This is a genomic window from Escherichia sp. MOD1-EC6300, from assembly GCF_002965045.1.
GTDB lineage: Bacteria > Pseudomonadota > Gammaproteobacteria > Enterobacterales > Enterobacteriaceae > Escherichia > Escherichia coli_F.
In genome coordinates, this window is record NZ_PTRH01000001.1 from 57,672 (window position 1) to 288,357 (window position 230,686).

At 50.5% G+C, this 230,686-nt stretch carries 220 protein-coding genes, 2 tRNA genes, 1 other RNA gene and 3 pseudogenes (2 of these 226 only partly in view); 81 read left to right on the plus strand and 145 right to left on the minus strand.

What is annotated here, in order from left to right:
• The 3 genes in view from sctI to BGE37_RS00280 are tightly spaced (at most 19 nt apart) and all read right to left on the minus strand, a layout consistent with a single transcriptional unit that may run on beyond the window.
• Window positions 1-73 carry the 5' portion of a type III secretion system inner rod subunit SctI gene (sctI, locus tag BGE37_RS00270; protein WP_000116717.1) on the minus strand. Its footprint begins 260 nt before the window's first position, so 73 of the gene's 333 nt are visible here — the first part of the coding sequence; its start codon is at window positions 71-73; its stop codon lies off the left edge, out of view.
• 19 nt (window positions 74-92) lie between these two features.
• Window positions 93-332 carry a type III secretion system needle complex protein gene (locus BGE37_RS00275; RefSeq protein WP_000796272.1) on the minus strand — a complete coding sequence of 80 codons (240 nt, stop codon included), beginning with the start codon at window positions 330-332 and terminating at the stop codon, window positions 93-95.
• Between the two features lie 13 nt (window positions 333-345).
• Window positions 346-1,527 carry a PrgH/EprH family type III secretion apparatus protein gene (locus BGE37_RS00280; RefSeq protein ID WP_001354949.1) on the minus strand — a complete coding sequence of 394 codons (1,182 nt, stop codon included), beginning with the start codon at window positions 1,525-1,527 and terminating at the stop codon, window positions 346-348.
• Window positions 1,528-1,785: 258 nt separating this feature from the next.
• Between BGE37_RS00280 and BGE37_RS00285 the strand changes: the two genes are divergently transcribed.
• Both BGE37_RS00285 and BGE37_RS00290 read left to right on the plus strand, forming a co-directional pair.
• Window positions 1,786-2,286 (plus strand): helix-turn-helix transcriptional regulator, encoded by a 501-nt coding sequence (locus BGE37_RS00285; protein ID WP_001195865.1) that lies wholly within the window; start codon window positions 1,786-1,788, stop codon window positions 2,284-2,286.
• A 1-nt stretch (window position 2,287) separates the two neighbouring features.
• On the plus strand, window positions 2,288-2,581 hold the full coding sequence (locus tag BGE37_RS00290; RefSeq protein ID WP_000060687.1) for an invasion protein: 294 nt from the start codon (window positions 2,288-2,290) through the stop codon (window positions 2,579-2,581).
• 69 nt (window positions 2,582-2,650) lie between these two features.
• On the opposite strand, the gene BGE37_RS00295 is transcribed toward BGE37_RS00290, so the two are convergent.
• The 17 genes and pseudogenes from BGE37_RS00295 to actS all read right to left on the minus strand — a co-directional run bounded on the left by BGE37_RS00295 (window position 2,651) and on the right by actS (window position 18,030).
• Complete coding sequence (locus BGE37_RS00295; protein ID WP_105276695.1) at window positions 2,651-3,763, minus strand: EscU/YscU/HrcU family type III secretion system export apparatus switch protein; 1,113 nt, start codon at window positions 3,761-3,763, stop codon at window positions 2,651-2,653.
• An 8-nt stretch (window positions 3,764-3,771) separates the two neighbouring features.
• Window positions 3,772-4,539, minus strand: coding sequence for a type III secretion system export apparatus subunit SctT (sctT, locus tag BGE37_RS00300; RefSeq protein WP_000503296.1), 768 nt, complete (start codon window positions 4,537-4,539; stop codon window positions 3,772-3,774).
• A gap of 1 nt (window position 4,540) precedes the next feature.
• The gene (locus tag BGE37_RS00305) at window positions 4,541-4,801 is read right to left on the minus strand and encodes an EscS/YscS/HrcS family type III secretion system export apparatus protein (protein WP_000341004.1); all 261 of its coding nucleotides are present in this window, start codon (window positions 4,799-4,801) and stop codon (window positions 4,541-4,543) included.
• A gap of 9 nt (window positions 4,802-4,810) precedes the next feature.
• Window positions 4,811-5,476 (minus strand): annotated as a pseudogene (locus BGE37_RS00310) (EscR/YscR/HrcR family type III secretion system export apparatus protein).
• Window positions 5,466-6,453: pseudogene (locus BGE37_RS00315) on the minus strand (YscQ/HrcQ family type III secretion apparatus protein). The pseudogenes BGE37_RS00310 and BGE37_RS00315 overlap by 11 nt, the downstream one beginning before the upstream one ends.
• Window positions 6,413-6,982 (minus strand): SpaN/EivJ family type III secretion system needle length determinant, encoded by a 570-nt coding sequence (locus BGE37_RS25885; protein ID WP_001360946.1) that lies wholly within the window; start codon window positions 6,980-6,982, stop codon window positions 6,413-6,415. The pseudogene BGE37_RS00315 and the gene BGE37_RS25885 overlap by 41 nt, the downstream one beginning before the upstream one ends.
• Before the next feature lie 75 nt (window positions 6,983-7,057).
• Window positions 7,058-7,288 (minus strand): annotated as a pseudogene (locus BGE37_RS25500) (type III secretion system needle length determinant, SpaN/EivJ family); the annotation flags it as partial.
• Window positions 7,266-7,724, minus strand: coding sequence for a type III secretion protein (locus BGE37_RS00325; RefSeq protein ID WP_001354951.1), 459 nt, complete (start codon window positions 7,722-7,724; stop codon window positions 7,266-7,268). The pseudogene BGE37_RS25500 and the gene BGE37_RS00325, both read right to left, overlap by 23 nt.
• Window positions 7,714-9,006, minus strand: coding sequence for a type III secretion system ATPase SctN (gene sctN / locus BGE37_RS00330; RefSeq protein ID WP_000734320.1), 1,293 nt, complete (start codon window positions 9,004-9,006; stop codon window positions 7,714-7,716). The genes BGE37_RS00325 and sctN overlap by 11 nt, the downstream gene beginning before the upstream one ends.
• A gap of 31 nt (window positions 9,007-9,037) precedes the next feature.
• A complete protein-coding gene (locus tag BGE37_RS00335; protein ID WP_000482500.1) occupies window positions 9,038-11,098 on the minus strand; it encodes an EscV/YscV/HrcV family type III secretion system export apparatus protein in 2,061 nt (686 codons plus the stop codon).
• Window positions 11,091-12,236 (minus strand): YopN/LcrE/InvE/MxiC type III secretion system gatekeeper, encoded by a 1,146-nt coding sequence (locus BGE37_RS00340; protein ID WP_023141999.1) that lies wholly within the window; start codon window positions 12,234-12,236, stop codon window positions 11,091-11,093. Before BGE37_RS00340 ends, BGE37_RS00335 begins: the two co-directional genes overlap by 8 nt.
• 4 nt (window positions 12,237-12,240) lie before the next feature.
• Window positions 12,241-13,944, minus strand: a complete 1,704-nt coding sequence (gene sctC / locus BGE37_RS00345; protein WP_000694676.1) for a type III secretion system outer membrane ring subunit SctC — start codon at window positions 13,942-13,944, stop codon at window positions 12,241-12,243.
• Window positions 13,941-14,690 carry a type III secretion system transcriptional regulator EivF gene (gene eivF, locus BGE37_RS00350; protein ID WP_105276697.1) on the minus strand — a complete coding sequence of 250 codons (750 nt, stop codon included), beginning with the start codon at window positions 14,688-14,690 and terminating at the stop codon, window positions 13,941-13,943. Before eivF ends, sctC begins: the two co-directional genes overlap by 4 nt.
• Window positions 14,691-15,035: 345 nt before the next feature.
• Window positions 15,036-15,215, minus strand: a complete 180-nt coding sequence (locus BGE37_RS00355; protein ID WP_001301699.1) for a GhoT/OrtT family toxin — start codon at window positions 15,213-15,215, stop codon at window positions 15,036-15,038.
• Between the two features lie 66 nt (window positions 15,216-15,281).
• Window positions 15,282-16,892 carry a glycoside hydrolase family 15 protein gene (locus BGE37_RS00360; RefSeq protein WP_123057311.1) on the minus strand — a complete coding sequence of 537 codons (1,611 nt, stop codon included), beginning with the start codon at window positions 16,890-16,892 and terminating at the stop codon, window positions 15,282-15,284.
• Window positions 16,893-17,125: 233 nt separating this feature from the next.
• Window positions 17,126-17,199 (minus strand) — tRNA-Gly (locus BGE37_RS00365).
• A 78-nt stretch (window positions 17,200-17,277) separates the two neighbouring features.
• Window positions 17,278-18,030, minus strand: coding sequence for an amidase activator ActS (actS, locus tag BGE37_RS00370; protein ID WP_105276698.1), 753 nt, complete (start codon window positions 18,028-18,030; stop codon window positions 17,278-17,280).
• 415 nt (window positions 18,031-18,445) lie between these two features.
• On the opposite strand from actS, the gene xdhA reads away from it, so the two are divergent.
• Genes xdhA through xdhC form a run of 3 tightly spaced genes read left to right on the plus strand, consistent with a single transcriptional unit; the run spans window position 18,446 to window position 22,108 of the window.
• Window positions 18,446-20,743, plus strand: coding sequence for a xanthine dehydrogenase molybdenum-binding subunit XdhA (xdhA, locus tag BGE37_RS00380; protein ID WP_105287655.1), 2,298 nt, complete (start codon window positions 18,446-18,448; stop codon window positions 20,741-20,743).
• 10 nt (window positions 20,744-20,753) lie between these two features.
• A complete protein-coding gene (xdhB, locus tag BGE37_RS00385; protein ID WP_105276700.1) occupies window positions 20,754-21,632 on the plus strand; it encodes a xanthine dehydrogenase FAD-binding subunit XdhB in 879 nt (292 codons plus the stop codon).
• On the plus strand, window positions 21,629-22,108 hold the full coding sequence (xdhC, locus tag BGE37_RS00390) for a xanthine dehydrogenase iron sulfur-binding subunit XdhC (RefSeq protein ID WP_001016584.1): 480 nt from the start codon (window positions 21,629-21,631) through the stop codon (window positions 22,106-22,108). Before xdhB ends, xdhC begins: the two co-directional genes overlap by 4 nt.
• A gap of 39 nt (window positions 22,109-22,147) precedes the next feature.
• Here xdhC and BGE37_RS00395 read toward each other — a convergent pair whose 3' ends face one another.
• Complete coding sequence (locus BGE37_RS00395; RefSeq protein ID WP_105276701.1) at window positions 22,148-23,926, minus strand: sigma-54 interaction domain-containing protein; 1,779 nt, start codon at window positions 23,924-23,926, stop codon at window positions 22,148-22,150.
• A gap of 478 nt (window positions 23,927-24,404) precedes the next feature.
• On the opposite strand from BGE37_RS00395, the gene ygeW reads away from it, so the two are divergent.
• Genes ygeW through arcC form a run of 5 tightly spaced genes read left to right on the plus strand, consistent with a single transcriptional unit; the run spans window position 24,405 to window position 30,534 of the window.
• On the plus strand, window positions 24,405-25,592 hold the full coding sequence (gene ygeW, locus BGE37_RS00400) for a knotted carbamoyltransferase YgeW (protein ID WP_001360948.1): 1,188 nt from the start codon (window positions 24,405-24,407) through the stop codon (window positions 25,590-25,592).
• A gap of 58 nt (window positions 25,593-25,650) precedes the next feature.
• The gene (dpaL, locus tag BGE37_RS00405; protein ID WP_000110494.1) at window positions 25,651-26,847 is read left to right on the plus strand and encodes a diaminopropionate ammonia-lyase; all 1,197 of its coding nucleotides are present in this window, start codon (window positions 25,651-25,653) and stop codon (window positions 26,845-26,847) included.
• 57 nt (window positions 26,848-26,904) lie between these two features.
• Window positions 26,905-28,116, plus strand: coding sequence for a YgeY family selenium metabolism-linked hydrolase (locus BGE37_RS00410; RefSeq protein WP_001107125.1), 1,212 nt, complete (start codon window positions 26,905-26,907; stop codon window positions 28,114-28,116).
• 52 nt (window positions 28,117-28,168) lie between these two features.
• The gene (gene hyuA / locus BGE37_RS00415; protein ID WP_105276822.1) at window positions 28,169-29,554 is read left to right on the plus strand and encodes a D-phenylhydantoinase; all 1,386 of its coding nucleotides are present in this window, start codon (window positions 28,169-28,171) and stop codon (window positions 29,552-29,554) included.
• A 47-nt stretch (window positions 29,555-29,601) separates the two neighbouring features.
• Window positions 29,602-30,534: a carbamate kinase gene (gene arcC / locus BGE37_RS00420; protein WP_088541703.1), complete on the plus strand. Its 933-nt coding sequence runs from the start codon at window positions 29,602-29,604 to the stop codon at window positions 30,532-30,534.
• Between the two features lie 40 nt (window positions 30,535-30,574).
• Here the strand turns inward: arcC and yqeB are convergent, their stop codons facing one another.
• Window positions 30,575-32,200, minus strand: coding sequence for a selenium-dependent molybdenum cofactor biosynthesis protein YqeB (gene yqeB, locus BGE37_RS00425; RefSeq protein ID WP_001020405.1), 1,626 nt, complete (start codon window positions 32,198-32,200; stop codon window positions 30,575-30,577).
• Between the two features lie 47 nt (window positions 32,201-32,247).
• A complete protein-coding gene (yqeC, locus tag BGE37_RS00430; RefSeq protein WP_105276702.1) occupies window positions 32,248-33,018 on the minus strand; it encodes a selenium cofactor biosynthesis protein YqeC in 771 nt (256 codons plus the stop codon).
• A 102-nt stretch (window positions 33,019-33,120) separates the two neighbouring features.
• Here yqeC and mocA point away from each other — a divergent pair, with 102 nt between their 5' ends.
• From mocA to ghxQ, 8 genes are all read left to right on the plus strand, one after another.
• Window positions 33,121-33,699, plus strand: coding sequence for a molybdenum cofactor cytidylyltransferase (mocA, locus tag BGE37_RS00435; protein WP_032185058.1), 579 nt, complete (start codon window positions 33,121-33,123; stop codon window positions 33,697-33,699).
• A gap of 321 nt (window positions 33,700-34,020) precedes the next feature.
• Entirely contained in the window at window positions 34,021-37,119 is a 3,099-nt protein-coding gene (gene ygfK / locus BGE37_RS00440; RefSeq protein WP_105276703.1) for a putative selenate reductase subunit YgfK, read from the plus strand.
• 2 nt (window positions 37,120-37,121) lie between these two features.
• Window positions 37,122-38,450: a putative aminohydrolase SsnA gene (gene ssnA / locus BGE37_RS00445; protein ID WP_105276704.1), complete on the plus strand. Its 1,329-nt coding sequence runs from the start codon at window positions 37,122-37,124 to the stop codon at window positions 38,448-38,450.
• A gap of 50 nt (window positions 38,451-38,500) precedes the next feature.
• A complete protein-coding gene (gene ygfM / locus BGE37_RS00450; protein WP_105276705.1) occupies window positions 38,501-39,280 on the plus strand; it encodes a molybdopterin-dependent oxidoreductase FAD-binding subunit in 780 nt (259 codons plus the stop codon).
• Entirely contained in the window at window positions 39,277-42,147 is a 2,871-nt protein-coding gene (locus BGE37_RS00455; RefSeq protein ID WP_105276706.1) for a molybdopterin-dependent oxidoreductase Mo/Fe-S-binding subunit, read from the plus strand. The genes ygfM and BGE37_RS00455 overlap by 4 nt, the downstream gene beginning before the upstream one ends.
• A 165-nt stretch (window positions 42,148-42,312) precedes the next feature.
• A complete protein-coding gene (gene xanQ / locus BGE37_RS00460) occupies window positions 42,313-43,713 on the plus strand; it encodes a xanthine/proton symporter XanQ (protein ID WP_001280192.1) in 1,401 nt (466 codons plus the stop codon).
• 17 nt (window positions 43,714-43,730) lie between these two features.
• Window positions 43,731-45,047, plus strand: a complete 1,317-nt coding sequence (guaD, locus tag BGE37_RS00465; protein ID WP_001352959.1) for a guanine deaminase — start codon at window positions 43,731-43,733, stop codon at window positions 45,045-45,047.
• Between the two features lie 35 nt (window positions 45,048-45,082).
• On the plus strand, window positions 45,083-46,450 hold the full coding sequence (gene ghxQ, locus BGE37_RS00470) for a guanine/hypoxanthine transporter GhxQ (protein ID WP_000012163.1): 1,368 nt from the start codon (window positions 45,083-45,085) through the stop codon (window positions 46,448-46,450).
• Between the two features lie 35 nt (window positions 46,451-46,485).
• Here ghxQ and BGE37_RS00475 read toward each other — a convergent pair whose 3' ends face one another.
• Window positions 46,486-46,974, minus strand: coding sequence for a 4Fe-4S dicluster domain-containing protein (locus BGE37_RS00475; protein ID WP_000838417.1), 489 nt, complete (start codon window positions 46,972-46,974; stop codon window positions 46,486-46,488).
• Window positions 46,974-48,893, minus strand: a complete 1,920-nt coding sequence (gene ygfT, locus BGE37_RS00480; RefSeq protein WP_105276707.1) for a formate-dependent uric acid utilization protein YgfT — start codon at window positions 48,891-48,893, stop codon at window positions 46,974-46,976. Before ygfT ends, BGE37_RS00475 begins: the two co-directional genes overlap by 1 nt.
• A 434-nt stretch (window positions 48,894-49,327) precedes the next feature.
• Between ygfT and uacT the strand changes: the two genes are divergently transcribed.
• Entirely contained in the window at window positions 49,328-50,776 is a 1,449-nt protein-coding gene (gene uacT, locus BGE37_RS00490) for a urate/proton symporter UacT (protein ID WP_001354956.1), read from the plus strand.
• Between the two features lies 1 nt (window position 50,777).
• Window positions 50,778-50,903, plus strand: coding sequence for a protein YqfG (gene yqfG, locus BGE37_RS00495; RefSeq protein WP_001050745.1), 126 nt, complete (start codon window positions 50,778-50,780; stop codon window positions 50,901-50,903).
• Here yqfG and BGE37_RS25505 read toward each other — a convergent pair.
• The gene (locus BGE37_RS25505) at window positions 50,878-50,970 is read right to left on the minus strand and encodes a hypothetical protein (protein ID WP_223344823.1); all 93 of its coding nucleotides are present in this window, start codon (window positions 50,968-50,970) and stop codon (window positions 50,878-50,880) included. The two genes, yqfG and BGE37_RS25505, sit on opposite strands and share 26 nt — an antisense overlap.
• A 54-nt stretch (window positions 50,971-51,024) precedes the next feature.
• On the opposite strand from BGE37_RS25505, the gene idi reads away from it, so the two are divergent.
• The gene (gene idi, locus BGE37_RS00500; RefSeq protein ID WP_105276708.1) at window positions 51,025-51,573 is read left to right on the plus strand and encodes an isopentenyl-diphosphate Delta-isomerase; all 549 of its coding nucleotides are present in this window, start codon (window positions 51,025-51,027) and stop codon (window positions 51,571-51,573) included.
• Between the two features lie 42 nt (window positions 51,574-51,615).
• Here idi and lysS read toward each other — a convergent pair whose 3' ends face one another.
• The 5 genes from lysS to xerD form a co-directional block, all read right to left on the minus strand.
• Window positions 51,616-53,133: a lysine--tRNA ligase gene (gene lysS, locus BGE37_RS00505; RefSeq protein WP_000003061.1), complete on the minus strand. Its 1,518-nt coding sequence runs from the start codon at window positions 53,131-53,133 to the stop codon at window positions 51,616-51,618.
• 9 nt (window positions 53,134-53,142) lie between these two features.
• Window positions 53,143-54,241, minus strand: a protein-coding gene (prfB, locus tag BGE37_RS00510) for a peptide chain release factor 2 (protein ID WP_001701073.1) whose coding sequence is annotated in 2 segments (ribosomal slippage) — window positions 53,143-54,165 and window positions 54,167-54,241 — 1,098 coding nt in all. Because the reading frame shifts where the segments join, the coding sequence is not laid out codon by codon here.
• 90 nt (window positions 54,242-54,331) lie between these two features.
• Window positions 54,332-56,065 carry a single-stranded-DNA-specific exonuclease RecJ gene (gene recJ / locus BGE37_RS00515; RefSeq protein ID WP_105276709.1) on the minus strand — a complete coding sequence of 578 codons (1,734 nt, stop codon included), beginning with the start codon at window positions 56,063-56,065 and terminating at the stop codon, window positions 54,332-54,334.
• A 5-nt stretch (window positions 56,066-56,070) separates the two neighbouring features.
• A complete protein-coding gene (gene dsbC, locus BGE37_RS00520) occupies window positions 56,071-56,781 on the minus strand; it encodes a bifunctional protein-disulfide isomerase/oxidoreductase DsbC (protein WP_105276710.1) in 711 nt (236 codons plus the stop codon).
• Between the two features lie 24 nt (window positions 56,782-56,805).
• Window positions 56,806-57,702: a site-specific tyrosine recombinase XerD gene (xerD, locus tag BGE37_RS00525; protein WP_000806638.1), complete on the minus strand. Its 897-nt coding sequence runs from the start codon at window positions 57,700-57,702 to the stop codon at window positions 56,806-56,808.
• A gap of 111 nt (window positions 57,703-57,813) precedes the next feature.
• Here xerD and fldB point away from each other — a divergent pair, with 111 nt between their 5' ends.
• Window positions 57,814-58,335, plus strand: coding sequence for a flavodoxin FldB (gene fldB, locus BGE37_RS00530; protein WP_001055865.1), 522 nt, complete (start codon window positions 57,814-57,816; stop codon window positions 58,333-58,335).
• A gap of 39 nt (window positions 58,336-58,374) precedes the next feature.
• On the opposite strand, the gene BGE37_RS00535 is transcribed toward fldB, so the two are convergent.
• Window positions 58,375-58,782 carry a protein YgfX gene (locus BGE37_RS00535; protein WP_000244774.1) on the minus strand — a complete coding sequence of 136 codons (408 nt, stop codon included), beginning with the start codon at window positions 58,780-58,782 and terminating at the stop codon, window positions 58,375-58,377.
• Window positions 58,763-59,029, minus strand: a complete 267-nt coding sequence (gene sdhE, locus BGE37_RS00540) for an FAD assembly factor SdhE (protein ID WP_000354046.1) — start codon at window positions 59,027-59,029, stop codon at window positions 58,763-58,765. Before sdhE ends, BGE37_RS00535 begins: the two co-directional genes overlap by 20 nt.
• 251 nt (window positions 59,030-59,280) lie before the next feature.
• Between sdhE and ygfZ the strand changes: the two genes are divergently transcribed.
• Window positions 59,281-60,261 (plus strand): tRNA-modifying protein YgfZ, encoded by a 981-nt coding sequence (ygfZ, locus tag BGE37_RS00550; RefSeq protein WP_032171975.1) that lies wholly within the window; start codon window positions 59,281-59,283, stop codon window positions 60,259-60,261.
• 194 nt (window positions 60,262-60,455) lie between these two features.
• Here the strand turns inward: ygfZ and trhA are convergent, their stop codons facing one another.
• Together trhA and yqfB are read right to left on the minus strand one after the other, a co-directional pair.
• The gene (gene trhA / locus BGE37_RS00555) at window positions 60,456-61,115 is read right to left on the minus strand and encodes a PAQR family membrane homeostasis protein TrhA (protein WP_000250274.1); all 660 of its coding nucleotides are present in this window, start codon (window positions 61,113-61,115) and stop codon (window positions 60,456-60,458) included.
• Window positions 61,116-61,278: 163 nt separating this feature from the next.
• Entirely contained in the window at window positions 61,279-61,590 is a 312-nt protein-coding gene (gene yqfB / locus BGE37_RS00560; RefSeq protein ID WP_001182952.1) for a N(4)-acetylcytidine aminohydrolase, read from the minus strand.
• A 44-nt stretch (window positions 61,591-61,634) separates the two neighbouring features.
• Between yqfB and bglA the strand changes: the two genes are divergently transcribed.
• Window positions 61,635-63,068: a 6-phospho-beta-glucosidase BglA gene (bglA, locus tag BGE37_RS00565; protein WP_157944747.1), complete on the plus strand. Its 1,434-nt coding sequence runs from the start codon at window positions 61,635-61,637 to the stop codon at window positions 63,066-63,068.
• A gap of 56 nt (window positions 63,069-63,124) precedes the next feature.
• Here the strand turns inward: bglA and BGE37_RS00570 are convergent, their stop codons facing one another.
• The 4 genes from BGE37_RS00570 to gcvT all read right to left on the minus strand — a co-directional run bounded on the left by BGE37_RS00570 (window position 63,125) and on the right by gcvT (window position 68,599).
• On the minus strand, window positions 63,125-63,868 hold the full coding sequence (locus BGE37_RS00570) for an SDR family oxidoreductase (protein ID WP_000150658.1): 744 nt from the start codon (window positions 63,866-63,868) through the stop codon (window positions 63,125-63,127).
• A gap of 233 nt (window positions 63,869-64,101) precedes the next feature.
• Entirely contained in the window at window positions 64,102-66,975 is a 2,874-nt protein-coding gene (gene gcvP / locus BGE37_RS00575) for an aminomethyl-transferring glycine dehydrogenase (RefSeq protein ID WP_039021535.1), read from the minus strand.
• Window positions 66,976-67,092: 117 nt separating this feature from the next.
• Window positions 67,093-67,482 (minus strand): glycine cleavage system protein GcvH, encoded by a 390-nt coding sequence (gene gcvH, locus BGE37_RS00580; protein ID WP_001295377.1) that lies wholly within the window; start codon window positions 67,480-67,482, stop codon window positions 67,093-67,095.
• A gap of 22 nt (window positions 67,483-67,504) precedes the next feature.
• Window positions 67,505-68,599, minus strand: a complete 1,095-nt coding sequence (gene gcvT, locus BGE37_RS00585) for a glycine cleavage system aminomethyltransferase GcvT (protein WP_044713457.1) — start codon at window positions 68,597-68,599, stop codon at window positions 67,505-67,507.
• Between the two features lie 289 nt (window positions 68,600-68,888).
• Here gcvT and BGE37_RS25035 point away from each other — a divergent pair, with 289 nt between their 5' ends.
• Entirely contained in the window at window positions 68,889-68,972 is an 84-nt protein-coding gene (locus BGE37_RS25035; RefSeq protein WP_122633141.1) for a hypothetical protein, read from the plus strand.
• 73 nt (window positions 68,973-69,045) lie between these two features.
• Here the strand turns inward: BGE37_RS25035 and ubiI are convergent, their stop codons facing one another.
• Genes ubiI through ygfB form a run of 4 tightly spaced genes read right to left on the minus strand, consistent with a single transcriptional unit; the run spans window position 69,046 to window position 73,375 of the window.
• Complete coding sequence (gene ubiI, locus BGE37_RS00590) at window positions 69,046-70,248, minus strand: FAD-dependent 2-octaprenylphenol hydroxylase (RefSeq protein ID WP_105287658.1); 1,203 nt, start codon at window positions 70,246-70,248, stop codon at window positions 69,046-69,048.
• A gap of 22 nt (window positions 70,249-70,270) precedes the next feature.
• A complete protein-coding gene (ubiH, locus tag BGE37_RS00595) occupies window positions 70,271-71,449 on the minus strand; it encodes a 2-octaprenyl-6-methoxyphenyl hydroxylase (protein WP_105276714.1) in 1,179 nt (392 codons plus the stop codon).
• Window positions 71,446-72,771, minus strand: a complete 1,326-nt coding sequence (pepP, locus tag BGE37_RS00600; protein WP_105276715.1) for a Xaa-Pro aminopeptidase — start codon at window positions 72,769-72,771, stop codon at window positions 71,446-71,448. Before pepP ends, ubiH begins: the two co-directional genes overlap by 4 nt.
• Window positions 72,772-72,796: 25 nt before the next feature.
• Window positions 72,797-73,375, minus strand: a complete 579-nt coding sequence (ygfB, locus tag BGE37_RS00605; RefSeq protein WP_001295378.1) for a UPF0149 family protein YgfB — start codon at window positions 73,373-73,375, stop codon at window positions 72,797-72,799.
• A 167-nt stretch (window positions 73,376-73,542) separates the two neighbouring features.
• Here ygfB and zapA point away from each other — a divergent pair, with 167 nt between their 5' ends.
• The 3 genes from zapA to BGE37_RS00625 all read left to right on the plus strand — a co-directional run bounded on the left by zapA (window position 73,543) and on the right by BGE37_RS00625 (window position 74,720).
• Entirely contained in the window at window positions 73,543-73,872 is a 330-nt protein-coding gene (zapA, locus tag BGE37_RS00615) for a cell division protein ZapA (RefSeq protein WP_001276008.1), read from the plus strand.
• 41 nt (window positions 73,873-73,913) lie between these two features.
• Window positions 73,914-74,097, plus strand: a non-coding RNA gene (gene ssrS, locus BGE37_RS00620) — 6S RNA.
• Between the two features lie 20 nt (window positions 74,098-74,117).
• Window positions 74,118-74,720 (plus strand): 5-formyltetrahydrofolate cyclo-ligase, encoded by a 603-nt coding sequence (locus BGE37_RS00625; protein ID WP_001604817.1) that lies wholly within the window; start codon window positions 74,118-74,120, stop codon window positions 74,718-74,720.
• 100 nt (window positions 74,721-74,820) lie between these two features.
• Here the strand turns inward: BGE37_RS00625 and BGE37_RS25040 are convergent, their stop codons facing one another.
• From BGE37_RS25040 to BGE37_RS00640, 4 genes are all read right to left on the minus strand, one after another.
• Window positions 74,821-74,880, minus strand: coding sequence for a type I toxin-antitoxin system Ibs family toxin (locus BGE37_RS25040; protein WP_106883864.1), 60 nt, complete (start codon window positions 74,878-74,880; stop codon window positions 74,821-74,823).
• Between the two features lie 240 nt (window positions 74,881-75,120).
• Window positions 75,121-76,353: a phosphoglycerate dehydrogenase gene (gene serA, locus BGE37_RS00630; RefSeq protein ID WP_001151604.1), complete on the minus strand. Its 1,233-nt coding sequence runs from the start codon at window positions 76,351-76,353 to the stop codon at window positions 75,121-75,123.
• A 255-nt stretch (window positions 76,354-76,608) separates the two neighbouring features.
• Window positions 76,609-77,268, minus strand: a complete 660-nt coding sequence (gene rpiA, locus BGE37_RS00635; RefSeq protein ID WP_000189743.1) for a ribose-5-phosphate isomerase RpiA — start codon at window positions 77,266-77,268, stop codon at window positions 76,609-76,611.
• Between the two features lie 178 nt (window positions 77,269-77,446).
• The gene (locus BGE37_RS00640) at window positions 77,447-77,632 is read right to left on the minus strand and encodes a hypothetical protein (protein ID WP_088541714.1); all 186 of its coding nucleotides are present in this window, start codon (window positions 77,630-77,632) and stop codon (window positions 77,447-77,449) included.
• A gap of 140 nt (window positions 77,633-77,772) precedes the next feature.
• Here BGE37_RS00640 and argP point away from each other — a divergent pair, with 140 nt between their 5' ends.
• The 5 genes from argP (at window position 77,773) to scpC (ending at window position 84,300) form a co-directional block, all read left to right on the plus strand.
• Window positions 77,773-78,666 carry a DNA-binding transcriptional regulator ArgP gene (gene argP / locus BGE37_RS00645; protein ID WP_001360955.1) on the plus strand — a complete coding sequence of 298 codons (894 nt, stop codon included), beginning with the start codon at window positions 77,773-77,775 and terminating at the stop codon, window positions 78,664-78,666.
• Between the two features lie 203 nt (window positions 78,667-78,869).
• On the plus strand, window positions 78,870-81,014 hold the full coding sequence (scpA, locus tag BGE37_RS00650; protein ID WP_105276716.1) for a methylmalonyl-CoA mutase: 2,145 nt from the start codon (window positions 78,870-78,872) through the stop codon (window positions 81,012-81,014).
• Window positions 81,007-82,002 carry a methylmalonyl Co-A mutase-associated GTPase MeaB gene (meaB, locus tag BGE37_RS00655; protein ID WP_039021540.1) on the plus strand — a complete coding sequence of 332 codons (996 nt, stop codon included), beginning with the start codon at window positions 81,007-81,009 and terminating at the stop codon, window positions 82,000-82,002. Before scpA ends, meaB begins: the two co-directional genes overlap by 8 nt.
• 10 nt (window positions 82,003-82,012) lie before the next feature.
• Complete coding sequence (gene scpB / locus BGE37_RS00660) at window positions 82,013-82,798, plus strand: methylmalonyl-CoA decarboxylase (protein WP_000122080.1); 786 nt, start codon at window positions 82,013-82,015, stop codon at window positions 82,796-82,798.
• Window positions 82,799-82,821: 23 nt separating this feature from the next.
• Window positions 82,822-84,300: a propionyl-CoA:succinate CoA transferase gene (gene scpC, locus BGE37_RS00665; protein ID WP_000449950.1), complete on the plus strand. Its 1,479-nt coding sequence runs from the start codon at window positions 82,822-82,824 to the stop codon at window positions 84,298-84,300.
• On the opposite strand, the gene srsR is transcribed toward scpC, so the two are convergent.
• The 7 genes from srsR to epd form a co-directional block, all read right to left on the minus strand.
• Window positions 84,297-85,193, minus strand: a complete 897-nt coding sequence (gene srsR / locus BGE37_RS00670; RefSeq protein ID WP_000350807.1) for a LysR family transcriptional regulator SrsR — start codon at window positions 85,191-85,193, stop codon at window positions 84,297-84,299. The two genes, scpC and srsR, sit on opposite strands and share 4 nt — an antisense overlap.
• A 167-nt stretch (window positions 85,194-85,360) precedes the next feature.
• Complete coding sequence (locus BGE37_RS00675) at window positions 85,361-86,101, minus strand: oxidative stress defense protein (protein ID WP_000669834.1); 741 nt, start codon at window positions 86,099-86,101, stop codon at window positions 85,361-85,363.
• Window positions 86,102-86,193: 92 nt separating this feature from the next.
• Window positions 86,194-86,829: an arginine exporter ArgO gene (gene argO, locus BGE37_RS00680; RefSeq protein WP_000493350.1), complete on the minus strand. Its 636-nt coding sequence runs from the start codon at window positions 86,827-86,829 to the stop codon at window positions 86,194-86,196.
• A gap of 138 nt (window positions 86,830-86,967) precedes the next feature.
• Window positions 86,968-87,828 carry a small-conductance mechanosensitive channel MscS gene (gene mscS, locus BGE37_RS00685; protein ID WP_000389817.1) on the minus strand — a complete coding sequence of 287 codons (861 nt, stop codon included), beginning with the start codon at window positions 87,826-87,828 and terminating at the stop codon, window positions 86,968-86,970.
• Between the two features lie 357 nt (window positions 87,829-88,185).
• Window positions 88,186-89,265, minus strand: a complete 1,080-nt coding sequence (gene fbaA / locus BGE37_RS00690) for a class II fructose-bisphosphate aldolase (RefSeq protein WP_000034372.1) — start codon at window positions 89,263-89,265, stop codon at window positions 88,186-88,188.
• A gap of 214 nt (window positions 89,266-89,479) precedes the next feature.
• On the minus strand, window positions 89,480-90,643 hold the full coding sequence (pgk, locus tag BGE37_RS00695) for a phosphoglycerate kinase (protein ID WP_000111269.1): 1,164 nt from the start codon (window positions 90,641-90,643) through the stop codon (window positions 89,480-89,482).
• A 49-nt stretch (window positions 90,644-90,692) separates the two neighbouring features.
• Window positions 90,693-91,712: an erythrose-4-phosphate dehydrogenase gene (gene epd / locus BGE37_RS00700; RefSeq protein ID WP_000218480.1), complete on the minus strand. Its 1,020-nt coding sequence runs from the start codon at window positions 91,710-91,712 to the stop codon at window positions 90,693-90,695.
• A gap of 371 nt (window positions 91,713-92,083) precedes the next feature.
• On the opposite strand from epd, the gene BGE37_RS00710 reads away from it, so the two are divergent.
• Genes BGE37_RS00710 through BGE37_RS00730 form a run of 5 tightly spaced genes read left to right on the plus strand, consistent with a single transcriptional unit; the run spans window position 92,084 to window position 95,160 of the window.
• A complete protein-coding gene (locus BGE37_RS00710; protein ID WP_001603470.1) occupies window positions 92,084-92,515 on the plus strand; it encodes a PPC domain-containing DNA-binding protein in 432 nt (143 codons plus the stop codon).
• A gap of 22 nt (window positions 92,516-92,537) precedes the next feature.
• Window positions 92,538-93,116, plus strand: coding sequence for an ECF transporter S component (locus BGE37_RS00715; protein WP_000113903.1), 579 nt, complete (start codon window positions 92,538-92,540; stop codon window positions 93,114-93,116).
• Complete coding sequence (locus tag BGE37_RS00720) at window positions 93,117-93,824, plus strand: energy-coupling factor transporter transmembrane component T (RefSeq protein ID WP_032185076.1); 708 nt, start codon at window positions 93,117-93,119, stop codon at window positions 93,822-93,824.
• Entirely contained in the window at window positions 93,812-94,489 is a 678-nt protein-coding gene (locus BGE37_RS00725) for an ABC transporter ATP-binding protein (protein WP_032185119.1), read from the plus strand. Before BGE37_RS00720 ends, BGE37_RS00725 begins: the two co-directional genes overlap by 13 nt.
• On the plus strand, window positions 94,483-95,160 hold the full coding sequence (locus BGE37_RS00730; protein WP_105287659.1) for an ABC transporter ATP-binding protein: 678 nt from the start codon (window positions 94,483-94,485) through the stop codon (window positions 95,158-95,160). The genes BGE37_RS00725 and BGE37_RS00730 overlap by 7 nt, the downstream gene beginning before the upstream one ends.
• Here BGE37_RS00730 and BGE37_RS00735 read toward each other — a convergent pair.
• From BGE37_RS00735 to cmtB, 6 genes are read right to left on the minus strand one after another with little or no spacing between them, the layout of a single operon-like run.
• A complete protein-coding gene (locus BGE37_RS00735) occupies window positions 95,132-95,845 on the minus strand; it encodes a nucleoside/nucleotide kinase family protein (RefSeq protein WP_032185078.1) in 714 nt (237 codons plus the stop codon). The two genes, BGE37_RS00730 and BGE37_RS00735, sit on opposite strands and share 29 nt — an antisense overlap.
• A complete protein-coding gene (gene fumE / locus BGE37_RS00740; protein WP_105287660.1) occupies window positions 95,842-96,351 on the minus strand; it encodes a fumarase E in 510 nt (169 codons plus the stop codon). The genes BGE37_RS00735 and fumE overlap by 4 nt, the downstream gene beginning before the upstream one ends.
• Window positions 96,352-96,372: 21 nt before the next feature.
• On the minus strand, window positions 96,373-97,338 hold the full coding sequence (gene glpX / locus BGE37_RS00745) for a class II fructose-bisphosphatase (RefSeq protein WP_105287661.1): 966 nt from the start codon (window positions 97,336-97,338) through the stop codon (window positions 96,373-96,375).
• The gene (locus tag BGE37_RS00750; protein WP_105287662.1) at window positions 97,335-98,612 is read right to left on the minus strand and encodes a zinc-binding dehydrogenase; all 1,278 of its coding nucleotides are present in this window, start codon (window positions 98,610-98,612) and stop codon (window positions 97,335-97,337) included. Before BGE37_RS00750 ends, glpX begins: the two co-directional genes overlap by 4 nt.
• 14 nt (window positions 98,613-98,626) lie before the next feature.
• Window positions 98,627-100,015 carry a PTS mannitol transporter subunit IICB gene (cmtA, locus tag BGE37_RS00755; RefSeq protein WP_000428833.1) on the minus strand — a complete coding sequence of 463 codons (1,389 nt, stop codon included), beginning with the start codon at window positions 100,013-100,015 and terminating at the stop codon, window positions 98,627-98,629.
• A gap of 27 nt (window positions 100,016-100,042) precedes the next feature.
• Window positions 100,043-100,486, minus strand: a complete 444-nt coding sequence (gene cmtB, locus BGE37_RS00760) for a PTS mannitol transporter subunit IIA (RefSeq protein ID WP_039021546.1) — start codon at window positions 100,484-100,486, stop codon at window positions 100,043-100,045.
• A 375-nt stretch (window positions 100,487-100,861) separates the two neighbouring features.
• On the opposite strand from cmtB, the gene BGE37_RS00765 reads away from it, so the two are divergent.
• The gene (locus tag BGE37_RS00765; protein WP_039021547.1) at window positions 100,862-101,770 is read left to right on the plus strand and encodes a prohibitin family protein; all 909 of its coding nucleotides are present in this window, start codon (window positions 100,862-100,864) and stop codon (window positions 101,768-101,770) included.
• A gap of 218 nt (window positions 101,771-101,988) precedes the next feature.
• Here the strand turns inward: BGE37_RS00765 and tkt are convergent, their stop codons facing one another.
• Complete coding sequence (gene tkt, locus BGE37_RS00770; protein ID WP_000098632.1) at window positions 101,989-103,980, minus strand: transketolase; 1,992 nt, start codon at window positions 103,978-103,980, stop codon at window positions 101,989-101,991.
• Window positions 103,981-104,257: 277 nt separating this feature from the next.
• On the opposite strand from tkt, the gene loiP reads away from it, so the two are divergent.
• Window positions 104,258-105,016: a metalloprotease LoiP gene (gene loiP / locus BGE37_RS00775; RefSeq protein WP_000701841.1), complete on the plus strand. Its 759-nt coding sequence runs from the start codon at window positions 104,258-104,260 to the stop codon at window positions 105,014-105,016.
• 55 nt (window positions 105,017-105,071) lie between these two features.
• Here loiP and dagF read toward each other — a convergent pair whose 3' ends face one another.
• The 13 genes from dagF to yqgD form a co-directional block, all read right to left on the minus strand.
• Entirely contained in the window at window positions 105,072-105,815 is a 744-nt protein-coding gene (dagF, locus tag BGE37_RS00780; protein WP_032185084.1) for a 2-dehydro-3-deoxy-phosphogluconate aldolase, read from the minus strand.
• A complete protein-coding gene (gene dgaE / locus BGE37_RS00785; protein WP_088541723.1) occupies window positions 105,802-106,911 on the minus strand; it encodes a D-glucosaminate-6-phosphate ammonia lyase in 1,110 nt (369 codons plus the stop codon). The genes dagF and dgaE overlap by 14 nt, the downstream gene beginning before the upstream one ends.
• 3 nt (window positions 106,912-106,914) lie before the next feature.
• Window positions 106,915-107,775: a PTS system mannose/fructose/sorbose family transporter subunit IID gene (locus BGE37_RS00790; protein ID WP_161399913.1), complete on the minus strand. Its 861-nt coding sequence runs from the start codon at window positions 107,773-107,775 to the stop codon at window positions 106,915-106,917.
• The gene (locus tag BGE37_RS00795; RefSeq protein WP_000380263.1) at window positions 107,772-108,521 is read right to left on the minus strand and encodes a PTS mannose/fructose/sorbose/N-acetylgalactosamine transporter subunit IIC; all 750 of its coding nucleotides are present in this window, start codon (window positions 108,519-108,521) and stop codon (window positions 107,772-107,774) included. The genes BGE37_RS00790 and BGE37_RS00795 overlap by 4 nt, the downstream gene beginning before the upstream one ends.
• Before the next feature lie 25 nt (window positions 108,522-108,546).
• Complete coding sequence (locus tag BGE37_RS00800; RefSeq protein WP_032185086.1) at window positions 108,547-109,032, minus strand: PTS system mannose/fructose/N-acetylgalactosamine-transporter subunit IIB; 486 nt, start codon at window positions 109,030-109,032, stop codon at window positions 108,547-108,549.
• A 10-nt stretch (window positions 109,033-109,042) separates the two neighbouring features.
• Window positions 109,043-109,471: a PTS sugar transporter subunit IIA gene (locus BGE37_RS00805; protein WP_032185087.1), complete on the minus strand. Its 429-nt coding sequence runs from the start codon at window positions 109,469-109,471 to the stop codon at window positions 109,043-109,045.
• 118 nt (window positions 109,472-109,589) lie between these two features.
• Window positions 109,590-112,388: a transcriptional regulator DagR gene (gene dagR / locus BGE37_RS00810; protein WP_032185088.1), complete on the minus strand. Its 2,799-nt coding sequence runs from the start codon at window positions 112,386-112,388 to the stop codon at window positions 109,590-109,592.
• Between the two features lie 258 nt (window positions 112,389-112,646).
• A complete protein-coding gene (gene speB, locus BGE37_RS00815) occupies window positions 112,647-113,567 on the minus strand; it encodes an agmatinase (RefSeq protein ID WP_000105566.1) in 921 nt (306 codons plus the stop codon).
• Window positions 113,568-113,702: 135 nt separating this feature from the next.
• A complete protein-coding gene (locus tag BGE37_RS00820) occupies window positions 113,703-114,434 on the minus strand; it encodes a hypothetical protein (RefSeq protein ID WP_105287664.1) in 732 nt (243 codons plus the stop codon).
• Window positions 114,435-114,579: 145 nt separating this feature from the next.
• A complete protein-coding gene (speA, locus tag BGE37_RS00825) occupies window positions 114,580-116,556 on the minus strand; it encodes a biosynthetic arginine decarboxylase (RefSeq protein WP_105287665.1) in 1,977 nt (658 codons plus the stop codon).
• Window positions 116,557-116,564: 8 nt separating this feature from the next.
• Complete coding sequence (gene yqgB / locus BGE37_RS00830) at window positions 116,565-116,696, minus strand: acid stress response protein YqgB (RefSeq protein ID WP_001360961.1); 132 nt, start codon at window positions 116,694-116,696, stop codon at window positions 116,565-116,567.
• A gap of 93 nt (window positions 116,697-116,789) precedes the next feature.
• The gene (yqgG, locus tag BGE37_RS25785; RefSeq protein WP_001297404.1) at window positions 116,790-116,933 is read right to left on the minus strand and encodes a protein YqgG; all 144 of its coding nucleotides are present in this window, start codon (window positions 116,931-116,933) and stop codon (window positions 116,790-116,792) included.
• A gap of 110 nt (window positions 116,934-117,043) precedes the next feature.
• On the minus strand, window positions 117,044-117,295 hold the full coding sequence (gene yqgD / locus BGE37_RS25790; RefSeq protein WP_001305310.1) for a protein YqgD: 252 nt from the start codon (window positions 117,293-117,295) through the stop codon (window positions 117,044-117,046).
• Window positions 117,296-117,350: 55 nt separating this feature from the next.
• Between yqgD and metK the strand changes: the two genes are divergently transcribed.
• The 8 genes from metK to ruvX all read left to right on the plus strand — a co-directional run bounded on the left by metK (window position 117,351) and on the right by ruvX (window position 124,618).
• Window positions 117,351-118,505: a methionine adenosyltransferase gene (metK, locus tag BGE37_RS00845; protein ID WP_001062128.1), complete on the plus strand. Its 1,155-nt coding sequence runs from the start codon at window positions 117,351-117,353 to the stop codon at window positions 118,503-118,505.
• 480 nt (window positions 118,506-118,985) lie between these two features.
• Window positions 118,986-120,380 carry a galactose/proton symporter gene (gene galP, locus BGE37_RS00850; RefSeq protein WP_001112301.1) on the plus strand — a complete coding sequence of 465 codons (1,395 nt, stop codon included), beginning with the start codon at window positions 118,986-118,988 and terminating at the stop codon, window positions 120,378-120,380.
• 76 nt (window positions 120,381-120,456) lie between these two features.
• Window positions 120,457-120,954, plus strand: coding sequence for a SprT family zinc-dependent metalloprotease (locus BGE37_RS00855; RefSeq protein WP_001316615.1), 498 nt, complete (start codon window positions 120,457-120,459; stop codon window positions 120,952-120,954).
• Between the two features lie 94 nt (window positions 120,955-121,048).
• Window positions 121,049-121,756: a deoxyribonuclease I gene (endA, locus tag BGE37_RS00860; protein WP_000286513.1), complete on the plus strand. Its 708-nt coding sequence runs from the start codon at window positions 121,049-121,051 to the stop codon at window positions 121,754-121,756.
• A gap of 79 nt (window positions 121,757-121,835) precedes the next feature.
• Window positions 121,836-122,567, plus strand: coding sequence for a 16S rRNA (uracil(1498)-N(3))-methyltransferase (rsmE, locus tag BGE37_RS00865; protein ID WP_001300912.1), 732 nt, complete (start codon window positions 121,836-121,838; stop codon window positions 122,565-122,567).
• A 12-nt stretch (window positions 122,568-122,579) separates the two neighbouring features.
• The gene (gshB, locus tag BGE37_RS00870; protein ID WP_000593273.1) at window positions 122,580-123,530 is read left to right on the plus strand and encodes a glutathione synthase; all 951 of its coding nucleotides are present in this window, start codon (window positions 122,580-122,582) and stop codon (window positions 123,528-123,530) included.
• A gap of 108 nt (window positions 123,531-123,638) precedes the next feature.
• Complete coding sequence (locus tag BGE37_RS00875; RefSeq protein WP_105287666.1) at window positions 123,639-124,202, plus strand: YqgE/AlgH family protein; 564 nt, start codon at window positions 123,639-123,641, stop codon at window positions 124,200-124,202.
• The gene (gene ruvX, locus BGE37_RS00880) at window positions 124,202-124,618 is read left to right on the plus strand and encodes a Holliday junction resolvase RuvX (RefSeq protein WP_000017111.1); all 417 of its coding nucleotides are present in this window, start codon (window positions 124,202-124,204) and stop codon (window positions 124,616-124,618) included. Before BGE37_RS00875 ends, ruvX begins: the two co-directional genes overlap by 1 nt.
• Before the next feature lie 173 nt (window positions 124,619-124,791).
• On the opposite strand, the gene BGE37_RS00885 is transcribed toward ruvX, so the two are convergent.
• Window positions 124,792-125,772: a PilT/PilU family type 4a pilus ATPase gene (locus BGE37_RS00885; RefSeq protein WP_105271642.1), complete on the minus strand. Its 981-nt coding sequence runs from the start codon at window positions 125,770-125,772 to the stop codon at window positions 124,792-124,794.
• Window positions 125,773-125,789: 17 nt separating this feature from the next.
• Here BGE37_RS00885 and yggS point away from each other — a divergent pair, with 17 nt between their 5' ends.
• Genes yggS through hemW form a run of 5 tightly spaced genes read left to right on the plus strand, consistent with a single transcriptional unit; the run spans window position 125,790 to window position 129,095 of the window.
• On the plus strand, window positions 125,790-126,494 hold the full coding sequence (gene yggS / locus BGE37_RS00890; protein WP_000997795.1) for a pyridoxal phosphate homeostasis protein: 705 nt from the start codon (window positions 125,790-125,792) through the stop codon (window positions 126,492-126,494).
• 17 nt (window positions 126,495-126,511) lie between these two features.
• Entirely contained in the window at window positions 126,512-127,078 is a 567-nt protein-coding gene (gene yggT, locus BGE37_RS00895) for an osmotic shock tolerance protein YggT (RefSeq protein WP_105287667.1), read from the plus strand.
• Window positions 127,075-127,365, plus strand: a complete 291-nt coding sequence (gene yggU, locus BGE37_RS00900; protein ID WP_001277222.1) for a DUF167 family protein YggU — start codon at window positions 127,075-127,077, stop codon at window positions 127,363-127,365. Before yggT ends, yggU begins: the two co-directional genes overlap by 4 nt.
• Window positions 127,366-127,372: 7 nt before the next feature.
• A complete protein-coding gene (locus tag BGE37_RS00905; RefSeq protein ID WP_001174749.1) occupies window positions 127,373-127,966 on the plus strand; it encodes an XTP/dITP diphosphatase in 594 nt (197 codons plus the stop codon).
• Window positions 127,959-129,095 (plus strand): radical SAM family heme chaperone HemW, encoded by a 1,137-nt coding sequence (gene hemW / locus BGE37_RS00910; protein ID WP_039021550.1) that lies wholly within the window; start codon window positions 127,959-127,961, stop codon window positions 129,093-129,095. The genes BGE37_RS00905 and hemW overlap by 8 nt, the downstream gene beginning before the upstream one ends.
• A gap of 64 nt (window positions 129,096-129,159) precedes the next feature.
• Here hemW and BGE37_RS00915 read toward each other — a convergent pair whose 3' ends face one another.
• From BGE37_RS00915 to trmB, 6 genes are all read right to left on the minus strand, one after another.
• Window positions 129,160-130,167: a DUF1202 family protein gene (locus BGE37_RS00915; protein WP_000745202.1), complete on the minus strand. Its 1,008-nt coding sequence runs from the start codon at window positions 130,165-130,167 to the stop codon at window positions 129,160-129,162.
• Window positions 130,168-130,282: 115 nt separating this feature from the next.
• Window positions 130,283-131,329: an L-asparaginase 2 gene (gene ansB, locus BGE37_RS00920; RefSeq protein ID WP_000394126.1), complete on the minus strand. Its 1,047-nt coding sequence runs from the start codon at window positions 131,327-131,329 to the stop codon at window positions 130,283-130,285.
• A gap of 175 nt (window positions 131,330-131,504) precedes the next feature.
• Window positions 131,505-132,224: a DUF2884 domain-containing protein gene (locus tag BGE37_RS00925; RefSeq protein WP_000984793.1), complete on the minus strand. Its 720-nt coding sequence runs from the start codon at window positions 132,222-132,224 to the stop codon at window positions 131,505-131,507.
• Between the two features lie 20 nt (window positions 132,225-132,244).
• The gene (locus BGE37_RS25300) at window positions 132,245-132,385 is read right to left on the minus strand and encodes a hypothetical protein (protein WP_157944748.1); all 141 of its coding nucleotides are present in this window, start codon (window positions 132,383-132,385) and stop codon (window positions 132,245-132,247) included.
• Window positions 132,386-132,407: 22 nt separating this feature from the next.
• Complete coding sequence (locus tag BGE37_RS00930; protein ID WP_001107565.1) at window positions 132,408-132,734, minus strand: YggL family protein; 327 nt, start codon at window positions 132,732-132,734, stop codon at window positions 132,408-132,410.
• Window positions 132,734-133,453, minus strand: a complete 720-nt coding sequence (gene trmB / locus BGE37_RS00935) for a tRNA (guanosine(46)-N7)-methyltransferase TrmB (RefSeq protein WP_000786911.1) — start codon at window positions 133,451-133,453, stop codon at window positions 132,734-132,736. The genes BGE37_RS00930 and trmB overlap by 1 nt, the downstream gene beginning before the upstream one ends.
• A 160-nt stretch (window positions 133,454-133,613) precedes the next feature.
• Between trmB and mutY the strand changes: the two genes are divergently transcribed.
• From mutY to nupG, 4 genes are all read left to right on the plus strand, one after another.
• Window positions 133,614-134,666 carry an A/G-specific adenine glycosylase gene (gene mutY / locus BGE37_RS00940; RefSeq protein ID WP_105287668.1) on the plus strand — a complete coding sequence of 351 codons (1,053 nt, stop codon included), beginning with the start codon at window positions 133,614-133,616 and terminating at the stop codon, window positions 134,664-134,666.
• A gap of 27 nt (window positions 134,667-134,693) precedes the next feature.
• Window positions 134,694-134,969, plus strand: coding sequence for an oxidative damage protection protein (locus BGE37_RS00945; protein WP_000091700.1), 276 nt, complete (start codon window positions 134,694-134,696; stop codon window positions 134,967-134,969).
• A 64-nt stretch (window positions 134,970-135,033) separates the two neighbouring features.
• A complete protein-coding gene (gene mltC, locus BGE37_RS00950; RefSeq protein WP_000760323.1) occupies window positions 135,034-136,113 on the plus strand; it encodes a membrane-bound lytic murein transglycosylase MltC in 1,080 nt (359 codons plus the stop codon).
• Between the two features lie 201 nt (window positions 136,114-136,314).
• Window positions 136,315-137,571 (plus strand): nucleoside permease NupG, encoded by a 1,257-nt coding sequence (nupG, locus tag BGE37_RS00955; RefSeq protein ID WP_001360964.1) that lies wholly within the window; start codon window positions 136,315-136,317, stop codon window positions 137,569-137,571.
• 48 nt (window positions 137,572-137,619) lie between these two features.
• Here nupG and speC read toward each other — a convergent pair whose 3' ends face one another.
• Together speC and BGE37_RS25510 are read right to left on the minus strand one after the other, a co-directional pair.
• Window positions 137,620-139,755, minus strand: a complete 2,136-nt coding sequence (gene speC / locus BGE37_RS00960) for an ornithine decarboxylase (RefSeq protein ID WP_105278315.1) — start codon at window positions 139,753-139,755, stop codon at window positions 137,620-137,622.
• Window positions 139,756-139,917: 162 nt separating this feature from the next.
• Entirely contained in the window at window positions 139,918-139,995 is a 78-nt protein-coding gene (locus BGE37_RS25510) for a hypothetical protein (RefSeq protein WP_212734103.1), read from the minus strand.
• A 152-nt stretch (window positions 139,996-140,147) separates the two neighbouring features.
• Here BGE37_RS25510 and BGE37_RS00970 point away from each other — a divergent pair, with 152 nt between their 5' ends.
• Complete coding sequence (locus tag BGE37_RS00970) at window positions 140,148-140,855, plus strand: DUF554 domain-containing protein (protein WP_105276729.1); 708 nt, start codon at window positions 140,148-140,150, stop codon at window positions 140,853-140,855.
• A gap of 105 nt (window positions 140,856-140,960) precedes the next feature.
• Window positions 140,961-141,036, plus strand: a tRNA-Phe gene (locus BGE37_RS00975).
• Window positions 141,037-141,183: 147 nt separating this feature from the next.
• On the opposite strand, the gene yghD is transcribed toward BGE37_RS00975, so the two are convergent.
• The 20 genes from yghD to glcD all read right to left on the minus strand — a co-directional run bounded on the left by yghD (window position 141,184) and on the right by glcD (window position 166,709).
• Window positions 141,184-141,720, minus strand: a complete 537-nt coding sequence (gene yghD / locus BGE37_RS00980; RefSeq protein WP_105287669.1) for a GspM family type II secretion system protein YghD — start codon at window positions 141,718-141,720, stop codon at window positions 141,184-141,186.
• 1 nt (window position 141,721) lies between these two features.
• Window positions 141,722-142,900 (minus strand): type II secretion system protein GspL, encoded by a 1,179-nt coding sequence (gspL, locus tag BGE37_RS00985; RefSeq protein WP_105287670.1) that lies wholly within the window; start codon window positions 142,898-142,900, stop codon window positions 141,722-141,724.
• On the minus strand, window positions 142,897-143,874 hold the full coding sequence (gspK, locus tag BGE37_RS00990; RefSeq protein WP_105287671.1) for a type II secretion system minor pseudopilin GspK: 978 nt from the start codon (window positions 143,872-143,874) through the stop codon (window positions 142,897-142,899). The genes gspL and gspK overlap by 4 nt, the downstream gene beginning before the upstream one ends.
• Window positions 143,871-144,476, minus strand: a complete 606-nt coding sequence (gspJ, locus tag BGE37_RS00995; protein ID WP_105287672.1) for a type II secretion system minor pseudopilin GspJ — start codon at window positions 144,474-144,476, stop codon at window positions 143,871-143,873. Before gspJ ends, gspK begins: the two co-directional genes overlap by 4 nt.
• Window positions 144,473-144,844 carry a type II secretion system minor pseudopilin GspI gene (gspI, locus tag BGE37_RS01000; protein WP_105287673.1) on the minus strand — a complete coding sequence of 124 codons (372 nt, stop codon included), beginning with the start codon at window positions 144,842-144,844 and terminating at the stop codon, window positions 144,473-144,475. The genes gspJ and gspI overlap by 4 nt, the downstream gene beginning before the upstream one ends.
• Window positions 144,841-145,404 carry a type II secretion system minor pseudopilin GspH gene (gspH, locus tag BGE37_RS01005; RefSeq protein WP_105287674.1) on the minus strand — a complete coding sequence of 188 codons (564 nt, stop codon included), beginning with the start codon at window positions 145,402-145,404 and terminating at the stop codon, window positions 144,841-144,843. The genes gspI and gspH overlap by 4 nt, the downstream gene beginning before the upstream one ends.
• A gap of 3 nt (window positions 145,405-145,407) precedes the next feature.
• On the minus strand, window positions 145,408-145,863 hold the full coding sequence (gspG, locus tag BGE37_RS01010; RefSeq protein ID WP_001087303.1) for a type II secretion system major pseudopilin GspG: 456 nt from the start codon (window positions 145,861-145,863) through the stop codon (window positions 145,408-145,410).
• A 16-nt stretch (window positions 145,864-145,879) separates the two neighbouring features.
• Window positions 145,880-147,103: a type II secretion system inner membrane protein GspF gene (gene gspF, locus BGE37_RS01015; RefSeq protein ID WP_105287675.1), complete on the minus strand. Its 1,224-nt coding sequence runs from the start codon at window positions 147,101-147,103 to the stop codon at window positions 145,880-145,882.
• Window positions 147,103-148,596 (minus strand): type II secretion system ATPase GspE, encoded by a 1,494-nt coding sequence (gspE, locus tag BGE37_RS01020; RefSeq protein WP_105287676.1) that lies wholly within the window; start codon window positions 148,594-148,596, stop codon window positions 147,103-147,105. The genes gspF and gspE overlap by 1 nt, the downstream gene beginning before the upstream one ends.
• Window positions 148,596-150,656, minus strand: a complete 2,061-nt coding sequence (gene gspD, locus BGE37_RS01025; protein WP_000498829.1) for a type II secretion system secretin GspD — start codon at window positions 150,654-150,656, stop codon at window positions 148,596-148,598. The genes gspE and gspD overlap by 1 nt, the downstream gene beginning before the upstream one ends.
• 29 nt (window positions 150,657-150,685) lie before the next feature.
• Complete coding sequence (gspC, locus tag BGE37_RS01030) at window positions 150,686-151,639, minus strand: type II secretion system protein GspC (RefSeq protein WP_105287677.1); 954 nt, start codon at window positions 151,637-151,639, stop codon at window positions 150,686-150,688.
• Window positions 151,640-151,654: 15 nt separating this feature from the next.
• The gene (gene gspS2 / locus BGE37_RS01035) at window positions 151,655-152,065 is read right to left on the minus strand and encodes a type II secretion system pilot lipoprotein GspS-beta (protein ID WP_001309757.1); all 411 of its coding nucleotides are present in this window, start codon (window positions 152,063-152,065) and stop codon (window positions 151,655-151,657) included.
• Between the two features lie 65 nt (window positions 152,066-152,130).
• Window positions 152,131-152,940 carry a prepilin peptidase PppA gene (gene pppA / locus BGE37_RS01040; RefSeq protein WP_105287678.1) on the minus strand — a complete coding sequence of 270 codons (810 nt, stop codon included), beginning with the start codon at window positions 152,938-152,940 and terminating at the stop codon, window positions 152,131-152,133.
• 296 nt (window positions 152,941-153,236) lie between these two features.
• Complete coding sequence (gene sslE / locus BGE37_RS01055) at window positions 153,237-157,799, minus strand: lipoprotein metalloprotease SslE (protein WP_105287679.1); 4,563 nt, start codon at window positions 157,797-157,799, stop codon at window positions 153,237-153,239.
• Window positions 157,800-158,283: 484 nt separating this feature from the next.
• The gene (gene glcA / locus BGE37_RS01065; protein WP_000259279.1) at window positions 158,284-159,966 is read right to left on the minus strand and encodes a glycolate permease GlcA; all 1,683 of its coding nucleotides are present in this window, start codon (window positions 159,964-159,966) and stop codon (window positions 158,284-158,286) included.
• A 355-nt stretch (window positions 159,967-160,321) separates the two neighbouring features.
• Window positions 160,322-162,493, minus strand: coding sequence for a malate synthase G (gene glcB / locus BGE37_RS01070; protein ID WP_105287680.1), 2,172 nt, complete (start codon window positions 162,491-162,493; stop codon window positions 160,322-160,324).
• 21 nt (window positions 162,494-162,514) lie between these two features.
• Window positions 162,515-162,919, minus strand: coding sequence for a GlcG family protein (locus BGE37_RS01075; RefSeq protein WP_000853256.1), 405 nt, complete (start codon window positions 162,917-162,919; stop codon window positions 162,515-162,517).
• Between the two features lie 4 nt (window positions 162,920-162,923).
• A complete protein-coding gene (glcF, locus tag BGE37_RS01080; RefSeq protein WP_105287681.1) occupies window positions 162,924-164,147 on the minus strand; it encodes a glycolate oxidase subunit GlcF in 1,224 nt (407 codons plus the stop codon).
• A 10-nt stretch (window positions 164,148-164,157) separates the two neighbouring features.
• The gene (gene glcE / locus BGE37_RS01085) at window positions 164,158-165,210 is read right to left on the minus strand and encodes a glycolate oxidase subunit GlcE (RefSeq protein ID WP_105287682.1); all 1,053 of its coding nucleotides are present in this window, start codon (window positions 165,208-165,210) and stop codon (window positions 164,158-164,160) included.
• A complete protein-coding gene (gene glcD / locus BGE37_RS01090) occupies window positions 165,210-166,709 on the minus strand; it encodes a glycolate oxidase subunit GlcD (RefSeq protein ID WP_000026098.1) in 1,500 nt (499 codons plus the stop codon). Before glcD ends, glcE begins: the two co-directional genes overlap by 1 nt.
• 250 nt (window positions 166,710-166,959) lie before the next feature.
• Between glcD and glcC the strand changes: the two genes are divergently transcribed.
• Entirely contained in the window at window positions 166,960-167,724 is a 765-nt protein-coding gene (glcC, locus tag BGE37_RS01095; RefSeq protein ID WP_001332920.1) for a transcriptional regulator GlcC, read from the plus strand.
• Window positions 167,725-167,730: 6 nt separating this feature from the next.
• Here the strand turns inward: glcC and yghO are convergent, their stop codons facing one another.
• Window positions 167,731-168,873, minus strand: coding sequence for a protein YghO (gene yghO, locus BGE37_RS01100; RefSeq protein ID WP_105287743.1), 1,143 nt, complete (start codon window positions 168,871-168,873; stop codon window positions 167,731-167,733).
• Between the two features lie 371 nt (window positions 168,874-169,244).
• Between yghO and BGE37_RS01105 the strand changes: the two genes are divergently transcribed.
• Genes BGE37_RS01105 through spt form a run of 4 tightly spaced genes read left to right on the plus strand, consistent with a single transcriptional unit; the run spans window position 169,245 to window position 173,317 of the window.
• Complete coding sequence (locus tag BGE37_RS01105) at window positions 169,245-170,954, plus strand: fatty acyl-AMP ligase (RefSeq protein ID WP_105276749.1); 1,710 nt, start codon at window positions 169,245-169,247, stop codon at window positions 170,952-170,954.
• The gene (locus BGE37_RS01110; protein ID WP_105287683.1) at window positions 170,951-171,865 is read left to right on the plus strand and encodes an NAD-dependent epimerase/dehydratase family protein; all 915 of its coding nucleotides are present in this window, start codon (window positions 170,951-170,953) and stop codon (window positions 171,863-171,865) included. Before BGE37_RS01105 ends, BGE37_RS01110 begins: the two co-directional genes overlap by 4 nt.
• Window positions 171,866-171,896: 31 nt before the next feature.
• Window positions 171,897-172,145: an acyl carrier protein gene (locus tag BGE37_RS01115; protein WP_000248097.1), complete on the plus strand. Its 249-nt coding sequence runs from the start codon at window positions 171,897-171,899 to the stop codon at window positions 172,143-172,145.
• Window positions 172,145-173,317, plus strand: coding sequence for a serine palmitoyltransferase (gene spt / locus BGE37_RS01120; RefSeq protein WP_105287684.1), 1,173 nt, complete (start codon window positions 172,145-172,147; stop codon window positions 173,315-173,317). The genes BGE37_RS01115 and spt overlap by 1 nt, the downstream gene beginning before the upstream one ends.
• Before the next feature lie 34 nt (window positions 173,318-173,351).
• Here the strand turns inward: spt and lptG are convergent, their stop codons facing one another.
• Genes lptG through BGE37_RS01155 form a run of 7 tightly spaced genes read right to left on the minus strand, consistent with a single transcriptional unit; the run spans window position 173,352 to window position 179,833 of the window.
• Window positions 173,352-174,431 carry an LPS export ABC transporter permease LptG gene (lptG, locus tag BGE37_RS01125; protein ID WP_039021389.1) on the minus strand — a complete coding sequence of 360 codons (1,080 nt, stop codon included), beginning with the start codon at window positions 174,429-174,431 and terminating at the stop codon, window positions 173,352-173,354.
• Window positions 174,428-175,498, minus strand: a complete 1,071-nt coding sequence (gene lptF, locus BGE37_RS01130; RefSeq protein ID WP_000779656.1) for an LPS export ABC transporter permease LptF — start codon at window positions 175,496-175,498, stop codon at window positions 174,428-174,430. Before lptF ends, lptG begins: the two co-directional genes overlap by 4 nt.
• Window positions 175,499-175,527: 29 nt before the next feature.
• Window positions 175,528-176,088 (minus strand): YtfJ family protein, encoded by a 561-nt coding sequence (locus BGE37_RS01135; protein ID WP_001354968.1) that lies wholly within the window; start codon window positions 176,086-176,088, stop codon window positions 175,528-175,530.
• 11 nt (window positions 176,089-176,099) lie between these two features.
• Window positions 176,100-176,924 (minus strand): hypothetical protein, encoded by an 825-nt coding sequence (locus BGE37_RS01140; protein ID WP_000984956.1) that lies wholly within the window; start codon window positions 176,922-176,924, stop codon window positions 176,100-176,102.
• Window positions 176,924-178,285, minus strand: coding sequence for a lipopolysaccharide biosynthesis protein (locus tag BGE37_RS01145; protein WP_105287685.1), 1,362 nt, complete (start codon window positions 178,283-178,285; stop codon window positions 176,924-176,926). Before BGE37_RS01145 ends, BGE37_RS01140 begins: the two co-directional genes overlap by 1 nt.
• 45 nt (window positions 178,286-178,330) lie before the next feature.
• A complete protein-coding gene (locus BGE37_RS01150) occupies window positions 178,331-179,089 on the minus strand; it encodes a hypothetical protein (RefSeq protein ID WP_000339526.1) in 759 nt (252 codons plus the stop codon).
• A 30-nt stretch (window positions 179,090-179,119) separates the two neighbouring features.
• Window positions 179,120-179,833: a dTMP kinase gene (locus BGE37_RS01155; protein ID WP_001076266.1), complete on the minus strand. Its 714-nt coding sequence runs from the start codon at window positions 179,831-179,833 to the stop codon at window positions 179,120-179,122.
• 173 nt (window positions 179,834-180,006) lie between these two features.
• Between BGE37_RS01155 and BGE37_RS01160 the strand changes: the two genes are divergently transcribed.
• Entirely contained in the window at window positions 180,007-180,699 is a 693-nt protein-coding gene (locus tag BGE37_RS01160) for a dTMP kinase (protein ID WP_001190762.1), read from the plus strand.
• A gap of 48 nt (window positions 180,700-180,747) precedes the next feature.
• Here BGE37_RS01160 and pitB read toward each other — a convergent pair whose 3' ends face one another.
• Window positions 180,748-182,247: an inorganic phosphate transporter PitB gene (pitB, locus tag BGE37_RS01165; protein ID WP_000933296.1), complete on the minus strand. Its 1,500-nt coding sequence runs from the start codon at window positions 182,245-182,247 to the stop codon at window positions 180,748-180,750.
• A 291-nt stretch (window positions 182,248-182,538) separates the two neighbouring features.
• Window positions 182,539-184,398, minus strand: a complete 1,860-nt coding sequence (gene gss / locus BGE37_RS01170) for a bifunctional glutathionylspermidine amidase/synthase (protein WP_105287686.1) — start codon at window positions 184,396-184,398, stop codon at window positions 182,539-182,541.
• 204 nt (window positions 184,399-184,602) lie between these two features.
• Here gss and yghU point away from each other — a divergent pair, with 204 nt between their 5' ends.
• A complete protein-coding gene (gene yghU / locus BGE37_RS01175) occupies window positions 184,603-185,469 on the plus strand; it encodes a glutathione-dependent disulfide-bond oxidoreductase (protein ID WP_001352936.1) in 867 nt (288 codons plus the stop codon).
• 132 nt (window positions 185,470-185,601) lie between these two features.
• Here the strand turns inward: yghU and hybG are convergent, their stop codons facing one another.
• From hybG to yghX, 10 genes are all read right to left on the minus strand, one after another.
• On the minus strand, window positions 185,602-185,850 hold the full coding sequence (gene hybG / locus BGE37_RS01180) for a hydrogenase maturation factor HybG (protein ID WP_000334896.1): 249 nt from the start codon (window positions 185,848-185,850) through the stop codon (window positions 185,602-185,604).
• A gap of 12 nt (window positions 185,851-185,862) precedes the next feature.
• Entirely contained in the window at window positions 185,863-186,204 is a 342-nt protein-coding gene (gene hypA / locus BGE37_RS01185) for a hydrogenase maturation nickel metallochaperone HypA (protein ID WP_000544953.1), read from the minus strand.
• Complete coding sequence (gene hybE, locus BGE37_RS01190; protein ID WP_001001337.1) at window positions 186,197-186,685, minus strand: hydrogenase-2 assembly chaperone; 489 nt, start codon at window positions 186,683-186,685, stop codon at window positions 186,197-186,199. The genes hypA and hybE overlap by 8 nt, the downstream gene beginning before the upstream one ends.
• Window positions 186,678-187,172: a HyaD/HybD family hydrogenase maturation endopeptidase gene (locus BGE37_RS01195; protein WP_001221942.1), complete on the minus strand. Its 495-nt coding sequence runs from the start codon at window positions 187,170-187,172 to the stop codon at window positions 186,678-186,680. The genes hybE and BGE37_RS01195 overlap by 8 nt, the downstream gene beginning before the upstream one ends.
• Window positions 187,172-188,875, minus strand: coding sequence for a hydrogenase 2 large subunit (hybC, locus tag BGE37_RS01200; RefSeq protein WP_105287687.1), 1,704 nt, complete (start codon window positions 188,873-188,875; stop codon window positions 187,172-187,174). The genes BGE37_RS01195 and hybC overlap by 1 nt, the downstream gene beginning before the upstream one ends.
• Window positions 188,872-190,050, minus strand: a complete 1,179-nt coding sequence (hybB, locus tag BGE37_RS01205; RefSeq protein WP_000017703.1) for a Ni/Fe-hydrogenase cytochrome b subunit — start codon at window positions 190,048-190,050, stop codon at window positions 188,872-188,874. The genes hybC and hybB overlap by 4 nt, the downstream gene beginning before the upstream one ends.
• A complete protein-coding gene (gene hybA / locus BGE37_RS01210) occupies window positions 190,040-191,026 on the minus strand; it encodes a hydrogenase 2 operon protein HybA (protein ID WP_001081868.1) in 987 nt (328 codons plus the stop codon). Before hybA ends, hybB begins: the two co-directional genes overlap by 11 nt.
• Before the next feature lie 2 nt (window positions 191,027-191,028).
• Window positions 191,029-192,147 (minus strand): hydrogenase 2 small subunit, encoded by a 1,119-nt coding sequence (hybO, locus tag BGE37_RS01215; protein WP_000145410.1) that lies wholly within the window; start codon window positions 192,145-192,147, stop codon window positions 191,029-191,031.
• Window positions 192,148-192,335: 188 nt separating this feature from the next.
• Complete coding sequence (gene yghW, locus BGE37_RS01225) at window positions 192,336-192,623, minus strand: DUF2623 family protein YghW (protein WP_001059139.1); 288 nt, start codon at window positions 192,621-192,623, stop codon at window positions 192,336-192,338.
• Window positions 192,624-192,741: 118 nt separating this feature from the next.
• Complete coding sequence (yghX, locus tag BGE37_RS01230; RefSeq protein WP_123057312.1) at window positions 192,742-193,629, minus strand: YghX family hydrolase; 888 nt, start codon at window positions 193,627-193,629, stop codon at window positions 192,742-192,744.
• Window positions 193,630-193,785: 156 nt separating this feature from the next.
• Here yghX and gpr point away from each other — a divergent pair, with 156 nt between their 5' ends.
• The gene (gene gpr, locus BGE37_RS01235) at window positions 193,786-194,826 is read left to right on the plus strand and encodes an L-glyceraldehyde 3-phosphate reductase (protein ID WP_000262163.1); all 1,041 of its coding nucleotides are present in this window, start codon (window positions 193,786-193,788) and stop codon (window positions 194,824-194,826) included.
• Window positions 194,827-194,865: 39 nt separating this feature from the next.
• Here gpr and BGE37_RS01240 read toward each other — a convergent pair whose 3' ends face one another.
• A complete protein-coding gene (locus BGE37_RS01240) occupies window positions 194,866-195,360 on the minus strand; it encodes a TIGR00645 family protein (protein ID WP_000439331.1) in 495 nt (164 codons plus the stop codon).
• 190 nt (window positions 195,361-195,550) lie between these two features.
• Between BGE37_RS01240 and yghA the strand changes: the two genes are divergently transcribed.
• Window positions 195,551-196,435: an NADP(+)-dependent aldehyde reductase gene (yghA, locus tag BGE37_RS01245; RefSeq protein WP_000018760.1), complete on the plus strand. Its 885-nt coding sequence runs from the start codon at window positions 195,551-195,553 to the stop codon at window positions 196,433-196,435.
• A 160-nt stretch (window positions 196,436-196,595) separates the two neighbouring features.
• Here yghA and exbD read toward each other — a convergent pair whose 3' ends face one another.
• Complete coding sequence (gene exbD / locus BGE37_RS01250; protein ID WP_001240714.1) at window positions 196,596-197,021, minus strand: TonB system transport protein ExbD; 426 nt, start codon at window positions 197,019-197,021, stop codon at window positions 196,596-196,598.
• Window positions 197,022-197,027: 6 nt separating this feature from the next.
• On the minus strand, window positions 197,028-197,762 hold the full coding sequence (gene exbB, locus BGE37_RS01255; RefSeq protein WP_000527851.1) for a tol-pal system-associated acyl-CoA thioesterase: 735 nt from the start codon (window positions 197,760-197,762) through the stop codon (window positions 197,028-197,030).
• Between the two features lie 251 nt (window positions 197,763-198,013).
• On the opposite strand from exbB, the gene metC reads away from it, so the two are divergent.
• Window positions 198,014-199,201 (plus strand): cystathionine beta-lyase, encoded by a 1,188-nt coding sequence (metC, locus tag BGE37_RS01265; protein WP_046080708.1) that lies wholly within the window; start codon window positions 198,014-198,016, stop codon window positions 199,199-199,201.
• A gap of 138 nt (window positions 199,202-199,339) precedes the next feature.
• A complete protein-coding gene (gene yghB, locus BGE37_RS01270; protein ID WP_000268419.1) occupies window positions 199,340-199,999 on the plus strand; it encodes a DedA family general envelope maintenance protein YghB in 660 nt (219 codons plus the stop codon).
• A gap of 39 nt (window positions 200,000-200,038) precedes the next feature.
• Here the strand turns inward: yghB and yqhC are convergent, their stop codons facing one another.
• Window positions 200,039-200,938 carry a DNA-binding transcriptional regulator YqhC gene (yqhC, locus tag BGE37_RS01275; protein ID WP_001332907.1) on the minus strand — a complete coding sequence of 300 codons (900 nt, stop codon included), beginning with the start codon at window positions 200,936-200,938 and terminating at the stop codon, window positions 200,039-200,041.
• Between the two features lie 193 nt (window positions 200,939-201,131).
• On the opposite strand from yqhC, the gene yqhD reads away from it, so the two are divergent.
• The 5 genes from yqhD (at window position 201,132) to BGE37_RS01300 (ending at window position 204,909) form a co-directional block, all read left to right on the plus strand.
• Window positions 201,132-202,295 (plus strand): alcohol dehydrogenase, encoded by a 1,164-nt coding sequence (yqhD, locus tag BGE37_RS01280; RefSeq protein WP_105287690.1) that lies wholly within the window; start codon window positions 201,132-201,134, stop codon window positions 202,293-202,295.
• 104 nt (window positions 202,296-202,399) lie between these two features.
• Window positions 202,400-203,227 carry a 2,5-didehydrogluconate reductase DkgA gene (dkgA, locus tag BGE37_RS01285; RefSeq protein WP_032185137.1) on the plus strand — a complete coding sequence of 276 codons (828 nt, stop codon included), beginning with the start codon at window positions 202,400-202,402 and terminating at the stop codon, window positions 203,225-203,227.
• Window positions 203,228-203,426: 199 nt separating this feature from the next.
• Window positions 203,427-204,353, plus strand: coding sequence for a YbjP/YqhG family protein (locus BGE37_RS01290; RefSeq protein WP_105287691.1), 927 nt, complete (start codon window positions 203,427-203,429; stop codon window positions 204,351-204,353).
• Window positions 204,354-204,403: 50 nt separating this feature from the next.
• The gene (gene yqhH / locus BGE37_RS01295; protein ID WP_000848523.1) at window positions 204,404-204,661 is read left to right on the plus strand and encodes a lipoprotein YqhH; all 258 of its coding nucleotides are present in this window, start codon (window positions 204,404-204,406) and stop codon (window positions 204,659-204,661) included.
• A 17-nt stretch (window positions 204,662-204,678) separates the two neighbouring features.
• Entirely contained in the window at window positions 204,679-204,909 is a 231-nt protein-coding gene (locus BGE37_RS01300; protein WP_001037461.1) for an LPP leucine zipper domain-containing protein, read from the plus strand.
• Between the two features lie 38 nt (window positions 204,910-204,947).
• Here BGE37_RS01300 and BGE37_RS01305 read toward each other — a convergent pair whose 3' ends face one another.
• The 7 genes from BGE37_RS01305 to ygiW form a co-directional block, all read right to left on the minus strand.
• Window positions 204,948-207,167 (minus strand): YgiQ family radical SAM protein, encoded by a 2,220-nt coding sequence (locus BGE37_RS01305; RefSeq protein WP_000095185.1) that lies wholly within the window; start codon window positions 207,165-207,167, stop codon window positions 204,948-204,950.
• Between the two features lie 109 nt (window positions 207,168-207,276).
• Complete coding sequence (gene ftsP, locus BGE37_RS01310) at window positions 207,277-208,689, minus strand: cell division protein FtsP (RefSeq protein WP_000059405.1); 1,413 nt, start codon at window positions 208,687-208,689, stop codon at window positions 207,277-207,279.
• A gap of 73 nt (window positions 208,690-208,762) precedes the next feature.
• Window positions 208,763-209,500 (minus strand): 1-acylglycerol-3-phosphate O-acyltransferase, encoded by a 738-nt coding sequence (plsC, locus tag BGE37_RS01315; RefSeq protein WP_000965713.1) that lies wholly within the window; start codon window positions 209,498-209,500, stop codon window positions 208,763-208,765.
• 233 nt (window positions 209,501-209,733) lie between these two features.
• Complete coding sequence (gene parC, locus BGE37_RS01320; RefSeq protein ID WP_001281881.1) at window positions 209,734-211,992, minus strand: DNA topoisomerase IV subunit A; 2,259 nt, start codon at window positions 211,990-211,992, stop codon at window positions 209,734-209,736.
• A 137-nt stretch (window positions 211,993-212,129) separates the two neighbouring features.
• Window positions 212,130-213,737 carry an ABC transporter substrate-binding protein gene (locus tag BGE37_RS01325; RefSeq protein ID WP_105287692.1) on the minus strand — a complete coding sequence of 536 codons (1,608 nt, stop codon included), beginning with the start codon at window positions 213,735-213,737 and terminating at the stop codon, window positions 212,130-212,132.
• 108 nt (window positions 213,738-213,845) lie between these two features.
• On the minus strand, window positions 213,846-214,328 hold the full coding sequence (locus tag BGE37_RS01330) for an AraC family transcriptional regulator (RefSeq protein ID WP_000793821.1): 483 nt from the start codon (window positions 214,326-214,328) through the stop codon (window positions 213,846-213,848).
• A 52-nt stretch (window positions 214,329-214,380) separates the two neighbouring features.
• A complete protein-coding gene (gene ygiW / locus BGE37_RS01335) occupies window positions 214,381-214,773 on the minus strand; it encodes an OB fold stress tolerance protein YgiW (protein WP_105276760.1) in 393 nt (130 codons plus the stop codon).
• Between the two features lie 151 nt (window positions 214,774-214,924).
• On the opposite strand from ygiW, the gene qseB reads away from it, so the two are divergent.
• Together qseB and qseC are read left to right on the plus strand one after the other, a co-directional pair.
• Complete coding sequence (qseB, locus tag BGE37_RS01340; protein WP_001221493.1) at window positions 214,925-215,584, plus strand: quorum sensing response regulator transcription factor QseB; 660 nt, start codon at window positions 214,925-214,927, stop codon at window positions 215,582-215,584.
• Window positions 215,581-216,930: a quorum sensing histidine kinase QseC gene (gene qseC, locus BGE37_RS01345; protein ID WP_000673371.1), complete on the plus strand. Its 1,350-nt coding sequence runs from the start codon at window positions 215,581-215,583 to the stop codon at window positions 216,928-216,930. Before qseB ends, qseC begins: the two co-directional genes overlap by 4 nt.
• 45 nt (window positions 216,931-216,975) lie before the next feature.
• Here the strand turns inward: qseC and BGE37_RS01350 are convergent, their stop codons facing one another.
• On the minus strand, window positions 216,976-217,308 hold the full coding sequence (locus tag BGE37_RS01350) for a DUF2645 family protein (protein ID WP_105276763.1): 333 nt from the start codon (window positions 217,306-217,308) through the stop codon (window positions 216,976-216,978).
• A 316-nt stretch (window positions 217,309-217,624) separates the two neighbouring features.
• Here BGE37_RS01350 and mdaB point away from each other — a divergent pair, with 316 nt between their 5' ends.
• Window positions 217,625-218,206, plus strand: a complete 582-nt coding sequence (gene mdaB / locus BGE37_RS01355) for an NADPH:quinone oxidoreductase MdaB (RefSeq protein WP_105276764.1) — start codon at window positions 217,625-217,627, stop codon at window positions 218,204-218,206.
• A gap of 30 nt (window positions 218,207-218,236) precedes the next feature.
• A complete protein-coding gene (locus BGE37_RS01360) occupies window positions 218,237-218,551 on the plus strand; it encodes a putative quinol monooxygenase (protein ID WP_000633737.1) in 315 nt (104 codons plus the stop codon).
• A 44-nt stretch (window positions 218,552-218,595) separates the two neighbouring features.
• On the opposite strand, the gene BGE37_RS01365 is transcribed toward BGE37_RS01360, so the two are convergent.
• Genes BGE37_RS01365 through BGE37_RS01385 form a run of 5 tightly spaced genes read right to left on the minus strand, consistent with a single transcriptional unit; the run spans window position 218,596 to window position 223,273 of the window.
• Window positions 218,596-219,483: a MurR/RpiR family transcriptional regulator gene (locus BGE37_RS01365; RefSeq protein WP_032185141.1), complete on the minus strand. Its 888-nt coding sequence runs from the start codon at window positions 219,481-219,483 to the stop codon at window positions 218,596-218,598.
• The gene (locus BGE37_RS01370; RefSeq protein WP_001298369.1) at window positions 219,480-220,427 is read right to left on the minus strand and encodes an iron-siderophore ABC transporter substrate-binding protein; all 948 of its coding nucleotides are present in this window, start codon (window positions 220,425-220,427) and stop codon (window positions 219,480-219,482) included. Before BGE37_RS01370 ends, BGE37_RS01365 begins: the two co-directional genes overlap by 4 nt.
• A gap of 10 nt (window positions 220,428-220,437) precedes the next feature.
• Entirely contained in the window at window positions 220,438-221,475 is a 1,038-nt protein-coding gene (locus BGE37_RS01375) for a FecCD family ABC transporter permease (protein WP_001298372.1), read from the minus strand.
• Between the two features lie 8 nt (window positions 221,476-221,483).
• Window positions 221,484-222,467 (minus strand): FecCD family ABC transporter permease, encoded by a 984-nt coding sequence (locus BGE37_RS01380; RefSeq protein ID WP_032185142.1) that lies wholly within the window; start codon window positions 222,465-222,467, stop codon window positions 221,484-221,486.
• Complete coding sequence (locus tag BGE37_RS01385) at window positions 222,464-223,273, minus strand: ABC transporter ATP-binding protein (RefSeq protein ID WP_032185143.1); 810 nt, start codon at window positions 223,271-223,273, stop codon at window positions 222,464-222,466. The genes BGE37_RS01380 and BGE37_RS01385 overlap by 4 nt, the downstream gene beginning before the upstream one ends.
• A 373-nt stretch (window positions 223,274-223,646) precedes the next feature.
• Here BGE37_RS01385 and BGE37_RS01390 point away from each other — a divergent pair, with 373 nt between their 5' ends.
• Window positions 223,647-225,788, plus strand: a complete 2,142-nt coding sequence (locus tag BGE37_RS01390; RefSeq protein WP_105287693.1) for a TonB-dependent siderophore receptor — start codon at window positions 223,647-223,649, stop codon at window positions 225,786-225,788.
• 63 nt (window positions 225,789-225,851) lie between these two features.
• Here BGE37_RS01390 and parE read toward each other — a convergent pair whose 3' ends face one another.
• Genes parE through nudF form a run of 5 tightly spaced genes read right to left on the minus strand, consistent with a single transcriptional unit; the run spans window position 225,852 to window position 230,258 of the window.
• Window positions 225,852-227,744, minus strand: a complete 1,893-nt coding sequence (gene parE, locus BGE37_RS01395; RefSeq protein WP_105287694.1) for a DNA topoisomerase IV subunit B — start codon at window positions 227,742-227,744, stop codon at window positions 225,852-225,854.
• A gap of 28 nt (window positions 227,745-227,772) precedes the next feature.
• Entirely contained in the window at window positions 227,773-228,354 is a 582-nt protein-coding gene (gene yqiA / locus BGE37_RS01400) for an esterase YqiA (RefSeq protein ID WP_000105733.1), read from the minus strand.
• Window positions 228,354-229,181, minus strand: a complete 828-nt coding sequence (gene cpdA, locus BGE37_RS01405) for a 3',5'-cyclic-AMP phosphodiesterase (RefSeq protein WP_105276767.1) — start codon at window positions 229,179-229,181, stop codon at window positions 228,354-228,356. The genes yqiA and cpdA overlap by 1 nt, the downstream gene beginning before the upstream one ends.
• 24 nt (window positions 229,182-229,205) lie before the next feature.
• Entirely contained in the window at window positions 229,206-229,628 is a 423-nt protein-coding gene (locus tag BGE37_RS01410; protein ID WP_000833393.1) for a DUF1249 family protein, read from the minus strand.
• Entirely contained in the window at window positions 229,629-230,258 is a 630-nt protein-coding gene (nudF, locus tag BGE37_RS01415; protein ID WP_000917127.1) for an ADP-ribose diphosphatase, read from the minus strand.
• A 204-nt stretch (window positions 230,259-230,462) separates the two neighbouring features.
• Between nudF and tolC the strand changes: the two genes are divergently transcribed.
• Window positions 230,463-230,686, plus strand: partial view of an outer membrane channel protein TolC gene (gene tolC, locus BGE37_RS01420; RefSeq protein ID WP_000735299.1) — the 5' end (the start) only. The gene runs 1,258 nt beyond the window's last position; the window shows 224 of its 1,482 coding nt (coding positions 1-224); the start codon lies at window positions 230,463-230,465; the stop codon falls past the right edge of the window.

A 230,686-nucleotide genomic window follows, 5' to 3' on the forward strand; every position in this document is an offset into this window, starting at 1 on the left:
CTTTCGCTTGCTGTATTTCATGAGCAGTTGATTGCTCAGCTCTATCAATAGGTGGCATATTGCTTACTGACATAATAAAATCCTTATCCAGTTTAGCGGAAGTTTTGTATGATTGCCGAATCAAGATCTTTATACGCTTTTACAACGTTAGATTGCGCATTTCGATATAATGTATACTCAGCTAATGCACTCTGATATTCGGCAAGGAATTTCGGGTCGGAAGGATTGGTTGCTAAATCCTCCAACGCCTTTTCAACTTGTTGGTTAAGATCATCAACGCCCTGATCAAATTGTTTGCTGATATCCATAATATAACCATTCCAATCTGCCATAAGTCCTCCTCAATTATTCCTGAAATGTCCACTTGCTACCTTGAGACTTCTCGAATCGGTTATCTCCGTAGCTAAATGAACTATTATTTGTGTCCTGATTTTTCAAATTCACATTAAATCTTACATATTGTTTACCCCATTGTTTATAATATTCGTCAACATAATTATTAATTTTATTTAATTCACTGTCGCTTAACGTACCAATGATATTGAAATATACATTGTTAGCTGTTTTATATTTTTCATAAGAAAGACCTATTGCCGACAATGTTTCAATTGCCTGACTTTCCAATACATTATCATCTAATACCGCAATACTTATATTGCTGGCATATGGCATAGTTTGCAGTAATCCTTTAATAAGATTATCGATTAGTTGCTGTGTGATAGCATTCCGTTGCTTACTCACTGTCAGTCTTGGATTACTGGCATCTAATAGCTGTAGTTTAAAATATTGTAGATCTGGGAAATTATCAGCAAGCCATGAAAAAATTCGTATCGATTCATCATCAGGATTTATCACCCGTACTGGCTTTCCTGGTTGATTTTTTTCCAGTGCTTGTTTGACCCAGACAGCTTCATCCAAACTATTGGTATTGATATAGATGACATGATCCCTACCATATAAAATTTCATAATTTCTATTTTTGTTTACAAGAATTTTATCGATATGTCTCAGCTGCGGATCATTACTGGCATTAACAATATAAAAAGCTATAAAAATGATAGCAAAAAGAAAAAATAGCGTTACATATTTAAACAGCGTACTACTAAAGAAATGTTGTCTTGTTGAAGTAATGTTATTTTCAACAATACCTGGTATTGAATACTGCCAAACTTCATTTTTTCCTTTTACAGCAAATTTGAGGCCTAAAACTTCTATTTGCTGATTCAATGTTAACGTTCTATCTTCAGGTTCTTGTGCTGTTAATTCTCTGATTGTTACAACCAGATCAGGGTCGGTAGTGATTATTACCTCAAAACTGCCTGTAAGCTCTCCATAAGGAATGACTATCGTATTCTCTGGTAACTCAGAAAAAGAATCACTTCTTCCTAACGAAACATCATTACCAACGATAACGAGTACACGCCCATTAAGTATTTCATACTCGCATCCATTCAATGGTCCGCTCAATAAACGAATGGCATAAGATTCCAATAAGTCTTGTGATAAGAATTTATCATTATTTCCCATGAATACCACCCGCTAATTCCATAAGCTCTAGTTTAGAGTAGTGTAACAAGACGGAAATTTCATGACCAAATTATGATGACACACAATAAAAAGATTATAATTTTCGAGAACCATTTTAAATGCCTACATACCTAACTTTATTTGCAATTTAAGGTATACACCCTATTCCCTCATTGATATGCAAATATAACAATTACCATTATTTTAAATTTTACTTGTAATATTTACCCTAAATGATTTTAGAGTGCAGGTTGGCATATGCAAGTCTTTTCCAGTGATGTCTACTTCACTGTAGGCACTAATGCATTATTAGCATCCCAAAAGGAATATTACAGCGATTTGGTTGCGTTGGTTGATCTTGGACATTCGTTCGTTGTTATTGATGAGCACCAACATCGAAATCTCAAACCAAATACAGAACCTGTAAACACCCTTTTGAGCAACAATTTCATCAGGATCAATAAGAATATTACATTATCTGATTTAACGCATTTCCTGGTTTCGAATCTTCATACACAAAATGTGTATTCCACTCAAGAACCACTTACCCATGATGAGATAGATATCCTGCGGTTATGTGTTTCTTATTCGTTAAAACAAATAGCCATTATCAAGGGAATTGATTATAAAACAGTATCATATCACAAAATAAGAGCCCTAAATAAACTTAACATAAAAGGTACTGTTGAGTTGTTTATAGCACTCTGTGAATGGGATAAACATTATTTTAAACTCCAATCTTGCATAAGAGAAAGTTGATATGTCATTAGTAAGATATAATAGTAAAATCATAATAACTGTCGCGCTGATATCGTTGCTCTCTGCATGCACCAGAGAAAATTCATTAAAGGATACTCAGAATAAAAGAAGTGGCGAATCTCAAGCGATAGTAGATGCAAGACAGTTCTTTAGCGAACACCCGGAATATATATCATCAGCAGAACTAGAGCAGAAACTATATCGCGAATTTGCACAGGTTACGACTGTTCCAGCTTATAAAGAGATGAGTATGTATCAATTGCTTGTCATTTCGCAAGATCGTTTAACACATTAAATAAGAATCTACACGCTTTTTGCGTGTAGATTCTTATAAATTTCCGACTATGATAGATGTTTAATTTTTTTAATTATTGTCTTTATTCTCACTTTTTGTGTCTTCACCTTCTTTGAATTTATCTTCTGAGGGGAGCAGTTCATCTGGAATAGGTTGTCCAGCATTCTCCACATCTTCAAGCCACAGCAGAAGACGCAAGATCTCATCTATATTTTCGAAGCTAACATAATCGTAGCGACGATGGGTAGCATAAATTTTTCGTGCTAATTTTTTATCTGTAATAATTGGTATTCCGATTTCTTTTGCATATTTCCTTACGGCTAATGCGACCTCATTAGTTTCTCTTACAGAAATCAATGGTATAGGTGACAGATGTGGCTTAAAGTATATCCCTATGGCAATGTGCGTAGGGTTGGCAATCATCAGACGGCTATTACTGACATCAGATTTCAATTGCTCTGACAGAATTTCTTGATGGCGTTCTCTGCGTTTAGACTTAATTTCTGGATTTCCTTCTTGTTCCTTGTATTCTCTTTTAACTTCTTGTTTATCCATTTTCATATCTTTCATAAATAAAAAATACTCAGCGATAAAATCAAATATTAGAACAATTATCATACTGCCGAGACAATATAGTATGAGAAGGAATAGCATATCTCCCCAATCTGATAATAAAGATATGATATCTCCATCAAGAGTTTTAAAAAGCAGTGATTTATGGTTACTCCAAAATACTTTGATCGCCAATGCAAAAAAAATAATATAAAGTATTGCTTTGACAAATTCTTTTACGGTTTTTAAGCCAAATATACGTTTTAAGCCATTTACTGGATTTAATGAATCAAACTTAAACTTAATAGCTTCAGTTGCTAATTGCATTTTACTTTGAAACCATGAGACAAGTATTGTTGTAAACATGCAAACCAGCAAAAAAGGAATGATCGTTTTCAACCAACCTATCCCCATAGCTTTAAAATAGTCCCAAATATCCGGTTTAGCGTTATGATCAAGGATGTATTCAAGAATCGACATAATATGATGCACATCAAATACATATCCGAGATATAAAGTGCCCACAAGCATTATTACAGAGACTGTTAAGTCTCTACTTTTTAGAATTTGCCCCTTTTTAGAAGCATCCTGGAGTTTCTTTTGTGTTGGCTTTTCAGTTTTATTTGCCATGAAACACTCTATTTATCAATGTATAATTGCAATTGTTCTGGGAAAAAGGATAACGGCATAACTCGTTCAGCCAGTATTGGGCCAAAATAAATAATTAATATTAAAAATGCCAGCGCACTTTTGACAGTCAGTGAGATGGCAAAAGCATTTAGTTGTGAAGCATAGCGTGCCAGCAATCCCAGGACAGCTTCACCGCCCAGCATAACCGCAATCACGGGGCTTGCGTAAACGATAGTATGAGTCATTATATTATTAATATATGAGAATAAAGGCTCTAATTTAGGAAAATTAAAATTTCCTGAAGGCCATAAGTTATAACTTTGCCATAGAGTCTCCAGAATAAAGTTCAATCCACCGTTAGTAAGATAAACTGCTGCAGAGAAAAGGTTAAATAATCTTGCTAATTCCGATGTATCGACACCTGTAGCCGGATCCAAAGTACTACTTAACGTTGCACCACGTTGGTTATCGATAAAACTGCCTATAGCAAGGAAAATCCAAAATGGGGATGCTAATAGGCAAGCAATAAACAACCCTATGATAATTTCTCTGGCAGCAAACAAAGCGATATCTATTTCATTTAGGGTAGATAATTCATAGTGGTAATGCTGAACTAATGCACATGATACCACTATTATTATTGGATGGCGGACTACTGTTGGTATATTCCCACTGGCGAAAAATGGTAACAAATAGAAAGTTGGTGCCAATCGGCAAAAACCGAGCGCTGTAGCAGCCAGCAGACTATGCAACTGATAGAGTATCGCCTCCCCCATGCTATCCTCTCGCGAATGCTAAATTAAGCATTTCGATACCAAACGAATATAATTTTTCACCATACCATCCGCTCATTAAAAAAAAGCAAATACTTACGCACAATAATTTGACGCCAAATGGCAAAGTCTGTTCTTGCAACTGTGTTACCGTTTGAAAAAGCCCTACCAATAAACCAACAAATGTCGCAACTGCAATAGGTCCTGCAGACATAACTAAAATCAGATACAGCGCCCTATTCCCCGCAAAAACAATGTCGTCCATATTTTTTCCTCAGGGATTAATGGATAGGTCAAAATATTGTAAAATGAGTCCTTTCGATAACATTGTCCAACCGTCCATCGCGACAAACAGAATTAATTTTATCGGTGTAGATATGGTTACCGGACTCATCATCATCATACCTAACGTTAACAGAACGCTGGATATAACCAGATCAACTACAACAAAGGGTAAATAGATATAGAAACCTATAATAAATGCACTTTTTATCTCACTCAACGCATATGCCGGGAGTAACGAGAAAATTGAAATATTCTCATCATCGATTATCTCTTCATTGTCTTCAGAACTATTCACCTTCTAAATCTTTTCAAAAAAGCTAACCAACTCCGGTTCAGAATATTTTATCAAATATGATTTATAACCACTCATGCCTGTCTCAACAAAATTAACAACCGACGCTACATTATTGAATGAAAGATTCTCATTCTGACTGTTATTATATATTTCCTTCCCAACCGGCATCATTACGAACATTGACAATAGCAAAGCTACCCCATTAAGTGTCATATTTGATGGCACTTGCTGAAGTCCCAGTGCGTTTCGGACAATAACAAAAACAATCGAGAATTTAATAAAACATGTCCCGGATGCTATTATAAACGGTAATAGTGTAAATAATGATAATATCGCTATCAGCGAAATACTATTTGACATTATTATTCCCTGATAACCAAGAATGAATTTCTACGCCCAATTTATCATCCACTTCAACAAGTTCGCCATAGCCAGTTAGCGCGCCATTTACACGTATCTCTATATTTTTCTCAGCTTCAGGAAGCAAAGATATAATTCTTTTTGCACAGAGATCGTCTATTTCATATAGATTCATTATTTTCTTTCCAAGAACAAACTCAATTTTTACAGGCAAGTCTTCAAAACTATTAATCTGCTGATGGTCATTTTCATCATTAATCTCGATTTCGCTTTTTTTGATATCAAAGTCATCTGTTTCAAAATCTTCCTCGTACTCAAAATGATCAGCCATTTTTAACTCCTCTGGATAAATCAGATCACAAATCTTTGTATTATAAATAACCGCATAAGCAAAATTATTTGAAATTAATAAAACATCACCAACTTCAATATCAACAATGGTTCTATAACATGTTTTACTAAATCCAATTACAAAATGAATGGGCCAATATAATGTTTTTTTGTCTAGCGTTGGAGCGTTTTCGTATTGGCAGACCGTGACTTTATCTAACCAAACATTTAATTCCCCTGTCCATATTCTTATTAGTGGCTGAGCTGGACTCAATACTCCATCAAATACTTTACCTACACACAAACGATTATATTTTAGTTCAGGATACTTTAGATTTAACGGGGTACTAGATAAACTGAGCCATTCCACTATTAACCTTTCCGTTTCTGGCATAAAAGCCATCCCAGCGAGCTCGGCAGAAATTAAGGGAAATATTTCTCGAAGTAACACCCATCCAGACCAGCTGCCGCTCTCTTCTGCTATCGGTAGCCATTTGGCGCTAAATTCGGGAATTAATAACGCAACATCTTCACCATTTTCTTTCCAGTTTTGAAAAGTGGTTTCAAAGGAATGAGTGTTTCCATTTACTTTTCTCAGACCGAACATTAACTTTCGTCCTTCTGATCGTTTTCGAATTTACCTTCATTTTCTTGCTCATCATGAGGCTGATGTCGTTGCCCTTGTCGTTCATCTTGCTCAGTCAATACCCAACGTTGTGCTGTAACATCATTGTGTTGGGCTTCATGGAGTCTGTCGGAGACAATCGTGTCTGATGGTTTTAGTCGTATCCCTTCACTACTTTCCAGAATCCGAACTGTATGATTCTGTCCCCAACGCTGAAACTGATATGTCAATTCATTTTCGGGTACATTGGCACTATTAACAGAATTATTTATATCATTCTGATTGAGCGTATGAACATTCCTTTGCTTTTCGATATGTTGAGTAAACATGGTTTTGTTATCAGCAAACCTTCTTTCGTTAGTAATATCTAATAAATGGGCCTGCTCTCCATTTTTTTTGTCTCCATCGCGATATTTTTTTTCACGCTCTTTATTATTACTGTGGTTTTGAACCGTGATTTTTTCTGTATGGATACCATTATGGATTCCCCCCTTAAATTGTATCGTTTTATCAGATAGTTCAGAATTAAGACCCTGATCTCGTGAAGTCATATTGAGGACTTTCTTTGTAGAAAGTTGCTCTATTCCATTTGTTTGCAAAGAAAAAGATGAATTCCTGTCAACCTGGAGAGACGATTTGTTATCAATAGACTTCATTTGCCCATTCTTTTTCCCAAACGTAGGGAATTGGCTATCCTGAGCCTGACGTAATAACTGGAGAATGGATCCAGCAACAATCTCACTCATTTCTTTATTTTTTTTGTTTTTCTTTACGAAACTGTCTAAATACGCAGCAGAATTCTCGGATGTGTCTGTGTTTAAATTTTTATAATGTTCAATTTTCTTGACTTCGTCCATTATATTTCTCCTCCTGTTCAAGCTCGTCTTGATAAAGCATCTGATTTAAAAGTTGTTTTTTGATGCGCTTCTTTAGTAGATCGTACTTTTCTCCTTTTAGCCACCAGTGTTTTCTTTGTGCTTGCTGTTGAACTATTTCCTTGTTAAGTATTTTTCGCCGCTCTGCTATTTTTTGCTTTTCAAGATTTATCTCAGCGATCTGCTGCTGAATGACTGCAACTTTACGTAACGAGTAAAATATATCCTGGCGAAATACTACTTCGCCGAGTAACTCCTTCATATCTAACAGTGACTGTAGGTTTTTAAGTTGCATATCATACAGGCGTTCCTTTTCGACTAACTTTTCTTTTTCTGCATTTAACTTTTGTAATGATGCTTCACATGCAGCCAGGCTCTGCGCTGTTCTTCTGATAAGTCGATTAACTTTACTTAACAATTCGTTCAAGCTCTTTTAGCGTTTCACTCATTGGCATTTTTTCATTAACTGACTGTTTTAACCAATTTGTGAGTTTAGGCCGGGCATTCATAGCAAAATCATTTTCAGCATTTTGCCCAGCGCGATATTCCCCTAAATCAATAAACACCTGTAGATCTTCCAAAGTGGTGAGGATCTTCCTTACCCGTGCAGCATTATCTCTGTGTTTTTCATCAGTGACCTGACCAAATACTCGACTCACACTTTTTAGAACATCTATTGCCGGATAATGACCTTGCCCAGCGAGTTTGCGACTTAGATAGATATGGCCATCAAGGATTGAGCGAATTTCATCCCCCAGTGGGTCTGATTCATCCTCCCCCTCCAGTAATACGGTATAAAAGGCAGTAATACTTCCTTTTAGTGTTGGTCCCGGCCTCTCCAGTAAGCGAGGTAAGCTGTCAAAAACAGAAGCAGGATAACCACGTCTGGCAGGTGGTTCACCCGCTGCCAGCTTCATATCGCGTAGTGCTCGTGCATAGCGCGTCATTGAGTCGATAAAAAGTACAACTCTCTTTCCTCGATCTCTAAAATACTCTGCCACGGTTGTCGCCATCAGGGCGGCATTACACCGATCTACTGACGAAAAATCAGAGGTGGCATAAACCAAAACACATTTTGCTGCATTTACTGATTTTTTCAGCGATTCCGCGCATTCCGTAACTTCCCTTCCACGTTCGCCAATCAAGCCAATAACAAACACATCAGCTTCAGTGTTGTTTACAAGCATATGCATTAAAACCGTTTTGCCACAGCCAGCCGATGCGAAAATCCCAACACGTTGACCAATGCCACATGTCAGTACGCCATCAATGACTCTTATCCGTGTCTCTAGTGGTGTATTAATAACTCGACGTTCCTGATACGACGGTGGCAGTTCATCAATCAGGCGTAAATTTCCCCTATCCCCTGGAGTGACCGGGACAAACCTTTCCATAATTTGACCAGAAGCATTCAAAACTGAACCAAGAAAGGCATCACTGATCTGTATGGTTAACTGCTCTCCCGTTGGTTTCAATACTGCAGTACGTGTAAGCCCCACAGAGCTGCCTATAAGGTTTAATAATGTCTTTCCATTGCGAAAGCCAACGACCTGAGCCCTGGCTATACGTTCATTTGCTTGCCAGCTCGCATAAATTTCGCATACTTCGCCCACTGAAACGTCGTCAAGCTCTGCTTCAATCAGCGAGCCGTTTATGCTATGTAAGTAGCTGTATTTATTTAATAGTTTTAATTTTTTCATACCAGCATGCTCCATATCGCAAGACATTATCCTAAATAGTTTTCAGAATATTAACGGGAACATTTTCCGTTAGTTCCCCGTACGAAAGTACTTCGAGGTCTCGATAACTAGATTCAATAAGTTTTTTGATAAAACGACGAATATCCACAGATCCCAGTAAAATAATGTCTTTAATAGGAATATTGATTCCAGAAAGTGCCAGTTTAAAATTATCCAGAATCATCTCAGCTTCGGATGCATCGAGATTAAGAAAAGTACCGCCAGCGGTAGGCCTGACACCATCTCTGATTCTGTCCTCTATTTCAGGCGAAATCACAATTGCTTTAATTTCTCCAGAATATGAAAACTTATGGCAAATGTAGCGACCTAATGCACCTCGTACATGCTCAACGAGTGTAATTATATCTTTCTCTCGTGGGCTCCATAATGCTAAAGCCTCCATAACTAAACGCATATTGCGCACTGAAATTCGCTCCTGGATCAGACGCTGAATTACCTCTGAAATGCGCTGCACGGTTATATATCTTAATATTTCTTTTAATAGATCAGGATACTTCATCTCTAATTGATCAAGAATATATTTGGTTTCTTGTATACCAAAATACTCATTAATATTATGAGCCAGACATACAGATAAATGATTGTACATTTCATCCATGGCCGTGCGTGTATAACAGCCAATTTTTGTTAATTTTTGGGCATCACTTTTTGTAACCCAATAATATTGTTCACCATTACTATTTACGATGACAGGTTTCTTGATCAAAGTCGAAACCACTTCATCTGAATATTCAACCAACAAGACAAGATCATGATAAATTTTAAATTGCGAGGCTCTGACTTCATTTAGCATTAATATGACATCTTCATCATTAAGGCCTTCCCCCTCGCGAATGACAATACCGGGAATACGGATACCATACTCAATAAAAAACTGACTACGAATCCTATCAGCAAGATTGATTTCAGTGTATTTTTTAGCCTGTGCACTATTCATAATCAAAACCAAGGGTACCGTTTCGGTAATAACCTGATCAAGTTTATTAATAATACCTAATGAAATATCATCATCCTGATTATAGGGTTCCAACCCAACGGTGATATCTCCCTCAACAACCGTTTCTTCAACCCCTTTCTTTTTGAATTTAAAGTAAAAATAAATTCCTAAGATTACTGCCAAACATAAAAACACAAGAAGGGGAAAACCTGGAAGCAACCCAATACTTAGCGCGAGGACACATGTCACAATAATGACAAAAGAATTACTTAATAACTGGGACATTATATTTTGCCCCATATTATCACTATCGCCATTCACGCGCGTTACGATAAACCCTGCGCTAATAGCAATTAATAAAGCTGGAATTTGAGAAACAAGACCATCACCGACGGTAAGAATTGTGTAGACGGTCAACGCTGTCGAGAAATCCATTCCATTTTGGCCTACTCCTACTGATAGCCCACCGATAATATTAACAAAGATAATAATGATGTTTGCAATAGCATCACCTTTGATAAATTTCATCGCACCATCAAAGGAACCATACAGCTGACTCTCTCGTTCTAATACGCTACGACGTTCTTTTGCTAAATCTGCATCAATGATCCCGGCGCGTAGATCGGCGTCAATACTCATTTGTTTACCTGGCATACCGTCAAGCGAAAAGCGGGCAGCAACTTCAGCCACACGTTCCGAACCTTTGGTAATCACGATAAACTGAACAATAGTAACAATGGAGAAAATAACAAAACCAACTACCAGGCTATCTCCAATAACGAATTCACCAAAACTCGTTATAATTTCTCCGGCGTCCGCCTCAAGAAGTATAAGTCGACTGGTACTGATCGCCAGCGCCAAACGAAATAACGTTGTGATGAGGAGAATTGATGGGAATGAAGAAAAACTTAAGATCCTATCAACATAGAATGATCCTAAAAACACAAGTATTGCCAATGTTAAGTTCAGCCCAATCAAAAAATCGATTAAGTAAGTGGGCAATGGAATTATGAGCATGGCGATAATCATCACCATTAATCCAAGAATTATTAATTCTGGATGACTCCTTAACCCTATCAAAACTTTGTTAAACATTGAACATTACCTTCTTCCATGGTTTTTTATTTTGTTTTTTATTACTGTTTTGTGTATCAAAGAGCTCTACTGCAAATGTTACTTTTATTGCCTGTTTACAACACTCCCTAATCTCTAATAATTGTTCATTATTAATAAAAAGTGAAAATGGAAGATTTGTACATCCGCTGTAAATCGCCTTCAGGAGTAACGTTTTGTCTTTATAATTAGCATCTGCGGGTAGGGTTACCAGTGCATTTTTCAGGAGTTCCTCTGCAGTCTCAGGAAATTTTATTAACGATATCAGAAAAAATATCCAGTAATCTTCTGCGCTAATAAATTTTTTAATTATTGGGTTATTCATTAAAGTTTTCAGAAATAAAGCCTCTGCCGACTGAAGAGACAATAGTTGTGACAACTTATTGAGAAACATACCAAATTCCAATGATGAACAACTCGCATCAAGTGCATTTATATCTGAGAAAAGCGTCTCTTTGATAAATTTTGTCACCAGCATTCTATTTTGATAGCCATAACTACCAATCCATTCTACATAAGTATCTACAGCATCGTCTTCTGCCATTAAAAATTGTCGATAACTTGCCCTTAGTAATTTTGGATTTAATGACAACGCCTGGCCAAATAACTTTGCTTTTAATGCCGAGTTAATGCCACTATTAATGAATTTTTTAGTAGTCTCTTGATTAACTTTTCTAAGTAATGCTTCAGCGTTTAGCCGCACATTTTCAGATATTTGTTTTTTACGTAAAATTGCACGTAATACAACCACCAGATCGCTTTCATCTGGAAATAATTTTTTAGCAAAGCTATACACTTCATAGTCATGGGTAGTTGCTGCCTTAAGCGCCTCCATGACTTTATCGGTTTTTTCTATTGGCTGATCTTCCAGGACATATTCTTCTCCGTCCAGAAAGTTGGCCAGTTGTTCTTCGTAGATTTTTTTCTTCATAAACTGCGTTAACGCTGCTGACATCTCGTCAGTAGCTTGTAAGAATCGAGCTTCTTTACCGGCGGGATCATCTCCCATTTTAGGCATTTCAGCTTCAATATCTTCATTATCTTCTGTGATAATATCCTCTAAGCGAGAAACTTCTCTGGCTCTTTCTAATACACCGACATGCTCTACATGAATCGCCATTTCACTATCCTCCGACGACTTCACGATTCAGGTAAGTTTTTATCCATTTCTGCAGTAATTCATCGTTGATTTCTTTATTTTTTGCCATTTGCTGTGTTATTGCTCTGGCGTCAACCGCAGCCTCATTCGCATTATTCATCATGCGCTCATCGATCTCTCTTGGCTCAATAAGAAAGACACGAACGATGTTATTCGCATTTGTTCCTTCATATCCAAATAATTTACCAATAAATGGAATACTGCCTAATATTGGGATCTTGCGACTTTCATAGGTATTCGTATCTCGTGTATATCCACCAATCAAAAGACTTTTCCCTTGAGGCACGCGCGCAATAGTACTTATAAGCGTTCTACCAACCTGAGGCAGGTCATCAACATTGGTCTTGTCGGAATTGATTTCATTGCCATCTTCAATATTCAAGAGTAATTCAATTTGATTTCGCGAAGCAAATCGTGGTAGCACGCTAATCATCGTACCATAGGTTACTTCATCCAACTCCGCAGTACGCTCGCCGACTAATTTAGTATAGAAAGTACGGTTATTATCAAATATAGCAGGAATATTCTCCTGTGTTAAAACGACAGGACGAGCAACAACGGCGGCTCTTCTTTTTTGCGCAAGTGCCTGTATTGTTGCAATAAACTGTGTCCCATCCAGGGTACTAATTGAACCTGAATTATTAAATGATGCACTTAGGCTGGATCCAATTTTTATCGTGCCCGACCAGTCAGCTCCTAACTGTTCTAGATCAGTCTTATCAATATCTATTATCCATAAAGATAATTCAATATGTCGCTTTGGAATATCGAGCGTAGCTACTAACTTCTCGATAAAATCAACCTGAGATACTGTTCCTTTAACAAGTAAACTGTTGGTATCTGGATATGCAATAATTTGTATATCGTCAGTCTCTGGCGCTCCAGCTGTCGATATTATTTTCTCTACTTGTAGGTCATCATCTTCTTCAGCACCAGGAAAAGGAGGCATACGTGATACGTTTTTTAGTTGTTGACGACTTGAAATTTCAGAAAGTACGTTAACCCCAGTGCTTTGCTTAATGTTATTATTTAACAACGTCGATAGTACTTTTGCCATGCCAGGAATAACTATCTTTTCGCCACGTAATTCATAAGTCCGGTCATTAACGAATGTGTTGACCAGGTGAATAATCCCTACTTTATTGCGTCCGATCTCAATGCCATCACTGTTTTGCTCCATTAATTTTGCAGCATTAACGACCAGGTCAACATAAACCGGTGGCCCCGATACATAGAAAGTACCATTGCCGCCCCCTTTAATTTCATAACGAGAGTTATACAGACCCGATTTTTTTAAAAAATTATTAAACTCATTCGTCGATACCTTTCTCAGATTAATCAGCGCATTACGCATCTCTGATGAGTCATAGATATAAATAGCTTTGCCATCATCGTACCAAATAAGTCCCATCTGCGCCGACAGGCGTTCAATCAAGGCATAGGGTTCGGTTAAATCAAAATTTCCGCTGATCTGTTTCTTCATGGCAAGCTTACTTACTATTGTAGGCTTACCCGCATATGATGAAACCGTTTCAAAAAAACTACGTAGATTTTCTTTATTTGCTACGTATCCATTCGCTGCTGCGGCATATGCACCAGGAGTCAATAATCCATTAAAAATGCATAAGGCTGAAATTAATATAATAGTAATACGTAATTTTATTTTCATAACTTTTTACATAGTTCTCTCGGTGTTTTTCCTAACCGGCTTTTTACTTCGGCTGAAAAGTGTGATGAGGATGAGTAGCCATATTTATGCGCAATAGTTGTCATATCACTGTTTCCTTCAATGATTTCCAACACGGCTCTGGCAACTCTCCAGCCACATAATTCCGTTTTAACTTTACCACCCAATGCATAACTACATAAACGGCGAAAATGTGAATACGATACGCCGTAAAGCTCACCAAGATCATAGAGTGAAGTCTGTATGAGCGATTGCGATAATAAATAGCGAACCAGTTTATAGCATTCTGTTTTTCTTAGATGCTGAAACAGAATTTCATTAATATTATCGCTGCTCAGATAAGTGGCTAAAAACCAGGCTTCACTTGCAACTTTACTGAATAGCACAACTTCTGATGCAAAGGGCAAGGCATCAGCAAACAAGTCATGGTGTTCCCTTTCCACACTCCCCGTTGATTCATCTATAAAAGCTAATAATTTACTCAGGATATCAATGCGAAGTGGATGATAAATTACTTTCCCTGCAGTTACCTCAATTTGGCTTCGGTCAATGAGCAGTAATATGTCTTCCACTACAATTAATTTTTGATGGTTATTACCAATTGTAATAACAAGGGTTACATCCTTGTTTTCATTTCCCCGTAAGAACCACATTTCAGGGTCCAGTAGGGTTAACTTCTGTCCTTGAAGCAAAACATTCATTGGAAGTAACAGCCCTTCTTCAATCATGTTTCATCTCCTTATTCCATATTCTCATTCTCCATAAACTTGCTATAAAAACATGATTAAAAAGTGATGATTCCTATTTATAAAATAATGATTTTGTTATGAGCGAATAGCTTTCAGTCACTTACACTTGTACGTCATCCTGTCCATATACAGATTTGTAACTGTTGATATGTTTTACTTAAACACACCTCGTATTTCTTATAACACTTGTTTGGTAACTATTTTCAATACAAATCATATTTGTTAGTTCTTCATTAACGCACTGCGAGTGTTTTGTTACTCCCCGCATATATTTTATTCTCCTGTTCGATTCTATTTTTCTTAATCGATCATATAATTTTCTTGTTAGTCGGATTTACGAATCATGAGACTTATAATGGAAGGAATGAGACTAAGCGGCCAGGTTAAACCTGTAATTATTGCAGCAAACAACCGATATGTTACTTTTTCTTCCGAGAAGATAAATATTAAAGTCGATGTCACAACCAGACCTATCAGGTAAGCTAACAGTAATTTATTGATCACTTTTACCTCCCCTTTCGATTTCTCTTTGAGCGGTCCTTTTAATCCAGGACCGCCTCATTATGAAAACTATTTATTTCCCTCATCATTGATAAGGTTGGACATCTCTTTCAACATGAGAGTCATTGAAGCTTTCGACCAATTTAGCGGAATGATAGGGCTTGGCGCTTCATGCAAAGTTCCCGACTTGTGGATATAGTTATAGCTTTCGGGAAGTGCCATTTCAGGTACACTCCTGCCATTTGCACCAATCATATTCTCGCCTGTTATTTGGGCCAATGATCTATTCATAAATTGCACTGAGTCATTCAAATACTCTTCTTTTCTTGATTCTTTATAAACAATTGCTGCTGATTTTGCATACCATGAGTCAAAAAACCATTCTGCTTCTGTTGATGGAATGAAGCTCTTTTCTCTTTTCGCATGTGAATTTTGATCGGTATCGGTTTTAATATCATTGAACCAAAAATTTGCCGACTGATAATTATCCTTCTCGTATCTTTTTATACCATACGGACCTGCTAGTTTTTTAACTATTTTTAGAACTTGCTCTTTTCTTCTGGTATTTATCTTTGAAAGATTTGCAGGATAAATAACATTAAGTAAGGCCGCATCAGCTTCTCTGTAATGTTTATCTTTTTCCAGATAACCTGGGGATTCTCCCCCTAAATCAAGCTGTAACGTTATTCTTTCATAACCTTTATCTATGAGGTGGTTCAACCTCGTTGTTGAAAGAGGTTCATCCAGTTCATTGGCTTTAGCTTCGCGTAGTAAATCAGAGACAAAAACAGAGTCTTTCTTCGAGAGTAAGTTCGACAAACGTTCCAGTCCAGAGGTCACCAGTGCAACGGAAGATGTGTTTAATCTGGCATCTTCTTCCCACGCTCCGGAATCTTCCATAACATAGAAATTGGCTTTATCCAGATAAGCAATCAGCAGCGCAACCGATTTTAATCGGTCACCTTTTTGCCAATCTTCAGCGTTAATAGTACCAGTATTGATTGCTTGTATAAGGAGATCAAGATAAAGACCTAACGCATCATTTTGTTTATGGTTCCACAGCTGCGGCTTGCCTTCTTCCTGCACATCTGCCATCACGGGGGAGTTGCTGTCAAATCGGATATGCACAGCATTCATTTGCCCAGGAATACCATCCAGTCGTTTTGGGTTGCTAATGACGTCCTGCATCCGCTTAATCTGGTCGGGCGTAGACATATAATCCCACAGAGTGAGCAGAACCTTTTTTGCGGCTACACTATTTCCCTGATCTGATACTAATGCCATATAGCCCCATAAACTATCCCTCAGCCAGACAGCATCATAGTGGGTTTCTGCCGCTGTTTTGTCATCTTCGAAAGTAGAAGCAAGAATAAATGTTCCCCAGGGTTTCTCCGTCAACGTTAACTTTCGTGTATTTTCTGTTAATGTTAACAATCCTTGAATTTCGTCTTTGGTATAGTGGCTCTTTATTTCATTTTTTAATTTGGCTGAGTGAATCAGAAGACGATAATTAGGATACTTATCTGGATTTAACGATAAATAACTTTTATCAGTTGCCGCCCCTGTGGAATTAAGAATGTTAAATACAGATTCACTCGTCACTTCTGCCCCTGTCGCCTGGCATGTGCCGCATGAAAATATACCAGCGAGCAGAAGAGTTAATGCAGATTTCCCTTTCATAAAATATTCCATCTATCGTTTGTTAAAAGCGTAGATAACCACTTATTTAACAACTTGAAAATAAGGTATTTTACCTGGGTTGTTACAAAAGGATTGCATTGCGTAAACGCTTTTTATTTACAAAAAAATGGGGAAGTGTTACAGCGATTGTGAAAAGTCTGAAGCAATTGAATTAAGATAATATAGAAAATCAGATACAGCAAAAATGGCAGATTGATGAGGTGAAGATAAATTGGAGCGGGCGAAGGGAATCGAACCCTCGTATAGAGCTTGGGAAGCTCTCGTTCTACCATTGAACTACGCCCGCTTCGAGATGCGTAAGGCATTATAAACCTTACGCTCTCCTTAGCAAGTGCCGCGCTGCTGACTGCTGATTAATTCGCCATCAGCATTTTGGCTTGCTGCCCTGAGGCGGCAAGTAACGTAGCGGATCAATTGCCGTTGCACGGTAACGAATCTGGAAATGCAGGCGAACCGATGCCGCATCAGTGCTCCCCATAGTGGCGATTTTTTGCCCAGCCTTCACGCTTTGCCCATTATTTACCAGCATCGTGTCATTATGGGCGTAAGCCGTAATGTAATCTTCACTGTGTTTAATCATGATGAGATTACCGTAGCCACGCAGCTGGTTGCCCACATACACCACCTTTCCTGCACCCGCGGCGTAAATAGGTGTACCCCGTGGAGCTGAGATATCAATCCCTTTATTGCCGCCATCAGCTGTCGAATACGGCATGATAACTTTCCCTGTCGTTGGCCATAACCAACAACGTTGCCCTACTGGCGGCCAGGAAGATTTTGGTACTGCTGATGACGGTGTAACCGATGCGGTTTTGGTCGTTGATTTGGCGGTTGATTTACGTGTACTGCTACTTTTCGCCCCACCCAGTTTTAGTTTCTGACCAACTTCAATGGTGTAAGGGGGGGAAATGCCGTTCAGCCGCGCCAGCTCTTTTACGCTGGTTCCCGTGGTGCGCGAAATACGATATAGCGTATCCCCCCGTTTCACGGTGTAAACGGAGCCGGAATACGTTCCTGTATCGGATGATTTGCTACCCGAACAGCCCGCCATAAGCAGTCCAACCGATAACAACATCACGATACCCAGAGATTTTTTATTCAGGCGTCCCGCACTCAAAATCTTTCCTCGCTTAAAAAACAAGACGCCATATCATAGCAGCCAGCCTCTGGATACCCAATCTCTCGCTTCTGGAAAAACGAGGTAATTGAGAAAGAGATTAATTTCATTTGGCAAAGGGAAGTATCATAAGCAAAATATTTGCTGTGGTGGTATCGAAGTTCCTGACTCTTTTACCCTATTTCCCATCCTGATGCGTAATAATCCTGATTTATCACATTGATTTTATCGCCACTCATATTGATACGTATCACTGTCCCTATTCAGGGTCCTGTTTCGTATCGTATCTGTATTTTTTTAACGTCATCACACTTCCTTCCTCCCCTAACGTTTATCGTCGTTTCTGGCGTAAATCTTGCCTGCTTAGACTAAATCTTTGCCATAAGAACCAAATGTTCAAATCGAGGGGATTTCTATGGAAGCGCGGGAAGCAACCGCTACGGGTGAATCATGCATGCGCGTCGATGCCATTGCTAAGGTCACTGGGCGGGCACGATATACTGACGATTATGTTATGGCGGGCATGTGTTACGCGAAATATGTACGTAGCCCTATCGCACATGGTTATGCCGTAAGTATTAATGATGAACAAGCCAGAAGTTTACCAGGCGTACTGGCAATTTTTACCTGGGAAGATGTACCTGATATCCCATTCGCTACAGCTGGGCATGCCTGGACACTTGACGAAAACAAGCGCGATACCGCCGATCGCGCACTGCTAACTCGCCATGTTCGTCATCATGGTGACGCCGTTGCCATCGTCGTGGCCCGTGATGAACTCACGGCAGAAAAAGCGGCGCAATTGGTCAGCATTGAGTGGCAAGAATTACCCGTTATCACCACGCCAGAAGCGGCGCTGGCAGATGACGCTGCACCAATCCATAACGGCGGCAATTTACTAAAACAAAGCTCGATGTCGACGGGTAATGTCCAACAAACAATCGATGCCGCCGATTACCAGGTGCAGGGGCACTATCAGACTCCCGTTATTCAACATTGTCATATGGAAAGCGTGACATCGCTGGCATGGATGGAGGATGACTCTCGAATTACCATCGTTTCCAGCACCCAGATCCCGCACATTGTTCGCCGCGTGGTTGGTCAGGCGCTGGGTATTCCCTGGTCATGCGTACGAGTCATCAAACCGTTTGTCGGTGGCGGTTTTGGTAATAAACAGGATGTGCTGGAAGAGCCCATGGCGGCTTTTCTGACCAGCAAGCTCGGCGGCATTCCGGTGAAAGTTTCCCTTAGCCGTGAAGAGTGTTTCCTCGCAACCCGTACCCGCCACGCTTTTACTATTGACGGGCAAATGGGCGTAAACCGAGACGGAACGTTGAAAGGCTATAGTCTGGATGTTCTGTCTAACACAGGCGCTTATGCATCTCACGGGCACTCCATCGCTTCTGCGGGCGGGAATAAAGTCGCTTACCTTTATCCTCGTTGTGCCTACGCTTACAGTTCAAAGACCTTTTATACCAACCTCCCCTCGGCTGGAGCGATGCGCGGTTATGGCGCGCCACAAGTCGTATTTGCCGTTGAGTCAATGCTTGATGACGCCGCGACAGCGTTAAATATTGATCCTATTGAAATTCGTTTACGCAACGCCGCCCGCGAAGGAGATGCTAATCCGCTCACGGGCAAACGTATTTACAGCGCAGGGTTGCCGGAGTGTCTTGAAAAAGGCCGGAAAATCTTTGAATGGGAAAAACGCCGTGCAGAATGCCAGAACCAGCAAGGCAATTTACGCCGCGGCGTTGGCGTCGCCTGTTTTAGCTACACCTCTAACACCTGGCCTGTCGGCGTAGAAATAGCCGGCGCGCGCCTTCTGATGAATCAGGATGGAACCATCAATGTGCAAAGCGGCGCGACGGAAATCGGCCAGGGTGCCGACACCGTGTTCTCGCAAATGGTGGCAGAAACCGTAGGGGTTCCGGTCAGCGACGTTCGCGTTATTTCAACACAAGATACCGACGTTACGCCGTTCGATCCCGGCGCATTTGCCTCACGCCAGAGCTATGTTGCCGCGCCTGCATTGCGCAGTGCGGCACTGTTATTAAAAGAAAAAATCATCGCTCACGCCGCTGTCATGCTACATCAGTCAGCGATGAATCTGACCCTAATAAAAGGCCATATCGTGCTGGTTGAACGACCGGAAGAATCGTTATTGTCGTTAAAAGATTTGGCGATGGACGCTTTCTACCACCCTGAACGCGGCGGGCAGCTCTCTGCCGAAAGCTCCATCAAAACCACCACTAACCCACCAGCATTTGGCTGTACCTTTGTTGATCTGACGGTCGATATTGCGCTGTGCAAAGTCACCATCAACCGCATCCTCAACGTTCATGATTCGGGTCATATTCTTAATCCGTTGCTGGCAGAAGGTCAGGTACACGGCGGAATGGGGATGGGCATTGGCTGGGCGCTATTTGAAGAAATGATCATCGATGCGAAAAGCGGCGTGGTCCGTAACCCCAATCTGCTGGATTACAAAATGCCGACCATGCCAGATCTGCCACAACTGGAAAGCGCGTTCGTCGAAATCAATGAGCCGCAATCCGCATACGGACATAAGTCACTGGGTGAGCCACCAATAATTCCTGTTGCCGCTGCTATTCGTAACGCGGTGAAAATGGCTACCGGTGTTGCAATCAATACACTGCCGCTGACGCCAAAACGGTTATATGAAGAGTTCCATCTGGCAGGATTGATTTGAGGATAACATCATGTTTGATTTTGCTTCTTACCATCGCGCAGCATCCCTTGCCGATGCAATAAACCTGCTGGCTGACAACCCACAGGCCAAACTGCTCGCCGGTGGCACTGACGTACTGATTCAGCTCCACCATCACAATGACCGTTATCGCCATATTGTTGATATCCACAATCTGACGGAGCTTCGTGGAATTACGCTAGCGGAAGATGACTCGCTACGCATCGGCTCAGCAACGACATTTACCCAGCTCATTGAAGATCCTGTAACTCAACGTCATCTCCCGGCGTTATGTGCTGCGGCCTCGTCCATTGCTGGACCGCAGATCCGTAACGTCGCTACCTACGGAGGAAATATTTGCAATGGAGCCACCAGCGCGGATTCTGCCACGCCAACGCTAATTTATGATGCGAAGCTGGAGATCCACTCCCCGCGCGGTGTTCATTTCGTCCCGATTAATGGCTTCCACACCGGACCGGGCAAAGTATCCCTTGAGCATGACGAAATCCTTGTCGCCTTTCATTTTCCGCCCCAGCCGAAAGAACACGCAGGCAGCGCCCATTTTAAATATGCCATGCGCGATGCGATGGATATTTCAACGATTGGCTGTGCCGCACATTGCCGACTGGATAACGGCAATTTCAGCGAATTACGCCTGGCATTTGGCGTTGCCGCGCCAACGCCGATTCGCTGCCAACATGCCGAACAAACTGCACAAAATGCGCCATTAAACCTGCAAACGCTGGAAGCCATCAGCGAATCAGTCCTGCAGGATGTCGCCCCGCGTTCTTCATGGCGGGCCAGCAAAGAGTTTCGTCTGCATCTCATCCAGACGATGACTAAAAAAGTGATTAGCGAAGCCGTCGCCGCGGCGGGGGGAAAATTGCAATGAATCACAGCGAAACAATTACCATCGCATGCACCATTAACGGGATACCTTTTCAGCTTCACGCCGCGCCAGGCACGCCGCTCTCGGAATTACTCCGCGAACAAGGGCTGCTAAGCGTCAAGCAAGGTTGCTGCGTGGGTGAATGTGGTGCCTGTACGGTGCTGGTCGACGGTACTGCGATAGACAGTTGCTTATACCTTGCCGCCTGGGCTGAAGGCAAAGAAATCCGCACGCTGGAAGGTGAAGCGAAAGGCGGAAAACTTTCTCATGTCCAGCAAGCTTATGCGAAATCCGGCGCGGTGCAGTGCGGGTTTTGTACGCCTGGCCTGATTATGGCTACCACGGCAATGCTGGCGAAACCACGCGAGAAGCCATTAACTATTACGGAGATTCGTCGCGGCCTGGCGGGAAATCTTTGTCGCTGCACGGGGTATCAGATGATTGTAAATACAGTTCTGGATTGCGAGAAAACGAAGTAAAAGGATATCCGGCCTGAACTCAGGCCGGATTTACTGAGGTTATGCGTTTAACAACTCATATTTCTTTATCTTGCGATAGAGCGTAGCAATGCCGATACCCAGTTCATCAGCAACTTGCTTCTTGCTGCTATGACGTGAAAGCGCCTCGCGGATCATTTGCTTTTCCATCTCCTCCAGCGCCGTGCCGCCCGCATCATCGAGTGCCAAGTGCGCCTCGCTGACCTCTGTTACATCACTTTGCTCCGTTGTGCCATTATTCAGCAAATTTGGAGGCAATAGCGTGCTGTCGATAACTTCACCTGAAGGAACAACGTTAACCAGATATTCCATTAAATTGCTTAACTCGCGCAGGTTTCCGGGCCAACGATGCTTACGCAATATCTCGACGACATCGGGAGCAATGCCAGGATAAACCGATCCCAGACGACGGGTATGCAGATGTAAAAAGTAATGTACCAGCAGTTCAATATCTTCCTGACGTTCACGCAGCGGTGGAAGAGTGATCGGGATAACATTGAGTCGGTAGAAGAGATCTTCGCGGAATTTACCTTCGGCAATGAACTGGGCCAAATTCTGGTTAGTTGCAGAAATGATTCGGATGTCGACCTGAATTGGGCTACTGGCACCAATCGGCAGTATTTCACGCGCCTCAATAGCGCGCAGTAATTTAGCCTGCAACATTAATGGCATATCACCAATTTCATCGAGAAACAGCGTGCCCGTATTCGCCGCCTGAATCAACCCTGTTTTACCGTTGGCTGAAGCGCCAGTAAATGCGCCTTTAACATAACCGAATAGTTCGCTCTCCAGAAGTTGTTCAGGAATCGCGGCACAGTTGATAGCAATAAAGGGTTTATTTCGTCTTCCACTCAACTTATGGATTGCACGCGCGACGACTTCTTTACCCGTGCCGCTTTCACCAACCACCATAACGCTGGATGGGCTGGGCGCAATACGGCTAATGAGTCGTTTTAATTGCCGCATAACACGGCACTCGCCAACCAATTGTTCAATATGCGGTTCATCAGGTGCATTTGCTACAGAAAAACTGGTATGCGATTGGTGAAACGCCATTAAAAATAATTGTCTGCCCTGAATGTTATGCAATTGGCCAATGATTAATTCACTTTTATCGTCCCACGAAACAATATGTTGCATATGTCCGTGGGTAAAATTACTCTCAAATGTTAATGGTCTGAAACGGATAGGTTTCCCAATAATATTATTTTGCACAACACCGAGTGTTTTTAAGGCCGTCTGATTAACAAACTGAACCCGATTATCGTCATCAACAACTAATACGCCCTGATCCATATTATCGATCATGGTCGCGAATATTTTACTGATGTTATCTCCTGGTCCCTGATCCTCCAGAAGTTTCGAAACAAAAATGGTGGATATATGGCGAACGTAATCAGAAAACTCGCGTAAATTATCACTGATATGTTCTTGTTGCTCGTGGGTAACTGCAATCAAACTTATCACCCCAACACAACGATCCTGTAAAATGACAGGCGTACCCAGAAATGCTTTTTCGCGACAATTATCTTTATTATCGCAACCTTCGCAAAGGGGATCGAAGCGAGACTGTGTCACAACTTTTTCAGTTTTCGTTTCCAGGACGTGGCGGAGCAGGCGTGAGTTGCCGCTCAACTGGCGGCCAAGAAACTTCCCATACGCGCCCGTTCCGGCGACGCGACACAAGTTTTCATCAACGATCTCAACCTCAAGCTGCAAAACGCTGGCAAGCATTCTGGCAAAACGCTGAATTGTCGGTTGAATTTGCATCAATACTGACTGCGTAGTAGCAAGCTCCATAGCTTTACCTTCCAGACTTACTTAAAAGTCGATCATTGAAGACGTTGATGGTTCACAGATCATCATGATATTAACTCAGGCGAAATTGGCTTTGATAAAAACATAAGGTTTTTATCACTTTCTAATGAAATTATGGAAGAGATATCACATTTCTATATCAATATGAGAATTACAGCGGTGAGTTTATCAAACTGACGAGGGATAGCCTGCCCCTTTATCTTATTTCTGATACTTAGCAGCAAATAAACAACGCAATAAAAAAAGCCAAACGTTTTCGTATTTTACACACAACCGGAAGCTGGCATCAATTTGTGATCTACACCACACATTACCCGTCAAATTAGTCTTTTATAGCCGTGTGGATAATTCTGGCACACTTATTGTTAGTCCCTGGTATAGCTGTGAAAACACCAATCACTTTGGCAAGTCACAGTGAAATAAACCACTTTGCCTGTCATTCCACTACCGGGACTTTATGATGAAAACTGTTAATGAGCTGATTAAGGATATCAATTCGCTGACCTCTCACCTTCACGAGAAAGATTTTTTGTTAACGTGGGAACAGACGCCTGATGAACTGAAACAAGTACTGGACGTTGCCGCAGCATTAAAAGCACTGCGTGCTGAAAACATCTCAACCAAAGTCTTTAATAGTGGATTAGGTATTTCCGTATTCCGCGACAACTCCACCCGTACCCGCTTCTCTTATGCTTCCGCGCTTAACCTGCTCGGCCTTGCACAGCAAGATCTCGACGAAGGCAAATCACAAATCGCTCACGGCGAAACCGTACGTGAAACCGCCAATATGATCTCCTTCTGCGCCGACGCTATTGGTATTCGTGACGATATGTATCTGGGCGCAGGTAACGCCTATATGCGTGAAGTTGGCGCTGCGCTTGATGACGGCTACAAGCAGGGCGTGCTTCCACAGCGTCCGGCTTTAGTGAACCTACAATGCGATATCGACCATCCGACTCAGTCAATGGCTGACCTGGCATGGTTGCGTGAACACTTTGGTTCGCTCGAAAACCTGAAAGGTAAAAAAATCGCCATGACTTGGGCATACTCGCCAAGCTACGGCAAACCGCTCTCTGTACCGCAAGGCATTATCGGCCTGATGACCCGCTTCGGTATGGATGTCACCCTGGCCCATCCGGAAGGCTACGATTTGATCCCGGATGTAGTTGAAGTAGCTAAAAATAATGCTAAAGCCTCTGGCGGTAGCTTCCGTCAGGTCACCAGCATGGAAGAAGCCTTCAAAGACGCAGACATCGTTTATCCGAAGTCATGGGCACCTTACAAAGTGATGGAAGAGCGTACTGAACTGCTGCGTGCGAACGATCACGAAGGCTTAAAAGCACTGGAAAAACAGTGTCTGGCACAGAACGCGCAACACAAAGACTGGCATTGCACTGAAGAGATGATGGAACTGACCCGTGATGGCGAAGCCCTGTACATGCACTGCCTGCCAGCAGATATCAGCGGCGTATCCTGCAAAGAAGGTGAAGTCACTGAAGGCGTATTCGAAAAATACCGTATCGCGACCTACAAAGAAGCCAGCTGGAAGCCATACATCATCGCAGCAATGATCCTTTCCCGTAAATATTCCAAACCAGGCGCACTGCTCGAACAACTGCTGAAAGAAGCGCAAGAACGCGTGAAATAACCCCCTCGGGCCGATCGACAGGTCGGCTCTCTATTTCCAGAGGCCAAAAGGATAGGATATGTCCGTTTTCTCATTGAAGATTGATATCGCCGATAACAAATTTTTCAACGGCGAAACATCACCGCTCTTTTCGCAAAGCCAGGCAAAACTGGCGCGCCAGTTCCACCAGAAAATTGCTGGCTATCGCCCAACACCACTTTGCGCGCTGGACGATCTCGCAAACCTTTTTGGGGTGAAAAAAATTCTCGTTAAGGACGAATCAAAACGATTCGGTCTGAACGCATTCAAAATGCTCGGCGGCGCATATGCCATCGCTCAGTTGTTGTGCGAAAAATATCATCTTGATATCGAAACACTGTCATTCGAGCATCTGAAAAATGCCATCGGCGAAAAAATGACATTTGCTACAACGACCGACGGCAACCACGGGCGCGGTGTTGCCTGGGCAGCACAGCAACTCGGTCAGAACGCGGTAATTTACATGCCGAAAGGTTCCGCTCAGGAACGCGTTGACGCCATTCTGAACCTCGGAGCCGAGTGCATCGTCACTGATATGAACTATGACGATACCGTTCGCCTGACCATGCAACACGCGCAGCAACACGGCTGGGAAGTGGTGCAAGATACCGCCTGGGAAGGCTACACCAAAATCCCAACCTGGATCATGCAGGGCTATGCCACTCTGGCAGATGAAGCCGTCGAGCAAATGCGTGAAATGGGCGTAACCCCAACTCACGTTCTGCTGCAAGCCGGTGTCGGCGCGATGGCCGGCGGCGTACTGGGTTATCTGGTCGACGTCTACAGCCCGCAAAACCTGCACAGCATTATTGTTGAACCTGACAAAGCTGACTGTATCTATCGTTCTGGTGTCAAAGGCGACATCGTCAACGTTGGCGGCGATATGGCCACTATCATGGCGGGCCTGGCTTGCGGCGAACCTAACCCACTGGGCTGGGAAATCCTACGTAACTGCGCCACCCAATTCATCTCCTGCCAGGACAGCGTTGCCGCATTAGGTATGCGCGTGCTGGGTAATCCGTACGGCAACGACCCGCGCATCATCTCCGGTGAATCCGGCGCTGTCGGTTTGGGCGTTCTCGCGGCGGTTCATTATCACCCGCAACGTCAAAGCCTGATGGAAAAACTAGCGCTGAACAAAGATGCAGTGGTGCTGGTTATCAGCACTGAAGGCGACACCGACGTGAAGCACTACCGCGAAGTTGTCTGGGAAGGCAAACACTCTGTAGCACCTTAATCACCCTATTGGAACTGCTCCCCGCAAAACGGGGAGTAAAAAATCTGGAGAAAAATAATGGCTAAGAATATTCCATTCAAACTGATTCTTGAAAAAGCAAAAGATTACCAGGCAGACATGACTCGCTTCCTGCGCGACATGGTTGCGATCCCCAGCGAAAGCTGCGACGAAAAACGCGTAGTGCATCGTATTAAAGAAGAGATGGAAAAAGTCGGCTTCGATAAAGTTGAAATCGACCCGATGGGCAACGTTCTCGGTTATATCGGTCACGGCCCGCGTCTGGTGGCAATGGATGCTCATATTGATACCGTCGGCATTGGCAACATCAAAAACTGGGACTTCGATCCGTACGAAGGCATGGAAACTGATGAACTGATCGGTGGTCGCGGTACTTCCGACCAGGAAGGCGGCATGGCCTCTATGGTTTATGCCGGTAAAATCATTAAAGACCTCGGTCTGGAAGATGAATATACCCTGCTGGTTACCGGTACGGTGCAGGAAGAAGACTGCGACGGTCTGTGCTGGCAGTACATTATTGAACAATCCGGCATTCGCCCGGAATTTGTGGTCAGTACTGAACCGACTGATTGCCAGGTATACCGTGGTCAACGCGGTCGTATGGAAATTCGCATTGATGTTCAGGGTGTTAGCTGCCACGGTTCTGCACCAGAACGCGGTGACAACGCCATTTTCAAAATGGGTCCGATTCTTGGCGAATTACAAGAACTCTCCCAGCGCCTGGGCTATGATGAATTCCTCGGCAAAGGCACCCTCACCGTTTCTGAAATTTTCTTCACATCCCCAAGCCGTTGCGCTGTAGCAGATAGCTGCGCAGTTTCAATCGACCGTCGTCTGACCTGGGGCGAAACCTGGGAAGGCGCGCTGGACGAAATCCGCGCCCTGCCTGCGGTACAGAAAGCTAACGCGGTTGTTTCTATGTACAACTACGACCGTCCGTCCTGGACTGGCCTGGTTTACCCAACCGAATGCTACTTCCCGACCTGGAAAGTGGAAGAAGATCACTTCACTGTTAAAGCACTGGTGAATGCCTACGAAGGTCTGTTTGGCAAAGCGCCGGTTGTTGATAAGTGGACCTTCTCAACTAACGGCGTATCTATCATGGGTCGTCACGGCATTCCGGTGATCGGCTTTGGCCCGGGTAAAGAACCTGAAGCGCATGCACCTAACGAAAAAACCTGGAAATCTCACCTGGTGACCTGTGCCGCGATGTACGCTGCAATCCCGTTAAGCTGGCTGGCAACCGAATAATTACTCTTCACTTATTCCCCTCCGGTTCGCCGGAGGGTTTTTGGAGTTTGCTATGCGCGTATTGATCAAAAACGGCACTGTCGTTAACGCAGATGGACAAGCCAAACAAGATTTGCTGATTGAAAGCGGGATTGTTCGCCAGTTGGGCTCCGATATTTCGCCGCAGCTCCCTTATGAAGAAATTGATGCTACTGGCTGTTACGTTTTCCCTGGCGGCGTAGATGTCCATACACACTTCAATATTGATGTCGGCATCGCGCGCAGTTGTGATGATTTTTTTACCGGTACCCGCGCAGCTGCGTGTGGCGGTACAACAACCATTATTGACCATATGGGATTTGGACCAAATGGCTGCCGATTACGCCATCAACTGGAAGTTTATCGTGGTTATGCCGCCCATAAAGCGGTTATTGACTACAGCTTTCACGGTGTTATCCAGCACATTAATCACGCCATCCTCGACGAAATTCCGATGATGGTCGAAGAAGGGCTGAGCAGTTTTAAACTCTATTTAACCTATCAATATAAACTCAACGATGATGAAGTGTTGCAGGCATTACGCCGCTTGCATGAGTCTGGCGCACTGACCACCGTGCACCCGGAAAATGACGCGGCTATCGCCAGCAAGCGGGCGGAGTTTATTGCCGCAGGGTTAACCGCGCCGCGCTATCACGCCTTGAGTCGCCCTCTGGAATGCGAAGCGGAAGCCATCGCCCGCATGATTAACCTGGCACAAATTGCCGGTAACGCCCCGCTCTATATCGTCCACCTCTCTAACGGCTTAGGTCTGGATTATCTGCGTCTTGCCCGCGCGAATCAGCAGCCAGTCTGGGTTGAAACCTGCCCGCAATATCTCCTGCTGGACGAACGCAGTTACGATACAGAAGACGGCATGAAGTTCATTCTTAGCCCACCACTGCGTAACGTACGCGAGCAGGACAAACTGTGGTGTGGCATTAGTGATGGTGCGATTGACGTGGTGGCGACCGATCACTGCACCTTCTCGATGGCTCAACGCCTGCAAATTTCTAAAGGCGATTTCAGTCGCTGCCCAAATGGCTTACCCGGTGTGGAAAACCGCATGCAGTTACTGTTTTCCAGTGGAGTGATGACGGGACGTATAACACCGGAACGTTTTGTTGAACTAACCAGTGCAATGCCCGCCAGGCTGTTTGGCCTGTGGCCGCAAAAAGGGATATTAGCGCCCGGTTCCGATGGTGACGTGGTGATTATCGACCCACGTCAGAGCCAACAAATTCAGCATAGCCATCTCCACGACAACGCCGACTACTCGCCCTGGGAGGGGTTTACCTGTCAGGGCGCGATTGTCAGAACATTATCCCGTGGTGAAACGATTTTCTGTGACGGCACCTTTACAGGTAAAGCCGGGCGAGGTCGTTTCCTGCGACGCAAACCGTTTGTCCCTCCCGTGCTCTAACCACTGCCAGGGATCTATACACAATCAAGAATGATGAGTGAGGAAAAATGAGTAAGAAAATTGTTCTCGCCCTGGGCGGGAATGCGCTGGGCGACGATCTAGCCGGACAAATGAAAGCGGTAAAAATTACGTCTCAGGCAATTGTTGATTTAATTGCCCAGGGACATGAGGTCATCGTCACTCATGGTAACGGGCCGCAGGTAGGCATGATTAACCAGGCCTTTGAAGCCGCCGCAAAAACTGAAGCGCACTCGCCAATGCTGCCGATGTCTGTCTGTGTTGCCTTAAGCCAGGGATATATTGGTTACGATTTGCAAAACGCCTTAAGGGAAGAGTTGCTCTCCCGTGGCATTCATAAACCCGTTGTCACTCTGGTGACCCAGGTCGAAGTCGACGCTAACGATCCGGCATTCCTCAACCCGACCAAACCGATCGGTTCGTTCTTTACCGAGCAGGAAGCTGAACTTCTGACAAAACAGGGCTACACCCTGAAAGAAGATGCTGGTCGCGGCTATCGCCGTGTTGTTGCTTCACCAAAACCGGTTGATATCATTGAAAAAGAGACGGTAAAAGCGCTGGTAGAAGCAGGCCAGGTGGTGATCACCGTTGGCGGTGGTGGCATTCCTGTTATTCGTGAAGGCAACCATCTGCGCGGTGCCAGTGCGGTTATCGATAAAGACTGGGCCAGCGCCCGTTTAGCAGAAATGATTGATGCCGATATGCTGATCATTCTGACTGCGGTAGAAAAAGTGGCCATTAACTTCGGTAAAGAGAACGAACAGTGGCTCGATCGCCTGTCATTAAGTGATGCTGAACGCTTTATCGAAGAAGGTCATTTTGCGAAAGGTTCTATGCTGCCTAAAGTGGAAGCAGCCGCCTCGTTTGCTCGCTCTCGCGCTGGACGCGAAGCACTGATTACCGTATTGAGCAAAGCGAAAGAAGGGATTGAAGGCAAAACCGGAACGGTGATTTGTCAGTAATTTAAAGGCCGGGTGGGTAATACCATCCGGCCATTTTCATTTAAGCCACTTCCAGCACTTCTTTTGTCGCTTTAACGCCCTGATGCATCAACATCATTAACGCCTCAAGTACGCCGCCGCCAATTGCCCGGGCTTTATCAGAAACGCTGGTGAAATCAGCCGTTTCACCACGTGGATCGATATCACCAATTTTAAAACCACCGACCACCGCCAGTCCGTCGTTCAACAAGCCACGCACCATCCCCGTCAATGGTGCTTTAATTTCATGCTCACCAATCCAGGCAATCACATCGCCCTCTTTCACCAGATCGCCTAATTTCACGTTGGATCGCATAATGCCTGCAGCAGGAGCACGGATCACCCGTCGGGTGGTATGCCCCATAATATTGCCGGGAACACCGGTATTCTCCTGCGCACAACCAGAGTAAATCACCTGACCGAGCCAGTGCCCGCGATTTGTTTCAATTACCGCATGGCAATCCTTCCCAGCAGTAAAGCCCGGCCCAAGCGCGATTGTTACTGGTGCCATATCTGCCCGCGTACCCAAATTCTGTTTCGCCAGAATAGCGTCCACCACGCAAAGCGGTTTCAGTTCATCAAGCAATGAACAGGCGGGATCTACCATCACAGGGATGAATCCGCGTTCGGTAAGTTTCATCGCCTCAGCAGAGCTGGTTGCCAGACGGGCAGTAACACCTTCGACCGTCATTTCGCCGTCGAACACAGCCTGGGCAAACGCCACGGTACAACGAATCACCGTCGGCTTTTCCACTTCCAGCATGATCACTTTAAAACCCGCATGATACAGACGTAGCGCCACACCACTGGCGATATCCCCCGCACCGCGAATCACCACCAGCTGGTGTCCGGAAGGATGAGAAGGTTTCATCATCAGCCCACCCGGCGCGTTATTTTTCACCTGTAATATTTCTGCCAGCACGCTGATGGCGATCTCCTGCGGCGTTTCCGCACCTATGTTGTAACCAACGGGCGCATGTAAACGGGCAATATGTTCTTCAGCCACGCCTTTCTCACGCAATTGACGTAGGAAAAGCTGAACCTTGCGGCGACTTGCCAGCAACCCCAGCCATGCAATGGGCTGTTCAATGAGTTTGTCGAGGGCTTCACGATCCTGATTATTCGTGGCAATCAGGACAAAATTATCAGGGCGAATATCCAGTGCTTCCACTGCCGCACCAAACGACTCAGCATGGAGAAGCGTGGTTGATGGTGGGAATAATTCAGGATTAAGGCTTTCGCGATAAATATCGGCAACGGCAATATCAAATCCTAATAGCGCCGCACTCTGGGCTATCGCCCGGTTGACATGCCCCGCGCCAATCAACACCAGACGAGGACGCATACCATGGACGCTGATAAACACGGACATTGCACCTCCACAATCTGACCCGACAGCATCCACACCGTTACGAGCCATACGTCCATGGAATAATCGCGGCTTACGTTCCTGCAATGCCTGAAGCGACTCTTCAATCACCTTCCGCTCAACCATTCCACCACCAATTGTACCGACGATAGAACCATCGGCGCGCACTAACATTTGTGCAGAATGGCGGGGAGTCGAGCCTCGGCTATCAACAATTTGCGCCATCGCAAACGGACAATTTTGCTCTTCAAGTTTTGCAGCCTCTGTGAAAATATTCATACCAACCTCAATGGATATCCTTTCAGTAACCCGGAATACCCGGGCCGCTAATTCACAAATCTGCGCGCGATTGCAGGATGTTCTTGTATATCGCCCAGCCAGATTGCCTCTACGTCGTGTTGTTGCAGCGGTTGAAGGAGCTCGCTTTGCGCAATCGCATTCTCACATTGAGAAAAACGGTTAATGAACCAGACTCGCCGACAACCTTGCGGTACGTTTTTAAATGCGCCCTGAGGGTGGCGAACCAGCGCAACGAGATCGCTCAGTTGCAAGGTTGCATCAGGTGTTAACCCGGTAATATCAGCAAACTGCGACCAGCGATGGACATTTTCTGTGCTCACTTTCGCACCCAAAATATGTCCTCCCATCACAGCAATCACGCAGCAACTGCTTTTGGGTATGCAAGGTTCGTGCTCATCAGGCGCTTTTAACGGCATTCCACGCGAGCCATCTGCCTCAATGAGAATTACGTCACACTCTGGTCGTTGCACCAGTGCATCAATCGCTTCTGGCATAAATCCCTGCACTTTTCCCTGGTTCGCTTTCCAGCTGTGAAAACAAAATGAAATGGGGGATGTAAGAGACGTATGAGGAAGCATGGCGGGATCACGACAGAAAACCACGGGCCAGTGAGACGTTGGCATAAACATATGTGTCGTCGTAGTGATTAACACACGCCTGCCGCTAGCCTGGAGCAGTTCTGCCAGCCAAAAAAGCAAGCTGGTTTTCCCCCCAGCCCCAACAACAGAAATCACAGTGGGGCGTTTCTGCGCGCCTAAATCAATGAATAATGCCGATGGGTCAACTATACTTTTCACGAGTCTTTATGACCTCTCTGGGATAAATTATCCCCAACTTAATCCATCAGGAAGTAACGCAATTAACAGGCGTTATTAGCCCCTATTAATAATGGAACCACTATGTCAGCCATCGACTGTATAATTACCGCTGCCGGATTATCATCAAGAATGGGGCAATGGAAAATGATGTTACCCTGGCAAGAGGGAACAATTCTTGATGCAAGTATCAAAAATGCGTTGCAGTTTTGTAGCCGAATTATTTTAGTCACCGGCTATCGTGGTAATGAACTGCACGAACGTTATGCGAACCAGAGTAATATCACTATTATCCACAACCCAAATTATGCGCAGGGTTTACTGACATCAGTAAAGGCCGCAGTACCCGCGGTGCAAACCGAACATTGTTTTCTCACCCACGGTGACATGCCAACCCTCACCATCGATATTTTTAGAAAAATCTGGTCGTTACGTAATGATGGCGCAATACTGCCACTCCATAAAGGTATCCCCGGCCATCCGATTTTAGTGTCAAAGCCATGCCTGATGCAGGCAACCCAGCGACCCAATGTCACCAATATGCGTCAGGCACTCCTTATGGGAGAACATTATTCCGTCGAAATAGAGAATGCAGAAATAATTTTAGATATTGATACTCCGGACGACTTTATTACAGCGCAAAAAAGGTATACTGAAATTTAGAAAACGTAGTTAAACGTTTGCGTTCAAATATTTAAACCATCCAGCCTGCTTTATCATTATGATAAGGAATCACTGATTTTGAGAAAAGAGAAAAAGTGATAAATGGGCTGGTAATAATAATTCCCAGGAGTGATTTTAATTCTCATTTGGCACCTGTGAGTTCATTCACAAAAAGCCCTTAAGTTTCGAGCCGCCTCACATTTTTTTATATTTCCCGCCAAACCTGGCAAGAGTGGTGCGATTGTTGCTCTATCCCCCTAAACCACCGGATTTCTCAACACCGGTCACTCAATGATATCTGTATAAGCTAAGGAGAGGGTTATGGGGGATATTATGCGTCCCATTCCGTTTGAGGAACTTTTGACGCGCATATTTGATGAATACCAACAACAACGCTCAATCTTTGGTATTCCCGAGCAACAGTTTTACTCACCCGTAAAAGGTAAAACTGTTAGCGTCTTCGGTGAAACCTGTGCCACTCCCGTCGGCCCTGCCGCTGGTCCGCACACGCAGCTCGCGCAAAATATTGTCACATCCTGGCTGACTGGCGGACGCTTCATCGAACTAAAAACCGTCCAAATTCTTGACCGCCTGGAGCTGGAAAAGCCCTGTATTGATGCCGAAGACGAGTGCTTTAACACCGAATGGTCCACCGAATTTACCCTGCTTAAAGCCTGGGATGAATACCTCAAAGCCTGGTTTGCCCTGCACCTTCTCGAAGCGATGTTCCAGCCTTCTGATTCCGGTAAATCGTTCATCTTTAATATGAGCGTCGGTTACAACCTCGAAGGTATTAAGCAACCGCCGATGCAACAGTTCATCGATAATATGATGGACGCATCTGACCATCCGAAATTCGCTCAATATCGCGATACGCTGAATAAATTACTCCAGGATGACGCATTTTTAGCCCGCCACGGCTTACAGGAAAAACGCGAATGCTTGCAGGCCTTACCGGCACGCATCCCCACCAGCATGGTACAAGGCGTTACCCTCTCCACGATGCACGGCTGTCCTCCGCATGAAATCGAAGCCATTTGCCGCTACATGCTGGAAGAAAAAGGGCTCAATACCTTTGTGAAACTCAACCCGACCTTACTGGGGTACGCGCGTGTTCGTGAGATCCTCGATGTCTGCGGTTTCGGTTACATAGGCTTAAAAGAAGAGTCATTTGATCACGACCTCAAGCTGACGCAAGCGCTGGAAATGCTGGAACGCCTGATGGTACTGGCAAAAGAAAAATCACTCGGCTTTGGCGTCAAACTGACCAATACCCTCGGCACCATTAATAACAAAGGTGCACTGCCTGGTGAAGAGATGTATATGTCAGGCCGTGCGCTGTTCCCGCTCTCCATCAATGTTGCAGCAGTTCTCTCTCGCGCCTTTGACGGCAAACTGCCCATTTCTTATTCCGGTGGTGCCAGTCAGCTGACTATCCGCGATATTTTTGATACTGGTATTCGCCCTATTACTATGGCAACCGACCTGCTGAAACCTGGCGGCTATCTGCGCTTAAGTGCCTGCATGCGCGAGCTGGAAGGCTCCGACGCCTGGGGGCTTGACCATGTTGACGTCGAACGACTGAACAAACTGGCAGCAGACGCGTTAACCATGGAATACACGCAGAAACACTGGAAGCCAGAAGAGCGTATTGAAGTGGCAGAAGACCTGCCGCTGACCGACTGCTACGTTGCACCGTGCGTTACTGCTTGCGCCATTAAACAGGATATTCCGGAATACATCCGTCTGCTTGGCGAACACCGCTATGCCGACGCACTGGAACTCATCTACCAACGCAACGCCCTGCCCGCCATTACCGGTCATATTTGCGATCACCAGTGCCAATACAACTGTACCCGCCTGGATTACGACAGTGCGCTGAATATCCGCGAACTGAAAAAAGTCGCGCTGGAAAAAGGTTGGGATGAATATAAGCAACGCTGGCACAAACCAGCCGGTTCTGGTTCACGCCATCCGGTTGCCGTGATTGGTGCAGGTCCGGCGGGTCTGGCAGCAGGTTACTTCCTTGCCAGAGCGGGCCATCCGGTTACGCTGTTTGAACGCGAAGCCAATGCGGGCGGCGTGGTGAAAAATATCATTCCTCAGTTCCGTATTCCTGCAGAGTTAATTCAGCACGATATCGATTTTGTTGCCGCTCACGGCGTGAAATTTGAGTATGGCTGCTCACCCGATCTGACCGTTGAACAGTTAAAAAATCAGGGCTTCCACTATGTTCTGATTGCCACCGGCACTGATAAAAATAGCGGTGTGAAATTGGCGGGCGACAACCAAAATGTGTGGAAATCACTCCCCTTCCTGCGTGAATACAACAAAGGCACTACGCTCAAGCTGGGCAAGCATGTGGTCGTTGTCGGGGCGGGTAACACCGCAATGGACTGCGCTCGTGCGGCGTTACGCGTTCCAGGCGTAGAAAAAGCAACGGTCGTTTATCGTCGTTCACTGCAAGAGATGCCCGCATGGCGCGAAGAGTATGAAGAAGCGTTGCACGACGGCGTGGAGTTCCGTTTCCTGAATAATCCGGAACGTTTCGATGCTGATGGCACCTTAACCTTGCGCGTTATGTCGCTTGGCGAACCTGATGAGAAAGGTCGTCGCCGTCCGGTTGAAACCAACGAAACAGTAACACTGCATGTAGACAGCCTGATCACCGCCATTGGCGAACAGCAGGATACTGAAGCCCTGAATGCGATGGGCGTGCCGCTGGACAAAAATGGCTGGCCAGACGTCGACCATAATGGCGAAACTCGTCTGACTGACGTCTTTATGATCGGCGACGTACAGCGCGGACCATCCTCCATTGTCGCTGCTGTCGGAACTGCGCGTCGGGCTACCGATGCCATCCTTAGTCGGGAAAATATCCGTTCCCACCAGAACGATAAATACTGGAACAACGTCAATCCGGCGGAAATCTATCAACGCAAAGGCGATATCTCTATCACCCTGGTGGATAGCGACGATCGTGACGCGTTTGTCGCCCAGGAAGCCGCTCGCTGCCTTGAATGTAACTACGTTTGCAGCAAGTGTGTGGATGTCTGCCCGAACCGCGCCAACGTATCCATTGCGGTCCCTGGCTTCCAGAACCGTTTCCAGACGCTGCACCTCGACGCTTACTGTAACGAATGCGGCAACTGTGCTCAGTTCTGTCCGTGGAACGGTAAACCGTACAAAGACAAAATCACCGTCTTCAGCCTGTCGCAAGACTTTGATAACAGCAGCAACCCAGGCTTCCTTGTGGAAGATTGCCGGGTACGAGTACGTCTGAATAACCAAAGCTGGGTGTTAAACATCGACAGCGAAGGTCAGTTCAACAACGTACCACCGGAGCTGAACGATATGTGCCGCATCATTAGCCATGTCCACCAGCATCATCATTATCTGCTGGGCCGCGTGGAGGTGTAATCATGTTGATTCTGAAGAATGTCACCGCAGTGCAGTTACACCCGGCGAAAGTGCAGGAAGGCGTTGATATCGCCATCGAAAATGATGTGATTGTCGCTATCGGCGATGCGCTGACGCAACGCTACCCCGATGCCAACTACAAAGAGATGCATGGTCGGATTGTGATGCCGGGAATTGTCTGCTCGCACAACCATTTTTACTCGGGGCTTTCCCGTGGAATTATGGCAAACATCGCCCCCTGCCCGGATTTCATTTCAACGCTGAAAAATCTCTGGTGGCGGCTCGATCGCGCCCTTGATGAAGAGTCGCTCTATTACAGCGGGCTGATTTGTTCACTGGAAGCGATTAAGAGCGGCTGTACATCTGTTATCGATCACCATGCCTCTCCGGCGTATATCAGCGGGTCGCTCTCCACATTGCGCAACGCATTTTTAAAAGTTGGCCTGCGTGCGATGACCTGTTTTGAAACCACTGACCGTAACAACGGCATTAAAGAACTACAGGAAGGAGTAGAGGAAAATATCCGCTTCGCCCGTCAGATTGATGATGCGAAGAAAGCGGCAACTGAACCGTATCTGGTAGAGGCTCATATTGGTGCTCACGCGCCGTTTACTGTGCCGGATGCCGGTCTGGAAATGCTGCGTGAGGCCGTGAAAGCCACAGGCCGTGGTTTACATATTCACGCTGCGGAAGACCTTTACGATGTTTCCCATAGTCATCACTGGTACGGCAAAGATCTGCTGGCACGATTAGCGCAATTCGATCTCATCGACAGCAAAACGCTGGTCGCTCATGGGCTTTATCTGTCTAAAGACGACATCGCGTTGCTCAATCAGCGTGATGCATTCCTGGTGCATAACGCCCGTTCAAACATGAACAACCATGTCGGCTACAACCATCATCTTTGCGACATCCGCAATCTGGCGTTGGGTACGGACGGTATTGGTTCAGATATGTTTGAAGAGATGAAATTTGCCTTCTTTAAACATCGCGATGCGGGTGGTCCGCTGTGGCCTGACAGCTTTGCCAAAGCTCTGGCTAACGGCAACGAACTGATGAGCCGCAACTTTGGCGCGAAATTTGGCCTGCTGGAAACCGGTTATAAAGCCGATTTAACCATTTGCGATTACAACTCGCCGACGCCACTGCTGGCAGACAATATCGCTGGACATATCGCTTTCGGCATGGGTTCAGGCAGCGTCCACAGCGTGATGGTCAACGGCGTTATGGTCTATGAAGACCGTCAGTTTAACTTCGATTGCGATTCCATTTATGCGCAAGCCAGAAAAGCCGCTGCTGCTATGTGGCGTCGGATGGATGCGCTGGCATAAATGACAAATACCCTCTTCCCGCAGGGAAGAGGGTTAAATAAGGAAAGAAGATGATTGAACAATTTTTCAGGCCCGACTCTGTCGAACAGGCGCTGGAACTGAAGCGCCGCTACCAGGATGAAGCCGTCTGGTTCGCCGGAGGCAGTAAACTCAACGCCACACCAACCCGTACCGATAAAAAGATTGCCATATCCTTACAGGATCTGGAACTGGACTGGGTTGACTGGGATAACGGTGCATTGCGGATTGGCGCGATGTCTCGCTTGCAAACACTGCGTGATGCACGGTTTATTCCTGCAGCACTGCGTGAGGCTCTCGGCTTTGTCTATTCTCGCCATATTCGTAATCAGTCGACCATTGGTGGTGAAATCGCCGCCCGGCAGGAAGAGTCGGTGCTGCTTCCCGTCCTGCTGGCACTAGATGCCGAACTGGTTTTTGGCAACGGTGAAACTCTGTCAATTGAGGAGTACCTGGCCTGCCCATGCGATCACCTGCTAACCGAAATCATCATTAAAGATCCGTATCGCACCTGTGCGACTCGCAAAATTAGCCGTTCTCAGGCTGGGTTAACGGTAGTAACGGCAGCCGTTGCGTTTACCGATCACGACGGTATGCGAATTGCGTTGGATGGCGTGGCCAGTAAAGCACTGCGTCTGCACGATGTTGAAAAACAAAACCTGGAAGGCAATGCACTTGAACAGGCTGTCGCCAACGCCATTTTCCCGCAGGAAGATTTGCGGGGCAGCGTGGCCTATAAACGCTATATCACGGGAGTTCTGGTAGCCGACCTTTATGCCGACTGCCAACAGGCTGGGGAGGAAGCCGTATGATCATCCACTTTACTTTAAATGGCGCGCCTCAGGAGCTAACCGTTAATCCAGGCGAAAACGTGCAAAAGCTGTTGTTTAACATGGGAATGCACTCTGTACGCAACAGCGATGATGGATTCGGGTTTGCCGGTTCTGACGCAATTATCTTTAACGGTAATATCGTTAACGCGTCCTTGCTTATCGCCGCACAGTTAGAGAAGGCAGATATTCGTACCGCAGAGTCTCTGGGCAAATGGAACGAGTTAAGTCTGGTTCAACAGGCAATGGTTGATGTTGGCGTGGTGCAGTCTGGTTATAACGATCCAGCTGCGGCTCTGATTATCACTGATCTGCTCGAGCGTATCGCCGCACCGACCCGCGAAGAGATCGACGACGCGCTTTCTGGTTTGTTCAGTCGCGATGCAGGCTGGCAACAATACTATCAGGTCATTGAACTGGCGGTTGCACGTAAAAATAACCCGCAGGCCACCATTGATATCGCTCCGACTTTCCGCGATGACCTTGAAGTCATTGGTAAGCATTATCCTAAAACTGATGCCGCAAAAATGGTGCAGGCGAAACCCTGCTATGTTGAAGACCGCGTAACGGCTGACGCCTGCGTCATTAAAATGTTACGTAGCCCTCACGCTCACGCACTGATTACTCACCTGGATGTCAGCAAAGCTGAAGCCTTACCAGGCGTCGTCCACGTTATTACTCATCTGAATTGCCCGGATATCTACTACACCCCGGGTGGTCAGAGCGCACCGGAACCGTCACCGCTTGACCGCCGTATGTTCGGCAAGAAAATGCGTCACGTCGGCGATCGCGTTGCTGCGGTCGTCGCAGAAAGTGAAGAAATTGCGCTCGAAGCACTGAAGCTCATCGACGTTGAATATGAAGTGCTTAAACCTGTAATGTCGATTGACGAGGCAATGGCGGAAGATGCGCCTGTCGTGCACGATGAACCGGTGGTGTATGTTGCTGGTGCGCCAGATACTCTGGAAGACGATAACAGCCATGCAGCCCAGCGCGGCGAGCATATGATCATCAACTTCCCGATCGGTTCTCGCCCCCGTAAAAATATCGCCGCCAGTATTCATGGTCATATTGGCGATATGGACAAAGGCTTTGCCGATGCCGATGTGATCATTGAGCGAACCTATAACTCAACGCAGGCGCAGCAGTGCCCGACTGAAACTCATATATGCTTTACCCGTATGGACGGCGATCGTCTGGTTATCCACGCCTCCACCCAGGTACCATGGCACTTACGCCGCCAGGTCGCGCGCCTCGTGGGCATGAAACAACATAAAGTTCATGTAATTAAAGAGCGAGTTGGCGGCGGTTTTGGGTCTAAACAGGACATCCTGCTGGAAGAAGTGTGCGCCTGGGCAACCTGCGTGACCGGGCGTCCGGTACTGTTCCGCTACACCCGTGAAGAAGAGTTTATTGCTAACACCTCTCGTCACGTCGCGAAAGTCACCGTCAAACTGGGGGCAAAGAAAGATGGTCGCCTGACGGCCGTGAAGATGGATTTCCGCGCCAACACAGGCCCTTACGGCAATCACTCACTCACCGTACCATGTAACGGACCGGCGCTGTCGCTGCCGTTATATCCGTGCGATAACGTCGATTTCCAGGTCACCACCTACTACAGCAACATTTGTCCAAATGGTGCTTATCAGGGTTATGGTGCACCGAAAGGTAACTTCGCTATCACTATGGCATTAGCGGAACTGGCTGAACAGTTACAGATCGACCAACTGGAAATTATCGAACGTAACCGGGTACACGAAGGGCAAGAGCTGAAAATTCTCGGTGCGATTGGTGAAGGTAAAGCGCCGACCTCCGTTCCTTCCGCCGCCAGCTGCGCGCTGGAAGAGATCCTGCGTCAGGGTCGCGAGATGATCCAATGGTCTTCACCAAAACCGCAAAATGGTGACTGGCACATCGGTCGCGGCGTCGCCATTATCATGCAGAAATCGGGGATCCCGGATATCGATCAGGCTAACTGCATGATTAAACTGGAATCGGACGGTACCTTTATTGTTCATTCTGGCGGTGCGGATATTGGTACTGGTCTGGATACCGTGGTGACGAAACTGGCAGCAGAAGTGCTGCACTGCCCACCGCAGGACGTGCATGTTATCTCCGGTGATACCGATCATGCGTTGTTTGATAAAGGCGCATATGCCTCGTCCGGTACTTGCTTCTCGGGTAACGCGGCGCGTTTGGCAGCGGAAAATCTGCGGGATAAAATTCTGTTCCACGGCGCGCAAATGTTGGGTGAGCCAGTGGCAGATGTTCAACTAGCAACGCCGGGCGTCGTGCGCGGCAAGAAAGGCGAAGTTAGTTTCGGGGATATTGCCCATAAAGGCGAAACCGGCACCGGTTTTGGTTCACTGGTGGGAACTGCCAGTTATATCACGCCTGATTTCGCCTTCCCGTATGGCGCAAACTTTGCTGAAGTTGCCGTCAACACACGTACGGGTGAAATCCGCCTGGATAAATTCTACGCCTTGCTGGACTGTGGTACACCGGTCAATCCAGAGTTAGCGTTGGGACAAATCTACGGAGCCACCCTGCGTGCTATCGGGCACAGTATGAGCGAAGAAATCATTTATGACGCCGAAGGCCACCCGTTAACGCGTGATTTACGCAGTTACGGCGCACCGAAAATTGGTGACATTCCGCGTGATTTCCGCGCTGTGCTGGTGCCGAGCGACGATAAAGTCGGCCCATTCGGGGCGAAATCAATCTCAGAAATCGGTGTAAATGGCGCAGCTCCGGCGATTGCTACCGCAATTCACGATGCCTGCGGCATCTGGTTACGCGAATGGCATTTCACACCGGAGAAAATACTCACCGCGCTGGAAAAAATATAAATAATAAATGGCCGCTTCGGCGGCCTGTTTCTCTGTTTGAACGATGACTAAATAGTTGACTGCGAAAATGAGATAAGCCGTTCTCAAGGCGTCCTGCGCCCCAAATTCGTGGGAATTTATTTTACTGATTCAGATGATCAAATTTACTTTAAAAGGAGTGAAGGGATGTCTGATATAAACCATGCAGGTTCTGACCTTATATTTGAACTGGAGGATCGCCCTCCCTTTCATCAGGCTCTCGTTGGTGCCATTACCCATCTGTTGGCAATTTTCGTTCCGATGGTAACCCCTGCGTTAATCGTGGGTGCGGCCTTACAGCTTTCCGCTGAAACAACCGCCTATCTTGTTTCTATGGCGATGATCGCCTCTGGTATTGGTACCTGGTTACAGGTAAACCGCTATGGCATCGTCGGTTCTGGCCTACTCTCAATTCAGTCAGTCAATTTTTCATTTGTTACAGTCATGATTGCGCTGGGCAGCAGCATGAAAAGCGATGGTTTTCACGAAGAGTTAATCATGTCGTCGCTTCTCGGCGTCTCCTTCGTTGGCGCATTTCTGGTTGTCGGCTCTTCTTTTATCCTGCCCTATTTACGTCGGGTTATTACACCTACCGTTAGCGGCATTGTGGTGCTGATGATCGGCTTAAGCCTGATTAAAGTCGGCATTATCGATTTTGGTGGAGGATTTGCTGCCAAAAGCAGCGGTACGTTCGGCAATTACGAACATCTCGGCGTTGGTTTATTGGTTTTGATTGTGGTGATCGGCTTTAACTGCTGCCGCAGTCCGTTACTACGCATGGGAGGGATTGCCATTGGGCTATGTGTCGGTTATATCGCGTCGTTATGCCTGGGCATGGTGGATTTCAGCAGTATGCGCAATTTGCCGTTAATCACCATCCCGCATCCGTTCAAATACGGGTTTAGTTTCAGCTTCCATCAGTTCCTGGTGGTCGGCACGATTTATTTGCTTAGCGTGCTGGAAGCTGTCGGTGATATCACCGCCACGGCAATGGTTTCCCGCCGCCCCATCCAGGGAGAAGAGTATCAGTCGCGTCTGAAAGGCGGCGTACTGGCAGATGGCCTGGTTTCGGTTATCGCTTCCGCTGTCGGTTCATTACCGTTAACCACGTTTGCGCAAAATAATGGGGTTATTCAGATGACCGGTGTCGCTTCACGTTATGTCGGGCGAACCATCGCGGTCATGTTGGTTATTCTCGGCTTGTTTCCGATGATTGGCGGCTTCTTCACGACCATTCCCTCGGCTGTTCTGGGAGGCGCAATGACGTTGATGTTTTCCATGATTGCCATCGCTGGGATTCGCATCATCATCACCAACGGATTAAAGCGCCGTGAAACACTTATTGTCGCCACTTCTTTAGGTTTAGGGCTTGGCGTCTCCTACGACCCGGAAATTTTTAAAATATTGCCAGCCTCTATTTATGTATTAGTTGAAAACCCTATTTGTGCTGGTGGATTAACTGCGATTTTATTAAATATTATCCTCCCTGGTGGCTACCGACAGGAAAACGTTCTGCCTGGTATTACCTCAGCGGAAGAGATGGATTAACAGTAAAGGAGTCAATGATGTCAGGAGAACACACGTTAAAAGCGGTACGAGGCAGTTTTATTGATGTCACCCGTACGGTCGATAACCCGGAAGAGATTGCCTCTGCGCTGCGGTTTATTGAGGATGGTTTATTACTCATTAAACAGGGAAAAGTGGAATGGTTTGGCGAATGGGAAGACGGAAAGCATCAAATTCCTGACACCATTCGCGTGCGCGACTATCGCGGCAAACTGGTAGTACCGGGCTTTGTCGATACACATATCCATTATCCGCAAAGTGAAATGGTTGGGGCCTATGGTGAACAATTGTTGGAGTGGTTGAATAAACACACCTTCCCTACTGAACGTCGTTATGAGGATTTAGAGTACGCCCGCGAAATGTCGGCGTTCTTCATCAAGCAGCTTTTACGTAACGGAACCACCACAGCGTTGGTGTTTGGTACCGTTCATCCGCAATCCGTTGATGCGCTGTTTGAAGCCGCCAGTCATATCAATATGCGTATGATTGCCGGTAAGGTGATGATGGACCGCAACGCACCGGATTATCTGCTCGACACTGCCGAAAGCAGCTATCACCAAAGCAAAGAACTGATCGAACGCTGGCACAAAAATGGTCGTCTGTTGTATGCGATTACGCCACGCTTCGCCCCAACCTCATCTCCTGAACAGATGGCGATGGCGCAACGCCTGAAAGAAGAGTATCCCGACACATGGGTACATACCCATCTTTGTGAAAATAAAGATGAAATTGCCTGGGTCAAATCGCTTTATCCTGACCATGATGGTTATCTGGATGTTTACCATCAGTACGGTCTGACAGGTAAAAATTGTGTCTTTGCTCACTGCGTCCATCTCGAAGAGAAAGAGTGGGATCGTCTCAGCGAAACCAAATCCAGCATTGCTTTCTGTCCTACCTCCAACCTTTACCTCGGCAGTGGCTTATTCAACTTGAAAAAAGCATGGCAGAAGAAAGTCAAAGTGGGCATGGGGACTGACATTGGCGCAGGAACAACTTTCAACATGCTGCAAACGCTGAACGAAGCCTACAAAGTGTTGCAATTACAAGGCTATCGCCTCTCGGCATATGAAGCGTTTTACCTTGCCACGCTCGGCGGGGCGAAATCTCTGGGCCTTGACGATTTGATTGGCAACTTTTTACCTGGCAAAGAGGCTGATTTCGTGGTGATGGAACCCACCGCCACCCCGCTACAGCAGCTGCGCTATGACAACTCTGTTTCTTTAGTCGACAAATTGTTCGTGATGATGACGTTGGGCGATGACCGTTCGATCTACCGCACCTACGTTGATGGTCGTCTGGTGTACGAACGCAACTAATAATAAAACTTTAACATCCTCGTGAGGACATCATTATGTCTGGAGACATCCTACAAACACCGGACGCACCAAAGCCACAAGGCGCGCTGGATAATTATTTTAAAATTACCGCTCGTGGCAGTACCGTTCGTCAGGAAGTACTGGCTGGCTTAACGACCTTTCTGGCCATGGTTTATTCCGTTATCGTCGTTCCGGGAATGCTGGGCAAAGCAGGTTTTCCTCCCGCAGCTGTGTTTGTTGCCACCTGTCTGGTCGCGGGCTTCGGCTCGTTGCTGATGGGCTTGTGGGCCAACTTGCCAATGGCGATTGGTTGCGCTATTTCCTTAACGGCATTTACCGCATTCAGTCTGGTACTCGGGCAACAAATTAGCGTTCCTGTCGCACTGGGTGCGGTCTTTCTGATGGGCGTCATCTTCACCGCCATTTCTGTAACCGGTGTGCGAACCTGGATATTACGTAATTTACCGATGGGTATCGCTCACGGCACAGGTATCGGTATCGGCCTGTTTCTGCTGCTGATTGCTGCTAACGGTGTGGGAATGGTTATCAAAAACCCGATTGAAGGCTTGCCGGTGGCGCTCGGTGCGTTTACCTCCTTCCCGGTGATGATGAGCTTACTGGGTCTGGCGGTCATCTTCGGTCTGGAAAAGTGCCGCGTACCTGGCGGGATCTTGTTGGTGATTATTGCAATTTCGATCATCGGCTTAATCTTTGATCCAGCGGTGAAGTACCACGGTCTGGTGGCGATGCCCAGTCTGACTGGCGAAGATGGTAAGTCTCTGATTTTCAGCCTCGATATTATGGGGGCACTCCAGCCAACTGTACTTCCGAGTGTACTGGCATTGGTGATGACCGCAGTGTTCGACGCCACCGGTACCATCCGTGCCGTCGCCGGTCAGGCGAATTTGTTAGATAAAGACAACCAGATCATCAACGGCGGTAAAGCCCTGACCAGTGACTCAGTAAGTTCAATATTCTCCGGCCTGGTGGGTGCTGCGCCCGCAGCGGTTTATATCGAATCAGCGGCAGGAACCGCCGCCGGGGGTAAAACAGGGTTGACCGCAACCGTAGTGGGGGCGTTATTCCTGTTGATTCTGTTTTTATCACCACTGTCATTTTTGATCCCTGGTTACGCCACTGCACCCGCTCTGATGTACGTAGGTTTGCTGATGTTAAGTAACGTCTCGAAGCTGGATTTCAACGATTTTATTGACGCAATGGCTGGCCTGGTGTGTGCCGTGTTTATCGTTCTGACTTGTAATATCGTTACCGGTATTATGCTGGGCTTTGTGACACTGGTCGTAGGCCGCGTCTTTGCACGCGAATGGCAAAAGCTGAATATTGGTACGGTAATCATTACTGCCGCACTGGTCGCATTTTACGCGGGTGGATGGGCTATCTAATAGATTCTCCGCGCCTTTCAGCGCGGAGAATTCTTTCAGAGAGGATTCTCACCGCTGGCAACAATACGCTGCTGGCGGACTCGCCTGAGTTCTCTTTCAGTAAGCAACTGCAGCGCCTGTGTCGGGCAAGATTCAACGCAGGCAGGCCCCTCTTCCCGCTGTTCACAGAGATCGCATTTCACAATTTGTTGCCGGGTATCCCCCGGCAACGACTGAATGGTTATCATCCCAAACGGGCACGCACTGACGCAACTCTGACAGCCAATACAACGGGCAGAATTGGCCTGCACCACCTGCTCGCCCATCGTCAGCGCTCCCACGGGGCAAGCGCCAACACAAGGGGCGTTTTCACACTGATGGCACATCACCGGCGCACTGATGCAGTCCAGTCGCTGTACCTTCAGCCGGGGTAAAAAGACATCGGCATTCAACTCCTGTTCTGAAGGGTGAGCGACCACACAGGCCACTTCACAAGTACGGCAGCCAATACAGTCAGCCGGATTAACGATAATTAACGATTTCATCACGATGCCTTCGAATCAAACAGAGTTAACATATCGCGCGCCGCTTGCCTTCCTGCGGCCATTGCAGTGACAACCAGATCCGCGCCATGAACTGCATCCCCACCAGCAAAGACTTTTTTCAGGTGCGTCTGGGTAGGTAAATACCCGACGTCCCCGGTTTGAATCAGGCCCCATTTATCGAGCTTAATTCCGCTGCCTTGCAACCACGGCATGGCATGCGCCTGGAAACCAAAGGCCATAATCAGAACATCGGCAGGCAGCTCAAACTCTGAACCCGCTACCGGACGAGGACGACGGCGTCCATCCGGACCCGGCTCACCCATAGCGGTACGAATAAGGCCCACCGCAGTTAAACGCCCATCTACGTCACAAGCGATATATTGCGGCTGAACATTGAACTGAAACTCGACACCTTCCTCGCGCGCATTGACCACCTCTTTGCGCGAGCCCGGCATACTGACTTCATCACGACGATACGCGCAGGTCACGCTGGCGGCATTGAGGCGGATGGAAGTCCGCAAACAATCCATGGTCGTATCGCCACCGCCCAATACCACGACTCGCTTACCTTCCACATCCGTCAGCGGATACTCTTCAGACTCCGGCAATCCCATCAACTGGCGGGTATGGGCAGTCAGGAACGGTAGAGCCTGAATGACACCGGGCGCATCTTCATGCGGCAGATCTGCTCGCATCATCCCGTAAGTCCCCACGCCGATGAAAACGGCATCATATTCAGAAGTTAAATCGCTAAAGGTAATATCGCGGCCAATTTCACAGTTAAGATGAAAGTCGATTCCCATTGCGGTGAATATCTCTCGCCGCTGGCTTAATACCGTTTTATCGAGTTTGAAAGGAGGTATGCCAAAAGTCAGCATACCGCCAATTTCTGGATGGCGATCAAAGACATCAACCTGAACTCCTGCGCGCGCCAGAATATCAGCACACCCTAACCCTGCAGGCCCTGCGCCAATCACCGCCACTTTTTCGATACGGGGAACAACATGGCTGACATCAGGACGCCAGCCCATCGCCAGCGCGGTATCGGTGATGTAGCGTTCCAGATTACCGATAGAGACTGCGCCAGAGTGATCTTTCAAAGTACATGCGCCTTCACAAAGACGGTCCTGTGGACATACCCTGCCGCAGATTTCTGGTAAGGAACTGGTCTGGTGGCAAAGTTCTGCCGCTTCAATAATCTTTCCTTCCTGCACCAGACGGATGTAATCCGGAATAGCGTTATGCAGCGGGCAATGCCAGTTGCAGTTAGCTTTTTCGGCGCAATAAACACAGCGGTCACTCTCATAAGTCGCTTGTTGTGGATCCAGCCCGCAATAAATTTCGCCAAAGTGGGTTTTCCGTTCACTCGCTGAAATTTTATCTGCGCCTTTACGCGAGTTAACGGGGAGCAACGCTGCACTGCGAGATGGCTGAGCGTCTGATGACGCTTTTCCTGCTGCCGTTTTGCGCTGGCGGGCCACCTTTATCTGCTGCAACCCTTTATCGTCCATCAGCCGTAACGCCTGTGTTGGGCATACGTCAATACAGGCTTGCGTGCCGGAACTGCGCTGGTTACAAAGGTCGCATTTCTGCGCAATCGTATCGACCATCTCAACGACGCCAAAGGGGCAAGCGATTGCGCATCTTTTACAACCAATACATTTTTGCTCGTCCAGTTGTACGCTATCGGGCTGGAAAGTCAGAGCATTAACCGGACAAGCCGTAACGCAAGGAGCATTGTTGCAGTGATGACAGGCCACCGGATTCGCAGCCTGGCCTTTCCCTACAACGTGGATACGCGGTCGAAAGTCACTGTGACTCAGCGGCCAGTTTTCTTGATTGTGTGCCACCGCACAGGCAATTTCACAAGCATGACAGCCTATACATTCCGCAGCTTCAGCAGCGATAAACTTATTCATTTGCATCCCTTTCATTTAATGAGTTATGTCTTCTCAAAGTTCGCGATGCAATAAACGGGCATATATTAGGTAGAATGACTTTTTAATTATAAGTTTGTGACTAAGTTCAAATTATTACCCCTCAATCTGTGCCGCTTTCATTATTTCAACATCAAGGTCCAAAAGAGAGCTATCCAGATAAACTTGATTAAATGCGAGAGAGCTACATGCCAGAATGATTAATAAAATATCAATATGAGAAAATTGCAGATAATTCCACTGTCTGGTTCTCTTCTCATTTTCGTAGTTTAATCACGATTATGTGATTGCCTCCGCAATTCCTGTCTCTAACTCCCCTTCCTTGCAAAAACTGGCACTCCACGAGCATGTGTTTAAACAGTTTCATGAACGTAAACGGTTGCTTTTTACTCTGGCGGGCGAAAGGAGAAACACTGATGAGCGCCATAGATTCCCAACTTCCCTCATCTTCAGGGCAAGACCGCCCAACTGATGAGGTTGACCGCATATTATCACCAGGAAAGCTGATCATACTCGGTCTGCAACACGTCCTTGTAATGTACGCAGGTGCAGTCGCTGTTCCTCTTATGATTGGTGACCGACTGGGCCTCTCAAAAGAAGCTATTGCGATGCTCATTAGCTCGGATCTCTTTTGCTGCGGGATCGTCACATTATTACAATGTATCGGTATCGGCCGCTTTATGGGGATCCGTCTGCCGGTGATTATGTCGGTAACCTTTGCTGCTGTAACACCAATGATAGCCATTGGCATGAACCCGGATATCGGCCTGCTGGGGATATTTGGTGCCACTATCGCCGCGGGATTTATCACCACATTATTAGCACCACTTATCGGTCGCTTAATGCCTTTATTCCCGCCACTGGTTACCGGTGTGGTTATTACTTCTATCGGGCTTAGCATTATTCAGGTCGGTATTGACTGGGCCGCTGGAGGTAAAGGGAATCCGCAATATGGTAATCCCGTTTATTTAGGTATCTCCTTTGCCGTCTTAATTTTTATCTTGCTCATTACTCGCTATGCGAAAGGATTTATGTCCAACGTCGCCGTATTACTGGGGATTGTATTTGGCTTTTTACTTTCGTGGATGATGAATGAAGTCAATTTGTCCGGGCTACATGATGCTTCGTGGTTTGCGATTGTCACCCCAATGTCGTTTGGTATGCCGGTATTTGACCCCGTTTCTATTCTAACCATGACCGCTGTGTTAATCATCGTGTTTATCGAGTCGATGGGGATGTTCCTGGCACTGGGTGAAATAGTCGGTCGTAAACTCTCTTCGCACGATATTATTCGCGGGCTGCGTGTCGATGGTGTAGGGACAATGATAGGCGGAACGTTTAACAGCTTCCCCCACACGTCATTTTCTCAAAACGTTGGCCTGGTTAGCGTGACTCGCGTTCATAGTCGCTGGGTGTGTATTTCTTCGGGGATCATATTAATCATGTTTGGCATGGTGCCCAAAATGGCGGTGCTGGTAGCCTCGATTCCGCAATTTGTGCTTGGCGGCGCAGGGCTGGTGATGTTCGGCATGGTACTGGCGACGGGGATTCGAATTCTGTCGCGCTGTAACTACACCACTAACCGTTACAACCTCTATATTGTGGCGATCAGTCTCGGCGTTGGCATGACTCCGACGCTCTCACACGATTTCTTTTCTAAGTTACCGGCCGTACTGCAACCGTTGCTGCATAGCGGCATTATGCTCGCAACCCTTAGCGCCGTTGTGCTGAACGTCTTCTTTAATGGCTATCAGCATCATGCTGATCTGGTGAAGGAATCCGTCTCTGATAAAGATTTAAAAGTCAGGACAGTACGTATGTGGCTTCTGATGCGCAAGCTGAAGAAAAATGAGCATGGAGAATAATATGAATCTTTTAATGCGCGCTATATTCAGTCTGTTGTTGCTTTTTACTCTCTCTATTCCTGTCATTTCTGACTGTGTTGCAATGGCCATTGAAAGTCGCTTCAAATATATGATGCTGCTTTTTTAAATGGTTTTACCTGTCGACATCCGCTCAAAACGGGCGGTTGTCGATAAACGCTCACTTGGTTAATCATTTCACTCTTCAATTATCTATAATGATGAGTGATTAGAATTACATGTGAGAAATTATGCAAACGGAACACGTCATTTTATTGAATGCACAGGGAGTTCCCACGGGTACGCTGGAAAAGTATGCCGCACACACGGCAGACACTCTCTTACATCTCGCGTTCTCCTGCTGGCTGTTTAATGCCAAAGGGCAATTATTAGTTACCCGCCGCGCCCTTAGCAAAAAAGCATGGCCGGGCGTGTGGACTAACTCGGTTTGTGGGCACCCACAACTGGGCGAAAGCAACGAATACGCGGTGATCCGCCGTTGCCGCTTTGAACTGGGTGTGGAAATAACAGCACCAGAACCGGTCTATCCTGACTTTCGCTACCGCGCCACCGATCCGAATGGCATTGTAGAAAATGAAGTATGTCCGGTATTTGCCGCACGCACGACCAGTGCGTTACAGATCAACGATGATGAAGTGATGGATTATCAATGGTGTGATTTAGCAGCGGTTTTACGCGGTATTGATGCCACGCCGTGGGCGTTCAGTCCGTGGATGGTGATGCAGGCGACAAATCGCGAAGCCAGAAAACGATTATCTGCATTTACCCAGCTTAAATAAAAAACCCCGACATTTGCCGGGGTTGTGAGCATAACGTAATGCTTATTTCACCGGACGCATCGCCGGGAACAGAATAACGTCGCGGATGGTATGGCTGTTGGTGAACAGCATTACCATACGGTCGATACCAATTCCCAGACCTGCTGTCGGCGGTAAGCCGTGTTCCAGTGCGGTGACATAATCTTCGTCGTAGAACATCGCTTCGTCGTCGCCTGCGTCTTTCGCGGCAACCTGATCCAGGAAGCGCTGCGCCTGATCTTCCGCGTCATTCAGCTCGCTAAAACCGTTACCGATTTCACGACCACCAATGAAGAACTCAAAGCGGTCAGTGATTTCCGGGTTAACGTCATTACGACGCGCCAGCGGAGAAACTTCTGCCGGATATTCAGTAATGAAGGTCGGCTGAATCAGATGTGCTTCTGCCACTTCTTCGAAGATCTCGGTAACGATACGGCCCAGACCCCAGCTCTTCTCAACGTGGATGCCGATAGATTCAGCAATCGCTTTCGCAGAGTCGAAGTTGTCCAGATCCGCCATGTCGGTTTCCGGGCGATATTTCTTGATCGCTTCACGCATGGTCAGTTTTTCGAACGGTTTACCGAAGTCCAGCGTCACGTCGCCGTAGGTCACTTCCGTCTTACCGAGAATATCCTGTGCCAGAGTACGGAACAGCGATTCGGTCAGCTCGATCAGATCTTTGTAATCCGCGTAAGCCATATAGAGTTCCATCATGGTGAACTCTGGGTTATGACGTACGGAAATACCTTCGTTACGGAAGTTACGGTTGATTTCGAATACACGCTCGAAGCCACCAACCACCAGACGCTTGAGGTACAGTTCCGGCGCGATACGCAGGTACATGTCGAGATCCAGCGCATTGTGATGGGTGATAAACGGACGCGCCGCCGCGCCGCCTGGGATCACCTGCATCATCGGCGTTTCAACTTCCATAAAGCCACGATTCACCATGAACTGGCGAATGCCAGAGAGGATCTGCGAACGCACTTTAAAGGTGTTGCGGGATTCATCGTTAGAAATGAGATCCAGATAACGCTGACGATAGCGCGCTTCCTGATCCTGCAAACCGTGGAATTTGTCCGGCAGCGGACGCAGTGCTTTGGTCAGCAGACGCAGCTCGGTACAGTGGATAGACAGTTCACCCGTTTTGGTTTTGAACAGTTTACCTTTCGCGCCGAGGATATCGCCGAGATCCCATTTTTTGAATTGATCGTTGTAAACGCCTTCCGGTAAATCGTCACGGGCAACGTACAGCTGAATGCGGCCGCCAACGTCCTGCAGAGTAACGAAGGAGGCTTTACCCATAATACGACGGGTCATCATGCGGCCAGCAACGGCAACTTCGATGTTCAGCGCTTCCAGTTCTTCGTTCTCTTTACCGTCGAATTCTGCGTGCAATTGGTCAGAGGTATGATCGCGACGGAAATCGTTCGGGAAGGCAATCCCCTGCTCGCGCAGGTTCGCCAGCTTCTCACGACGCGTTTTCAGTTCATTGTTAAGATCGACTACCGCGTCAGCGCCCTGTGCGTGTTGTTCAGACATGTTGGTTCCTCATAACCCTGCTTTCAAACTTGCTTCGATAAATTGATCCAGGCTGCCGTCCAGCACGGCCTGCGTGTTGCGGGTTTCTACCCCGGTGCGCAGATCTTTAATGCGGGAGTCATCAAGGACATAAGAACGAATCTGGCTGCCCCAGCCGATGTCGGATTTGTTATCTTCCATCGCCTGTTTCTCGGCATTTTTCTTCTGCATCTCCAGTTCATAAAGCTTCGCTTTCATCTGCTTCATGGCCTGGTCTTTATTCTTGTGCTGGGAACGGTCGTTCTGGCACTGGGTCACGATCCCGGTTGGGATGTGAGTAATACGCACCGCAGATTCGGTACGGTTAACGTGCTGACCACCCGCGCCGGATGCGCGATAAACGTCGATGCGCAGATCCGCCGGATTGATTTCGATATCGATATCATCATCGACTTCCGGGTAAACAAACGCGGAGCTGAACGACGTGTGGCGACGACCGCCGGAGTCAAACGGGCTCTTACGCACCAGGCGGTGAACGCCAGTTTCTGTACGCAGCCAGCCGTAAGCGTAATCGCCGGAGATTTTGATAGTCACGGATTTAATACCCGCCACTTCACCTTCCGACTCTTCGATAATTTCAGTTTTGAAACCACGCGATTCAGCCCAGCGCAGATACATACGCTCAAGCATGCTCGCCCAGTCCTGTGCTTCCGTACCGCCAGAACCTGCCTGAATATCGAGGTAGCAGTCGGCGCTATCATATTCGCCAGAGAACATACGACGGAACTCAAGCTGCGCCAGTTTTTCTTCCAGGGCGTCGAGTTCAGCAACGGCTTCGTTAAAGGTTTCTTCGTCGTCAGCTTCTACAGCCAGCTCCAGCAGACCAGAAACATCTTCCAGCCCCTGTTTCATTTGGTCGAGGGTGTCGACAACGGCTTCGAGGGAGGAACGCTCTTTACCCAGCGCCTGTGCGCGTTCGGGTTCGTTCCAGACATCCGGCTGTTCCAGCTCGGCGTTTACTTCTTCCAGACGCTCTTTCTTGGCGTCATAGTCAAAGATACCCCCTAAGAACGTCGGAGCGTTCCGTGAGGTCCTGAATGCGATTATTTACCGGATTAATTTCAAACATGGTCTGATTTCTTTTATTGAGCTAGTCAAAATGCGGTGATAAGAGCGGGATTGTACCCAATCCACGCTCTTTTTTATAGATAATATGACGCTAAATTGGCCAGATATTGTCGATGATAATTTGCAGGCTGCGGTTGCCGCGAAACTCGTTGATATCCAGCTTGTAAGCCAGTTGCACTTCGCGCACGCCGTTATCCGGCCAGAGGGCGGTATCGACATTAAAAGCAATACCGTCCAGCAGCGGACCGCCGCCGACCGGTTCGACCATGACTTTCAAATGACGCTCGCCCACCAGCCGCTGTTGCAGCAGACGGAAATGACCGTCAAACAGCGGCTCCGGGAACATCTGCCCCCACGGGCCAGCATCGCGCAGCAGCTGCGCCACTTCCATGGTCATTTCGGCTGGGCTTAGCGGACCGTCTGACACCACTTCGCCTTGCAATAGCGAAGGGTCCAGCCACTCAGTAACCAGTTCGCCAAACCGTTGCTGAAAGAGTTCGAATTTATCCTCTTCCAGCGACAGGCCTGCCGCCATCGCATGACCGCCAAACTTCAGCATCATGCCGGGGTAGAGTGTGTCTAGCCGCTCCAGCGCATCACGCATATGCAGCCCCTGAATGGAGCGACCGGAACCTTTCAGCGTACCGTCACCCGCAGGCGCAAAAGCGATAACCGGACGGTGAAAACGCTCTTTAATACGCGAAGCCAGAATACCGACAACGCCCTGATGCCATTCCGGGTGATACATTGCCAGCCCGCCGGGTAGCGTGTCGCGGCTGCGCTCCAGTTTCTCGCACAGGGTCAGGGCTTCAACCTGCATTCCCTGTTCGATCTCTTTTCGCGTCTGGTTTAGCGCATCGAGTTCATTTGCCAGTACTCGCGCTTCGCCGATATTGTCGCACAGCAACAGCGCCACACCAACGGACATATCATCCAGTCTCCCGGCTGCATTGAGACGTGGCCCCAGCGCAAAACCTAAATCGCTGGCGGCGAGTTTTTGCGCATCGCGGTTGGCCACTTCCAGCAACGCTTTAATCCCTGGACGGCACTTTCCGGCACGGATGCGACTCATCCCCTGCCAGGTCAGAATGCGATTATTAGCATCCAGCGGCACGACGTCCGCCACTGTCCCCAACGCGACCAGATCCAGCAGTTCTGCCAGGTTAGGAATTGCGATGCCGCGCTCATCAAACCAGCCCTGATCGCGCAAAAAGGTGCGCAGCGCCAGCATCAGATAAAACGCCACCCCCACGCCTGCCAGTGATTTCGACGGGAAATTGCAGTCGCGCAAGTTAGGGTTAATGATCGCTTTCGCCGCGGGTAATGTTTCGCCCGGCAAATGGTGATCGGTAACAATAACCGGAATGCCCAACGATCGAGCATGTTCAACCCCCGTATGGGAGGAAATGCCGTTATCCACCGTGACAATTAACTGCGCGCCACGGGCATGGGCCTGATCGACCACTTCCGGGCTTAAGCCGTAACCGTCTTCGAAACGGTTTGGTACCAGGTAGTCGATATTGCTGCAACCAAGCGAGCGCATCGCCAGCACGCTTAGAGCCGTGCTGGTGGCACCGTCGGCGTCGAAGTCACCGACCACCATAATCCGCGTTCCTTCGCGAAAAGCGTTGTAAAGGATCTCAACGGCCTTTTCGACGCCGCTCAGTTGCTGCCAGGGCAGCATACCTTTAACACTGCGTTCCAGTTCTTGCGCACTGCGTACTCCCCGGCTGGCATATAAACGGCGCAGCAAGGGAGGCAATTCAGCGGGCAAGTCTGCCGTTTCATCGACTTCACGGCGACGAAGTTGTATCTGTTGTTTCACGCGAATTATTTACCGCTGGTCATTTTTTGGTGTTCGTCGAGGAATTCTTTCATCTCTTTCGGCGGCTGGTAACCCGGAACAAGTGTGCCATTGCTCAGCACAATTGCCGGAGTGCCACTAACGCCAAGCTGGACGCCAAGTGCGTAATGATCGGCAATATCGATATCGCAACTTGCCGGAGTGGCAGCTTTACCCGCCATCACATCATCAAACGCTTTCTTTTTATCTTTCGCACACCAGATGGCTTTCATTTGTTGCTCAGCCTGGCTCTCCAGCCCCTGGCGAGGGAAAGCAAGATAACGCACGGTGATCCCCAGCGCGTTGTAGTCTGCCATTTGCTCATGCAGTTTGTGGCAGTAACCACAGGTAATATCAGTAAACACGGTAATGACGTGTTTTTCCTGCGGCGCTTTATAAACGATCATCTCGTTTTCAAGCGCGTTCAGTTGCTTTAACAGCATCTTATTGGTGACATTGACCGGAGCCGTTCCGCTAACGTCATACATTGGCCCCTGAATGATATGTTTACCGTCATCGGTGATGTACAACACACCGCTGTTAGTCAGAACTGTCTTCATGCCAGCCACGGGTGCAGGCTGAATATCGCTGCTTTTGATGCCCATTTTGGCTAACGTCTGTTGAATTACCGCGTCATCCGCCTGAGCAAAGCCTGAAAACGCCGCCAACAACGTAAATAACATAAAACCTTTCTTCATAAATCTTCCCGTTCTTTTCAGACATCACGCCCGCGGGTGATGCTGTTGATGAAGTTGCCGCAGTCGCTCGGTAGCGACATGCGTATAAATTTGCGTGGTGGAGAGATCGCTGTGGCCCAGTAGCATCTGCACCACGCGTAAATCCGCACCATGATTTAATAAATGAGTGGCAAAAGCGTGACGCAACACATGCGGTGACAGCTTTTCGCTGTCGATACCCGCCAGCACAGCATAATGTTTAATGCGGTGCCAGAAGGTTTGTCTCGTCATCTGCTGCGCGCGCTGACTGGGAAACAACACGTCAATTGACACACCGTTTAGCAACCACGGTCGCCCGTGTTCCAGATAAGTTTCCAGCCAGTAAACCGCCTCTTCACCTAACGGCACAAGGCGTTCTTTGTTGCCTTTACCAATGACCCGCACTACGCCCTGACGCAGGCTGATATCACTCATTGTCAGCCCGACCAGTTCAGAGACTCGCAGCCCGGTAGCATACAACACTTCAAGCATGGCTTTATCGCGCAGCTCCAGTGGCTGATCAATTAATGGTGCCTGTAATAATCGTTCGACCTGCGCTTCGCTTAAATCTTTTGGCAAACGCTGGGGCAATTTCGGCGAAGCGAGATGCGCGCTGGGATCGTCTTCACGAAACTTTTCGCGATAAAGATACTGGAACAATCGGCGCACTGCACTCAGCAAACGCGCTGAGCTGGTGGCTTTATACCCACCCTCCAGCCGTTCTGCCAGTAATGCCTGCAAATCGTCACTTTGCGCCGTCGCCAGCGTCAACCCGCGGTGATGCAACCACTCCACCATCATTGACAGATCGCGACGGTATGCGTTCAACGTATTTTCAGCCAGATTTTTTTCCAGCCACAGAGCATCAAGAAACTGCTCGATGCGTGCCAGATCCTGTTTCACTTGCGCCCCTTATGGTCACTCATTTGATCCATTATGCCTTATTGTGCCGTGACTAAAGCGATTCTGATACACTAGCCGCAAAAGCCACAGCAGAATCGAGAAGCTTACGTTATGAATATGGGTCTTTTTTACGGTTCCAGCACCTGTTACACCGAAATGGCGGCAGAAAAAATCCGCGATATTATCGGCCCAGAACTGGTGACCTTACATAACCTCAAGGACGACTCCCCGAAATTAATGGAGCAGTACGATGTGCTCATTCTGGGTATCCCGACCTGGGATTTTGGCGAAATCCAGGAAGACTGGGAAGCCATCTGGGATCAGCTCGACGACCTGAATCTCGAAGGTAAAATTGTTGCGCTGTATGGGCTTGGCGATCAACTGGGGTACGGCGAGTGGTTCCTCGATGCGCTCGGCATGCTGCATGACAAACTCTCGACCAAAGGCGTGAAGTTCGTCGGCTACTGGCCAACGGAAGGATATGAGTTTACCAGCCCGAAACCGGTGATTGCTGACGGGCAACTGTTCGTGGGTCTGGCACTGGACGAAACTAACCAGTATGACCTTAGCGACGAGCGTATTCAGAGCTGGTGCGAGCAAATCCTCAACGAAATGGCAGAGCATTACGCCTGATGTCACTGACGGCTTAGCACACAGCCTTTGCCGTCATCTTTATCTTTGCGTCTCTTGTTGCAACAAAATCCGCCGTAAATCCCGCCATTCGGCTTCGTCCATGCTGTCGGCTGCCAGCCACAAGTGCTGACGTTTACCGCTATCAGAACGTAAACGCAACATCATGCCGCTTTTAATCATCCACGGCGCTTTGACGATGCACCACTCCTGCCCTTGCCAACGCAAACGCCCGTCCATCAACAGGCGAATTTCCCCCTGGCGGGCATTAATGCGTCGCTGGCTGCGAACGCAATCAAACACCACCAGCGAAAGTAACACCATCCATAACGGGGTGTAACTTAACGGCCAGGGCATGAGTAAAATAACAGCGGCAACCAGCCCATGAATCAGCAAGGAAAGCCACTGCGCGCGCCAGGAGACGCGCAGATCAGATTGCCACAGGACCACGTTCCCGGTTCCGTGTCTGGATGAGTCGGACCATCATTTCCAGTTCTGCATCGGCCGGTTTACCATGATTCATCAGCCAGTTGAACAGATCGGGATCGTCACATTCCAGCAGACGAATAAAGATGCGTTTTTCGTCATCACTTAAGCTGTCGTACTCATGTTCGAAAAACGGCATGATTGAAATATCGAGTTCGCGCATACCACGGCGGCATGCCCAGTGAATGCGGGCTTTGTTATTAATGTCCATCTTCTTCCTGTCTCACGAAAATCCAGTACCAGGCTATTGTAACGTGTTTTTCGACTTCTTTTGCGGGAATATCAGTAAACACAATCGCGATCGCGAAATTAACCCACAATATTTCAAGGGCTTCATTTTTTTGGTAGTCGCCTCGCAAAGCATATCAGAAGGCACAGATCGCGTAGTGAAAGCACTTGCATTGCCTCATAGCTCTTTTACCATTAGTCATAAATACGCCGTTTGTAAAACAGGACTCCATTATGGCTTTTACACCTTTTCCTCCCCGTCAGCCTACGGCTTCTGCCCGTTTACCGCTGACGCTGATGACGCTTGATGACTGGGCGCTTGCCACCATTACTGGCGCGGACAGCGAAAAATATATGCAGGGTCAGGTGACAGCAGATGTCAGCCAGATGACAGAAGATCAGCACCTGCTCGCCGCCCATTGCGACGCCAAAGGCAAAATGTGGAGCAATTTACGTCTGTTCCGCGACGGCGATGGCTTTGCGTGGATTGAACGGCGCAGCGTGCGCGAGTCACAACTGACTGAACTGAAAAAATATGCGGTGTTCTCTAAAGTGACCATCGCGCCAGACGATGAACGTGTGCTGCTTGGTGTTGCCGGTTTTCAGGCACGCGCTGCGCTGGCTAACCTCTTTAGTGAATTACCTTCGAAGGAAAAGCAGGTTATCAGAGAAGGTGCGACTACCCTGCTATGGTTTGAACACCCAGCAGAACGTTTCCTGATCGTAACCGATGAAGCTACCGCCAATACGCTGACCGATAAACTGCGCGGTGAAGCAGAACTGAACAATAGCCAACAGTGGCTGGCATTAAACATTGAAGCGGGTTTTCCGGTGATTGATGCCGCCAACAGCGGGCAGTTTATCCCACAGGCGACCAACCTCCAGGCGCTGGGCGGCATCAGCTTTAAAAAAGGCTGTTATACCGGACAAGAGATGGTGGCACGAGCTAAATTCCGCGGTGCCAACAAACGTGCCCTCTGGCTGCTGGCAGGTAGCGCCAGCCGACTGCCGGAAGCGGGTGAAGATTTAGAGCTGAAAATGGGCGAGAACTGGCGTCGTACCGGTACGGTGCTGGCTGCGGTAAAACTGGAAGATGGTCAGGTCGTGGTACAGGTCGTCATGAATAACGATATGGAACCGGACAGCATCTTCCGCGTACGTGACGATGCGAATACATTGCATATCGAGCCGCTGCCGTATTCGCTCGAAGAGTAAATCTCTGTATCGCTCCGGCGACTATTGCCTGATGCGACGCTGACGCGTCTTATCATGCCTGGGATTTGGTGCCTTTATCACACCAAGGACGCGGCCCGTAGGCCGGATAAGGCGTTCACGCCGCATCCGGCAGTTGCGATCCGATGCCTGATGCGACGCTGACGCGTCTTATCAGGCCTACAAAGGCACACCCATTACGCCTGCCCAATATACAAATAGATCGCCAGAAAGTGGCACACGCTGCCGCCGAGCACAAAGCCGTGCCAGATGGCATGATTGTACGGAATGCGTTTGCAGACATAGAAAATCACCCCGAGCGAATAAACCACTCCGCCTACCGCCAGTAAGGTAACACTGCCCGCCGCGAGCTTAACTGCCATTTCATAAATTACCACCAGCGACAGCCAGCCCATCGCCAGATAGGTCACCAGAGATAAAATTTTGAATCGGTGCGCGATGGTCAGTTTAAACAGAATACCCAGCAATGCCAGGCTCCAGATAACAATCATCAACCCGCGCGCTAACGGAGAATCCAACCCCACCAGCAAAAAAGGCGTATAGGTTCCGGCAATCAACAGATAAATAGCGCAGTGGTCAAATTTCTTCAGCCACATTTTTGCCCGTTGATGAGGAATGGCGTGATACAGCGTCGAAGCGAGGAACAGCAGGATCATACTGCCGCCATAGAGGCTGTAACTGGTTATCGCTGTGGCGCTGGCATTGAGATCCACCGCCTGAACCAGTAGCAACACCAGCCCAACGATACCAAACACCAACCCAATGCCGTGACTGACGCTGTTGGCAATTTCCTCTGCCAGCGAATATCCCTGCTTAATGAGGGGCTTCTGAACCATAACTTACTCCGGAGAAACGTACACGCACATGTATACCTCTCCAGCGTAACTGAGAATAGTTCCAGTGAACACCTGTTAGCTAAAATAAATTCTGATTTGAGACTAATCTCCGAAAAATCATGAAATTAAATGCGAAATTTCAACTAACAGGCGTGAGTTCAATTTAAAGGCATTTAAATTCAATCACATAAAACTGTGTCTGGCCGGGATAGATATCGGCAATGACCTTTTTCAGATCAGTCAGGGTCATATTTTCCTGCTCTGCATGTTTTTCCGTCAGTGTATCCAGCGTTACGGTTGAGGTTGCGGTGACTTCAATCGTGCAAAAATAACCGTCATCTTCAAAACGCCCGACACGAAGCACATCACCCGTTTTGAAGTGCGATTCAGACTCGTCGCGGATGGTGATGGTTTTACGACCAGCCAGAATGTCATCCTGGAAACGTTGAAAAAAAGTGATGTCGTTTGGCTGCATGGTACTATTTCCTGTAAGAATTGACTCATCTGGAGCCTATGATAGTGAAAAAACTCACCTTACCGAAAGATTTCTTATGGGGCGGCGCAGTTGCCGCTCATCAGGTCGAAGGCGGCTGGAACAAAGGCGGCAAAGGGCCGAGCATTTGTGACGTTCTGACCGGTGGCGCACACGGCGTGCCGCGCGAAATCACCAAAGAAGTCTTGCCAGGAAAATACTATCCAAACCATGAAGCCGTTGATTTTTATGGTCACTACAAGGAAGACATCAAGCTATTTGCCGAAATGGGCTTCAAATGTTTTCGCACTTCCATCGCCTGGACGCGCATTTTCCCAAAAGGTGATGAAACTCAGCCAAACGAAGAAGGGCTGAAGTTCTACGATGATATGTTCGATGAACTGCTGAAATACAACATCGAACCGGTGATCACCCTCTCCCACTTTGAAATGCCGCTGCATCTGGTGCAGCAATACGGTAGCTGGACTAACCGTAAAGTGGTTGATTTCTTTGTACGTTTCGCGGAAGTGGTATTTGAACGCTATAAGCATAAAGTCAAATACTGGATGACCTTCAACGAAATTAACAACCAGCGTAACTGGCGTGCACCGCTGTTCGGTTACTGCTGCTCTGGCGTGGTGTATACCGAACATGAAAACCCGGAAGAGACGATGTATCAGGTGCTGCATCACCAGTTTGTCGCCAGCGCCCTGGCAGTGAAAGCCGCGCGTCGCATTAACCCGGAGATGAAAGTCGGCTGTATGCTGGCGATGGTGCCGCTCTATCCTTACTCCTGTAACCCGGACGATGTGATGTTCGCTCAGGAGTCGATGCGCGAACGCTACGTCTTTACCGATGTGCAGCTACGCGGCTATTACCCGTCGTATGTGTTGAACGAGTGGGAGCGTCGCGGATTTAACATCAAAATGGAAGACGGCGATCTCGATGTACTGCGTGAAGGCACGTGCGATTATCTTGGTTTCAGCTATTACATGACCAACGCAGTGAAGGCCGAAGGCGGCACCGGCGATGCGATCTCTGGTTTTGAAGGCAGCGTACCGAACCCATTTGTTAAGGCTTCGGACTGGGGCTGGCAGATTGATCCGGTGGGTCTGCGTTACGCACTTTGCGAACTGTATGAGCGTTACCAGAAGCCGCTGTTTATTGTCGAAAACGGTTTTGGCGCTTACGACAAAGTGGAAGAAGATGGCAGCATCAACGACGACTACCGCATTGATTACCTGCGAGCTCATATTGAAGAGATGAAAAAGGCGGTGACTTACGATGGCGTGGATCTGATGGGCTACACGCCGTGGGGTTGCATCGACTGCGTGTCGTTCACCACCGGGCAGTACAGCAAACGCTACGGCTTTATCTATGTGAATAAACATGACGACGGTACTGGCGATATGTCGCGTTCACGTAAGAAGAGCTTTGACTGGTACAAAGAGGTGATTGCCAGCAACGGCGAGAAGTTTTAAGTCGATGAAGTACCGGATGCAATACTCGTTGCATCCGGTCAGATAACTTTCCTGTTTTATTTTCCACCCGCCAAATCGATAAAACTTCCCGTGACATAAGAGGCTTTATCACTTAACAGCCAGACGATGGCCTGCGCGACCTCTTCCGCCTGTCCGCCACGCTGCATGGGGATGTTCGACTTAACGCGATCAACGCGTCCAGGTTCGCCACCGCTGGCGTGCATTTCGGTATAAATAAACCCTGGCCGCACGCCGTTAACGCGGATCCCCTGCGCGGCGACTTCCAGTGACAGCCCTGTGGTTAACGTATCAATCGCCCCTTTCGATGCCGCATAGTCAACGTATTCTCCCGGCGATCCCAGCCGTGAAGCCACTGACGAGACATTGACGATAGCACCGCCATTACCGCCGTTCTTAAGCGCCATGCGCTTTACCGCCTCGCGGCAGCAGAGAAAATATCCCGTCACATTGGTGGAAAGTACCCGGTTGATTCGCTCTGCGGTAAGGTTTTCTACGGTGCACTGGGTAAACAAGATCCCGGCGTTATTGACCAGCGCGGCTAGCGGTTCATCGTGCTGATCGATTGCTGTAAACATTGCGATGACCTGATTTTCGTCGCTGATATCCGCCTGAAGCACGAATGCCTTGCCACCGGCTTGCGTGATTAACTTCACCACTTCCTGCGCCGCGTGGAGGTTTTGCTGATAATTAACCGCCACCGTATACCCTTCTTGCGCCAACAGTAATGCAGTTGCCCGCCCGATGCCGCGACTGCCACCGGTCACAAGTGCTATAGTCATTTGTTTTCCTAAAAAAATAAAGGCGCCGAAGCGCCTTTCAAATTATTGATGACAAAGTGCTTTTATTATGCCGGATGCGGCGTGAACGCCTTATCCAGCCTACAAGATCGTGCAAATTCAATACATTGCACAGACTATGTAGGCCTGATAAACGAGGTGCATCAGGCAATGTTGAGTTTGACATCAGTGTCAAAGGCGCCGAAGCGCCTTTAGAAGATAGTCGAATCAGTAAATTACTGGTATTCGCTAATCGGTACGCAGGAGCAGAACAGGTTACGGTCCCCGTAAACATCATCCAGACGTTTCACTGTCGGCCAGTATTTATCTGCCACGCCTGCCGGGAATACTGCAACTTCACGGCTGTACGGATGCGCCCACTCGGCGACCAGTTCGCTCTGAATGTGCGGAGCATTCACCAGCGGGTTATCTTCCAGCGGCCAGACACCGGCTTTCACCTGGTCAATTTCTGCGCGGATAGCCAGCATCGCGTCGATAAAGCGATCCAGTTCCACTTTGCTTTCAGATTCAGTCGGTTCTACCATCAGCGTCCCCGCCACCGGGAACGACATGGTCGGCGCGTGGAAACCATAGTCGATCAGACGCTTGGCAATATCCAGCTCGCTGATGCCGGTTTCTTCTTTCAACGGGCGAATATCGAGAATACATTCGTGCGCCACGCGACCATCGCGACCGGTATACAGCACCGGGAAGGCATCCTGCAGGCGGCTGGCAATATAGTTGGCGTTGAGGATTGCCACCTGGCTTGCTTTTTTCAGCCCTTCTGCGCCCATCATGCGGATGTACATCCAGCTAATTGGCAGAATAGAAGCGCTACCGAACGGTGCCGCAGAAACCGCGCCCTGACGGGTTAACATGCCTTCGATTTGCACCACGCTATGACCCGGAACAAACGGTGCCAAATGCGCTTTCACGCCGATCGGTCCCATACCCGGACCACCACCGCCGTGCGGAATGCAGAAAGTTTTATGCAGGTTAAGGTGCGAAACGTCCGCGCCAATAAAGCCCGGCGAAGTGATGCCAACCTGGGCGTTCATGTTCGCGCCATCAAGGTAAACCTGACCGCCGAACTGATGCACGATTTCACACACTTCACGGATCGTTTCTTCGTACACGCCGTGGGTGGAAGGATAGGTCACCATAATGCAGGAGAGATTATCGCCCGCCTGCTCCGCTTTCGCGCGCAGGTCAGTCAGATCGATGTTGCCGTTTTTATCACACGCCACAACCACCACCTGCATTCCTGCCATATGCGCGGAAGCCGGGTTAGTGCCATGCGCAGAAGCCGGGATCAGGCAGATATCGCGATGTCCTTCGTTGCGGCTTTCATGATAATGACGAATCGCCAGCAGCCCCGCGTATTCGCCCTGAGCGCCAGAGTTCGGCTGCATACAGACGGCGTCGTAACCGGTCAGTTTCACCAGCCAGTCAGCCAGTTGCGCGATCATCTGCTGATAACCTTCGGCCTGTTCCGGCGGGCAGAACGGGTGCAGTTCGGCAAATTCCGGCCAGGTGATTGGGATCATCTCGGCGGCGGCGTTCAGTTTCATGGTGCAGGAACCCAGCGGGATCATCGCCTGATTCAGCGCCAGATCTTTACGCTCCAGCGAGTGCATATAGCGCATCATTTCGGTTTCGCTGTGGTAGCGATTAAACACCGGATGGGTGAGCATTTCGTCATCGCGCAGCATTGCAGGCTGAATAGAACGGCTGTCGTGAGCCACGTCTTTGTCCAGCGTGTCGATGTCCAGTCCGTGATTATCGCCCAGCAGTACGCTGAAAAGCTGCATCACGTTTTCGCGCGTGGTGGTTTCATCAAGGGTGATCCCCACCGCATTCAGAATATCGCTACGCAGGTTGATTTCAGCCGCTTCGGCACGCGCCAGCACGCCCGCTTTGTCGGCCACTTCCAAACACAAAGTATCGAAATAGTGCGCATGGCGCAGCTTCTGACCTTTTTGTTGCAGACCTGCAGCCAGGATATCAGTAAGACGGTGGATGCGGTTAGCGATACGTTTCAGGCCAACCGGACCGTGATAAACGGCATACAGGCTGGCGATGTTTGCCAGCAGTACCTGGGAAGTACAAATGTTGGAGTTCGCTTTCTCACGGCGAATATGTTGCTCGCGAGTCTGCATCGCCATGCGCAGCGCGGTATTGCCCGCAGCATCTTTCGATACACCAATAATACGGCCCGGCATTGAGCGTTTGTATTCATCTTTCGCCGCAAAGAATGCCGCGTGCGGGCCACCGTAGCCCATCGGTACGCCAAAGCGTTGCGCCGAACCAAAGACAATATCCGCGCCCTGTTTACCCGGCGCAGTTAACAGCACCAGCGCCATAATATCGGCGGCAACGCTGACCACAATTTTGCGTGATTTCAGTTCGCTGATAAGCGCGGTGTAGTCGTGAATTTCACCGGTAGTGCCGACCTGCTGTAACAGCACGCCGAAGACGTCCTGGTGATCCAGCACTTTTTGCGCGTCATCGACAATCACTTCAAAACCAAAGGTTTCGGCACGAGTACGTACCACATCCAGCGTTTGCGGATGCACGTCAGAAGCAACAAAGAAGCGGTTGGCATTTTTCAGTTTGCTGACGCGTTTCGCCATCGCCATTGCTTCGGCGGCAGCGGTGGCTTCGTCAAGAAGAGAAGCCGAAGCCATATCCAGGCCAGTCAAATCCAGCGTTACCTGCTGGAAGTTGAGCAGTGCTTCAAGGCGGCCCTGGGAGACTTCAGGTTGATACGGAGTATACGCGGTATACCAGCCCGGATTTTCCAGCATGTTACGCAGGATAACCGGCGGTAACTGCACGGCGGTGTAACCCATGCCGATGTAAGACGTGAAGCGTTTATTGCGACTGGCAATAGCCTTGAGTTCCGCCAGCGCGGCGTATTCGGTCGCCGGTGCGCCAACCTGCGGCGGGGTCGCAAGCTGAATATCTTTCGGCACAATCTGGCCGGTCAGCGCGTTTAACGATTGTGCGCCAACGGCATTCAGCATTTCTTGCTGTTGCGCGGCGTCCGGTCCGATATGGCGTTCAATAAAAGCGCCGCTGTTTTCAAGCTGGCTTAACGTCTGTGTCATGAGCGATGGTTCCTGAAACGTGCAGTGAATTGTGAACCTCTCTCCTTGCGAAGAGAGTGAGGGTGAGGCGTAAATATCCTCACCCCGATCCTCTCCCGCAGAAGAGGAATAAAGCCGTTACTCGTCTTCTAACAATGCTTCGTATGCGGTCGCATCCAGCAGTGATTCCAGTTCGCTTTCATCGCTGGCTTTGATTTTAAAGATCCAGCCGCCTGCATACGGTTCGCTGTTCACCAGTTCCGGGGAATCGCTGAGTGCGTCGTTTACCGCCACGATTTCACCGCTTACTGGCGCATAAATGTCTGACGCCGCTTTTACCGATTCGGCAACCGCGCAGTCATCGCCCGCGCTAACTGTTGCGCCCACTTCCGGCAGGTCAACAAACACCATATCGCCTAACAGCTCCTGAGCGTGCTCAGTGATGCCAACAGTGTAAGTGCCGTCGGCTTCTTTACGCAGCCATTCGTGTTCTTTGCTGTATTTCAGTTCTGCTGGTACGTTGCTCATCAATTAATCTCCAAAAAGTAAATCACGCGACGGCTTTGCCGTTACGCACAAAAACAGGTTTCGTCACTTTTACCGGCATTTCACGGTTGCGAATTTGCACAATCGCCGTTTCGCCAATACCTTCCGGCACGCGTGCCAGCGCAATGCTGTAACCCAACGTCGGGGAGAAAGTACCGCTGGTGATAATGCCTTCATGCTGATTGCCCTGCGCATCGGTAAAACGTACCGGCAGTTCATTACGCAGCACGCCTTTTTCGGTCATCACCAGACCAACCAGTTTTTCTGTGCCATGTTCACGCTGCGCTTCCAGAGCTTCACGACCGATAAAGTCACGATCAGTCGGTTCCCAGGCGATGGTCCAGCCCATGTTGGCGGCTAAAGGAGAAATAGTTTCGTCCATCTCCTGGCTATACAGATTCATACCCGCTTCCAGACGCAGTGTGTCACGAGCGCCCAGACCGCAGGGCTTAACGCCCGCTTCCACCAGCGCACGCCAGAAATCCGCCGCTTTTTCATTGGGCAGCGCAATTTCGTAGCCCACTTCACCGGTATAACCGGTGGTGGCAATAAACAGATCGCCCGCCTGCACGCCAAAGAAGGGTTTCATCCCTTCCACCGCCTGACGCTGAGCATCATTAAACAGTGTGGCAGCTTTTGCCTGCGCATTCGGCCCTTGTACGGCAATCATGGAGAGGTCATCACGAACGGTAATTTCGATGCCGAAAGGTTCAGCGTGTTGGGTAATCCAGGAGAGGTCTTTTTCGCGGGTGGCGGAGTTAACAACGAGGCGGAAGAAATCTTCAGTAAAGTAGTAGACGATAAGGTCATCTATCACACCGCCAGAGGCATTCAACATCCCCGAGTAAAGGGCTTTGCCGCTTTTGGTGAGCTTCGCCACATCGTTAGCCAGCAGATAACGCAGAAACTCCCGGGTGCGACTGCCGCGAAGATCGACGATGGTCATATGTGACACATCAAACATTCCGGCATCGGTACGTACCGCATGATGTTCGTCGATTTGCGAACCGTAATGCAGCGGCATCATCCAGCCGTGGAAATCCACCATGCGAGCGCCGCAAAGCGTGTGTTGTTCGTACAAAGGAGTCTGTTGTGCCATCTTGTCCTCATTGAATAAGCGGGGCTGACAACTTTTTCATGGTGAAATTATCACCACGAAACCCAGCATCGGAGCCACTCCCGGTCCCCAACGCAATCGTTCTCTTTTCCCTGAACTTACCACCGAAACAGACTGTTAACCATAAGGTAAAATTAAACATCACATTAGCTTATGGTTAAAAAACGTCAAAATTGCAACAGAATAAAAAACCAAAAAACGACCATTCTCTATACAAAGATAATTAGATGAGAAAGTTAATTTGAATAAGACAACATTAAGAACTGAAAAAATGTCAAAAAACACTAAATCAAAAATTCGTGACATTAGAAAATATAATGCGAAAACGGAGGTGAAATTAGTTTATTTCAAATGAGGAAAATCTCCCGGCGAAAAAACCGGGAGATGAAAGTGTGATGGGTATCAAATAAACAGCAGAAGAGAAATTTTTAGCGCAGCCATTCAGGCAAATCGTTTAATCCCATTGCCTGACGGATAAGTTGTGGTTTAACGCCAGGAAGCGTATCGGCCAGTTTCAGGCCAATATCACGCAGCAGTTTTTTCGCCGGATTAGCCCCGGAAAACAGATCGCGGAATCCCTGCATACCTGCCAGCATCAGCGCCGCACTGTGCTTGCGGCTACGCTCATAGCGACGCAGGTAAATGTACTGCCCGATGTCTTTACCCTGACGATGCAACCGTTTCAGTTCAGCAATCAGCTCTGCAGCATCCATAAAGCCGAGATTCACCCCCTGCCCCGCCAACGGGTGAATGGTATGCGCGGCGTCGCCCACCAGCGCCAGACGGTGCGCGGCAAACTGGCGCGCATAACGCCCAGTCAGCGGGAACACCAGACGTTCACTCTCAACCTTGCATAAGCCCAGGCGATTATCAAAAGCGATATTTAACTCGCGGTTAAATTCGTCTTCGCCTGCCTGATGCATCCGCTGTGCTTCCTCTGGGGACAGTGACCAGACAATTGAGCAAAGATGCGGATCGCTAAGCGGCAAAAAGGCCAGAATGCCTTCGCCATGGAAAACCTGTCGCGCCACCGCATCATGCGGTTCTTCCGTGCGAATGGTCGCCACCAGCGCGTGATGCTGATAATCCCAGAAAGTCAGCGGAATATCGGCTTTGTTGCGCAACCAGGAATTAGCGCCGTCTGCGCCAATTACCAGACGCGCCGTTAACATGCTGCCGTCTTTCAGCGTCAGGAAGGTTTCGTTCTCTCCCCAGGCGACCTGCTGTAATTCTGCAGGGGCTAACAGGCTGATATCTGAGGACTGCTGTGCTTTGTTCCACAGCGCGTAGTGAATGACTGAATTTTCAACGATATGCCCAAGATGGCTATAGCCCATGCTTTGATCGTCAAACGAAATGTGACCAAAACTGTCTTTGTCCCACACATCCATGCCGTGATAGCAACTGGCTCTGCGGGAGAGAATCTCCTGCCAGACGCCAAGACGGGTGAGTAATTTTTCGCTGGCGGCATTGATAGCCGAAACGCGCAGTTGTGGTGGTGCATCCGCCGCCAGGGGTTCCGGTACGCGCTGCTCCAGTACGGCAACGCGTAAGCCGCTCCCCTGTAAGCCGCAGGCAACCGCCAGCCCCACCATGCCGCCGCCAACAATGGCTACATCAACACTTTGCATTGTTTATTCCTTAAAACCGCCTTCAACGCGCCACCCAACCGAGGGTGCGCTGCGCCAGCACATCGCGTGCCGGAGTGAATAATTCCATTGCCATCAGCCCGATGTTGCGCCCGACAACCAGCGGCGTCCAACGGTTGGCAAAAAGATGTACAAGGCTGTCCGTGACGCCGATGGTTGCTTCTCGATCGCTCTGCCGACGCTGCTGATAACGGCACAATACGCCGTAATCACCGATGTCATCTTCACGTGCCTGAGCCTGAGTCAGCGTTTCCGCAAGGCTCATCACATCCCGCATACCGAGGTTGAACCCTTGCCCGGCAATCGGGTGCAGAGTTTGCGCCGCATTGCCCACCAGCACGGTACGATGGGTAATAGGTCTGGCGGCGCGGGTTAACGCCAGCGGGTAAGCACTGCGTTTACCAGCGTGGGTAATTTTCCCAAGTCGCCAACCAAAGGCCGACTGGAGTTCACGGCAAAACGTCTCGTCGCTCCACGACAGCACCTCTTCGCGCCGTTCCAGTGGATGACACCAGACCAGCGAACAGCGTCCGTCAGACATCGGCAACATCGCCAACGGGCCATATTGTGTGAAACGCTCAAACGCCCGGCCTTCGTGCGCAACGGAAGTCGCAACGTTCGCAATCACGGCCAGTTGTTCGTAAGGCTCCTGCTGCCAGTCAACACCGCACGCGGTGGCTAACGCGGAATGGGTGCCATCAGCGGCTACCAGCACGCAGCCCGTCAGCGTCTCGCCACTCTCCAGCGTCACTTCAACGTGACTCTGAGCACGGGCAACGTTAGCCACGCGATCAGGGCAATGCAGCGTTACGCCAGGTGCTTTGCGCAGTAATGCAAACAGCCGTTGCCCGACATTATGCAATTCGACAACCTGCCCCAGCGCCGCCAGTTGGTAATCTTCTGCGGCGAGGGTGACGAATCCGGCATGACCACGATCGCTGACATGCACGCTGGTGATGGCGGTTGCGCAATCAGCCAGAGATTGCCAGACGCCGATGCGCGCCAGTTGCTGACAAGTACCCGCCGCCAGCGCAATAGCTCGTCCATCAAAGCCCGGATGAGCATGTGACTCTGGCGCGGTCGCTTCAATCAAATGTACCGGCAGCGCCCCGTGACTTAACCGGGAAATAGCCAGCGCCAGCGTCGCGCCCGCCATGCCGCCACCGACGATGATTACGCTCATTGCTTTCTCGCAGCTGCCATCAACGCTTCGATTTCTTCCGGCTTTTTCACCACGCTGGCGGTGAGGTTTTCGTTACCGGTTTCGGTAATCACAATGTCGTCTTCAATACGAATGCCGATACCGCGATATTGTTCTGGCACTTCTGCATCCGGCGCAATATACAGCCCCGGCTCTACGGTCAGTACCATGCCCGGTTCCAGAATGCGCGAGCGATCCTGACCATAAATACCAACATCATGGACATCCAGACCTAACCAGTGGCTAAGGCCATGCATAAAGAAAGGACGATGGGCGTTCTGAGCGATCAGTTCATCAACATCACCTTTCAGGATGCCGAGTTTTACCAGGCCGCTAACCATGATGCGCACCACTTCACCAGTGACTTCCTGAATGGAAGTTCCCGGACGATACAGCCGCAGGCTGGTTTCAAGAGACTCCAGCACAATGTCGTAGATTTCACGCTGGGCCTGGGTGAATTTGCCGTTGACCGGGAAGGTGCGGGTAATATCGCCCGCGTAACCTTTGTATTCACAACCCGCGTCAATCAACACCAGGTCACCGTCGCGCAGTTCACTCTCGTTTTCGGTGTAGTGCAGAATGCAGCCGTTTTCACCGCTGCCGACAATGGTGTTATAGGAAGGATAGCGCGCACCGTGGCGGTTAAATTCGTGGTGAATTTCGCCTTCCAGGTGGTACTCGAACATTCCCGGACGGCATTTTTCCATCGCCCGGGTATGCGCCAGGGCGGTGATTTCCCCCGCGCGGCGAAGTACGGCAATCTCTTCTGGTGATTTGAACAGGCGCATTTCATGAACAATGGGACGCCAGTCGATCATCGTTGCCGGGGCGGTGAGATTCTGTCGCGAACCTTTACGCAGTTTTTCAAGCGCGCTGTTCACGATTTCATCAGCATATGCATATTCGCCCTGGGCGTGGTACACCACATCCAGACCATTAAGTAGTTGATAAAGTTGCTGATTGATTTCGCTGAACGCCAGTGCGCGATCAACGCCCAGTTTATCCGGTGCAGCATCCTGACCTAAGCGGCGACCAAACCAGATCTCTGCCGTCAGGTCGCGTACGCGGTTAAACAGAACGCTGTGGTTATGAGTGTCATCACTTTTAATCAGCACCAGCACCGCTTCCGGTTCGTTAAAGCCGGTGAAGTACCAGAAGTCACTGTTCTGACGATAGGGGTATTCGCTGTCGGCGCTACGTGTTACTTCTGGTGCAGCAAAAATCAGCGCGGCGCTGCCGGGTTGCATTTGCTCCACCAGGGCCTGACGGCGACGCTGAAACTCTTGCCGGGATATCTCACTCATAACACTCTCCTTACGTTTTTTGTTTTTAGTGTAGAGTCGGTTTTTGTACTTCTGGCGCGGTCGGTTGCGGATGAGTAAAGGTGTCGTGGCATAACAGCGCGGCAACACGGACGTACTCGATGATCTCTTCAAGCGACATTTCCAGCTCTTCCTGATCTTCGTCTTCGTCGTAGCCCAGCTGCGCGATGTTACGCAGATCGTCGATGGCTTCACCGGTTTCGCCGGTCACTTTGTCCAGCTTCGGTTGCGTAACGCCAAGACCAAGCAGGAAGTGATTAACCCAACCTGCCAGCGCATCAGCCCGATCGAAAACGCTGACATCATCGCCATCAGGCAGATAAAGCTGAAAAAGGAAGCCGTCATCCTGCAGGGCATCGCTGGTAGCAGAGTGCATTTTGCGCAATGCCTGTGCCAGCTCATGACCGAAAGCCATGCCTTCGTTCGTCAGGTCGTGAAGCAGCGGCAGCCATGAGCTGTCATCGTTACCACCACATATCATCCCACTGATTAAACCATGCATCTCAGCAGGGGTCAGACCCGTCCCTTGTTGGTTCAGATACTGGTTCATTTCGTTGTAACCAGGCATTTCGTTCTGTATAGACATAAGCATTCGTCGTCAAAGGGAGGAATATTCATGATATGCTACCACTTTGGGCCCTGGTGGACCAGAAAAGGGCTTGTCTCTTCTCATCAGGGTAGCTATAGTGTCGCCCCTTCGCAGACCATGGGTCTAAAGACGAAGGCAGCGCAGTCAATCAGCAGGAAGGTGGCATGTCTGCACAACCCGTCGATATCCAAATTTTTGGCCGTTCACTGCGTGTGAACTGCCCGCCTGACCAAAGGGATGCGTTGAATCAGGCAGCGGACGATCTGAACCAACGGTTGCAAGATCTGAAAGAACGCACTAGAGTCACAAATACTGAACAGTTGGTCTTCATTGCCGCATTGAATATCAGCTATGAGTTAGCGCAAGAAAAAGCGAAGACTCGTGACTACGCGGCAAGTATGGAACAGCGTATTCGGATGCTGCAGCAGACCATAGAACAAGCGTTACTTGAACAAGGTCGCATCACCGAAAAAACTAACCAAAACTTTGAATGACACTTTTCGGTTTACTGTGGTAGAGTAACCGTGAAGACAAAATTTCTCTGAGATGTTCGCAAGCGGGCCAGTCCCCTGAGCCGATATTTCATACCACAAGAATGTGGCGCTCCGCGGTTGGTGAGCATGCTCGGTCCGTCCGAGAAGCCTTAAAACTGCGACGACACATTCACCTTGAACCAAGGGTTCAAGGGTTACAGCCTGCGGCGGCATCTCGGAGATTCCCTTCTTATCTGGCACCAGCCATGACGCAACTACCAGAACTCCCACTGACATTATCCCGACAAGAAATCCGCAAAATGATTCGGCAACGTCGTCGTGCGTTAACGCCGGAACAACAGCAGGAAATGGGTCAACAAGCCGCTACCCGGATGATGACGTATCCCCCGGTGGTGATGGCACATACGGTCGCTGTATTCCTCTCTTTTGATGGCGAACTCGACACCCAGCCACTCATAGAACAACTCTGGCGCGCCGGTAAGCGCGTATATCTTCCAGTTTTGCATCCCTTTAGTGCCGGTAATTTGCTGTTCCTGAATTACCATCCGCAAAGCGAACTGGTGATGAACAGGTTGAAGATCCATGAGCCAAAACTGGATGTGCGTGACGTGCTACCCCTTTCCCGATTAGACGTGTTGATCACACCGCTGGTCGCCTTTGATGAGTACGGTCAGCGCCTGGGAATGGGCGGTGGTTTTTATGATCGGACCTTACAGAACTGGCAGCGCTATCAAATGCAACCGGTGGGTTATGCGCATGATTGTCAGTTGGTGGAAAAACTCCCCGTTGAAGAGTGGGATATCCCACTTCCTGCGGTGGTTACACCGTCGAAAGTCTGGGAGTGGTAAGGGCGACACACCTGCATCGCCCTGATTGACATCGTTGATTCTTTAACCTAATTTAGTGAGTAAGGGTAAGGGAGGATGACTCCTCCCCTGTGACTGACTGTTAATAAGCTGGCAAACTTATGAGTAACAGTACAATCAGTATGATGGCAAGTCGCATCATAACCCTTCTCCTTCAAGCCCTCGCTTCGGTGAGGGCTTTACCGTTACAGCCCCATGCTGCCCTGCCATCGTAAACTCTCTTTAAATAAGCACAACGCATTGATCTGGCTTTGATTTATTTCTTCGAGCAGACTCGCAAAGGCAATTGCAGCGCACTACAAATGGCAGTGACATGCGCGGGAAAAGGGATAAAAAAACGGGCAAGTCAGTGACCTGCCCGTTAATTTTCAGAGAAGGGGAATTAGTACAGCAGACGGGCGCGAATGGTGCCCGGAATAGCTTTCATTGCCTGCAGCGCTTTTTCGGCAACGTCTTCGTCAGCTTCAATATCAATAACCACATAACCCATCTGCGCTGAGGTTTGCAGATACTGTGCAGCGATGTTAACGCCCTGCTCGGCAAAGATTTTGTTCAGCGCAGTCAGCACGCCCGGACGGTTTTCGTGGATGTGCATCAGACGACGCCCACCATGCAGTGGCAGCGAGACTTCCGGGAAGTTCACTGCAGAGAGCGTTGAGCCATTGTCAGAATACTTGATCAATTTACCCGCAACTTCCAGGCCGATATTCTCCTGCGCTTCCTGAGTCGAACCGCCAATATGTGGCGTCAGAAGGACGTTGTCGAATTCACACAGCGGAGAGGTAAATGGATCGCTGTTGGTCGCCGGTTCCGTCGGGAAGACATCGATTGCCGCACCTGCCAGGTGTTTGCTCGCCAGCGCGTCACACAGCGCCGGAATATCCACCACCGTTCCGCGCGAGGCATTAATCAGCAACGAGCCGGGCTTCATTAGTGAAATCTCTTTCGCGCCCATCATATTTTTGGTAGACGGATTCTCTGGCACATGCAAACTCACCACATCGCTCATATTCAGCAGATCAGAAAGATGCTGTACCTGAGTGGCGTTGCCCAGCGGTAGTTTGTTTTCAATATCATAAAAGTAAACATACATTCCCAGCGATTCAGCCAGAATGCCCAACTGTGTACCAATATGACCATAGCCGATGATACCCAGCTTTTTGCCGCGCGCTTCAAAAGAGCCAGCTGCCAGCTTGTTCCAGACACCACGGTGTGCTTTAGCGTTGGCTTCCGGTACGCCGCGCAATAGCAGGAGAAGTTCGCCAATTACCAACTCCGCAACAGAGCGCGTATTGGAGAACGGTGCGTTAAATACCGGGATCCCGCGTTTTGCAGCTGCATCCAGATCAACCTGGTTTGTTCCGATACAGAAACAGCCAATAGCGACCAGTTTTTCTGCGGCGTTGATCACGTCTTCAGTCAGATGGGTACGGGATCGCAGGCCGATGAAGTGGGCATCGCGGATGGATTCTTTTAATTGTTCATCATCCAGCGCGCCTTTGTGAAATTCGATGTTGGTGTAACCCGCTGCACGAAGGCTTTCAAGCGCCTTTTGGTGCACGCCTTCTACCAGCAGAAACTTAATCTTGTCTTTCTCCAGCGATACCTTTGCCATTTACCCAATCCTGTCTTTTGAAATGTTGTGTGCGGATTTGCATCCGCCTTTCAACATATCAAAAAATAATATTGCGGCAATATGAACGTTTGCGTCGCGATGTTGAGGAAATATCACGCAAAGGTATTTCTTGGATGAATATGCTGGTTCAGAGGATTTATTTAGAGCAATCGACAATAGCCAGGTAAAAACGTGACACATGTCACCAAATTTAATGAAGAGAATTTTTTTAACGGGGGAGGTTCCCCCGTCAGATCATTTCACAATGGTTTTGACACCGTCAGGTGTGCCAATCAGCGCAACGTCCGCGCCACGGTTAGCAAACAGACCAACAGTCACCACGCCTGGAATCGCATTTATGGCGTTTTCCATCGCTATCGGGTCAAGGATTTCCATGCCGTGGACGTCGAGGATCACGTTGCCGTTATCGGTCACCACGCCCTGGCGGTATTCCGGACGACCGCCCAGTTTCACCAGCTGGCGCGCCACTGCACTACGTGCCATCGGGATAACTTCTACTGGCAGCGGGAATTTGCCCAGAATATCAACCTGCTTAGAAGCGTCTGCAATACAGATAAATTTTTCCGCAACCGAAGCAATGATTTTTTCACGGGTCAGCGCCGCGCCGCCGCCTTTGATCATCTGCATGTGGCCGTTGATTTCATCTGCACCGTCGACGTAGATGCCAAGGCTGTCGACTTCGTTGAGATCAAAAACGTGAATGCCCAGGCTTTTCAGTTTTTCTGTGGAAGCATCTGAACTGGAAACAGCCCCTTCAATCTGGCCTTTCATCGTGCCGAGCGCATCAATAAAGTGTGCGGCGGTGGAACCTGTACCTACACCAACAATGGTGCCGGGCTGAACATACTGAAGTGCCGCCCATCCTACTGCTTTTTTCAATTCATCCTGCGTCATGATCGTTTCGCCTGTGGTATGAAATTTCACACGCATTATACTCTAAATAATTCGAGTTGCAGGAAGGCGACAAGAGAGTGAATCCCCAGGAGCTTACAGAAGTAAGTGACTGGGGTGAGCGAACGCAGACGCAGCACATGCAACTTGAAGTATGACGAGTATATACAAAAAAAGCGATTCAGACCCCGTTGGCAAGCCGCGTGGTTAACTCATCCATAAAATATCGCGCAATGGCGGGCATCCCCTTTCGCCCGGCAAATAAAGCATACAACGGTCTGGGTATGCCGCTCCACGGTGCGAACAGAGGCAATAACGCCACGCCATTCAACATAACCAGGGCGCGAACTCGCTGAGCGAAATGCAATAGCGCAAATCCCTGATCTTTTAAGCTGCGTGTTTAACCACTGATACAAATGTACCCGCCGACGGCTTCGGTATATGCAACCTGACGCAAAATTGTGTCATAGTGCAGGAAAAAGCATTTACCAGGAGCAGACAACAGCAATGAAACGCCCGGACTACAGAACATTACAGGCACTGGATGCGGTGATACGTGAACGAGGATTTGAGCGCGCGGCACAAAAGCTGTGCATTACACAATCAGCCGTCTCACAGCGCATTAAGCAACTGGAAAATATGTTCGGGCAGCCGCTGTTGGTGCGTACCGTACCGCCGCGCCCGACGGAACAAGGGCAAAAACTGCTGGCACTGCTACGCCAGGTGGAGTTACTGGAAGAAGAGTGGCTGGGCGATGAACAAACCGGTTCAACTCCGCTGCTGCTTTCACTGGCGGTCAACGCTGACAGTCTGGCGACGTGGTTGCTTCCGGCGCTGGCTCCTGTGTTAGCTGATTCGCCTATCCGCCTCAACTTGCAGGTAGAAGATGAAACCCGCACTCAGGAACGTCTGCGCCGCGGCGAAGTGGTCGGCGCGGTGAGTATTCAACATCAGGCGCTGCCGAGTTGTCTTGTCGATAAGCTCGGTGCGCTTGACTATCTGTTCGTCAGCTCAAAACCGTTTGCCGAAAAATATTTCCCTAACGGCGTAACGCGTTCGGCATTACTGAAAGCGCCAGTGGTCGCGTTTGACCATCTTGATGATATGCACCAGGCCTTTTTGCAGCAAAACTTTGATCTGCCTCCAGGCAGCGTACCCTGCCATATCGTTAATTCTTCAGAAGCGTTCGTGCAACTTGCTCGTCAGGGGACCACCTGCTGTATGATCCCACATCTGCAAATCGAGAAAGAACTGGCCAGCGGCGAACTGATTGACTTAACGCCAGGGCTATTTCAACGCCGGATGCTCTACTGGCACCGCTTTGCTCCTGAAAGCCGCATGATGCGTAAAGTCACTGATGCGTTGCTCGATTATGGTCACAAAGTTCTTCGTCAGGAATAATCCATCAAATAATGCCTGGTAATACATACCAGGCATCACCTCCAGTTCTTTTTGTATTCCTTGAATCACATCACAAAATAGACAAATCTCAGGCGGCAAAAAACGACGTCTGAATGCATTTTTTTTGCTGGCGACAAACCCACGTAAAAAGCTCACCGTAAGCGCAAATACCCTCATTTTGATTGCGTTTTATGGAGCAAATAATGTCTAACGTGCAGGAGTGGCAACAGATTGCCAACAAGGAATTGAGTCGTCGGGAGAAAACTGTCGACTCGCTGGTTCAACAAACCGCAGAAGGGATCGCCATCAAGCCGCTGTATACTGAAGCCGATCTCGATAATCTGGAAGTGACAGGTACCCTTCCTGGTTTGCCGCCCTACGTTCGTGGCCCGCGTGCCACTATGTATACCGCCCAACCGTGGACCATCCGTCAGTATGCTGGATTTTCAACAGCAAAAGAGTCCAACGCTTTTTATCGCCGTAACCTGGCCGCCGGGCAAAAAGGTCTTTCCGTTGCGTTTGACCTTGCCACCCACCGTGGCTACGACTCCGATAACCCGCGCGTGGCGGGCGACGTCGGCAAAGCGGGCGTTGCTATCGACACCGTGGAAGATATGAAAGTCCTGTTCGACCAGATCCCGCTGGATAAAATGTCGGTTTCGATGACCATGAATGGCGCAGTACTACCAGTACTGGCGTTTTATATTGTCGCCGCAGAAGAGCAAGGTGTTACACCCGATAAACTGACCGGCACCATTCAAAACGATATCCTCAAAGAGTATCTTTGCCGCAACACCTATATTTACCCGCCAAAACCGTCAATGCGTATTATCGCAGACATCATCGCCTGGTGTTCCGGCAACATGCCGCGATTTAATACCATCAGTATCAGCGGTTACCATATGGGTGAAGCGGGTGCCAACTGCGTGCAGCAGGTAGCATTTACGCTCGCTGATGGGATTGAGTACATCAAAGCAGCAATCTCCGCTGGGCTGAAAATTGATGACTTCGCTCCTCGCCTGTCGTTTTTCTTCGGCATTGGCATGGATCTGTTTATGAACGTCGCCATGTTGCGTGCGGCACGTTATTTATGGAGCGAAGCGGTCAGTGGATTTGGCGCACAGGATCCGAAATCACTGGCGCTGCGTACCCACTGCCAGACCTCAGGCTGGAGCCTGACTGAACAGGATCCGTATAACAACGTTATCCGCACCACCATTGAAGCACTGGCTGCAACGCTGGGCGGTACTCAGTCACTGCATACCAACGCCTTTGATGAAGCGCTTGGTTTGCCTACCGATTTCTCAGCACGCATTGCCCGCAATACCCAGATCATCATTCAGGAAGAATCAGAACTCTGCCGCACCGTCGATCCACTGGCCGGATCCTATTACGTTGAATCGCTGACCGATCAAATCGTCAAACAAGCCAGAGCCATTATCCAACAGATCGACGAAGCCGGTGGCATGGCGAAAGCGATCGAAGCAGGTCTGCCAAAACGAATGATCGAAGAGGCCTCCGCGCGCGAACAGTCGTTGATCGACCAGGGCAAGCGTGTCATCGTTGGTGTCAACAAGTACAAACTGGATCACGAAGACGAAACCGATGTACTTGAGATCGACAACGTGATGGTGCGTAACGAGCAAATTGCTTCGCTGGAACGCATTCGCGCCACCCGTGATGATGCCGCCGTAACCGCCGCGTTGAACGCCCTGACTCACGCCGCACAGCATAACGAAAACCTGCTGGCTGCCGCTGTTAATGCCGCTCGCGTTCGCGCCACCCTGGGTGAAATTTCCGATGCGCTGGAAGCCGCTTTCGACCGTTATCTGGTGCCAAGCCAGTGTGTTACCGGCGTGATTGCGCAAAGCTATCATCAGTCTGAGAAATCGGCCTCCGAGTTCGATGCTATTGTTGCGCAAACGGAGCAGTTCCTTGCCGACAATGGTCGTCGCCCGCGCATTCTGATCGCCAAAATGGGCCAGGATGGGCACGATCGCGGCGCGAAAGTGATCGCCAGCGCCTATTCCGATCTCGGTTTCGACGTAGATTTAAGCCCGATGTTCTCTACACCTGAAGAGATCGCTCGCCTGGCAGTAGAAAACGACGTTCACGTAGTGGGCGCATCTTCACTGGCTGCCGGTCATAAAACGCTGATCCCGGAACTGGTCGAAGCGCTGAAAAAATGGGGACGCGAAGATATCTGCGTGGTCGCGGGTGGCGTCATTCCGCCGCAGGATTACGCCTTCCTGCAGGAGCGCGGCGTGGCGGCGATTTATGGTCCAGGTACGCCTATGCTCGACAGCGTGCGCGACGTACTGAATCTGATAAGCCAGCATCATGATTAATGAAGCCACGCTGGCAGAAAGTATTCGCCGCTTACGTCAGGGTGAGCGTGCCACGCTCGCCCAGGCCATGACGCTGGTGGAAAGCCGTCACCCGCGTCATCAGGCGCTAAGTACGCAACTACTTGATGCCATTATGCCGTACTGCGGTAACGCCCTGCGACTGGGCGTTACTGGCACACCCGGTGCGGGGAAAAGCACCTTTCTTGAAGCCTTTGGCATGTTGTTGATTCGTGAGGGATTAAAGGTTGCAGTTATTGCGGTCGATCCCAGCAGCCCGGTCACTGGCGGTAGCATTCTCGGAGATAAAACCCGCATGAATGACCTGGCGCGTGCCGAGGCGGCGTTTATTCGCCCGGTACCATCCTCCGGCCATCTGGGCGGTGCCAGTCAGCGAGCGCGGGAATTAATGCTGTTATGCGAAGCGGCGGGTTATGACGTAGTGATTGTCGAAACGGTTGGCGTCGGACAGTCGGAAACGGAAGTCGCCCGCATGGTGGACTGTTTTATCTCGTTGCAAATTGCCGGTGGCGGCGATGATCTGCAGGGGATTAAAAAGGGGCTGATGGAAGTGGCAGATCTGATCGTTATCAACAAAGACGATGGCGATAACCATACCAATGTCGCCATTGCCCGGCATATGTACGAGAGTGCCCTGCATATTCTGCGACGTAAATACGACGAATGGCAGCCACGAGTTCTGACTTGTAGCGCACTGGAAAAACGTGGAATCGATGAGATCTGGCACGCCATCATCGACTTCAAAACCGCGCTAACTGCCAGTGGTCGTTTACAGCAAGTGCGGCAACAACAATCGGTGGAATGGCTGCGTAAACAAACCGAAGAAGAAGTACTGAATCACCTGTTCGCGAATGAAGATTTCGATCGCTATTACCGCCAGACGCTTTTAGCGGTCAAAAACAATACGCTCTCACCGCGCACCGGCCTGCGACAGCTCAGTGAATTTATCCAGACGCAATATTTTGATTAAAGGAATTTTTATGTCTTATCAGTATGTGAACGTTGTCACTATCAACAAAGTGGCGGTCATTGAGTTTAACTATGGCCGAAAACTTAATGCCTTAAGTAAAGTCTTTATTGATGATCTTATGCAGGCATTAAGCGATCTCAACCGGCCGGAAATTCGCTGTATCATTTTGCGCGCGCCGAGTGGATCCAAAGTCTTCTCCGCAGGTCACGATATTCACGAACTGCCGTCTGGCGGTCGCGATCCGCTCTCCTATGATGATCCGTTGCGTCAAATCACCCGCATGATCCAAAAATTCCCGAAACCGATCATTTCGATGGTGGAAGGTAGTGTTTGGGGGGGCGCATTTGAAATGATCATGAGTTCCGATCTGATCATCGCCGCCAGTACCTCAACCTTCTCAATGACGCCTGTAAACCTCGGCGTCCCGTATAACCTGGTCGGCATTCACAACCTGACCCGCGACGCGGGCTTCCACATTGTCAAAGAGCTGATTTTTACCGCTTCGCCAATCACAGCCCAGCGCGCGCTGGCTGTCGGCATCCTCAACCATGTTGTGGAAGTGGAAGAACTGGAAGATTTCACCTTACAAATGGCGCACCACATCTCTGAGAAAGCGCCGTTAGCCATTGCCGTTATCAAAGAAGAACTGCGTGTACTGGGCGAAGCGCACACCATGAACTCCGATGAATTTGAACGTATTCAGGGGATGCGCCGCGCGGTTTATGACAGCGAAGATTACCAGGAAGGGATGAACGCTTTCCTCGAAAAACGTAAACCTAATTTCGTTGGTCATTAATCCCTGCGAACGAAGGAGTAAAAATGGAAACTCAGTGGACAAGGATGACCGCCGATGAAGCGGCAGAAATTATCCAGCATAACGACATGGTGGCATTTAGCGGCTTTACCCCGGCGGGTTCGCCGAAAGCCCTTCCCACCGCCATTGCCCGCAGAGCTAACGAACAGCATGAGGCCAAAAAGCCGTATCAAATCCGCCTACTGACGGGGGCGTCAATCAGCGCCGCCGCTGACGATGTACTTTCTGACGCCGATGCTGTTTCCTGGCGTGCGCCATATCAAACATCGTCCGGTTTACGTAAAAAGATCAATCAGGGCGCGGTGAGTTTCGTTGACCTGCATTTGAGCGAAGTGGCGCAAATGGTCAATTACGGTTTCTTCGGCGAAATTGATGTTGCCGTCATTGAAGCATCGGCACTGGCACCGGATGGTCGAGTCTGGTTAACCAGCGGGATCGGTAATGCGCCGACCTGGCTGCTGCGGGCGAAGAAAGTGATCATTGAACTCAATCACTATCACGATCCGCGCGTTGCAGAACTGGCGGATATTGTGATTCCTGGCGCGCCACCGCGGCGCAATAGCGTGTCGATCTTCCATGCAATGGATCGCGTCGGTACCCGCTATGTGCAAATCGATCCGAAAAAGATTGTCGCCGTCGTGGAAACCAACTTGCCCGACGCCGGTAATATGCTGGATAAGCAAAATCCCATGTGCCAGCAGATTGCCGATAACGTGGTCACGTTCTTGTTGCAGGAAATGGCGCATGGGCGTATTCCGCCGGAATTTCTGCCGCTGCAAAGTGGCGTGGGCAATATCAATAATGCAGTCATGGCGCGACTAGGGGAAAACCCGGAAATTCCTCCGTTCATGATGTATTCGGAAGTGCTACAGGAATCGGTGGTGCATTTACTGGAAACGGGCAAAATCAGCGGGGCCAGCGCCTCCAGCCTGACTATCTCGGCCGATTCCCTGCGCAAGATTTACGACAATATGGATTACTTTGCCAGCCGCATTGTGTTGCGTCCGCAGGAGATTTCCAATAACCCGGAAATCATCCGTCGTCTGGGCGTCATCGCTCTGAACGTCGGCCTGGAGTTTGATATTTACGGGCATGCCAACTCAACGCACGTAGCCGGGGTCGATCTGATGAACGGCATCGGTGGCAGCGGTGATTTTGAACGCAACGCGTATCTGTCGATCTTTATGGCCCCGTCGATTGCTAAAGAAGGCAAGATCTCAACCGTCGTGCCAATGTGCAGCCATGTTGATCACAGCGAACACAGCGTCAAAGTGATCATCACCGAACAAGGGATCGCCGATCTGCGTGGTCTTTCCCCGCTTCAACGCGCCCGCACCATCATTGATAATTGTGCACATCCTATGTATCGGGATTATCTGCATCGCTATCTGGAAAATGCGCCCGGCGGACATATTCACCACGATCTTAGCCACGTCTTCGATTTACACCGTAATTTAATTGCAACCGGCTCGATGCTGGGTTAATGACTCGTCCCGTCACGATCTTCAGCAATATGCTGAAGCATCGTGGCGGTATAACGATGATTTCTGATTGAATAAAGATATTCCTGCATATACATCGGCCTGTGCGGCGCATCAAAATATTTCAGCGTTGCCGGATTCACCAGTCGCCAGGCAAAATGCGGGATCACCGTCAGAAAATGTCCGCGCTCCACGGCGCTGATTTTGGCCATAAAACTGTAAGGTCGATAAATAATGGTGGGATTGATCCCACAAGGACGCATATTCGCATCAATCATTGCTTCGAAGTTGGCCCGGTTCTGAAAGCGCATTTGTAGCCAGGGTAGCTCCTGAAGCAACTCTTGCTCTTGTCGCTCTTCATAACGGCGAGAAACGAGAAAGCCCAATCGCAGCGGTGGTAGTTCACTGATAGTCAGATTTTCCAGTTCCTGAACTCGTGCAGATACATGCTGTGGGGAGATTATAAAATCTAACTGACGGTCAAAAAGATTATCGATAACGCCGTTTTCGCTGAACTCAACTGGCTGGGCGGTCACGCCTTCGTACTTATCTCCGAGACTAATCAACTGATCAAAAATAATGGTCGGATAAGTATTATCTATGCCTATCACAATTTCTCGTGAACGACGTCCTGAGTTATGGATTTCATTATCAATCGCAGAAAGCCGTTGATAAACCGGGAACAGTTTTTGATACAGTTCCTGCCCGGCTTTATTGAGGCTGATATTATTATCTTTGCGGGTAAATAGCGTATAGCCAATTTGTTCTTCCAGCGCGGCAATGCTTTTGCCAAATGGCGAAGCCGTCATATGGATTTTTTCTGCCGCCCGGGCAATATTATTAGTTTGCGCTAATAAAATGAAATTGCGCATCTTTTTCGAAATAAAAATGTCCATCCCAGCTCCCCCGCATCCTTGTCCGCTTAACCGTTTCAGTTAGCCTATCCTTGATGAAACCGCGAGCAAAGATAGGTGATTACGTCATGGTTTTACAGAAAATTACAGAAAAAGGAGGCAATATCGGGTAAAGGCATTAGCCCGACCAATACGTCGGGCTACAAGTATTATTGTGCGGCAGGTGTTTTAGCGGGTTGTTGATCCACAGGTTCTAACTGGAAGACCACATCGACCTGATCATCAAACTGAATAGCAGCCTGCTCGTAAGTTTCCTGGGCTGAGACCGGCGCGGCATCGGCTTTCATCATCCGCACCATTGGGCTGGGCTGATAGTTGGAAACATGGTAGCGCACGCTATATACCGGCCCTAGTTTACGATGAAAGCCGTTCGCCAGTTCCTGCGCCTGATGAATCGCGTTATCAATCGCTGCCTTACGCGCTTTGTCTTTATAGGCATCCGGCTGCGCCACGCCCAGCGATACAGAACGAATTTCGTTAAGACCCGCCTTCAGCGCACCATCCAGCAAGGAATTCAGTTTGTCTAACTGACGGAGCGTGACTTCCACCGTTCTCACAGCACGGTAGCCTTTCAGGATACTTTTACCATCCTGATAATCATAATCTGGCTGGGTGCGTAAGTTCGCTGAGCTGATATCTTTTTTCGCGATCTGATTGAGTTCAAGGAAGGAAATGTATTGTGCGACGCGCTCATCCGCCTGTTTCTTGGCAGTAGCGGCATCCTTCGCGGCCACGTTGACTTCAATCGCAAGAGTGGCAATGTCTGGCACCGCATCCACGCTTGCCGTACCGGAGGTGACAATATGCGGTCCATCCGGCAATTCGTTAGCCTGCGCTGCCATCCCGCTAATACCCATTAATGCCGCCAGGGCGATAACTTTGAACTTCACGTTAGTCTCTCCGTGTTAATTGACTTGCCCAAAATTCAGGACCTCTGGAGGCAAGCTTAGCGCCTCTGTTTTATTTTTCCATCAGATAGCGCCTAACTGAACAAGGCTTGTGCATGCGCAATACCGTCTCTCGCCAGCTGCAAGGCAATAAACCACATAACACATCCCACTACCAGATTGATAATGCGCTGTGATTTTGCCGTGCGCAGGCGCGGTGCCAGCCAGGCTGCGAGAAGAGCCAGACCAAAGAACCACAGGAAAGAGGCGCTAATTGTCCCGAGCGCAAACCAACGTTTTGGTTCGACGTCAAGCTGCCCACCAAGGCTGCCCAGTACAACAAAAGTATCCAGGTAAACATGCGGATTCAGCCAGGTCACTGCCAACATGGTGGCGATAATTTTCCATCTGCCTTGCTTCAGGACTTCGGCACTGGCTAACTCAATATTACTGCTCATTGCTGTTTTAAAAGCGCCAAAACCATACCACAGCAAGAAGGCTACGCCGCCCCAGGTGACCAGCGCAAGCAACCACGGCGACTGCATCAATAACGCACTGCCACCAAAAATCCCGGCGCAAATCAGGACCAAATCGCTGATAGCACAAAGTAAGGCAATCATAATGTGGTACTGACGACGTATGCCCTGATTCATCACAAAAGCATTTTGTGGACCGAGCGGTAGGATCATAGCCGCCCCAAGTGCAAGACCTTGAAAATAATAAGAAAACACGTTGGATATTCCGAATTAAGTATCTGATGCAGAGACTATATCGCGGGATTGTTATTAGCGGAAATTGATAATATTAATTGGCAATCAGAAAAACTAATAAGAGAGAGGCCAGAGAGTATTATCTGGCCTCAGCGTTGATTATGCAGCTTTGTCTTCTTTCACCCGCTTAAAGTTCACATCCATTTGCGGGTACGGGAAGCTGATACCGGCGGCATCAAATTCACGTTTAATACGCTCCAGCACATCCCAGTACACGTTTTGTAGATCGCCGCTTTTGCTCCAGACGCGGACCACGAAATTAATCGACGATGCGCCAAGTTCGTTCAGACGCACAGTCATTTCGCGATCTTTCAAAATGCGGTCTTCAGACTGGATAATATTGGTCAGGATCTGCTTAACCTGATCGATATCGGAATCATACGCCACGCCAATAATAAATTCGTTACGGCGAACTGGCTCGCGGGAGAAGTTAATAATATTCCCAGCAATAATTTTACCGTTCGGAATAACGATAATTTTACCGTCTGCAGTACGCATGGTGGTGGAGAAAATCTGCACGCTCAGCACAGTACCGGCTACGCCGCCGAGGTCAACATATTCTCCGGCACGGAACGGGCGGAACATGACCAGTAACACGCCAGCGGCCAGGTTAGACAGTGACCCCTGCAAAGCCAGACCAACAGCTAAGCCTGCGGCACCGAGTACAGCAATGACTGACGCGGTTTGTACGCCCACGCGCCCCAGTGCAGCGATTAGCGTAAAGGCGATAATTCCGTAACGGACTAATGCAGAAAGAAAATCAGCAACGGTGGCATCGATTTTACGGGAGATCATCAGGCGATTCACCGCGTTGGAAATCATCCGCGCGATAATCAAACCAACGATGATGATCGCGAGTGCCGCCACGATGTTTACTGCATAACTTAGCAGCAGCGCCTGGTTAGCCACCAGCCAGCTCCCCGCGCCGTTTATGCTATCGACAACATTCAAATCTTCCATTCAATATTCCTTTTCAACTGACTCAAAATGGAGAAATACACTCCGCCGCCTTATGACGGGCAGTCTGACAAGGGTAAACAATAAAGCATAATTTTGCCAAATAGATCACAGATTTCTCATCTGCATCACCTTGCTTATGGTGAAAAAAGATCCGCAGAGCGGGGCTCAGACAGATATCAATGTGCACTTTGTCATGCCGGATGCGGCGTGAACGCCTTATCCAGCCTACAAAAGCCTGTAAATTCAGTATATTGCAGGATACATGTAGGCCTGATAAGCGTAGCGCATCAGGCAATTTTGCTTTTGGCGAAAAAAAGACCCGCAGAGCGGGCCTTGAGGTAAGCAGAAAGGAATATCTTACAGAACGTCGATCGCGTTCAGTTCCTGGAATGCTTTTTCCAGACGAGCGATCATCGAAGTCTGACCGGCACGCAGCCATACGCGCGGATCGTAGTATTTCTTGTTCGGCTGATCTTCGCCTTTCGGGTTACCCAGCTGACCCTGCAGATAAGCTTCGTTCGCTTTGTAATAGTTCAGAACACCTTCCCAGGTTGCCCATTGGGTATCGGTATCGATGTTCATTTTCACTACGCCGTAGCTTACGGAGTCTTTGATTTCCTGAGCAGTAGAACCGGAACCGCCGTGGAATACGAAGTTCAGGCTGTTGTGCGGCAGGTTGTGTTTCTTGGAAACATATTCCTGAGAGTCACGCAGGATGGTCGGAGTCAGAACAACGTTACCCGGCTTGTATACGCCGTGTACGTTACCGAAGGACGCTGCGATGGTGAAGCGCGGGCTGATTTTGCTCAGCTCAGTGTATGCGTAATCAACGTCTTCCGGCTGGGTGTACAGTGCAGAAGCGTCCATGTGGCTGTTGTCCACGCCGTCTTCTTCACCACCGGTGCAACCCAGTTCGATTTCCAGAGTCATGCCGATTTTGGACATACGCTCCAGGTATTTAGAGCAGATTTCGATGTTCTCTTGCAGAGATTCTTCAGACAGGTCGATCATGTGAGAAGAGAACAGCGGCTTACCGGTAGCTGCGAAGTGTTTTTCACCCGCGTCCAGCAGACCGTCGATCCACGGCAGCAGTTTTTTCGCGCAGTGGTCGGTGTGCAGGATAACCGGAACACCATAGTGTTCAGCCATCTGGTGAACGTGATGCGCACCAGAGATCGCACCCAGGATAGCAGCACCCTGCGGAACGTCAGATTTCACGCCTTTACCAGCGATAAAGGAAGCACCACCGTTGGAGAACTGAACGATAACCGGCGCTTTAACTTTAGCCGCGGTTTCCAGTACGGCGTTGATGGAGTCAGTACCGACGCAGTTTACTGCTGGCAGTGCGAAGTTGTTTTCTTTTGCTACCTGGAAAACTTTCTGTACGTCATCACCAGTGATTACGCCAGGTTTTACGAAATCAAAAATCTTAGACATGTCTCTTGTCCTGTATCGTCGGGCCTTATACTCGTCATACTTCAAGTTGCATGTGCTGCGTCTGCGTTCGCTCCCCCCAGTCACTTACTTATGTAAGCTCCTGAGGATTCACTCTCTTGTCGCCTTCCTGCAACTCGAATTATTTAGAGTATGAAAAAATGCGTGCTCTAAAAGCGCGCTGCAACAAGGGCAGGTTTCCCTGCCCTGTGATTTTTTACTTCTTAGCGCGCTCTTCGAGCATCGCTACTGCAGGCAGTACTTTACCTTCCACGAATTCGAGGAATGCGCCGCCGCCAGTGGAGATGTAGGAGATTTTGTCAGCAATGCCGAACAGGTCGATTGCTGCCAGAGTGTCACCGCCACCAGCGATGGAGAACGCTTCGCTGTCTGCGATAGCGTTAGCCACGATTTCAGTACCTTTGCGGAAGTTCGGGAATTCGAACACGCCAACCGGGCCGTTCCACAGAATGGTTTTCGCATTCTTCAGGATTTCAGCCAGTTCCTGCGCAGAAGCATCGCCGATATCCAGGATCTGCTCGTCAGCTTTCACATCGTTAACAGATTTCAGGGTAGCCGGTGCAGTTTCAGAGAACTCAGTTGCTACGCGAACGTCAGACGGAACCGGAATGTTGCAGGTGGTCAGCAGACGTTTTGCTTCGTCAACCAGGTCAGCTTCGTACAGGGATTTACCCACATCGTGGCCTTGTGCCGCGATAAAGGTGTTAGCGATACCACCACCCACGATCAGCTGGTCAGCGATTTTGGACAGGGAATCCAGAACGGTCAGTTTGGTAGATACTTTAGAACCACCAACGATAGCCACCATCGGGCGAGCAGGTTCTTTCAGTGCTTTACCCAGCGCGTCCAGTTCAGCTGCCAGCAGCGGGCCTGCGCACGCAACATCAGCGAATTTACCGATACCGTGAGTAGAAGCCTGCGCGCGGTGAGCAGTACCGAATGCGTCCATTACGAACACGTCACACAGTGCAGCATATTTTTTGGACAGAGTTTCGTCGTCTTTCTTCTCGCCTTTGTTGAAGCGAACGTTTTCCAGAACAACCAGTTCACCTTCAGCAACGTCAACGCCGTCGAGGTAATCTTTAACCAGACGAACCGGGTTAGACAGTTTGTCTTTCAGGTAGTTAACAACCGGCAGCAGAGAGAATTCTTCGTTGTACTCGCCTTCGGTAGGACGACCCAGGTGGGAAGTTACCATCACTTTCGCGCCTTGTTTCAGGGCCAGTTCGATGGTCGGCAGAGAAGCACGGATACGCGCGTCGCTGGTTACTTTCCCGTCTTTTACTGGTACGTTCAGATCCGCACGGATAAATACACGTTTCCCAGCAAGATCCAGATCGGTCATCTTAATTACAGACATGGTGAATCCTCTCGTTGATTCTAAAAGTTTTGCAGACGCTGCTTGCGTCTTACCTGAAAGCAACAGTAGCCATAGCTAACGTCGTGTCGAGCATTCGGTTAGCAAAGCCCCATTCGTTATCGCACCAGACCAACGTTTTGATCAGGTGTGCGCCACTGACCCGGGTTTGGGTGCCATCGACAATGGCACTGTGCGGATCGTGGTTAAAATCTACAGAGACCAACGGCAATTCCGTATAGTCAACTATACCATGAAATGCACCTTGTGCTGCTTTTTGCAGCAACAGGTTGACTTCATTGGCTTTTACAGGTTTCTTCACCGTCACGCTTAAATCGATTGCCGTCACATTTATGGTTGGCACACGTACCGCAATCGCTTCAAAGCGATCGTTAAATTGCGGAAAAAATCGTGTGATACCGGCGGCCAGTTTAGTATCGACCGGAATGATCGACTGGCTGGCTGCCCGGGTGCGACGCAGGTCAGGATGGTATGCATCAATAACCTGTTGATCGTGCATGGCGGAGTGAATTGTGGTCACAGTGCCGGACTCAATACCGTACGCATCATCTAACAATTTGATGACGGGAATTATGCAATTCGTGGTACAGGAAGCGTTAGAAACGATGCGGTGTTCCGCACGAAGTTGATCCTGATTGACGCCGTAAACAACGGTCGCATCGAGATCGTTACTGCCAGGATGTGAAAAGAGCACTTTTTTGGCCCCGGCGGCAATATGTGCTTCGCCATGCTCGCGGGAGCCATATACGCCGGTGCAGTCGAGAACCACATCGACGCCCAGTTCACGCCATGGGAGCGATTGCAGTGAACGTTCATGCAATACGCGGATGGCGTCATCACCAACAAAAAGTTGATCGCGTTCCTGTCGTACTTCCCATGCAAAACGGCCATGACTGGTGTCATATTTCAACAAATGCGCCATGCCCGCAGCATCCGCCAGTTCGTTGATTGCCACCACGGTAATTTCCGCCCGGCGTCCGGATTCATACAAAGCACGAACCACATTACGCCCGATGCGACCGAAGCCATTTATCGCTACGCGTACGGTCATAGATCTCCTGCAAGGTTTTCCCTGAGCAAATTTGCCAGACAGAGTAATCCAGCAAATCGTCCGGGGAAACCTTACCTGTCGCAAACTGCGACTGATTGGTTAATTGTCGAACATTTAATCGACTGAAACGCTTCAGCTAGGATAAGCGAAACGTGGAATAAAAGGAATGATTGTCCAGTCAAAGAAGACAATTATCTGACTTACGTCACGTTTTCATCCCCGCCCCTGTGGAATTTATTCCACTTTGCAGAATCACGAATAAGCGTAGCAAAATCTTTTCGTTGTGCCGTCACAAACCCTGACTTATATCAGAATATGACTGATGCAGCGTCGATATTATCCGCAATACGTCCGAGTTTCGGAGTACTCCAATGATGACATTGCCCTACCCATATTCTTCCTCCGCACGCTTTTACGCGCTGCGCCTGCTCCCAGGGCAGGAAGTTCTCTCCCAATTACGCGCCTTCGCGCAGCAACAACAACTCCACGCCGCGTGGATTGCAGGTTGTACCGGCAGTCTGACTGACGTCGCCTTACGCTATGCCGGGCAAGAAAACACGGCCCTACTAAGCGGTAAGTTCGAAGTCATCGCATTGAACGGCACACTGGAACAGAGTGGTGAACATCTTCATCTCTGCGTTTCCGATCCACACGGCACGATGCTTGGCGGTCATATGATGCCCGGCTGTACCGTGCGGACCACGCTTGAACTGGTGATCGGCTGCCTTGAGGAGCTGGCGTTTAGCCGCCAACCTTGCGCGCTTTCTGGTTACGACGAATTGCATATTTCCCCCGTTAAATAACTACTTTCAGAGAGGTTTTCTTATGGCGCGTCGCCACTTTTCCAGTCAAGCACTGGTGTTGATTGTTATCTCTATCGCCATCAATATGATTGGCGGGCAACTGGCCAGCATGGTCAAATTACCTATATTTCTCGACTCCATCGGCACACTTATTAGCGCGGTACTGCTTGGTCCGGTGATCGGGATGCTGACCGGCTTACTGACCAATTTACTCTGGGGATTGCTCACCGACCCGATCGCCGCCGCCTTTGCCCCCGTGGCGATGGTTATTGGCCTGGTCGCCGGTTGGCTGGCGCGAGCGGGTTGGTTTCGCACCCTGCCAAAAGTCGTTGTCAGCGGCGTGATTATTACGCTTGCAGTAACGGTCGTCGCTGTACCGCTGCGTACTGCGCTGTTCGGCGGTGTCACCGGTAGCGGAGCCGATTTGTTCGTTGCCTGGATGCACTCTATGGGGCAAAACCTGGTGGAGTCGGTGGCGATTACGGTGATAGGCGCAAACCTGGTCGATAAAATTCTTACAGCGGTGATTGTCTGGCTTTTACTGCGTCAGCTGCCGATTCGCACCACGCGCCATTTTCCGGCAATGGCTGCCGTGCGCTAAATGCATCCGTTTACATCCCTAACGCTGTGGGCGCTGGCGGCCTGCACCACGCTTATCCTGCCCACACAGACAATACTGCCATTCTATAGCGCGGCGACCTTTTTCTGCCTTATTGCGCTAAAGGCCACGCGGCGGCGGGTAAAATATGTTGTCTGGCTGATGTTCTCGCTGGGGGCTGGACTGTGGCTGGTACACGGTGGCTGGCTGACAGAATGGCTAAGCGGCACGCCACGCTCGCCAGAACGGTGGACGCATGCTATTACGCTCTGGTTGCGGATTCTGGCGATTGTTTCAACCTCGCAGTTGTGGATGCAATTCGTCCCAGTGCAACGTTTTATCCGCGCTTTGTTTGCTTCTCGCCTGCCGCCGGGCGTCGCTTATCTGTTCGCTGGGCCTTTGTTGGTCGTTGAGCAGTTAAAACGGCAATTAGCGATTATTCATGAAGCGCAGCGCGCCCGTGGGGTGCCGCTGGATGAGGGCTGGTATCAGCGTTTACGTGCTATACCCGCGCTAATTATTCCGCTAACACACAATGCGCTAAACGATCTGGCTATCCGTGGTGCGGCGCTGGATATGCGGGCATTTCGGATCCACAACCGGCGCACTACGTTATGGGCACCGCCTGACAGTAACCTGGAAAAAGTGGCACGTTACGCCATGATCTTGCTGATGCTGGCAGAATTCGGAGCGTGGATATGGTTACGTTAGAACAGTTTCGCTATTGCCCGACACACTCAACGCACCCTCCGTTCTGTTATGACTTTCACTATGTCAAACCGGGGATAGTCGCCATCTTTGGTGACAACGGCAGTGGCAAAAGTACGCTGGCGCAACTGATGGCGGGCTGGTATCCGGACTTTCTGCCAGGAGAGATAACCGGCACGGGGACGCTTCTCGGTACGCCCATTGGGTATCTCCCGCTTAATGAACAATCCGCCACCATCCAGCTCGTTCAGCAATCGCCCTATTTGCAGCTCTCCGGCTGTACCTTTAGCGTGGAAGAAGAAGTTGCCTTTGGGCCAGAAAATCTGTGTCTTGCTGAAGAGGAGATTATGGCGCGGATTGATGCTGCCCTGACTCTGACCGAGTGCCAGCCGTTGCGCCATCGTCACCCGGCAACACTCTCCGGTGGAGAGACACAGCGCGTGGTCATCGCCTGCGCCATCGCGATGCAGCCAAAACTATTAATTCTTGATGAAGCCTTTAGTCGCCTGACGCCGCAGGCCAGCGAAATGCTGTTGCAGCGCTTACAACACTGGGCGTTTGAACGTGGTTCGCTGATTATTCTTTTTGAACGTCATCGCACACCTTTCCTGAACTACTGCCAGCAAGCGTGGCAATTGCAAAACGGAGCGCTCCAGCCACTATGTTAACGTTAAATCAGATGTCTTATCGCTGGCCTGGCGCGGCAACGGATTGTCTTTGCGACATTTCTCTGCAACTCAAACAAGGTGAATGGTTGGCGCTGACCGGCGACAATGGCGCGGGAAAATCGACGCTGTTACGAGTAATGGCAGGTCTTCTTACGCCCACAGCCGGTACGGTTATGCTGCAACAACAGGCGATGAAAAACCTGAAAAACCGCCAACGTGCAGCAAAGATTGGCGTACTGTTTCAGGAAGCGGAAAACCAGCTTTTTCACAGCACCGTCGCTGACGAGATCGCATTTGGTTTGAAACTGCAAAAATGCCTGGCGGATGAAATCACTCAACGTACCAATGCTGCCCTGCAATGCTGTCAGTTAGCAGACACTGCCAGCGCGCATCCGTTAGATCTGCATAGTGCGCAGCGACGGATGGTCGCCGTCGCCTGCCTGGAAGCACTCTCTCCGCCGCTATTGCTGCTGGACGAGCCGAGTCGGGATTTTGACGAAAATTGGATGAGCGTGTTTGAAAGCTGGCTGGAAAAGTGCCGCCAGCGAGGCACGAGCGTCGTAGCAATCAGTCATGACGCCGCATTTACCCGGCGTCATTTCTCTCGTGTGGTGCGACTGGAAGATGGTGTAATCAGGAACGTTAATCCACCAGACGATATTCACCCGTAGCGGTCATCATTAAGGTCAAATTTGCAGGCAGACTCTCTTCCAGCACCCGGCGAACATTCGGCCCATCGGTACGGTCATAAAAGGCTTCTGCGTCTGCCAGCGATAACCCTCCCGCCAGCTTGCGCCCCACCAGTCGTTCCCGCAACGCAGTAGCTGGCGCGTTGATAAAGATCGAGAAATCACAAAATTGCGCAAGCTGGCGCCACTTCTCGTCATCCAGCAACAACCAGTTTCCTTCGACGATGACGAGTGGTGCGGTAACGTGCAACGCATCTTCAACAGGATCATGCTTTTGTCGATCGTACTGCGGCCACGTACAATCCCCTTCCATTACCTGGCGCAGATTTTCCGCCAGTTTTGCCACATCGAATGTCTCTGGTGCGCCTTTAAAGGGGCGCAATTGATGCGCATCCAGCCAGCTATTGTAATGGTGAAAACCATCCATCGGCAGCGTCTGAATAGCGGGTAGTTCCGGGTCTTGTTGCGCGAGATATTCCCAGAAAGTGGTTAGGGTAGATTTACCCGTCCCCGGCGGAGCGCAAAGAAAAACCACGGTACGCCGCTGCGGATTTACCGTCTGTAAGGCTGCCAGCATACGCAGCAACGGTTTATGCACATTTTCAATCTCTTCGTTCGGGTACTGCGCCTGTACCTTCAATCCATTCACCGTCAGTTCGATTTTCACGGCGTTAATTCCTTTAAGGTGGTCGTTACTGCCAGCGTCAGCGCCGTTTTGACCATCCCACTAAAACGCACCTCTGACCAGACGGCGAAATCAGCGAACTTCATCGCTTTTAACGCGTCATAGAGCGTCGCATTGCGGGTTATGCTATTGACGTTGCTGATAAAATCCCAGGTAATGTCATCGGCAAATCCGGGCGTTTCATCCTGTTCATTCAGGTAATGCCAGAACTGGGAAAAGTGCGTGATATCGGCATACAGCCATTTGTCCATTTTCCCCAGCGCAAAAATCAAACGTAGCGCAACATCAATATCGTCAAGCGGGCCGCTTTGAGCGAGTAACGGCTTCACTGCATATTCCACGATCTCTTCATCATTATCGACAAACAGCGACGGCAGAAACTGGCGTATCCCCTGGAGCAAAATGACATGTGTAGTTCTCATAAATGACAATAAATTGTCCTGTGCGTCCAGTTGCTCAAGCACATCATCTTCTGTCAGCGTCGCCATTGGTCTTCCGATAGATCACCATCAATGCAGGGAGTCTATTATATTACACGTTTGGTCCGCGCCGCCGATCAGTAATGTCTGCGTCCGCACCCCATTCGCCGTCTGTTGGATACCGTTCACCAACTCACCGCCCGTCACGCCCGTAGCGCTAAAGAGGATATCGTTCCCCCTCACCAGTTCATCGAGCGAGTACACACGGTTAACGTCAACGCCCATTTCCTTGCAACGCTTGCGCTCCTGCTCTGCAATCTGCCGATTTTCCGTGTAATCCCCTTTTGCCTGACAAAAATCAATCAGCTCGGCCTGCATATCCCCACCCAATGCTTTAACAGCACAGGCAGAAATAACACCTTCCGGCGCGCCACCGATGGTGTACATCACGTCGTAAGGATTATCTTGCCAGCAGGTCAGCACGCTGGCGGCGACATCGCCATCCGGCAGGGCAAAAACCTTCACGCCCAGTTGTGTCGCTTCCTCAATTGCGGCTCTCAGGCGCGGTTTATCTAGCGTAACCATACGTAGCTGGTCCAGCGGTTTGCCCAACGCTTTCGCCACGTTGCGCAAGTTGTCCGCCAGAGGCAAAGACAGATCAATCGCGCCCGCCGCCAGCCGATTAACAACCAGTTTTTTCATATACATATCGGGCGCGTGTAACAGGCTATCTCGAGGGGCGAAAGCCATGACCGCCAGCGCATTGCTCTGCCCCATCGCCACCATCCGCGTACCTTCAATGGGATCAACCGCGATATCGACTTCTGGCCCATCGCCTTTGCCCACCTCTTCGCCAATCCACAGCATCGGCGCATGGTCAATTTCTCCCTCGCCGATAACCACTCGCCCACGAAAAGCGACATCGTTTAATGCCTGGCGCATCGCGGTGACCGCCAGGCCATCAATTTTATTTTTGTTGCCACATCCGGTTTGCGGCCAGGCAGCCAACGCTGCCTGCTCCGTAACGCGAAATAATGGCCACGCCAGGGACATCATTGCGCGGCCTCCCCGATATCAACGCCAAATTGTGCCAGCAGATATTTCTCGGCCTGTTCATTCCAGATGCCGTGCGTTTCCTCAACTAACCGCGCCAGCTCTTTAAACAGCGGATCGGTTTTGCCTTTTTCGGCAAAATCGGCAATGGCGGTGAGCGGCATGGTAACGCCGTTGTAAATGAGTTTTTTACCACCGGGGATATCCGGTAAATTGAGAACGGTTTCTGGCACTGCATCCAGGCCACCGATATGCGTCACCATAAACGACGGTTGCAACTGCCCCGTGGCGCTCAGGGCAATCGCCTCTTTCATATCGTCCGTTGAACCACCCGATGTACCGACGACGTGCGTGCTGTTGTAATGGACGTTGTAGAAATTAAACGGCACTTTGAAGTTTTTATCCGTCGGCCCGGCAAAGAAGTTCAGGCAGCCATCTTCCGCCAGTAATTCGTCAGCCATCTCAACGACAGCAGGCACCGCCGCATAAACAAAAATGTCATCGAACCCAGCATCTCCTGTCAGCGCCCGCAGCTTCTGTACCGGATCGGCCATTCCTTTGGTATTCACATATATCAGCTCAATGCCTTTGCTGGCCGCCAGCTCCACCGGCAGCAGCTTCTGCACCTGTGCCAGGCGTTTGTCGTCGATATCGACCACCACTACCCGCGACGGTTGTATGCCGCCGTGAATAGCGTAATCGATAGCGCCTATCCCCATCGGGCCCGCACACGCCAGCAGCGCAATATTGCCGCCAGGTTTGACGCCCATGCGATGCTCATAAACATATTGCGTGGTGTGATAATTGGCATGATAAGCGCCAATAATGCAGCACATCGGCTCTGCCAGCGACGCCGCAGCAAAATAAGATCCGTGATACGGTAATACGCAGCCCAAATTAATGGCTACCTCTGGAATAATCATATAGGTGGCGTTACCGCCAAAATATTCGTAGCTGTATCCCGCAGAATACCCGCTTGGTAGCCCCATCGCCGGTTGCAATACAAAACGTTGGCCTTTTTTATATTTGTCGGTAAGATTTTTCCCCACTTCAACAATAATCCCGGCACATTCATGCCCGGTAATGACCGGATGATTTTCTAAATCGTCGGGCACGCGTTTATGTTCGCTACCGAGTAACGCCGCTTTCCAGGTCGATAAACACACACTGTCAGAAATTACACTCACCAGCAGTTCATTATCGGTAATTTTGGGCAGTTCAAATTCGCGCAGACGGACATCCCGCTTGCCATAAATAGCAACAACTTTGGTTTTCATTTTTACCTCGGCAATCAGTTTTTATGTTCAGCGGTTAATTGATTAAATAAAGTGTCGAGTTTGGGATCGCCAATATAGTTATTAATCAATATCAGCGGTTTATCCGTCACACGTTTCACGCGCCCTTCCAGACTAGCGTGAGTAACGACGATATCCACATCTGCAGGCACGTTTTCTATCGCGTAATGTTTTACTTCTATTGCCAGCCCCGCTTTTTCCAGGCGCTTACGGAAGGTGGTTGCGCCCATCGCGCTAGAGCCCATTCCCGCATCGCAAACAAAGGCGATACGCTTAACCCGGCTTAACGAGAATGTACCTTCTTGTTTCATCGCCTTAACCGCATTGGCGGACTGCACAAACTCATCTTCGCTCTCCGTTTCCACCGTTTTTTCCATCTTCAGTATTACGGAAGTGATAGCAAAGGACACCAGGGTACCTACCGTAACACCGGCAATTGTCGCCAGGAACGAGCCTTTCGGCGTCAGTGCAAGGTAAGCAAAGATAGACCCCGGACTTGGACCAGCCACCAGACCACCGTCCAGTAAGTTAAACATCCAGGTGCCAGACATACCGCCGGCAATCATGGCAATAATGGTCAGCGGCTTCATCAGCACATACGGGAAATACAGTTCGTGGATCCCACCGAGGAAGTGAATAATCATCGCCCCGGGCGCAGAACGTTTACTCATCCCTTTACCAAACAAAGTAAACGCCAGCAGCAGTCCTAAGCCAGGCCCAGGGTTGGACGCCACCATAAAGAAGATGGATTTACCGTTAACTGAAGCCTGTTGCATCCCCAACGGGTAATAGACGCCCTGATCTATCGCGTTATTGAGGAAAAGCACTTTCGCCGGTTCATTGATGACTGACAGCAAAGGCAGATAGCCCGCATGTACCAGCGCCTCAATACACTCTTTGACGAAAGTATTGGCAATTAACACCGCCGGGCCGATAACTTCAAAACCCAGCAGACAAAGGAGCATCCCGGTGATACCTAATGAGAAGTTATTGATAACCATCTCAAAACCAGCAGGTATGCGTTTTTCCAGTGCCTTATCGACATATTTTATGACCAGCCCACCTAACGGTCCCATGATCATTGAACCAAGGAACATCGGGATTTCTGCGCCGACGATTACACCAATTGTCCCTATTCCGCCCATGACTGCGCCGCGTTTACCGCCGACTAAATGGCCACCGGTAGAACCAATCATTACGGGCAATAAATAGGTAATCATCGGGCCGACAATTTTGGCGAAATGTTCGTTAGGCAGCCAACCAGTAGGAATAAATAATGCAGTAATAAAACCCCAGGCAATAAAAGCACCAATATTGGGGATGACCATTGCCGTCAAAAAGCCCCCAAAAGCCTGGACCTTTGCACGAGCAGACTTGTTTTCCATAATATTATCCTGTAGAGGAGAGAGTCATTATTCGCGGCTGATAATGTCCGCTAATTGTTTTTCTGATGTTGCAGTTAAGAGTTGTTCAAGTATTTCTTCTTCGCACAGCAATTCACTTAACGCCTGAATAGCGCCAATGTGCGAATCGGCATCGGCAGCAGAAAGACCGATAAGTAATTTAATCGGTTCGTCATTCCCCGGAAAATAAACGCCTTGTTTAAGTAACGTCAAAGACATCCCGGTTTTAAGCGCCCCACATTCCGGTCGCGCATGAGGCATTGCCACGCCTGGTGCGAGAATATAATAAGGGCCATTGTTAATGGTGGAATCTTTAATAGCCTGAATGTAATTCTCGCTGATATAGTTTTTATCCAGCAATGATGCCATCGAGAAATTGATAGCTTCCTGCCAATCTTTTGCTGAATGTATAACTGAGATTGATGATTCTGGAAAATAATCAATAAGCCGCATAAATTATCCTTATTTTATTTTTAGGGTACCGTCCGGCGGTAAAAATAAAATACTCGTGCGATTTAATGAAAGCAATTGGGCACGCGAGAAGAAAAAAAACATGAACCAAAATAATAAAATGTTAAATAACAACAACATGAAATTTATACTTATAAAGTCAAGTTTGTGTTTGTTATGTTTATCACAAAACCAATGTTTTATCTGCCTATGTATTTGTGATGCATATCTCTATTTATCTATTGAATGTTCGAAAACATACTTTTTTAGCCGATGTTTTTCGCTCTCCCCCTTTATAGATTCTGAATTCTCACCTGTTGGCTGTTTTCTCCTCACCTCATGTGACATATTCCCACACTTTACTCAAGGAAGATTCTCATGAAAGCGCCTGTTTCAATAACCTCATTTCGCCCACAAAAATCTATTGCTATCGCCATTGGCGTGCTTACCGTGGTTGTGCTGCCATTTCTCTCGTATTACACCGTTAATGAAGGTGAACGCGGCATTTTGCTGCGCTACGGAAAAATCGTAAAAGTTGCCGAGCCGGGTCTGGGTTTTAAGATCCCTTTTATGGAAAGCGTAGAGAAAATTTCCACGCGTAATCAGGCTGTGGTTTATCAGGGATTACAGGCCTACAGCCGCGACCAGCAACCGGCACAAATGACCGTGTCGGTTAGTTTTCATATTAAGCCTTCAGAAGCTGGCGCAGTTTATACAACCTACAACACCATTGAATCTTTAAAAGAGCGTCTGATCGTCCGCCAGCTGCCAACCCAACTGGAGAACGTTTTCGGCCAATATACCGCCATCAGCGCGGTACAGGATCGTACAAAACTGGTTCAGGATCTGCAAAATGCAATGCGTAAAGCCGTTGTTGGCCCGGTGGTGATTGATGGTGTCCAGATTGAAAATATTGATTTTTCTGACGCTTATGAAAAATCGATTGAAGATCGAATGAAAGCAGAAGTCGCCATTGCCACACGTAAGCAAAATCTGGAAACAGAGAAAATCCAGGCGCAAATAGCGGTAACTCAGGCCCAGGCAGAAGCAGACAGTAAACTGGCGGCAGCCAAAGCAGAAGCTGAGACTATTCGCGTAAGAGGCGCGGCAGAGGCTGAAACTATTCGTTTAAAAAGTGCGGCTGAAGCAGAAGCGATCCGCCTGCGCGGTGAAGCTCTGCGGGATAATCCCGGACTTGTTGCCCTCACCACTGCTGAGCGTTGGGACGGTAAGCTACCCGATACCATGATCCCCGGCAGTACAGTTCCGTTTATCTCTACTAAGTAAAAAAGGGCCGCTTTCGCGGCCCTTGAGACTGATGGCAAAGGCAAAACTGCCTGATGCGCTACGCTTATCAGGCTTACATACTTCCTGCAATATATTGAATTTGCACGATCTTGTAGGTCGGATAAGGCGTTCACGCCGCATCCGACATGAACAACGCACACTTTGCCAATAATCTGAAGGGCCGCTTTCGCGGCCCTTCTCACAAAGCATCTTACCGATTACAGCAGTTCTTTTGCTTTCGCAACAACATTGTCAACGGTGAAGCCGAACTCTTCAAACAGCAGCTCTGCCGGAGCAGATTCACCGAAGGTGGTCATGCCGACGATAGCACCGTTCAGGCCAACATACTTGTACCAGTAGTCAGCAATGCCAGCTTCCACCGCAACGCGTGCAGTAACCGCTTTCGGCAGTACAGACTCACGGTAAGCCGCATCCTGCTTGTCGAATGCGTCGGTAGACGGCATGGAAACCACGCGCGCTTTCACGCCTTCAGCAGTCAGTTTTTCGTAGGCAGCAACCGCCAGTTCAACTTCAGAACCGGTAGCGATGAAGATCAGTTCCGGCTGACCGGCACAGTCTTTCAGCACATAACCACCGCGCGCGATGTTTGCCAGCTGCTCTTCAGTGCGTTCCTGCTGCGCCAGGTTCTGACGGGAGAGGATAAGCGCAGTCGGGCCGTCCTGACGCTCAACGCCGTATTTCCACGCGACCGCGGATTCAACCTGGTCACACGGACGCCATGTGGACATGTTCGGGGTCACGCGCAGAGAAGCGACCTGCTCTACCGGCTGGTGAGTCGGGCCATCTTCGCCCAGACCGATGGAGTCGTGGGTGTAAACCATCACCTGACGCTGTTTCATCAGCGCAGCCATACGTACGGCGTTACGTGCGTATTCCACGAACATCAGGAAGGTGGAGGTGTACGGCAGGAAGCCACCGTGCAGGGAGATACCGTTAGCAATCGCGGTCATACCGAACTCGCGAACACCATAGTGGATGTAGTTACCCGCAGCATCTTCGTTGATTGCTTTAGAACCAGACCACAGGGTCAGGTTAGACGGTGCCAGGTCAGCAGAGCCGCCGAGGAATTCCGGCAACAGCGGGCCGAACGCTTCAATCGCATTCTGAGACGCTTTACGGCTGGCGATTTTCGCCGGATTAGCCTGCAGTTTAGCGATGAATTCTTTCGCTTTGGCATCGAAGTCAGACGGCATTTCGCCTTTCATACGGCGGGTAAATTCAGCGGCTTCCTGCGGATAAGCTTTGGCGTAAGCAGCGAATTTCTCGTTCCATGCGGATTCTTTCGCCTGGCCTGCTTCTTTCGCATCCCACTGAGCATAGATTTCAGACGGGATTTCGAACGGTGCATATTTCCAGCCCAGCTGTTCGCGGGTCAGGGCAATTTCAGCGTCGCCCAGCGGCGCACCGTGGGAGTCGTGCGTACCGGCTTTGTTCGGTGAACCGAAACCGATGATGGTTTTGCACATCAGCAGGGACGGTTTGTCAGTCACTGCGCGCGCTTCTTCTACTGCGCGTTTGATGGATGCCGCGTCATGACCGTCGATGCCGCGAATAACGTGCCAGCCGTAAGCTTCGAAACGCATTGCGGTGTCGTCGGTGAACCAGCCTTCAACGTGACCATCGATAGAGATACCGTTGTCATCGTAGAACGCAATCAGTTTACCCAGCTTCAGCGTACCCGCCAGAGAGCAAACTTCATGGGAGATGCCTTCCATCATGCAGCCGTCGCCCATGAAGGCGTAGGTGTAGTGGTCGACGATGTCGTGGCCCGGACGGTTAAACTGTGCCGCCAGCGTTTTTTCTGCAATCGCCATACCGACTGCATTGGCAATACCCTGACCCAGCGGACCTGTAGTGGTTTCCACACCAGCGGTGTAACCCACTTCCGGGTGGCCCGGAGTTTTGGAATGCAGTTGACGGAAGTTTTTCAGTTCTTCCATCGGCAGATCGTAACCGGTGAGGTGCAGCAGGCTGTAGATCAGCATGGAGCCGTGGCCGTTGGACAGCACGAAGCGGTCACGGTCAGCCCAGGACGGATTCTGCGGGTTGTGTTTCAGGAAATCACGCCACAGGACTTCGGCAATGTCAGCCATACCCATAGGGGCACCCGGGTGACCGGATTTGGCTTTCTGTACTGCGTCCATGCTCAGCGCACGAATAGCATTGGCAAGCTCTTTACGTGAGGACATTTTGACTCCAGATCGGATGATGAAGGGCACGCCCTTAACGACTTGACGACAGCGCGTTTTGGGCTACGCCGGAAAATTTGCCAACAATTTACCGCAAGCCGCGCGTCATGTACATGGAACATCCTTTTGCCGCTTCAGAAATCTCTGGATCATGCTCGCATGTTGCGCAATCTGCTCGCCCGTCCGCTGCGCTTTTCCTTATACTGAGACTGAGCGTCGATTCACCTGCAAACGGCGCATTTTTAGAATAATCCTGACCTTGTGCGGAAGAGAAAACATGAAAATTCGCGCCTTATTGGTAGCAATGAGCGTGGCAACGGTACTGACCGGTTGCCAGAATATGGACTCCAACGGACTGCTCTCATCAGGAGCGGAAGCTTTTCAGGCTTACAGTTTGAGTGATGCGCAGGTGAAAGCCCTGAGCGATCAGGCATGTCAGGAGATGGACAGCAAGGCGACGATTGCGCCAGCCAATAGCGAATACGCTAAACGTCTGACAACTATTGCCAATGCGCTAGGCAACAATATCAACGGTCAGCCGGTGAATTACAAAGTGTATATGGCGAAGGATGTGAACGCCTTTGCAATGGCTAACGGCTGTATCCGCGTCTATAGCGGGCTAATGGATATGATGACGGATAACGAAGTCGAAGCGGTGATCGGTCACGAAATGGGGCACGTCGCGTTAGGCCATGTGAAGAAAGGGATGCAAGTTGCATTAGGTACCAACGCCGTGAGAGTCGCGGCAGCCTCTGCGGGCGGGATTGTCGGCAGTTTATCGCAATCGCAACTTGGTGATCTGGGCGAGAAATTAGTCAATTCGCAATTCTCCCAGCGCCAGGAAGCAGAAGCCGATGATTATTCTTACGATCTTCTGCGCCAACGCGGCATCAGCCCGGCTGGTCTTGCCACCAGCTTTGAAAAACTGGCGAAACTGGAAGAAGGCCGCCAAAGCTCAATGTTTGACGACCATCCGGCATCCGCCGAACGCGCCCAGCATATTCGCGATCGTATGAGCGCGGATGGGATAAAATAAGTCAGACATACCGATCTACAACATAATTGTAGGTCGGTAACGCCTGAATCCCCGATCAGAGTAGTGATTTCACTTTATTCAGCAAAACGGCTACATCATCCGGTCGGGTATATCCCGTATCAGGGTCTATAATCGAGCTGTAAACATGCGGCATAATGCGCGGCACACCCGCCTCCAGACAAGTTTTTAGAATCACACTGAAGTTATCCAAATCAATCCCGCCGGTTGGCTCAATCAGCGTCATACCATTGCGCGCCGCCGTGGTCGCCAGCGCGTATAGCTCCGGAAGCGACTTCTCGCCGCCCATCGGAAAGAACTTCGCCGCGTGTGCGCCCATATCTAGCATCATTCGCACTGCCGTATCGCAGGATACGCGGGCAGGCGTACCCTGGCTGCTGCTAACGCCAGTGGAAATCAGCACTTCGCCCGGCGTTCCCGTCGGGCTAACCAGCGCGTTGACATGGGTCTGCTCACCGCCCGTCGTCGCAAGCGCGCCTGCCGCGAAACCACAACCGGTAAAGGTCTGGTTAACGTGTGCTGGATGAATCTGCGCCGCAATCATCGCAGCTTTGTAATACTGCGCCGGGTCACCCGCCCCCAGACCTACTGAAATGGACGGTATTTCCGCCATCCAACGTTTAACTTCCTGGATCCCCTCATCCACCGAGGAGAACTGCGCGGAAAGCACGCCAATCACCGCGTGGCCTTCGGCGGCGTCATAGATTTCACGGGCATTGGCGATATCTTTCGCCAGCACATTAATTGCCACACGATTATGATAGAAATTAATCTTTTGCATGATCTGCAATCTCCTTCAGTCGCGCCACGATAAGCGCCATCTCCCCATCCGCCACCGTACGCGGATCAAGGCTAAAAACGCCCTGGTGGAGGTTATACCGCCGTGTATAAATCGCGATATCGCCACCACGCAGTTGCGCTTCGACGACGCGAGCGGCAACTCCAAATTCTTGCGCATTTACCCGAATACGAATACGCCAGATTGCACGCCCGGCTTCATCCTGCTCAATATCAGCCGTTAACCCGTGAATCGCAGAAATCGCTTCAACCACTGGCTGGAGCTGTTCCGCGGTGATGATTGCCTGCCCCTGGTGATAATTCTCCAGCGCGTAAACCAGCCCAACCATGTTCTCCTTGCCGATTTTCATCGCCCTGGCAATGCCGTAATGCTGCGCTTTACAGGCTGCAATCCAGATTTTTTTACCAGTGATAAACCCGGAGGTAGGCGCGTTAAAGGCTTTTGCGCCGCTGTAGACCACCATATCCGCTCCGCTCACCACCCAGGCACGTAAATCCTCTTCGGCGGCGGCATCGACAATCAACGGCAGGTTGTGCATCTGCGCGACTTGGGCGAAGTCCTCGATGTTCAACATCCCCTTCTGCACGCAGTGATGCGACTTCACATACAGCAGCGCGGCGGTCGCGTCGGTAATGGCACTCTCCAGCTGCCAGAGAGCCGCCAGGTTACTTGACCCCACCTCCACCACGCGCCCGCCGCCTAAGCGGATCGCGCTGAGGATCGATGCGCCGTAATCGACGTTATGGCCGCGCAGCATCACCACTTCATTGGCCATGCCGGAGCTATCCGGCATGAGCGCCACCCGGGCCTTGTCGCCGCGGGTAATGGCGGCGGCGATAGCGATGGCGATCCCTGCCGAGGCGCAGGAGGTAACGTAGCTATCCTCCGCCCCGGTAAAGCGAGAGACCAGCTCGCCGGTTTTGTCCACCAGCTGATCAATCTCCACGAAAGAGGATGCCGCACGCGCGGTGGCCTGCATCACCTCCGGCGCGACACTGGAGACGCCGAGAATCGTCATCTTACCGCAAGCGTTAATCACTTGTTTCAGCCCCAGTTGTTGATAGATATTCTGCGTCATGGCTTACAGCACTCCCAGCAGCGAGCAGACCACGCTCAACGCCACAATTGACAGCAAAATCGTGGTGTAACGCGGTCCCTTTTTCACCTGATAGAAGTAGATCGCGAACACTGCCGCCAGCGGCAGTAGGCCGGGCGCGATGGAGTCAAGAATCTGCTGTACCACCACTTCAGAGCCTTTCAGTGCGCTAATTTTTAAAGGTGAGGTTATCTTGACAAAGCTCGCGGATAGCGCACCCATCATGATAAGCCCCAGTACGTTAGCGCCGTAGATAAGCTCCTTGATGCGCCCCCCCTGCAGCAGGCTGATAATCGAATCGCGCCCTAGCGTATAGCCCTTGTGCACCATGCCGTAGCTGATTGCCAGCGTAATCGCCGGGTAGAGAATCAGCGGCAAAATACCGCCCATTGCGCTGCCATTGGCGGCGAACGGGATAAAAATAGCAATCAACAGCGGCATCACGGCCGCCCAGATGATGGAGTCGCCCATTCCGGCCAGCGGCCCCATCAGGCCGGTTTTAATCCCGGTGATAGAGGCATCGTTAATCGCCTCGCCGCGGGTCTTTTGCTCTTCCATGGCGATGGAGATCCCCTGGATCACCGCGCCAAACGTCTGCTCTGAGTTGAAGAAGTTCAGATGGCGTTTTAACGCCTCCACCTGCTCCTCCTTTTGCGGATAGAGCTTTTTAATAATCGGCGTCATCGAGGCGCAGAAAATCAGGCTCTGTAAACGCTCATAGGAGCTGGAAACTTCCGCGCCAAGCCAGTAGATAAACCACGCTTTGGTGATATCCGCTTTGGTCAGCGCCCCGGACTCCCGCGCGCGCTCCACCAGTTCATGCTGCATTACGCCGCCGCTCATTATGCCGCTCCTTCATTTTTCGCCAGGCCTTTAATCAGGAAGGCCACGCAGGTGCCGAAAATCGCCATCGCCATGATGTCCACCTTGAGGTACAGCACCGCGAAGAATCCGCCGATAAACCACGGCAGTAGGCTCTTTTTACCAATCACCATAATGGTGATGGCGAAGCCCAGCGCCGGGAGAATCCCGCCCATGATTTCAAACGAGTGGGTCAGCCAGTGCGGCATCAGCTTGAGGAAACTTTCCACTACGTTCTGGCCGAAGTAGTTGGCGGCGAACACCACTGGGAAACGTAGCACCAGCCCCAGCAGCGCCGGGTAGAGAAAGGCGCAGCGCATAATGGCTGACATATTGGCCGTTTCCGCGTGTTTATCGGCCATATGCACCCAGGCCGCATTTAGCGTGCGACGCAACTGGTCGAGGAATACGCCGATAACGCCAAATGGAATCGCCAGTGCAATCGCCAGGTTCGGGTCCATATTGGCCTTAACGGCGATAGGAATGGCGATACAGGCCGCCAGCGCCGGGTCTGACGGCACATTGCCGCCTGGCGTTGAGGTCACACCCAGATATACCAACTGCATCCCCGCGCCGATAATCATCGCCGCAGGCATGTTGCCGAGCAGCAGGCCGACAAAGACCGCCACCACCACTGGCTGTAACAGCATGGCGGAGAAGGTATAGCCAAGGCGCAACCGGGCAAACCAGTAATACAGCCCCATCAGGCTTGCAAAAAGTAAGGTATCCATAATTTGTTATCCCATGTTCAGAGGGTCAGAATTTTTTCAGGATATCGTCCAGCGACTGCGGCTTATCTTCCGGGATGGTCTGGAAAACAGCCTTAATGCCGCGACTTTTCAAATCGTTAAGAATGCCAACGTCTTTTTCATCCAGAGTTATGTTCTGGAACACCGCTTTACGGTTTGGCCCGCCGCCTAAGCCGCCAACCTGAATATCAGCCACGTCAAAGCCCTGCTGCACCGCTTCCTGAATCGCCGCCAGCGACGGGAACAGCACCAGCACGTTGCCGTCGCCCAGCTGGTTGTCTTTCCACGCGGCCGCGAAGCTCTGGTTGCTGAAGCAGTCCACTTTGATATTCGGCGGCGCGGCCATCAGGTAGATATTTTTCATAAACGGATCGGCATCCAGCTCGTCGCTGACCACCGCAATACGGTTGGCCTGGGATTGCCCCACCCACTTCGTCACCACCTGTCCGTGGATAAGACGGCTGTCAATGCGACATAACACGATGTTTGCCATACGATTTTCCTTACTGTTGTAATTGACGAATATGGGAGACGACGTCCAGGCAACTGTTGCGCCCAGCTTCCACCAGATCGGCCACGCAGGCGGTCAGTGGGCCATGTTCGCGCTTGTCCAGCGCCTCCAGCAGCAGCGAGGCATTAAGCCCGGAGATCACCGCCACCGGATAATCGGCGCTCAGCCGCGCCGCCACGTTAGAGGTGGTGCCGCCGATAAAATCGGTCACGATAAGCGAACCTTCTGGCATGGTTTTCACCACGGCTTCGACGCGCTGGTAAAACTCGCCCAGCGTATCGACAGGCATCAGCGCGATTTCCGTCACGCCTTCGATTTCGCCCATCACCATGCGCAGACTGTTGCAGAGCTGCAGCCCCCAGCCGCCGTGAGTTAGCAGCAAAATTTCAGGTAACGGATGAATAGATACAGTTGTGGTCAAAATAGCCTCCTTTGCTCCAGTGTTTACATTTCGTCAGGAGCAAAGGACGTGCCAGAATTTGTGTCACGCTCAGAGGAAAAGAGATTGGATGAGGCCTTAAGCCCCGTAAATCAGGGGATCAGCTGTAGAGCAGTTCGTAGATATAAAAATATTCTGCGTCCGATAAACGGATAGCGTAAGCCTCTTCAATCGGCAAAAAGGAGGATTTGATGACGCTAAAGGCACGAGCGTCCAGATCAAGCCGGTTTTCCAGCGCCATCTGTAACGGTTTGCGGTTAATCACGATACGCTCGACCATGCAGCAGCAATGGATCAGAAAACGTAGTGTCACCTGGCGGCTCGGTTTCAGGGAGAGCGTGTTGGTTAAGTGGTTCAGAACGTCCTCGATCTCTTTCAGAATTCGCTGCGGGTTGAGCACCGAAATATGGTTGATGATGCTCTCCATGGTCAGCGCGCTGATAAAGCGCATGGCGCTGCGCTCCATCTCCAGTCGGCGCTCGCTGCTTGAGAGATCCGGAGTCAGCAGGCTAAGCACCAGCTCCGGCCCTTGCTCGGAAAACAGTTCCTCCAGCGAGATAAACGGAATATCCGGCAGTCCCGGCTGGAAGGTGCCGACGATCCCTGCCAGCCGTTCACTGGCATTAAGCGCCTGCTGAATACGCTCCAGGCTGCGCACCTCGTTATAGTCGAGAATCACCATACGCGTGTCCTGCGACATCAGCTCGCCAAAGCTCTCCTCCAGCACTTTTTTGATCTTTTCTGCCGTCCCCATTCCGGTTATACATGAGATAACCAGCACTTTGCCACCGCTCTCTTGCTGCGGCGTGCAGAGCCGACAAGGGATATTTTTACTCTGCATAAGCACAGCCAATTGCGATAGATCCCCAGTTTCGTAGCTTAAATCCAGCCCCACCTCCAGCAGGCTGGTCAGAGTGATATTTGGCAACAACAGAACGTCAATCTGGAACAGCTTGCTGATGGTGCTGCCAAAATGAACCAGCGATCCGATATCCACCATCAGTATCAGCCGCTGCCAGCACCGGTCCTGAATCATCCGGGTCAGGGTTTCCAGGGTGTCATGCACCGACTGCTCAAATGGCATATCAATTGCGTAGAACAGATCGCGCTCCAGCACCCGATTCACATATTGCGCCTGGCTCGTTGCGGTGGTCGCACCGTGAGCGATTAGAATCACGCCGCAATCCGGGCTGGTGTCGATGCGCTGGCGGTAGTGGCGACACTCTTTCAGGAACAGGCACAGCCAGACCACCTCCGTCGCCGGGCACTGAATATGCAGCAGCTCATTGATTTTGCGGCACAGAAGCGTGGCATTGTCATACTCATCTTTACAGCGATCCAGAATCAAGCTGGAGGAATAGAGTTGAGGTATAAGCCCTCGCCGCACATAGCCAATCAGCGCAAGAAAGTGTTTACGTAACGGGTTCGCCAGGTTTTCTGGCAACGTAAATCCTAATACCTGCTCCACGTAACCGATCAGCAACGTCACCCGCTCCTCAATTTGATCGCCATAGCGCGGTGGATGCGCCGTACTATGGCGGCTATAGAGACCGTATTCAAAAATCGAACTGAGTTTGTTTTTCAGGATAGCCAGCGTTTCTGCGGGCGGCACGTTACTGTTGCGCAGATTGACATATTCACGAGTCAGGAAACTGTAAAACAGATCGCTCTCTTCTATTTCCGCGCTGGTCGCCAACGAATTTTTTAACGCGGGCAACGTACGCGCATCCACGTTCAAACGATCTTTACCGCCAAACAACGCATCGACCAGCAGGCGCTGCTCCGGCGTGGTATTAAACGGCATCTCCGCCAGTCGTTTATCTAACTCTAGTGTATCATTGCGCTCGGTCATTCCCGACGCCCACGCCTGCGCGCACAAGAACTGAATATCGCTTTTAAGCTGGCCGATATTGCCTTCCAGGGGTTTACTTAACAACCAGTGCAAAAGGGTTTTATCAAGGCTTATGGTACGTTCAATTTTACGACTTTCGCGCTGGAAGAAGCTGACAATCAATTCGAGTTGCTCCTCGACCGAACGCTGGCGAATACCCGGTAAGTCGATATACACCTGGATACGCCGCTGGAAGGTACGCAATAGTGAGGAGTTGACCAACTCTGTGGTGGCGCAAATAAGGCGCACCGAAATTGAATATGTTGGCCCACTTGAACCAAGCGGGCGGTATTCACCTTTATCGAGAATAGAAAAGAGCTTCTCTTGTCCTTCATACGGGAGGCGATGCACTTCATCCAGAAGTAAATAACCTCCGTCAGCTTGCTCCACCAGCCCCGTTTTATTCTCGCTTGCCCCGGTAAATGCCCCCTTATGGTGACCAAACAGATGAGAGGAAAGCAACTCCGGATTATGAGCATATTCGGCACAGTTAAAGTAAACCAACGGAGGTGGCGAACCTATGGTGTGCTTACAAGCGAAGCAATGCATTAACTCAGCAAAGAATGTTTTGCCAACACCAGATGCCCCGGTTAACAGCACATGCAGTCCGTGGGGATAGAGCACCGCTGCGCGGCCTTTTTCTACCGCATCACGGAGACTACGGTCGTATCCGATAAGTCCGGAAAACGGATCATCATCTGTATATTTTTCTTTCTTTGGCAATAAACTAGCCACTGAATGAACTATGCATTCGCAATCATCCAGTTTTCGATTAATGAGCAATTCTAGTGCGTGACGATGTAGAAAAAAAACAGGACGTCCCTGACTTTTTACCACCAGGCCTTCATTCCATAATTGATTAAGATCTTTACTAACCGAGTTACGTGCCAGCCCAAGGTTAAAACCAATCGCCTCAGCAGTAAATGCTTTCTCCTTCGCTAAATCAGACAGTTCCAGCCCATACGTCAGTCGCTCCAGCTCCTTGCAAATAACATCAATCCGTCTCATTTCTTTACCGCTTAAAAAACAATAGTTGTTCAGAACATACACTATTTGTAAACGTAAGAATGAGAACTACCGGGAAGAATTAATATTCCTTGTGACAATCTGGTTTCTGAATATTCGTGTTTTAAATATTACTTATGTTCTGAAACAACCAGGCAGGTGAACAGAGCTAAGAAAAAGTCGCGTAGAAATATAAAAACATATATCGCACTGATGAATGTTTCCCGGCATGACTATGCACACCGGGAAATATTTAGCGAATTACTCGCCCTTTTTCGCCGCCTGAATATACAGCATCTCCAGCGCCAGCGTCGCTGCTGCCAGAGCGGTGATTTCCGACTGATCGTATGCCGGAGCCACTTCCACTACGTCCATCCCAACAATGTTGAGATCTTTCAGGCCACGTACCAGTTTAATGGCGCGATCGGAGGTCAGGCCGCCGATCACCGGCGTACCGGTGCCCGGCGCGAAAGCAGGATCCAGGCAGTCGATATCAAAAGTCAGGTAAACTGGCATATCACCTACAATCTGTTTCACCTGGGCGATAACGTCATCCACGCTGCGATCGTTCACCTGGCAGGCGTCCAGTACGGTAAAGCCGTTGTCTTTATCAAACTCGGTACGAATACCAATCTGTACGGAGTGATTCGGGTCGATCAGACCTTCTTTCGGCGCGGTATAGAACATAGTGCCGTGGTCAAATTCACAACCGTTCGCATAGGTATCGGTGTGGGCGTCAAAGTGTACCAGCGCCATTTTGCCGAAATGCTTCGCATGAGCACGCAGCAGTGGCAGCGTGACAAAGTGGTCACCACCGAAGGAGAGCATACGCTTACCGGCAGCCAGCAGCTTTTCAGCATGCGCCTGCAGCTTCTCGCTCATCTCACGAGCATCGCCGAAGGCATACACCAGATCGCCACAGTCCACCACGTTCAGACGCTCGCGCATGTCGAAATTCCACGGGAAGCGGTTGTGTTCCCAGGCCAGATTCGTCGAAACCTGACGGATCGCCGCTGGACCGTGGCGTCCACCCGCACGACCAGAAGTGGCCATATCGAACGGCACGCCGGTAATTACCCAGTCAGCATCGCTGTCATACGGCTGGAAGTTCATCGGCAGGCGTAAAAAACCAAAGGCGTTGGAAACCAGTGAGTTATCGTATTGATGACCTAAGGTGCTCATGGGTGGACTCCTATTACAAAGTCGATATAAAAAAACCCTTCCGCGTCGTTAGGCCCGACGAGGAAGGGTTGGATTTGCGAAACACAATTTTGTGCTAATTATCGCCTTAAATGGGCGAGGCATCAAGCGAGGTTACTATTTCCGACACGGTGGCGGCGCATAGCCATTGTTATCTGCCGGGAAGGCTTGTCCAGAGCACGGCGGCAGCGTGTTTTGCGCCGGGCCTTGCAATTCGAAAGCTGCAAAGCCAATTACACCGGTATTACGCACATCGCCTTGCGCCGAATTGGCTGCGTAGGAATCCGCAACGTTGGCGAACTGAAAAGCCGCTTCGGTATGTTTATCTTTGCGGAATCCTTTAATCGCCAACGAATCCCCGGCATTCACAATATAGCCGTTGTTATTCAGGGAACCTTGTTTACCATTGAGAACATCCAGGCCATCAACTGTCGCAACGATCTCGTAGTTGGTGTTACGACTGTAATTGCGGACATATAATTGGTAATTCATTCCTACTCTGGCATGGACTATATAGCGTAGTTCTTTACCTGATGAATTATAAACCCGCGTAATAGGTAGAGAATTAAAATTACCATCGCGAATAGCATATTCAAGTTCGTTAATACGAATGCTATAAACGCGGTCGTAGCCGGAAGGAACATTAGTCGAATAACTAATAACGATCATCTCTGCCGGATCGCGCCAGGCTCGTTCAGCAGATACGCCCTGAACCGTTGAGTGCACATCCCCACCCCAGGCGGTGCCGACATTGCCCGATGCACTGCTATTATACTGCGCATTACTGGAACAACCGGCCAACAGCACGACTAATGCCACCAACGCGCTACGTACTTTCCATTTTTTCATAACCGTTCCCTCTGCATTTAATTAATGCAGCGATTGTAGGGAGATTATTCAATAAGGAAAGCAGCTAAATTATTTTTAAGAATATATAAAAAGAAAGCGGGCCGATTTACGTAAATAAATCGACCCGATAGCGGAATAATCTTAATTATTCATCTTCAAGATAGGTATAACCGTACAAACCTGCCTCGAACTCTTCCAGGAACTGTTGTTGCAGTTCAGCATCAAGATCGGTTTTCTTCACTTGATCACGGAACTGGGTTAACAGCGTTTTCGGATCGAGCTGTACATATTGCAGCATGTCCGCCACGGTATCGCCTTCGTCAGACAGTTCCACTTCTACGCTACCATCAGGGAAGACGAACACATCAACCGCTTCGGTATCACCAAACAGGTTGTGCATGTTGCCGAGGATCTCCTGATATGCGCCGACCATAAAGAAACCGAGCATCGGCGGATTCTCTGGATCGTACTCCGGCATAGGCATTGTCGTGGCAATACCATCACCATCGATATAGTGGTCGATGGCACCGTCAGAGTCACAGGTAATATCCAGCAGCACGGCGCGCCGCTCCGGAACTTGATTCAGCCCTGCCAGCGGCAGAACCGGGAACAACTGGTCGATCCCCCATGCGTCCGGCATCGACTGGAACAGCGAGAAGTTGACGTACATTTTGTCCGCCATACGTTCCTGCAATTCGTCGATAATCGGGCGATGTGCGCGGTTTTGCGGATCCAGCTGCTTTTGCACTTCATGACACATGCTCAGATAAAGCTGCTCAGCCCACGCGCGTTCTTGCAGGTTGTAGGTGCCCGAAGAATAGCCGATATGAATATCGTGCAAGTCCATCTGGCTGTCATGTAACCACTCACGCAGAGAACGGCGAGTTCCCGGTTCGTGCATCTCCTGCCAGGTTTCCCACATGCTTTGCAGCGCGCGCGGTGCGTCTTCTGCTGGCGCGGTCGGCACCGTGTATTCGTTACGTTCCACGCCGATGATATTCGACACCAGCACGGTGTGATGCGCAGTCACCGCACGACCTGATTCGGTGATTACTGTCGGATGCGGCAGACCATTTTCTTCACACGCATCGCCAATCGCCCAAATGATGTTGTTGGCGTATTCATTGAGGCCGTAATTCACTGAACAGTCGGACTGCGAACGAGTACCTTCATAGTCCACACCCAGACCGCCGCCGACATCAAAGCACTGAATATTGACGCCCAGCTTGTGCAGTTCCACATAGAAACGCGCGGATTCACGAACGCCCGTGGCGATATCGCGAATATTCGCCATCTGCGAACCGAGGTGGAAGTGCAGCAGTTGCAGGCTGTCGAGACGTCCGGCTTCACGCAGGGTTTCAACCAGTTGCAGTACCTGAGTCGCCGCCAGGCCGAACTTCGATTTTTCCCCGCCAGAAGACTGCCATTTGCCAGAACCTTGAGACGCCAGACGCGCGCGCACGCCCAGACGAGGAACGACATTCAGACGTTCTGCTTCATCCAGCACAATGGCGATTTCTGACATCTTCTCAATGACCAGATAGACCTTATGGCCCATCTTCTCGCCAATTAATGCCAGGCGGATATATTCGCGGTCTTTATAACCATTGCACACGATGACGCTACGGGTCATGCCAGCATGCGCCAGTACCGCCATCAACTCAGCTTTGGAACCGGCTTCCAGGCCCAGCGGTTCGCCCGAATGAATCAGGGATTCAATCACGCGGCGGTGCTGGTTAACTTTGATCGGATAAACGAGGAAGTAATCGCCGTTATAGCCGTAGGATTCCCGCGCACGTTTGAACGCGGCGTTAATGGAACGCAAACGGTGCTGCAGGATCTGTGGGAAACAGAACAGTGCAGGCAGACGCTGACCCTGTGCTTCACGAGTTTTCACTAACTGCGCGAGATCGACGCGAGCTTCCGGGACGTCCGGGTCCGGGCACACGCTAATGTGGCCCAGCTCGTTAACGTCATAATAGTTATTGCCCCACCAGGCAATATTGTAAGTACGCAGCATCTTGCTGGCTTCCTGGGAGCTCATTGCAACCTCCTGCATGGAGCGTAGTACACCGTGTTCGCCCGCTGACGAAGGCAAACTCATAGACATGTCGTCAGACATAGCGAACCTCAAATTATTTTATTAAGTGTAAAACAGTTAACGACTATCGCAGCCTGGGACTGCGATAACAACCCATAAGCACACGGATTTTCCAGCAAAGTATGCTGACGCTCCGACTGCGCAACCGGTTTCTTTTTCATAACATTATTAAACACATAACCGAACGTAAGTGTGACAGTTCGGCGAAACCACGAGAAAACTCTTGTTTTTACAAGAGCGCCCTTGTTCAGTCCTCAGTAACTGTAACCAGCTCTTGAATCCTGAGAAGCGCCGAGATGGGTATAACATCGGCAGGTATGCAAAGCAGAGATGCAGAGTGCGGGGAACGAATCTTCACCAGAACGGTGAGACAGGTTAAGCAGCAGACAACGGTTCATTATTTCGTATCACCTCCACGGCCGCCTGTTAAGACGAACCCACAAGCCAAAACTCTGATTTCAACCCGGCTGGAAGTGGCAACACGAAAGAAACGTCGTGTGCTTTTTATTTAAGCCGCGCGCCGCGTTTTATACCCCACAATGGCAGAAAATTGCAAAAGATAAATACGCAGAATGCCAGCATTGTCAGGAAAAATTTCCAGCCACGTTTTTAACAGAATGAGACACGATTCAAAAAAAAGTGGAAATTGGGTGAAGAACTGACCTAAAATAGCCATCCAGATGTTAATCCATCCATACCGATTAACACTCAGACTGCCAGTGTTTTTAACCTGCAGAGTCGTGGTAGGATCCGCTACCACAGAAAATCCACACAACAGTTTGAGCTAACCAAATTCTCTTTAGGTGATATTAAATATGGCAAAACACCTTTTTACGTCCGAGTCCGTCTCTGAAGGGCATCCTGACAAAATTGCTGACCAAATCTCTGATGCCGTTTTAGACGCGATCCTCGAACAGGATCCGAAAGCACGTGTTGCTTGCGAAACCTACGTAAAAACCGGCATGGTTTTAGTTGGCGGTGAAATCACCACCAGCGCCTGGGTAGACATCGAAGAGATCACCCGTAACACCGTTCGCGAAATTGGCTATGTACATTCCGACATGGGCTTTGACGCTAACTCCTGTGCGGTCCTGAGCGCTATCGGCAAACAATCTCCTGACATCAACCAGGGCGTTGATCGTGCCGATCCGCTGGAACAGGGCGCGGGCGACCAGGGTCTGATGTTTGGCTACGCAACCAATGAAACCGACGTGCTGATGCCAGCACCTATCACCTATGCACACCGTCTGGTTCAGCGTCAGGCTGAAGTACGTAAAAACGGCACTCTGCCGTGGCTGCGCCCGGACGCGAAAAGCCAGGTGACTTTCCAGTATGACGACGGCAAAATCGTTGGCATCGATGCTGTAGTACTTTCCACCCAGCACTCTGAAGAGATCGACCAGAAATCGCTGCAAGAAGCGGTAATGGAAGAGATCATCAAGCCGATTCTGCCCGCTGAATGGCTGACTTCTGCCACCAAATTCTTCATCAACCCGACCGGTCGTTTCGTTATCGGTGGCCCGATGGGTGACTGCGGTCTGACTGGTCGTAAAATCATCGTTGATACCTACGGCGGCATGGCGCGTCACGGTGGCGGTGCATTCTCTGGTAAGGATCCATCAAAAGTGGACCGTTCAGCAGCGTACGCAGCACGTTATGTCGCGAAAAACATCGTTGCGGCTGGCCTGGCCGATCGTTGTGAAATTCAGGTTTCCTACGCAATCGGCGTGGCTGAACCGACCTCCATCATGGTGGAAACTTTCGGTACCGAGAAAGTGCCTTCTGAACAACTGACTCTGCTGGTACGTGAGTTCTTTGACCTGCGTCCATATGGTCTGATTCAGATGCTGGATCTGCTGCATCCGATCTACAAAGAAACCGCAGCATACGGTCACTTTGGTCGTGAACATTTCCCGTGGGAAAAAACCGACAAAGCGCAGCTGCTGCGCGATGCTGCCGGTCTGAAGTAATCTTTCTTCACCTGCTTTCAAAGGCCAGCCTCGCGCTGGCCTTTTTCTTTTCCAGAGAAATGCCTGATGCGCTACGCTTATCAGGCCCACAACCGCTGTCACATGTAAGTGGATAAGGCGTTCACGCCACATCCGGCAAAAAACCGCCCGCAATAACATCATTCTTCCTCAACACGTTTTACCGCAAATCATCACCACGACTGAAACCGATTACACCCACCACACCAGCCAAATATTTGTAATATTTTCATATTATTATTCAGTTTTCACAGCTGTTACATTTCTTTTCAGTAAAGTCTTAATTGCAGATAACTGCGTTTAATCTATGATGATATAACTCAATTATTTTCATGCACTTAAATCATAACTAAGATAAATGTTAGTGTAAGCGATTACACTGATGTGATTTGCTTCACATCTTTTTACGTCGTACTCACCTATCTTAATTCACAATAAAAAATAACCATTTTGGAGGGCATCATGCCTGACGCTAAAAAACAGGGGCGGTCAAACAAGGCAATGACGTTTTTCGTCTGCTTCCTTGCCGCTCTGGCGGGATTACTCTTTGGCCTGGATATCGGTGTAATTGCTGGCGCACTGCCGTTTATTGCTGATGAATTCCAGATTACTTCGCACACGCAAGAATGGGTCGTAAGCTCCATGATGTTCGGTGCGGCAGTCGGTGCGGTGGGTAGCGGCTGGCTCTCCTTTAAACTCGGGCGCAAAAAGAGCCTGATGATCGGCGCAATTCTGTTTGTTGCCGGTTCACTGTTCTCTGCGGCTGCGCCAAACGTTGAAGTACTGATTCTTTCCCGCGTTCTGCTGGGGCTGGCGGTGGGTGTGGCCTCTTATACCGCACCACTGTATCTCTCTGAAATTGCGCCGGAAAAAATTCGCGGCAGTATGATCTCGATGTATCAGTTGATGATCACTATCGGGATCCTCGGTGCTTATCTTTCTGATACCGCCTTTAGCTACACTGGTGCATGGCGCTGGATGCTGGGTGTGATTATCATCCCGGCAATTTTGCTGCTGATTGGTGTTTTCTTCCTGCCAGACAGCCCACGTTGGTTTGCTGCCAAACGCCGTTTTGTTGATGCCGAGCGCGTGCTGCTGCGCCTGCGCGACACCAGTGCGGAAGCGAAACGCGAACTGGATGAAATCCGTGAAAGTTTGCAGGTTAAACAGAGTGGCTGGGCGCTGTTTAAAGAGAACAGCAACTTCCGCCGCGCGGTGTTCCTTGGCGTACTGTTGCAGGTAATGCAGCAATTCACCGGGATGAACGTCATCATGTATTACGCGCCGAAAATCTTCGAACTGGCGGGTTATACCAACACCACCGAGCAAATGTGGGGGACAGTGATCGTCGGTCTCACCAACGTACTCGCCACCTTTATCGCAATAGGCCTTGTTGACCGCTGGGGACGTAAACCAACGCTAACGCTGGGCTTCCTGGTGATGGCTGCTGGCATGGGCGTACTCGGTACAATGATGCATATCGGTATCCACTCTCCGTCGGCGCAGTATTTCGCTATCGCCATGCTGCTGATGTTTATTGTCGGCTTTGCCATGAGTGCCGGTCCGCTGATTTGGGTACTGTGCTCCGAAATTCAGCCGCTGAAAGGCCGCGATTTTGGCATCACCTGCTCCACCGCCACCAACTGGATTGCCAACATGATCGTTGGCGCAACGTTCCTGACCATGCTCAACACGCTGGGTAACGCCAACACCTTCTGGGTGTATGCGGCTCTGAACGTACTGTTTATTCTGCTGACATTGTGGCTGGTACCGGAAACCAAACACGTTTCGCTGGAACATATTGAACGTAATCTGATGAAAGGTCGTAAACTGCGCGAAATCGGCGCTCACGATTAATCTCCTCTGGCTTCCTCCCGTCGCGGAGGAAGCCACCTCTTGCAGTCATCTTTTCTTCGCTCTATCCTCTGCCGCTATGAAAACATCCCGTCTCCCTATCGCCATCCAACAGGCCGTTATGCGTCGCCTGCGGGAAAAACTCGCCCAGGCCAACCTGAAGCTGGGGCGTAACTACCCGGAGCCAAAACTCTCTTACACCCAGCGCGGAACCTCTGCCGGAACAGCCTGGCTGGAAAGCTATGAAATTCGCCTCAATCCCGTTTTGCTGTTGGAAAACAGTGAAGCTTTTATTGAAGAAGTGGTGCCGCACGAACTGGCACATTTGCTGGTATGGAAACATTTCGGCCGCGTAGCGCCACATGGCAAAGAGTGGAAGTGGATGATGGAAAACGTGCTGGGCGTTCCCGCCCGTCGTACGCATCAGTTCGAACTGCAATCCGTGCGTCGCAACACCTTCCCCTACCGCTGCAAGTGCCAGGAACATCAGCTTACCGTACGCCGCCATAATCGCGTAGTTCGTGGCGAGGCCGTCTATCGCTGTGTTCATTGCGGTGAACAGCTGATTGCAAAATAACCACCTGAACTATCAGGAACTTTCCTGATCTGGCTGATTGCATACCAAAACAACTTTCGCTACGTTGCTGGCTCGTTTTAACACGGAGTAAGTGATGTACCGTTATTTGTCTATTGCTGCGGTGGTACTGAGCGCAGCATTTTCCGGCCCGACGTTGGCCGAAGGTATCAATAGTTTTTCTCAGGCGAAAGCCGCGGCGGTAAAAATCCACGCTGACGCGCCGGGTACGTTTTACTGCGGATGTAAAATTGACTGGCAGGGCAAAAAAGGCGTTGTCGATCTGCAATCGTGCGGCTATCAGGTGCGCAAAAATGAAAACCGCGCCAGCCGCGTAGAGTGGGAACACGTTGTTCCCGCCTGGCAGTTCGGTCACCAGCGCCAGTGCTGGCAGGACGGTGGACGTAAAAACTGTGCCAAAGATCCGGTTTATCGCAAGATGGAAAGCGATATGCATAACCTGCAACCGTCAGTCGGTGAGGTGAATGGCGATCGCGGCAACTTTATGTACAGCCAGTGGAATGGCGGCGAAGGCCAGTACGGTCAATGCGCTATGAAGGTCGATTTCAAAGAAAAAGCCGCCGAGCCACCAGCACGTGCACGCGGTGCCATTGCGCGCACCTACTTCTATATGCGTGACCAATACAACCTGACACTCTCTCGCCAGCAAACGCAGCTGTTCAACGCATGGGACAAGATGTATCCGGTTACCGACTGGGAGTGCGAGCGCGATGAACGCATCGCGAAGGTGCAGGGCAATCATAACCCGTATGTGCAACGCGCTTGCCAGGCGCGAAAGAGCTAACCTACACTAGCGGGATTCTTTTTGTTAACCCCTACCCCACGCGTACAACCGCGTGGGGAGACGACGCGGATTTTTAACTATGCGTATCCCCCGCATTTATCATCCTGAACCACTGACCAGCCATTCTCACATCGCGCTTTGCGAAGATGCCGCCAACCATATCGGGCGCGTACTGCGCATGGGGCCAGGACAGGCGTTGCAATTGTTTGACGGTAGCAACCAGGTCTTTGACGCCGAAATTACCAGCGCCAGCAAAAAAAGCGTGGAAGTGAAAGTGCTGGAAGGCCAACTCGACGATCGTGAATCTCCGCTGCATATTCACCTCGGTCAGGTGATGTCGCGTGGCGAAAAAATGGAATTTACGATCCAGAAATCGATCGAACTCGGTGTAAGCCTCATTACGCCACTTTTTTCTGAGCGTTGCGGCGTTAAACTGGATAGTGAACGTCTGAACAAGAAGCTCCAGCAGTGGCAGAAGATTGCAATTGCTGCCTGTGAGCAGTGTGGTCGTAACCGGGTGCCGGAAATCCGTCCAGCGATGGATCTGGAAGCCTGGTGTGCAGAGCAGGATGAAGGACTGAAACTGAATCTTCACCCGCGCGCCAGTAACAGCATCAATACGTTGCCGTTACCGGTTGAACGCGTCCGCCTGCTAATTGGCCCGGAAGGCGGTTTATCGGCAGATGAAATTGCCATGACTGCCCGCTATCAATTTACTGATATCCTGTTGGGACCTCGCGTTTTGCGTACAGAGACAACTGCGCTCACCGCCATCACCGCACTACAGGTGCGTTTTGGCGATTTGGGCTAACGGAGAAGAATAATGATCAAGCTCGGCATCGTGATGGACCCCATCGCAAACATCAACATCAAGAAAGATTCCAGTTTCGCTATGTTGCTGGAAGCACAGCGTCGTGGTTACGAACTTCACTATATGGAGATGGGCGATCTGTATCTGATCAATGGCGAAGCCCGCGCCCATACCCGCACGCTGAACGTGAAGCAGAACTACGAAGAGTGGTTTTCGTTCGTCGGTGAACAGGATCTGCCGCTGGCCGATCTCGATGTGATCCTGATGCGTAAAGACCCGCCGTTTGATACCGAGTTTATCTACGCGACCTATATTCTGGAACGTGCCGAAGAGAAAGGGACGCTGATCGTTAACAAGCCGCAAAGCCTGCGCGACTGTAACGAGAAACTGTTTACCGCCTGGTTCTCTGACTTAACGCCAGAAACGCTGGTTACGCGCAATAAAGCACAGCTGAAAGCGTTCTGGGAGAAACACAGCGACATCATTCTTAAGCCGCTTGACGGTATGGGCGGCGCGTCTATTTTTCGCGTGAAAGAAGGCGATCCGAACCTCGGCGTGATTGCCGAAACCCTGACTGAACACGGAACTCGCTACTGCATGGCGCAAAATTACCTGCCAGCCATTAAAGATGGCGACAAACGCGTGTTGGTGGTGGATGGCGAACCGGTGCCGTACTGCCTGGCGCGTATTCCGCAGGGGGGCGAAACCCGTGGCAATCTGGCTGCCGGTGGTCGCGGTGAACCTCGTCCGCTAACGGAGAGTGACTGGAAAATCGCCCGTCAGATCGGACCGACGCTGAAAGAAAAAGGGCTGATTTTTGTTGGTCTGGATATCATCGGCGACCGTCTGACTGAAATTAACGTCACCAGCCCAACCTGTATTCGTGAGATTGAAGCAGAGTTTCCGGTGTCGATCACCGGAATGTTAATGGATGCCATCGAAGCACGTTTACAGCAGCAGTAACCCACCTTAGCGAGAAGGATCTCGTTGAGACTCTGAGTGACAGCGCCCTTCTTTCCACGCATACTGGGCGCTGTTGCTTTTTTGAACCAGGAAACAGAACCTCTGACAATGAATTTACAGCATCACTTTCTTATTGCCATGCCTGCTCTCCAGGATCCGATTTTCCGTCGTTCCGTGGTCTACATTTGCGAACATAATGCCAATGGTGCAATGGGTATCATCGTCAACAAGCCACTGGAAAATCTCAAAATTGAAGGGATTCTGGAAAAGCTGAAGATCACGCCGGAGCCGCGTGATGAATCAATCCGTCTGGATAAACCGGTTATGCTCGGCGGCCCACTGGCTGAAGATCGCGGGTTTATTTTGCATACTCCGCCCTCCAATTTTGCTTCCAGCATTCGCATTTCAGACAACACGGTGATGACCACTTCCCGCGATGTGCTGGAAACGCTCGGCACCGATAAACAACCGTCTAACGTATTGGTGGCTCTGGGCTATGCCTCCTGGGAGAAAGGTCAACTGGAACAAGAAATTCTCGATAACGCGTGGCTAACCGCCCCGGCAGATCTGAATATTCTGTTCAAAACACCGATTGCCGACCGCTGGCGCGATGCGGCAAAACTGATTGGTGTGGATATTCTCACCATGCCTGGTGTGGCAGGGCATGCCTGATGAGTGGAACCTTACTCGCCTTCGACTTCGGCACCAAAAGCATTGGCGTAGCGGTCGGCCAACGCATTACCGGCACCGCTCGCCCACTGCCCGCAATTAAAGCGCAGGACGGTACGCCGGACTGGAACCTTATCGAACGTTTACTGAAAGAGTGGCAACCTGACGAAATTATCGTCGGTTTGCCGCTGAATATGGACGGTACCGAGCAACCGTTGACTGCCCGGGCGCGTAAATTCGCCAATCGTATTCATGGCCGTTTTGGTGTTGAAGTTAAGCTCCATGATGAACGGCTTAGCACCGTGGAAGCGCGCTCCGGTCTGTTCGAACAGGGCGGCTATCGGGCGCTCAACAAAGGTAAAGTTGACTCTGCCTCTGCGGTTATTATTCTCGAAAGTTATTTCGAGCAGGGATATTAAGGCGATTTACTAGCGCACAGATTTCTGACAATGTGCTCGTTGTTTCATGTTGGATGCGGCGTAAACGCCTTATCCAACCTACGGTGAGTGCGAATTCAAAGTTACGCTTCCCTTGTTGGCCCGATAAGCTTGCGCATCGGGCATGTTTACAATTCGTATCAGACACAGCAACGTCACAAGCGCCCTTCTTTCACCCGCTGCTGATAACTCTGCTGAAACGTTAACATCCCCACTTGTTGCCCAGTTTGAATAACATGCGGTAACTGGTGGGTTTTCCCTTCGCGAATCAAATTCCCCACCGCGGGTGTGTTAACCAGCAATTCAAACAGCGCTACTCTTCCTTCCTGTTTATCCACTTCCAGCTTTTGTGACAACACTGCCCGCAAGCTCCCGGCCAGTTGATTACGCACGGGATCTTTTTCCTGCGCCGGAAATGAATCCACCAGTCGCTCAACTGCCTGCGCGGCACCACGCGTATGTAATGTTGCCAGCACCAGATGCCCGGTTTCTGCCGCCGTCAGCGCCAGACGGATTGTCTCGCTGTCACGCAGCTCTCCGAGCAATATCACATCGGGATCTTCCCGCAATGCAGCCCGCAACCCCGATGCGAACGTCATACAGTGCAAACCAATCTCCCGCTGCTGGATCAAACATCGCTGGCTGGCATAGAGATATTCCACAGGATCTTCCAGCGTCAGAATATGCGCATCGGCATGTTGATTGAGATAGCCAACCATCGCCGCCAGCGTGGTAGATTTGCCACTCCCCGTCGCCCCCGTCACCAGAATCAGGCCATTCTGGCTCTTGAGTAATTCCGGCAATACCGGTGGTGCGCCAAGCTGTTCGAGCTGCGGGCAGTGCGAAGGCAACAGCCGTAATGCCAGAGAAATGCCTTGCCGTTGTGCGAACGCACTGCCGCGCAATCTCTGGTTTTCCGCCAGCGACACAGCAAAATCCAGCTGACCATTCTCCAGCAATATTGCCCGCTGATCGTCATCCAGCCACTCCCGCAATAGCTCTTCCACGTCCGGCGCATCAAACGGCGCAGCTTCCATTCTTCCGCGAATACGCCATCGTGCGGGCCAGGCGCTGCACAGGTGTAGATCCGAGACGTTATGCTTTACACTAAGGGCCACAATTTCTTCCATATTCATACTAAGATCCTCGGAAAATGAACGATATTGCGCATAACCTGGCACAGGTCCGGGACAAAATCTCAGCGGCTGCAACGCGTTGCGGTCGTTCTCCAGAAGAAATTACGCTGCTTGCAGTCAGTAAAACAAAACCTGCGAGCGCCATCGCAGAAGCCATTGATGCCGGGCAGCGTCAATTTGGTGAAAACTATGTTCAGGAAGGGGTAGATAAAATTCGCCACTTTCAGGAACTGGGCGTCACAGGATTAGAATGGCATTTTATTGGCCCGTTGCAGTCTAATAAAAGCCGCCTGGTGGCAGAGCATTTCGACTGGTGTCATACCATCGACCGTTTGCGCATCGCTACCCGTCTGAACGACCAGCGCCCGGCAGAACTTCCCCCTCTTAACGTACTGATTCAAATTAATATTAGTGATGAAAACAGTAAGTCCGGGATTCAACTGGCTGAACTGGACGAGCTGGCAGCTGCGGTCGCTGAACTACCGCGTTTACGTCTGCGCGGGCTGATGGCGATCCCTGCGCCTGAGTCAGAATATGTAAGGCAGTTTGAAGTTGCACGCCAAATGGCTGTAGCATTTGCCGGACTGAAAACGCGCTACCCGCATATCGACACGCTCTCTCTGGGAATGTCGGACGATATGGAAGCCGCCATTGCGGCAGGTAGCACGATGGTTCGTATCGGCACTGCAATTTTTGGTGCGCGTGATTACTCTAAAAAATAAGGAATTAAAGGAACGCCATGAATACGTTGACTTTCCTGCTTTCAACGGTCATTGAGCTGTATACCATGGTGCTGTTATTACGCATCTGGATGCAGTGGGCTCATTGTGATTTTTACAACCCCTTCTCACAGTTTGTGGTGAAGGTGACGCAGCCGATTATCGGACCACTGCGCCGCGTTATTCCGGCAATGGGACCGATTGACAGCGCCTCGCTGCTGGTTGCCTATATTCTCAGTTTTATCAAAGCCATCGTGCTGTTTAAAGTCGTGACTTTCCTGCCGATCATCTGGATTGCTGGTTTACTGATTTTGCTGAAAACCATCGGCCTGTTGATTTTCTGGGTCCTGCTGGTGATGGCGATTATGAGCTGGGTAAGCCAGGGTCGTAGCCCGATTGAATACGTCCTGATCCAGCTGGCCGATCCACTGCTGCGCCCGATTCGCCGCCTGCTGCCAGCAATGGGTGGGATTGATTTCTCGCCGATGATCCTCGTTCTGCTGCTGTATGTCATTAATATGGGTGTCGCAGAAGTACTGCAGGCGACCGGAGACATGCTGCTACCGGGGCTGTGGATGGCGTTATGAGTGCCGTAACAGTTAACGATGACGGTCTGGTTTTACGGCTTTATATTCAGCCGAAAGCCAGCCGTGATTCTATTGTCGGTTTACATGGCGACGAAGTAAAAGTCGCCATTACCGCGCCGCCGGTTGACGGCCAGGCCAACAGCCATCTGGTGAAGTTTCTCGGCAAGCAATTCCGGGTAGCCAAAAGCCAGGTGGTAATTGAGAAAGGCGAACTTGGCCGCCACAAACAAATTAAAATCATTAATCCGCAACAAATCCCGCCAGAAATCGCGGCGTTAATTAATTAGGTATCCTATGCAAAAAGTTGTCCTCGCAACCGGCAATGCCGGTAAAGTTCGTGAGCTGGCGTCGCTGCTTAGCGACTTCGGTCTTGATATCGTGGCCCAAACAGACCTCGGCGTAGATTCTGCCGAAGAAACCGGCCTGACCTTTATCGAAAACGCGATTCTGAAAGCACGACACGCGGCAAAAGTGACCGGTTTACCAGCAATTGCCGACGACTCTGGTCTGGCGGTAGATGTGCTTGGCGGCGCGCCTGGGATTTACTCCGCACGTTATTCCGGTGAAGACGCGACCGATCAAAAGAATCTGCAAAAACTGCTGGAAACTCTGAAAGACGTACCGGACGACCAACGTCAAGCGCGTTTCCACTGCGTGCTGGTATATCTGCGCCACGCGGAAGATCCGACTCCGCTGGTGTGCCACGGTAGCTGGTCTGGCGTGATTACTCGTGAACCGGCGGGTACTGGCGGCTTTGGTTATGATCCAATCTTCTTCGTGCCTTCCGAAGGTAAAACCGCTGCCGAACTGACCCGCGAAGAAAAGAGCGCCATTTCCCACCGTGGTCAGGCATTGAAACTGCTGTTGGACGCTTTACGAAATGGTTAAATTACCGCCGCTGAGTCTCTACATTCACATCCCGTGGTGCGTGCAGAAATGCCCGTACTGCGATTTCAACTCTCACGCGTTGAAAGGAGAAGTGCCGCACGACGATTATGTTCAGCATCTGCTTAACGATCTGGACAACGATGTGGCTTACGCTCAGGGCCGTGAAGTGCAGACAATCTTTATTGGCGGCGGTACGCCGAGCCTGCTTTCTGGCCCGGCGATGCAAACGCTGCTGGACGGCGTGCGTGCGCGTTTGCCGCTGGCAGCGGATGCAGAAATCACCATGGAAGCGAACCCAGGCACGGTAGAAGCCGATCGCTTTGTTGATTATCAGCGTGCTGGTGTAAACCGCATCTCTATTGGTGTGCAGAGTTTTAGCGAAGAAAAGCTAAAACGACTTGGACGTATTCATGGCCCGCAAGAAGCGAAACGGGCGGCAAATCTGGCAAGCGGGCTGGGGCTGCGTAGTTTTAACCTCGATTTGATGCATGGGTTGCCTGATCAATCACTGGAAGAGGCGCTTGGCGATCTACGCCAGGCCATTGAACTGAATCCGCCGCACCTTTCCTGGTATCAACTGACCATCGAACCTAATACGTTGTTTGGCTCACGCCCTCCTGTACTGCCGGACGACGATGCATTGTGGGATATCTTCGAGCAAGGGCATCAGTTATTAACGGCTGCGGGTTATCAGCAATATGAAACATCCGCTTACGCCAAACCAGGTTATCAGTGCCAGCACAATCTCAACTACTGGCGATTTGGTGACTACATCGGTATTGGCTGCGGCGCGCACGGCAAAGTCACCTTCCCGGATGGGCGCATTCTGCGTACCACCAAAACGCGTCATCCGCGTGGTTTTATGCAGGGGCGGTATCTGGAAAGCCAGCGTGATGTCGAAGCCGCAGATAAGCCGTTTGAGTTCTTTATGAATCGCTTCCGTCTGCTGGAAGCCGCGCCGCGCGTGGAGTTTAGCCAGTATACTGGCCTTTCAGAAGAGGTTATTCGCCCTCAGTTAGACGAGGCTATTGCTCAGGGTTATCTCACAGAATGTGCGGATTACTGGCAGATAACGGAACATGGGAAGTTGTTTTTAAATTCGCTGCTGGAGCTTTTTCTGGCTGAGTAAATTTGTATTGCCGGATGCGGCGTGTACGCAACATCCGGCTACAACTCTTGCGTCATCGCAAAAATTACTTAATCACCCCATTGCGCCGCAATTGTTCGGTATCTTTTTTCCAGCGTTCATTAGCCTGGTTGATATCATCAATTTTCATCAAAATCGCGACTTTTTTACTGTTTATTTCTGAAACTTTCATCGTTAACGGATATTGCCCTTTTTCGAGCGTTATCCAGTCATCCTGCAATTTACGACTAAGTTTTTGTGATTGCAGAAAAGTCTGTCGCCGTTGTTCGTTGATATCGAAATCTCGCTTCTGCTGAATCGGCACTTCATAACACTCTGCACTCTGTTTATGACATGCCGCAATCGCCGGTTGATAAACCTCTTTGTCATATTTAACCGCGAACGCCTCGCTATCGTTCTGTTTATTAAACTCATCACGCTGTTGGTGAATTTTTTTAAAGGCGTCTTCGCGGGTCATTTGCTTACCGTTTGCATCTTTTCCCCAATATGCATCCGCTGCTTTCTGCGCCGCCACCATTTGCTTATCAAGCGCTTTCACTTCCTTTTCCAGCGCAGGAATCGAGTTCTTCTGGGTATTCAACGCTGATTCAAGCTGACTAAAGCGATAATTGAAATCTTCGCTATTCACGATCAGATATTTATTATTCGTTTTGATATCGTCGACCACCCGCCCACGATCGCTGGCTGCCGCCTGAAAAGAGTAAAAGTTCACCGACCAGCCAGACGCGGGCGTTCCTTTACTGGTTAACATCGCCGAGAATTTTACCGGTTTATCTTTCGTCCAGGTCTGTTCGAGCAGTTCGTAATCTGCCAACTGACCGACCCAGGTATAGAGATCGTCACTGGAAGAGACATCGCCTTCCGCTGACCAGGTGGCCTGATTACCCTTAGCATCAAGATTTTTTAAGCTGATGGCATCAAGCTTGAGAATGCCGTGATACTGCTTTTTGAATTGATCTTTTAAGATATTTTCAGTTGGCGGTTCGCCATCTGCCCAGGCATTACCAGTCATCAACATAAGCAGCGCCGTGCCTACAATCCATTGCTTTTTCACCCGAAAACCCTCGCGCGGAATAATTTATTCCGGTGATTATCATTAGGGTGATAAAAATTGGCAATGGACGTGAGTCTGAAGTGAAAAGCCCCGGCACGATACCGGGGCGAGGTGATTAGTACTGATTGAAGAGCTGCTGGATCTGCTGCGGATCTTTGGTTTGCGTCAGAGCCAGTTGCAGCAGAACGCGCGCTTTTTGCGGGTTCAGCGTGCCAGAGGCCACGAAGCCATATTTCGCATCATCCACTTCGGCATCCTGAGTGGTAGCGCCCGTCGGTACGCGGGAAGAACGCACTACTGCAGTGCCGTTTTTCGCGGCGGTCGCCAGAGTGTCGAACACGGATTTATACAGGTTACCGTTACCCACACCAGCGCTGACGATGCCATCATAGCCCGCATCTACCAGTGCTTTAGCCGGAAGATCGGATGCGTTAGCGTAGTTATAAACGATGCCGACTTTCGGCAGTTCATTCAGCTTAGAGACATCGAACGGCGTGTCGCTGGTATGCTTACGTGCCGGGGTACGTTGGTAGTCAATCTTACCGTTGTGAATGTAACCCAGAGGACCGTAGTTAACAGACTTGAAAGTCGCTACGTCGGTGGTGTTGGTTTTGGTGACATCGCGACCGTCCAGTACGGTGTCGTTCATCACCACCAGCACGCCACGATTAGCGGAGGCTTTATCAGCTGCGGTCACTACCGCGTTATACAGGTTGAATGGACCGTCTGCGCTCATGGACGTGGACGGGCGCATTGCGCCGACCATCACCACCGGTTTGTCGCATTTCACCGTCAGGTCGAGGAAGTAAGCGGTTTCTTCCATCGTGTCGGTACCGTGAGTAATGACGAAGCCGTCGGTTTTATCGCAGTCGGTGTTAATTTTTTTCGCCAGTGTCAGCCAGACATTATCGTTCATGTCCTGGGAGCCGATATTCACTACCTGCTCGCCTTTAACGTTCGCAATGTCCTTCAGTTGCGGCACCGCATTAACCAGATTTTCTACGCCAACTTTACCCGCTGTGTAGTTAGATTTGGTTGCGGAGTCACCACCACCGGCAATGGTCCCGCCGGTTGCTAAAATGGTGATATTGGGTAATGCCAATGCTGCACCACTAAAACCCATAACCAGTGCGGCAAGTGCCGTCTTTTTGAAAAACTCCATTTCATTCCTCCAGTTACGTGAACGCTACGCATTATCCCTTAGCTTTGTATGGGAAATTTGACGTTAAACAATTTACAACGTGAATATATTTTGGAGATCTACAAAGTTAGAGGCAGGTAACAAAACGAAGAATTAAACGGCATAAAAAAGTATTATGCCGTCTTAAAATAGAGGATTATTTTAAATTCCCGACCAGGGCTTTGCGACTATCTTCCAGAGTCACAACGCGGCTACAAACATCTTTGCCAAACTGTTGGAAATCTTTTTCCTGCTTTTTCCATTCGGTTTGGATTGAGGATTGCAGCCCCCCCAGGCTTCCCAGCACGTTCTGTAATGGGTTACCGCCGCTTTTCAGCACCGCTTTCGCGCCCATTTCATTAATGCTGTCCTGTAAAATTCCGCCCATTGCCTGATTCACTAATTGCTGGCCTTCGGCGCGAACCTGATCAATGGCTTTATAGTGGAACGTCAGGCCATCGCTGCGCGTTTCGATAATGCGGTTCATCTGCTCTTTCAGTTGCGCATCAAGTTTGGTCAGACGGCTGCGCATTTTGCTGTTTTCGCCCATCTCCTGAACGATGATTTTATCCAGCGCGATACGGGCTTTCTCGACGCGGCTTTTCGCGCCTTCATCAATCCACGGCAGCGTGCTACGCAGTTCAGCCTGATAATCCTTCGCCTGCTCGCGCTGGGCGGCGTTCAGGGAATATTGCTTACCGTTATACATCACGTTGCCGTCTGGCGTGATCACCAGATTGCCGTTTTCGCCCTTCACCTGCACGGTTTGCGGGCTGACAATCACATCATCACGCGGCGTGACGCTGCACTGGTAGTCGGCGTGAGCGGTCATTGCCGTCACTGAAAGTGCTGCCGCCAGCAGCATTTTGCGCATCATAGTCTTCCCTCAAGAACAAATCAGGCCAGCATTTGCTGGCCCCAGATTGATAACAAAGTACATGTCATCCATGCCGGATGCGGCGTAAACGCCTTATCCGGCCTACTCGATTGTGCATCTTTCCAGGCCAGATAAGCGTAGCGCATCAGGCGGTTTTGCATTTGTCATCGCCCGTATGCTTTCTTAGTCCCACCAAACGTCGAAAAGTTCGCTGGTGCGTACCTCTTCCAGTTTGCGTTCTTCCAGCCACTTACGCACAATCGCCTGATGTTCTTCGGTGCATTTGCCGATTTCCTGCATGCAGATCAGACCTTCCCAGGCCAGATATCCGCTGCCGTCAAAGGCCAGTTTGTTCGGTTCGATAACCTCGTTAATAAAGTCATCAACGGTTTTATCAATCTGTTCTTCCGATGTACCTTCCGGGAATCGCCATGCCACCGAAAATCCTAATTCCTGGAATTCGTCGATGTGCATTTTTTTACGCAGACGACGGCTACGGTTCTTTGCCATTATTTCACCCTCTCGAACATTAAGTCCCATACTCCGTGACCAAGACGATGACCACGTTGTTCAAATTTCGTCACCGGACGTGATGCCGGACGCGGTACGTAATCATTGCTCTCTGACAGGTTTTTATAACCGTCAATCGAAGACATCACTTCAAGCATATGTTCCGCATAAGGTTCCCAGTCGGTCGCCATATGGAATACGCCCCCCAGTTGCAGTTTGCTTTTTACCAGTTCGGCAAACGGCACCTGAACGATACGGCGTTTATTATGGCGCGCTTTGTGCCACGGGTCAGGGAAAAAGAGCTGTACCATGCGCAATGAATTGTCAGGAATCATTTTGTGTAGCACTTCAACCGCATCGTGACACATCACGCGCAGGTTGCTTAAGCCCTCTTCATGCGCAGAAGCCAGGCACGCACCAACGCCTGGTGAATGCACTTCAATGCCGAGGAAGTCCTGCTCAGGGCGATCTTTAGCCATTGCCACCAGCGACGCCCCCATGCCGAAACCAATCTCAAGCGTCACTGGCGCTTCACGGCCAAAAAGCGCAGGGAAATCCAGCATATCTTCGCTGAACTCAACGCCCATCACCGGCCAGTAGTTTTCCAGCGCATGTTCCTGGCCTTTGGTCAGTCGCCCCTGGCGGCGCACAAAACTACGGATACGGCGCAGTGGGCGGCCGTTTTCATCAAATTCCGGTGAGATGACGTCGTTTTTCATAAAGATTTAGTCGCTTGTGAAAGTGTTCTGAAAACGGGCATTATCCAAAGTTAGTTGCCGGATGCAAGCATGATAAGGCCGTGGCTGCGGAAAGTTCCGGTTTACACCCTGCCGTCGCTGTGCTGCAATCTTGCCCCCAACAACAGTTAATTCGGTGACCATGCAAGCGTCGCAATTTTCAGCTCAGGTTCTGGACTGGTACGATAAATACGGGCGAAAAACTCTGCCCTGGCAAATTGACAAGACGCCCTACAAAGTATGGCTCTCAGAAGTGATGTTGCAACAAACTCAGGTTGCGACCGTTATCCCCTATTTTGAACGCTTTATGGCGCGCTTCCCGACGGTGACCGATCTCGCCAATGCGCCGCTGGACGAAGTTCTCCACTTGTGGACCGGACTGGGCTATTACGCCCGCGCGCGCAATCTACATAAAGCGGCACAGCAAGTTGCCACCTTACACGGCGGTAAATTCCCGGAAACCTTTGATGAGGTTGCCGCGTTACCGGGCGTCGGGCGTTCCACCGCAGGCGCGATTCTCTCGCTTTCTCTGGGTAAGCACTTTCCGATTCTCGACGGTAACGTCAAACGCGTGCTGGCGCGCTGCTATGCTGTAAGCGGCTGGCCTGGGAAAAAAGAGGTCGAGAATAAACTATGGAGTTTGAGCGAGCAGGTGACGCCCGCGGTTGGCGTGGAACGGTTTAACCAGGCGATGATGGATTTGGGCGCGATGATTTGTACGCGCTCTAAGCCGAAATGTTCGCTCTGTCCGCTACAAAACGGATGTATTGCCGCCGCCAACAATAGCTGGTCGCTTTATCCGGGCAAAAAACCGAAACAGACGCTACCGGAGCGCACCGGCTACTTTTTGCTGTTACAGCACGAAGATGAAGTATTGCTGGCGCAGCGTCCGCCGAGCGGATTGTGGGGCGGTTTATACTGTTTCCCGCAGTTTGCCGATGAAGAAAGTTTGCGGCAGTGGCTGGCGCAACGGCAGATTTCTGCCGATAACCTGACGCAACTGACCGCGTTTCGGCATACCTTCAGCCATTTCCACTTAGATATTGTGCCTATGTGGCTTCCCGTGTCGTCATTCACCGGCTGCATGGATGAAGGCAATGCGCTCTGGTATAACTTAGCGCAACCGCCGTCAGTTGGCCTGGCGGCTCCCGTGGAGCGTTTGTTACAGCAGTTACGCACTGGCGCGCCGGTTTAGCGCGTGAGTCGATAAAGAGGATGATTTATGAGCAGAACGATTTTTTGTACTTTCCTGCAACGTGAAGCAGAAGGTCAGGATTTTCAGCTGTACCCCGGCGAACTGGGAAAACGCATTTATAACGAGATCTCCAAAGAAGCCTGGGCGCAGTGGCAGCACAAACAAACCATGCTGATTAATGAAAAGAAACTCAACATGATGAATGCTGAGCACCGCAAGCTGCTGGAGCAGGAGATGGTCAACTTCCTGTTCGAGGGTAAAGAGGTACATATCGAGGGCTATACGCCGGAAGATAAAAAATAAAAACAGTGCCGGAGCACGTCTCCGGCAACTTGCATAAAAACAAACACAACACGCACCCGGAATGATGAAAAAATATCTCGCGCTGGCTTTGATTGCGCCGTTGCTCATCTCCTGTTCGACGACCAAAAAAGGCGATACCTATAACGAAGCCTGGGTCAAAGATACCAACGGTTTTGATATTCTGATGGGGCAATTTGCCCACAATATTGAGAACATCTGGGGATTCAAAGAGGTGGTGATCGCCGGTCCTAAGGACTATGTGAAATACACCGATCAATATCAGACCCGCAGCCACATCAACTTCGATGACGGTACGATCACTATCGAAACCATCGCCGGGACAGAACCTGCCGCACACTTGCGCCGGGCAATAATCAAAACGTTGCTGATGGGTGACGATCCAAGTTCGGTCGATCTCTATTCCGACGTTGATGATATTACGATTTCGAAAGAACCTTTCCTTTACGGTCAGGTGGTGGACAACACCGGGCAGCCGATTCGCTGGGAAGGTCGCGCGAGCAACTTCGCGGATTATCTGCTGAAAAACCGTCTGAAGAGCCGCAGCAACGGGCTGCGTATCATCTACAGCGTCACCATTAACATGGTGCCGAACCACCTTGATAAACGTGCGCACAAATATCTCGGTATGGTCCGCCAGGCATCACGGAAATATGGCGTTGATGAGTCGCTGATTCTCGCAATTATGCAGACCGAATCTTCCTTTAACCCGTATGCGGTTAGCCGTTCCGACGCGCTGGGATTAATGCAGGTGGTACAACATACTGCCGGGAAAGATGTGTTCCGCTCGCAGGGGAAATCCGGCACGCCGAGCCGCAGTTTCTTGTTTGATCCTGCCAGCAATATTGATACCGGCACCGCGTATCTGGCGATGCTGAATAATGTTTATCTTGGCGGAATTGATAACCCGACATCGCGGCGTTACGCCGTCATCACCGCCTATAACGGCGGCGCAGGCAGCGTGCTGCGAGTCTTTTCGAATGACAAGATTCAGGCTGCCAATATTATTAACACCATGACACCGGGCGATGTTTATCAGACTCTGACGACCCGCCATCCCTCTGCGGAATCTCGCCGTTATCTTTATAAAGTGAACACCGCGCAAAAATCCTACCGCCGCCGATAATTCCACTAACCGCCCCTGACGATGCTCAGGGGCAAAAATGTTATCCACATCACAATTTCGTTTTGCAAATTGGGAATGTTTGCAATTATTTGCCACAGGTAACAAAAAACCAGTCTGCGAAGTTGATAGAATCGCATCATCTCGCACGGTCAAATGTGCTTTTTCAAACACTCATCCGCATCACGATGTGAGGAAATTAACATGAATCTTAAGCTGCAGCTGAAAATCCTCTCTTTTCTGCAGTTCTGTCTGTGGGGAAGTTGGCTGACGACCCTCGGTTCCTATATGTTTGTTACCCTGAAGTTTGACGGTGCTTCTATTGGCGCAGTTTATAGCTCACTGGGTATCGCCGCGGTCTTTATGCCTGCGCTGCTGGGGATTGTGGCCGACAAATGGTTAAGTGCGAAATGGGTATATGCCATTTGCCACACCATTGGCGCTATCACGCTGTTCATGGCAGCACAGGTCACGACGCCGGAGGCGATGTTCCTTGTGATATTGATTAACTCGTTTGCTTATATGCCAACGCTTGGGTTAATCAACACCATCTCATACTATCGCCTGCAAAATGCCGGGATGGATATCGTTACTGACTTCCCGCCAATCCGTATCTGGGGCACCATCGGCTTTATCATGGCAATGTGGGTGGTGAGCCTGTCTGGCTTCGAATTAAGCCACATGCAGCTGTATATTGGCGCAGCTCTTTCCGCCGTTCTGGTTCTGTTTACCCTGACTCTGCCGCATATTCCGGTTGCTAAACAACAAGCGAATCAGAGCTGGACAACCCTGCTGGGCCTCGATGCATTCGCGCTGTTTAAAAACAAGCGTATGGCAATCTTCTTCATCTTCTCAATGCTGCTGGGCGCGGAACTGCAGATTACCAACATGTTCGGTAACACCTTCCTGCACAGCTTCGACAAAGATCCGATGTTTGCCAGCAGCTTCATCGTGCAGCATGCGTCAATCATCATGTCGATTTCGCAGATCTCTGAAACCCTGTTCATTCTGACCATCCCGTTCTTCTTAAGCCGCTACGGTATTAAGAACGTAATGATGATCAGTATCGTGGCGTGGATCCTGCGTTTTGCGCTGTTTGCTTACGGCGACCCGACTCCGTTCGGTACCGTGCTGCTGGTACTGTCGATGATCGTTTACGGTTGCGCATTCGACTTCTTCAACATCTCTGGTTCGGTGTTTGTCGAAAAAGAAGTTAGCCCGGCAATTCGCGCCAGTGCGCAGGGGATGTTCCTGATGATGACTAACGGCTTCGGCTGTATCCTCGGCGGCATCGTGAGCGGTAAAGTGGTTGAGATGTACACCCAAAACGGCATTACCGACTGGCAGACCGTATGGCTGATTTTCGCAGGTTACTCCGTGGTTCTGGCCTTCGCGTTCATGGCGATGTTCAAATATAAACACGTTCGTGTCCCGACAGGCACACAGACGGTTAGCCACTAATTACGCAAAGAAAAACGGGTCGCCAGAAGGTGACCCGTTTTTTTATTCTTACTTCAACACATACCCGTACAACCGTTTCATACCATCCGCATCGGTTTCGCTATAGACACCTTGCAGCTCCGGTGAAAAACCTGGCAGCAAATTCACCCCTTCTTCCAGCGCAAGGAAATAACGCTGGACCGCCCCGCCCCAGACCTCCCCGGGTACCACGCAAAGCACGCCTGGTGGATAAGGCAACGCCCCTTCTGCCGCAATTCGCCCTTCGGCATCACGAATCCGCACCAACTCCACTTCACCGCGAATATAAGCGCTATGCGCGTCCTGGGGGTTCATCACCACTGACGGGAAACTCTGCTGGCGGAACATCGCTTTTTGGAGATCTTTAACGTCGAAACTGACATACAGATCGTGCATCTCCTGACACAACTGGCGCAAAGTGTAGTCGCGATAGCGCACCGGATATTTGTTATAAACGCTCGGCAACACCTCAGCCAGCGGTGAGTCATCCTCAATATGCTGTTCAAACTGCGCCAGCATCGCCACCAGTTGTGCCAGCTTCTCGTGGCTTTCCGCCGGCGTTAATAAGAACAGAATGGAGTTGAGATCGCACTTCTCCGGCACAATACCGTTCTCACGCAGATAATGCGCCAGAATCGTCGCCGGAACGCCAAAGTCGCTATATTCACCGGTTTCAGCATCAATACCTGGTGTGGTCAGTAACAGCTTACACGGATCGACAAAATACTGCTCCGCGGCATATCCTTCAAAGCCGTGCCACTTCGCCCCCGGCTCAAAACTGAAAAAACGACGGTCGCTGGCTAACACTGACGTCGGATAATCCTGCCACAATTTGCCATCAACAACGGGTGGAATAAACGGGCGGAACAGCTTACAGCGCGCAAGAATCGCCTTCCGGGCTTCAATCCCCAACGCAACGCACTCCGCCCACAGCCGACGCCCACTCTCCCCTTCATGAATTTTGGCGTTAACGTCCAGCGCGGCAAACAGCGGATAGAACGGGCTGGTAGAAGCATGGAGCATAAAGGCATTATTTAACCGCTTATGCGGGCAAAAACGCGCCTGCCCGCGAATATGGTTATCTTTTTTATGGATCTGCGATGTCTGCGAGAAGCCCGCCTGCTGTTTATGCACCGACTGCGTCACAAAGATCCCCGGATCGTTTTCGTTAAGCTCTAACAGCAGCGGCGAGCTATCTGCCATCATCGGGATAAACTGTTCGTAACCGACCCACGCGGAATCAAACAGAATGTAATCACACAGATGCCCAATGGTATCGACCACCTGTCGGGCGTTATAGACAGTGCCGTCATAGGTTCCCAGCTGAATAATCGCCAGACGAAACGGACGCGGCAGGTCGGCTTTTTCTGGCGCAACGTCGCGAATTTGCTGGCGCAGATACTCTTCATTAAAGCAGTGCGCATCAATACCACCAATGAAACCAAACGGGTTGCGTGAAGCTTCCAGATAGACCGGCGTCGCCCCCGCCTGAATCAACGCGCCATGATGATTCGACTTATGGTTGTTACGGTCGAAGAGCACCAGATCGCCACGCGTTAATAGCGCATTCGTCACCACTTTATTCGCTGCCGATGTGCCGTTCAGTACAAAATAGGTTTTATCGGCATGAAAGACTTTGGCTGCGAATTTCTGCGCATCTTTCGCCGATCCTTCATGAATAAGCAGATCGCCCAATTTTACGTCAGCGTTACACATATCGGCGCGAAAGATGTTCTCGCCAAAGAAATCGTAAAAATGGCGTCCGGCAGGATGCTTTTTAAAGAAAGCACCATGTTGATGCCCAGGGCAAGCAAAGGTGCTATTGCCCATCTCAACGTACTGCGTCAGCGTGTCATAAAACGGTGGCAGCAAATTCTCTTCATACTGACAGGCTGCGGATTCCAGCTCCAGCCACTGCTGCTCGTTGCCGTTGATTACCGCCGTAACGCCCGCAGGTAATTCAACAGCATGTTCGGAATACAAAAACACCGGTAGATGAAAACCGGTGCGCTTAAGCAACGTAAGAATGCCACTGCGACTATCCGCAGCGGTAATGACGACTGCCGCGACGTCCGTAAAATCAGTATCTCCCAACGCCACCACGCGGCGATGAGTAGAAAGTCGGGATACCAGTTCACTACTGGCGGCAATATTCATTGATTTCATAAGCGCAAAACCCGTTTCGGGGAAGTAAGAATACCGGACAAGGTGAAAAACCCTGCCCCACGAGATATGGGTCAAACTGGTCACCAGCTCCGACCGCCAGACATCAGTAAAAGCAGAAACGCTCTGATTTTACTGTTGTCCTGCAGTGAGCGTGCGTTAACTTCACCGCATGAGCAGAAAAAGGGAGGAGTTTCGCGCGAAACGGCGATAAGCGAGAGAATGTAAGGAGGTGGCGTGCATCGGGCAAACTCCGTACAGAGAGGAGAAAATTCGCGCAATCATGGCACCTTTCGCTAAAGCGTGCAAGCCAGGACTTTGCGACCAAACAAGCCATCAACAAGGCAAAAAGTTCATAATAAGAAAATCAAACAATACAGTTAACAGGAACTCTTGTGGTCATCGGCCCTTTTATCAACGCGAGTGCAGTCTTACTGGGTGGCGTTATCGGCGCTCTGCTCAGCCAACGTTTACCGGAACGTATCCGCGTTTCCATGACATCTATTTTTGGTCTGGCATCGCTGGGGATTGGTATTTTACTGGTGGTGAAATGCGCCAACCTTCCAGCGATGGTTTTAGCTACGCTACTTGGCGCTCTAATTGGCGAAATTTGTCTGCTGGAAAAAGGCGTCAATACAGTGGTCGCCAAAGCGCAAAATCTGTTTCGCCACTCACGTAAGAAGCCAGCGCATGAATCTTTTATTCAGAATTATGTCGCGATTATTGTCCTGTTTTGCGCCAGCGGCACCGGGATCTTCGGGGCGATGAACGAAGGGATGACCGGCGATCCGAGTATTTTAATCGCCAAGTCATTTCTCGATTTCTTTACGGCGATGATCTTCGCCTGCTCGTTGGGTATTGCGGTGTCGGTAATTAGTATCCCATTACTGATCATCCAGTTAACGCTGGCGTGGGCTGCCGCGCTGATATTACCGCTGACCACACCGTCGATGATGGCAGACTTCAGCGCTGTAGGCGGTTTATTGCTGCTGGCAACCGGATTACGCATTTGTGGCATTAAAATGTTCCCGGTGGTCAACATGCTTCCAGCATTGCTTCTGGCAATGCCGCTTTCCGCCGCCTGGACCGCCTGGTTTGCCTGACAATGCGTGCAATAGCGGCAAAGTGATGATAGATTGTGCAGTCTGCAGTAAATTGAAGAAATTTGATTGACGAGACGAGGCGAATCAGGTTTAATGCGCCCCGTTGCCCGGATAGCTCAGTCGGTAGAGCAGGGGATTGAAAATCCCCGTGTCCTTGGTTCGATTCCGAGTCCGGGCACCACTATTCTAAAGAACCCGCCCACAAGGCGGGTTTTTGCTTTTGGATCTGACAATAACCTTCACGAAAAAACTTAGCTTATAAGGGCTGGGGGAATTACTCTCGCCACGTTAACGAGAGTAATTTTATTGATATTAATCTCCTGATACTTTATCCCCGTCCAAACTCCAGCCGCTGCACATTCACCATCCCAGTCTTCTCACCAGCGCTGACATCAATTTGTGTCACCCGCAGCGCATACTTTTCATCCAGCGCGTTTAACCAATTCAGCAGGTCATTAAACACCACAGGTTCTATCCAGACTTGAATATTCTCCCCACGCTCGGCTATCCGTTTGATGACCACCGAGTGCGCGGAAGCACTATCACTGATGACCCGCGATACCTGCGCAGGCGTTGTTGTGGCGGAGTTTCGCGCTGCAATAATATCCGGCGCGGCGCGCTTCAGTCGGGTGTTCATTGCCTCCAGTTGCTGCAACATCGTCTCCTGTTGCTCAATCCGTTCGCTCAGCGGTTGCCAGATGAGGACGTAATATCCGGCACTAAACAGGAACACTACCGCAGCCAGTAACATGCCCTTTTCGCGCGGAGAACGCCCCGCTAGGTGTTGTGCCAGCCAGTGTTCGCCACGGCTTAACTGGCGTTCACGCCATTGCTGAAAATAGTGAATAAATTTATCGCGTAACATGTTATTTCCTCCGCAACGTTACGCCGCCGGAAACCGCATCACCCTCTTTCTGTAACGCGTCCTGTTGCACAACATAATCTGCCGCCAGTGCGCTACGCAGTTTGTCGAAACTGGCAAAGTTCGCGGCCCGCAACTGAAGGTGGAGCGTCTGGCGTTTTTGATCAAAGGTGAAACCACGCATTTCGATGTCGGAAAGTGATGCTGATTTCAGGGTGCTGGCTATCGCTGACAACTCGGCGAGCAGCCGGGTATCATCGGCCTGCGGGCGATATTTTTTCAGCGCCATCGTCACCTGGGAACGCAAATTCACAATCCGCTTCTGCTCCGGGAACAGTGTTAAGAACTTTTTTTCCGCCTGGGTGCGGCTTTGCGCCACCTGTTCGCTGATGCTCCATAACGTCACGCCCCGTTCCACTGCCAGCGCAACCAGAATCAGCAATATCGGCAGAATCATCACCCGCCAGCGCGCCCACTGTTTTCGGTAGCTGACCCGAGGCTGCCACGGCCCTGTTAGCAGATTCCCTTCCGGTTCGCCATAAATGGTAATGGCGGGCAGAGCCGTAACGGTCAGGCGTTCGGCGTCCGCACCAGCCCATGCAGACAGTTCTTCCGGAGCAATGCCGACCACGGTTAGCGAAAGCGGTAAATCCTGCTCATTGCACTGTGCGCGGAACATGACCGGAGTCAGCGCCCGCCCGGCGCTCCATCCCCGGCACTCATTGATGCGGCAGATAACCCGTTGCGCATCGCCAGCCATATAGCCACAAGGAATGGACATCCAGTCCGGTGCAACGGTGGCGCGGGTAATGCCGTTTGTCTGCAACCACTGCGCAATGTTGCGCATATGCTGCTGGTGAATCACTGCCACGGTTGCCTGTTGCTGGTCGATTTTCAACGCGGCAAAATGCAGTTCGTCGATATCCTGGTTCAGCTCTTCTTCCAGTAAGGCGGGCAGAATAGTTGGTATCTGCTTGCGGGGGACATCAGGCAGTTCAACCTGCCAGACGCTGATCCATTCGCCGGGAATGTAGAGTCGAATCGCATCAGTTTGCAGCCATTGCTGGAGACGTTCGTCAGCAACGTCAGGCCAGATGCCGCACTCCACGTCGGCGGTACGACGCTGCCAACGGATGGAATCAGCGGCGCAAAGCGGGAAAAAAATCTCAAGCATGGAACTCACTCACTTTCTCCTGTCTGATGCCTGAGAACAGAAAAGTGTTGTGGGCCCATGCGGACAATTAACGAATTCATCGTCAGTTCAATCTCATTCACGGTGATATCTGAACGCAGCCAGAAGTAATTGCTGTCCACGCTCAGGACGGTTTTTAGCTGTTTTTTAGTACGTTCATCGACGTCAGCAAGTAGCGGCTGTGCAAGAAACTGATCGACATCTTCCCAGCCCTTCGCCGGACGTTGTTGTAATAACGCCCGCGCCTGAACAGGGCTTAACCACGGGTCAAACAGCGCCTCAAGAATCACACTTTGCGTGACGTCCAGGGTGTTGATGTTGATTTGCTGGTGGGTCATCGGCAGCGCACAGACCAGCGGTTTGAGTTTTTGATAAAGGCCGGCGTCCATTCCCTGTACCACGCGCATTTCGCTGATATCGGTCAGCGGTTGATTGGCGGCGTAGAACGGTACCGAACGGGCGAGATACTCGCTGTCTTCACGGCCCAGACGCGTCTGCACGCTGCGGTCTTCGTCAATAAATTCCCACAGGCTTTCGGCTATCAGTTCGGCCCGATAAGCAGGCACATCCAGGCGCGAGATCAGGGCAATCAGTTGTTGTACCGCGAGCGGACGCGACGCCGTTGTTGGTTGAGCAAGGGCATTCAGGTTAAAGCAGGCCTGAGCGTCACGCAGAGTGACGGCAATTTGCCCCTGCGGCAGTGGCAACAAACGAGGGCCGGAAGCCCACGGCTGCGCCAGATGCACGCGCTTTTCATTTTTCAGGCTCAGACTGAGTGCGCTCAGCGCGAGGCTTTCTGCACTGGCGCTATACCACAGCGCCTGCTGGTACTCCTGCTGGCTGCGCGTTCGCCCAAGTTGTTGCTGCATCCGCCCGGAAAGCGTGATGGTTACCAGCATCATGACCGCCAGCAATACCAGCACTACGACCAGTGCCATTCCGCGTTTTGGTGGTGAGGTGATCATGATAATTGCGGCCCGCGTAACAACCAGATGCGTTCAATCTCGCCCCATTGCGGCGAATGCAGAGTCATGCGCACTGCCACAGGGATCGCCTGCACTGATGACCAGGTTTCCTGCCAGCGAGTGCCGTCGTAAAACTGCAAACGAAGTGAATCCGCCGGAATCAACTTTTGCGTTGTTGGCTTCACGCTGCCTGCGGCATCGGTCAGCGGCCAGGCTAACCGTTCGAGATAACCGTCATGAATGCGGTAACCGACGGTGAGCAGATTACTGCGCGGCAGACGCATCAATGGATTAACCACACCGCCACGCACAAAGCGCATCCCTTCACTCTCAGACGCCAGCACGCCAGCGCCCGCCAGTAACGCTGGTTCACGCTGGCCCTGATCGCCTCTTACCGGACGCGGCATCATTTGTGTCAGATCGTGGGTCAGAAAACTCATCGTTTGCTGCATGAGGTTCAGTTTTTGATCGTATCCGGCGACGGAGCTATTCACGCGTGTGACGCCGTTTGTCACCTGCTGTGCCATCAGTGCCAGTGAGGCAAAAATGGCAATTGCCACCAGCATTTCCAGTAATGTGAAACCTGCGCTAATCTTTTTCATTGCTGGCCTCCCACGGCGCTAAACCAGGCGCGTCGTGACTGAATCACCGACGAAAAATCTTCGTGACGGCTGACTTCAATATCCACCGCCTGGAGCAGCGCGTTGCCTGTACTCAGCGGTGTGGTTCGCCAGAACCAGCGGCTTCCTGCCATATCGCTCTCGCCCTGGTGCCTGAGCGCCCGTTGTTCGCGGGTCATCAGGTAGAGCAGTGCGGTCTGGTTTTCAGCTACCCAGCCCGCTACCGTTTTTTCCTCAAGGATTTGCTGATTACTCAGCGCACCGCTGGCAATCTGTAACACCGCCGTGGCAGCCAGCGCAAAAATCGCCAGCGCGAGCATCACTTCCAGCAAGGTAAATCCGCGCTTCATGGCATCCTCTCATCACATTGATTGAGGGATAACGCGCCATCGTGCGCCAGCTTTACCGCCCAACACGCGTTTTGCGCCGCCGAGTAGAAGCGCAGCGTAAACGGCGCGGCGGGTTCAAAAGGCGAAAAACGGATCTGCGGCGTCTTCTTTTTCGCCTCTTTTTGCAGCTCCAGTTCAATATCGTGCAGCGTCAGGCGACGGCGTTGCAGCTCCAGCGCATATTCCTTCTGCCAGATATCACTGCCGGGTTGTAGCAGCATTTGCACCTGTTTCGCCACCGTAACCTGTGCCGATAAGCGGGTCGCGGAAACGGGCAACCACTGCCCGTGACGACGCCGCATAAACTGATAACCAGGCGGGTCGATTAGCACACCGAGTGTTTGCCCTTCGATCACTGCCCTGTCCTTAAACTGCGCAAAGCGAGTCAGAAAATCCTGCGCCGCTTTTTTCGCGGGCGATTCAGAACGGCTCGCAAAAGTCTGTACCACGCCCGCACTGGCAAGGCCGATAAGGAAAATCACCAGCATGATTTCCAGAAGTGTGAATCCGCGTTTGGGCACTGATTACTGAAACTCCTGCAAATTCCAGTTACCGATATCTGCGCCAGCACCTTCCCCGTTTTCCTGACCATCCGCCCCTAAGGTGTAAACATCAAACAGTCCTTTTTCACCCGGGCTGAGATACTGATAATCATTGCCCCACGGATCCTTTGGCAGCCGTTTGATGTATCCACCAGGACGGTAGTTGCGGGAGTCCGCCATATTGGCCGGTTGCTGGATCAGCGCCTCAAGCCCCTGTTCGGTGGTCGGATAACGCCCGTTATCCAGTCGATACATATCCAGCGCGTTCTCCAGCGCCACGATATCGCTGATGGCTTTTTGCCGATCGGCTTTCTCTTTGTTGCCCAAAAGATTAGGCACCACCAGACTTGCCAGGACGCCAAGAATAACAATCACCACCATCACTTCCAGCAGGGTAAAACCTGCCCGTGGTCTTTGTGTGCGGGATAACGAATTCATGTGATAACTCCGTAAATTACATTCCAACCATATTGTTCAGTTGCAGCATCGGCTCGAGGATGGCGATGACGATAAACAGCACCACACCCGCCATCATCACCACCAGAGCAGGCTCAAACAGCCCCAACGCCAGCCCCACCTGGGTATCAAATTCCCGTTCCTGGTTGACTGCGGCCTGTTCAAGCATGGTTTCCAGTTCGCCGCTCTGTTCGCCGGAGGCGATCATGTACAGCATCATCGGTGGGAACAGGCGCAATTCCGCCAACGCAGCGCGCAGGCTGCTCCCTTCGCGGACGCGATCTGCCGCCAGCAGCAGTTGTTGTTCGACATAGCGATTTGCCGACACGGCGGCAGCGGTCTGAATGCCTTCCAGTAGCGGAACACTGCTGGCGGTGAGGATGCTTAACGTGCGGGAAAAACGCGCCGTATTCAGCCCGCGCGCAACACGCCCCGTCACGGGCAGGCGCAGCAAGGTTTTATCCCAGCGCAGGCGCATAGCAGGATTTTTGAGTAGCCGTTGTACCAGCACCAGAAATCCCAGAAGACCCGCCAGCCAGTAAACGCCGCTGGTCTGCAACGCGTCGCTCATGGCGATAAGAGCGCGGGTGGAGGCAGGCAGCGCGTGTCCGAGATGATCAAACTGTTCGATAATTTTCGGCACCACCGCAGTCAGCAAAATAGTGACCACGCCCGTTGCCACCACCAGCAGTACCAGCGGATAGAGCATGGCCTGCAGCAGGCGTGATTTCAGGCGCTGTCGCTGTTCGGTGTAATCCGCCAGGCGATTGAGTACCACGTCGAGATGCCCGGATTTTTCTCCGGCAGCCACCATCGAACAAAACAGGGAGTCAAAGACGCGGGGATGTTCGCGCAGGCTGTCCGACAGGGTGTAACCTTCCTGAATCCGGCTGCGTAGCGCCATTCCGAGGCTTTTTACATGCAGTTTTTCACTTTGCTCACTGACCGCCTGTAAGCAGGTTTCCAGCGGCATTGCTGCCTGCACCAGCGTTGCCAGTTGGCGAGTGAACAGCGCCAGATCTGCCGCCGCCACGCGACGATGTGCGTGCCGCCGACGCTGCAACATTCCCCCTGCCGATGCATTCATCCGGGCTTCAATGTGCACGGGAATGAGGTCTTTACCGCGTAACAATTGACGGGCATGACGCGCGGAATCCGCCTCAATCATGCCTTTGGTTTTGCGACCATTACGCTGTAACGCCTGATAGTAAAACAGTGCCATTACGCCTCCATCGTTACCCGCAGCACTTCATCGAGAGAGGTTTCTCCGGCAAGCACTTTCTCAATGCCGTTGCTGCGGATACCCGCAGAGTGTTGCCGGACATAACGTTCCAGCTCCAGTTCCCCGGCCTGACGGTGGATCAAATCACGCAATGTGGCGTCTACCACGATCAGCTCATGGATGGCAGTACGCCCGCGAAAACCTTTGTGATTACAGGCGGAGCAGCCCTGCGGATGGTACAGCGTGACGGTACGCACGTCGGTAATCCCCAGCAGGCGTTTTTCTTCATCAGTGACAGGCGCGGGCTGGCGGCAGTCGGTGCACAGTGTGCGAACAAGTCGCTGCGCCATCACGCCCGTCAGGCTGGAAGAGAGCAGGAAAGGCTCAACGCCCATATCCTGCAAACGCGTGATCGCCCCCACCGCCGTGTTGGTATGCAGCGTGGAAAGTACCAGGTGTCCGGTCAATGACGCCTGGACGGCGATTTCTGCGGTTTCGGTATCGCGGATTTCACCGACCATCACCACATCCGGGTCCTGACGCAAAATCGCGCGCAGGCCACGGGCGAAGGTCATGCCGACGCGGGTGTTAACCTGTGTCTGACCGATCCCTTCAATCATGTATTCGATGGGGTCTTCAACCGTGAGAATGTTGCGCGAGTGGTTGTTCAGCTCCTGCAATCCGGCGTACAGCGTGGTGCTTTTGCCGGAACCTGTCGGCCCCGTCACCAGAAAGATGCCGTGCGGTTTGTGCAGTAGCTGGCGCAACTGCGCGGTCAGTTCATGGCTCAACCCCAGACGCTCCAGCGTCAGGCGGGCCTGGTTTTTGTCCAGCAGTCGCAGCACCACGCGCTCGCCCCAGGCGGAAGGCATAGTGGAGACACGCACGTCAATCGCCCGACCACCCAGCAGCAGCGCAATACGGCCATCCTGCGGTACGCGCTTTTCGGCGATATCCAGCCGCGCCATCACCTTAATACGTGATACCAGCAGCGAGGCCAGTTTGCGCCCCGGGCGCAGCATTTCATGTAATGTGCCGTCAACACGAAAACGGATCACCAGACTCTTTTCAAATGTCTCGATGTGGATATCCGAAGCGCCTTCTTTAATCGCCTCTGCCAACATGGCGTTGATCAGTTTGATGATTGGCGCATCGTCGTCACTTTCCAGCAGATCTTCCGTTTCCGGCAGTTCTTCAGCGAGGGTAAAAAAGTCCTCGGCGGAACCGAGATCTTCCATCAGCTGGCGAGCTTCGGAAGAGTCCCGCTGCCAGACCGCATTCAGCCGCTGTTCAAATTCGGCCTCGTCGATTTGCCTCAGCGTAAAAGACGCGTTCAGCCCCCGCTGCAGCTCCTGCAAAACAGAGAGCGACAACGGATGAACGTGGAGGATCTCCAGCGACGCTTCGCACCATGCCACCAGGCTAAACCGACGGCTGAAACTGTAGGGCAGACGCACGGTGTTAGCGGTGGTTTCCTGTGCTACAGGCACCATTAACGCGTTCTCCCGGCATTAAGGAACGCGCGAACTTCCGGCGGTAAGGCCTGATTTTGCGCTGGCAGTACCGGCTGCGCGGTGTGCGGCATCAGGCTTAAGCCTTGCTCATCGCGATAGATCTGCTCAGCGCGCATGTAGTTATATTTGCGCTGCGACACGCCGTCTGCCGCCATACCGTCACGCAGAATGGTCGGACGGATAAACACCATCAGGTTACGTTTTTCTTTTTTATCCGCCGTCGATTTAAACAGGTTACCAATCAATGGGATATCGCCAAGCAGCGGCACTTTCGCCACGCTTTCTCCCGCCTGGTCGTCCATCAGACCGCCAAGCACAATTAGCTCACCATCGTTAGCCAGCACGGTGGTTTTCAGTTTGCGCTCACCAAACACCACGTCGAGGCTGGTCTGTCCTTCCACCTTCGACACTTCCTGCTCAATCACCATCTGTACCGCGTTACCTTCGTTAATCTGCGGCGTGACTTTCAGCATGATGCCGACTTTTTTCCTCTCTACCGTGTTGAAAGGATTGCTGTTATTGGAGCCAACGGTAGATCCAGTTAATACCGGAACGTCCTGGCCCACCATGAAGAAGGCTTCCTGGTTGTCCAGCGTGGTGATGCTCGGCGTGGAGAGCACGTTCGAGCTGGAGTCGTTTTTAACCGCCTGTACCAGCGCCATCCAGTCGCCTTTCACCACGCCAACCGCCGTACCGCTAAAGCCAGAAAGAAGCTGGGCGAGCGTGGAGAGATCGCCGTTAGTATCCGGGTTAATGGTGGTGGCACCGTTTTCGCTGATCACCGTGGAGCCTTTCTGCGGTTTCGCCTGAGAAATGGCTGCGCCCAGCGTACCGATAGGGATCTGCGTACCGTTAGCAAACTGCATTAATCCGGCATCTTTCGACGCCCACTGCACGCCGAAATTGATATTGCTACCTTCGGCAACTTCCACGATCAACGCCTCGACGTGCACCTGAGCACGGCGAATATCCAGTTGTTCAATCACGCTTTGCAGCGACTGCATGATGTCCTGCGGCGCGGTGACAATCAGGGCATTACTGTGTTTGCTGGCGGCGATGGAGACAACCTCACGCCCGCTACCAACCGTGCCTTCCGCCTCTTCTTTAGCCGCTGTGAGCGTGCCGCTGACCTGTTTCAACACATCGACCAGATCTTCGGCTTTGCTGTATTTGAGATAGAACACCTGGCTGTTGCCGCTGCGCTCCATTTCTGAGTCCAGACGACGGATCAGGCGGCGCATTTTGTCCCGCGTGGCCGGGTCACCACTGACAATCACACTGTTGGTGCGTTCGTCGGCGACAATCTGTGATTTCAGCGTTGCAGGCTGGTTCTCGCCGCTGTTTTTAGTCAGGCTTTCCAGCACGCGGGCAATTTCCGAGGCCGAGGCGTTATCCAGCGGGATCACCTCTTCGGTGCGGTTTCCCGCATGATCCACGCGCTGGATCACTTCCGTCAGGCGCTCCACGACGGAGGCGCGTCCGGTAAGCATAATTACGTTGGAGGGATCGTAATTAACAACGTTGCCTGAGCCTGCGCTATCGATCATCTGGCGCAGGATCGGCGCCAGCTCGCGTACCGAAACATTACGTACCGGCACTACTTTGGTGACCATTTCATCGCCCGCGTAGTTGTCGCTGCCTTCACCGACCAGCGGCAGCGGCTCGACTTTCGCGGCGCTGGATTTCACCACCTTCAGAACGTCGTTTTCCATCGGTACGACCGCATACCCCTGTGCTTCCAGCAGGTTAAGGAATAACTGGTAATACTGGCGTTCATTGAGCGGAGTCATAGTGCGAATACTCACTTTCCCCTGAACGCCCGGCCCCATAATGATGGTTTTATTAAGGTTAGCGCCGACGGTTTCGATGAACGATTTCAGGTCGGTATCTTTAAAATTAGCGGTGAAAGTGGCTTCTTCCGCCCAGACCGGTGAACTGCATAATGCCGCTGCCAACACCAGCGGCAGTAAACGCTTTTTTGTTTTGAGGCCAGTTGTCTTCTTACGCCAGACCGACAACGTAATATCACGCCAAAACACGATGAATGATTCTCCTGGATTAAATGCGGTTAGCGCAGCGCGATGGAAATGTCGTGGCGCGCACCCTTGCGTAAAACCGTAAGTTGAATGGAATCCATTGAAGGTAACTGCCGCATCAGAGCAATCATTGCTCGTTGATCAGTGAAATCCTGCTGATTGAGCGCAATGGCGATATCGCCTTCCTTAAAACCGCTGGCATCGAACAGAGAACGATCTGCCCCCGGCTTCACTGCATAACCGACAATCCCCTCCTTACGCACAGGCGTAAGCTGGATATAGTTAAAAATTTTCTGCGGATCTTTCGCCAGTGCCTGACGCACGGCAGTCGGAATCTCAACTGGCGCACTGACAGCAGGTTCAGCAACAGCTTGCTTTGCTTCGTCACTGGCGGCTTTTTTGTTGGTCACGGCTACGGTGGAACGTGCCTCTTCAGCCAGACTGAGCCGCTCCATTTTTCCCTGATAGCGCAGCATCACATGGTCGCGATTGATTTCCTCAATCACCGCGTTGTGAGAGCCAAGCCGTTCACCCTGCAAATAGACCTGCTGTTTGCCACCTTCTTCAATAACCGCGCCGGGTCTGGCACCAAAGGCGATCCCGCGCAGCACCACATTAAGACGCGTTTCTGCTACAGGTTCAGGTTGCTTTACCGGTGTGGCGACGCGCTGATATTTACCAAACCAGTTTTGCTGGCTGATTAATTGCACATCTTTTTTATCGAACGTTTTTACATCCGCACGGGGCGGTTTATTCACCGATTGAGAAACCGCCGTATATTCCGTAGAAAAGGAGAAATAGCGCCAGAGTGAATATGCCATTTTTGCAGAAATAATAAGCAGCATCAGCCAGAACATCGCGCATACAATTTTGCGAAGATGCTCTTTGTTTGTATTAAGAGATTGTCTCTGGTTAAGAGTGTGACGAATTTTAGTCAGCCATTGAATGAGATAAATTCGTGCGTCACGAAAAACAACCCGCGCCAATTTATATACCCGACGTTATGCTTTGACTATTCCACAAGTAGTGCGATCCAGTTTCCGCTGATACTGGTTACCTGTACGTGTATCATTAATCGTTATGCTGTAATTAATTCCCTCGGTGATCATTAATTTCACCGTTGGGTCTGCACACATTTGTCGTTGGTAGCTGGTTAAAAAGGCGTCAGGCGTCTGCGTGGTCTGAGCACCCGCTTCGCTGATGATGGTCATTTTTACCGTCGTGCCGCTGCTTTGCGCCAGCACTAAGGTATAACCCGCAGATTTAATCGGCAGGTTTTGGCTGATATTTTGCGCCTGTTTTTTCGCCAGTAAACTGGCATTTTCATTATGGCTGGCACAGCCACTTAATAATCCTGTAACGCTCAACAATAGCGATATTAATACCCTCCCTGGCATCTGTTTTATCGACATGGTAAATAATCTCTAAGGTTATTAATAAGAGTTAAAATGTCACTTTGATAATGACGGGGTTATCATTAAAACAATGCCTGTAGATAAAGTGTTGCTATACCGCCCAGACTTAAACACGGTCCAAAAGGCAGTGTGGTTGATCCTCTTTTTGTAATAACGGCATATATCAGGCCGCAGCATGAGGCGATTAAAGCCACATTGGGCAGCGACAACGCGCCCACCCAGCCACCTAACGCGGCAAAGAGTAATACATCGCCCATGCCTAATGCTTCTTTACGCAGAACTATTCCGGCTATCCAGCGCAGGGAGTAAAAAGTGATAAATCCCACCAGGACGCCGGTAACTGAGTCTTGTAGCGTTAACGGACTCTGTTGCGTCCATGCCGCAATCAGTCCTGTCCACAATACGCCCTGAGTAAAAACATCGGGCAGCCATTGGTTATCAAGGTCGATGATGCTCGCGGCAATAAGCCAGGCGGATAATATCATCACCGCCAGCCCCCATCCACTTTCCGGCCAGACCAGACTCGCCAGCAAAAAAGCGAGTGCTGTCAATAACTCGACCAGCGGATAACGCTTGCTGATTTTCGCCTGACAATCACGGCAGCGCCCTTTGAGCATCAACCAGGAGAGCAGCGGAATATTGTCACGAACGCGGATGGTCTGCTGACAATGCGGACAGTGCGAACGCGGCAGCGCCAGGCTTATTTTTGACTGCGCACTCGGCATTTCACCGTGAAACTCCGCCATTTGTTGGCGAATCATGATGGGATAACGCCAAATCACCACATTCAAAAAACTGCCGATGATCAATCCTCCGACGGTTGCCAGTATGGGCATCGCCGCAGGGTATTGCTGAAAAACATCAAAAAGCATGGTTAAAGGTTATTTGTTGTAACTTGCCGGATGCGGGCCTGCAGGTGTATGCCATACGGCTTTCCTCCAGGCCCGATAAGCTTGCGCATCGGGCAAATGTGTTAACCCAATGCGCCTTATTTCATGCCGGATGCGGCGCGAGCGCCTTATCCGGCCTACGGGTGTCTGCCAGCGAAAATAATCACGGCTTTCCCTGTCTGTAGGCCCGATAAGCTGGCGCATCGGGCAAATGTGTTGACCCGGTGCGCCTTATTTCATGCCGGATGCGGCGCAAGCGCCTTATCCGGCCTACGGGCTTACTCGGCTGACATCTTATGCTCGGTAACCTGATTAATGGTTTCCGGCCCTTGCTGCGGTTTCGGCAGACCAAGCGCCGCGAGCGTCTCGTAAGCCGACGGGCTCACACCGCCCTCGAAGTTCATCTCGCTCGCCCCCGGCAGCTGGTAAGCATTCGCGCCCGGATTCCATTTCTTAAAGAATGCGGAAAGATCCGTCTGGGCGACCCAGGAGGCACACAGCATCAGCGTGTCCGCTGCGTTACCGTTGGATTCAGCACAGTAATTCTTGCCGCCAAAGGTTTTGTCGCCAACCTCATCACCGCGCGCTTTACGATGCATCAACTGGAACAGGTTCCAGCCCTTCATCCCTTCACGATCGCTGTAGAACTTAGGCAGGTTACCTTCTGGATACCACTTAGTGATATCAAAGTTTTTCTCAGCCCATTCCTTCAGCTGCGCGTACATCAGCAGACGATCACCCGCACCGCCGCGCGCCCATGCCTGACCGTTGCTCTCCTCCAGATATTCCGGCGCAACGGTAATATCGTCAGCAACACGGTTCATCTTGCCGAGATAGCGATCCTGCATGTACAGCGCCAGCACGTTGTTCGCCACTTCGGTCGCGCCTGGAACAGTCAGCGGCGTTTCTGCGGCGTTATGCCCTACTTCATGCCAGATCAGCCAGTCGTTCAGCGGCGTCGTCGGCAGCGTGGTGCTGTTCGGCGAGAAGCTGCTGTTCATCACCGGATAACCAGAGTGCGCGTCACCAATGGAGATCTGCACATCGTTGGTGAAACGATGCTTGTGGCCCGTCAAGTTTTTATAGGTAAACATCCGGTGCTTACCGTCTTCATCATTACGACCGTAGAAGTCATTCATCGAGCTGGCAAAGGTATCCAGATCTTTAGCGAATTCTGCTACGCCACCAGTGAAATTGCTGGCCTCAAGGTTCTTCTTCGGCGTGGTGTAGACGAAAGCGTCTGACTCCAGCTCGCCCAACGGCGCAGGGGAGTTCAGAGCGTTTTTCCATGCACCATCTTTATAGAACGGCGCTTTCACCACACCAGTAAAGGTGAATTCGGCTGACTCATTCTGTGGGCTGTTGCCCTTGATATAAATCAGGCCACCGTAAGGCACCTTGAACTTCACCGTACCGCTAGCGTCCAGAGAGTACGTTTTAGTCACTCTTGGCGGACGGTTCAGCGCAACTTCATGCTTCTCACGTCCGGTCAGGTCGTCAGCCAGCGCCACGGTGACGGTCACAGGAACGTTCGCATTGGACTTAATGGTGACCTCTTTCTGAGCCGGTGCCCACAGGCCAGTTGACTGCATGTTACCTGCAAACCATTTGGTCGGATTCGAGTACAGGCTGATGGTTTCAGTAACCTCTTCTCCCCCTACAGATACCGCTCCCGGATACTTCTCCACATCAACCTTAATGTTCAGATCCCACCAGGAACGGCCCAGCATCAGGCGCGTCAGCGGTTTTTCCATATAGTTGAGTGGATAGCTCGGGTTCATCATGCCCGCTTTATTAACGCTCTTCTCGCCGTAGATCATGTTGTTATCGACCAGCGATTTTTTCAGCTCATCAGAACACTGCGTGCCGCCAGTATAGGCATCGTTGGCGTAGCAGTTCAGGAACTCGGTGAACGTTTTAAAGCCCAGCTCGTCATCCTTGTCGTTTTCATAGCGATATTCAATTTTATTCCACAGCCAGACCGACATGTTCTGGTACAGACGTTCCAGATCGACGCTGCTCAGACGCTCACCTTTGCGACCATTGGTCCGGAAGTAGAGCTCATGCTGATACAGACGCTGAATGTTGGTGCCTAAATCCGCAGCCTGCACCATCGCTTTTGCCGTGTCGGCGTTAAGGCTTAGTTGCGTATACTGTGGAACATACATGCCACCAGTAACCGGAACCCCCGTGCCAGGACGATATTCCAGACAGTTGACCTCGTAGTGGTAAGTTGGGTCCTTACACTCCTTTAATCCAGGAAACTTCTCAAAGATTTTTGCCTTCGCAGCCTTCAGAGAATCCTCTGTTTTATGATCGGCCTCATCAATAAAGGCATAACGCGTTTCCTGTTTGCCATCTACATCTTCCAGCCAGCTGGCAACTTCCAGCTTCGGTTTGTCATCAGGTTTGTTTTCTACCTGATATTTCCACTTAACGTCCCCTGTCTTACTATCGATGGTGTACGGCAGCGCACCATCTACGGCAGGATAACGTTCATAGACCCAAATGCCCGTTGCGCGCTGCTGACGAACGCGGTTCGGATACCCTTGCGGATCGTTATTTACTACCGACTTGTTCAGTGCCATCGACAGACCTGCGGCATCAAGCAGACGTACAAAGCCAGATGCGCTCTCTTCCTTAAGATTGCTCATCACGTTTTCCATGATCAGCACCGATCCACCTTTGTTCAGATAGGCGATCAGATCGGTCACATCCTGCTGAGTCAGCTTCGGTTTGCTGGTATCTGCTCGCAGCGGGATTGCATAAGGATCGTTACCAACCTGAGTCACATACTCAAAGCCGTTGAGGATCAGCAGCGGCATTTCCTGCGGGTCGAGATCGCCATAGCTACTTAAATGCTCAACAGAGATACCCGCAAAATCCGGATGAAAGCCGAACTCAGCGCTGTTTCCTGTAACCTGACCATGACGTTTGAAATAGACAGTATCCAGGTTGGTACCTACGGTCATGCTGGCTTTCGCGTCCGGCGTCCATTTATCGTCGGACAGATAGCGCAACACGTTCTGCATAAAGTGCTTCATATCATTAGAATCACTGTTACGCGTACACTGACCGTTTTTATCAACACCGCCTTCCCAGCTGTAACCGTTCGGACAACGCAAAATGCTGTTGTAGTGCGGGTTACCGATAACCATCAGTTTGCCCTCACCGACTTGCCCCAGCGAAATAAACGGCAGGTTAAAGGTGGCGGTATCGCGCGTAACGTTTTCCGGCTCAACGAGAGAAGGCGCTTCCGTAATGTACGCCAGCTCGTTTTTATCCCAGGCGCGTTTTTCGCCGAAGGCCAGCCAGTAGTTTTTATCATTACGCGCCATCAGAATCGGGAAGGCCGCGTTGGAGATATTCACCACTGCCTGACCGCGCGCATTACCGGTACTGCCATAGAAGTTGGTAGAGTCATGGAAGACGTGGAATTTCGTCACTGATTTGTAATCTTTATCCACACCCCACAGCTTGTTGATAACGCCCTGAATCTGACCTTCGTTAACATTGCGTGCTGTCAACGAGAACCAACGCTGAGAGTTGCAGCCCCCAAGGGAGTCACAAATCGCCGTATCAATCTCTTTAGCCTGCCCGGATTCAAACTGCTCAAGAAATTCGTTTGTCCGCTCAAAGGTTTGATCGCCTTCGCTCAACGCCTCGCCATTGGATAACGAGAGATTGATAATCTCGTTGATTACGTTGGGATACTCGGCAAAGACCTTGCGCACTACGTCCGGCACTTCACGCTCATCATTTTTTCCGGCCTGGGAGTAACGATGGATAAGCTGATCAACATTCGCGCCGTGAACTTCATCACCCAATTCAGTCAGCGCAATAGTCGACTTATTGCCGCGTACTGAGCCCAGTTCAAAGGTATCGATACCAAAGGAGATGGTTTCGCCCCAGCTGAAGTTGAATTTGCCGTTTTCGCCAGTTACGCCACGGCCTGAGCTGGTGTAGTAATTTACGCCAACCACACCATTGCCCATGCTATCCACCAGTCGGCCTTCGGAAAGAATGATTTCAGTGGGTTGATACTGATAAAACTGTTCCGCGTTAGCCGACACGAAGGACGCGTTCAGATCCGGTTTTGTTCCCTCTGTCGTGACTGGCACTACCGTTGAGGTATGGGTGGACGGCGCTTTATCAGTCGCAGCATTGTTTTCCACCTCTTCATTGACCAGCTTGCTGAAATCGTTTGTTGCCAGATCAATTTGCTTATACAGTTTTTCAAAACGCGCGCGATCAACCACTGACGAGAAAGTAAGACAAAGCTGTTCTGCATCTGCGGGGCAACTGTCGCTGGACGTCACCAGAGAGATGGCGTTGGTTTTCTTATTTGCAGAATCCGCCAGCTCCTGCGCGTCCTCAAGGCTAAACGACACTTTGTCAACCGCACGCAGGCTACGCGCAGTCTCTGACTGGGTGTTGAATGTTGCAATGGTCGTACTGCCCACCACACAACTCACGGTATTGCCTGGCGTAAAGGTAAAGCCGTCGCTGGATTCACCATTACAGGTAGCACCAGTTACCCGCTGGCTTCCGCCCAGGGTCAGATACCCCGTTTTCGTAGGAACAGGTTCTGGCTCCGGTTCTGGTGTCGGCTCTGGATCGGGTGTCGGTTCCGGCGTAGGTTCTGGGTCCGGCGTCGGCTCAGGTGTCGGTTCCGGGGTTGGTATTGGATCGGGTTTCACTTCCGGCAAAGTCCCTGCTCCAGAATCTACAGACGGCGTATCGGAGGACGATCCTGAACCACCGCCATCACAACCGGTTAATAAGGTTGCGCTTAAAATAGCCGCTAAAAGCGATTTTTTATATTTAAATTTCTTATTCATTAATAACGCAAGTGACAAAATAAAATTAAAGAATTTGTAACTGGGAAAATAGTTTTATGCTTTATTTTCTCTAATAACTTCCTCCATTCTTAAGAAAACGGCATCATTTATAGAAAAACAGGTGAAATCTATAAGAATATCCCCTATACGATATCTGTCAGGTTATTTTTACGAAATTTCAACAAACAAAAAATCAACAACTTTTCACAGCGTAACCATATAAATTCGTTGATAGTTTTAACGATTTAGATTGCAAAAGCAACAGATAGAACGGTGTTTGCTCATCAAGCGAACATAATTAATACAGACTTGTTTTGCGTGATAAAAAAACAGATGTTCTCACACCCTTAATTATTTAGTATGTTATCTGAATGCAATACATTATTACTGTATAGATAATAAAGCAGGAAATGATTTTAAATTAATAAGACAGAATAATGTAAATGAAGCCGGATGATATTAACGATCATCCGGCTTTATTGATTTACGAAACTAACATCCCGGTAAACACATACGCCTGCAGCAGGGTGATAATGCCGATAACGCTGGCAAAAATCAGACTGTGCTTCACGGTGTAGCGGAACAGTTCAGATTCTCGGCCCACCATACCTGTCGCGGCACAGGCCACGGCGATAGATTGCGGGGAGATCATCTTGCCGGTCACGCCACCGCTGGTGTTTGCTGCCACCAGCAGGGTGTCAGAGACGTTGATTTGCTGCGCCGTCGTTGATTGCAGTGAACCAAACAGGGCGTTAGAAGACGTATCCGAACCCGTGAGAAATACACCCAACCAGCCAAGGAACGGTGAGAAGAACGGGAACATCACGCCTGTGCCCGCCAGCACCAGCGCCAGCGTGGTGGACATGCCGGAATAGTTGGTGACAAAAGCAAATGCCAGCACCATGCCAATCGACAGTATCGGCCACTTCAGACTAATTAGCGTTTCGGCAAAGACACCAATACCTTTCTTGATCCCCACGCCGAGGATGAAGATCGAGATAATCGCCGCAATAAAAATAGCGGTGCCGCCAGCAGAGAGAGGGTCGAATTTAAACACCGCATCCATTGGCGTTGGCTGAGCGACAATGGGTGCCGCTTTCAAGACTTGTTGATGCAAATGAGGGATCTGGAAATTAATCACCAGCGAATAAAACGCACCGCCCGGAGCAAATAACGCTTTAAATGGTTTCATCGTCCAGATGGTAACCAGTACCGTTAAGATTAAAAACGGTGACCATGCACGAATGATTTGCCCCAGACTATATTCTGAAGGCACGGGACCGCCAGAAGATGGCTTATTTACCACCATCGCACCTGCGGATTGCCCCATGCTGATTGCCGTTTCGGTATTCTTCGGCCGCCAGACTTTAAGGAATAAAGCGAGTGAGACAATACTCACCAGCGCCGAAGTAATATCCGGCAGTTCCGGACCAATGTAGTTAGAGGTAAAGAACTGCGTGACAGCGAAGCTTCCCCCTGCAACCAGCGCCGCTGGCCAGGTCTCTTTCACCCCTTTCCAACCGTCCATCATTGCCACCAGCCAGAATGGCACAAGAACCGACAGGAACGGTAACTGACGTCCCGCCATTGCGCCAATATCAAACGGATCGATTCCCGTTACCTGACCAGCGACCAGAATCGGCACGCCCAACGCACCAAACGCCACCGGCGCAGTGTTGGCAATCAGACACAACCCCGCCGCATATAACGGTTTGAAGCCCAGCCCCACCAGCAGAGCGCCTGTAATCGCCACCGGCGCGCCAAAGCCAGCCGCTCCTTCCAGCAGTGCGCCAAAGGAGAAACCAATCAGTAACACCTGCAAACGCTGATCGTCGGTGATGGAGATAACCGAACTGCGGATAATATCAAACTGGCCGCTGGCAACGGTTAATTTATACAGGAATACCGCCGCGACAATAATCCACGCAATAGGCCATAATCCATAAATAAAGCCATAGCCCGCAGCAGCAAATGCCATATCAATCGGCATTTTAAAGGCGAATATTGCAATCAGGATAGATAATATAAGAGTTATTGCTCCAGCGACATGTCCTTTCAGACGTAATACCGCGAGTGCAACGAAGAAGAATATTATCGGGATCAGGGCGACCAGAGCGGATAGCCCCAGTCCTCCCATCGGCATATACATTTGGGTCCAGGTAACCATATTGTTCAGTCTCTTATTATCTTTATATACTTGATATATTTAAGGTTTGTAATAAGCAAAAGAGGACTGAACTGTAAAATATAGGCGTTATACTTTACAGCAACAGCACGCCGCTAACGCAATTGCTACCTCTGGCATAACAAGTATATCGGGTAAGGGTTTCTGTTCCGCACACACAGGCGCAGAGTATCGTAAAGATGTCCATAATGTTGTTTTAGTCCCGCTAGTGATGCGCTACGGGTATTTAATATTGTTAAACCCTGATAATCGCTCCGGTTATTTCCGGGATAAATATACTACCGCAGTTACTATCATAGCCCCGACAATAAAACTTGCCGGGGCTTTTTTGATGCTATTAATGACTTTCTTTTTCACGTAAACGCCAGGCGTGTAATAACGGTTCGGTATAACCGTTTGGCTGTTTCACGCCGAGGAAGATCAAATCGCTGGCAGCTTTAAAGGCACACGAGTTAGCGAAATTCCCGACCATCGGACGATATGCCGGATCGCCAGCATTTTGCTGATCCACCACTTTCGCCATGTTCTCCAGCGACGCATGCACCTGATCTTTGGTCAGAATACCGTGACGTAACCAGTTGGCGATATGCTGGCTGGAGATACGCAGCGTTGCGCGGTCTTCCATCAGCGCCACGTTGTGAATATCCGGCACTTTTGAACAACCAATCCCCTGCTCCACCCAACGCACCACGTAGCCCAGAATTCCCTGCACGTTGTTATCCAGCTCTTGTTGGATCTCTTGCGCCGACCAGTTAGCATTTTCAGCAACCGGAATGGTCAGCAGATCGTCCAGCAGCGGTTCAAATTCAGCATTGAACTCGGACTGGGCAATATTGGCTTGCACACTCTGTACGTTGGTTTGATGGTAGTGCAGCGCATGGAGTGTAGCGGCAGTTGGCGACGGAACCCAGGCCGTGTTCGCCCCGGCACGTAACTGATCGCCCTTCTGGCTGTACATGTCTGCCATCAGGTCCGGCATTGCCCACATCCCTTTACCGATTTGCGCTTTACCGCGCAGCCCGCAGAACAGGCCGGAAAGCACGTTGTTGCGCTCGTAGGCTTTGATCCACGGCGTCGATTTCATCTGGTTTTTACGCAACATTGGACCCGCTTCCATCACCGAATGCATCTCATCGCCAGTACGGTCAAGGAAACCGGTATTGATAAACGCCACGCGGTTGCTCGCCTGAGCGATACAACTACGCAAGTTCAGCGAGGTCCGGCGTTCTTCATCCATAATGCCCATTTTCAGGGTATTCGGTTTCATACCAAGCATTGTCTCAATGCGGGTAAACAGTTTGTTGGCAAAAGCCACTTCCTGTGGACCGTGCATTTTCGGTTTCACAATATAAACGCTGCCGGTACGCGAGTTTTTCTGCACTTTTAAGTCGTAGAGGGCAATCGCACCAGTCATGACGCCATCAAGAATACCTTCCGGAATTTCATTACCTTCGCTGTCCCAAATCACAGGAATGGTCATCAAATGACCTACGTTGCGGATAAACAGCAGCGAACGTCCGTGCAGAGAAATTTCAGAGCCATCGGCGGCGGTGTACTGACGATCGTCATTCAGTTTACGCACGATTTGCCGACCGTTTTTCTCCATTTTCTCTTGCAGAGTCCCCTGCATCAGGCCCAGCAGGTTGCGGTACAGTAGGATTTTATCTTCCGCATCAACCGCCGCGACCGAATCTTCACAGTCGAGAATGGTACTGATGGCCGCTTCGACGATAACATCGTTGATGTGCGCCGGATCGTCTTTGCCAATCCGCCCGTTGGCATCGATTTGTAGCTCAATATGCAGGCCGTTATTTTTCAGCAAAATGCAGGTCGGCGCAGCAGTATCGCCACGGTAACCGACAAACTGTGCTGGAGTACGTAACGTGCTTTCTTGACCATTTTTCAACTGGATGCGTAATTGTTTATCGACCACCTTAAACGCCACCACATCCTGATAGCTGCCATTTTCCAGCGGTAGTGATTCATCGAGGAAACGCCGAACCCAGGCGATAACCTGCTCACCACGCTGCGGATCGTAGCCGCTGACCATCGCCCCTTCCTGCGGGATGATGTCGCTGCCGTATAACGCATCGTACAGTGAGCCCCAGCGAGCGTTCGCCGCGTTCAGCGCGTAGCGAGCATTCATTGCCGGAACCACCAGCTGTGGCCCCGCCTGACTGGTGATTTCGCTGTCGATGCCCGTGGTTTCCACCGTAACGTGGTCAGGCTGTGGCACCAGGTAGCCCAGTTCACGCAGGAAAGATTTATAAGCCGCTTTGTCTTTTACCGGCCCCGGATTGCTGCGATGCCACTCATCAAGCGCCGCCTGAATGCGATCGCGGTCTGCCAGCAACTGACGATTTTCTGGTGCCAGATCGTGAACAATCTCATCAACATTGCGCCAGAACGCGGCAGCATCCAGTTCCACGCCAGGCAAAACTTCTTCATCCACAAAACGTTTAAAGTCGGCGTCAATGCGTAAACGGCCCTGGGTTATGGTTTGACTCATTGTTTCTCTCCTCGTTTTCGCTTATTTCGCCAACACCGCTGCTGCCGCTTTCGCGACCTGCGCATCCTGTGCTCCGGTTAAACCAGAAACGCCCACGGCACCAATAATTTGCCCATCCACAACAACCGGTACGCCACCTTCCAGCGACGTCAGTAACGGCGCAGTCACGAACGCGGTACGTCCGTTGTTCACCATCTCTTCATAGCCCTTAGTTTCACGACGCCCCAGCGCGGCGGTACGCGCTTTCTCCTGGGAGATGTAAGCCGCAATCGGCGCGCAATCGTCCATGCGACTTAACGCCAGCAGATGACCGCCGTCATCGGCAACAGCAATGGAAACAGACCAGTTATTTTTCTGCGCCTCTTCCTGACCTGCGGCAATAATTGCACTCGCCATTTGCTGGCTAAGAATGACTTTAGTTTTCATTTTGTTATTCCTTTTCAAGGGCTTGTTCTACAATTTCAATCCAGTGACGCACAGAGGTACGACCGGCACTCGCCAGATGCGTCTGGCAACCAATGTTGGCGGTGACGATCATTTCCGGTTTGCCGCTTTCCAGCGCATTCATTTTGTTATCCCGCAGCTGGCGCGCCAGATCGGGATGCGTTAACGCATACGTTCCCGCCGACCCGCAGCACAGATGGCTGTCGGGAACGTCGGTTAAGGTAAACCCAAGACGAAGTAACACTTTTTCCACTTCGCCGTTCAGCTTTTGCGCATGTTGTAGGGTACACGGGCAGTGGAAGGCCAGTTTTTTATCGCCGCGAATTGCCAGTTTTTCCAGCGGTTCCTTGCGCAGAAGTTCGACTAAATCGACCGCCAGTTCACTGACCCGACGCGCTTTATCGGCGTACAACGCATCACTTTTCAGCATCTGCCCATACTCTTTCACGAACGCGCCGCAACCGCTGGCGGTTTGTAAAATTGCCTCGGCACCTGCTTCAATCGCGGGCCACCAGGCATCAATATTATTGCGCGCCCGCGCCAGCCCTTTCTCTTGCGCATTAAGATGATAGTCCACCGCGCCACAACAGCCTGCTTCATTAGCTGGCGTCACGCTGATCCCCAGACGATCCAGCACTCGCGCAGTTGCCGCGTTGGTATTGGGCGAAAGCGTAGGCTGGGCGCAGCCTTCCAGCATTAAAACCCGACGCTTATGTCGCAGCGGTGGACGCGGTTTAGCTTTCACCGTTTCGGCGGGCAGTTTTGCTTTTATCTGTTCCGGCAGCAGTGGGCGCAGCACCAGCCCTACCTGCGTCAATGCGCGAAAAACCGCCGGACGCGGCACCACCTGACGCAGCCCTTCGCGCAGTATTCGCTCCGGCAGTGGGCGTTTCACTTTCTGCTCGACGATATCACGCCCGATGTCCAGCAAATTGTGATAGCGCACACCAGAAGGACAGGTGGTTTCACAATTGCGACAAGTGAGACAGCGATCGAGATGCTCCTGCGTTTTAAGCGTGACTTCGTTGCCCTCCAGCACCTGTTTAATCAGATAGATGCGCCCGCGCGGCCCGTCCAGTTCATCGCCTAAAAGCTGATAAGTTGGGCAGGTTGCGGTACAAAATCCACAGTGAACACAGGCGCGCAGGATGCTGTCGGCTTCCAGCGCACGCGCGTTCTGAAGCATCTCTTCAGTTAACCGGGTTTGCATAGCCTGCTCCTTAAAGTTCCGCGTACATGCGACCGGGGTTAAACACGCCGCAAGGGTCGAGCTGCTGTTTAAGCTGCTGGTGATAGCGGAATAAAGGAGCCGGTAGCGGGGCAAAGCCACCATCTCCGGCACTAAAGCGGGTCGCATGACCGCCTGCGTTGCGGGCAATGCGATGGATTTGATTGTCATCGGCTGTCGATTTCAGCCAACGTAACGCGCCGCCCCAGTCGATCAGTTGCTCGCCGGGTAAATCCATCATCGGCGCATCGGTGGGTAAGGAAATACGCCATAAAGTGCCCGGTAATGAGAAGAACGGCAGTTGTTGTTCACGCAATTGCTGCCAGAACTGACCCGCAACCTCTTCGCCACCCAGCAGTTCACGTGCTGCTTTTACCGATCCTTCACCGCCTTCAAGGCGGATCCACAACGCATTGTCGAAGTAACATAAGCCACTAATGGGTAATGGCTGGAGTTGCCACTGGGCGATTTCACTCATGGCTTCTTGCAGGCTTATTTCCCGACGCAAGCTCAGTGTGGCGCGCGGTCGCGGCAACACTTTCATCGAGATTTCAGTGAGCACGCCAAGACAGCCGTAGCTTCCGGCCATTAACCGCGAGAGATCGTATCCGGCAACGTTTTTCATCACTTCGCCACCAAAGCGCAGATGTTTTCCAGTGCCGGTAATAATGCGCGTACCGAGGACAAAATCGCGGACCGAACCGCTCCACGGGCGACGCGGCCCCGCCAGCCCGCAGGCGACCATCCCGCCCCAGGTGGCTTCTTCACCATAATGCGGCGGCTCGCAGGGGAGCATTTGCCCCGCGCTCTCCAGCGCCGCTTCAATCGCCACCAGCGGTGTTCCGGCACGCGCGGTAATCACCAGCTCGGTCGGGTCGTAATTAACAATGCCGCGATGGCAACGCACATCCAGCGTTTGCCCGATGACAGGACGACCTAAAAAGGCTTTGCTATTGCTGCCCTGAATCACTAGCGGCGTTTTATCGCTAATCGCCTGATTCACCTGCTCCAGCAGTACCTGGCTGTAATCACACTCGCGTAGCATCAGAAACGCTCCAGTTCAGGGAAAGGTAAATGACCGTGATGCACGTGCATGGCACCAAATTCAGCGCAGCGGTGCAGTGTGGGGATGTTTTTCCCAGGGTTCAGCAAACCATCAGGATCAAACGCCGCCTTGACTGCATGAAAGGTAGTAATTTCATCACTGTTGAACTGGGCGCACATCTGATTGATTTTTTCGCGCCCGATGCCATGTTCCCCACTGATACTGCCGCCTACTTCAACACAGAGTTCAAGGATCTTCCCACCCAATTCTTCCGCACGGGCGAATTCACCGGGTTCGTTGGCATCGAAAAGGATTAACGGGTGCATATTGCCGTCTCCGGCATGAAAGACGTTGGCAACGCGTAAATCATATTGCTGCGATAAACGGGCAATGCCTTCCAGTACGCCAGGCAACGCGCGGCGCGGGATGGTGCCGTCCATGCAGTAGTAATCCGGGGAGATACGTCCTACCGCCGGAAAAGCATTTTTACGACCGGCCCAGAAACGCACGCGCTCCGCTTCATCCTGCGCCAGACGGACGTCAGTCGCGCCCGCTTTCAACAAGATGTCGTTAACCCGCTCGCAGTCTTCCTGTACGTCAGACTCCACGCCGTCCAGCTCGCATAACAAAATCGCTTCGGCGTCGACGGGATAACCGGCATGAATAAAATCTTCCGCCGCGCGGATCGACAGGTTATCCATCATCTCCAGCCCGCCGGGGATAATGCCATTAGCGATGATGTCGCCAACCGCAAGTCCGGCTTTTTCTACCGAGTCAAAGCTGGCTAACAGAACTCGTGCCACAGGGGGCTTCGGCAGCAGTTTTACCGTCACTTCGGTGGTCACGCCGAGCATGCCTTCCGATCCGGTGAACAGCGCCAGCAGGTCAAAACCGGGCGAATCCAGCGCGTCCGATCCCAGCGTTAGTGTCTCGCCATCCAGCGTTTGCACTTCAATTTTCAGCAGGTTATGTACGGTCAGACCATATTTCAGACAGTGGACGCCCCCGGCGTTTTCCGCCACGTTGCCGCCAATGGAACAGGCGATTTGTGAGGAAGGATCCGGCGCGTAATAGAGATTATGCGACGCAACAGCCTGGGAGATCGCCAGGTTACGCACGCCCGGCTGCACACGCGCACGGCGACCAACGGGGTTAATGTCGAGGATTTCTTTAAAGCGCGCCATCACCAACAACACACCTTTTTCCAGCGGCAGCGCACCGCCAGAAAGTCCGGTGCCTGCGCCACGGGTCACTACCGGTACATGCAAACGGTGGCAGACAGCGAGAATCGCCGTCACCTGTTCCATCTGCTTAGGCAGAACAACCAGTAATGGACGCGTACGATACGCGCTCAACCCGTCACACTCGTAAGGAATGATCTCCTCATCGGTATGCAGGATCTCCAGTCCAGGGACATGCTCACGCAGTGCCATCAGTACCGATGTACGGTCGACATCGGGTAAAGCGCCATCAAGACGCTCTTCGTACAAGATGCTCATGAGTAGGGTTCGCTTTGTTGTGTTGTGTGGCAGCTGATTTTTGCGCGCTGCTTCTGTGAACAGTTATTAAGCGGGCTTTTCGTTTTCGTCTATCTCTTTAGCTACCGGTCAGACCATTTTTTTTCCAGCTCTGTGACCTTGCCTTGGTTAACTTAATGTTAAATTGATGTAACATAATCACTTACGTGATGTGCGTGTTTTGCGAATCAAGAACAGAAAAATTGGTCCTACCTGTGCACGAGGTCCGGGAATGAAAGATGAACGTCGCCCTATTTGCGAAGTGGTTGCAGAGAGTATCGAACGGTTAATTATCGACGGCGTGCTGAAGGTCGGTCAGCCGCTTCCCTCGGAACGTCGACTGTGTGAAAAGCTCGGCTTCTCGCGTTCCGCACTGCGTGAAGGGCTGACCGTGCTGCGCGGACGCGGGATTATTGAAACAGCACAGGGGCGCGATTCTCGTGTAGCACGCCTTAATCGCGTGCAGGACACCAGCCCGCTGATCCATCTGTTCAGTACACAGCCGCGAACGCTATACGATCTACTCGACGTTCGCGCATTGCTGGAAGGCGAATCGGCAAGGTTGGCAGCTACGCTGGGAACCCAGGCGGATTTTGTTTTGATAACCCGCTGTTATGAAAAAATGCTCGCCGCCAGTGAAAACAACAAAGAAATTTCGCTGATCGAACACGCGCAGCTGGATCATGCTTTCCATCTTGCCATTTGTCAGGCTTCCCACAATCAGGTGCTAGTTTTTACGCTGCAATCATTGACCGATCTGATGTTTAATTCAGTGTTTGCCAGCGTAAATAATCTCTACCATCGACCACAGCAAAAAAAGCAGATCGATCGCCAACATGCGCGGATCTACAACGCGGTGTTGCAGCGACTGCCGCACGTCGCCCAGCGCGCCGCACGTGATCATGTGCGGACCGTGAAAAAGAATCTCCACGATATCGAACTGGAAGGCCACCATTTGATTCGCTCGGCGGTGCCGCTGGAGATGAAGCAGGGGTGACTGCCATCAAATCTGCTTTTCATACAATCGGTAACGCTTGTACGGCTCCGCTCCAATGCGTTCCAGCATGTTATTCATGCCTGTATTGGTTTCGAGGATCCATGACATCTCCAGCGCATCGATCTTCCGGCGAGCAAACGGATCGCGTAAGGCTTCAATCAATAACAGCGCAATCACCGGGCCGATGCGGCTGAACTGATACTCGTCACGCACGCCCATCAGCGGCACTCGCGCAGTTCGCACACCGCTGACTTTTAAGCGCCACAGCAATTTTGCCCAGCCGAAGGGAAAGAGCGATCCGTTCAGATCGGCAATCGCCTCGTTGATGTTCGGCAAGCCGACTATAAACGCGCAGGGTGCAGAACCAATCTCAGCGATGTAGATCATATCGTCCGGCACCAGATATTTAAGTTGATCGCCCATGGTCGCAAATTCATGTTCGGTAAACGGCACAAATCCCCAGTTGTGCTGCCAGCCAGAGTTGAAAATCTCACGCAGGATCAGCATCTCTTCGGCAAACCGCTGGCGCTTGATGCAGCGAATGGTCACCTTTTTGCGCACCTGATCCATCAGTTTTTTTAGCGCCGGAGAGAACGTGAGATCGGTTCGTTGCATCCACCACGCCAGTAAATCAATACCTTTGTGATAACCCAATTGTTCAATATGCGCGGCATACCACGGTTTACCGTGCGGCATCATCGCACAGGGCGGAGTGTCGAAACCTTCAATCAGTAATCCGCTTTCCTGATTGATATTCAGGCTGAAAGGCCCGCTGATCTTACTTGCGCCTTGTAACTTCAACCATGCTTCCGCTGCGCCAAACAACGCGGCAAAAACCTGCGGATCATCAATGGCGTCAATCATGCCAAAATGACCGGTATCGTCACCGTAACGCTCGCGGTGCAAGGTATCGATTTGCGCGGTAATCCGCCCGACTATCTGCCCCGCTTTTTTTGCTACCCACGCCTGCCAGATAATATGGTCCGTCCCCGGATTCTTCGCCGACAAATGCTCGCTGCGTTCAATGAACAAAGGGGGTATCCAGTTTGGATCATCGGGATAAAGTGATGACGGAAAAGCGATAAATGCCTTAAGGTCATTTTTATTAATTACTTTTTCAATTTTAATCATCAGCAGATCGCATTCCATATCTCTGTGGATAACAAATAATTAACGGTGACAAACAGATTGCAACAGCAACGAACGGCATCTTAATAATCAACCCAATGAATACAAACAAAGAATAAATAGTATTTATTAATAATTAAGATAAGGTCAGAGACTACACAGAAGCGCCTCAATGCCTTTTGTCGATTTAAGGCAACCAAACAAGGCTTCTTCTTAATATATTCATAAATTAAATATCATTCACAATAAAAACAACAAAGCCAAACCTATTATTTAAATCAATGTTCAATATCGCACCGATGAAAATACTATCTCATTTATCTTTTATGCCTATATAATCCACCGCATTATTGTCATTTTATTTCTGATATCCAATTTTTTTCGTGGTGTATATGTCTAATAACATCTTTACGCATTCCCTACCTATGCGCTATGCCGATTTTCCAACGCTGGTTGATGCTTTGGACTACGCCGCTCTGAGTAGCGCCGGAATGAATTTTTATGACAGACGTTGCCAACTTGAAGATCAACTGGAATATCAGACGTTAAAAGCGCGTGCCGAAGCTGGTGCGAAGCGGTTGTTATCACTGAATCTGAAAAAAGGCGATCGCGTGGCGCTGATTGCCGAAACGAGTAGCGGGTTTGTAGAGGCTTTTTTTGCCTGCCAGTATGCCGGCTTAGTCGCCGTCCCGTTGGCAATTCCAATGGGCGTCGGTCAGCGGGATTCCTGGAGCGCCAAACTGCAGGGTTTACTGGCAAGTTGCCAGCCCGCAGCCATTATCACTGGTGATGAGTGGTTGCCACTGGTCAATGCTGCTACGCATAACAACCCCGAATTACATGTTTTAAGCCACGCCTGGTTTAAGGCATTACCGGAAGCCGATGTTGTACTCCAGCGTCCAGTTCCGAACGATATCGCCTACCTCCAGTACACCTCCGGCAGCACCCGTTTTCCCCGTGGCGTCATTATCACCCATCGCGAAGTGATGGCTAATCTACGTGCTATAAGCCACGATGGCATTAAATTACGCCCTGGCGACCGCTGCGTCTCCTGGCTGCCTTTCTACCATGATATGGGACTGGTCGGCTTTCTCCTGACCCCCGTCGCCACGCAGCTCTCAGTAGATTATTTGCGCACTCAGGATTTTGCCATGCGTCCTCTGCAATGGCTTAAATTGATCAGTAAAAATCGCGGCACCGTTTCTGTTGCGCCGCCGTTTGGCTATGAATTGTGCCAGCGCCGCGTGAATGAAAAAGATCTCGCTGAACTGGATCTTTCCTGCTGGCGCGTTGCTGGTATTGGTGCTGAGCCGATCTCCGCAGAACAACTCCATCAATTCGCTGAATGTTTCCGTCAGGTTAACTTTGACGATAAAACTTTCATGCCGTGCTACGGACTGGCAGAAAATGCGCTGGCTGTCAGCTTCTCTGATGAAGCCTCCGGGGTTGTGGTTAACGAAGTGGATCGCGACATCCTTGAATATCAGGGCAAAGCCGTCGCGCCGGGTGCTGAAACACGCGCCGTATCGACTTTCGTCAACTGCGGTAAAGCGTTGCCGGAACATGGCATTGAAATCCGCAATGAAGCAGGTATGCCGGTCGCGGAACGTGTGGTAGGCCATATTTGCATCTCCGGCCCCAGCCTGATGAGCGGTTACTTTGGCGACCAGGTTTCGCAAGACGAGATTGCCGCGACGGGCTGGTTAGATACCGGCGACCTCGGTTATCTGCTGGACGGTTATCTGTATGTCACCGGGCGCATTAAAGATCTGATTATTATTCGTGGCCGTAATATCTGGCCGCAGGATATTGAATATATTGCGGAACAGGAACCGGAAATTCATTCTGGCGATGCGATTGCTTTTGTTACCGCCCAGGAAAAAATCATTTTGCAGATCCAGTGTAGGATCAGCGACGAAGAACGTCGTGGGCAGCTTATCCACGCACTGGCAGCACGGATCCAAAGCGAATTTGGCGTAACAGCGGCTATCGATCTGTTGCCGCCCCACAGTATTCCCCGAACGTCCTCCGGCAAGCCTGCCCGTGCGGAAGCGAAAAAACGTTATGCTGCAAGCCTTCATGTGCAGGAATCCATGGCATGAATCAAACTGTCGCGGTGACGGGCGCTACCGGGTTTATCGGTAAATATATTATCGATAACCTGCTCGCCCGCGGCTTTCACGTTCGCGCATTGACGCGTACTGCCCGCGCTCACGTCAATGATAATCTCATCTGGGTGCGCGGTTCGCTGGAAGATACACATTCACTTAGGGAACTGGTTGCCGGAGCCAGCGCGGTGGTCCATTGCGCCGGGCAAGTGCGCGGACACAAAGAAGAGATTTTTACCCGATGTAACGTTGACGGCAGCCTGCGCCTGATGCAAGCGGCAAAAGAGAGCGGCTTTTGCCAACGTTTTCTGTTTATCTCTTCGCTGGCGGCGCGCCATCCCGAACTCTCCTGGTACGCAAATTCCAAACACGTCGCCGAACAACGACTGACCGCAATGGCTGACGAAATTACGCTGGGCATTTTTCGCCCGACAGCCGTGTATGGTCCCGGCGATAAAGAGTTAAAACCGCTGTTTGACTGGATGCTGCGCGGCCTGCTGCCACGACTTGGTGCGCCAGATACACAGCTCTCTTTCCTGCACGTCACCGATTTCGCGCAAGCCGTGGGGCAGTGGTTAAGCGCCGAAACTGTACAGACGCAAACCTATGAATTATGCGATGGCGTCGCCGGCGGCTATGACTGGCAACGCGTACAGCAACTTGCCGCCGACGCCCGTTGCGGTTCCGTTCGAATGGTTGGTATTCCTCTGTCGGTACTCACCTGCCTTGCGGATATCAGTACCGCGTTGAGTCGCCTGGCAGGTAAAGAACCTATGCTGACCCGCTCGAAAATCCGTGAATTAACCCACGCCGACTGGTCGGCAAGTAATAACCGTATTTCTGAAGATATTAATTGGTTTCCCGGGATTAGCCTGGAACACGCATTACGCAACGGGCTATTTTGATTGTCTTGTTTAAAGGTGTGTTAACGTTTCTATGGTAAATCGTGAAATAGTAATGGATTACATCCTTTCCTGTTTACAGGATTTGGTCGAAAACGGTGTGGAAATTAAGCCCGACAGCGATCTCGTCAACGATCTTGGCCTGGAGTCGATCAAAGTGATGGATCTCTTAATGATGCTGGAAGACAGATTCGATATTTCCATTCCTATTAATATTCTGCTGGATGTCAAAACCCCTGCGCAATTAATGGAAACTCTACTTCCATGGCTGGAGAATAAATAATGGGGCTATACGATAAATATGCTCGCCTTGCTGGCGAGCGACTGCAATTTAGTGACAACGGGTTAACGCCGTTTGGTACCTGTATTGATGAAGTGTATTCCGCCACCGAAGGCCGGCTCGGCGATAAAAACGTGATCCTGGCCGGGACCAATAATTATCTCGGTTTAACCTTCAATCATGATGCCATCGCCGAAGGTCAGGCAGCGTTAGCGGCCCAAGGCACCGGCACCACCGGTTCTCGTATGGCAAACGGCAGTTATGCGCCGCATCTGGCGTTAGAGAAAGAGATTGCCGAGTTTTTCAAGCGCCCTTCCGCTATCGTTTTTTCAACCGGTTATACCGCGAATTTAGGCGTCATCAGCGCGCTTGCCGACCATAACGCCGTAGTGTTACTGGATGCCGACAGCCACGCCAGTATTTATGACGCCTGTTCTCTCGGTGGAGCGGAAATTATTCGTTTCCGCCATAACGATGCTAAAGATCTGGAACGGCGCATGGTTCGCCTCGGTGAACGGGCAAAAGAGGCGATTATCATCGTTGAAGGCATCTACAGTATGCTCGGTGACGTTGCGCCGCTGGCAGAAATTGTTGATATCAAACGTCGTCTTGGTGGTTATTTGATTGTCGATGAAGCACATTCGTTTGGCGTGTTAGGCGCAACGGGGCGCGGACTGGTTGAAGCCGTTGGCGTTGAAGATGATGTGGATATTATCGTTGGTACTTTCAGTAAAAGTCTGGCCTCGATTGGCGGTTTTGCTGTCGGTTCGGAAGCGATGGAAGTGCTGCGCTACGGCAGCCGCCCGTATATTTTTACCGCCTCTCCTTCTCCGTCCTGCATTGCGACCGTGCGCTCGTCGTTAAGAACCATTGCCTCACAACCAGAGTTGCGGCAAAAGCTGATGGATAACGCCAACCATCTGTATGACGGTCTGCAAAAACTGGGTTACGAGTTAAGTTCACATATTAGCCCGGTAGTGCCAGTAATAATCGGTTCGAAAGAGGAAGGTTTACGCATCTGGCGCGAGCTTATTTCGCTGGGCGTTTATGTGAATCTTATCCTGCCACCTGCCGCGCCTGCAGGCATCACGCTGCTGCGCTGTAGCGTAAACGCTGCCCACACTCGTGAGCAAATCGATGCCATCATTCAGGCATTTGCTACTCTGAAGCAGTAATGTGAGCCCGCTGTGGTGCTGCGCCACGGCGGGTTTAATGTTGACTGTCATACCAATACACCAGGCTCAACGCCACCAGCATAAACGCTATCGGTAAACCGAGCGCGGTAACAGGTGCGCTCAACGCAAATAGCAATCCCAGATTGACCATGATTTGATAGCTGATCCAGGTGAGTAAGCCCACGATGACGCCTACAGCGAGACGGCTACCCATCCCAGGCGAACGCGGGGCACTAAAGGTAAACGGCACAGCCAGCAAAATCATCGCCAGGGTCAAGATGGGTTGTCCCAGTTTTTCCCACAGTGCAAGGCGGTATTCGCTGCTGGGTTGCCCGGTTTCCTGCAAATAATGGATGTAATGATTAAGTTGACGGACAGAAAAAGTATTTCCCGGCATCGATAACTCTTCAAGATTCATACTGGTGAAGGCCGATTGCCAGGCAAGATTATCAGATGTTTCCAGCGTTTCTTTGCCATTCAGCCATTTTTTATGATTCACACCATGCAGGATCCACGTTTTGTCGTCTTCAATGGTGGCACTGCGTGCATAAATGTAGGATTCGAGCGAGAGATCGTCGCGGTAATGAAATATCTCCACGCCCACCGGCTGGCCCTGCTCGTTCAGCGATTTCACCGTCACAAATTCATTACCACGCCTGGCCCACAGCATATTGCCGGTAATGTCATCGTCCTCCCCCAACGCAGTGGCAGTCGATTTGATTTGCAGCGCCTGTTGCTGCAATGGCGACGCCACCCACTCATCTATCGTGCCTAATGAAACAGTCCACAATATCCCGGCAACCAGCGCCACCAGTGCAATACGGAAGATAGAAAACCCCGTGCTGCGAATGGCGGTAAGCTCACTGTTTTTCGATAACTGCCCCAGGCCGACAATCCCTCCCAATAAGGCGATAAACGGCGAAAGTTCGACCAGTGTGCGCGGTAAGGTCATCAGCACCACCAGCACCGCCTGAGTCCAGCGATAACCACCCGGGCTGACATCATCCAGTTCGTTAATCAGGTTGAAGGTGGTAAAGAGCGGCAGCAATAGCCCTGCGGCGGCGGCAAAACCGAGAAAGAGATGACGGATTAAATAGCGACTGAAAACATTCATCGGGAAAATTTCTGCAGCAAAGAGAAGTCGCGTGCTACCAGCATCAGCAGGCCCATTAGCATGAGTCCGGGTACTAACCACAAACCAGGAATGAGGGGAATCGCGCCGTTAGCCACCAGCGTACGGCAGACGTCGCCGCCATAAAAAATGGCAACAAACAGCAACGTCAGTGGCAATAACGTTGAAAATCGCCCTTGCCGCGGTTTTACCCGACTTAATGAAATGGCCAGCAGCGCCATCAACAATGCTGTCAGGCCACGGCTTTGTCGCCATTGCAGTTCGGCATGATCGGCAGGAAAGGCGGAGCGCGCCAGCTCCGTGACCGATTTTGCTTTGCGTTTGACGTTAGGGCTTTGATCCAGCGGATTCAGATGCAATTGCAGATTACGGTAGATCTGTTCGTTGTCGTCACGCCCCTGATGATCGAGAAGATAGGCGGTCCCGTTATGCAACATAACGGTCGGTTTCTCGGGTGATGGGTCAACTACATCAACCGAACGGGCGCGGAAAATACGGGTTCGATTGGCAGTAGAAGTATAAATCAGCACGTCAGTCAGGCGATTATTATCCTGATCAACCGTCTGCGAAAGGATCATTCGTCCGTTATCGTTAGTGTTAAATTTCTTTGCCCGCAACTGGCGAACATCCAGCTCCGACTGCGACTGTTGCTCCAGTTGATAAATCTGCGCATAAGCCCACGGACGACCATACATCGACAGAAGGGTGACAAAAATACTTAGCGGTATCGCCAGATAAAGAACGGCTTTGTACAAGCGTCCCGGACTCCCCCCCGCCGCAGAAATAGCGGTAATTTCCGAGTCGGTATACATCTGCCCTAGCGTCACGCCAACTGACACATACAGTCCAACAGGTAACAACATCTCCAGTGCAATCAGCACCTTGTAGAAAACAATATCCAGCACAACATCAAGAGCTAATGTCCCATTTGCCGCTTCGGTCAGATAACGCTGTGCGGAGTAGCTGGCGAAAATAAAGATCAGAAAACCGACGATAATCAGCACCAGACGGCGCGTACCACGCATGATGTAGTGTTCAACCAGCTTCATCTCACTAACGCCCTCAATCCTTTGAATTTTTATTCATTGATCAGCTTCTGCGCCAGCGCAATGACATGATCTACCTCTTCCGGCGTCAGGCTGCCGTCCTTTGCCCACTGAATTTGCCCGGCTTTATTCAGCACCAGAATGGTTGAACTCTGCTCCGGCAACCGCCAGACAACGCGTCCCTGTCCATTGCCGTCAATAACGAATTGCGCCCACGGATAGCGGCGTTTATTTTTTTCGATTTTGCCAACGACAAAATAGCCAGTACCAAAGATGGCATCATCGGTGTTCACAATGGTGGTGGGCTGAAAACGATCCTGCGGAAAGTTTGCCGCTTCAACCGCTTTAATTAACAGTGAGTTCTTTTTCTTCGCCGACTTACGCCCGGCGATATACTGAATAATGCGGACTTTTCCCGCCAGCTGTGTGCTGTTCCACTTTTGGTAGTGAATTTCGTCGTCGCTATTCAGAAGCAGCTCGCCGCCTTCCTGGATATAAACAGGGGTAACCGTTTTACCAGTGACGAAATTGTGCGCCTGCACACCCGGGGCTAAGAGCATGATAATCAGCGCAATAATCAAACGAGATGACATCATTGCTCCGGTTATAGCGGAAAACGCGAAATCAGCAGTTCTAAGCGCTGACGAATATCGCTATCCAGCGCCATCGGTGCATCATACGACTGGCGGTTTTCCATATCATCCGCCACCATGTCGTCGTGTTTATCCCCCATCAGGCCATTAATGGCGGCGAGGAAGCGGGAAATCTGTAACGCTTCTTTATTTTCAGGATCAAGCGATCTTAGGGTGTCGTAATAAGAAACCTGCTGGCTGATTATTTTTCGTACATCATGAAATTCCCTGCCAGTTAGCCGTGGTTTGGCAATAATCTCTTTCAGGAGGTGCATTTGCTTTTGCCGATAGGCAATAAAACCGCTTACGCTTTCTAACTGGCTATGGCGTAATGAATAGTTCACCAACAACCAGACCGGAGAGCTTAAATAAATCCGTAAAAGGTTGCCGTAAAACGACACAATATTTTTCTTACCGTTACGAAAGCCGTCCTGAAAACGTCCAAGAAAAACGGTCGTTTTGCCAAATAAAAATCCGGCCTGATGCTTTTTTAAATACAACCGTTGGGCAAAACGTAGATGCTTATAACGCGCCCGCATATATTTAAACTGTTTACGCTCGTCAGCCGTAAGCCCCTCGCCTTTGGCTTGTTTGTGGATTAAACGCAGTAATTCCTGACGATCAACGCCATTCAGCCAGAATTGCAGGCATAACGCGTAATTATCATGAATGATTTCGGTGGTACAACCTGTTGCGATAGTCGGCGGTAAACTGACCTGCGCATCAACGACATCATCTTCTTCAACTGCAATAAATAGACGCTCGCTCGCCTCAAGCGGGAAATATTTTCTCATCATCAGGATTTCTCTCCGGCTGCGTTATAAAGCAAGGAATGGCGCTGAAAAAATGCCTTTAAGGTTGGAATTAACGAGAGCACCACATCCAGACATTGCCCACCGAAGTAAGCAAATGCAGCCCCCAGCACGCCAAACAGATGACAGAACATGAACAGCAATACGATGTAGCCGATTGAGGCGATGGTTTGCGCCACGAGAAAAGCGCGCTGTTTTCCCGCCATCAATAGCAATGACTCCTGTGGGAAGCCCAGCATCGAAATCACAATTGCGCCAAGCATCACCTGAATCAGGTCATACGCTTCGAGATACTTAACGCCAAACACCAGCGAAATGAGCGGCTTGCCGACGATCAACACCGCGAGCGCCACCAGAATACCGATTCCGCCCGCCAGTAAACCGGACTTCACGCCTAACAACCACGGTCTGGTGGTGCGCGGATCTAAACGCATCACCTCTGGGTAAAAACTTTTGCCCAGTAAACCCGCTGGCGTTCCGGCGGCATCGAAGAATGTCATGGCGATTTTAAATAACCCGGCGGCAGCGGGTCCTAACACGATCCCCACCAACACTGTGCTGCACGAGTTACGTGCCGACCAGATGGAGTGGGCAATGTTGGTTGACCAGACAAAACTCCACGCGCCTTTAATGTGTCGGGCAGACTCAAACAAATTCAATTTGAAGGCGTTATGGATATTTCTGCGGCGTAATTCGCGCGCGGCAAACCACCAGTACATGGTGCCGCCAACCAGATTCGATGCGTACCAGGCAATAACAAAACCCGCAAAACCAAAATCAAAATCAAAATCAAAATACCAGGCTACGACGCTCCCCGCTGCGCGCAGAAAAGGTTTCGTCGCCTGCTGTACAGCAATCAAATCGAAGCGATCTACCGCACGCAGAATGCCGGTCGGTGTGGAGGAAGCCATTGAAGGAATGAGCGTGCAATACAGCGCTGCCAGCCAAAAGCTTTGGTCATCCAGACCTAATGAATGGGAAAGAAAAGGGAGTAAGGCAATGCCGCCGACAATCGCCACCGCGCCGCTGACGATATCCAACGAGAAGGAAAATGAGACGACATTGCGAAATTGCTGCGGATTATTATTGGTCAAGGCTGGCGTTCCGTACTGAACCACCAGCTGCCATGTCTGAAACTTAATAAAATCGCTGATCGACTTGGCGTACGATTGCACAATCACCAGTACGCCAAACATGGCGGGCGTCATCCCTTTACCGGCACACGAGAGCGCCAACAGACCCAGCAAAGCGCTCACGACATTACTGGAGCCTAACCAGGCGCTATTGCGAATAATGGTGCGAAACGCGCCATCTGCAAACCAATGTTTGATGTTAAACCCCGCCAATTCAGCCTGACCTTATCGTTGATAGTAAAAAGTATCCCGCCAACCTTAAGTTAAACTTCGGCGGTCAGAAACGATTGCAACCAGAGAAACCGCCTTCTGTGCCTGTTCCAGCACTTCGCTGTAGGGCGCTCTGGAATCAATCTCAAGAATTTTTGTGCCGTTATAGCCAATCGTCGACATGACACCGATTTTGTCCTGCAGCTCGGCATAGTCATGGTCAGGCTTGCGGGAGATGGCAGTATCAATATCAATCCCCAAACGAATAATTAATTCAGGACGGTATTGCGCCATTTTTTGGTATAAACGCCGTTCGCGCTGTGCCAGAAACATGCTGATTTTCCCGGTCGCACGCTCGACGCCAATCCCCGGTCCGTCATAATAAAAGCCCGAAATTTCAGCCTGCGGGAAGCGATCGCTGACCACCAGAACGCCACTTTGCGCCAGTCGCTGAACCTTGCGTAGATTCGCCATTCTTCGCAGCGAGAAGCAGTACATAATCACCGCCGCCCATAGCGCCGGAGATTTGGTTTTCATGCTTTGGGTTTTCGAGGATTTGGCCGCCAGTCGCCGTTCCAGCCAGACGCCAACGAGCGGCAACCGTTTGATTTTGTCGCCGTCTTCGCCGGAGAGCAGCCCCAGATAGCGGCGCTCGGTTTGCCAGTGTTGTTGCAGCGATTTCACCAGGTCAGTGGTCAGTGTGGATTTACCGGTGCCATCACACCCGACCACCGCAATCAGCCCCGGAATGTAGTTGGGCTGCGGCGCGGTTGTACTATTAACAGTTTGTGTTTGTAGTGCATCCATTCGTTAAATCATCCCCTATCCATTTGGTGATCAGGAAAGCGCGGCGTGAATTGCGCGTAGTGACGCTTGCAGAATTTCATCGGCTGGTTGCCGACCATCCAGTTCAAGGATCTTTGCGCCATTGAATGTCAGTTGCGGCGTAACAGCGATTTTTTCCTGTAACGCCGCCAGTTGGTGGTCAGGTTTACGCGCAAACGCGGTTTGTTCATCAATGCCAAGACGAATCAACAATACGGGCAAATAAGACGCCATCCATTGGTAAAGTTTGAGCTCGCGCTGTCTTAACATTTTTATCCAGCCGTTACCGCCCGTGTTTTTTGCCAGTTGCGGGCCATCAAAGCGAAAACCCGGCACTTCAACCTGCGGGTAGCGGTCGGTGATGAGCAGATAGCCTTGCTGGCTTTTACACAACATTTTGCGAAACTTATACGCCCGCCAGCAGGAAAGCAGATAAATAACCAGCGCAGTAATATTGCCAGGCGGTGTGGAGGGCTTTTCGTGCACATGTGCCGCTTTACTTCGCAGATAACGCCCAAAAGGTGCGCCAATAACAGGGAGCTGTGAAATCCATTCGCCAATTCGCCCGGACGATTGCCCGAGATAAATGTGTTCTGTTGGCATTGTTGCTGCCAGTTCATTTACCAGGCTTGCCGTGAGGGTCGATTTACCTGAACCATCACATCCTACAATGGCAATAACACGCACTGGCGTGGAATTAATTATTGACATATTACGTTGATTCACGAAAAACCCGGCAGCAAATAATGTATTGAATATTACGTGGTCCGTGCTCAGAATATCCGTTCAACCTTATTGTGACAATGGTTAATTGTGACATTGACCTGAATTACGCTTTCATAAAAACATATTAACCAAATAAATATTTTGGATGGATATTTAAATTTAAGGATATATTCATGCAGTCAATAACACCTCCATTAATTGCCGTTATTGGTAGCGATGGTTCAGGCAAGTCAACGGTGTGTGAACATCTTATTACCGTTGTCGAAAAATATGGTGCTGCCGAAAGAGTTCATTTAGGAAAACAGGCCGGAAATGTCGGTCGTGCAGTGACAAAATTACCGTTGATGGGAAAGTCTCTGCACAAGACTATTGAAAAAAATGAAGTGAAAACGGCAAAAAAATTGCCGGGTCCGGTTCCGGCCCTGGTGATCACCGCTTTCGTCGCCCGCCGACTGTTACGCTTTCGTCATATGCTCGCCTGCCGTCGTCGCGGGCTGATTGTCTTAACCGATCGTTATCCTCAGGACCAAATTCCTGGCGCTTACGATGGTACGGTGTTCCCACCTAACGTTGAAGGCGGCCGGTTTGTCTCATGGCTGGCAAGCCAGGAACGTAAAGCATTTCACTGGATGGCGAGCCATAAGCCTGATCTGGTTATCAAACTCAATGTTGACCTTGAAGTTGCCTGCGCGCGTAAACCCGACCATAAACGGGAATCGCTGGCGAGAAAGATTGCCATAACGCCACAGTTAACCTTTGGTGGTGCACAACTGGTTGATATCGACGCCAATCAGCCACTGGAAAAGGTGCTGGTTGATGCAGAAAAAGCGATTACGGATTTTATGACCGCGTGTGGTTATCACTAGTCAAAAATGGAAATGCCCGATCGTCAGGACCGGGCATTTTCAGGAAGGTTAAATCAACTGCAATGCTATCCAGTACAACCCACCGGACAGAAAAATCGCCGCCGGTAAAGTAAACACCCACGCCATCAGGATGCTGGTTACCGTTTTACGCTGTAACCCACCGCCGTCCACCACCATCGTCCCTGCTACCGCAGATGAGAGTACGTGCGTTGTGGAGACGGGCATCCCAATATAACTGGCAAGGCCGATAGACACTGCCGCCGTCATTTGTGCCGCCATGCCTTGCGCATACGTCATGCCGCGCTTACCAATCTTCTCACCGATGGTCATCGCTACACGACGCCAGCCAATCATGGTGCCAATGCCGAGCGCCAGTGCTACCGCCATGATGATCCACACCGGAGCGTACTCAATGGTGCTTAACATATCACTGCGCAGTTTTTTCAACAGGTTCTGATCTTCTTTACTGACGCCTGGCAGTTTCGCCAGCTTCGCAGAGGTATCAGAGATGCACAGCATAATGCGGCGCAGCTGGCTGCGCTGACTCACGCTTAACGGTTCGTAGCTTTCCATATTACCTGGCAACATCGTTTTAACGCGCGCAATCGCATCAAAGGTATTTGCCGGATGACAATGAAACTCCGTTACTTGCGTGCCATCAGTCGATGCCGCAGGCAATGGAGGTTCCATCGCAATCAACTTCTGCGGCAGTTCAGGATGCTGTTGCAGATAGTGTTCAAAGTTGGTGACGGCATCGCGGGTACGGGTAATTTCATAGCCGGACGCATTCATATTGACGACGAAACCAGCAGGAGCAATCCCCACCAGTACCAGCATCACCAAGCCGATCCCTTTCTGTCCGTCGTTCGCGCCGTGCGAAAACGCCACGCCCGCAGCGGAAACAATCAGCGCAATACGCGTCCAGAATGGTGGCTTACGTTTGCCTTTTTTCTTTTTGCGATCTTCCGGAATGCGGTGAATACGGTCACGCTTTTTCGTCCCGCTCCAGTAGCGGCGCAGCAGGAATATCAGGCCTCCCGCAATGACCAGGCCGACGATAGGGGAAACAATCAGCGAGGAGAAAATTTTGGTCACTTCACGCAGGTTTAACGCATCCATCACCGATGAGCCGGTTAAAAGCGCGTTGGTTAAACCGATGCCGATAATCGCACCAATCAAGGTATGCGAACTGGAGGCCGGTAAACCAAAGAACCACGTTCCCAGGTTCCAGATAATCGCCGCCAGCAGCATGGAAAAGACCATCGCCAGGCCGTGAGTTGACCCCATATTCAGCAACAAATCGGTTGGCAACATATGGACAATGGCATAGGCAACGCTAAGTCCGCCTAGCAATACGCCAAAAAAGTTAAAAAATGCCGCCATCACCACGGCAAGCTGTGGCTGCATGGCACGAGTATAAATAACGGTTGCCACCGCATTCGCCGTGTCATGAAAACCATTGATTGCTTCGTAGAACAACACAAATGCCAGAGCAAGTAATAACAAAAGCCCTGTGTATATATCAAGGCCAACAAATAAATTTAGCATATATTAGATTACGCCATTTTGAATTTACGAACGAACGCATTATCAGTGACTTTCACGGCGCGGGCAAAGTGAAATATCATCTTTTAACGATAAAAAGAGAGTTATTTCTTGGGTATCAAACAATAAGCATTCATTCAAAATATTTAAAAATAATTAGAACACAGGTATTCTGCTGGTTAATATATTCACATATAAAATGAATAGACATTGAAATATATAAATATTGAATATTTTGATTAATCCCCGCACTGATTATTCTTCATAATCAGTACGGGGTTGCTACAACATCTATTACTCTTTCACGACAATTAACGGTTCAATATCACTCTCTTTTTTGATGACCAGTGATTCATCACCGCGCAAACACGTCCCACCGTAGTTGCCGCCAACGGTGAAAGTACATACCTGGATGTATTTACCGTCCACTTTCGGCAAGCACCACAGTTGCTGGTAAATGTTTTTCTGCTCGGCAAATTTACCGCTGGTTTTGTCCAGCACCTCTTCATGATGGCTGACGAGGTCGATGTTACTGCCACAGCGACCGGCGATCGGTTTCACTGCGTAACCTGTTTTTACCAGTTCATCATTAACAGTGAAATCGGTATCCAGTAGGTAACGATGGTGCGGGAACAGCGACCAGAGGATCGGCAGAATCGCTTTGTTGCCGGGGATCACCGTCCACAGCGGCTCAAAGACCAGCACTTCCGGGCGCAGCAATACGTCAATTAAACGCACTTCATTTTGCGGATGACCGGTACGGATCGGCACCGCAGCAAACTCACGGTCGCTAACTTCACGAATCTGATCAAACGCGGTTTCCCACGCCCAGGTTTTCCACACGCAGTTAACCAGTCGCCCTTCCCCATCAATCAGTTGCCCGGCAGCATCCCAGCCCAGTTCATCCAACCCACGCAAGATACGCGTTTCAAAGCCCGCCTGGTGCAGCGCCTGCTCCATAAACTGCGCGTGATAGTTTTCCTCGATATCTTTGTCCTGCATGATATGGACAAACGGACGTGCACGACTGTGTTTCCAGGCACCAGCCAGTTCGTTAATCAGCCCTTCCGCAGGATTGAAGCCGTTGCCTTTATAGCCCTGCTCCGCCCAACGTTCGAGGATCAAGCCCGCTTCGGTATGACAGGAGGCGGAATCGGCGTTGTATTCGTAGACCTTCAGGCCACGTTCGTCCATGCAGAAATCCATACGACCGGTGATCATATGGTGACGGCGACGCTGCCAGGAGAGGCGCAAACGCGGCCAGAGGATTTTCGGAATGTCGAACAGCGCCAGCAGATTGTCATCTTTTAGCACCTTGTCGGTAGCGTGAAGATACATCAAGTGCAGCTCGTTGGTGGCTTTAATCAGCTCCTGTTCGGCACTCTCGGTAATGGTGTAAAAATGATACGGATCCTGATTGATCACTTGACCGTTCGCCTGCACGTAGGCGTTTTGCAGCGGATCTTTTTCATCCAGCCATTTACCATCAAATTGGCCTTTGTTTTCCAGACGCGCTCCGCTGATTTTCAGCAGCTCGCCTGCAATTTCCGGCTGCGGTAAGCTGTAGTCGGTATCTTCCGTCTGGATCATCCAGCCCAGAATGGTGGTGTCATCAAACGTGTCTTTAAGGGTATAGCAGCCGTTTTCGACCACCATCTCCAGCTCGCGTGTCCACTGTTGCCCTTGCGGTAACGGGGAATGAATCACGTTCTGTTCCGCAATACGGACTTTGTTGCCATGCAATTGGGTAATGATGGCGACATGGCCAGTGTCTTTAAATTCACCGCCTTTATCCCAGATAAGAAGCGCACCCGCGACCGGCGCACGCGGCGAGCCGTTAGGAAATGCCTGCAATGGCAGGATGTTGTCATTAACCACTTCACGCAGGAAGCGCAGCGAGAAAATCTCCCACGCCATACCCACGTCAGTGAAGACCACACCGTAATTCAGAAAGAGAAAACGGCGAGCAAATTCAACGCATTGCCATTTGTGGCCCATATATTCGTCGTCGATATAGCTACGGAATACGGCGTCATCTTCGTATTCCTGCGGATCGAGAGAACTGTAATCTGAAGAGTAGATTGCTACCCCACCTGGGGCGTAGCCCAATAATGTCCCGAACGGGGCATCCTGGCTGGTCGTTCCTTTGCTCATCACTTTACCTTTAACAATACAACCTAAGCAGTTGGCGTAATTGTTGTGCTCTGATTACCTGCTCAGCGACATTAACCGGACAGAGGTCAGACTAATCATACACCTCATCGCAGCGGCTGGCGCAAAGGGTTAAAAAATTCACATTCTGTACAGCAAGTGACCTGCTACACTGCTTCAACACTACCACTCAGAAGGCAACTCACTATGACAGACAATACTTATCAGCCCGCGAAAGTCTGGACGTGGGATAAATCCGCTGGCGGCGCGTTCGCCAATATCAATCGCCCGGTTTCTGGTCCGACGCATGAAAAAACGCTGCCGGTGGGCAAACATCCGCTGCAACTCTATTCGCTGGGAACGCCAAACGGACAGAAAGTAACGATTATGCTTGAGGAGCTGCTGGCGCTGGGCGTTACTGGTGCAGAGTACGACGCCTGGCTGATTCGTATTGGCGATGGCGATCAATTCTCCAGCGGCTTTGTCGAAGTGAACCCAAACTCGAAGATCCCGGCGCTGCGCGATCATACCCATACTCCGCCGATCCGCGTGTTTGAGTCTGGATCGATTCTGCTTTATCTGGCGGAGAAATTTGGCTACTTCCTGCCGCAGGATCTGGCGAAACGTACTGAAGCAATGAACTGGCTGTTCTGGTTACAGGGTGCCGCGCCGTTCCTCGGCGGTGGTTTTGGTCACTTTTACCATTACGCGCCGGTGAAAATTGAATACGCCATCAACCGCTTTACCATGGAAGCCAAGCGCCTGCTCGACGTGCTGGATAAGCAACTGGCGCAGCATAAGTTTGTTGCGGGCGATGAGTACACCATTGCAGATATGGCGATTTGGCCGTGGTTTGGCAACGTGGTGTTAGGTGGTGTGTATGATGCCGCAGAGTTTCTTGATGCGGGCAGTTATAAGCATGTACAACGCTGGGCGAAAGAAGTAGGCGAACGTCCGGCGGTGAAGCGTGGGCGTATTGTTAACCGCACCAACGGACCGCTGAATGAGCAGTTGCATGAGCGCCATGACGCCAGTGATTTCGAGACGAATACGGAAGATAAGCGTCAGGGGTAAGGGTTGGTGTTCGTCGCAGCAAGCCATCCAGGCCGATCCAGGCCGGATAAGGCGTTTACGCCGCATCCGGCAATCGAGCACAATGCCTGATGCGACGCTGCCGCGTCTTATCAGGCCTACAAAAGCTAATCATCACGCGCTGGTAATGTCGTAATCCATCTGGCGCAGCGCGTCTAATGTGGCTTTGGCTTCATCTTCGTCGATGATGCTCATGGCAAATCCGACGTGCACCAGCACCCACTGGCCCAGCAGATCGGCAGGGTTACCTTCGCAAATCAGGGCGATATTCACGTCGCGCTTGATACCACATACTTCAACCTGCGCAAGCTGGTGAATATCTTCACCGACAGCCAGCACCTGGCCTGGAACGCCAATACACATTGTTAACTCCGGTTATTCAACTTCAATACTTTTGACGATCAGCGAATCGCCGGTATCGACACGCAACCGCTCGCCATGACAGAGCGGGCATTGCGCATCGTGCTGATGAATCTCCACCACCTGGCTGCAATCCCAGCACCAGGCCTGGGCGGGTTTATAGACGATATGTAAATCGCACCCTTGCGCCACCGTTCCGTGGCAGACAATTTCAAAACTAAAACGGACGGCGCTCTCCTCAACGCAGGAGAGCGCGCCAATTTCCAGCCACACGGCGGTGACGCGCTTAACATCATGCTGCTCCGCCTGCCGTTGGATAATTTCAACGGCGCTCTGGCAAAGCGACAACTCATGCATTTTCGCCACTCCTGCGGCCAAACAGCAGGGCGCGACGCCCTGCGTGTGGTACATCCGGATTGGTGACCGGCAGCGAAAGGATCATCCGCGCGCAGTCATCCGTCAGCCGTTGGCCCTCTTCAATCGACATGCTATGCGAAAGCGGCGACATCAGCGAGCAGGAGAGGTATTGCGAAACACCGTCCAGTTCACCAACAGTAAAGGTCATAGTGCCATACGGCAGTTGCAGACCAATTTTTTCACTCACTTTGCGCAGCGGCCAGAGTTGATCCGGGCCGGGGAAGATAACTGCACTCAGCATCCATGGGGTGATTACACACCCCGTCCACTGACCTTCGAACAACGTAAAGTCGGAAACGTACACCGGCATTGAAGGATGCAGAAAAGAGAGATCGTGCATCGAACGCCGGGCAATTTCTTCAAACGCTGCCTGTACTTGCGCCTTCGGGGAGGTCTGAAAACCTGCTATCTCTTCATTCATGAGTCGCCTCCCGTGGGATGGCTTCCACGCCTGATTCGCGCAGCGCAACCAGAACCTGCTCAAGCGCAGGTTCAATCATCGCTTCAACCGTTGGTGTCAAGCCGATGTGCGGCTCCAGCGATTCCGGGATCACGCCGACCAGGGTCAGCTTTTTCGGAAACTCGCCGGTGAAGCGCAGGGCCGACAATACGTCGGCCAGGCCAAGCTGATGCGGAGAGATTTTGTTGGTAAACAACGCCGGAACTTCTTCATCCCGCAGGATCATCATCGTTCCCGGCGCGTTCTTTTTCGACACAATGGCATCGGCGATAATCAGATGATCGCGATTTGCCATGTCGCCAAGCAGCTCCATTCCCGCCGTGCCGCCATCGAGGATCTCAACATAATCCGGCAGAATGTATCGTTGCTCTAATGCTTCGACAATCCGCACACCGATGGCTTCATCGGTCAGCAAAATATTGCCAACCCCTAAGACTAAAATACGCATTACAGAACCTTCACTGAAACCACTTCGTTGCCGTCGGCATCCACTACGTGTACCGCACAGGCCATGCACGGGTCGAAGGAGTGAATGGTACGCACCACTTCCAGCGGTTTATTCGGATCGGCAACCGGTGTACCCACCAGCGACTGCTCGTAAGGACCAACGTCATCATTGAAGTTACGCGGGCCAGAGTTCCAGGTTGATGGAACAACTGCCTGATAGTTGCTGATGATACCGTCTTTAATCACCATCCAGTGAGAGAGCATACCGCGCGGTGCTTCAAGGAAGCCAACACCTTTGAACTCACCCGTTGCCGGAATGTTCGGTTTCACAAAGGTGGTGTGATCGCCTTTGCCGATATTGGTGATCAGCGCACTGTATTGGTTTTGCAGGATATCCTGCAATTCGCAGCAGTGAACGGTACGACCAATGATACGGCCCAGCGTGGAGTGCAGCTGCGCCACTTCCAGCGTGTTGCCAGTCAGTTTCTGATAAATCGCAACGATTTCATTCAGTTTGTTCTGGGTAGACTCGCGTCCTGACGCCAGTTTCACCAGCATGTTAGCCAGCGGACCCACTTCTACCGTTTTGCCGTAGAAAGTCGGTGATTTCACCCAGGAATATTTGCCGTCGTCAGACCAACCGTCGTAAGCCGGAATGGTGGTACCTTCCCACGGTGCCTGCGGCGCTTCGTCTTTATACCAGGAGTGCTTCGCACTTTCCTGAATCCCTTTGATCAGATATTCATCGGAATGGGAAGTGATCGGACGATACGAGGACAGATCCGCATTCTCAATGTAGCCGCCCGGGAACAGGAAGCTACCGTTTTTGCTGTCGGTCGGGAATTCCGGCACGCTCAGGTAGTTCACCGCACCTTTACCACGCTCCAGCCATTCCGGATAGAACGCGGCGATAACCGCGGTATCAACCTTGTAAACCTGCTCAACAAAGTCGCTCAGTTTGTCGATGAAAGACTTGATGTACATCAGGCGCTCAAGGTTCAGCACGCCCAAACCGTCGAGGTTGATTGGGTTCGCGACACCACCTACCGCCAGGTTCTGAATGTGCGGCGTTTTACCGCCCAGCAGCGCCACGACGCGGTTAGCGTCACGCTGGCACTCCAGCGCTTGCAGGTAGTGCGCTACCGCAATCAGGTTCACTTCCGGCGGCAGTTTCATTGCCGGGTGACCCCAGTAGCCATTGGCGAAAATACCCAACTGACCGCTGGCAACCAGATCTTTGATCTTGTTCTGAACTTTGGTGAACTCTTCCGGGCTGTTCAGATGCCAGGTCGAAACGCCTTTCAGCATTTCGGAGGCTTTGGTTGGATCAGCTTGCAGTGCAGAAGTGATGTCCACCCAGTCCAGCGCCGAAAGCTGATAGAAATGAACGATATGGTCATGCGTGGTGTGCGCAGCCAGAATGATGTTACGGATGTATTGCGCGTTAACCGGAACGTCGACATTCAGCGCACTCTCTGCCGCACGAACGGAAGAGAGCGCGTGAGTGGTGGTGCATACGCCACAGATACGTTGCACAATCATCCATGCATCGCGCGGATCGCGGTTTTTCACGATCTCTTCCATGCCGCGCCACATGGTACCGGAAGCCCATGCTTTCGAAACGACGCCATTTTCGATTTCGCAATCGATGCGTAAATGCCCTTCAATTCGGGTTACCGGATCAATAGTAATTCTCTGGCTCATGCTTTGCTCGCCTCATGACGATTATGATCGTTTTGTTTTAAAGGAGGAAGTATCGGCAGTAGACGAATGAGTACGATGTAAGCGCAAATCTCAATAGCCACAAAACCAATAGAAATCAACAGTTCTTCCCAGGTCGGGAAGTAGGCGTAACCGCCGCCCGGGTTGAATGCCACCAGCGAATAGGTCAGACGCCAGGTTGCACAACCTAACAGTGCGCTCAGTGCTGACAGGAACAGCATGCGGGAATCATTACGCAGCTTCGCCACACGCAGAACAACCAGCGGGAAGAGCATCAGCAGGACTTCAATCCAGAACATCACGGAGTAGAAGTCACCGGCAAACGCTAACGACAGCTTGTCGCGATAGATCAGCTCGCCAAAGCGCAGCACGATAAAAATCGCCAGCAGCACGCTGATAGTGTTGGTCAGCTTGACGAACAGGCTCTTTTCATCCGGACCGTTGCCACGCAGACCCGCCTGCACCAGCGAACCTTCAAAGATGACAATCGAGAAGCCCATGATGAACGCCGTCAGCAGCGAGAACAGCGGCAACATTTCATAGCTTTGCCACAGTGGATGCACCTTGTAGCCCGCCGAGATCATCAGCGACCCCATTGAAGACTGGTGCATAGTTGGCAGCAGCGCACCGAGCGCGATGATGAAGAACATCACCTTGTTCAGACGCTGTAGCGACACTTTCCAGCCCAGACGTTCAAACAGTGCCGGAGCAAACTCCAGTGCCATCACGCCGATGTAGATGGTCATACAGACCGCCGTCTCGAACAGTACCGAGTTCACGTTGAAGTGACCCGGAATGTAGAAGTACGGCAGGTTCCAGTAGCGACCAACGTCGATAGTGATCGACAAGCCACCCAGTGAGTAACCAAACAGACTTGCCAACAGTGCCGGACGCACCAGCGGATGGTATTGCCCACGATTAAAGACGTATACCGCCCACGCCAGCGCCCAGCCGCCACAGGCAAAGCCGGTGCCGATCAACAGGTCAAACGCGATCCACACGCCCCACGGGAAGCCGCCGTTCAGGTCAGAGACAGAGCCCAGACCGAACACCAGACGCTTCACAATCAGGAGCATACAGATGACGATTAACGGTCCAAAAATCATGACCGGTTTACTGATGATTTTGCCGCCCAGCGGTTGTGGATCATGACTCATGATCGTCTCCTCCGTCGTGATGGTCGTTTTTGGTGTTGCGACGAACCAGCACGGTTAAGCCCGCCAGCACAGCCAGTGGTAGCATCATGCCTTTATACAGGGTGTGTTGAACATGTTCGGAACGCGCACCAGTAGAAAGATCGTCCAGTTTCGGCAGGTCGAGATTTTCATAAGGCACACCCGTCAGTACCAGTACCTGAGTACCGCCGCCCTCTTTCTCGCCGTACAGATGCGGATAATATTTCGGCACCGTATGCAGGTAAGTGTCGCCAGATTTCAGCGTCTGACGCGGATAGTGGTATTCGCTGCCAGGCTTCAGCGCCAGACGTTTTTTCGCCTCCGCCATCAGCTCTTCACGCGTACCAAAAATCACCGCGCCCGCCGGGCACACTTCTACGCAGCCAGGCAGACCGCCTTTATCGAGACGTTCCACACCTTTCTGGTTGCAAAGCTCACACTTATGCAGCGCACCAAACGGGTTGTTGTAGTCGTACTTCGGCACGTTGTACGGACAGGCAACCATGCAGTAACGGCAGCCGGTGCACACATCTTTGTCGTAATGGACAATGCCGGTTTTCGGATCTTTTTTCAGCGCAGAAACCGGGCACACTGAGACACAGTTCGGATCGACGCAGTGCATACACTGTTTCTTAATGTACGCATAGCCGTTCTCTTCCTGGTCTTTGTTGACTCCCGTGCCGCTGGTCCACACCTGAATGATGTTATTGGTGTACGGCGACAGTTTGTCGTTGTTCGACCAGGTCTGTTCCCCTTGTGGGTTACGTTCAGGGAAGTTGATATCCTGACACTTAGTGACGCAAGCCTGGCAGCCTACGCACAGCGTCGAGTCGTACAACATCCCCAGCGATCCCGGAATTGGCGGGCGGTTTTCAGCAGCCGCATGACTGACAGACGGCAACGCGCCCGTCAGCAATGCCCCGCAGGAGGCTGCTTTAATAAAATTACGTCTGTTCACGGTTATTCTCCCCGTGAGTCAGCGTTATCTTTCTTTTGCTGACGACCCAGTTCACGCACCGCCATCACGCTGACACCGGCAACCAGCCCAACCACACCGCCGAGCAAACCGATAGCGCCCGCAGAGACGTTGCCGCCCTCTTTAGCGTTAACATCCGGTTTCTGCGAACGCGGAGTCTGGTTTTCGACGTTGGCAAGCTGATGGATGCCTTTATGGAAGCCGATACCTTCTTCGTTACAGCCATAGCACGGGTGACCAATCGCCACCGGCCACACACCACCAACATCGCAGAATTGCAGCGTTGAGCAGTTGCCGTAAGTTTCTGGCCCTTTACAGCCGAGGTGGTACAGGCACCAGCCTTCGCGGTGGCCTTCATCACCGAACTCTTTGGCAAAACGACCAGCATCGAAGTGCGGGCGGCGTTCGCAGTGTTCGTGAATCAGACGGCCATAGGCGAAAGTCGGACGGTTTTTGTCATCCAGTTTCGGCGGTTTGCCGTAAGTGATGATGTGCGCAACGGTCGCGAGGAAGTTGTGCGGGTTCGGTGGGCAGCCCGGAATGTTGATAACGGTTTTGCCCGGCAGAACTTCTTGCAGGCTGACAGCGCCAGTTGGGTTAACTCCAGCTGCGGCAACACCGCCCCACGCAGAGCAGGAACCGATAGCGATAATGGCTGCTGCGCCTTCCGCCGCTTTGCGGATGTGATCCACAATCGGCTCACCGGCAACCATGCAATAAATACCGTTATCTTTTAATGGGATGGAACCATCCACCACTAACACATACTGCCCTTTGTACTTCTCGAGAGCGTTATGTTTGTTCTCTTCGACCTGATGACCGAAGGCGGCGGAAAGCACTTCGTGATACTCGAGAGAGATAGTCTCCAGCACGAGGTTTTCTACCGTTGGATGCGTTGCACGAAGCAGAGATTCCGTACAACCGGTGCACTCCTGCGCGCCAATCCAGATAACTGGCGGACGCTGCGGGTTAGTAACCGATTCGGCCATTTCTGCAGCGGCTTTGCTACTTAACCCCATGGTGGCGGCTAATGCTGCACAAAGCTTCATGAAATCACGACGGTTAATGCCGTGAGAATGGATGAGGGTGTTATCTCCAGTCATTTATAGTTATTCCGTTGCGAAGATCTGGCATATATTTTGCCTCAATCGCAAAATCAATAATGCGATCGATGCGCCATTTACCACACATTTATTATGGTTATCGATATCATGATACTGCGGCGGGGCACTAAAACGAAGGGAATAAGCATTAGTGTAATTAATTAAAGCAAGATAATACGTATGTTTGATCAATTTTCGAGGCGATAACCGGCCATAAAAAAGCGCAACGTAGAACAGGAATTATTCTCACGAAAGAAATCCATTACCATCTCTTTATCCAGTCCATAGCGGCGCGTCAGAATCCCCGCTTCCCAGGCGCTAAGCTGGCGATCTCCGGTCTTTTCGTACATCCGGTGTGAGTAGCCTAATACAAAACCGCGTTTATAATCGGCACAGTATTTTGTCACATTAACCGCACTGTCGGCATGCGTTGCTTTTAATCCCGCCATTAAGCCTTTACCAAAATGGTTATTCATCGTTCACCTCATTCGCTATATATTGTCATATATAGCGATATTTTAGGCAAAGAACGACTTTTGCGCACGCTATTTTTTCATGCTTGTTTAAGACGTAATCCCGTAAGAGATAAACCTATCAGGAGAGATATTTATCGAACCATTTCAGCGTCCTTTGCCAGGCAAGATCGGCGGCAGATTTGTCATAACGGGGCGTGGAATCATTATGGAATCCGTGATTAACCCCCGGATAGATATACGCCTCATAGACCTTATTATTGGCTTTCAACGCCGCCTCGTAAGCGGGCCAGCCCTCGTTGATTCGGGTATCCAGTTCCGCGTAGTGGAGCAGTAAAGGCGCTTCAATCTTCGCCACATCGGCAGTGGGTGCCTGACGACCATAAAACGGCACCGCGCAGGCCATTTCCGGATACGCGACAGCCGCCGCGTTCGATACACCACCGCCATAGCAAAATCCGGTAATACCCACTTTGCCTGTCGCTTGCGGATAGCGTTGCATAAACTCAATTGCGGCAAAGAAATCATTCATCAGTTTGGTTGGATCAACCTGCTGTTGCAGCTCACGACCTTTATCATCATTACCCGGATAACCTCCAACGGAACTTAAGCCGTCAGGTGCCAGGGCGATATACCCCGCCTTCGCTACTCGCCGTGCCACATCTTCGATATACGGATTCAGTCCACGATTCTCATGCACCACCACCACGGCTGGCGTTTTGCCGCTCATCTTTGCGGGCTTCACCAGATAACCCCGTACCTCGCCGTGACCATTTGGCGAAGAATACGTGATGTACTCAGCAACAATTTCCGGGTCGGTAAACTCTACCTGAGTCGCCAGCGCATAATTTGGCTTGAGCAAATCAAACAACGCTAATGCCGTCATCCCGCCCACCGCATACTTCGCCGCAAGGTTGAGGAACTCACGTTTCGAAATTTTCCCGTGAGCGTAATAGTCGTAGTAATCCAGCAACTCTTGTGGGAAATCTTTAGCGGTCAGACGCGGCATCATTGCACTCCTCAATTGGTGTTTTTTTAAGCAAAGCATAAGCACGTGTTTTTGCCCAGTTTTTCGTCACACTGTGAGCGATGCTACGGGATCCCCCCTGGTAAATCGCTAAACTGGAAACATTGTTTCGAAATTGAATGGTGGAAAGGAGAGGTCATGGTCTGGTTAGCGAATCCCGAACGTTACGGGCAGATGCAATACCGCTATTGCGGAAAAAGCGGTTTACGCCTGCCCGCGTTATCGCTCGGTTTATGGCACAATTTCGGTCACGTTAACGCACTGGAATCACAGCGTGCGATCCTGCGCAAAGCGTTTGATTTGGGCATTACGCACTTTGATTTAGCCAACAATTACGGGCCGCCTCCAGGAAGCGCAGAAGAGAACTTTGGTCGCCTGCTGCGGGAGGATTTTGCCGCTTATCGCGATGAACTGATTATCTCTACCAAAGCCGGATACGATATGTGGCCCGGCCCGTACGGCTCTGGCGGCTCACGTAAATACCTGCTCGCCAGCCTCGACCAAAGCCTGAAGCGGATGGGGCTTGAGTATGTCGATATCTTTTACTCTCATCGCGTCGATGAAAATACGCCGATGGAAGAAACCGCCTCTGCGCTGGCTCATGCGGTACAAAGCGGTAAGGCGCTTTATGTCGGGATCTCCTCTTACTCGCCAGAGCGGACGCAAAAAATGGTCGAGTTGCTGCGCGAGTGGAAAATTCCGCTGTTAATTCATCAACCTTCGTACAATTTGCTGAACCGCTGGGTGGATAAAAGCGGCCTGCTGGATACCCTGCAACATAACGGCGTGGGCTGCATTGCCTTTACTCCTCTGGCTCAGGGATTGCTGACCGGAAAATATCTCAACGGTATTCCGCAAGATTCACGGATGCATCGTGAAGGGAATAAAGTTCGTGGTCTGACGCCGAAAATGCTCACCGAAGCCAACCTCAACAGCCTGCGGTTATTGAATGAAATGGCACAGCAGCGTGGACAATCAATGGCACAAATGGCGTTAAGCTGGTTGCTGAAAGATGAGCGAGTGACGTCGGTATTGATCGGTGCCAGCCGTGCAGAGCAACTGGAAGAGAATGTCCAGGCGCTGAATAATCTGACATTTAGCACCGAGGAGCTGGCGCAGATTGATCAGCATATCGCCGATGGCGAGCTGAATCTGTGGCAGGCGTCTTCCGATAAATGACCTGTTAATAACGGGCGCGAGAACCGCGCCCGAATCAGATCAGTGATTATGACGAGTCAGTCGGTCAAGATAGCCCATCACAAATGCAGAGAGCACAAACGTCAGATGGATAATGACGTACCACATCAGTTTGTTATCAGGGACATTTTTCGCATCCATAAAGACGCGCAGTAAGTGAATGGAAGAAATTGCCACAATCGACGCTGCTACTTTGTTTTTCAGCGACGTTGCGTCCATTTTCCCCAGCCAGTTCAGCTTCTCTTTGTTCTCGGAGATATCCAGCTGCGAGACGAAATTCTCATAACCGGAAAACATCACCATCACCAGCAAACCGCCAACCAGCGTCATATCCACCAGCGACAGCAACACGAGGATCAAATCTGATTCCGCCATCGAGAAGATATTCGGCAGTACGTGAATAATCTCCTGGAAGAACTTCAGCGCCAGAGCAACTAACGCCAGCGAAAGGCCAAAGTACACGGGGGCAAGCAGCCAGCGAGAAGCATACATTGCATTTTCAAGAAAACGTTCCATACATTCCTGTCGTGTAGTTAAAACGGGCAACAGTATATCGCAATTGAGTAAACAGCGCGCAACAGCAAATCAACATATCCGTTAAACCTTTGTCGCATAAATCCGAGGTTTAGGGATCTTCCTGGTTCCCTTATCAACGCATCGAGAGCGTCTACCCTTAAAGGACGTTGAACCTGAAGGGAGAAAAACAATATCTCATTTAAAAGACCCGACCACGCAGTATTACACTGGTGAATATCCCAAACAGAAACAACCGACGCCAGGCATCCAGGCGAAAATGACACCGGTGCCGGATTGCGGCGAGAAAACCTATGTTGGTAGCGGTCGCCTGAAAGATCGTAAAGCACTGGTGACAGGGGGCGATTCCGGAATCGGTCGTGCTGCCGCCATCGCTTACGCGCGTGAAGGCGCTGACGTAGCGATCAGTTATCTTCCCGTGGAAGAAGAAGACGCTCAGGATGTGAAAAAGATCATTGAAGAATGCGGACGCAAAGCCGTCCTGCTGCCAGGCGATTTAAGCGATGAGAAATTCGCCCGTTCGCTGGTTCACGAAGCGCACAAGGCGTTAGGCGGGCTGGATATTATGGCGCTGGTCGCCGGGAAACAGGTTGCCATTCCTGATATTGCAGACCTCACCAGCGAACAGTTTCAAAAGACCTTTGCCATTAACGTTTTCGCGCTGTTCTGGCTAACCCAGGAAGCGATCCCCCTGCTACCGAAAGGTGCCAGTATCATCACCACTTCGTCAATCCAGGCGTACCAGCCAAGCCCACATTTGCTGGACTATGCGGCTACGAAGGCGGCGATTCTGAACTACAGCCGTGGCCTGGCAAAACAGGTTGCAGAAAAAGGCATTCGAGTGAACATTGTCGCACCAGGCCCTATCTGGACGGCACTGCAAATTTCCGGTGGACAGACGCAGGATAAGATCCCGCAGTTTGGACAGCAAACACCAATGAAACGTGCAGGACAACCGGCGGAGCTGGCCCCAGTGTATGTTTATCTGGCAAGTCAGGAGTCGAGCTATGTCACCGCAGAAGTGCACGGCGTGTGCGGCGGCGAGCATTTAGGCTAAAAAAATGCCCGGTTGTGAAAAGCAACCGGGCATCATCGTACTTTATAACTCTTGCCGGATGCGGCGTGAACGCCTTATCCGGCCTACAAATTCATGCAAATTCAATACCTTGCGATAGATTTTGTAGGCCTGATAAGCGTAGCGCATCAGGCAATTCTCTTTACTTCGCTTTGGCTGTTTCTTCGCCGACCAGACCTATCTTCAGGTAACCCGCCTGATGCAGCGTATCCATTACCTTCATCAACGTCTCGTAATCGACAGTTTTATCCGCACGGAAGAAGATAGTGGTATCTTTCTTACCTTCGGTTAACGCATTCAGCGCTGTAACCATTGTTTCATCGGTGACCGGATCGTTACCGATAAACATCGAGTTGTCCGCCTTCACCGACAGATAAACCGGTTTTTCCGGACGAGGCTGCGGCGTGCTGGTAGAAGCAGGCAAGTTCACCTTCACATCTACCGTCGCTAACGGCGCTGCCACCATAAAGATAATCAGCAGAACCAACATCACGTCGATAAACGGCGTCACGTTGATATCATGCATTTCGCCGTTATCGTCGAGGTTTTCGTTAAGATGCATTGCCATCGGACATTATCCTGCGCGTAATTTTTGGGCGACACGAACCGGATGCGCAGCGGCGCTGGCTTCCAGATCCAGGTCACGACTTTGCAGCAATAATACCTGCGCTGCGACATCACCCAGCATCGCTTTAAAGCCGCCAATCTGACGTGCAAATACGTTATAGATAACGACCGCCGGAATCGCTGCCACGAGGCCGATTGCCGTTGCTAACAGAGCTTCTGCGATACCCGGCGCAACGACAGCCAGATTAGTGGTCTGCGTTTGCGCAATACCGATAAAGCTGTTCATGATGCCCCAGACCGTACCAAAGAGGCCCACAAACGGCGAAATCGCGCCGATGGTTGCAAGGTAGCCGTTACCGCGGCCCATTTGACGCCCCACGGCGGCGACCCGACGCTCCAGACGGAAGCTGGTACGTTCTTTAATACCTTCGTTATCGTCGCTGCCTTCTGACAGTTCCAGCTCATCCTGCGCTTCATTGAGCAAATGCAGGCTTAAGCTTTTGCTACCAAAATCAGCGGCGATATCGTTGGCCTGGTTCAAGGAACGCGCTTGGGCCAGCAGTTGCTGTTCGCGTTTCAGGCGACGCTTCTGATTGAAGAACTCAACGCTCTTACTGAAGAAGATTGCCCAAGTGACTACGGAGGCCAAAATAAGCCCAATCATCACGCACTTAACGACAATATCGGCGTGCTGATACATACCCCAGACGGAAAGGTCCGTCTGCATTAAATTATTACCCACTGTGTATCTCCAGGACGCAAGTCACAAAATCTGCGCATAATAATATCAAAACGACGTCGAATTGATAGTCGTTCTCATTACTATTTGCATACTGCCGTACCTTTGCTTTCTTTTCCTTGCGTTTACGCAGTAAAAAAGTCACCAGCACGCCATTTGCGAAAATTTTCTGCTTTATGCTAATTCTTCAGGATGCGCCCGCGAATATTCATGCTAGTTTAGACATCCAGACGTATAAAAACAGGAATCCCGACATGGCGGACAAAAAGCTTGATACTCAACTGGTGAACGCAGGACGCAGCAAAAAATACACTCTCGGCGCGGTAAATAGCGTGATTCAGCGCGCGTCTTCGCTGGTCTTTGACAGTGTGGAAGCCAAAAAACACGCGACACGCAATCGCGCCAATGGCGAGTTGTTTTATGGACGGCGTGGAACGTTAACCCATTTCTCCTTACAAGAAGCGATGTGCGAACTGGAAGGTGGCGCAGGCTGCGTGCTGTTCCCCTGCGGAGCAGCAGCGGTTGCTAATTCCATTCTTGCTTTTGTCGAACAGGGCGATCATGTGTTGATGACCAACACCGCCTATGAACCGAGTCAGGATTTCTGTAGCAAAATCCTCAGCAAACTGGGCGTAACGACATCGTGGTTTGATCCGCTGATTGGCGCAGATATCGTTAAACATGTGCAGCCAAACACTAAAATCGTGTTTCTGGAATCGCCAGGCTCCATCACCATGGAAGTCCACGACGTTCCGGCGATTGTTGCCGCCGTGCGCAGTGTGGTGCCAGATGCCATCATTATGATCGATAACACCTGGGCGGCCGGTGTGCTGTTTAAGGCGCTGGATTTTGGCATCGATGTTTCCATTCAGGCAGCCACCAAATATCTGGTGGGGCATTCAGATGCGATGATTGGTACTGCCGTATGCAATGCCCGTTGCTGGGAGCAGCTGCGGGAGAATGCCTATCTGATGGGGCAGATGGTCGATGCCGATACCGCCTATATAACCAGCCGTGGCCTACGCACTTTGGGTGTTCGCCTGCGTCAACATCATGAAAGCAGTCTGAAAGTGGCTGAATGGCTGGCAGAGCATCCGCAAGTAGCGCGAGTTAACCACCCTGCTCTGCCTGGCAGTAAAGGCTACGAATTCTGGAAACGAGACTTTACAGGCAGCAGCGGGCTATTTTCCTTTGTGCTTAAGAAAAAACTCAATGATGAAGAGCTGGCGAACTATCTGGATAACTTCAGTTTATTCAGCATGGCCTATTCGTGGGGCGGGTATGAATCGTTGATCCTGGCAAATCAACCGGAACATATCGCCGCCATTCGCCCACAAGGCGAGATCGATTTTAGCGGGACCTTGATTCGCCTGCATATTGGTCTGGAAGATGTCGATGATTTGATTGCCGATCTGGACGCCGGTTTTACGCGAATTGTGTAATGTTGCCAGTTTGGACAAATTTGCAGACATTTAATTGTGAAAAGTCTTAAATTGTTGCGTCCGGGATCAAGGCGTCCCGGGTGATTCAGGAGTACAATAGGCAGATAAAGGCTTAAACGCTGTTCCACAGGAAAGTCCATGGCTGTTATTCAAGATATCATCGCTGCGCTCTGGCAACACGACTTTGCCGCGCTGGCGGATCCTCATATTGTTAGCGTTGTTTACTTTGTCATGTTTGCCACGCTGTTTTTAGAAAACGGCCTGCTGCCCGCCTCATTTTTGCCAGGCGACAGCTTGTTGATACTGGCAGGCGCATTGATTGCCCAGGGGGTTATGGATTTTCTGCCAACGATTGCGATTCTGACCGCCGCAGCAAGTTTGGGCTGCTGGTTAAGTTATATTCAGGGGCGCTGGTTAGGGAATACCAAAACGGTGAAAGGCTGGCTGGCACAGCTTCCCGCTAAATATCACCAGCGCGCCACCTGCATGTTTGACCGCCACGGTCTGCTGGCGCTGCTGGCTGGACGTTTTCTTGCATTTGTCCGTACGTTGCTGCCAACCATGGCGGGAATTTCCGGTCTGCCAAACCGCCGCTTCCAGTTTTTCAACTGGTTAAGCGGATTGCTGTGGGTCAGCGTGGTAACCAGTTTCGGCTATGCCTTAAGTATGATTCCGTTCGTTAAACGCCATGAAGATCAGGTAATGACGTTCCTGATGATCCTGCCGATTGCCTTGTTAACTGCAGGCTTGTTAGGCACGCTGTTTGTGGTGATTAAAAAGAAATACTGTAACGCCTGACAATTTCCCCCGTTCCCGGTTGCGGTACCGGGAACGCATTTAACTCCCCTGCATCGCCCGCATTCTTGCCGCATCCTCCCCCGGTGTCACACCAAAGTAACGTTTAAACTCACGGCTAAATTGCGACGCGCTTTCGTAGCCGACGCGCATCGCTGCTGCACTGGCCTTCATGCCGTCGTGGATAATCATCATCCGCGCCTTATGCAGACGGTAATTCTTCAAATACTGCAACGGCGAGGTGCTAGTGACAGACTTAAAATTATGGTGGAACGCCGATACGCTCATGTTGGCTTCTGCCGCCAGTTGCTCGACGCTCAGGTTTTCGGTGTATTTATTCTCAATTCGTTTCAGCACACGACTAATCAGGCTGAAGTGGGTCTGACGGCTGACCAGCGCCAGTAACGCGCCACCGCAAGGTCCGGTCAGCACGTAGTACAGAATTTCGCGGATGATCTGTTTGCCGAGAATACGCGCATCCAGCGGTCGCTCCATCACGTCGAGTAACCGCTCCGCCGCACATAAAATCTCTTCTGATAACGTGGCAGAGTTAATCCCGCTGGCTGCCATCGACGGACGAAAATGCTCATCTTCGCCAATGTCCATCAACAGCTCTTGTAACTGCAAAACATCGACATTGAGACGCAACCCTGCCAGCGGTACCTCTGACGTGGCATAAGTTTCGCACTCAAACGGCAACGGCACCGTCAGCAGCAGATATTCATTGGCATCATAACGAAACACGCGTTCATTGATATAACCGATTTTATGCCCAGAAAAGAGAATTATGATGCCAGGCTCGTACATCACCGGCGTACGTGCGAAAGGCGTCTCGCCATACAACAAACGCACATCGGGCAATAGCTCTGATAAACTATTTTCTTTATTTTTCAGTTTATTAACTTTACCCGCTAGCAAGCGGCAAATCTCTTCACGTTTCATATCGCGTAATTTCTTAGGAATAATGCGGCAATTTGATTGTGCGCAATTTTGTCGCATTTCTCCAGCACTCTGGAGAAATAGGCAAGACATTGGCAGAAATGAGCATTGAGAGGTACGGCGCTGGCGACCACAATGAAAAATATCAGGCAGACCGATCTCTGCCCTCATATTGACCCAGCAAAGGGAGCAAGTAATGAACAACTTTAATCTGCACACCCCAACCCGCATTCTTTTTGGTAAAGGCGCAATCGCTGGTTTACGCGAACAAATTCCTCACGATGCTCGCGTATTGATTACCTACGGCGGCGGCAGCGTGAAAAAAACCGGCGTTCTCGATCAAGTTCTGGATGCCCTGAAAGGCATGGACGTGCTGGAATTTGGCGGTATTGAGCCAAACCCGGCTTATGAAACGCTGATGAATGCCGTGAAACTGGTTCGCGAACAGAAAGTAACCTTCCTGCTGGCGGTTGGCGGCGGTTCTGTACTGGACGGCACCAAATTTATCGCTGCGGCGGCTAACTATCCAGAAAATATCGATCCGTGGCGCATTCTACAAACGGGCGGTAAAGAGATTAAAAGCGCTATCCCGATGGGCTGTGTGCTGACGCTGCCAGCGACCGGTTCAGAATCCAACGCAGGTGCGGTCATCTCCCGTAAAACCACAGGCGACAAGCAGGCGTTCCATTCTGCCCATGTTCAGCCGGTATTTGCCGTGCTCGATCCGGTTTATACCTACACTCTGCCGCCGCGTCAGGTGGCTAACGGTGTAGTGGATGCCTTTGTGCACACCGTGGAACAGTATGTTACCAAACCGGTTGATGCCAAAATTCAGGACCGTTTCGCAGAAGGCATTTTGCTGACGCTGATCGAAGATGGTCCAAAAGCCCTGAAAGAGCCAGAAAACTACGATGTACGCGCCAACGTTATGTGGGCGGCGACTCAGGCGCTGAATGGTTTGATCGGCGCTGGCGTACCGCAGGACTGGGCAACGCATATGCTAGGCCACGAACTGACTGCGATGCACGGTCTGGATCACGCGCAAACACTGGCTATCGTCCTGCCTGCACTGTGGAATGAAAAACGCGACACTAAACGCGCTAAACTGCTGCAATATGCTGAACGCGTCTGGAACATCACAGAAGGTTCTGACGATGAGCGTATTGACGCCGCGATTGCCGCAACCCGCAATTTCTTTGAGCAATTAGGCGTGCCGACCCACCTCTCCGACTACGGTCTGGACGGCAGCTCCATCCCGGCATTGCTGAAAAAACTGGAAGAACACGGCATGACCCAACTGGGCGAAAATCATGACATTACGCTGGATGTCAGCCGCCGCATATACGAAGCCGCCCGCTAAGCTTTTTACGCCTCAAACTTTCGTTTTCGGGCATTTCGTCCAGACTTAAGTTCACAACACCTCACCGGAGCCTGCTCCGGTGAGTTCATATAAAGGAGGAACGTATGGCTAATCCAACCGTTATTAAGCTACAGGATGGCAATGTCATGCCCCAGTTGGGACTGGGCGTCTGGCAAGCAAGTAATGAGGAAGTAATCACCGCCATTCAAAAAGCGTTAGACGTGGGTTATCGCTCGATTGATACCGCCGCGGCCTATAAGAACGAAGAAGGTGTCGGCAAAGCCCTGAAAAATGCCTCAGTCAACAGAGAAGAACTGTTCATCACCACTAAACTGTGGAACGACGACCACAAGCGCCCCCGCGAAGCCCTGCTCGACAGCCTGAAAAAACTCCAGCTTGATTATGTCGACCTTTACTTAATGCACTGGCCCGTTCCTGCTATCGACCATTATGTCGAAGCATGGAAGGGCATGATCGAATTGCAAAAAGAGGGCTTAATCAAAAGCATCGGCGTGTGCAACTTCCAGATCCATCACTTGCAACGCCTGATTGATGAAACTGGCGTGACGCCGGTGATAAACCAGATTGAACTCCACCCGCTGATGCAGCAACGCCAGCTTCACGCCTGGAACGCGACACACAAAATCCAGACCGAATCCTGGAGCCCATTAGCGCAAGGAGGGAAAGGCGTTTTCGATCAGAAAGTCATTCGCGATCTGGCAGATAAATACGGCAAAACCCCGGCGCAGATTGTTATCCGCTGGCATCTGGATAGCGGCCTGGTGGTGATCCCGAAATCGGTCACACCTTCACGTATTGCCGAAAACTTTGATGTCTGGGATTTCCGTCTCGACAAAGACGAGCTAGGTGAAATTGCCAAACTCGACCAGGGCAAACGCCTCGGCCCCGATCCTGACCAGTTTGGCGGCTAACGTGCAAATTCTCCCGGTGGCGGTAATGTTCCGCTACCGGACTTTTCAGAAATCATTTATTCCCCTCGCGTCCTGCCCATTGTTACTCTTCCTTGTTCAGGAATGCCAAATATAAGGACATCATCATGCAGAGCCGGAAGCTCTTAAAGGAACAACTCATCTACACCCGGGATAAACGCAACGGAGAGGTGAAAAACAGATGAAAATAATACTTCTGTTTTTAGCAGCCCTGGCAAGTTTTACCGTACACGCGCAGCCTCCTTCACAGACCGTAGAACAAACAGTCCGGCAGATTTATCAGAACTATAAATCAGATGCCAGTACGCCTTATTTCGGTGAAACCGGAGAGCGGGCGATAACTTCAGCGCGTATTCAACAGGCGCTTACCCTGAACGACAATCTTACACTACCGGGCAATATTGGCTGGCTGGATTATGATCCGGTTTGTGATTGTCAGGATTTTGGCGATCTGGTGTTAGAAAGCGTAGCGATAACCCAACCTGACGCCGATCATGCCGATGCCGTTGTGCGCTTTCGTATCTTTAAAGACGATAAAGAAAAGACCACGCAGACACTGAAAATGGTGGCGGAAAATGGTCGTTGGATCATTGACGATATTGTCAGCAATCATGGCAGCGTCTTACAAGCAGTTAATAGCGAGAATGAAAAAACGCTGGCCGCTATAGCTTCGTTGCAAAAAGAACAGCCGGAAGCCTTTGTTGCCGAACTCTTTGAACATATTGCTGATTATAGCTGGCCGTGGACGTGGGTGGTTTCCGACTCTTACCGCCAGGCGGTCAATGCCTTCTATAAAACCACCTTCAAGACTGCCAACAATCCCGATGAAGATATGCAAATAGAACGGCAATTTATTTACGACAATCCGATCTGTTTTGGCGAAGAGTCGCTATTTTCACGCGTTGATGAAATCCGTGTCCTGGAGAAAACCGCCGATTCCGCCCGCATTCATGTTCGTTTTACGCTGACCAATGGCAACAATGAAGAGCAAGAACTGGTTTTACAGCGGCGCGAAGGTAAGTGGGAAATCGCTGATTTTATCCGCCCGAATAGCGGCAGCCTACTTAAGCAGATTGAGGCAAAAACCGCCGCCAGATTAAAGCAATGAGCTGAATTAAATAACAATTAGCCGGAACAATAAATAAAAGGGAACACTATATGAAAACGATTTTCACCGTGGGGGCTGTTGTTCTGGCAACCTGCTTGCTCAGTGGCTGCGTCAATGAGCAAAAGGTCAATCAGCTGGCGAGCAATGTGCAAACATTAAATGCCAAAATCGCCCGGCTTGAGCAGGATATGAAAGCATTACGCCCACAAATCTATGCTGCCAAATCCGACGCTAACAGAGCCAATACGCGTCTTGATGCTCAGGACTATTTTGATTGCCTGCGCTGCTTGCGTATGTATGCGGAATGACGGTTCTGGAATTCATAATGAACAAACTTATCTTATCCATTCCGCTGGCGCTGTGTCTTGCTGGCTGTACCAGCAATGCCAAAATTGAACACCTGGAACATGATATTCAGGCATTGAATAACAAAATTAATCAACTGCAACAGGATATTGACGCCCTGCGTCCGGAAATTCAGCAAGTTAAAGACGAAACAGCAAGAGCGCATTACCGCTTAGACGTTCGTAACAGTCCTTATAAACCAAGGTTATAAATTTCCCGGCAGCATCATTGCTGCCGGGCACATTTCACTTAACGACCTGCCACCGCTTTAGGGCGTTTCTTCGCGCCAGCATTCACCGGGCGAGATGGCGTAGACGACGCTTTTTTTGCCGTAGCAGGTGTCTGACGCTGGGTCGCCATCGGCGTATGTTTAGTCAACGCCGGACGGGTATTGCGGTTCTGACGGCGGGCTTCGCGCATCTCTTCAATGGTTGGCGCAGGCACTAAGCAATCACGACGGCTGCCAATCAGATGCTTTTTACCCATCGCTTCCAGCGCCTGACGGATTAACGGCCAGTTTGCCGGATCGTGGTAACGCAACAACGCTTTATGCAAACGACGCTGTTTGTCGCCCTTCGGTACGAAGACGTCTTCACTCTTGTAACCAATCTTCGCCAGCGGGTTTTTCCCGGTGTAATACATGGTGGTGGAGTTAGCCAACGGCGACGGGTAGAAGTTCTGTACCTGGTCGAGACGGAAGCGATGCTTTTTCAGCCACAGCGCCAGATTCACCATATCTTCATCACGCGTACCGGGGTGCGCAGAGATGAAATACGGGATCAGATACTGCTCTTTACCTGCCTGTTTCGAGTAGGTATCGAACAGCTCTTTAAAGCGGTCATAGCTGCCCATGCCCGGCTTCATCATCTTCGACAACGGCCCTTCTTCGGTATGTTCCGGGGCAATCTTCAGATAACCGCCAACGTGATGGGTCGCCAGCTCTTTGATATAGCGCGGATCTTCCACGGCGATGTCATAACGCACGCCGGAAGCGATGAGGATCTTTTTAATGCCTTTCAGATCACGCGCGCGGCGATAGAGGTTGATCGTCGGTTCGTGGTTAGTGTCCATGTGCGGACAAATATCCGGATAAACGCACGACAAACGACGGCAGGTTTGCTCAGCGCGTGGCGATTTGCAGCGCAACATATACATGTTGGCAGTTGGCCCACCGAGATCGGAAATTACGCCCGTAAAACCTGGAACGGTGTCGCGGATCGCTTCGATCTCATTAATGATCGAATCTTCCGAACGGCTCTGAATAATGCGCCCTTCGTGCTCGGTGATAGAACAGAAAGAGCAGCCGCCAAAGCAGCCGCGCATAATGTTGACCGAGAAACGGATCATTTCGTAAGCCGGAATTCGGGCATTACCGTAAGCCGGATGCGGTACGCGCTTGTACGGCAGCGCAAAGACGCTGTCCATCTCTTCGGTAGAAAGCGGGATGGCAGGCGGGTTGATCCATACATAGCGGTCGCCATGTTTTTGCATCAGCGCACGCGCGCAGCCTGGGTTGGTTTCGTGGTGCAGAATACGCGAAGCATGAGCGTACAGCACTTTATCGCCCTTCACTTTCTCGAAAGAAGGCAGCAATACGTAAGTTTTTTCCCACGGTTTCGGGCGTGGTGGCTGCACGGTTACGGCTTTCGCTTCCTGCTTTTTCGGGGCCACCGGTTTGTTATCCGCGCACGGCAAATCTTCGCCATACGGATGCGGGATCGGGTCGATTTTCCCAGGAGTATCAAGACGGGTGGAATCCACACCGCTCCAGCCTGGCAACGCCTCTTTTACGATAATCGCGGTATTACGCACATCGCGGATTTCACTAATCGGCTCACCCATCGCCAGACGATGCGCCACTTCCACCAGCGGACGCTCACCGTTACCGAACATCAGCATGTCGGCTTTGGAATCCACCAGCACGGAACGGCGCACGGTATCAGACCAGTAATCATAATGCGCGGTACGACGCAAACTAGCCTCAATACCGCCGAGGATTACCGGTACATCTTTCCACGCCTCTTTACAACGCTGGGTATAAACCAGTGTGGCGCGATCCGGTCGCTTACCCGCGACGTTATCCGGCGTGTAGGCATCGTCATGACGTAAACGGCGATCGGCAGTATAGCGGTTGATCATCGAGTCCATGTTGCCAGCAGTAACACCGAAAAACAGATTCGGTTTACCCAGACGCATGAAATCGTCTTTGCTGCTCCAGTCTGGCTGGGCGATGATCCCGACGCGAAAGCCCTGCGCTTCAAGCATACGACCGCAAATCGCCATCCCGAAGCTGGGGTGATCGACATACGCGTCGCCAGTAACCAAAATGATGTCGCAGCTATCCCAGCCAAGTTGATCCATCTCTTCACGAGACATCGGCAAAAACGGTGCCGGTCCAAAACAGGCGGCCCAGTACTGCGGCCAGGAGAACAGGTCGCGATCCGGTTGGATCAGGGAGATAGAGCTCATTTTGCTTCCAGAAATGATAAAAAAATAATCAAAGGCCGGGGATTATAAGCCGGAACGAAAGAGAAATCGAAAAGTATTCCATACTCGCCCACTCGGGCGAGTATGGCGATTACGGTACCGGATTGACCAACAATTGCCCAATCGAGCCACGGTCCGCCATTTCCAGCGTCTGACTGTTGAAGTAGAACGGGAAGTGCGCCCAGGAAGGCTGACCGAAATAAACAAGCAGCTCCACTTGTCCGTCAACCCAAACGGTATCTTTCCAGCCTCTGTCTTCCGGGAACGGCATCGCGCCATTCACGTTACGGATCTGGAACATCACGCCTTCAATATGGAACGCTTGCGGCTCGTCCGCGCGTACCGTCCAGCGTTCCCACGTTCCTTGCTGCGCGGTGACATCAATACGGTTGACGTCCCACAGCTGCCCATTGATACCCGGGTCATCACCCAGACTGATATCGCGACTGCGAATCGGCGAACCGGCCATAATTTCAGTTGGCAGCAGGCGCATCGGCAGGCTGTCAGTAACCAGCGGCAGTAGCCCGGTCGGGCGCAACGTGAGCACCAGCGTAGAAACCAGAATGCTGGATGGCTCAAAGAAGCCACGAATACGATCAACAATGCTCGCCGCTTCGCCACAGGTGATCGACACTTCATCACCGTTGCTCATATCCACCAGAATCTCGCGGCGCTCGCCCGGTGCCAGCGAAAGTTGCTTCACCGATACAGGAGCAGGCAAGAATCCCTGATCGCCAGAAATCACATGTAACGGGCGACCATCGCTCATCTGTAGTTGATAGCGACGAGAGTTCGACGCGTTCAACAGACGCAAGCGCACCCAGCCACGCGAGACTTCAACGTACGGGCTTTGTACACCGTTGACCAGCAGCGTATCTCCAACAAAGCCGCCGCTTCCCGGTTCGTTGTATTCTGGCGTACCAAAATTATCCAGCCGTTTATCCTGGATAATGACCGGAAAATCATCCACACCATAATGGTTGGGGATAGGCAGCGACTTGCTGACTTCATCTTCCACCAGCCACATTCCGGCAAGGCCATTATAGACCTGCTGAGCCGTGCGATTGGGGGTATTAGCGTGATACCACAATGTCGCTGCGTTCTGGCGAATGGGTAATACGGGTGCCCAGTCAGCGTTTGGCGACATCATCCGTGCCGGACCGCCCATCAGCGGGCCAGGCACCTGTAAACCAGACACCGTCATTGAGACATTTTCTGTCAGGCGGTTACTGTAGATCAGCTTAACATCATCGCCCTTCCAGACGCGGATAGTCGGCCCCAGGTAACGACCATTGATTCCCCAGACCGATGCGCGCGTTCCTGGCGTAAATGACCAGTGCGCACGTTGTACAGTCATAAACAGCGGTTGCCCACGGCGAGATTCAAGCAGCGGCGGAACGGGTAGCGGTTGCTGTTGCCCGGCTGCGCTGGCCTTCAGGGGAACAGCGCCTGCACAAAGTGCAATCCCCGATGCCTGAATGAACTGACGCCGACTGAGTGACATATTTGCTCCATGTAAAACTGGCTAAAGTAATACCGTGCAGGAAAGTGTTCCCGCAAAAATACAGATTGCCGACTTAAACTCTTCCGGCGGCTTCGCGTTCTGCGACTTCTTTATCGAGCTCAGCGATTTTTTGTTCCATTATCGAACGACAATGGGCAGCCAACTCGCGAACCTGATCTTTGCCATACTGACTGACGTCAATTGGCGGCAGCATTTCGACAATCACCAGACCGTTGTGTAGCCGATTAAGATTAATCTTATTCGAAGTTGTAGAGACGCACACGGGAATAATCGGGACGCCCGCCGCAATTGCCGCGTGAAATGCTCCTGTCTTGAACGGCAGCAGGCCGCGACCACGGCTGCGGGTACCTTCCGGGAACATCCAGATGGAAATACGGCGTTTTTTGAAGTGATTCACTACTTCTGCAATGGTGCCGTGAGCTTTAGTGCGGTTATTTCTGTCGATCAATAAGTTGCCGGTTAGCCAGTACAACTGACCAAAGAAGGGGATCCACAGCAAACTCTTTTTACCTACCGTCACCGTCGGCGGTTGCACAATGTTCGATGCTGTCACCATGTCATAGTTGTTCTGGTGGTTAGCAATATAAATAGCATTGCCGTAGCTTTCAGCATCTGCAGGTTTGCGACACTCAACTTTCAGGCCGAACAGCGGCGCAAGACGACCAAACATATGCCCAAAGGTGGCTACATGTTTCGGGTTACGCGGGCTGAAAAGGCAGTAAATGGAGCCGAATACACAGACTAAGATGCTGTAAATCACGGTAATAATAAGACGAAAGATATATAGCATAACACCCTCTGAAGGTCTGAGAGACTGGCATTGTACGTCACCTGAAATCAGGTTAGGGCATTGTTAAAAGCCGCTCTCTGGAAAAGCGTATTGTTAATCGCAACGCATGAATAAACAACGGTTTCAAGGGAATTTTTATCGTTTCCGGGGGTTGAATATGCTGCCGGATGACGACTTAACGTTTCATCCGGCGTTCCTTGCAAGCGGGAGGAAGCAATACCCTCCCCGGCATACTACTCTTCGCTATCGCCGCTGCTGGCGCGGCGAGGAGAGTCGATCTCGACACGATCGATACGCTGCAAACCGCGCATCAACGTACCGCGGCGTCCACGTTCGCCAGTGACTTTCTGTAGCTCTTCCGGACGCAGTTTAATTTTGCGTTTCCCAACATGAATGGTCAGCGTGCTTTGCGGCGGCAGAACGTACAGTTGCGCCAGACCATCCTCGCCACGCGCGGCTTCTGCCGACGGAATGTTGATAATCTTGTTGCCTTTGCCCTTCGACAGCTGCGGCAGATCGCTTACCGGGAACATCAACATACGGCCTGCCTGAGTGATTGCCAGCAGCATATCGGAAGCATCTTCAATCACCACCGGCGGCATAACATGGGCATTTTCCGGTAAGGTGATCAAAGCCTTACCTGCACGGTTACGCGCCACCAGATCGTTAAAGGTACAGACGAAACCGTAACCCGCATCGGAAGCCATCAGCAGTTTCTGATCGTCGCTTTCCATCAGCATATGGTCAACGGTCGCCCCAGGCGGCAACGTTAATTTGCCGGTGAGCGGTTCGCCCTGACCACGCGCCGACGGCAGCGTAATCGGGTCGATGGCATAGCTACGACCGGTGGAATCAACAAACACTACCGGTTGGTTACTCTTGCCTTTCACCGCTGCTTTGAAACTATCACCCGCTTTATAATTCAGGCCCGGCGCGTCGATGTCATGGCCTTTAGCGCTGCGTACCCAGCCCATCTGCGACAGCACAATGGTGACAGGTTCAGACGGCAACATGTCGTGCTCGCTCATCGCTTTCGCTTCTTCGCGTTCCTGCAACGGCGAACGACGATCGTCACCGTAGGCTTGCGCGTCTGCCTGCAGTTCTTTCTTCAGCAGGTTATTCATTTTACGCTCGGAAGCCAAAATGCCCTGCAACTGGTCGCGCTCTTTTTCCAGCTCACTCTGCTCACCGCGAATCTTCATCTCTTCCAGTTTGGCGAGATGACGCAGTTTCAGTTCGAGGATCGCTTCCGCCTGAGTTTCCGTGAGGCCAAAGCGCGACATCAGCGCCGGTTTCGGTTCATCTTCATTGCGAATGATCTCAATCACTTCGTCGATATTGAGAAACGCCACCAGCAAACCTTCCAGAATATGCAGGCGCTTGAGGACTTTCTCCAGACGATAGTTCAGACGGCGGCGCACGGTATCACGGCGGAACACCAGCCATTCGGAAAGGATTTCCAGCAGGTTTTTCACCGCCGGACGCCCATCCAGACCGATCATATTGAGGTTAATACGATAGCTCTTTTCCAGATCGGTGGTTGCGAAGAGGTGGTTCATCACCTGATCCATATCCACGCGGTTGGAACGCGGCACAATCACCAGACGGGTCGGGTTCTCGTGGTCAGACTCATCGCGCAGATCGTCAACCATCGGCAGCTTTTTGTTGCGCATTTGCGCAGCAATTTGCTCCAGTACGCGCGCACCAGAAACCTGATGCGGCAATGCGCTGATAACCACCGCACCGTCTTCTTTCTTCCACACCGCGCGCATACGCACAGAACCGCGACCATTTTCGTAGATTTTACGGATCTCGGCACGCGAGGTGATGATTTCCGCTTCGGTCGGATAATCCGGCCCCTGCACGATATCCAGCAGCTGGTCGAGCGTGGTTTTCGGCTGGTCGATTAATGCGATTGCCGCCTGAGCCACTTCACGCAGGTTATGCGGTGGAATATCGGTCGCCATGCCGACGGCAATACCGGTGGTGCCGTTAAGCAAAATGTTTGGCAGACGGGCAGGTAGCATTTTCGGCTCCTGCAAAGTACCGTCGAAGTTTGGCACCCAGTCAGCCGTACCCTGCCCCAGCTCGCTCAATAGCAGCTCGGAATATTTCGACAACCGGGATTCGGTGTAACGCATTGCTGCGAACGATTTCGGATCGTCCGGCGCGCCCCAGTTCCCCTGACCATCAACCAGCGGATAACGGTAAGAGAACGGCTGTGCCATCAGGACCATCGCTTCATAACAAGCGCTATCGCCGTGCGGATGGTATTTACCCAGTACGTCACCGACGGTACGGGCCGATTTTTTAAATTTGGCGCTGGCATTTAGTCCCAGTTCAGACATCGCATACACAATGCGGCGCTGAACAGGTTTCAGACCATCACCAATAAACGGCAACGCACGGTCCATGATTACGTACATGGAGTAATTTAAGTAGGCGTTTTCCGTAAATTCATGTAGCGCAAGGCGCTCTGCCATATCGCTCATTAATTCTGATTCCTCAACTTATTCGCCAGCCTTCAAAGGGGCAATATTGCCGGAGATACTACATTATCTGCCGCGTCGAGTCACAGGAGATCAGCGTGAATAGCGCCGCCGGACGTGCTCCGACGGCGATAAAGGCATCAATGTGCCTTGATATACAACTCTTTGCTGTAGACATAATCCTGGGGATTATGCAGCGGAAAACCGCCAACGTAGGGTTTAAGCAGTTTGATTAACGGCTGATAGTAGATAGGAATCAGCGGTGCCTGCTGGTTGATGATTACTTCTGCCTGCTGATACAACGCATTACGCTTTGTCGCATCAGTGATCTGCGTGGCCTGGTTTAGTAAGGCGTCATACTGCGCATTTTTCCAGTGACCGACGTTTTCTTCACTATCGCTTTTGAGCGTGCTCAGAAAGCTGGAAGCATCATTGTACGTCGCATCCCACGACTGCCGAGACAGCATGAAATCACCGGTTCGTCGGGCATCAAGATAGGTTTTCCACTCCATTGTGCGCAGCGTCACCTGTGCACCCAGCCATTTTTTCCATTCGGAAGACAACGCTATCGCGGTTTTTTCATGCAGATCGTACTTGTTGTAGAACAGCTCAAAGCGTAGCGGATGAGAGGCGTCGTATCCCGCCTGTTTCAGCAAGGCTTTTGCCATCGCGACACGCTCACTCATTGGCTTTTGCAGTTCATCGAACGTCGTCGCGCTAAAGCCTTTTACCTCTGGCGGCGTCAGCGTGGTTGCGGGCGTTCTCAACCCCAGTACCTTTTGCGCAATAAGCTGTCGATCAACCGTAAGATATAGCGCCCGACGCACCCGCACATCGTTAAATGGCGGTTTCTCAAGGTTAAAGTTGTAATATTCGCTGTTCAGACGCGGGATAATTCGTAGCTCGCCAGGCAGTGATTTTTCAATGGCAGGAATTTGCTGTGCCGGAACCCAGGTGAGATCGACCTCTCCCGCGCGATAGCGGTTATAGCCGGTGACCGAATTATCCAGCGCCAGATACTCAACCTGTTGCAATACCGTATGTTGCGCATCGCGGTACTTTGGATTTTTGCGTGCAGTAATCTTTTCGTTAACTACCCATTTATCAAGCACAAAGGCACCGTTGTAAACCATATGCGCAGGCTTACTCCAGCTATCGCCATATTTCGCGATTACATGATGGGGAACCGGGAACAGCGTCGGCCAGGCGAGCATCGTCGTGAACCAAGGAACCGGCTGCTCAAGCGTAACTTCAATAGTACGATCATCCATCGCTTTGACACCCAGCGATGTAACATCTGCTTTACCCGCAACAATAGCCGCGGCATTGTTAATGTGCGCCTGTGCCAGATAGCCAGCAAAAGGGCTTGCCGTTTTCGGGTCAACCGCGCGCTGCCAGCCGAGGACAAAATCCTCTGCCGTCAGAGGCTGACCGTCTGACCACTGCAAACCTCTACGCAGATGGAAAATATAGCGCTTGCCGCCGTCCAGTATCTCCCAGCGTTCAGCCTGAGCGGGCTGCACCTGGCCTTCACCGTCCATCCATACCAGACCTTCAAACAGATCCAGCACAATCTGCGCGGCAGTATTCTCCTCCACCTTTTGCGGGTCGAGCGTACCTGGGTCGCTATGATTGTTGTAACGAAAGACTTGTTGCGGGGCGAGCGGTGTGTTGGCGGGAACGTCAGCAGCGTAGAGAGGAGCCGCACTTACCAGGCTGACCAGCCATAATAAATTTCGCGTATACATGGTATTCCTTACCGGAGAAATTATAAGCCCAACAACAATACGCCTGTGGCATTGTTCGCTCAAACTTATCGCGAGTGATTTGGCTCACACTCCGGTAAAGATTCTTCATCACGCCAACGGCACATAAACATCCGTTTCCAGTCGCTGCTCTGTTACCCCTTCGGCAAGATTGGTGTAGTGAAACAGAATCGGTGCTTTACGCATTTTCTCGCCGCTTGCAGGCAGCCAGTGGCGAATGATGCCCCATACCGTATGTGAAATATCGTCCAGCTCGCCAACGTGGCGGGCCACGGCATAACGTCCACCGGTAAGTTCACCATTACTCACGCCATAACGATTATCGGGAATCGGTTCGTTAACGCTGCCGCAGATATCAAAGCGAAACGCTTCCGGTACGGTGGTGGCAGGGTCATCCCAGGCGACACCAAAAGTCTGGCTTTGGTTAACAGGAGAAAGCCCCGTTTCTTTACGCCACATGATAAATTTCGCCACGCTGTAGTTGAGCAATTCAGGGCTACAGCGATGTGGCAACATCGCCACAGGGATTGATGGGAAATCGATAATATTTACATCCAGTGTCAGGTTTTTCATTTTGCCTCCCTGCGAAATTATTCCCGGGAACGTGTCCCGGGAGCGCTAACAATTACGGATTTACTTTGCGGATCTGTTTGACGTCAATTTCAGCAGAGTTCCAGTCTTTATCGACTTCACCCTGAATCTCAACGGTATCTTTCGGGGTCACCGTCACGCCGTTCCAGCGTTTGTGGTCGATATCAACATTGATAGTACCGCTGGCATCTTTGAACACGTAGAGATCGTCAGAGATACGTTCAACGATATTGCCGCGCAGGGTGACCCAAGTGTCATCACGCAGGGATTTTGCGCTTTCTACGGTCGTTACGCTGCCATTCGGCCCCTGGAATCCTCCGGCCTGACTTTGTGTTGCCGATGGACCAGAAAAACCGCCCTGCTCTGCTGCCATCACCGGTGCACTGCACAGGGCCATTACTGCGATTACTGCTGCGAATTTTTTCATGTTTATTACTCCCTTTAATGTCTGTTTTCGAGCATTTAACAAGATAGTCCTTAACAACTTCTTAAGGGAAAAAAATAAAATTTAGTGCTGTACAGAGCGCGTTACAACACGGTTTACTGGCAGCAAATATGGTTATCGCAGGGATGAAAAAATGCGAATTTTACTGATAGAAGATGACATGCTGATTGGCGACGGCATCAAAACGGGCCTTAGTAAAATGGGTTTTAGCGTCGACTGGTTTACACAAGGTCGTCAGGGAAAAGAGGCGCTATATAGCGCACCTTATGATGCGGTGATCCTGGATTTAACCTTACCGGGCATGGATGGTCGCGATATTTTGCGCGAATGGCGAGAAAAAGGTCAGCGTGAGCCGGTATTAATCCTGACTGCGCGCGATGCGCTGGCGGAACGTGTAGAAGGGCTGCGTCTGGGAGCTGACGATTATCTGTGTAAACCTTTTGCGTTGATAGAAGTCGCCGCCAGGCTGGAAGCTCTGATGCGCCGAACCAACGGCCAGGCCAGCAACGAGCTGCGCCACGGTAACGTCATGCTCGACCCCGGCAAACGTATCGCCACGCTGGCTGGCGAACCCTTAACGCTGAAACCAAAAGAATTTGCCCTGCTGGAATTACTGATGCGTAACGCTGGTCGGGTACTGCCGCGCAAACTGATTGAAGAGAAACTGTATACCTGGGACGAAGAGGTCACCAGTAATGCCGTTGAAGTGCATGTACATCATCTGCGACGCAAACTCGGCAGTGATTTTATTCGTACCGTTCATGGTATTGGCTACACATTAGGTGAGAAATGAAATTTACCCAACGTCTTAGTCTGCGAGTCAGGCTGACGCTAATCTTTTTAATTCTGGCCTCGGTGACCTGGCTGCTTTCCAGCTTTGTCGCCTGGAAACAAACAACGGATAACGTCGATGAGTTGTTCGACACCCAACTGATGCTGTTTGCCAAACGGTTAAGTACGCTCGATCTCAACGAAATCAACGCGGCGGATCGCATGGCACAGACGCCAAATAAATTAAAACACGGTCATGTTGATGACGATGCGCTGACCTTTGCCATCTTTACCCACGACGGCAGAATGGTCCTTAATGATGGGGATAACGGAGAAGATATTCCCTATAGCTATCAACGGGAAGGTTTTGCTGACGGGCAACTGGTCGGTGAAGACGATCCCTGGCGTTTTGTCTGGATGACCTCACCTGATGGCAAATATCGCATCGTTGTTGGTCAGGAATGGGAATACCGCGAAGACATGGCGCTGGCAATTGTTGCCGGGCAATTGATCCCGTGGCTTGTCGCACTGCCGATTATGTTAATCATCATGATGGTACTACTGGGTCGTGAACTCGCGCCGCTGAACAAACTGGCGCTGGCACTACGTATGCGTGACCCTGACTCGGAAAAACCACTAAACGCGACGGGCGTACCCAGCGAAGTGCGTCCACTGGTTGAGTCGCTAAATCAACTGTTCGCCCGCACACATGCGATGATGGTTCGTGAACGACGCTTTACCTCCGACGCAGCGCATGAACTACGAAGCCCGTTAACGGCGCTGAAAGTGCAAACCGAAGTTGCGCAGCTCTCTGACGATGATCCGCAGGCGCGGAAAAAAGCGCTGCTCCAATTACATTCCGGGATCGATCGTGCTACTCGTCTGGTTGATCAACTGCTCACGCTATCGCGGCTGGACTCACTGGATAACCTTCAGGACGTCGCGGAGATCCCGCTTGAAGATCTCCTGCAATCGTCGGTGATGGATATTTACCACACGGCGCAGCAGGCAAAAATTGACGTGCGACTGACACTCAATGCCCACGGCATCAAACGCACCGGACAACCGCTATTGCTAAGTTTGTTGGTGCGAAATTTGCTGGATAACGCCGTGCGCTACAGTCCACAAGGTAGCGTGGTGGACGTCACGCTGAATGCCGATAATTTCATCGTGAGGGATAACGGCCCCGGTGTGACACCAGAGGCACTGGCGAGAATTGGCGAACGCTTCTATCGCCCACCCGGACAAACCGCTACCGGCAGTGGACTTGGGCTTTCAATTGTCCAGCGAATCGCCAAGCTGCATGGCATGAATGTTGAGTTTGGGAATGCGGAACAAGGTGGATTTGAGGCGAAAGTAAGCTGGTAACTTCTCTGTCTATGAGAGCCGTTAAAACGACTCTCATAGATTTTATTAATAGCAAAATATAAACCGTCCCCAAAAAAGCCACCAACCACAAACCAAACAAATAACGAGCGAGATTACATATAACCAAAACTCAAAGATTTCTCGCACAAAGAGTTTTCTTAAGATAAGAATAATAAGTGGCGTCAGAAGAAAAAATGCTGCAATCATTGTTTGCAATATACGATCTTCGCCTGAAACGGAAGGTATACTGCAAATATTGTCTCCCGACTCAAGCATCCAGTCATACTTATTGAATGCAAAAAAAGCATCTATTAACCAATAAGTAAGCACTATATATAACAGAGCTTCAAATATTGTTTGAATTTTATGCTTTAACATATGTTAGCACGCTCATAAAAATCCATTTATAATTATCAACGTGACGCGTTGATATTTTCATTTTTACTTATCCAACGCCATATTTTTAATCCCCAAAAAACCGAACCAAACCTGTAAATTAATCCGGTGCGAGTAGGAATTATGAGGAATGGCTATCAGTATTGTCATTTTCAGAAAATATTTATCCTGCATCGGTGAATCGGAGCAAGATCAGACTTTTGCTAAATTCGCAAAAGACTTTGCACATTTTGCTAATTTCACCGTACCGCTCTGTGACGTACTATAGTCGGCAAACGTCTCACCTTGAGGTTAAAAAATGAGCAACATCCTGATTATCAACGGCGCGAAAAAATTCGCCCACTCCAATGGTCAACTGAACGACACCCTGACCGAAGTCGCGGATGGCACGCTGCGCGACCTCGGGCATGATGTCCGTATTGTTCGCGCCGAGAGCGACTACGATGTCAAAGCCGAAGTACAAAACTTTCTCTGGGCTGATGTGGTGATCTGGCAGATGCCAGGCTGGTGGATGGGCGCGCCGTGGACAGTGAAAAAATATATTGATGATGTATTCACCGAAGGTCACGGGACTCTGTATGCCAGCGATGGTCGTACCCGCAAAGATCCATCAAAAAAATACGGTTCCGGCGGCCTGATACAGGGCAAAAAATATATGCTTTCCCTGACCTGGAACGCACCAATGGAAGCCTTCACCGAAAAAGATCAGTTCTTCCACGGCGTTGGTGTTGACGGTGTGTACCTGCCGTTCCATAAAGCAAACCAATTCCTCGGTATGGAACCGCTGCCGACATTTATCGCTAATGACGTGATAAAAATGCCTGATGTTCCCCGCTATACTGAAGAATATCGCAAGCATCTTGTGGAAATTTTTGGTTAACTAGAGCTCTGGCTTTAGAAGGAGTTAACCATGATTACAGTAATCGCAGAAATCCGTACTCGTCCAGGTCAACATCACCGTCAGGCAGTGTTGGATCAGTTTGCTAAAATCGTTCCAACCGTATTGAAAGAAGAAGGTTGCCACGGCTATGCGCCAATGGTGGATTGCGCTGCTGGCGTGAGTTTCCAGTCTATGGCACCGGATTCTATCGTGATGATTGAGCAGTGGGAAAGCATCGCGCACCTTGAAGCGCACCTGCAAACCCCGCACATGAAGGCGTACAGCGAAGCCGTAAAAGGCGACGTGCTGGAGATGAATATTCGTATCCTGCAACCGGGGATTTAACATTCCTGAAAAGAGGCCGGTGCTGCTACCGGTCTCAGCCCAGATTAGCCATTCTTTCTTCCCGTTTTCAGTCCTCGATGGAAATCGTTAATTCGCTTAATGGTTTTAACCGCACGCTGCGGCACTGCGGAAGCTACCGACCAGACAATCATTTCCAGACACAACAATACCGTACCATGTAGCGGCGTTTTCCCTTTTTCATCCCCGCGCGGAACATGAATCACGATACTGGCGTCTTTGCTAAAACGTGAATCCAGCGCGTTTGTCAGCAAAATAACAGGGATCCCCAGCCGCCTCGCCTCACGAAGCGTTGTCACCCCTTCCCGGTGCGCAGATTTTTGCGCCATCATGATCAGAACATCGCCACGTTGAAGCGCGATCAGTTGCTCGGCAAGGCCAATACCCGTACGGTTTAGTGCCGTGGCAGGCAAACCTATGCGGTTGAATAGTCGTGCGGTATAGTCCGCCAGAATACCCGAAGCGCCAATGCCAAAAATTGCGACTTGCCGTGCCTGCACCAACAACGCTACAGCTTGCGCAAGCGCGTGGCGGTTTTCAGGCTCTGACAGGACATTACAGGTATACAAATGCCCTTCAAGAACAAAGTCGATTGCGGTGTTAACATCGCTCGTCAAGTTACTCACCGTCGTAGACATCTTTTCGCTGGAACTAAGGGCTGGACCAAGCCACTGTTCCAGAGTGCGTTTCAGATCACGCAGCCCGGCAAACCCCAGGGCCTGTATAGCCCTGATAACTGTGGCATCGGAAGTGTTCAACGTGGCCGCAATTTCCATCGCCGTTTGCTCGAGTACCACTTCACGATGCTCATTAATGTAGCTGGCGACAGCTCTTAACCCAGGCGTTAACTGACTCGCGCGAGTGCGAAAACGCTCACCAAAAATATCAACCCGCGCTTTATCTTTCTGGATCATTTAGCCTCCGGTAGAGGTCGCCCTGCAATTTGTGATTGTATCTGCGCAGCCATCAGCCCCAGAGATGCAAAGGAGTTAGAAATTGCCTCTTCACGAGAAATCAGCACATAACGCCCGGAACGACAGGCAGTCAGAAACTGACACCATCCCGGCATGACTTTTTCCATTGCTGCCAGCTCATCCTGAGGTTTACCCCCGGTGTCACCGCGCCAGGTTGCAAAAACAAAATCGGCATCCAGTTCAGGTAAACGCTCCGCGCTCACATCCATTCGCCCACCTTCAGGAATGCTCTCAATCAGCGGCGGAAAACGAAAACCAGCATCGCGTAATACCCGCCCCAGCGAATGATAGCTATGCATCACATTAATTTTTCCCTGGTTTGCCTGAATCACCGATACCGTTATTTTTTGGCTGTCCAGCGTCGCCTTCAGCGCATTGATTTGTGCCTGATAGCGGCGTTCAAGTATCGCCAGCTGCGACTGCGTTCCTGTAAGTTCTGCCAGCTTGCGATAGATTTCTGGCGCGCCCCCTTTGAGATGATCAATGCTCACCGTGGGCGCAATTTTTTCAAGTTGTTCAATGGGCGTATTACGGGTCGGTTCTGTGATGATCAGGTCAGGCTTTGCCGCCACAATCGCTTCAATATCAATATCAGCGGTACCAATAAAGGCGATCGATGAATTATCAAAGTCGACACCTGTCAATAACGCGCCAGATCGAATGAAATGGCTACCGTCAGGCCGAGTTCGCCCGTGGCTGGCGATAGGAGGTACACCGAGCTCAATCAGAGGAATAGTGATATCAAGATCGTGTAAAGAGACAATTCTCTTTGGATGAGCAGGAACAGTGACTTTGCGCCCTAAATCATCAGTAAATACCTGAACAGGTTCTGTTGCACGGGAAAAAAATGACAACAGTATCAGCAGAGAAAAAAATAAACGCATATAACTCCCGTTAAAAACTGTTCCTGCGCTGCCAGAGCAGTAGCAAAAAAAATGGTCCACCAATCAGTGAGATAATGATTCCGGCAGGCAGTTGCAAAGGCAAAAAAGCCAAACGACCAATGCTATCCGCCAGAATAACTAACAACGCCCCCGATACCGCGCTCCCCAGCAGTAATGTCGTCTGCCCGCCACGTAGAATAAAACGTGATATATGGGGTGCTATCAATCCGACAAAACCTATGTTACCAACACACGAAACGCAGACGGCTGTCAGGATTATGGGTGCGGCGACACGTAACAACGCCAGGCGAGAACTATTCACGCCTAACCCGGTTGCCACCTGATGACCAAGCAGAGCGATATCCGCCGTCCTGGCGGTGAACAGCAATAAAAGAGCGGCTGGCAACATCCAACAGGCTGAAATACCGACTAACATCCAGTTAGCTGCATGCAGGCTTCCCGATAACCACATCAATGCAGTTTGTACATCTCGAACATCTGCAGTGGTCATAAATACACCGATACCGGCGGCGAAAAACCAGGAAACACCAATACCAATCAGAACAAATCGCGGGCGGGAAATATCGCGCGCACAAAAAATCACGATTAAAGCCACCAACAGGCCGCCAGCAAGACCAGCCACTGGACGCCAGAACATTCCCAGCATTGGAAACTGGAAAATCAGCCACAGCACAGCCACGCTACATCCTTCTTTGACGCCGATTAAACCAGGATCGGCAAGGCCGTTACGTGCAATGGATTGCATTGCGGCCCCTGCCATACCTAACATGGCCCCGCATAGCAATGCCATGATGACTCTCGGCAAGCGAATATCCTGCACAATATAACGTGCGTCTGTGCTTACGTTTTCTGGAGCAAACAACGCTCGTCCTACTTCCGATGCCGGAACAGAGAAAGAACCCTGCATCAGACCGAATATCAGTATTCCAACCGCAAGCAGGAACAGCCCACCAAGCAACAGCAGATTTTTAGGGCGTACCAGTGTCGAAAACTTACCAACACGTAGTGGGCGTAGCCCGACGTTCATTATCCGACTCATTTGAACATCCTCGTCGCCATAATGACAAAAACAGGCGCACCAACTAACGCCGTCATGACACCGGTCGCTAACTCATGGGGCGTGAAAAGCGTACGGGCAATAATATCTGCCAGTAATAACAAAAGTGCGCCGACACAAGCTGAAAGAGGGAGCAGAACGCGCAGATCCGCTGATACCAGACGCCGGACAATCTGCGGTACTAGCAGGCCGACAAAACCAATGGGGCCAGCAATCGATACGGCTGCGCCACAGAGCAACGCGATCGCAAGCAGGGTGAATGTTCGCGTGCGGAATACAGAGACGCCCAGCCCCTGCGCCATGCGATCGCCCAGTGCCAACATGTTAAGGGAGGGTGCAAGGTAAAGGGCTAACACAAATCCCCCCAGAGAAAACCAGGCGGACGTACCCAGCGTCGCCCAATCCTGCCCCGCTAAATCACCTGCTAGCCATGTCCGCATCGCCAGCAGTGTTTGTTCGTCAAGAATCAGGATTGCAGCCGTTATTGAGGACACGAACGCCGATAGCGCCACGCCGCATAAAGTAACTTTCATTGGCGTTAACCCTGAACGCCCTGCGGAGGAAAGCAGCAATATCAACAGGAACAATAACGCGCCCCCCGTAGATGCCAGCAGTGGGCGTCCAATCGGAAAGGCCAGTCCAAGCGCACTGGCGGCAACGACAGCAAGAGCGGCTCCGGCATTTAAGCCTAAAATATGTGGCTCCCCCAATGGGTTACGAATGACAGCCTGCAACAAAGCACCAGCAACGCCAAGAGAAGCACCGGTAAGCAATGCTGCCGCTAAACGCGGCAAACGGAGTCTTACAATTACGTTGTGATCGAAGTTTTGCAGATCAAAATGAAGAAATGCCTGCAACACCGTTTGTGGTGCAATAAATCGGGCACCAATCCCTGGATATACCACGCATCCCACCAGCAGTAAGGCGAGGAAAATTACAGTAACCAGCCCTGTGCGCATCATACTTTTTCTACACCACGAAACGGCATGAAGAACGGCTTTCCCGTCAGAGGATTTATTGATGCGTGAACATCAACGTCAAAGACCGCTTTTACCAGCTCAGGCGTGCAATGCTCCCCCTCATTCAACACACGCACCACTTTCCCCTGGCGTAAAAATATCAACGTATCGCCATAATTGACGGCAAAATTCAGATCATGCAACACCACGACGACTGTACGCCCGTGATGACGCGTTAAATCATGTAATAACTCAAGAATTTCAACCTGATAACGTAAATCAAGCCAGGTTGTGGGTTCATCCAGCAGGATATAAGGCGTCTTTTGCGCCAACACCATCGCAATCCAGCAACGCTGGCGCTGCCCACCAGAGAGTTTTTCAACAGGTAAATGTGCAAACTCCTGCGTACCCGTTAATTTCAGGGCCTCTTCTACCGCCAGCTCATCGGCGTCGCTCCATTGACGAATGAAATTCTGCCAGGGAAAACGCCCACGCGACACCAGTTCATAAACGGTTAAGCCCTCCGGCAATAATGGCGACTGCGGCAAGATCCCAAGTCTACGGGATAACGCTTTCGTTGGTTGCTCGTGAATCGCGTTGCCATCAAGCAATATCGAACCGCCCATGGGATGCAAGATACGAGCAATGGTGCTGAGCAGCGTCGACTTTCCACAGCCGTTTGCCCCAACCAGAACGGTCATTTTTTCTGTGGGAACGGAGAAAGAAACACCATCAACAATGATTTTCTTGTGATACCCGGCAGAAACATTGTCGAGGATCAGCCCCTGCCCTTTTGCGTTATGTGCCACGTGTACGCCAACTTAATCAAAGACAAACAAAAATAAAACTCATTCTCCTTTGAGAGTTTGATGCCACAAAATGTAGTAGTCAAGCAGTTAAAAGCCACACAAAAACAAGGTAAATAACAGGTAAAATATTTTTGCACATAAAAATAAAAACATTAAATATTAATAAATTAAAAACAATTAAATTGTATAAACCTTTCATAAAAACACATGTAGCAATTTTTTGTTATTTCTCATTTACTACTACATTACCGCGTGATTGAATGATTCTCAATTACATATCCGATGGCGAAATAACAAACGGATAGTGCTTAGTGAGCAATAAGAAACAATTTTCACTCGCGACAATCCGCGAGTTTTTGGGATAACAGACTAAATGGCTATGTTCACACCTTCATTCTCAGGACTCAAAGGTCGAGCGCTCTTTTCACTGCTCTTTGCAGCACCGATGATTCATGCAACCGACACTGTAACGACCAAAGATGGCGAAACAATCACTGTTACAGCGGATGCAAATACCGCAACTGAGGCGACCGATGGTTATCAACCTCTGAGCACCTCCACGGCGACATTAACCGATATGCCGATGCTGGATATCCCGCAGGTGGTCAATACGGTTAGCGATCAAGTTCTGGAAAATCAGAATGCGACGACGCTGGATGAGGCACTTTATAACGTCAGTAACGTGGTACAGACCAATACATTAGGCGGGACTCAGGATGCTTTTGTACGTCGTGGGTTTGGTGCTAACCGGGATGGCTCCATCATGACCAACGGCCTGCGAACTGTACTTCCTCGCAGTTTCAACGCCGCCACAGAACGTGTGGAAGTGCTAAAAGGTCCGGCCTCCACGCTGTATGGCATTCTCGATCCTGGCGGACTGATTAACGTCGTGACAAAGCGCCCGGAAAAAACATTCCATGGTACTGTCTCAGCCACTTCCTCCAGTTTTGGCGGAGGCACTGGGCAATTGGATATCACAGGTCCCATTGAAGGCACTCAGCTGGCGTATCGCCTTACCGGGGAAGTGCAGGATGAAGATTACTGGCGAAACTTCGGTAAAGAGCGCAGTACATTTATTGCCCCGTCACTCACCTGGTTTGGTGATAATGCAACAGTAACCATGCTCTATTCCCATCGGGACTATAAAACTCCGTTCGATCGTGGAACGATTTTCGACCTTACGACGAAACAGCCCGTAAACGTTGATCGAAAAATACGTTTTGACGAACCGTTTAATATTACAGATGGTCAGTCCGATCTGGCGCAACTCAACGCAGAATATCATCTCAATAGCCAGTGGACAGCGCGCTTTGATTACAGCTACAGCCAGGATAAATACAGCGATAATCAGGCGCGTGTTACCGCGTATGATGCAACGACAGGAACGCTGACACGGCGTGTTGATGCAACTCAAGGATCTACCCAGCGTATGCATGCTACTCGTGCGGATCTGCAAGGGAATGTTGATGTTGCTGGATTCTATAATGAGATTCTGGGTGGGGTGTCATATGAATATTATGATCTTCTGCGCACAGATATGATTCGCTGTAAAAAAGCTAAAGATTTCAATATCTACAACCCTGTTTATGGCAATACCAGCAAATGCACAACGGTCTCGGCGTCGGACAGTGATCAGACGATCAAACAGGAGAGCTACTCAGCTTATGCACAGGATGCACTCTATCTGACCGATAACTGGATTGCCGTCGCCGGGCTCCGCTATCAGTATTACACGCAGTATGCGGGTAAAGGCCGTCCTTTTAATGTCAATACTGACAGCCGCGATGAACAATGGACTCCCAAACTGGGATTGGTCTACAAACTGACGCCATCGGTATCCTTATTTGCCAATTATTCGCAAACATTTATGCCGCAATCGTCAATTGCCAGCTACATTGGCGATCTACCACCAGAATCATCTAATGCTTACGAAGTCGGGGCAAAATTCGAGCTATTCGATGGTATCACCGCAGATATTGCGCTGTTTGATATCCATAAACGTAATGTGTTGTATACCGAAAGTGTTGGTGATGAAACCATTGCCAAAACGGCAGGCCGTGTTCGTTCAAGAGGGGTAGAAGTCGACCTTGCGGGAGCATTAACTGAAAACATTAATATCATTGCCAGCTACGGCTATACCGATGCTAAGGTTCTGGAGGATCCTGATTATGCAGGGAAACCATTGCCGAATGTTCCTCGTCATACCGGTTCGCTATTCCTGACCTATGATATTCATAACATGCCAGGCAATAACACACTGACGTTTGGCGGTGGTGGACATGGTGTAAGCCGTCGTTCGGCAACCAATGGGGCTGACTATTATCTGCCAGGCTATTTTGTTGCCGATGCCTTCGCCGCATACAAAATGAAATTGCAGTATCCGGTCACACTGCAATTAAACGTCAAAAACCTGTTTGATAAAACGTATTACACCTCTTCCATCGCCACAAATAATCTGGGCAACCAGATTGGCGATCCTCGTGAAGTGCAATTCACGGTGAAAATGGAATTTTGATCAAAAAAGCCCGGTATACACTTGTATACCGGGCTATGTTTTATTCTTCTGGCGGGAGGATTATCAGACCTCAATCTCCGCCATGTCGCCTTTCTCTTGCAACCAGTTACGGCGATCTTCCGAGCGTTTCTTCGCCAGTAGCATGTCCATCATCGCGTCAGTACGCTGATCGTCTTCATCATCGATGGTCAACTGCACCAGACGGCGAGTATTCGGATCAAGCGTGGTTTCGCGCAATTGCATCGGGTTCATTTCCCCCAGACCTTTAAAACGCTGAACGTTCGGCTTGCCTTTCTTGCGTTTTAATTGCTCGAGCACGCCCTCTTTCTCTTCTTCCGTCAAGGCGTAATAGACCTCTTTGCCAAGGTCAATGCGGTAGAGCGGTGGTAGCGCTACATATACGTGACCGTGTTTCACCAGCGTACGGAAGTGTTTTACAAACAAGGCGCAGAGCAACGTGGCAATGTGCAGACCATCGGAGTCAGCATCCGCCAGGATACAGATCTTGCCATAACGCAGTTGGCTAAGATCGTCGCTGTCAGGATCGATACCGATCGCTACCGAAATATCGTGCACCTCCTGCGAAGCAAGCACTTCATCAGAAGAGACTTCCCAGGTGTTAAGGATCTTACCTTTCAGCGGCATGATCGCCTGATATTCACGATCGCGTGCCTGCTTGGCGGATCCGCCTGCGGAGTCACCTTCCACGAGGAACAGTTCAGTACGGTTAAGGTCCTGCGCGGTACAGTCAGCCAGTTTGCCAGGCAGCGCCGGGCCGCTGGTCAACTTTTTACGCACCACTTTCTTGGCCGCACGCATACGGCGCTGGGCGCTGGAAATCGCCATCTCCGCCAGCAGTTCAGCCGCCTGAACGTTCTGGTTCAGCCACAAGGTGAAGGCATCTTTCACCACGCCAGAAACGAATGCCGCGCACTGACGCGAAGAGAGACGCTCTTTGGTCTGCCCGGCAAACTGTGGATCCTGCATTTTTACTGACAGCACATAGGCGCAGCGATCCCAGATATCTTCCGCCGACAGCTTCACGCCGCGCGGCAGAATGTTGCGGTATTCACAGAACTCGCGCATTGCGTCCAGCAGGCCCTGACGCAAACCGTTAACGTGCGTACCGCCCTGCATCGTAGGAATCAGGTTGACGTAGCTTTCGGTCAGCAGTTCTCCGCCTTCCGGTAGCCACAGTAGCGCCCAGTCCACCGCTTCAGTATCGCCAGCGAAATTACCGATAAACGGTTTTTCCGGCAGCGTCGGTAAACCGTTTACCGCTTCCGCCAGGTAATCGTTCAGACCGTCCTGATAGCACCAGCGTTGTTCGGTGTTGTTGATCTCATCTTTAAAAGTGATCTCAACGCCCGGGCACAGTACCGCTTTGGCTTTCAGCACATGCGTCAGGCGTGAAACAGAGAAACGCGGGCTGTCAAAGAAGGCTTCATCCGGCCAGAAGTGCACGCTGGTACCGGTATTGCGTTTACCGCAAGTGCCCACAACCTGCAAATCCTGTATCTTTTCGCCATTTTCAAAGGCGATGTTATAGATCTGACCATCGCGGCGTACGTTAACTTCTACGCGCTTCGACAGGGCGTTAACCACCGAAATCCCCACGCCATGCAGGCCGCCAGAGAACTGGTAGTTTTTGTTAGAAAATTTACCACCCGCGTGCAAACGGCAAAGAATCAGTTCGACCGCCGGAACGCCTTCTTCAGGGTGAATATCCACCGGCATCCCGCGACCATCATCAATCACTTCTAACGACTGGTCAGCATGTAAAATAACGTCCACGCGTTTCGCGTGACCCGCCAGTGCTTCATCGACACTGTTATCAATGACTTCTTGCCCCAAATGGTTAGGGCGCGTGGTATCGGTATACATCCCCGGGCGGCGGCGAACCGGCTCAAGCCCGGTGAGTACCTCAATGGCATCAGCGTTATAAGTTTGCGTCATGGTTTAAGTTAGCAATTCGAGTTGATCGTCAGAGATGGTGCAGACCAAGAAAATCGACGATCGGGTTGAAATAATCTTCGAAGCCCGTGAATGCGTGGTTACCGCCTTCAATCACCGTCTGGCGGCAGGAGGCGTAATACGCAACTGCCTGGCGGTAATCCAGCACTTCATCTCCCGTCTGTTGCAGCAGCCAGATCAAATCCGGCGCTTCCAGCGGGTCAATCTGCATGACTTTGAGATCGTAAATATGGCGTGACTCTAGCACATATTGCTGCCCGGTGTAGGGGTTCTCGTTCTGACCGAGATAGTCCGTCAACAGTTCAAACGGGCGCACCGCTGGGTTTACCACCACGGCGGGCAGCATAAAACATTGCGACAACCAGGTGGCGTAATATCCCCCCAGTGATGAACCGACGATCCCCAGTGAATCGCCGCCATGTTCCAGGACAATGGATTCCAGCAGTTCTGCCGCGTCGGAAGGATACGGCGGCAACTGCGGAATGATCATCTCAACGTCAGGGTGATGTTCCGCCAGCCAGTTTTTCAACAAGCTCGCTTTCGCAGAACGCGGCGAACTATTGAAACCGTGTAAATAAAGAAGCGTCGACATCAGTAACCTTCTGAAGCGGTATCTGGTTGGAAACGGGAGTCTGCCAGGCGGTGCACCTCGGTGGTCAACGTGCCATCGGCATGGAGTTCCAGCGTACGCCAACCAGGCGCTATGGTGTCCAGCGTGAAGTTGGAACAGTGCGGCTTAAACTGCACGCAGGTCGATGGCGTTGCCAGCAGGCGGCGACCATTCCAGTCGAGATCCAGCTCCTGATGGATATGTCCACACAACAAGTATTTAACGTTCGGAAACTTCGCCAGCACGTTATCCAGTTCGCCCGCGTTACGCAGACTGTGTTGGTCGAGCCAGCTACAACCCGCAGGTAGCGGATGATGGTGCAGCAGCAGCAACGTATGGCGTTCTGGCGCATCGGCCAGTTTACGTTCCAGCCACTCAAGCTGAAACTCGCTCAGCTCACCGTGCGGCACGCCAAACACCTGGCTATCCAGCAACAGGATTTGCCATTGCTCACCAATAAACACCCGCTTCGCCGGGGAAATCCCCGCATCCTGTAGCGCGCTGTACATCGCAGGCTGAAAATCGTGGTTGCCCGGCAGCCAGACGCAGGGCGCACGAAAACTTGCGATGCCTTCAGCGAAATGCTGATAGGCCGCAGAGGATTGATCCTGCGCTAAATCACCGGTCGCGACAATCAGGTCGAATTCGTGCTGGTGTGGACGAATCGCCTCCAGCACCGCCTGGTAGCTTTCCCAGGTATTTACCCCCAACAGGGCTTCGTGCTTTTGCGCAAACAGGTGAGTGTCGGTAATTTGTAAAATCCTGACTCTGGCCTCACCAGCCAGAGGAAGGGTTAACAGGCTTTCCAAATGGTGTCCTTAGGTTTCACGACGCTAATAAACCGGAATCGCCATCGCTCCATGTGCTAAACAGTATCGCAACCAGTCCGCTAAAAACTGGTTAATTTGATGCTTTTCGTCGCGTTGATGCAACTTTTTATTAGGATAATCATACCGCGCTTTGAAGCGAAAAATCTGCTGACTTGAACACACTTCAGCCACCATCGCGTCATGATACAGACGCACCGTCATTGACGGAAGGCTCCAGTAACTGATCGCGGGCGCAGTCTGTTCGATTGTCACCAGGGTAGTGTATCGGGTCGATTCCACAATCGTTAGCCGATATTGTGCGTTTGCCACCTGATAGCTTACAGTTTCGCCGGGTGCGTCATTGCGCGGTAACAAACGCCGCAATTGTGAAAAGTTCATCTCGCACAGGCGCATCATTTCAGGAAAGTCAGGTGTGTAACGCTTCATTTATGCCCACTCATTTTTTAACGCTTGATGATGCAGCTGCAGCCATTGCAAAGCGATGACCGACGCTGCGTTGTCGATTTTCCCCTCTTCTACCCATTGGTATGCCTGTTCCCGGCTTACCACATGAACGCGAATATCTTCGTTTTCATCAGCCAGACCGTGAATACCGCTTGCGGTCGTGGCGTCCACTTCGCCCACCATAATTGACGAACGCTCACTGGTGCCCCCAGGGCTTGCCAGGAAACTTAACACCGGTTTGGTCCGTTTGACTATCAGTCCCGCCTCTTCAATCGCTTCGCGACGGGCGACATCTTCCACACTTTCACCCTCTTCAATCATCCCGGCCACCATCTCCAGTAGCCAGGGGGTTTCGCTGGTGTCATACGCGGCAATCCGAATCTGCTCAATCAGCACAACTTCATCGCGCACTGGGTCAAAGGGTAGCAAGACTGCGGCGTGACCGCGCTCAAAAATTTCCCGCCGTACCTCACGACTCATTTGCCCGTTGAATAGACGATGACGAAATCTATAAAGATCTAATGAAAAAAAGCCGCGATAAAGTGTTTCTCGTGCAATAATTTCAACATCGTTTTTGCCAAAAGTAACGGGCAGGTTGTCTGGCTTAAGCATTGTTAATGTCCTGGCACTAATAGTGAATTAAATGTGAATTTCAGCGACGTTTGACTGCCGTTTGAGCAGTCATGTGTTAAATTGAGGCACATTAACGCCCTATGGCACGTAACGCCAACCTTTTGCGGTAGCGGCTTCTGCTAGAATCCGCAATAATTTTACAGTTTGATCGCGCTAAATACTGCTTCACCACAAGGAATGCAAATGAAGAAATTGCTCCCCATTCTTATCGGCCTGAGCCTTTCTGGGTTCAGTACGTTGAGCCAGGCCGAGAACCTGATGCAAGTTTATCAGCAAGCACGCCTTAGTAACCCGGAATTGCGTAAGTCTGCCGCCGATCGTGATGCTGCCTTTGAAAAAATTAATGAAGCGCGCAGTCCATTACTGCCACAGCTAGGTTTAGGTGCAGATTACACCTATAGCAACGG

Bases quoted from the DNA above. Each gene is read 5' to 3' on its own strand.
- BGE37_RS00275 (WP_000796272.1), bottom strand. From the start codon at position 332: ATGGCAGATTGGAATGGTTATATTATGGATATCAGCAAACAATTTGAT.
- BGE37_RS00280 (WP_001354949.1), bottom strand. From the start codon at position 1,527: ATGGGAAATAATGATAAATTCTTATCACAAGACTTATTGGAATCTTAT.
- BGE37_RS00285 (WP_001195865.1), top strand. From the start codon at position 1,786: ATGCAAGTCTTTTCCAGTGATGTCTACTTCACTGTAGGCACTAATGCA.
- BGE37_RS00290 (WP_000060687.1), top strand. From the start codon at position 2,288: ATGTCATTAGTAAGATATAATAGTAAAATCATAATAACTGTCGCGCTG.
- BGE37_RS00295 (WP_105276695.1), bottom strand. From the start codon at position 3,763: ATGGCAAATAAAACTGAAAAGCCAACACAAAAGAAACTCCAGGATGCT.
- sctT (WP_000503296.1), bottom strand. From the start codon at position 4,539: ATGGGGGAGGCGATACTCTATCAGTTGCATAGTCTGCTGGCTGCTACA.
- BGE37_RS00305 (WP_000341004.1), bottom strand. From the start codon at position 4,801: ATGGACGACATTGTTTTTGCGGGGAATAGGGCGCTGTATCTGATTTTA.
- BGE37_RS25885 (WP_001360946.1), bottom strand. From the start codon at position 6,982: ATGACTTCACGAGATCAGGGTCTTAATTCTGAACTATCTGATAAAACG.
- sctN (WP_000734320.1), bottom strand. From the start codon at position 9,006: ATGAAAAAATTAAAACTATTAAATAAATACAGCTACTTACATAGCATA.
- BGE37_RS00335 (WP_000482500.1), bottom strand. From the start codon at position 11,098: ATGTTTAACAAAGTTTTGATAGGGTTAAGGAGTCATCCAGAATTAATA.
- BGE37_RS00340 (WP_023141999.1), bottom strand. From the start codon at position 12,236: ATGGCGATTCATGTAGAGCATGTCGGTGTATTAGAAAGAGCCAGAGAA.
- sctC (WP_000694676.1), bottom strand. From the start codon at position 13,944: ATGAAAATAAAATTACGTATTACTATTATATTAATTTCAGCCTTATGC.
- eivF (WP_105276697.1), bottom strand. From the start codon at position 14,690: ATGATTGAAGAAGGGCTGTTACTTCCAATGAATGTTTTGCTTCAAGGA.
- BGE37_RS00360 (WP_123057311.1), bottom strand. From the start codon at position 16,892: ATGAAAGGGAAATCTGCATTAACTCTTCTGCTCGCTGGTATATTTTCA.
- xdhA (WP_105287655.1), top strand. From the start codon at position 18,446: ATGGAAGCGCGGGAAGCAACCGCTACGGGTGAATCATGCATGCGCGTC.
- xdhB (WP_105276700.1), top strand. From the start codon at position 20,754: ATGTTTGATTTTGCTTCTTACCATCGCGCAGCATCCCTTGCCGATGCA.
- xdhC (WP_001016584.1), top strand. From the start codon at position 21,629: ATGAATCACAGCGAAACAATTACCATCGCATGCACCATTAACGGGATA.
- BGE37_RS00395 (WP_105276701.1), bottom strand. From the start codon at position 23,926: ATGGAGCTTGCTACTACGCAGTCAGTATTGATGCAAATTCAACCGACA.
- ygeW (WP_001360948.1), top strand. From the start codon at position 24,405: ATGAAAACTGTTAATGAGCTGATTAAGGATATCAATTCGCTGACCTCT.
- dpaL (WP_000110494.1), top strand. From the start codon at position 25,651: ATGTCCGTTTTCTCATTGAAGATTGATATCGCCGATAACAAATTTTTC.
- BGE37_RS00410 (WP_001107125.1), top strand. From the start codon at position 26,905: ATGGCTAAGAATATTCCATTCAAACTGATTCTTGAAAAAGCAAAAGAT.
- hyuA (WP_105276822.1), top strand. From the start codon at position 28,169: ATGCGCGTATTGATCAAAAACGGCACTGTCGTTAACGCAGATGGACAA.
- arcC (WP_088541703.1), top strand. From the start codon at position 29,602: ATGAGTAAGAAAATTGTTCTCGCCCTGGGCGGGAATGCGCTGGGCGAC.
- yqeB (WP_001020405.1), bottom strand. From the start codon at position 32,200: ATGAATATTTTCACAGAGGCTGCAAAACTTGAAGAGCAAAATTGTCCG.
- mocA (WP_032185058.1), top strand. From the start codon at position 33,121: ATGTCAGCCATCGACTGTATAATTACCGCTGCCGGATTATCATCAAGA.
- ygfK (WP_105276703.1), top strand. From the start codon at position 34,021: ATGGGGGATATTATGCGTCCCATTCCGTTTGAGGAACTTTTGACGCGC.
- ssnA (WP_105276704.1), top strand. From the start codon at position 37,122: ATGTTGATTCTGAAGAATGTCACCGCAGTGCAGTTACACCCGGCGAAA.
- ygfM (WP_105276705.1), top strand. From the start codon at position 38,501: ATGATTGAACAATTTTTCAGGCCCGACTCTGTCGAACAGGCGCTGGAA.
- BGE37_RS00455 (WP_105276706.1), top strand. From the start codon at position 39,277: ATGATCATCCACTTTACTTTAAATGGCGCGCCTCAGGAGCTAACCGTT.
- xanQ (WP_001280192.1), top strand. From the start codon at position 42,313: ATGTCTGATATAAACCATGCAGGTTCTGACCTTATATTTGAACTGGAG.
- guaD (WP_001352959.1), top strand. From the start codon at position 43,731: ATGTCAGGAGAACACACGTTAAAAGCGGTACGAGGCAGTTTTATTGAT.
- ghxQ (WP_000012163.1), top strand. From the start codon at position 45,083: ATGTCTGGAGACATCCTACAAACACCGGACGCACCAAAGCCACAAGGC.
- BGE37_RS00475 (WP_000838417.1), bottom strand. From the start codon at position 46,974: ATGAAATCGTTAATTATCGTTAATCCGGCTGACTGTATTGGCTGCCGT.
- ygfT (WP_105276707.1), bottom strand. From the start codon at position 48,893: ATGAATAAGTTTATCGCTGCTGAAGCTGCGGAATGTATAGGCTGTCAT.
- uacT (WP_001354956.1), top strand. From the start codon at position 49,328: ATGAGCGCCATAGATTCCCAACTTCCCTCATCTTCAGGGCAAGACCGC.
- yqfG (WP_001050745.1), top strand. From the start codon at position 50,778: ATGAATCTTTTAATGCGCGCTATATTCAGTCTGTTGTTGCTTTTTACT.
- BGE37_RS25505 (WP_223344823.1), bottom strand. From the start codon at position 50,970: ATGATTAACCAAGTGAGCGTTTATCGACAACCGCCCGTTTTGAGCGGA.
- idi (WP_105276708.1), top strand. From the start codon at position 51,025: ATGCAAACGGAACACGTCATTTTATTGAATGCACAGGGAGTTCCCACG.
- lysS (WP_000003061.1), bottom strand. From the start codon at position 53,133: ATGTCTGAACAACACGCACAGGGCGCTGACGCGGTAGTCGATCTTAAC.
- dsbC (WP_105276710.1), bottom strand. From the start codon at position 56,781: ATGAAGAAAGGTTTTATGTTATTTACGTTGTTGGCGGCGTTTTCAGGC.
- fldB (WP_001055865.1), top strand. From the start codon at position 57,814: ATGAATATGGGTCTTTTTTACGGTTCCAGCACCTGTTACACCGAAATG.
- sdhE (WP_000354046.1), bottom strand. From the start codon at position 59,029: ATGGACATTAATAACAAAGCCCGCATTCACTGGGCATGCCGCCGTGGT.
- ygfZ (WP_032171975.1), top strand. From the start codon at position 59,281: ATGGCTTTTACACCTTTTCCTCCCCGTCAGCCTACGGCTTCTGCCCGT.
- trhA (WP_000250274.1), bottom strand. From the start codon at position 61,115: ATGGTTCAGAAGCCCCTCATTAAGCAGGGATATTCGCTGGCAGAGGAA.
- yqfB (WP_001182952.1), bottom strand. From the start codon at position 61,590: ATGCAGCCAAACGACATCACTTTTTTTCAACGTTTCCAGGATGACATT.
- BGE37_RS00570 (WP_000150658.1), bottom strand. From the start codon at position 63,868: ATGACTATAGCACTTGTGACCGGTGGCAGTCGCGGCATCGGGCGGGCA.
- gcvP (WP_039021535.1), bottom strand. From the start codon at position 66,975: ATGACACAGACGTTAAGCCAGCTTGAAAACAGCGGCGCTTTTATTGAA.
- gcvH (WP_001295377.1), bottom strand. From the start codon at position 67,482: ATGAGCAACGTACCAGCAGAACTGAAATACAGCAAAGAACACGAATGG.
- gcvT (WP_044713457.1), bottom strand. From the start codon at position 68,599: ATGGCACAACAGACTCCTTTGTACGAACAACACACGCTTTGCGGCGCT.
- BGE37_RS25035 (WP_122633141.1), top strand. From the start codon at position 68,889: ATGTCAAAAAACACTAAATCAAAAATTCGTGACATTAGAAAATATAAT.
- ubiI (WP_105287658.1), bottom strand. From the start codon at position 70,248: ATGCAAAGTGTTGATGTAGCCATTGTTGGCGGCGGCATGGTGGGGCTG.
- ubiH (WP_105276714.1), bottom strand. From the start codon at position 71,449: ATGAGCGTAATCATCGTCGGTGGCGGCATGGCGGGCGCGACGCTGGCG.
- pepP (WP_105276715.1), bottom strand. From the start codon at position 72,771: ATGAGTGAGATATCCCGGCAAGAGTTTCAGCGTCGCCGTCAGGCCCTG.
- ygfB (WP_001295378.1), bottom strand. From the start codon at position 73,375: ATGTCTATACAGAACGAAATGCCTGGTTACAACGAAATGAACCAGTAT.
- zapA (WP_001276008.1), top strand. From the start codon at position 73,543: ATGTCTGCACAACCCGTCGATATCCAAATTTTTGGCCGTTCACTGCGT.
- BGE37_RS00625 (WP_001604817.1), top strand. From the start codon at position 74,118: ATGACGCAACTACCAGAACTCCCACTGACATTATCCCGACAAGAAATC.
- serA (WP_001151604.1), bottom strand. From the start codon at position 76,353: ATGGCAAAGGTATCGCTGGAGAAAGACAAGATTAAGTTTCTGCTGGTA.
- rpiA (WP_000189743.1), bottom strand. From the start codon at position 77,268: ATGACGCAGGATGAATTGAAAAAAGCAGTAGGATGGGCGGCACTTCAG.
- argP (WP_001360955.1), top strand. From the start codon at position 77,773: ATGAAACGCCCGGACTACAGAACATTACAGGCACTGGATGCGGTGATA.
- scpA (WP_105276716.1), top strand. From the start codon at position 78,870: ATGTCTAACGTGCAGGAGTGGCAACAGATTGCCAACAAGGAATTGAGT.
- meaB (WP_039021540.1), top strand. From the start codon at position 81,007: ATGATTAATGAAGCCACGCTGGCAGAAAGTATTCGCCGCTTACGTCAG.
- scpB (WP_000122080.1), top strand. From the start codon at position 82,013: ATGTCTTATCAGTATGTGAACGTTGTCACTATCAACAAAGTGGCGGTC.
- scpC (WP_000449950.1), top strand. From the start codon at position 82,822: ATGGAAACTCAGTGGACAAGGATGACCGCCGATGAAGCGGCAGAAATT.
- srsR (WP_000350807.1), bottom strand. From the start codon at position 85,193: ATGGACATTTTTATTTCGAAAAAGATGCGCAATTTCATTTTATTAGCG.
- mscS (WP_000389817.1), bottom strand. From the start codon at position 87,828: ATGGAAGATTTGAATGTTGTCGATAGCATAAACGGCGCGGGGAGCTGG.
- fbaA (WP_000034372.1), bottom strand. From the start codon at position 89,265: ATGTCTAAGATTTTTGATTTCGTAAAACCTGGCGTAATCACTGGTGAT.
- pgk (WP_000111269.1), bottom strand. From the start codon at position 90,643: ATGTCTGTAATTAAGATGACCGATCTGGATCTTGCTGGGAAACGTGTA.
- epd (WP_000218480.1), bottom strand. From the start codon at position 91,712: ATGACCGTACGCGTAGCGATAAATGGCTTCGGTCGCATCGGGCGTAAT.
- BGE37_RS00710 (WP_001603470.1), top strand. From the start codon at position 92,084: ATGATGACATTGCCCTACCCATATTCTTCCTCCGCACGCTTTTACGCG.
- BGE37_RS00715 (WP_000113903.1), top strand. From the start codon at position 92,538: ATGGCGCGTCGCCACTTTTCCAGTCAAGCACTGGTGTTGATTGTTATC.
- BGE37_RS00720 (WP_032185076.1), top strand. From the start codon at position 93,117: ATGCATCCGTTTACATCCCTAACGCTGTGGGCGCTGGCGGCCTGCACC.
- BGE37_RS00725 (WP_032185119.1), top strand. From the start codon at position 93,812: ATGGTTACGTTAGAACAGTTTCGCTATTGCCCGACACACTCAACGCAC.
- BGE37_RS00730 (WP_105287659.1), top strand. From the start codon at position 94,483: ATGTTAACGTTAAATCAGATGTCTTATCGCTGGCCTGGCGCGGCAACG.
- fumE (WP_105287660.1), bottom strand. From the start codon at position 96,351: ATGGCGACGCTGACAGAAGATGATGTGCTTGAGCAACTGGACGCACAG.
- glpX (WP_105287661.1), bottom strand. From the start codon at position 97,338: ATGATGTCCCTGGCGTGGCCATTATTTCGCGTTACGGAGCAGGCAGCG.
- BGE37_RS00750 (WP_105287662.1), bottom strand. From the start codon at position 98,612: ATGAAAACCAAAGTTGTTGCTATTTATGGCAAGCGGGATGTCCGTCTG.
- cmtA (WP_000428833.1), bottom strand. From the start codon at position 100,015: ATGGAAAACAAGTCTGCTCGTGCAAAGGTCCAGGCTTTTGGGGGCTTT.
- cmtB (WP_039021546.1), bottom strand. From the start codon at position 100,486: ATGCGGCTTATTGATTATTTTCCAGAATCATCAATCTCAGTTATACAT.
- BGE37_RS00765 (WP_039021547.1), top strand. From the start codon at position 100,862: ATGAAAGCGCCTGTTTCAATAACCTCATTTCGCCCACAAAAATCTATT.
- tkt (WP_000098632.1), bottom strand. From the start codon at position 103,980: ATGTCCTCACGTAAAGAGCTTGCCAATGCTATTCGTGCGCTGAGCATG.
- loiP (WP_000701841.1), top strand. From the start codon at position 104,258: ATGAAAATTCGCGCCTTATTGGTAGCAATGAGCGTGGCAACGGTACTG.
- dagF (WP_032185084.1), bottom strand. From the start codon at position 105,815: ATGCAAAAGATTAATTTCTATCATAATCGTGTGGCAATTAATGTGCTG.
- dgaE (WP_088541723.1), bottom strand. From the start codon at position 106,911: ATGACGCAGAATATCTATCAACAACTGGGGCTGAAACAAGTGATTAAC.
- BGE37_RS00795 (WP_000380263.1), bottom strand. From the start codon at position 108,521: ATGGATACCTTACTTTTTGCAAGCCTGATGGGGCTGTATTACTGGTTT.
- BGE37_RS00800 (WP_032185086.1), bottom strand. From the start codon at position 109,032: ATGGCAAACATCGTGTTATGTCGCATTGACAGCCGTCTTATCCACGGA.
- dagR (WP_032185088.1), bottom strand. From the start codon at position 112,388: ATGAGACGGATTGATGTTATTTGCAAGGAGCTGGAGCGACTGACGTAT.
- speB (WP_000105566.1), bottom strand. From the start codon at position 113,567: ATGAGCACCTTAGGTCATCAATACGATAACTCACTGGTTTCCAACGCC.
- BGE37_RS00820 (WP_105287664.1), bottom strand. From the start codon at position 114,434: ATGAAAAAATGGAAAGTACGTAGCGCGTTGGTGGCATTAGTCGTGCTG.
- speA (WP_105287665.1), bottom strand. From the start codon at position 116,556: ATGTCTGACGACATGTCTATGAGTTTGCCTTCGTCAGCGGGCGAACAC.
- yqgB (WP_001360961.1), bottom strand. From the start codon at position 116,696: ATGAAAAAGAAACCGGTTGCGCAGTCGGAGCGTCAGCATACTTTGCTG.
- yqgG (WP_001297404.1), bottom strand. From the start codon at position 116,933: ATGAACCGTTGTCTGCTGCTTAACCTGTCTCACCGTTCTGGTGAAGAT.
- metK (WP_001062128.1), top strand. From the start codon at position 117,351: ATGGCAAAACACCTTTTTACGTCCGAGTCCGTCTCTGAAGGGCATCCT.
- galP (WP_001112301.1), top strand. From the start codon at position 118,986: ATGCCTGACGCTAAAAAACAGGGGCGGTCAAACAAGGCAATGACGTTT.
- BGE37_RS00855 (WP_001316615.1), top strand. From the start codon at position 120,457: ATGAAAACATCCCGTCTCCCTATCGCCATCCAACAGGCCGTTATGCGT.
- endA (WP_000286513.1), top strand. From the start codon at position 121,049: ATGTACCGTTATTTGTCTATTGCTGCGGTGGTACTGAGCGCAGCATTT.
- rsmE (WP_001300912.1), top strand. From the start codon at position 121,836: ATGCGTATCCCCCGCATTTATCATCCTGAACCACTGACCAGCCATTCT.
- gshB (WP_000593273.1), top strand. From the start codon at position 122,580: ATGATCAAGCTCGGCATCGTGATGGACCCCATCGCAAACATCAACATC.
- BGE37_RS00875 (WP_105287666.1), top strand. From the start codon at position 123,639: ATGAATTTACAGCATCACTTTCTTATTGCCATGCCTGCTCTCCAGGAT.
- ruvX (WP_000017111.1), top strand. From the start codon at position 124,202: ATGAGTGGAACCTTACTCGCCTTCGACTTCGGCACCAAAAGCATTGGC.
- BGE37_RS00885 (WP_105271642.1), bottom strand. From the start codon at position 125,772: ATGAATATGGAAGAAATTGTGGCCCTTAGTGTAAAGCATAACGTCTCG.
- yggS (WP_000997795.1), top strand. From the start codon at position 125,790: ATGAACGATATTGCGCATAACCTGGCACAGGTCCGGGACAAAATCTCA.
- yggT (WP_105287667.1), top strand. From the start codon at position 126,512: ATGAATACGTTGACTTTCCTGCTTTCAACGGTCATTGAGCTGTATACC.
- yggU (WP_001277222.1), top strand. From the start codon at position 127,075: ATGAGTGCCGTAACAGTTAACGATGACGGTCTGGTTTTACGGCTTTAT.
- BGE37_RS00905 (WP_001174749.1), top strand. From the start codon at position 127,373: ATGCAAAAAGTTGTCCTCGCAACCGGCAATGCCGGTAAAGTTCGTGAG.
- hemW (WP_039021550.1), top strand. From the start codon at position 127,959: ATGGTTAAATTACCGCCGCTGAGTCTCTACATTCACATCCCGTGGTGC.
- ansB (WP_000394126.1), bottom strand. From the start codon at position 131,329: ATGGAGTTTTTCAAAAAGACGGCACTTGCCGCACTGGTTATGGGTTTT.
- BGE37_RS00925 (WP_000984793.1), bottom strand. From the start codon at position 132,224: ATGATGCGCAAAATGCTGCTGGCGGCAGCACTTTCAGTGACGGCAATG.
- BGE37_RS25300 (WP_157944748.1), bottom strand. From the start codon at position 132,385: ATGCAAAACCGCCTGATGCGCTACGCTTATCTGGCCTGGAAAGATGCA.
- BGE37_RS00930 (WP_001107565.1), bottom strand. From the start codon at position 132,734: ATGGCAAAGAACCGTAGCCGTCGTCTGCGTAAAAAAATGCACATCGAC.
- trmB (WP_000786911.1), bottom strand. From the start codon at position 133,453: ATGAAAAACGACGTCATCTCACCGGAATTTGATGAAAACGGCCGCCCA.
- mutY (WP_105287668.1), top strand. From the start codon at position 133,614: ATGCAAGCGTCGCAATTTTCAGCTCAGGTTCTGGACTGGTACGATAAA.
- BGE37_RS00945 (WP_000091700.1), top strand. From the start codon at position 134,694: ATGAGCAGAACGATTTTTTGTACTTTCCTGCAACGTGAAGCAGAAGGT.
- mltC (WP_000760323.1), top strand. From the start codon at position 135,034: ATGAAAAAATATCTCGCGCTGGCTTTGATTGCGCCGTTGCTCATCTCC.
- nupG (WP_001360964.1), top strand. From the start codon at position 136,315: ATGAATCTTAAGCTGCAGCTGAAAATCCTCTCTTTTCTGCAGTTCTGT.
- speC (WP_105278315.1), bottom strand. From the start codon at position 139,755: ATGAAATCAATGAATATTGCCGCCAGTAGTGAACTGGTATCCCGACTT.
- BGE37_RS25510 (WP_212734103.1), bottom strand. From the start codon at position 139,995: ATGCACGCCACCTCCTTACATTCTCTCGCTTATCGCCGTTTCGCGCGA.
- yghD (WP_105287669.1), bottom strand. From the start codon at position 141,720: ATGTTACGCGATAAATTTATTCACTATTTTCAGCAATGGCGTGAACGC.
- gspK (WP_105287671.1), bottom strand. From the start codon at position 143,874: ATGATCACCTCACCACCAAAACGCGGAATGGCACTGGTCGTAGTGCTG.
- gspJ (WP_105287672.1), bottom strand. From the start codon at position 144,476: ATGAAAAAGATTAGCGCAGGTTTCACATTACTGGAAATGCTGGTGGCA.
- gspI (WP_105287673.1), bottom strand. From the start codon at position 144,844: ATGAAGCGCGGATTTACCTTGCTGGAAGTGATGCTCGCGCTGGCGATT.
- gspG (WP_001087303.1), bottom strand. From the start codon at position 145,863: ATGAATTCGTTATCCCGCACACAAAGACCACGGGCAGGTTTTACCCTG.
- gspF (WP_105287675.1), bottom strand. From the start codon at position 147,103: ATGGCACTGTTTTACTATCAGGCGTTACAGCGTAATGGTCGCAAAACC.
- gspE (WP_105287676.1), bottom strand. From the start codon at position 148,596: ATGGTGCCTGTAGCACAGGAAACCACCGCTAACACCGTGCGTCTGCCC.
- gspS2 (WP_001309757.1), bottom strand. From the start codon at position 152,065: ATGTCGATAAAACAGATGCCAGGGAGGGTATTAATATCGCTATTGTTG.
- pppA (WP_105287678.1), bottom strand. From the start codon at position 152,940: ATGCTTTTTGATGTTTTTCAGCAATACCCTGCGGCGATGCCCATACTG.
- sslE (WP_105287679.1), bottom strand. From the start codon at position 157,799: ATGAATAAGAAATTTAAATATAAAAAATCGCTTTTAGCGGCTATTTTA.
- glcA (WP_000259279.1), bottom strand. From the start codon at position 159,966: ATGGTTACCTGGACCCAAATGTATATGCCGATGGGAGGACTGGGGCTA.
- glcB (WP_105287680.1), bottom strand. From the start codon at position 162,493: ATGAGTCAAACCATAACCCAGGGCCGTTTACGCATTGACGCCGACTTT.
- BGE37_RS01075 (WP_000853256.1), bottom strand. From the start codon at position 162,919: ATGAAAACTAAAGTCATTCTTAGCCAGCAAATGGCGAGTGCAATTATT.
- glcF (WP_105287681.1), bottom strand. From the start codon at position 164,147: ATGCAAACCCGGTTAACTGAAGAGATGCTTCAGAACGCGCGTGCGCTG.
- glcE (WP_105287682.1), bottom strand. From the start codon at position 165,210: ATGCTACGCGAGTGTGATTACAGCCAGGTACTGCTGGAGCAGGTGAAT.
- glcD (WP_000026098.1), bottom strand. From the start codon at position 166,709: ATGAGCATCTTGTACGAAGAGCGTCTTGATGGCGCTTTACCCGATGTC.
- glcC (WP_001332920.1), top strand. From the start codon at position 166,960: ATGAAAGATGAACGTCGCCCTATTTGCGAAGTGGTTGCAGAGAGTATC.
- yghO (WP_105287743.1), bottom strand. From the start codon at position 168,873: ATGGAATGCGATCTGCTGATGATTAAAATTGAAAAAGTAATTAATAAA.
- BGE37_RS01105 (WP_105276749.1), top strand. From the start codon at position 169,245: ATGTCTAATAACATCTTTACGCATTCCCTACCTATGCGCTATGCCGAT.
- BGE37_RS01110 (WP_105287683.1), top strand. From the start codon at position 170,951: ATGAATCAAACTGTCGCGGTGACGGGCGCTACCGGGTTTATCGGTAAA.
- BGE37_RS01115 (WP_000248097.1), top strand. From the start codon at position 171,897: ATGGTAAATCGTGAAATAGTAATGGATTACATCCTTTCCTGTTTACAG.
- spt (WP_105287684.1), top strand. From the start codon at position 172,145: ATGGGGCTATACGATAAATATGCTCGCCTTGCTGGCGAGCGACTGCAA.
- lptG (WP_039021389.1), bottom strand. From the start codon at position 174,431: ATGAATGTTTTCAGTCGCTATTTAATCCGTCATCTCTTTCTCGGTTTT.
- lptF (WP_000779656.1), bottom strand. From the start codon at position 175,498: ATGAAGCTGGTTGAACACTACATCATGCGTGGTACGCGCCGTCTGGTG.
- BGE37_RS01135 (WP_001354968.1), bottom strand. From the start codon at position 176,088: ATGTCATCTCGTTTGATTATTGCGCTGATTATCATGCTCTTAGCCCCG.
- BGE37_RS01140 (WP_000984956.1), bottom strand. From the start codon at position 176,924: ATGATGAGAAAATATTTCCCGCTTGAGGCGAGCGAGCGTCTATTTATT.
- BGE37_RS01150 (WP_000339526.1), bottom strand. From the start codon at position 179,089: ATGGATGCACTACAAACACAAACTGTTAATAGTACAACCGCGCCGCAG.
- BGE37_RS01160 (WP_001190762.1), top strand. From the start codon at position 180,007: ATGCAGTCAATAACACCTCCATTAATTGCCGTTATTGGTAGCGATGGT.
- pitB (WP_000933296.1), bottom strand. From the start codon at position 182,247: ATGCTAAATTTATTTGTTGGCCTTGATATATACACAGGGCTTTTGTTA.
- gss (WP_105287686.1), bottom strand. From the start codon at position 184,398: ATGAGCAAAGGAACGACCAGCCAGGATGCCCCGTTCGGGACATTATTG.
- yghU (WP_001352936.1), top strand. From the start codon at position 184,603: ATGACAGACAATACTTATCAGCCCGCGAAAGTCTGGACGTGGGATAAA.
- hybG (WP_000334896.1), bottom strand. From the start codon at position 185,850: ATGTGTATTGGCGTTCCAGGCCAGGTGCTGGCTGTCGGTGAAGATATT.
- hypA (WP_000544953.1), bottom strand. From the start codon at position 186,204: ATGCATGAGTTGTCGCTTTGCCAGAGCGCCGTTGAAATTATCCAACGG.
- hybE (WP_001001337.1), bottom strand. From the start codon at position 186,685: ATGAATGAAGAGATAGCAGGTTTTCAGACCTCCCCGAAGGCGCAAGTA.
- BGE37_RS01195 (WP_001221942.1), bottom strand. From the start codon at position 187,172: ATGCGTATTTTAGTCTTAGGGGTTGGCAATATTTTGCTGACCGATGAA.
- hybC (WP_105287687.1), bottom strand. From the start codon at position 188,875: ATGAGCCAGAGAATTACTATTGATCCGGTAACCCGAATTGAAGGGCAT.
- hybB (WP_000017703.1), bottom strand. From the start codon at position 190,050: ATGAGTCATGATCCACAACCGCTGGGCGGCAAAATCATCAGTAAACCG.
- hybO (WP_000145410.1), bottom strand. From the start codon at position 192,147: ATGACTGGAGATAACACCCTCATCCATTCTCACGGCATTAACCGTCGT.
- yghW (WP_001059139.1), bottom strand. From the start codon at position 192,623: ATGAATAACCATTTTGGTAAAGGCTTAATGGCGGGATTAAAAGCAACG.
- yghX (WP_123057312.1), bottom strand. From the start codon at position 193,629: ATGCCGCGTCTGACCGCTAAAGATTTCCCACAAGAGTTGCTGGATTAC.
- gpr (WP_000262163.1), top strand. From the start codon at position 193,786: ATGGTCTGGTTAGCGAATCCCGAACGTTACGGGCAGATGCAATACCGC.
- BGE37_RS01240 (WP_000439331.1), bottom strand. From the start codon at position 195,360: ATGGAACGTTTTCTTGAAAATGCAATGTATGCTTCTCGCTGGCTGCTT.
- exbD (WP_001240714.1), bottom strand. From the start codon at position 197,021: ATGGCAATGCATCTTAACGAAAACCTCGACGATAACGGCGAAATGCAT.
- metC (WP_046080708.1), top strand. From the start codon at position 198,014: ATGGCGGACAAAAAGCTTGATACTCAACTGGTGAACGCAGGACGCAGC.
- yghB (WP_000268419.1), top strand. From the start codon at position 199,340: ATGGCTGTTATTCAAGATATCATCGCTGCGCTCTGGCAACACGACTTT.
- yqhC (WP_001332907.1), bottom strand. From the start codon at position 200,938: ATGAAACGTGAAGAGATTTGCCGCTTGCTAGCGGGTAAAGTTAATAAA.
- yqhD (WP_105287690.1), top strand. From the start codon at position 201,132: ATGAACAACTTTAATCTGCACACCCCAACCCGCATTCTTTTTGGTAAA.
- dkgA (WP_032185137.1), top strand. From the start codon at position 202,400: ATGGCTAATCCAACCGTTATTAAGCTACAGGATGGCAATGTCATGCCC.
- BGE37_RS01290 (WP_105287691.1), top strand. From the start codon at position 203,427: ATGAAAATAATACTTCTGTTTTTAGCAGCCCTGGCAAGTTTTACCGTA.
- yqhH (WP_000848523.1), top strand. From the start codon at position 204,404: ATGAAAACGATTTTCACCGTGGGGGCTGTTGTTCTGGCAACCTGCTTG.
- BGE37_RS01300 (WP_001037461.1), top strand. From the start codon at position 204,679: ATGAACAAACTTATCTTATCCATTCCGCTGGCGCTGTGTCTTGCTGGC.
- BGE37_RS01305 (WP_000095185.1), bottom strand. From the start codon at position 207,167: ATGAGCTCTATCTCCCTGATCCAACCGGATCGCGACCTGTTCTCCTGG.
- ftsP (WP_000059405.1), bottom strand. From the start codon at position 208,689: ATGTCACTCAGTCGGCGTCAGTTCATTCAGGCATCGGGGATTGCACTT.
- plsC (WP_000965713.1), bottom strand. From the start codon at position 209,500: ATGCTATATATCTTTCGTCTTATTATTACCGTGATTTACAGCATCTTA.
- parC (WP_001281881.1), bottom strand. From the start codon at position 211,992: ATGAGCGATATGGCAGAGCGCCTTGCGCTACATGAATTTACGGAAAAC.
- BGE37_RS01325 (WP_105287692.1), bottom strand. From the start codon at position 213,737: ATGTATACGCGAAATTTATTATGGCTGGTCAGCCTGGTAAGTGCGGCT.
- BGE37_RS01330 (WP_000793821.1), bottom strand. From the start codon at position 214,328: ATGAAAAACCTGACACTGGATGTAAATATTATCGATTTCCCATCAATC.
- ygiW (WP_105276760.1), bottom strand. From the start codon at position 214,773: ATGAAAAAATTCGCAGCAGTAATCGCAGTAATGGCCCTGTGCAGTGCA.
- qseB (WP_001221493.1), top strand. From the start codon at position 214,925: ATGCGAATTTTACTGATAGAAGATGACATGCTGATTGGCGACGGCATC.
- qseC (WP_000673371.1), top strand. From the start codon at position 215,581: ATGAAATTTACCCAACGTCTTAGTCTGCGAGTCAGGCTGACGCTAATC.
- BGE37_RS01350 (WP_105276763.1), bottom strand. From the start codon at position 217,308: ATGTTAAAGCATAAAATTCAAACAATATTTGAAGCTCTGTTATATATA.
- mdaB (WP_105276764.1), top strand. From the start codon at position 217,625: ATGAGCAACATCCTGATTATCAACGGCGCGAAAAAATTCGCCCACTCC.
- BGE37_RS01360 (WP_000633737.1), top strand. From the start codon at position 218,237: ATGATTACAGTAATCGCAGAAATCCGTACTCGTCCAGGTCAACATCAC.
- BGE37_RS01365 (WP_032185141.1), bottom strand. From the start codon at position 219,483: ATGATCCAGAAAGATAAAGCGCGGGTTGATATTTTTGGTGAGCGTTTT.
- BGE37_RS01370 (WP_001298369.1), bottom strand. From the start codon at position 220,427: ATGCGTTTATTTTTTTCTCTGCTGATACTGTTGTCATTTTTTTCCCGT.
- BGE37_RS01375 (WP_001298372.1), bottom strand. From the start codon at position 221,475: ATGAACGTCGGGCTACGCCCACTACGTGTTGGTAAGTTTTCGACACTG.
- BGE37_RS01380 (WP_032185142.1), bottom strand. From the start codon at position 222,467: ATGATGCGCACAGGGCTGGTTACTGTAATTTTCCTCGCCTTACTGCTG.
- BGE37_RS01390 (WP_105287693.1), top strand. From the start codon at position 223,647: ATGGCTATGTTCACACCTTCATTCTCAGGACTCAAAGGTCGAGCGCTC.
- parE (WP_105287694.1), bottom strand. From the start codon at position 227,744: ATGACGCAAACTTATAACGCTGATGCCATTGAGGTACTCACCGGGCTT.
- yqiA (WP_000105733.1), bottom strand. From the start codon at position 228,354: ATGTCGACGCTTCTTTATTTACACGGTTTCAATAGTTCGCCGCGTTCT.
- BGE37_RS01410 (WP_000833393.1), bottom strand. From the start codon at position 229,628: ATGAAGCGTTACACACCTGACTTTCCTGAAATGATGCGCCTGTGCGAG.
- nudF (WP_000917127.1), bottom strand. From the start codon at position 230,258: ATGCTTAAGCCAGACAACCTGCCCGTTACTTTTGGCAAAAACGATGTT.